At 47.7% G+C, this 230,686-nt stretch carries 215 protein-coding genes (2 of these 215 only partly in view); 91 read left to right on the top strand and 124 right to left on the bottom strand.

Translation table 11 applies throughout. The features are described 5' to 3' along the window. From MHM94_RS01295 to MHM94_RS01255, 9 genes are all read right to left on the bottom strand, one after another. Nucleotides 1-579 carry the 5' portion of a hypothetical protein gene (locus MHM94_RS01295; RefSeq protein ID WP_235418413.1) on the bottom strand. The gene continues 291 nt to the left of window position 1, outside the view, so 579 of the gene's 870 nt are visible here — the first part of the coding sequence; the start codon lies at nt 577-579; its stop codon lies off the left edge, out of view. Nucleotides 580-835: 256 nt separating this feature from the next. Then, nucleotides 836-3,790 carry a TonB-dependent receptor gene (locus MHM94_RS01290; RefSeq protein ID WP_022945230.1) on the bottom strand — a complete coding sequence of 985 codons (2,955 nt, stop codon included), beginning with the start codon at nt 3,788-3,790 and terminating at the stop codon, nt 836-838. Between the two features lie 64 nt (nt 3,791-3,854). Beyond that, nucleotides 3,855-6,479: a glycoside hydrolase family 16 protein gene (locus MHM94_RS01285; protein ID WP_235418411.1), complete on the bottom strand. Its 2,625-nt coding sequence runs from the start codon at nt 6,477-6,479 to the stop codon at nt 3,855-3,857. Between the two features lie 266 nt (nt 6,480-6,745). Beyond that, the gene (locus tag MHM94_RS01280; RefSeq protein WP_235418410.1) at nt 6,746-7,129 is read right to left on the bottom strand and encodes a VOC family protein; all 384 of its coding nucleotides are present in this window, start codon (nt 7,127-7,129) and stop codon (nt 6,746-6,748) included. Nucleotides 7,130-7,205: 76 nt separating this feature from the next. Next, a complete protein-coding gene (locus MHM94_RS01275; protein ID WP_235418408.1) occupies nt 7,206-8,189 on the bottom strand; it encodes an LLM class flavin-dependent oxidoreductase in 984 nt (327 codons plus the stop codon). A gap of 217 nt (nt 8,190-8,406) precedes the next feature. Beyond that, nucleotides 8,407-9,348 carry an alcohol dehydrogenase catalytic domain-containing protein gene (locus MHM94_RS01270; protein ID WP_235418406.1) on the bottom strand — a complete coding sequence of 314 codons (942 nt, stop codon included), beginning with the start codon at nt 9,346-9,348 and terminating at the stop codon, nt 8,407-8,409. Nucleotides 9,349-9,350: 2 nt separating this feature from the next. Next, nucleotides 9,351-10,163, bottom strand: coding sequence for a 2,5-didehydrogluconate reductase DkgB (dkgB, locus tag MHM94_RS01265; RefSeq protein WP_151173808.1), 813 nt, complete (start codon nt 10,161-10,163; stop codon nt 9,351-9,353). Nucleotides 10,164-10,172: 9 nt separating this feature from the next. Continuing rightward, on the bottom strand, nt 10,173-11,075 hold the full coding sequence (locus tag MHM94_RS01260) for a TIGR03571 family LLM class oxidoreductase (protein WP_152441783.1): 903 nt from the start codon (nt 11,073-11,075) through the stop codon (nt 10,173-10,175). Further along, on the bottom strand, nt 11,072-12,256 hold the full coding sequence (locus tag MHM94_RS01255) for an MFS transporter (RefSeq protein ID WP_151173806.1): 1,185 nt from the start codon (nt 12,254-12,256) through the stop codon (nt 11,072-11,074). Before MHM94_RS01255 ends, MHM94_RS01260 begins: the two co-directional genes overlap by 4 nt. Nucleotides 12,257-12,372: 116 nt before the next feature. Here MHM94_RS01255 and MHM94_RS01250 point away from each other — a divergent pair, with 116 nt between their 5' ends. Together MHM94_RS01250 and MHM94_RS01245 are read left to right on the top strand one after the other, a co-directional pair. Beyond that, entirely contained in the window at nt 12,373-13,260 is an 888-nt protein-coding gene (locus tag MHM94_RS01250; RefSeq protein WP_138508161.1) for a LysR family transcriptional regulator, read from the top strand. Nucleotides 13,261-13,353: 93 nt separating this feature from the next. Beyond that, nucleotides 13,354-14,445: an alkene reductase gene (locus MHM94_RS01245; RefSeq protein WP_235418405.1), complete on the top strand. Its 1,092-nt coding sequence runs from the start codon at nt 13,354-13,356 to the stop codon at nt 14,443-14,445. Here MHM94_RS01245 and MHM94_RS01240 read toward each other — a convergent pair. Further along, entirely contained in the window at nt 14,442-15,335 is an 894-nt protein-coding gene (locus tag MHM94_RS01240; RefSeq protein WP_235418404.1) for an MBL fold metallo-hydrolase, read from the bottom strand. The two genes, MHM94_RS01245 and MHM94_RS01240, sit on opposite strands and share 4 nt — an antisense overlap. A gap of 128 nt (nt 15,336-15,463) precedes the next feature. Between MHM94_RS01240 and MHM94_RS01235 the strand changes: the two genes are divergently transcribed. Both MHM94_RS01235 and MHM94_RS01230 read left to right on the top strand, forming a co-directional pair. Then, nucleotides 15,464-16,732: a glycerophosphodiester phosphodiesterase family protein gene (locus tag MHM94_RS01235; protein WP_235418402.1), complete on the top strand. Its 1,269-nt coding sequence runs from the start codon at nt 15,464-15,466 to the stop codon at nt 16,730-16,732. Between the two features lie 205 nt (nt 16,733-16,937). Further along, on the top strand, nt 16,938-18,995 hold the full coding sequence (locus MHM94_RS01230; RefSeq protein ID WP_235418400.1) for a TonB-dependent receptor: 2,058 nt from the start codon (nt 16,938-16,940) through the stop codon (nt 18,993-18,995). A 4-nt stretch (nt 18,996-18,999) separates the two neighbouring features. Here MHM94_RS01230 and MHM94_RS01225 read toward each other — a convergent pair whose 3' ends face one another. Next, the gene (locus MHM94_RS01225) at nt 19,000-19,395 is read right to left on the bottom strand and encodes a hypothetical protein (protein WP_138548182.1); all 396 of its coding nucleotides are present in this window, start codon (nt 19,393-19,395) and stop codon (nt 19,000-19,002) included. 201 nt (nt 19,396-19,596) lie between these two features. On the opposite strand from MHM94_RS01225, the gene MHM94_RS01220 reads away from it, so the two are divergent. The 3 genes from MHM94_RS01220 (at nt 19,597) to MHM94_RS01210 (ending at nt 22,415) form a co-directional block, all read left to right on the top strand. Continuing rightward, nucleotides 19,597-19,857, top strand: coding sequence for a DUF1294 domain-containing protein (locus MHM94_RS01220; RefSeq protein ID WP_170268983.1), 261 nt, complete (start codon nt 19,597-19,599; stop codon nt 19,855-19,857). A gap of 99 nt (nt 19,858-19,956) precedes the next feature. Continuing rightward, nucleotides 19,957-20,271 (top strand): hypothetical protein, encoded by a 315-nt coding sequence (locus MHM94_RS01215; protein ID WP_022945241.1) that lies wholly within the window; start codon nt 19,957-19,959, stop codon nt 20,269-20,271. A gap of 89 nt (nt 20,272-20,360) precedes the next feature. Continuing rightward, nucleotides 20,361-22,415 (top strand): S9 family peptidase, encoded by a 2,055-nt coding sequence (locus tag MHM94_RS01210; protein ID WP_235418398.1) that lies wholly within the window; start codon nt 20,361-20,363, stop codon nt 22,413-22,415. A 55-nt stretch (nt 22,416-22,470) separates the two neighbouring features. Here the strand turns inward: MHM94_RS01210 and MHM94_RS01205 are convergent, their stop codons facing one another. Next, nucleotides 22,471-22,899, bottom strand: a complete 429-nt coding sequence (locus MHM94_RS01205; protein ID WP_130146258.1) for an organic hydroperoxide resistance protein — start codon at nt 22,897-22,899, stop codon at nt 22,471-22,473. Between the two features lie 158 nt (nt 22,900-23,057). On the opposite strand from MHM94_RS01205, the gene MHM94_RS01200 reads away from it, so the two are divergent. The 4 genes from MHM94_RS01200 (at nt 23,058) to MHM94_RS01185 (ending at nt 25,315) form a co-directional block, all read left to right on the top strand. Continuing rightward, nucleotides 23,058-23,516, top strand: a complete 459-nt coding sequence (locus tag MHM94_RS01200) for a MarR family transcriptional regulator (RefSeq protein ID WP_235418396.1) — start codon at nt 23,058-23,060, stop codon at nt 23,514-23,516. Between the two features lie 423 nt (nt 23,517-23,939). Continuing rightward, nucleotides 23,940-24,455: a hypothetical protein gene (locus MHM94_RS01195; RefSeq protein WP_235418394.1), complete on the top strand. Its 516-nt coding sequence runs from the start codon at nt 23,940-23,942 to the stop codon at nt 24,453-24,455. A gap of 105 nt (nt 24,456-24,560) precedes the next feature. Next, nucleotides 24,561-24,854 carry a cbb3-type cytochrome c oxidase subunit I gene (locus MHM94_RS01190; RefSeq protein ID WP_235418393.1) on the top strand — a complete coding sequence of 98 codons (294 nt, stop codon included), beginning with the start codon at nt 24,561-24,563 and terminating at the stop codon, nt 24,852-24,854. Nucleotides 24,855-24,967: 113 nt separating this feature from the next. Continuing rightward, the gene (locus tag MHM94_RS01185; protein WP_235418392.1) at nt 24,968-25,315 is read left to right on the top strand and encodes a hypothetical protein; all 348 of its coding nucleotides are present in this window, start codon (nt 24,968-24,970) and stop codon (nt 25,313-25,315) included. A gap of 637 nt (nt 25,316-25,952) precedes the next feature. On the opposite strand, the gene MHM94_RS01180 is transcribed toward MHM94_RS01185, so the two are convergent. Next, nucleotides 25,953-26,879 carry a LysR family transcriptional regulator gene (locus tag MHM94_RS01180; RefSeq protein ID WP_022945249.1) on the bottom strand — a complete coding sequence of 309 codons (927 nt, stop codon included), beginning with the start codon at nt 26,877-26,879 and terminating at the stop codon, nt 25,953-25,955. 120 nt (nt 26,880-26,999) lie between these two features. On the opposite strand from MHM94_RS01180, the gene MHM94_RS01175 reads away from it, so the two are divergent. From MHM94_RS01175 to MHM94_RS01165, 3 genes are read left to right on the top strand one after another with little or no spacing between them, the layout of a single operon-like run. After that, on the top strand, nt 27,000-28,991 hold the full coding sequence (locus tag MHM94_RS01175) for a ligand-gated channel protein (RefSeq protein WP_045980049.1): 1,992 nt from the start codon (nt 27,000-27,002) through the stop codon (nt 28,989-28,991). Then, a complete protein-coding gene (locus MHM94_RS01170; protein ID WP_235418391.1) occupies nt 28,992-30,059 on the top strand; it encodes a PepSY-associated TM helix domain-containing protein in 1,068 nt (355 codons plus the stop codon). Beyond that, on the top strand, nt 30,056-30,895 hold the full coding sequence (locus MHM94_RS01165) for a DUF4198 domain-containing protein (RefSeq protein WP_235418390.1): 840 nt from the start codon (nt 30,056-30,058) through the stop codon (nt 30,893-30,895). Before MHM94_RS01170 ends, MHM94_RS01165 begins: the two co-directional genes overlap by 4 nt. A gap of 97 nt (nt 30,896-30,992) precedes the next feature. On the opposite strand, the gene MHM94_RS01160 is transcribed toward MHM94_RS01165, so the two are convergent. Together MHM94_RS01160 and MHM94_RS18485 are read right to left on the bottom strand one after the other, a co-directional pair. After that, a complete protein-coding gene (locus tag MHM94_RS01160; protein WP_130146279.1) occupies nt 30,993-31,676 on the bottom strand; it encodes a LytTR family DNA-binding domain-containing protein in 684 nt (227 codons plus the stop codon). Continuing rightward, complete coding sequence (locus MHM94_RS18485) at nt 31,670-33,172, bottom strand: sensor histidine kinase (protein WP_235418388.1); 1,503 nt, start codon at nt 33,170-33,172, stop codon at nt 31,670-31,672. Before MHM94_RS18485 ends, MHM94_RS01160 begins: the two co-directional genes overlap by 7 nt. A gap of 204 nt (nt 33,173-33,376) precedes the next feature. Between MHM94_RS18485 and MHM94_RS01150 the strand changes: the two genes are divergently transcribed. From MHM94_RS01150 to MHM94_RS01125, 6 genes are all read left to right on the top strand, one after another. Beyond that, nucleotides 33,377-34,246 (top strand): ABC transporter ATP-binding protein, encoded by an 870-nt coding sequence (locus tag MHM94_RS01150; RefSeq protein WP_130146283.1) that lies wholly within the window; start codon nt 33,377-33,379, stop codon nt 34,244-34,246. Next, complete coding sequence (locus MHM94_RS01145) at nt 34,233-37,412, top strand: M1 family aminopeptidase (protein WP_235418386.1); 3,180 nt, start codon at nt 34,233-34,235, stop codon at nt 37,410-37,412. The genes MHM94_RS01150 and MHM94_RS01145 overlap by 14 nt, the downstream gene beginning before the upstream one ends. Before the next feature lie 519 nt (nt 37,413-37,931). Beyond that, nucleotides 37,932-38,396 carry a MarR family transcriptional regulator gene (locus MHM94_RS01140; RefSeq protein WP_138508176.1) on the top strand — a complete coding sequence of 155 codons (465 nt, stop codon included), beginning with the start codon at nt 37,932-37,934 and terminating at the stop codon, nt 38,394-38,396. 53 nt (nt 38,397-38,449) lie between these two features. Then, nucleotides 38,450-39,466: an HlyD family secretion protein gene (locus MHM94_RS01135; RefSeq protein ID WP_235418792.1), complete on the top strand. Its 1,017-nt coding sequence runs from the start codon at nt 38,450-38,452 to the stop codon at nt 39,464-39,466. 15 nt (nt 39,467-39,481) lie between these two features. Next, a complete protein-coding gene (locus tag MHM94_RS01130; protein WP_235418385.1) occupies nt 39,482-40,507 on the top strand; it encodes a DUF2955 domain-containing protein in 1,026 nt (341 codons plus the stop codon). Between the two features lie 286 nt (nt 40,508-40,793). Next, nucleotides 40,794-41,210, top strand: coding sequence for a hypothetical protein (locus tag MHM94_RS01125; protein ID WP_138508177.1), 417 nt, complete (start codon nt 40,794-40,796; stop codon nt 41,208-41,210). A 26-nt stretch (nt 41,211-41,236) separates the two neighbouring features. Here the strand turns inward: MHM94_RS01125 and MHM94_RS01120 are convergent, their stop codons facing one another. Both MHM94_RS01120 and arfB read right to left on the bottom strand, forming a co-directional pair. Beyond that, on the bottom strand, nt 41,237-42,277 hold the full coding sequence (locus MHM94_RS01120) for a nitronate monooxygenase (protein ID WP_235418383.1): 1,041 nt from the start codon (nt 42,275-42,277) through the stop codon (nt 41,237-41,239). A 99-nt stretch (nt 42,278-42,376) separates the two neighbouring features. Next, nucleotides 42,377-42,790, bottom strand: a complete 414-nt coding sequence (gene arfB / locus MHM94_RS01115) for an alternative ribosome rescue aminoacyl-tRNA hydrolase ArfB (protein ID WP_022943501.1) — start codon at nt 42,788-42,790, stop codon at nt 42,377-42,379. A gap of 132 nt (nt 42,791-42,922) precedes the next feature. On the opposite strand from arfB, the gene MHM94_RS01110 reads away from it, so the two are divergent. Continuing rightward, complete coding sequence (locus MHM94_RS01110) at nt 42,923-43,483, top strand: short-chain dehydrogenase (protein WP_235418381.1); 561 nt, start codon at nt 42,923-42,925, stop codon at nt 43,481-43,483. A 48-nt stretch (nt 43,484-43,531) separates the two neighbouring features. On the opposite strand, the gene MHM94_RS01105 is transcribed toward MHM94_RS01110, so the two are convergent. Together MHM94_RS01105 and MHM94_RS01100 are read right to left on the bottom strand one after the other, a co-directional pair. Beyond that, entirely contained in the window at nt 43,532-46,636 is a 3,105-nt protein-coding gene (locus tag MHM94_RS01105; RefSeq protein WP_045980040.1) for an efflux RND transporter permease subunit, read from the bottom strand. After that, on the bottom strand, nt 46,636-47,688 hold the full coding sequence (locus tag MHM94_RS01100) for an efflux RND transporter periplasmic adaptor subunit (RefSeq protein ID WP_235418379.1): 1,053 nt from the start codon (nt 47,686-47,688) through the stop codon (nt 46,636-46,638). The genes MHM94_RS01105 and MHM94_RS01100 overlap by 1 nt, the downstream gene beginning before the upstream one ends. A gap of 252 nt (nt 47,689-47,940) precedes the next feature. Here MHM94_RS01100 and MHM94_RS01095 point away from each other — a divergent pair, with 252 nt between their 5' ends. The 3 genes from MHM94_RS01095 (at nt 47,941) to MHM94_RS01085 (ending at nt 49,869) form a co-directional block, all read left to right on the top strand. Then, the gene (locus tag MHM94_RS01095; protein WP_053909469.1) at nt 47,941-48,795 is read left to right on the top strand and encodes a carboxylate/amino acid/amine transporter; all 855 of its coding nucleotides are present in this window, start codon (nt 47,941-47,943) and stop codon (nt 48,793-48,795) included. A gap of 163 nt (nt 48,796-48,958) precedes the next feature. After that, complete coding sequence (locus MHM94_RS01090) at nt 48,959-49,402, top strand: antitoxin Xre/MbcA/ParS toxin-binding domain-containing protein (protein WP_022943508.1); 444 nt, start codon at nt 48,959-48,961, stop codon at nt 49,400-49,402. Beyond that, a complete protein-coding gene (locus tag MHM94_RS01085) occupies nt 49,399-49,869 on the top strand; it encodes an RES family NAD+ phosphorylase (RefSeq protein ID WP_235418377.1) in 471 nt (156 codons plus the stop codon). The genes MHM94_RS01090 and MHM94_RS01085 overlap by 4 nt, the downstream gene beginning before the upstream one ends. A gap of 6 nt (nt 49,870-49,875) precedes the next feature. Here MHM94_RS01085 and MHM94_RS01080 read toward each other — a convergent pair whose 3' ends face one another. Next, nucleotides 49,876-50,403: a cytochrome b gene (locus MHM94_RS01080; RefSeq protein WP_235418376.1), complete on the bottom strand. Its 528-nt coding sequence runs from the start codon at nt 50,401-50,403 to the stop codon at nt 49,876-49,878. Next, the gene (locus MHM94_RS01075) at nt 50,396-51,370 is read right to left on the bottom strand and encodes a catalase family peroxidase (protein WP_235418375.1); all 975 of its coding nucleotides are present in this window, start codon (nt 51,368-51,370) and stop codon (nt 50,396-50,398) included. Before MHM94_RS01075 ends, MHM94_RS01080 begins: the two co-directional genes overlap by 8 nt. 77 nt (nt 51,371-51,447) lie before the next feature. Here MHM94_RS01075 and MHM94_RS01070 point away from each other — a divergent pair, with 77 nt between their 5' ends. Continuing rightward, nucleotides 51,448-51,936, top strand: a complete 489-nt coding sequence (locus tag MHM94_RS01070) for a MarR family transcriptional regulator (protein WP_235418373.1) — start codon at nt 51,448-51,450, stop codon at nt 51,934-51,936. On the opposite strand, the gene MHM94_RS01065 is transcribed toward MHM94_RS01070, so the two are convergent. From MHM94_RS01065 to MHM94_RS01050, 4 genes are all read right to left on the bottom strand, one after another. Then, nucleotides 51,928-52,491, bottom strand: a complete 564-nt coding sequence (locus MHM94_RS01065; protein WP_235418372.1) for a uracil-DNA glycosylase family protein — start codon at nt 52,489-52,491, stop codon at nt 51,928-51,930. The genes MHM94_RS01070 and MHM94_RS01065 overlap by 9 nt on opposite strands. Before the next feature lie 78 nt (nt 52,492-52,569). After that, the gene (locus MHM94_RS01060; RefSeq protein WP_235418370.1) at nt 52,570-53,406 is read right to left on the bottom strand and encodes a DUF4434 domain-containing protein; all 837 of its coding nucleotides are present in this window, start codon (nt 53,404-53,406) and stop codon (nt 52,570-52,572) included. Continuing rightward, entirely contained in the window at nt 53,400-56,378 is a 2,979-nt protein-coding gene (locus MHM94_RS01055; RefSeq protein ID WP_235418367.1) for a hypothetical protein, read from the bottom strand. The genes MHM94_RS01060 and MHM94_RS01055 overlap by 7 nt, the downstream gene beginning before the upstream one ends. After that, nucleotides 56,375-58,534, bottom strand: a complete 2,160-nt coding sequence (locus tag MHM94_RS01050) for a glycosyl transferase family protein (protein WP_235418365.1) — start codon at nt 58,532-58,534, stop codon at nt 56,375-56,377. The genes MHM94_RS01055 and MHM94_RS01050 overlap by 4 nt, the downstream gene beginning before the upstream one ends. A gap of 276 nt (nt 58,535-58,810) precedes the next feature. Here MHM94_RS01050 and MHM94_RS01045 point away from each other — a divergent pair, with 276 nt between their 5' ends. The 3 genes from MHM94_RS01045 to MHM94_RS01035 are packed head-to-tail and all read left to right on the top strand — an operon-like array spanning nt 58,811 to nt 61,031. Next, the gene (locus MHM94_RS01045; protein WP_022943517.1) at nt 58,811-59,131 is read left to right on the top strand and encodes a hypothetical protein; all 321 of its coding nucleotides are present in this window, start codon (nt 58,811-58,813) and stop codon (nt 59,129-59,131) included. Further along, on the top strand, nt 59,128-60,693 hold the full coding sequence (locus MHM94_RS01040) for a PepSY-associated TM helix domain-containing protein (RefSeq protein ID WP_235418364.1): 1,566 nt from the start codon (nt 59,128-59,130) through the stop codon (nt 60,691-60,693). The genes MHM94_RS01045 and MHM94_RS01040 overlap by 4 nt, the downstream gene beginning before the upstream one ends. Continuing rightward, nucleotides 60,690-61,031 carry a DUF3325 family protein gene (locus MHM94_RS01035; protein ID WP_235418363.1) on the top strand — a complete coding sequence of 114 codons (342 nt, stop codon included), beginning with the start codon at nt 60,690-60,692 and terminating at the stop codon, nt 61,029-61,031. Before MHM94_RS01040 ends, MHM94_RS01035 begins: the two co-directional genes overlap by 4 nt. 124 nt (nt 61,032-61,155) lie before the next feature. Here MHM94_RS01035 and MHM94_RS01030 read toward each other — a convergent pair whose 3' ends face one another. Further along, the gene (locus tag MHM94_RS01030; RefSeq protein ID WP_235418362.1) at nt 61,156-61,668 is read right to left on the bottom strand and encodes a lipocalin family protein; all 513 of its coding nucleotides are present in this window, start codon (nt 61,666-61,668) and stop codon (nt 61,156-61,158) included. Between the two features lie 168 nt (nt 61,669-61,836). Here MHM94_RS01030 and MHM94_RS01025 point away from each other — a divergent pair, with 168 nt between their 5' ends. Continuing rightward, complete coding sequence (locus tag MHM94_RS01025; RefSeq protein WP_138508193.1) at nt 61,837-62,370, top strand: hypothetical protein; 534 nt, start codon at nt 61,837-61,839, stop codon at nt 62,368-62,370. 77 nt (nt 62,371-62,447) lie between these two features. Beyond that, complete coding sequence (locus MHM94_RS01020; RefSeq protein WP_138548215.1) at nt 62,448-62,849, top strand: response regulator; 402 nt, start codon at nt 62,448-62,450, stop codon at nt 62,847-62,849. Here the strand turns inward: MHM94_RS01020 and MHM94_RS01015 are convergent. The 4 genes from MHM94_RS01015 to MHM94_RS01000 all read right to left on the bottom strand — a co-directional run bounded on the left by MHM94_RS01015 (nt 62,818) and on the right by MHM94_RS01000 (nt 68,743). Further along, nucleotides 62,818-63,486, bottom strand: a complete 669-nt coding sequence (locus tag MHM94_RS01015; RefSeq protein WP_235418361.1) for a class I SAM-dependent methyltransferase — start codon at nt 63,484-63,486, stop codon at nt 62,818-62,820. The genes MHM94_RS01020 and MHM94_RS01015 overlap by 32 nt on opposite strands. Nucleotides 63,487-63,564: 78 nt before the next feature. Then, nucleotides 63,565-67,227 carry an AAA family ATPase gene (locus tag MHM94_RS01010; protein ID WP_235418359.1) on the bottom strand — a complete coding sequence of 1,221 codons (3,663 nt, stop codon included), beginning with the start codon at nt 67,225-67,227 and terminating at the stop codon, nt 63,565-63,567. After that, the gene (locus MHM94_RS01005) at nt 67,217-68,434 is read right to left on the bottom strand and encodes an exonuclease SbcCD subunit D C-terminal domain-containing protein (protein ID WP_235418357.1); all 1,218 of its coding nucleotides are present in this window, start codon (nt 68,432-68,434) and stop codon (nt 67,217-67,219) included. Before MHM94_RS01005 ends, MHM94_RS01010 begins: the two co-directional genes overlap by 11 nt. 69 nt (nt 68,435-68,503) lie before the next feature. Continuing rightward, on the bottom strand, nt 68,504-68,743 hold the full coding sequence (locus MHM94_RS01000; RefSeq protein ID WP_022943526.1) for a hypothetical protein: 240 nt from the start codon (nt 68,741-68,743) through the stop codon (nt 68,504-68,506). 356 nt (nt 68,744-69,099) lie between these two features. On the opposite strand from MHM94_RS01000, the gene MHM94_RS00995 reads away from it, so the two are divergent. From MHM94_RS00995 to MHM94_RS00980, 4 genes are all read left to right on the top strand, one after another. After that, entirely contained in the window at nt 69,100-71,526 is a 2,427-nt protein-coding gene (locus MHM94_RS00995; protein ID WP_235418791.1) for a M1 family metallopeptidase, read from the top strand. Continuing rightward, nucleotides 71,526-72,014, top strand: coding sequence for a DUF6702 family protein (locus MHM94_RS00990; RefSeq protein WP_022943528.1), 489 nt, complete (start codon nt 71,526-71,528; stop codon nt 72,012-72,014). Before MHM94_RS00995 ends, MHM94_RS00990 begins: the two co-directional genes overlap by 1 nt. A 124-nt stretch (nt 72,015-72,138) precedes the next feature. Next, nucleotides 72,139-72,741, top strand: coding sequence for an HAD-IA family hydrolase (locus tag MHM94_RS00985; protein ID WP_235418355.1), 603 nt, complete (start codon nt 72,139-72,141; stop codon nt 72,739-72,741). A gap of 119 nt (nt 72,742-72,860) precedes the next feature. Next, nucleotides 72,861-73,586: a YebC/PmpR family DNA-binding transcriptional regulator gene (locus MHM94_RS00980; RefSeq protein WP_235418353.1), complete on the top strand. Its 726-nt coding sequence runs from the start codon at nt 72,861-72,863 to the stop codon at nt 73,584-73,586. 57 nt (nt 73,587-73,643) lie between these two features. Here the strand turns inward: MHM94_RS00980 and MHM94_RS00975 are convergent, their stop codons facing one another. After that, complete coding sequence (locus tag MHM94_RS00975) at nt 73,644-75,827, bottom strand: malate synthase G (RefSeq protein ID WP_235418351.1); 2,184 nt, start codon at nt 75,825-75,827, stop codon at nt 73,644-73,646. A gap of 216 nt (nt 75,828-76,043) precedes the next feature. Here MHM94_RS00975 and MHM94_RS00970 point away from each other — a divergent pair, with 216 nt between their 5' ends. Then, nucleotides 76,044-77,648 (top strand): isocitrate lyase, encoded by a 1,605-nt coding sequence (locus tag MHM94_RS00970; protein ID WP_053909453.1) that lies wholly within the window; start codon nt 76,044-76,046, stop codon nt 77,646-77,648. A 292-nt stretch (nt 77,649-77,940) separates the two neighbouring features. Here the strand turns inward: MHM94_RS00970 and MHM94_RS00965 are convergent, their stop codons facing one another. Continuing rightward, nucleotides 77,941-78,537 carry a hypothetical protein gene (locus MHM94_RS00965; RefSeq protein WP_235418350.1) on the bottom strand — a complete coding sequence of 199 codons (597 nt, stop codon included), beginning with the start codon at nt 78,535-78,537 and terminating at the stop codon, nt 77,941-77,943. A gap of 50 nt (nt 78,538-78,587) precedes the next feature. Beyond that, on the bottom strand, nt 78,588-80,285 hold the full coding sequence (locus MHM94_RS00960) for a phosphate ABC transporter substrate-binding/OmpA family protein (protein WP_138548224.1): 1,698 nt from the start codon (nt 80,283-80,285) through the stop codon (nt 78,588-78,590). Nucleotides 80,286-80,415: 130 nt separating this feature from the next. On the opposite strand from MHM94_RS00960, the gene MHM94_RS00955 reads away from it, so the two are divergent. Then, complete coding sequence (locus MHM94_RS00955; protein ID WP_022943535.1) at nt 80,416-80,562, top strand: hypothetical protein; 147 nt, start codon at nt 80,416-80,418, stop codon at nt 80,560-80,562. A gap of 9 nt (nt 80,563-80,571) precedes the next feature. Here the strand turns inward: MHM94_RS00955 and rmuC are convergent, their stop codons facing one another. From rmuC to MHM94_RS00935, 4 genes are all read right to left on the bottom strand, one after another. Then, nucleotides 80,572-81,924, bottom strand: a complete 1,353-nt coding sequence (rmuC, locus tag MHM94_RS00950) for a DNA recombination protein RmuC (RefSeq protein ID WP_026110913.1) — start codon at nt 81,922-81,924, stop codon at nt 80,572-80,574. Between the two features lie 170 nt (nt 81,925-82,094). Next, nucleotides 82,095-85,139: a DEAD/DEAH box helicase gene (locus MHM94_RS00945; protein ID WP_235418348.1), complete on the bottom strand. Its 3,045-nt coding sequence runs from the start codon at nt 85,137-85,139 to the stop codon at nt 82,095-82,097. 142 nt (nt 85,140-85,281) lie between these two features. Next, entirely contained in the window at nt 85,282-86,247 is a 966-nt protein-coding gene (locus tag MHM94_RS00940) for a transcriptional regulator (RefSeq protein ID WP_235418347.1), read from the bottom strand. Between the two features lie 9 nt (nt 86,248-86,256). Beyond that, nucleotides 86,257-87,495, bottom strand: coding sequence for an AAA family ATPase (locus MHM94_RS00935; RefSeq protein ID WP_022946896.1), 1,239 nt, complete (start codon nt 87,493-87,495; stop codon nt 86,257-86,259). Nucleotides 87,496-88,278: 783 nt separating this feature from the next. Here MHM94_RS00935 and MHM94_RS00930 point away from each other — a divergent pair. After that, nucleotides 88,279-89,496: a replication protein A gene (locus tag MHM94_RS00930; protein ID WP_022946895.1), complete on the top strand. Its 1,218-nt coding sequence runs from the start codon at nt 88,279-88,281 to the stop codon at nt 89,494-89,496. A 49-nt stretch (nt 89,497-89,545) separates the two neighbouring features. Here MHM94_RS00930 and MHM94_RS00925 read toward each other — a convergent pair whose 3' ends face one another. Then, entirely contained in the window at nt 89,546-90,418 is an 873-nt protein-coding gene (locus MHM94_RS00925; protein WP_045980015.1) for a DNA replication terminus site-binding protein, read from the bottom strand. A gap of 208 nt (nt 90,419-90,626) precedes the next feature. Between MHM94_RS00925 and MHM94_RS00920 the strand changes: the two genes are divergently transcribed. Both MHM94_RS00920 and MHM94_RS00915 read left to right on the top strand, forming a co-directional pair. Beyond that, nucleotides 90,627-91,091 carry a low molecular weight protein-tyrosine-phosphatase gene (locus tag MHM94_RS00920; protein ID WP_235418345.1) on the top strand — a complete coding sequence of 155 codons (465 nt, stop codon included), beginning with the start codon at nt 90,627-90,629 and terminating at the stop codon, nt 91,089-91,091. 163 nt (nt 91,092-91,254) lie between these two features. Next, entirely contained in the window at nt 91,255-92,604 is a 1,350-nt protein-coding gene (locus MHM94_RS00915) for a 3-deoxy-7-phosphoheptulonate synthase class II (protein ID WP_053909445.1), read from the top strand. Nucleotides 92,605-92,631: 27 nt separating this feature from the next. Here MHM94_RS00915 and MHM94_RS00910 read toward each other — a convergent pair whose 3' ends face one another. Then, the gene (locus tag MHM94_RS00910) at nt 92,632-93,441 is read right to left on the bottom strand and encodes a pyruvate, water dikinase regulatory protein (RefSeq protein ID WP_022946891.1); all 810 of its coding nucleotides are present in this window, start codon (nt 93,439-93,441) and stop codon (nt 92,632-92,634) included. Nucleotides 93,442-93,585: 144 nt separating this feature from the next. On the opposite strand from MHM94_RS00910, the gene ppsA reads away from it, so the two are divergent. Beyond that, nucleotides 93,586-95,961, top strand: coding sequence for a phosphoenolpyruvate synthase (gene ppsA, locus MHM94_RS00905; RefSeq protein ID WP_235418344.1), 2,376 nt, complete (start codon nt 93,586-93,588; stop codon nt 95,959-95,961). Between the two features lie 38 nt (nt 95,962-95,999). Here the strand turns inward: ppsA and MHM94_RS00900 are convergent, their stop codons facing one another. Continuing rightward, nucleotides 96,000-96,212, bottom strand: coding sequence for a PGPGW domain-containing protein (locus MHM94_RS00900; RefSeq protein WP_022946889.1), 213 nt, complete (start codon nt 96,210-96,212; stop codon nt 96,000-96,002). Between the two features lie 151 nt (nt 96,213-96,363). Between MHM94_RS00900 and MHM94_RS00895 the strand changes: the two genes are divergently transcribed. Beyond that, nucleotides 96,364-99,405, top strand: a complete 3,042-nt coding sequence (locus MHM94_RS00895) for an FAD-binding and (Fe-S)-binding domain-containing protein (RefSeq protein ID WP_235418343.1) — start codon at nt 96,364-96,366, stop codon at nt 99,403-99,405. Here MHM94_RS00895 and MHM94_RS00890 read toward each other — a convergent pair. Both MHM94_RS00890 and MHM94_RS00885 read right to left on the bottom strand, forming a co-directional pair. Then, nucleotides 99,402-100,589, bottom strand: a complete 1,188-nt coding sequence (locus MHM94_RS00890) for a cation:proton antiporter (protein ID WP_235418342.1) — start codon at nt 100,587-100,589, stop codon at nt 99,402-99,404. The genes MHM94_RS00895 and MHM94_RS00890 overlap by 4 nt on opposite strands. Before the next feature lie 11 nt (nt 100,590-100,600). Next, entirely contained in the window at nt 100,601-101,812 is a 1,212-nt protein-coding gene (locus MHM94_RS00885) for a tyrosine-type recombinase/integrase (protein WP_235418341.1), read from the bottom strand. An 87-nt stretch (nt 101,813-101,899) separates the two neighbouring features. Between MHM94_RS00885 and MHM94_RS00880 the strand changes: the two genes are divergently transcribed. After that, on the top strand, nt 101,900-102,469 hold the full coding sequence (locus MHM94_RS00880; RefSeq protein WP_022946885.1) for a YSC84-related protein: 570 nt from the start codon (nt 101,900-101,902) through the stop codon (nt 102,467-102,469). Nucleotides 102,470-102,802: 333 nt separating this feature from the next. On the opposite strand, the gene MHM94_RS00875 is transcribed toward MHM94_RS00880, so the two are convergent. From MHM94_RS00875 to asd, 4 genes are all read right to left on the bottom strand, one after another. Continuing rightward, nucleotides 102,803-105,958 carry an HD domain-containing phosphohydrolase gene (locus MHM94_RS00875; RefSeq protein WP_235418339.1) on the bottom strand — a complete coding sequence of 1,052 codons (3,156 nt, stop codon included), beginning with the start codon at nt 105,956-105,958 and terminating at the stop codon, nt 102,803-102,805. Nucleotides 105,959-106,029: 71 nt separating this feature from the next. Further along, complete coding sequence (locus MHM94_RS00870) at nt 106,030-106,233, bottom strand: hypothetical protein (protein ID WP_045979997.1); 204 nt, start codon at nt 106,231-106,233, stop codon at nt 106,030-106,032. Nucleotides 106,234-106,414: 181 nt separating this feature from the next. Beyond that, nucleotides 106,415-107,173, bottom strand: a complete 759-nt coding sequence (locus MHM94_RS00865; RefSeq protein ID WP_235418337.1) for a transporter substrate-binding domain-containing protein — start codon at nt 107,171-107,173, stop codon at nt 106,415-106,417. A 104-nt stretch (nt 107,174-107,277) separates the two neighbouring features. Continuing rightward, nucleotides 107,278-108,393, bottom strand: coding sequence for an aspartate-semialdehyde dehydrogenase (gene asd, locus MHM94_RS00860; RefSeq protein WP_022946864.1), 1,116 nt, complete (start codon nt 108,391-108,393; stop codon nt 107,278-107,280). Nucleotides 108,394-108,655: 262 nt separating this feature from the next. Here asd and MHM94_RS00855 point away from each other — a divergent pair, with 262 nt between their 5' ends. Further along, a complete protein-coding gene (locus MHM94_RS00855) occupies nt 108,656-109,075 on the top strand; it encodes a hypothetical protein (protein ID WP_235418335.1) in 420 nt (139 codons plus the stop codon). Between the two features lie 54 nt (nt 109,076-109,129). Here MHM94_RS00855 and MHM94_RS00850 read toward each other — a convergent pair whose 3' ends face one another. The 12 genes from MHM94_RS00850 to MHM94_RS00795 all read right to left on the bottom strand — a co-directional run bounded on the left by MHM94_RS00850 (nt 109,130) and on the right by MHM94_RS00795 (nt 122,730). Beyond that, nucleotides 109,130-111,829, bottom strand: coding sequence for a TonB-dependent receptor (locus tag MHM94_RS00850; RefSeq protein ID WP_151174207.1), 2,700 nt, complete (start codon nt 111,827-111,829; stop codon nt 109,130-109,132). 95 nt (nt 111,830-111,924) lie between these two features. Beyond that, the gene (locus MHM94_RS00845; RefSeq protein WP_053909429.1) at nt 111,925-113,529 is read right to left on the bottom strand and encodes a hypothetical protein; all 1,605 of its coding nucleotides are present in this window, start codon (nt 113,527-113,529) and stop codon (nt 111,925-111,927) included. A gap of 253 nt (nt 113,530-113,782) precedes the next feature. Next, nucleotides 113,783-115,087 (bottom strand): tetratricopeptide repeat protein, encoded by a 1,305-nt coding sequence (locus MHM94_RS00840; RefSeq protein WP_235418333.1) that lies wholly within the window; start codon nt 115,085-115,087, stop codon nt 113,783-113,785. A gap of 46 nt (nt 115,088-115,133) precedes the next feature. Then, nucleotides 115,134-115,739, bottom strand: coding sequence for an energy transducer TonB (locus MHM94_RS00835; RefSeq protein WP_022946859.1), 606 nt, complete (start codon nt 115,737-115,739; stop codon nt 115,134-115,136). A 12-nt stretch (nt 115,740-115,751) separates the two neighbouring features. Beyond that, nucleotides 115,752-116,162, bottom strand: coding sequence for a biopolymer transporter ExbD (locus MHM94_RS00830; protein WP_022946858.1), 411 nt, complete (start codon nt 116,160-116,162; stop codon nt 115,752-115,754). A gap of 42 nt (nt 116,163-116,204) precedes the next feature. After that, complete coding sequence (locus MHM94_RS00825) at nt 116,205-116,732, bottom strand: MotA/TolQ/ExbB proton channel family protein (RefSeq protein WP_022946857.1); 528 nt, start codon at nt 116,730-116,732, stop codon at nt 116,205-116,207. A gap of 3 nt (nt 116,733-116,735) precedes the next feature. Then, nucleotides 116,736-118,103, bottom strand: a complete 1,368-nt coding sequence (locus MHM94_RS00820; RefSeq protein WP_235418332.1) for a MotA/TolQ/ExbB proton channel family protein — start codon at nt 118,101-118,103, stop codon at nt 116,736-116,738. Between the two features lie 12 nt (nt 118,104-118,115). Beyond that, nucleotides 118,116-118,871, bottom strand: coding sequence for a DUF3450 domain-containing protein (locus tag MHM94_RS00815; protein ID WP_235418330.1), 756 nt, complete (start codon nt 118,869-118,871; stop codon nt 118,116-118,118). A gap of 383 nt (nt 118,872-119,254) precedes the next feature. Continuing rightward, a complete protein-coding gene (locus MHM94_RS00810; RefSeq protein ID WP_235418328.1) occupies nt 119,255-120,526 on the bottom strand; it encodes a sugar MFS transporter in 1,272 nt (423 codons plus the stop codon). A gap of 273 nt (nt 120,527-120,799) precedes the next feature. Next, nucleotides 120,800-121,303: a YcgN family cysteine cluster protein gene (locus MHM94_RS00805; protein ID WP_022946853.1), complete on the bottom strand. Its 504-nt coding sequence runs from the start codon at nt 121,301-121,303 to the stop codon at nt 120,800-120,802. 64 nt (nt 121,304-121,367) lie between these two features. After that, nucleotides 121,368-122,357 carry a lytic murein transglycosylase gene (locus MHM94_RS00800; protein ID WP_235418790.1) on the bottom strand — a complete coding sequence of 330 codons (990 nt, stop codon included), beginning with the start codon at nt 122,355-122,357 and terminating at the stop codon, nt 121,368-121,370. Between the two features lie 91 nt (nt 122,358-122,448). Beyond that, a complete protein-coding gene (locus MHM94_RS00795; RefSeq protein WP_022946851.1) occupies nt 122,449-122,730 on the bottom strand; it encodes a YcgL domain-containing protein in 282 nt (93 codons plus the stop codon). Between the two features lie 179 nt (nt 122,731-122,909). Between MHM94_RS00795 and minC the strand changes: the two genes are divergently transcribed. The 3 genes from minC to minE are packed head-to-tail and all read left to right on the top strand — an operon-like array spanning nt 122,910 to nt 124,688. Then, the gene (minC, locus tag MHM94_RS00790; protein ID WP_235418326.1) at nt 122,910-123,611 is read left to right on the top strand and encodes a septum site-determining protein MinC; all 702 of its coding nucleotides are present in this window, start codon (nt 122,910-122,912) and stop codon (nt 123,609-123,611) included. 5 nt (nt 123,612-123,616) lie between these two features. After that, on the top strand, nt 123,617-124,426 hold the full coding sequence (minD, locus tag MHM94_RS00785; RefSeq protein WP_022946849.1) for a septum site-determining protein MinD: 810 nt from the start codon (nt 123,617-123,619) through the stop codon (nt 124,424-124,426). Nucleotide 124,427: 1 nt separating this feature from the next. Next, entirely contained in the window at nt 124,428-124,688 is a 261-nt protein-coding gene (gene minE / locus MHM94_RS00780; protein ID WP_022946848.1) for a cell division topological specificity factor MinE, read from the top strand. A gap of 33 nt (nt 124,689-124,721) precedes the next feature. Here minE and MHM94_RS00775 read toward each other — a convergent pair whose 3' ends face one another. From MHM94_RS00775 to MHM94_RS00760, 4 genes are all read right to left on the bottom strand, one after another. Beyond that, nucleotides 124,722-125,042 (bottom strand): hypothetical protein, encoded by a 321-nt coding sequence (locus tag MHM94_RS00775; RefSeq protein ID WP_235418324.1) that lies wholly within the window; start codon nt 125,040-125,042, stop codon nt 124,722-124,724. 17 nt (nt 125,043-125,059) lie between these two features. Further along, complete coding sequence (gene rnd, locus MHM94_RS00770) at nt 125,060-126,202, bottom strand: ribonuclease D (RefSeq protein ID WP_235418322.1); 1,143 nt, start codon at nt 126,200-126,202, stop codon at nt 125,060-125,062. 50 nt (nt 126,203-126,252) lie between these two features. After that, complete coding sequence (gene fadD / locus MHM94_RS00765; protein ID WP_022946845.1) at nt 126,253-127,911, bottom strand: long-chain-fatty-acid--CoA ligase FadD; 1,659 nt, start codon at nt 127,909-127,911, stop codon at nt 126,253-126,255. A gap of 248 nt (nt 127,912-128,159) precedes the next feature. Further along, nucleotides 128,160-129,023 (bottom strand): alpha/beta hydrolase, encoded by an 864-nt coding sequence (locus MHM94_RS00760; protein ID WP_235418320.1) that lies wholly within the window; start codon nt 129,021-129,023, stop codon nt 128,160-128,162. Between the two features lie 81 nt (nt 129,024-129,104). Here MHM94_RS00760 and MHM94_RS00755 point away from each other — a divergent pair, with 81 nt between their 5' ends. Further along, nucleotides 129,105-130,397 carry an alkaline phosphatase gene (locus tag MHM94_RS00755; RefSeq protein WP_235418318.1) on the top strand — a complete coding sequence of 431 codons (1,293 nt, stop codon included), beginning with the start codon at nt 129,105-129,107 and terminating at the stop codon, nt 130,395-130,397. A gap of 129 nt (nt 130,398-130,526) precedes the next feature. On the opposite strand, the gene MHM94_RS00750 is transcribed toward MHM94_RS00755, so the two are convergent. From MHM94_RS00750 to MHM94_RS00735, 4 genes are all read right to left on the bottom strand, one after another. After that, on the bottom strand, nt 130,527-132,545 hold the full coding sequence (locus MHM94_RS00750; protein ID WP_235418317.1) for an EAL domain-containing protein: 2,019 nt from the start codon (nt 132,543-132,545) through the stop codon (nt 130,527-130,529). 90 nt (nt 132,546-132,635) lie between these two features. Continuing rightward, nucleotides 132,636-132,932, bottom strand: a complete 297-nt coding sequence (locus MHM94_RS00745) for a hypothetical protein (RefSeq protein ID WP_151174199.1) — start codon at nt 132,930-132,932, stop codon at nt 132,636-132,638. A 65-nt stretch (nt 132,933-132,997) separates the two neighbouring features. Then, entirely contained in the window at nt 132,998-133,684 is a 687-nt protein-coding gene (gene tsaB, locus MHM94_RS00740) for a tRNA (adenosine(37)-N6)-threonylcarbamoyltransferase complex dimerization subunit type 1 TsaB (RefSeq protein WP_151174198.1), read from the bottom strand. 2 nt (nt 133,685-133,686) lie between these two features. Next, nucleotides 133,687-135,603 carry an ATP-dependent DNA helicase gene (locus tag MHM94_RS00735; RefSeq protein WP_100229312.1) on the bottom strand — a complete coding sequence of 639 codons (1,917 nt, stop codon included), beginning with the start codon at nt 135,601-135,603 and terminating at the stop codon, nt 133,687-133,689. A gap of 131 nt (nt 135,604-135,734) precedes the next feature. On the opposite strand from MHM94_RS00735, the gene MHM94_RS00730 reads away from it, so the two are divergent. Then, the gene (locus MHM94_RS00730; protein WP_022946838.1) at nt 135,735-136,136 is read left to right on the top strand and encodes a hypothetical protein; all 402 of its coding nucleotides are present in this window, start codon (nt 135,735-135,737) and stop codon (nt 136,134-136,136) included. A 3-nt stretch (nt 136,137-136,139) separates the two neighbouring features. Here MHM94_RS00730 and MHM94_RS00725 read toward each other — a convergent pair whose 3' ends face one another. Further along, complete coding sequence (locus MHM94_RS00725; protein ID WP_053909412.1) at nt 136,140-136,355, bottom strand: hypothetical protein; 216 nt, start codon at nt 136,353-136,355, stop codon at nt 136,140-136,142. Between the two features lie 348 nt (nt 136,356-136,703). Here MHM94_RS00725 and hisG point away from each other — a divergent pair, with 348 nt between their 5' ends. The 10 genes from hisG (at nt 136,704) to MHM94_RS00675 (ending at nt 145,231) form a co-directional block, all read left to right on the top strand. Continuing rightward, on the top strand, nt 136,704-137,603 hold the full coding sequence (hisG, locus tag MHM94_RS00720) for an ATP phosphoribosyltransferase (protein ID WP_045979979.1): 900 nt from the start codon (nt 136,704-136,706) through the stop codon (nt 137,601-137,603). Between the two features lie 5 nt (nt 137,604-137,608). Then, nucleotides 137,609-138,904 carry a histidinol dehydrogenase gene (hisD, locus tag MHM94_RS00715; protein WP_235418316.1) on the top strand — a complete coding sequence of 432 codons (1,296 nt, stop codon included), beginning with the start codon at nt 137,609-137,611 and terminating at the stop codon, nt 138,902-138,904. Then, on the top strand, nt 138,901-139,980 hold the full coding sequence (gene hisC / locus MHM94_RS00710) for a histidinol-phosphate transaminase (protein ID WP_235418315.1): 1,080 nt from the start codon (nt 138,901-138,903) through the stop codon (nt 139,978-139,980). The genes hisD and hisC overlap by 4 nt, the downstream gene beginning before the upstream one ends. Then, nucleotides 139,977-141,038: a bifunctional histidinol-phosphatase/imidazoleglycerol-phosphate dehydratase HisB gene (hisB, locus tag MHM94_RS00705; RefSeq protein WP_235418313.1), complete on the top strand. Its 1,062-nt coding sequence runs from the start codon at nt 139,977-139,979 to the stop codon at nt 141,036-141,038. Before hisC ends, hisB begins: the two co-directional genes overlap by 4 nt. Beyond that, on the top strand, nt 141,035-141,625 hold the full coding sequence (hisH, locus tag MHM94_RS00700; protein ID WP_138548250.1) for an imidazole glycerol phosphate synthase subunit HisH: 591 nt from the start codon (nt 141,035-141,037) through the stop codon (nt 141,623-141,625). Before hisB ends, hisH begins: the two co-directional genes overlap by 4 nt. Before the next feature lie 9 nt (nt 141,626-141,634). After that, the gene (locus MHM94_RS00695; protein ID WP_022946831.1) at nt 141,635-142,369 is read left to right on the top strand and encodes a 1-(5-phosphoribosyl)-5-[(5-phosphoribosylamino)methylideneamino] imidazole-4-carboxamide isomerase; all 735 of its coding nucleotides are present in this window, start codon (nt 141,635-141,637) and stop codon (nt 142,367-142,369) included. Then, nucleotides 142,351-143,130, top strand: a complete 780-nt coding sequence (gene hisF, locus MHM94_RS00690) for an imidazole glycerol phosphate synthase subunit HisF (RefSeq protein WP_045979973.1) — start codon at nt 142,351-142,353, stop codon at nt 143,128-143,130. The genes MHM94_RS00695 and hisF overlap by 19 nt, the downstream gene beginning before the upstream one ends. Then, on the top strand, nt 143,121-143,729 hold the full coding sequence (gene hisIE / locus MHM94_RS00685; RefSeq protein ID WP_022946829.1) for a bifunctional phosphoribosyl-AMP cyclohydrolase/phosphoribosyl-ATP diphosphatase HisIE: 609 nt from the start codon (nt 143,121-143,123) through the stop codon (nt 143,727-143,729). The genes hisF and hisIE overlap by 10 nt, the downstream gene beginning before the upstream one ends. Nucleotides 143,730-143,812: 83 nt before the next feature. Further along, nucleotides 143,813-144,319, top strand: coding sequence for a hypothetical protein (locus tag MHM94_RS00680; RefSeq protein WP_022946828.1), 507 nt, complete (start codon nt 143,813-143,815; stop codon nt 144,317-144,319). Between the two features lie 135 nt (nt 144,320-144,454). Beyond that, nucleotides 144,455-145,231: a glycosyltransferase family 25 protein gene (locus MHM94_RS00675; RefSeq protein WP_235418312.1), complete on the top strand. Its 777-nt coding sequence runs from the start codon at nt 144,455-144,457 to the stop codon at nt 145,229-145,231. Between the two features lie 42 nt (nt 145,232-145,273). Here the strand turns inward: MHM94_RS00675 and MHM94_RS00670 are convergent, their stop codons facing one another. Further along, complete coding sequence (locus tag MHM94_RS00670) at nt 145,274-147,043, bottom strand: PDZ domain-containing protein (protein ID WP_235418310.1); 1,770 nt, start codon at nt 147,041-147,043, stop codon at nt 145,274-145,276. A gap of 174 nt (nt 147,044-147,217) precedes the next feature. Here MHM94_RS00670 and MHM94_RS18480 point away from each other — a divergent pair, with 174 nt between their 5' ends. From MHM94_RS18480 to ilvN, 8 genes are all read left to right on the top strand, one after another. Beyond that, nucleotides 147,218-148,759, top strand: a complete 1,542-nt coding sequence (locus tag MHM94_RS18480; protein ID WP_235418309.1) for a GGDEF domain-containing protein — start codon at nt 147,218-147,220, stop codon at nt 148,757-148,759. A 117-nt stretch (nt 148,760-148,876) separates the two neighbouring features. Beyond that, on the top strand, nt 148,877-150,220 hold the full coding sequence (ppnN, locus tag MHM94_RS00660) for a nucleotide 5'-monophosphate nucleosidase PpnN (protein WP_235418308.1): 1,344 nt from the start codon (nt 148,877-148,879) through the stop codon (nt 150,218-150,220). Next, nucleotides 150,217-151,053, top strand: coding sequence for a flap endonuclease Xni (xni, locus tag MHM94_RS00655; protein ID WP_235418307.1), 837 nt, complete (start codon nt 150,217-150,219; stop codon nt 151,051-151,053). The genes ppnN and xni overlap by 4 nt, the downstream gene beginning before the upstream one ends. 25 nt (nt 151,054-151,078) lie before the next feature. Beyond that, nucleotides 151,079-151,471, top strand: coding sequence for a DUF3192 domain-containing protein (locus tag MHM94_RS00650; RefSeq protein WP_235418306.1), 393 nt, complete (start codon nt 151,079-151,081; stop codon nt 151,469-151,471). Continuing rightward, on the top strand, nt 151,446-153,140 hold the full coding sequence (locus tag MHM94_RS00645; protein ID WP_235418304.1) for a hypothetical protein: 1,695 nt from the start codon (nt 151,446-151,448) through the stop codon (nt 153,138-153,140). The genes MHM94_RS00650 and MHM94_RS00645 overlap by 26 nt, the downstream gene beginning before the upstream one ends. A 200-nt stretch (nt 153,141-153,340) precedes the next feature. After that, nucleotides 153,341-154,348 carry an isocitrate dehydrogenase gene (locus tag MHM94_RS00640; protein ID WP_022946820.1) on the top strand — a complete coding sequence of 336 codons (1,008 nt, stop codon included), beginning with the start codon at nt 153,341-153,343 and terminating at the stop codon, nt 154,346-154,348. A 369-nt stretch (nt 154,349-154,717) separates the two neighbouring features. After that, a complete protein-coding gene (locus MHM94_RS00635) occupies nt 154,718-156,442 on the top strand; it encodes an acetolactate synthase 3 large subunit (RefSeq protein ID WP_235418302.1) in 1,725 nt (574 codons plus the stop codon). After that, the gene (gene ilvN, locus MHM94_RS00630) at nt 156,442-156,939 is read left to right on the top strand and encodes an acetolactate synthase small subunit (RefSeq protein WP_022946818.1); all 498 of its coding nucleotides are present in this window, start codon (nt 156,442-156,444) and stop codon (nt 156,937-156,939) included. The genes MHM94_RS00635 and ilvN overlap by 1 nt, the downstream gene beginning before the upstream one ends. Before the next feature lie 101 nt (nt 156,940-157,040). On the opposite strand, the gene MHM94_RS00625 is transcribed toward ilvN, so the two are convergent. From MHM94_RS00625 to MHM94_RS00555, 15 genes are all read right to left on the bottom strand, one after another. Continuing rightward, the gene (locus MHM94_RS00625) at nt 157,041-157,316 is read right to left on the bottom strand and encodes an HU family DNA-binding protein (RefSeq protein WP_022946817.1); all 276 of its coding nucleotides are present in this window, start codon (nt 157,314-157,316) and stop codon (nt 157,041-157,043) included. A gap of 129 nt (nt 157,317-157,445) precedes the next feature. Then, nucleotides 157,446-157,973: a DUF3833 domain-containing protein gene (locus MHM94_RS00620; protein WP_045979968.1), complete on the bottom strand. Its 528-nt coding sequence runs from the start codon at nt 157,971-157,973 to the stop codon at nt 157,446-157,448. Continuing rightward, nucleotides 157,970-158,470 carry a chalcone isomerase family protein gene (locus MHM94_RS00615; RefSeq protein WP_235418300.1) on the bottom strand — a complete coding sequence of 167 codons (501 nt, stop codon included), beginning with the start codon at nt 158,468-158,470 and terminating at the stop codon, nt 157,970-157,972. The genes MHM94_RS00620 and MHM94_RS00615 overlap by 4 nt, the downstream gene beginning before the upstream one ends. Before the next feature lie 19 nt (nt 158,471-158,489). Then, the gene (locus tag MHM94_RS00610; protein WP_235418297.1) at nt 158,490-158,987 is read right to left on the bottom strand and encodes a DUF2878 domain-containing protein; all 498 of its coding nucleotides are present in this window, start codon (nt 158,985-158,987) and stop codon (nt 158,490-158,492) included. Beyond that, entirely contained in the window at nt 158,968-160,230 is a 1,263-nt protein-coding gene (locus MHM94_RS00605) for a cyclopropane-fatty-acyl-phospholipid synthase family protein (protein WP_235418295.1), read from the bottom strand. Before MHM94_RS00605 ends, MHM94_RS00610 begins: the two co-directional genes overlap by 20 nt. Continuing rightward, nucleotides 160,223-160,942, bottom strand: a complete 720-nt coding sequence (locus MHM94_RS00600; RefSeq protein WP_235418789.1) for a DUF1365 domain-containing protein — start codon at nt 160,940-160,942, stop codon at nt 160,223-160,225. Before MHM94_RS00600 ends, MHM94_RS00605 begins: the two co-directional genes overlap by 8 nt. A 40-nt stretch (nt 160,943-160,982) precedes the next feature. Next, nucleotides 160,983-162,239 (bottom strand): FAD-dependent oxidoreductase, encoded by a 1,257-nt coding sequence (locus tag MHM94_RS00595; RefSeq protein WP_235418294.1) that lies wholly within the window; start codon nt 162,237-162,239, stop codon nt 160,983-160,985. Further along, nucleotides 162,236-162,952 carry an SDR family NAD(P)-dependent oxidoreductase gene (locus tag MHM94_RS00590; protein ID WP_053909394.1) on the bottom strand — a complete coding sequence of 239 codons (717 nt, stop codon included), beginning with the start codon at nt 162,950-162,952 and terminating at the stop codon, nt 162,236-162,238. Before MHM94_RS00590 ends, MHM94_RS00595 begins: the two co-directional genes overlap by 4 nt. Nucleotides 162,953-162,955: 3 nt before the next feature. After that, on the bottom strand, nt 162,956-163,381 hold the full coding sequence (locus MHM94_RS00585) for a nuclear transport factor 2 family protein (RefSeq protein ID WP_138508255.1): 426 nt from the start codon (nt 163,379-163,381) through the stop codon (nt 162,956-162,958). After that, nucleotides 163,374-164,759, bottom strand: coding sequence for a deoxyribodipyrimidine photo-lyase (gene phrB / locus MHM94_RS00580; RefSeq protein ID WP_151174185.1), 1,386 nt, complete (start codon nt 164,757-164,759; stop codon nt 163,374-163,376). Before phrB ends, MHM94_RS00585 begins: the two co-directional genes overlap by 8 nt. Further along, a complete protein-coding gene (locus tag MHM94_RS00575) occupies nt 164,760-165,710 on the bottom strand; it encodes a DUF523 and DUF1722 domain-containing protein (protein WP_045979960.1) in 951 nt (316 codons plus the stop codon). It lies immediately after the preceding gene. Next, on the bottom strand, nt 165,710-166,381 hold the full coding sequence (locus tag MHM94_RS00570) for a ChrR family anti-sigma-E factor (protein ID WP_022946806.1): 672 nt from the start codon (nt 166,379-166,381) through the stop codon (nt 165,710-165,712). Before MHM94_RS00570 ends, MHM94_RS00575 begins: the two co-directional genes overlap by 1 nt. Beyond that, nucleotides 166,374-166,937: a sigma-70 family RNA polymerase sigma factor gene (locus tag MHM94_RS00565; protein ID WP_045980206.1), complete on the bottom strand. Its 564-nt coding sequence runs from the start codon at nt 166,935-166,937 to the stop codon at nt 166,374-166,376. The genes MHM94_RS00570 and MHM94_RS00565 overlap by 8 nt, the downstream gene beginning before the upstream one ends. Nucleotides 166,938-167,087: 150 nt before the next feature. Beyond that, complete coding sequence (locus MHM94_RS00560) at nt 167,088-167,651, bottom strand: LON peptidase substrate-binding domain-containing protein (protein ID WP_235418293.1); 564 nt, start codon at nt 167,649-167,651, stop codon at nt 167,088-167,090. 190 nt (nt 167,652-167,841) lie between these two features. Further along, nucleotides 167,842-168,093: a hypothetical protein gene (locus MHM94_RS00555; protein WP_022946802.1), complete on the bottom strand. Its 252-nt coding sequence runs from the start codon at nt 168,091-168,093 to the stop codon at nt 167,842-167,844. A 297-nt stretch (nt 168,094-168,390) separates the two neighbouring features. On the opposite strand from MHM94_RS00555, the gene MHM94_RS00550 reads away from it, so the two are divergent. After that, a complete protein-coding gene (locus tag MHM94_RS00550) occupies nt 168,391-169,017 on the top strand; it encodes a hemolysin III family protein (protein WP_026111382.1) in 627 nt (208 codons plus the stop codon). Nucleotides 169,018-169,040: 23 nt separating this feature from the next. Here the strand turns inward: MHM94_RS00550 and MHM94_RS00545 are convergent, their stop codons facing one another. Together MHM94_RS00545 and MHM94_RS00540 are read right to left on the bottom strand one after the other, a co-directional pair. Continuing rightward, nucleotides 169,041-169,343: an MGMT family protein gene (locus MHM94_RS00545; RefSeq protein WP_053909389.1), complete on the bottom strand. Its 303-nt coding sequence runs from the start codon at nt 169,341-169,343 to the stop codon at nt 169,041-169,043. Next, nucleotides 169,336-170,220: a LysR family transcriptional regulator gene (locus MHM94_RS00540; protein WP_235418291.1), complete on the bottom strand. Its 885-nt coding sequence runs from the start codon at nt 170,218-170,220 to the stop codon at nt 169,336-169,338. Before MHM94_RS00540 ends, MHM94_RS00545 begins: the two co-directional genes overlap by 8 nt. Before the next feature lie 124 nt (nt 170,221-170,344). Here MHM94_RS00540 and MHM94_RS00535 point away from each other — a divergent pair, with 124 nt between their 5' ends. Both MHM94_RS00535 and MHM94_RS00530 read left to right on the top strand, forming a co-directional pair. Further along, nucleotides 170,345-171,424 carry an efflux RND transporter periplasmic adaptor subunit gene (locus tag MHM94_RS00535; protein WP_235418289.1) on the top strand — a complete coding sequence of 360 codons (1,080 nt, stop codon included), beginning with the start codon at nt 170,345-170,347 and terminating at the stop codon, nt 171,422-171,424. Next, a complete protein-coding gene (locus MHM94_RS00530) occupies nt 171,425-174,496 on the top strand; it encodes an efflux RND transporter permease subunit (RefSeq protein ID WP_235418286.1) in 3,072 nt (1,023 codons plus the stop codon). A gap of 44 nt (nt 174,497-174,540) precedes the next feature. On the opposite strand, the gene MHM94_RS00525 is transcribed toward MHM94_RS00530, so the two are convergent. The 4 genes from MHM94_RS00525 to MHM94_RS18475 all read right to left on the bottom strand — a co-directional run bounded on the left by MHM94_RS00525 (nt 174,541) and on the right by MHM94_RS18475 (nt 178,360). Continuing rightward, nucleotides 174,541-175,128 carry a GDSL-type esterase/lipase family protein gene (locus MHM94_RS00525; protein WP_053909386.1) on the bottom strand — a complete coding sequence of 196 codons (588 nt, stop codon included), beginning with the start codon at nt 175,126-175,128 and terminating at the stop codon, nt 174,541-174,543. Then, a complete protein-coding gene (gene rluF / locus MHM94_RS00520; protein ID WP_235418285.1) occupies nt 175,125-176,009 on the bottom strand; it encodes a 23S rRNA pseudouridine(2604) synthase RluF in 885 nt (294 codons plus the stop codon). The genes MHM94_RS00525 and rluF overlap by 4 nt, the downstream gene beginning before the upstream one ends. Nucleotides 176,010-176,072: 63 nt before the next feature. After that, entirely contained in the window at nt 176,073-177,152 is a 1,080-nt protein-coding gene (locus tag MHM94_RS00515; protein WP_235418284.1) for an ABC transporter substrate-binding protein, read from the bottom strand. A 44-nt stretch (nt 177,153-177,196) separates the two neighbouring features. Next, nucleotides 177,197-178,360, bottom strand: a complete 1,164-nt coding sequence (locus tag MHM94_RS18475; RefSeq protein WP_235418283.1) for a DUF418 domain-containing protein — start codon at nt 178,358-178,360, stop codon at nt 177,197-177,199. Between the two features lie 146 nt (nt 178,361-178,506). On the opposite strand from MHM94_RS18475, the gene MHM94_RS00505 reads away from it, so the two are divergent. After that, nucleotides 178,507-178,989: a pilus assembly protein PilD gene (locus MHM94_RS00505; protein WP_328282654.1), complete on the top strand. Its 483-nt coding sequence runs from the start codon at nt 178,507-178,509 to the stop codon at nt 178,987-178,989. 16 nt (nt 178,990-179,005) lie between these two features. Here MHM94_RS00505 and MHM94_RS00500 read toward each other — a convergent pair whose 3' ends face one another. Beyond that, nucleotides 179,006-180,217 carry an HDOD domain-containing protein gene (locus MHM94_RS00500; RefSeq protein ID WP_022946791.1) on the bottom strand — a complete coding sequence of 404 codons (1,212 nt, stop codon included), beginning with the start codon at nt 180,215-180,217 and terminating at the stop codon, nt 179,006-179,008. Between the two features lie 359 nt (nt 180,218-180,576). On the opposite strand from MHM94_RS00500, the gene MHM94_RS00495 reads away from it, so the two are divergent. The 3 genes from MHM94_RS00495 to MHM94_RS00485 all read left to right on the top strand — a co-directional run bounded on the left by MHM94_RS00495 (nt 180,577) and on the right by MHM94_RS00485 (nt 184,717). Further along, nucleotides 180,577-182,739, top strand: a complete 2,163-nt coding sequence (locus tag MHM94_RS00495; protein ID WP_235418282.1) for a M3 family metallopeptidase — start codon at nt 180,577-180,579, stop codon at nt 182,737-182,739. Nucleotides 182,740-182,872: 133 nt separating this feature from the next. Next, nucleotides 182,873-183,793, top strand: coding sequence for a hypothetical protein (locus MHM94_RS00490; protein WP_130146468.1), 921 nt, complete (start codon nt 182,873-182,875; stop codon nt 183,791-183,793). 54 nt (nt 183,794-183,847) lie between these two features. Then, entirely contained in the window at nt 183,848-184,717 is an 870-nt protein-coding gene (locus MHM94_RS00485; protein ID WP_045979947.1) for a mechanosensitive ion channel domain-containing protein, read from the top strand. A gap of 28 nt (nt 184,718-184,745) precedes the next feature. Here MHM94_RS00485 and MHM94_RS00480 read toward each other — a convergent pair whose 3' ends face one another. The 3 genes from MHM94_RS00480 to MHM94_RS00470 all read right to left on the bottom strand — a co-directional run bounded on the left by MHM94_RS00480 (nt 184,746) and on the right by MHM94_RS00470 (nt 188,239). Continuing rightward, complete coding sequence (locus tag MHM94_RS00480) at nt 184,746-185,306, bottom strand: hypothetical protein (protein WP_130146470.1); 561 nt, start codon at nt 185,304-185,306, stop codon at nt 184,746-184,748. A gap of 11 nt (nt 185,307-185,317) precedes the next feature. Next, a complete protein-coding gene (locus tag MHM94_RS00475) occupies nt 185,318-187,633 on the bottom strand; it encodes a S8 family serine peptidase (RefSeq protein WP_235418281.1) in 2,316 nt (771 codons plus the stop codon). A gap of 177 nt (nt 187,634-187,810) precedes the next feature. After that, on the bottom strand, nt 187,811-188,239 hold the full coding sequence (locus MHM94_RS00470) for an Lrp/AsnC family transcriptional regulator (protein WP_235418280.1): 429 nt from the start codon (nt 188,237-188,239) through the stop codon (nt 187,811-187,813). A 162-nt stretch (nt 188,240-188,401) separates the two neighbouring features. Here MHM94_RS00470 and MHM94_RS00465 point away from each other — a divergent pair, with 162 nt between their 5' ends. From MHM94_RS00465 to MHM94_RS00450, 4 genes are read left to right on the top strand one after another with little or no spacing between them, the layout of a single operon-like run. Further along, nucleotides 188,402-189,607, top strand: a complete 1,206-nt coding sequence (locus MHM94_RS00465; protein ID WP_045979944.1) for an aspartate aminotransferase family protein — start codon at nt 188,402-188,404, stop codon at nt 189,605-189,607. A gap of 25 nt (nt 189,608-189,632) precedes the next feature. Next, entirely contained in the window at nt 189,633-190,667 is a 1,035-nt protein-coding gene (gene astA / locus MHM94_RS00460) for an arginine N-succinyltransferase (RefSeq protein ID WP_045979943.1), read from the top strand. 3 nt (nt 190,668-190,670) lie between these two features. After that, nucleotides 190,671-192,137 (top strand): succinylglutamate-semialdehyde dehydrogenase, encoded by a 1,467-nt coding sequence (gene astD, locus MHM94_RS00455; protein WP_235418279.1) that lies wholly within the window; start codon nt 190,671-190,673, stop codon nt 192,135-192,137. 35 nt (nt 192,138-192,172) lie between these two features. Then, nucleotides 192,173-192,976, top strand: a complete 804-nt coding sequence (locus tag MHM94_RS00450; protein ID WP_022945492.1) for a DUF1338 domain-containing protein — start codon at nt 192,173-192,175, stop codon at nt 192,974-192,976. A gap of 3 nt (nt 192,977-192,979) precedes the next feature. On the opposite strand, the gene MHM94_RS00445 is transcribed toward MHM94_RS00450, so the two are convergent. Next, entirely contained in the window at nt 192,980-193,231 is a 252-nt protein-coding gene (locus tag MHM94_RS00445) for a TIGR03643 family protein (protein WP_235418278.1), read from the bottom strand. A gap of 102 nt (nt 193,232-193,333) precedes the next feature. Between MHM94_RS00445 and MHM94_RS00440 the strand changes: the two genes are divergently transcribed. Both MHM94_RS00440 and MHM94_RS00435 read left to right on the top strand, forming a co-directional pair. Continuing rightward, nucleotides 193,334-193,474 (top strand): DUF2256 domain-containing protein, encoded by a 141-nt coding sequence (locus MHM94_RS00440; protein ID WP_081604432.1) that lies wholly within the window; start codon nt 193,334-193,336, stop codon nt 193,472-193,474. An 81-nt stretch (nt 193,475-193,555) separates the two neighbouring features. After that, the gene (locus MHM94_RS00435) at nt 193,556-194,452 is read left to right on the top strand and encodes a DUF4231 domain-containing protein (protein WP_235418277.1); all 897 of its coding nucleotides are present in this window, start codon (nt 193,556-193,558) and stop codon (nt 194,450-194,452) included. A gap of 2 nt (nt 194,453-194,454) precedes the next feature. Here MHM94_RS00435 and MHM94_RS00430 read toward each other — a convergent pair whose 3' ends face one another. After that, entirely contained in the window at nt 194,455-195,279 is an 825-nt protein-coding gene (locus tag MHM94_RS00430) for a redoxin domain-containing protein (RefSeq protein ID WP_235418276.1), read from the bottom strand. Between the two features lie 56 nt (nt 195,280-195,335). On the opposite strand from MHM94_RS00430, the gene MHM94_RS00425 reads away from it, so the two are divergent. Beyond that, a complete protein-coding gene (locus tag MHM94_RS00425; RefSeq protein ID WP_235418275.1) occupies nt 195,336-196,154 on the top strand; it encodes a helix-turn-helix domain-containing protein in 819 nt (272 codons plus the stop codon). Here the strand turns inward: MHM94_RS00425 and MHM94_RS00420 are convergent. Further along, nucleotides 196,138-197,118 carry an MBL fold metallo-hydrolase gene (locus MHM94_RS00420; RefSeq protein ID WP_235418274.1) on the bottom strand — a complete coding sequence of 327 codons (981 nt, stop codon included), beginning with the start codon at nt 197,116-197,118 and terminating at the stop codon, nt 196,138-196,140. The two genes, MHM94_RS00425 and MHM94_RS00420, sit on opposite strands and share 17 nt — an antisense overlap. Before the next feature lie 92 nt (nt 197,119-197,210). On the opposite strand from MHM94_RS00420, the gene MHM94_RS00415 reads away from it, so the two are divergent. The 7 genes from MHM94_RS00415 (at nt 197,211) to MHM94_RS00385 (ending at nt 204,748) form a co-directional block, all read left to right on the top strand. After that, nucleotides 197,211-197,468, top strand: a complete 258-nt coding sequence (locus MHM94_RS00415; RefSeq protein WP_022943876.1) for a DUF3081 domain-containing protein — start codon at nt 197,211-197,213, stop codon at nt 197,466-197,468. A gap of 49 nt (nt 197,469-197,517) precedes the next feature. After that, nucleotides 197,518-197,823, top strand: a complete 306-nt coding sequence (locus tag MHM94_RS00410) for a hypothetical protein (RefSeq protein ID WP_235418273.1) — start codon at nt 197,518-197,520, stop codon at nt 197,821-197,823. Further along, complete coding sequence (locus tag MHM94_RS00405; protein WP_235418272.1) at nt 197,816-199,285, top strand: FAD-binding domain-containing protein; 1,470 nt, start codon at nt 197,816-197,818, stop codon at nt 199,283-199,285. Before MHM94_RS00410 ends, MHM94_RS00405 begins: the two co-directional genes overlap by 8 nt. A gap of 200 nt (nt 199,286-199,485) precedes the next feature. Then, on the top strand, nt 199,486-201,075 hold the full coding sequence (locus MHM94_RS00400; RefSeq protein ID WP_026110962.1) for an AbgT family transporter: 1,590 nt from the start codon (nt 199,486-199,488) through the stop codon (nt 201,073-201,075). A gap of 530 nt (nt 201,076-201,605) precedes the next feature. Then, nucleotides 201,606-202,289 (top strand): DUF2971 domain-containing protein, encoded by a 684-nt coding sequence (locus MHM94_RS00395; RefSeq protein WP_235418271.1) that lies wholly within the window; start codon nt 201,606-201,608, stop codon nt 202,287-202,289. 146 nt (nt 202,290-202,435) lie between these two features. Then, entirely contained in the window at nt 202,436-202,756 is a 321-nt protein-coding gene (locus MHM94_RS00390) for a DUF4160 domain-containing protein (RefSeq protein ID WP_045979932.1), read from the top strand. A 633-nt stretch (nt 202,757-203,389) separates the two neighbouring features. Beyond that, entirely contained in the window at nt 203,390-204,748 is a 1,359-nt protein-coding gene (locus tag MHM94_RS00385) for a DUF2254 domain-containing protein (protein WP_235418270.1), read from the top strand. Here MHM94_RS00385 and MHM94_RS00380 read toward each other — a convergent pair. From MHM94_RS00380 to dapA, 23 genes are all read right to left on the bottom strand, one after another. Continuing rightward, entirely contained in the window at nt 204,745-206,970 is a 2,226-nt protein-coding gene (locus MHM94_RS00380) for a DUF5916 domain-containing protein (RefSeq protein WP_235418269.1), read from the bottom strand. The genes MHM94_RS00385 and MHM94_RS00380 overlap by 4 nt on opposite strands. Before the next feature lie 139 nt (nt 206,971-207,109). Next, nucleotides 207,110-207,538 carry an excinuclease ABC subunit A gene (locus MHM94_RS00375; RefSeq protein ID WP_022943864.1) on the bottom strand — a complete coding sequence of 143 codons (429 nt, stop codon included), beginning with the start codon at nt 207,536-207,538 and terminating at the stop codon, nt 207,110-207,112. Nucleotides 207,539-207,541: 3 nt separating this feature from the next. After that, nucleotides 207,542-208,351 carry a MipA/OmpV family protein gene (locus MHM94_RS00370; protein ID WP_235418268.1) on the bottom strand — a complete coding sequence of 270 codons (810 nt, stop codon included), beginning with the start codon at nt 208,349-208,351 and terminating at the stop codon, nt 207,542-207,544. Continuing rightward, on the bottom strand, nt 208,348-209,568 hold the full coding sequence (locus MHM94_RS00365; RefSeq protein ID WP_235418267.1) for a beta-ketoacyl-ACP synthase: 1,221 nt from the start codon (nt 209,566-209,568) through the stop codon (nt 208,348-208,350). The genes MHM94_RS00370 and MHM94_RS00365 overlap by 4 nt, the downstream gene beginning before the upstream one ends. Continuing rightward, nucleotides 209,568-210,293 carry a 3-ketoacyl-ACP reductase FabG2 gene (locus tag MHM94_RS00360; protein WP_022943861.1) on the bottom strand — a complete coding sequence of 242 codons (726 nt, stop codon included), beginning with the start codon at nt 210,291-210,293 and terminating at the stop codon, nt 209,568-209,570. The genes MHM94_RS00365 and MHM94_RS00360 overlap by 1 nt, the downstream gene beginning before the upstream one ends. Then, on the bottom strand, nt 210,290-210,751 hold the full coding sequence (locus MHM94_RS00355; protein ID WP_235418266.1) for a hotdog family protein: 462 nt from the start codon (nt 210,749-210,751) through the stop codon (nt 210,290-210,292). Before MHM94_RS00355 ends, MHM94_RS00360 begins: the two co-directional genes overlap by 4 nt. Beyond that, entirely contained in the window at nt 210,748-211,923 is a 1,176-nt protein-coding gene (locus MHM94_RS00350; RefSeq protein ID WP_235418265.1) for a beta-ketoacyl-ACP synthase, read from the bottom strand. The genes MHM94_RS00355 and MHM94_RS00350 overlap by 4 nt, the downstream gene beginning before the upstream one ends. Beyond that, nucleotides 211,920-212,477 carry a DUF3261 domain-containing protein gene (locus MHM94_RS00345; protein WP_235418264.1) on the bottom strand — a complete coding sequence of 186 codons (558 nt, stop codon included), beginning with the start codon at nt 212,475-212,477 and terminating at the stop codon, nt 211,920-211,922. The genes MHM94_RS00350 and MHM94_RS00345 overlap by 4 nt, the downstream gene beginning before the upstream one ends. After that, on the bottom strand, nt 212,477-213,727 hold the full coding sequence (locus MHM94_RS00340) for an NAD(P)/FAD-dependent oxidoreductase (protein ID WP_235418263.1): 1,251 nt from the start codon (nt 213,725-213,727) through the stop codon (nt 212,477-212,479). Before MHM94_RS00340 ends, MHM94_RS00345 begins: the two co-directional genes overlap by 1 nt. Continuing rightward, the gene (locus MHM94_RS00335) at nt 213,711-215,957 is read right to left on the bottom strand and encodes a hypothetical protein (RefSeq protein WP_235418262.1); all 2,247 of its coding nucleotides are present in this window, start codon (nt 215,955-215,957) and stop codon (nt 213,711-213,713) included. The genes MHM94_RS00340 and MHM94_RS00335 overlap by 17 nt, the downstream gene beginning before the upstream one ends. Beyond that, nucleotides 215,954-216,478 (bottom strand): hypothetical protein, encoded by a 525-nt coding sequence (locus MHM94_RS00330; protein ID WP_235418261.1) that lies wholly within the window; start codon nt 216,476-216,478, stop codon nt 215,954-215,956. The genes MHM94_RS00335 and MHM94_RS00330 overlap by 4 nt, the downstream gene beginning before the upstream one ends. After that, nucleotides 216,475-216,903: a thioesterase family protein gene (locus MHM94_RS00325; protein WP_053909352.1), complete on the bottom strand. Its 429-nt coding sequence runs from the start codon at nt 216,901-216,903 to the stop codon at nt 216,475-216,477. Before MHM94_RS00325 ends, MHM94_RS00330 begins: the two co-directional genes overlap by 4 nt. Beyond that, nucleotides 216,896-218,440 carry an aromatic amino acid ammonia-lyase gene (locus tag MHM94_RS00320; protein ID WP_235418260.1) on the bottom strand — a complete coding sequence of 515 codons (1,545 nt, stop codon included), beginning with the start codon at nt 218,438-218,440 and terminating at the stop codon, nt 216,896-216,898. Before MHM94_RS00320 ends, MHM94_RS00325 begins: the two co-directional genes overlap by 8 nt. 3 nt (nt 218,441-218,443) lie before the next feature. Continuing rightward, the gene (locus MHM94_RS00315; RefSeq protein WP_235418259.1) at nt 218,444-219,391 is read right to left on the bottom strand and encodes an acyltransferase; all 948 of its coding nucleotides are present in this window, start codon (nt 219,389-219,391) and stop codon (nt 218,444-218,446) included. Beyond that, complete coding sequence (locus MHM94_RS00310; RefSeq protein ID WP_235418258.1) at nt 219,388-220,128, bottom strand: glycosyltransferase family 2 protein; 741 nt, start codon at nt 220,126-220,128, stop codon at nt 219,388-219,390. Before MHM94_RS00310 ends, MHM94_RS00315 begins: the two co-directional genes overlap by 4 nt. After that, nucleotides 220,125-220,484 carry a thioester dehydrase gene (locus tag MHM94_RS00305; RefSeq protein ID WP_045979919.1) on the bottom strand — a complete coding sequence of 120 codons (360 nt, stop codon included), beginning with the start codon at nt 220,482-220,484 and terminating at the stop codon, nt 220,125-220,127. Before MHM94_RS00305 ends, MHM94_RS00310 begins: the two co-directional genes overlap by 4 nt. Then, nucleotides 220,477-221,856: an AMP-binding protein gene (locus tag MHM94_RS00300; RefSeq protein WP_235418257.1), complete on the bottom strand. Its 1,380-nt coding sequence runs from the start codon at nt 221,854-221,856 to the stop codon at nt 220,477-220,479. The genes MHM94_RS00305 and MHM94_RS00300 overlap by 8 nt, the downstream gene beginning before the upstream one ends. Continuing rightward, nucleotides 221,840-222,409 (bottom strand): hypothetical protein, encoded by a 570-nt coding sequence (locus tag MHM94_RS00295; protein ID WP_152441665.1) that lies wholly within the window; start codon nt 222,407-222,409, stop codon nt 221,840-221,842. The genes MHM94_RS00300 and MHM94_RS00295 overlap by 17 nt, the downstream gene beginning before the upstream one ends. 8 nt (nt 222,410-222,417) lie before the next feature. Next, a complete protein-coding gene (locus MHM94_RS00290; RefSeq protein WP_022945170.1) occupies nt 222,418-222,663 on the bottom strand; it encodes an acyl carrier protein in 246 nt (81 codons plus the stop codon). Between the two features lie 13 nt (nt 222,664-222,676). Then, entirely contained in the window at nt 222,677-222,940 is a 264-nt protein-coding gene (locus tag MHM94_RS00285) for a phosphopantetheine-binding protein (RefSeq protein WP_045979917.1), read from the bottom strand. After that, nucleotides 222,937-223,707 carry a lysophospholipid acyltransferase family protein gene (locus MHM94_RS00280; protein ID WP_235418256.1) on the bottom strand — a complete coding sequence of 257 codons (771 nt, stop codon included), beginning with the start codon at nt 223,705-223,707 and terminating at the stop codon, nt 222,937-222,939. Before MHM94_RS00280 ends, MHM94_RS00285 begins: the two co-directional genes overlap by 4 nt. Beyond that, nucleotides 223,697-224,398 carry a beta-ketoacyl synthase chain length factor gene (locus MHM94_RS00275; RefSeq protein ID WP_235418255.1) on the bottom strand — a complete coding sequence of 234 codons (702 nt, stop codon included), beginning with the start codon at nt 224,396-224,398 and terminating at the stop codon, nt 223,697-223,699. The genes MHM94_RS00280 and MHM94_RS00275 overlap by 11 nt, the downstream gene beginning before the upstream one ends. A gap of 190 nt (nt 224,399-224,588) precedes the next feature. Continuing rightward, nucleotides 224,589-225,506, bottom strand: a complete 918-nt coding sequence (gene dapA / locus MHM94_RS00270) for a 4-hydroxy-tetrahydrodipicolinate synthase (protein ID WP_152441663.1) — start codon at nt 225,504-225,506, stop codon at nt 224,589-224,591. Nucleotides 225,507-225,676: 170 nt separating this feature from the next. Here dapA and MHM94_RS00265 point away from each other — a divergent pair, with 170 nt between their 5' ends. The 4 genes from MHM94_RS00265 (at nt 225,677) to MHM94_RS00250 (ending at nt 228,182) form a co-directional block, all read left to right on the top strand. Beyond that, entirely contained in the window at nt 225,677-226,330 is a 654-nt protein-coding gene (locus tag MHM94_RS00265) for a DUF6058 family natural product biosynthesis protein (protein ID WP_235418254.1), read from the top strand. Nucleotides 226,331-226,594: 264 nt separating this feature from the next. Then, nucleotides 226,595-226,849 (top strand): type B 50S ribosomal protein L31, encoded by a 255-nt coding sequence (locus MHM94_RS00260; protein WP_022945176.1) that lies wholly within the window; start codon nt 226,595-226,597, stop codon nt 226,847-226,849. Next, complete coding sequence (gene ykgO, locus MHM94_RS00255; RefSeq protein WP_235418253.1) at nt 226,846-226,989, top strand: type B 50S ribosomal protein L36; 144 nt, start codon at nt 226,846-226,848, stop codon at nt 226,987-226,989. Before MHM94_RS00260 ends, ykgO begins: the two co-directional genes overlap by 4 nt. 110 nt (nt 226,990-227,099) lie before the next feature. Then, nucleotides 227,100-228,182, top strand: coding sequence for a substrate-binding domain-containing protein (locus MHM94_RS00250; RefSeq protein ID WP_235418252.1), 1,083 nt, complete (start codon nt 227,100-227,102; stop codon nt 228,180-228,182). A gap of 16 nt (nt 228,183-228,198) precedes the next feature. On the opposite strand, the gene MHM94_RS00245 is transcribed toward MHM94_RS00250, so the two are convergent. The 5 genes from MHM94_RS00245 to MHM94_RS00225 all read right to left on the bottom strand — a co-directional run. Further along, a complete protein-coding gene (locus MHM94_RS00245) occupies nt 228,199-228,600 on the bottom strand; it encodes a cytochrome b562 (RefSeq protein WP_235418251.1) in 402 nt (133 codons plus the stop codon). A gap of 64 nt (nt 228,601-228,664) precedes the next feature. Continuing rightward, entirely contained in the window at nt 228,665-229,315 is a 651-nt protein-coding gene (locus tag MHM94_RS00240) for a flavin reductase (protein WP_045979912.1), read from the bottom strand. Nucleotides 229,316-229,332: 17 nt separating this feature from the next. Continuing rightward, nucleotides 229,333-230,043 (bottom strand): SDR family NAD(P)-dependent oxidoreductase, encoded by a 711-nt coding sequence (locus tag MHM94_RS00235; protein ID WP_235418250.1) that lies wholly within the window; start codon nt 230,041-230,043, stop codon nt 229,333-229,335. Beyond that, the gene (locus tag MHM94_RS00230; protein WP_045979910.1) at nt 230,022-230,411 is read right to left on the bottom strand and encodes a DUF393 domain-containing protein; all 390 of its coding nucleotides are present in this window, start codon (nt 230,409-230,411) and stop codon (nt 230,022-230,024) included. Before MHM94_RS00230 ends, MHM94_RS00235 begins: the two co-directional genes overlap by 22 nt. Nucleotides 230,412-230,510: 99 nt before the next feature. Next, nucleotides 230,511-230,686, bottom strand: the 3' end of a protein-coding gene (locus MHM94_RS00225) for an acyl-CoA dehydrogenase (RefSeq protein ID WP_235418249.1). The gene runs 2,086 nt beyond the window's last position; only the last 176 of its 2,262 coding nucleotides appear in the window; its start codon lies beyond the right edge, outside the window; it ends in the stop codon at nt 230,511-230,513.

Below are 230,686 nucleotides of genomic sequence, written 5' to 3'. Positions count from 1 at the left end.
GTGTAGTTTGGTTGCTGATTTATAAATGGAAGCGGGGTAATCTTTACCAAAGGGCATTTTCTTTAAACGTGAGAACTCTTCTTCTATTTGCGCGGCAGTAGCCGGTTGCCCGGTGGCATTGACAATAAAAGGTAATTTTTTGGCTTCATCTACGTTACTCAGTAGGTGGCCCACACCAACGGTCGCAAAGCCTTTGGTATCCAAATACATGTGCTCTACGCGGCCCTCATAGCGCTCAATATTACGATAAAGCGACACTTTCAAGGCTCCAGAAATCGGTGTCTGCGCACTGGCGCTCGCTTGAGAGAGCTTTTCATTTACTTTGCGATGGGTGCGCCCATTTACATCCACTTTGCCGTCGGGACGAACCATACCCACCACTTTTTGTTGAAATAGCTTTATCGCGGCAACGGTTTTTGACTGTTCAGGACGGCTTCCTAAACGACCATCAACGACTAACCGCTGAGTGGGCGCAATGAGTCTCAGTAGAGCGTTTAATGCTTGTTGTACCGCTTTAATGTCATTGGGATTATTGACACCGTTGATGCCGACAGATTGGGAAATACGCATGGTTGTCATGAGTTCATCCTTGTTAAAAGTATTCCTAAGGCACCTATACGACCATGAAATTAGGCGCTAATTGGGGCAATATTAAACAAAACAGTTAAAAATAGCCAGTTGTCCGTTTAGGTACTTGACGCGCAGCGACATCAAAGCCCCCTTCTACTCACTGACATAAGCTCAAGTGGTTACTGTATATAAATAAAAAAAGCCGCTCGGTGAGCGGCTAGGTTGGTTCTAGGGATAAACCCTGTCGTGAAGCTAAAATTAATGGCTAAAAGCTATAGCGCGCACCCAAGGTGTAGCGCGGCCCATATTGACGTGCAAATAAGAACTGCTCTTCATATCGACCGTAACCACGTTCAGTTTCATTATTAAGGTTTACACCTTCGGCAAACACGGTAATGTGCTCGTCAATGTCATAATTAACACTGATATCCCATTGCCCATAGGTGTCGCTATACTGCGGTGGCGCATCTGAGGAGCCCTGGTCTTGGCCCACACCAATCAGATACGAATCACGCCACGCATAAGTGACCTTCACCGATAAGCCATCTTTTTCATAGAAGGCCTGGAAGTTTGCAGAGTCGCTCAAGCCAGTAAGTGGAGCTTGTTGCACCAAGCTTTCACTATCAAACTCGACATCGCCGTCAACAAAAGTCGCGTTTACACCAACACCAAAGCCCGATTCCCCGAACAGGTGCTGCAGCGCCACTTCAAATCCGTCTACCGCTTTGCTGTCGGTATTCTGCGGCTGGCTGATGTTCCAAACAATAAGCGGATCATCACTGCTTGGCTCAATTTTACCTTCGCCATTACCATAGCCTAACGCCAGCATTTCATTATAGATTGCATCGCTGGTCGCCTGCTCGCCACGCCCTTCAATTGCAGCCACCGCCTCACGGTAACGAGGACCATCAAGAATATCGTGCAAACCGTCTATGGTGGTTTCAGTGATGGTTGTTTGGATAAAGTTATCCACGTCTTTTTTGAAGTAACCCAGCGACGCGTAGCTGCCTTCGCTGTAGTAATACTCTAGAGACAAGTCCAAGTTAGTGGACTCAAATGGCAATAGATTGGGGTTACCTTGGGCACCAGTTCGCGAGCCTGGCTTAGGGCTGCCCGTTAAACTACGGCCACCGGCCAAATTACCCAAAGGTGCACGTGACATGGTTTTACCCCATGATACCCGCGCTACCAAATCGTCGGTCAAATCCACTTTAGCATCAATCATTGGCAGTAGGATGTCGTAGTCACCCTCTTGAGTCAGGAAGTTATTCGTGCCACCTTCGGCGTATTGCATAATCCACTCTGACGCACTTTCCCAATTCACTTGTTGCTCGACACGCTGGCGTACAATGCTAGTTACATCGGTTTGCTCATAACGTAAACCGGCATTCACTTGCACGTAGTAATTGGCGACATCGAATTCCCACTGCGTCTGCAAGTAGAGGCTTTGCGTTTGCTCTTCAACGGTATTCTGACTATCAATACCATCAAAGAAAGGATCGATAGAGTATACATTGTCACCTACTACATCTTCAGTAAGGTAAGCCAGCTGGCGAGCAATGGCCTCATCAAAGTCGTAGGTGTAGTAATAACCCGGTTGTAAGTCACTGCCACCTCCAGCAAATTGATCAAGGAGATCGCCGGTTTCATGGTAGGTGAACATATTATCAGGGAAAATCTCGGGGAACGCCGGATTGAAACCAGGGCCGCCGCGCAGACCGCTCCACGCCGTGAAACCCGTCATGGTTTGCTCAGTGTGCGAGCCACCGAATTGCACCCGGATCAGTGGGATATCAAAGCTGTCGTTGTACCATTCGCTATGCAATTGCGCCTGTTTGATATCCGATTCACCCGGTGAGTAGATGAACTGACTAAAGTTAGAATCAATTTCACTCGGGGCTAAAGTAGTGGTGCCATTTTTCCAGTTTACCAAGGCATGAGGAATGTCCCCTTCACGGTAATCATAAATTTTATTAATAAGCTGATCGGAGCCCAAGATCACTTGCCCGGCGCTACCTAACCCGTCATCGGCACCATTGTCAGTTTCGTTATTAGAATCATGATAATCAACAGCAACCTGCCATTGATCGTTGATTTGCCAATCGACGTTAAGGCCCACAGAACGTGCGGTTACTTCGGTGGTTGAACGGTTGGCGGTAAACGACGCATCATTACCACTAATGTCAGCGAAGAGTGCGGTGCCATTTTCATCAAGCTCGTAGCCGTTAATATTGCCACCAAACTCGTTCCAAATTCCCCAACCAATGCTGTTAGAGCCAGTAATAGCCCGGCTCGCCGTATAATCCAGCGTCACCACAATATCATCGATAGGCGCGTACTGAAGCGTTACCTGCCCGTTGGTGCGCTCGCGCTCTAAGTCTTCAATACTGTAGTTCATATCTTTAGGAAAGAAATGATTACCCACCCGGTTGCCATCAGCGTCTAAAGGACGGGGATCAATCACACTGCCGTCATCAAGCGACGGTAAATCTACGTTAGCTTGCCAACCTTGAATGTTTGCTTGTTGTTTTTGAAAGTCACGTTCCTGATGCGAGAAGGTAAAGCCAACACCGAACATATCATCATCAAAGGTGTTGCTGTACACCGCAGAAAACTCTGGAGTGACGTCATCCCCTTGTTCATTAGAGGTATCGTGAATAGCCTTGCCGGTTACGGTAAAGTGCTGCCCAGGGCGTTGGAAGGGTCGCGAAGTAACAATGTTAACCGTCGCGCCTAAACCACCGCTGGGGACATCTGCACGCGCGGTTTTAAAAACTTCTAAGGTGTTCACACCCTCTGAGGCGATGTTTTCTAGGTTGTACGAACGCGTGTAACCTGTTCCTGGCATTTGTCGGCCATTAAGGGTGATAAGGTTAAACTCAGGGCCAAAACCACGTACGGTAATTTGGCTACCCTCGCCGTTAGCCCGACTTACTGACACCCCGGTTATGCGCTGCAATGACTCAGCCAAGTTAGTATCTGGGAACTTACCCATTTCCTCTGCAGAGATTGCATCGACAACGCCCGAAGATTGGCGTTTAAGATCCATGGAACGAATCAAACTGCCTCGGATCCCTTTAACTTGAATAACTTCTATTTTCTTTTCTGCATTGTCTTGTTCTGTCTGTGCCCAAGTTGGCATGGCCACACCAAGGCCTGCGGCAAGGCTCAGCGACACTGAGACAGCTAGCGATGATTTCTTAAATGTTGTAGGTTTCATGATTGCCTGCTTATACAAATTGTTGCCATAGGTTGCGGGCAGCGTACTACCCGCACTCAGTGTGTTAAGGATTCGCTATGACCGCGTTATCGATGCGATACACAGCACCTTCACCCATGCCCCAAGAAGGGAATACCATCACCACATTGATAGCACTGACATCCAAGCCAGCATTGAGTAGCTGTTGTAATGTGAAGGTGTAGGTTTGCCATTCACCCACTACAGGCTCTGCCCCTTCCTGACTGGCGCTGAGCGGCAGTTCCACTGCGGTTGCAGCACCCAATGACTCAATCTTGAATAACCATTGAGCGTCCGGGTTACCCGGATTGCTGGTAATCTTCATTTCAAACTGCACCACACCCTCGCTGAGTAAACCGGAGGCATCAAATGACACGTTTTCATCTGCTAGGAAACCCATCACGGTTGGCGTCGCCCCGATTGTAAACTCAGCAACTGCGCCATGAGCTTGGTCGTCAGTCACTACAGCTGGCTCAGAGCCACCACAGCAATCCCAAATACTCCACTGCTCAGCAGCCGCGTCTTTGAATAAGGTTAACCCATCATTCTCAGGGTAATAAATTTTGGCGTTATCAATGCGGTATACCGCACCTTCACCGCTGCCCCATGCAGGGAAAACCATTACTACATCAATGGCGCTTAAATCTAACCCAGCGCTCGCTAGGTCAGTCAACGGGAAGGTATAAGTTTGCCATTCACCCGCTTGTGGGGCGTGACCTTCAGCGCTTGTTGTTAAATCAACTTCAGCGGCCGTCGCTCCGCCGCTTGACTCCAACTTGAGCAACCAAGGCGCATCTGGCGTATTCGGCATTGATGTTACCTTCATATCAAACTGCATCACGCCACCTTCAACGATAGCCGTGGCATCAAAGGGGTTATCACTGCCGCCTGCATCGCTGCGCGTATTAAAGCCCATAACGGTAGGTGTAGCACCAATTGCAAATTCAGCAACCAAGCCATGGGCTTCATCATCCATGACTTCGATAGGTGTGCTGCCACCGCAGCAATCCCACATCGGCCAATCAACATTTTGACCATCAGTGAAAAGGTCTAACTGCGGGTACTCGGCGTTTATCTCAACGTTATCGACTTGATAAACGGCGCCCTCTCCAGTGCCCCAAGCAGGGAAGATCATCACCACATCAATTGCTGACACATCAAGGCCAGCATCAGCTAACGCTTGGATTGGAAATGTATACGTTTGCCATTGGCCTACGACAGGAGCTTCACCTTCGGCGCTGGCGCTAAGGTTGAGCTCAACGGCGGAGCCAGCATCAAAGCTTTCAATTTTGAACATCCAAGTGGCATCTGGATTCGCCGGAGCTGAAGTGACACGCATATCGAAACGCACAAAGCCGTTATCAAGCATCCCGGAGGCATCATAAGGCGACGCCTCGCCCTCGGGATCAGTGATAAACTCGCTACGGCTGGTAAAACCATTTACCGTGGGTGCACTGCCGACCACGAACTCCACCACATTGCCTTTGCCTTCTACAGGCACTAAGCTCGGCGTTGAACCGCCACAGCAGTCCCAAGCAGGCCAGTTAGGGTTAAATTGGTCAGCAAAAATAGTCAGTGGATTGATGCCTGTTGATGGCGGTGTAGGCACAGGCGCCTTACCTTCAACTAATGCATCTGCAGGGTCATCATAACCAGGGCGAATTGTTTCGCAGCCTTTGCCTGTATCAGGGTTCGATGCACACTCATAAACGCGCACATAATCAATTTCAAACTTTTGTCCCTCGGCAAAAGCGCTGGCATCAATACCCGTTTGATTGACGTTTTCCGGCCAATCACCGCCAACAGCAAGGTTGAGGATCATATAAAAATCTTGATCATACGGAGCATTATCCCAATGCGTGACTAGCTCACCACTGCCCTGCTCAAAATACTCAGCAAACCACCCACGATGCTTTAAGCCCACAGCTTCATTTTTGCTGTTATAAAGCACCTCAGAACGGCGTTGAGTAGCGTAAAGGTAGTCGTCCACATACCAGCGAATTTCGCCTTCTTGCCATTCGATGGCATAAGTATGGAAGTCATCTGCGGGGTTCTCATCTTGAGGGAACTCATATGCTTTGCCACTGGAAGCATTGTCTGGCCAATCGCGTCCATAGTGCAAAGTACCATGAATATTAGACTCCACCCCCTCATCGGTGGGCACTTTCAGGTTAACAGCTTCGAGGACGTCGATTTCTCCCGACTTAGGCCACGAACCATACACTTCATCGGTGGGCATCATCCAAAACGCCGGCCAACTGCCTTGTCCTGAGGGCAACTTGGCACGAACTTCAAAGCGCCCGTAGGTAAAATCAGCCTTGTATCGGGTGTTTAATCGTGCCGACGTGTAAGGCTTCTCAGCCCCTTCTGATGCTGGTAGAGCAACAATATTGAGCACGCCATCTTCGATGTATGCGTTATCGCTGCTATCGGTATAGCATTGCTTTTCATTGTTGCCGCCACCGGCGCAATTGATTTCATAGTTCCACTTTGAGGTGTCGATGCTTTCACCACTGAAATCATCTTCCCAAACCATGACCCAGTTGGAGGCAGGTGCACTTACCTCTGTGGTGGTGACATCAGTCTCAGTGGCGGAGCCGCCACACCCAGTCAGTACAGCTAATGAGAGCGCTGCCAAAGCCCGAGTCGTGTGTGTTGCTGCTTTGTTCATTTTGTTGAACCCCAACATTAATTGGTTATTAGTATCTAACTGATTTAATTGTGTTTTTATTATCAACCAGTATTTTGTAAGCGCTTTCAAAAGTACTCAAATAAAAAGCGCAAATTATGTAAGCGCTTTCATAACATATGACATGGTCGTTAAAACGTCAATAAAATGCAGTTATTTTTTAACACAGGGTTAACTATATGGGGACAAATACACGCAACAAAGCGCCCTCCTGGGCGCTTATAGTAAGATTCACATTTCCTTATCTATTAAGCAGGGCTTGGCATATAAAATACATTCAACTTATTGCCATCTAGGTCTCGAAAGTAGCCAGCATAAAAGCCAGGGATATCACCACGCTCACCGGGCTCCCCTTCTTCTTTAGCACCAAGAGCAACCGCCTTTTGGTAAACCTTATCAACCAAATCTGGGGAACTGGCCTGTAATGCCACCATAGTTCCATTACCGGCGCTTGCGGGGCTCTCATCATAGGGCTTCACTATCGCTAATCCTGCGCCCACAGGGCCAGTCGACCAAGCGATTAAGCGCTCATTCTCCATAAACCGTGCGGCACCGAGTTGGCCCAATAAAACATCATAAAAAGCCGCAGCCTTTTGCAAATCATTTGTACCTAAAGTGACATAGCCAATCATGTTGTGTTCCTTTTTTTGTGATGCAAGATGCTCATCAAGCATATACGGCGATAAACCAAGCGCCAACCCATATCTATCACCCGTGCATTATCAGCTCATAAGAGTTCAAACGCGCTTGTTGATCATAAATAATATTGTGTAGCATGATTTCGTCGGCCCCCGTACGCGCCTGTAACCCACGCAGCCCGGCCTGGACTTTCTCTTTATTACCGATGATTGACTCGCGCAACATCCGAGTCACTTGTTGACGTTCAAGGTCGGCCCAGATCGCATCCATATTGTCGGTGGGAGGAGGGATCAGCCCCTCTTGCCCCCTGATCATACTGACAAACTTTTGCTGCCCTGTGGTTGCGAGAAACTCGGCTTGCTCGTTAGTAGCAGCGGCAATTGCATTCACCGCTACCATCACATAGGGAGCACTCAGTTGAGCGCTGGGCTGAAACTGTTCACGATACAATTCTATCGCGCGCATCATAAAGTCAGGGGCAAAGTGCGCAGCGAACGCAAAGGGTAAGCCTTTTTGTGCCGCGAGCAAAGCACTGTAAGTGCTTGAACCAAGTAGCCACAACGGCACGTGAGAACCGACTCCAGGGTAAGCTCGCACGCGTTGGCCAGGTTGTTCCTCACCAAGAAAATACTGCAGCTCTTCGAGTTGTGGCAACAAATCTTCCGCAGCCTTTGCATCACGTCGCAACGCACGTGTTGTAACGCCATCGCTCCCCGGCGCGCGGCCAATGCCTAAGTCGACGCGCTCAGGAAACAGCGCTGCCAAGGTGCCGTATTGTTCGGCGACAATCATCGGCGCGTGATTGGGCAGCATCACGCCCCCAGAGCCAATACGTATACGCTGAGTATGAGCGCCGATGTACGCCAGTACGGTGGACGTGGCGGCGCTGGCTATGTCGGGCATATTATGATGCTCCGCCATCCAAAAACGATGGTAACCTAAACGTTCCACATGTTGAGCAAGCTCCTTAGCGCGGGCAAACGCTTCATTGGCATTGCTGCCTTGCACCACGGGCGCGAGATCAAGCACACTGAGCTTAGCAATAGCGGTCATTATTACCTCTTCATTTAGCACGTTCTACATTATGTTGATAGGGCCACCTTAACAACATCTCTACCGATACAGCAGCCACAATATGGCATTATCATGATGCTATTTCGGCATCAATATCGTGAGGTAACCGTGCCTGTAACCCAATTAAAACCGTGTAAAAGCTACTAACCTGGGCCTTATGCGTTAGTTTTATTCCGCCATTCAAGGCCCAGAGTAACTATTGATTGAGCACAACTGCTTTTTGTTTTTCCTCCTTAGAGAAAATCAAAGCATCATTTAATGCATCAAAAGCGAATTCACTTGGTTGCTCTACCTGTAAGTGACCAGCCACCACGTCTTCTAGTAGACGTTCACCGTCCCTTACAAGGCGCTGCCACTGAGCGCTATCCCCATAGTCATGCAGTGCCCCTAAGGCAATTTCATGGTATGAAATAGTACGCGTAAATGGCGCATCCACGGGGTTATCAATGCGTCCTAAAATACTGATAACATGGCCATTGGCCTGCAGCAGTGGCACAAGCTCCCTTGCCGTATCCGGGCCATTAGCATCAAACAATGCAAAGTAACCGCCCGCGCTGGGCGCTTGACGAAAAACTGCATCTATACTCAGTTTATCCGCTTGCTCTTGGGTTAAACTTTGCGATAAGACATGCACTTTAAAACCACTGTGACTCAGCATTTGGGCCAACAACTTGTTCACTGCCCCCATACCCGTTATCAGTACCTTAGCACCTTTAACTGCGGGGATTTTGCTAAACGCTTGCCACGCAGTCAGCATCGGACATGGTAAAGCGGCAGCCACCGAAGGACTCAAGCTTTGTGGTATGCGCATCACCCGGTTCGCAAATAAAACGGTGTGTTCAGCAAAACTACCATCAAGGCTTAAACTGTGATGATAAGCCACCATTTGACCGACTAATTGAGCGTCAACTCCCGCACCTACGGCCAGCACTTCGCCGGCACCATCAACGCCCGGAGTGTGACCCTTGGGCCAAGAAATAGGATCGGCATCAATAAATTTCCAATCCACAGGATTGATGCCGATGGCAAGGTTGCGCACCAGAATCTGTCCAGCCTCCAATAGAGGTAAGGCTTTGTAGTCTAATTGCAGGGCATTACCTGCCCCATTAAACTGCCATGCATGGGTCCGCTCTACCATATTTAAATATCCCACTTGGGTGAAAAATCAGGGTCGGCTTGACGGTCGTTACAATCAAGGGCATCTATTCTGGCGATGTCTTCAGCGCTTAAAGTCAGTTCCAGCGCCTTAAGATTTGTGGCTAAATTGGCTCGTTTGGTCGATGATGGAATTGTCACCAAACCATGTGCTAACTCCCAAGCCACAACCACTTCGGCGGCGCTGACGTTATGTTGTTTAGCAATAGCTAAAATAGTCTCGTCTTTCAGCACTTTACCCACAGCAAAAGGCATGTAGCCGGTCACTGTGATTCCTTGTTGCACACAAAATTCACGCACTTTTTCATTAGTCAAATAAGGATGAACTTCAATTTGGTTATTGGTCAACGAGCCCTCTGGTAAGATTTTTAGCGCTTGTTGAAGTTGGGCAATAGTGAAGTTAGATACACCTATGTATTTAGTCAAACCCAGCTCTTTGGCACGATGTAATTCACCAAGGTATTCATCCATTGGTTCACCGCCCTCAGGGCTTGGCCAGTGAATTAACAGTAGGTCCACGCTATCAAGCTGCAACTTTCGTAAACTTTCTTTCACGCTGTCAATAAAGCCTTCTTTATTGAGCTTATCGTTCCACACTTTAGTTGTTACAAAGAGCTCTTCACGGGCAATATCGCTATCTCTAATAGCACGACCTACAGCTTCTTCGTTGCCGTAGATTTGCGCAGTATCGATATGCCGATAGCCCTCTTCAAGAGCCATCATTACACTCTGATAAGCGACTTCGTCCTCTAGTCGAAACGTGCCAACGCCTAGTTTAGGTAAAATTGATTGATTCATATAGTCTCCTTAAAAATGAAAATGCGGTAATACCTGTTTACCGATGTACTCGAGTGCCCATTCAACGGGCAAGGTATTTCGCCTAAAATGCAAACCAATATGGTTTACACCTACTTGTTGCATTGCCTTTAGTTCAGTGATGAGTCCATTTACGCCAGTTTCAATCCCGAATCGGTGACGTGTTATTGGCGCATCAGGCTCATCCAGCAAATTTAAATGAATAAAGCTCACGTAAGGCTTTTCGCCAGCAACATTACGCCACTGTGCTACTCGCTTTTTATGATCTTCAGGAGTACCGGGGTATGCCAACCAGCCATCCATATTTTGTCCCACCCACATTGGTGACTGCTGGGCGAGACCCGCGACATATAAGGGCGTGTTAGTCAACTCCGGCAGAACCTTTTGCCCTGCTTGTAAGGGCCGCTTGGGCTCACCTTTGAGCACCGCCACAGCTTCTTGAAAGCGGGCTCCCCGTGAGGGAAAGTCAATATTAAATAAAGGGTATTCACTAGGGCGATCACCACTGGCAAGCCCTAAGATCAACCGCCCTTTACTGAGGCTTTGTATCGTGGCGGCGGCTTTTTTTACTAGCCAAGGCTGGCGAAGAGGCAACACCACCGCAGCTGTGCCAAGCATTATGCGTTCAGTTTTAGCCGCCAGATAACCTAGATAACTAAAAGTTTCAAATACTTGAGCAGCATCACCAAAATTAGGGTCATAAATAGGCACGTCACGAACCCAAGCGGCGAAGAAGCCCATTTTGTCGGCTAACTGAATACGCGCTTCATGATGACGCATATCTGGAATGCCAAAAGGTCCTGAGGTATTGGTTTCAAAACGAGCCCAGTCATTATCCAGCGGCAACTCCACCCCGATAGAAAAGGGTTTTTGTGCTAGTTTATCCAGGCTCATACCAGATCCTGAGCACGCGTTTCGTCGCGCTTATCAAGATGACCACTCCAACGCGTTGCCACCAAAGCCGCTACGGAAATCATAGCCCCTATCCAAGCAGTGTCTTGCAGGCTCATACCGTCGACAATCGCACCGCCCAATACAGAGCCTACCGCAATCCCGATATTAAACGCCGCAATGTTTAGGCCTGATGCTACATCTACGGCGTTAGGGGTGTATTTTTCTGCAAGTTTTACTACGTACACTTGCAACCCAGGAACGTTGCCAAAAGCAAAAGCCCCCCATATCAGCACGGTGATCACCGCTCCCACTTTTGATCCCATAGTGAATGTGAATACCAATAAAACTAGAGATAAAGCCGCAAAAATCAGCGTAAGGGCGTTAATCGGACCTTTTTTGTCGGCTAGCTTGCCGCCATAAATATTGCCCACGGCCACAGATACACCATAAACCAGCATGATCAAACCAATGGCTGACGGAGCAAAGCCGGCTTCTTGCTGTAAAATAGGCGCCAGATAAGTAAATGCAGTGAATGTGCCGCCATAGCCCAAAATAGTCATGACATACACCAATACTAATCGCGGTTGAACAAGCACTTGCAACTGCTCCTTGATGCGCGCCGGGCGACCTTGTTTTAAATTCCCCGGGACCAGCACAGCACTGCCAATGAGAGCGATTAGCCCTAAGGCAGAAACCACTAAAAAGGTTGCTCGCCAACCGAAGTTTTGACCAATCCAAGTACCCAGCGGCACGCCTGTGACTAGGGCTACTGTCAAACCGGTGAACATGACTGCGATGGCACTAGCTTCTTTTTCTTTACTCACAAGGCCTGTGGCAATGGTTGAACCAATGGAGAAAAACACGCCATGGGCCAACCCAGTCAGGATGCGCGCCGCAATTAAGCTTTCGTAGCTCGGCGCTTGCCAAGCCAAAATATTTCCTCCAACGAACAACGCCATGAGGCTAAGAAGCACGCTTTTACGCTTCCACCGTCCGGTGAGCGCGGTCAGCACTGGTGCGCCAACAGCCACGCCAATGGCATAAAGGCTAACCAATAACCCAGCACTTGGCAGGGTCACATTTAAATCTTGTGCAATAGTCGGCACTAATCCTACTATTACAAATTCGGTAGTACCTATAGCAAAGGCACTCAAAGTTAAAGCGAGCAATGCAATGGGCATTTATTTTCCTCTTCACTGCGAGTTTAAAAACAATGCCGTCATTGTGGGAGTAAATTTATTTGCAAAAAATAGCAGCAGTGACAAAATACTTTTGTGATAAATGAAAAGGTAAGCCGATGCCCGTCAATGCTAAAACTGAAGACTTAGAAGCCTTTGTGACCGTAGTTGATACTGGAGGCTTTTCTGCTGCGGCACAATTACTCGACCAACAAGTTGCCAAAGTGTCCCGAGCGGTAACCCGCCTGGAGCGTACTTTAAATGCCACCCTACTAAATAGAACCACACGGCGAGTAGAGCTCACAGAAGAAGGAGAGTTGTTTTTGAGCCACGCTCGCGATGGCTTGAATATGCTGGCAAAAGGCGAAGAAGCACTGCGTTTGCTGGGCCGCTCTCCTTCAGGAAAATTACGCGTTGATGCCGCCAGCCCATTTGTTTTTCATCAATTGACCCCTTTGATCAACGATTTTTGCAAAACCTACCCAGATATTACTCTAGAGCTAACCAGCCACGACAGTATTATTGATTTGCTTGAGCATAAAGCCGATATAGCCATACGTATTGGTGACCTTAGTGACTCAAATTTACATGCTCGACGACTAGGTAAAAGCCGCCTACACATAGTGGCAAGTCCTGAGTATTTAGCTCATCATTCCCTTTCAGAGAATATTCAAACTCTGCATGAGCAGCGTTTAATCGGTTTTAGCGATGCCCCACACCTTAACACTTGGCCACTCAAAAGCCCGCAACAATTGCGCTTTGCTATCAGTGCTTCCAGCGGCGAGACTGTGCGTCAGCTATGTATAGCGGGTCAAGGACTCGCATTGTTGTCGCATTTTATGGTTAAAGACGACTTAGCCGCCGGGCGCTTAGTGAGCGTACTCAACAACCATATTTTAAGTCCTAATCGACGAGAATCTGTACAAGCTGTTTACTACCGCAACAGTGCAGTGTCTTCACGAATATCTGCCTTTTTAGATTTCATTGAATCAAGGTTATGCCTGTAGTTACATATTTCACAAAAGTGTTTTTCATTTATTGCGGTTAATGATGACAATCATCTGCGATACGCTGTGCTCAGCACAACTTTAGGAGGTCTTATGAATTCACTTTTTCGCCCCATTACCTTAGCCGGTAAAACATTAAAAAACCGCATTGTTATGCCACCGATGACACGTTCGCGTTCAACCCAACCGGGTGACATCGCTAATGACTTAATGGCGACCTACTACGCGCAGCGTGCCAGTGCCGGACTGATTATCAGTGAAGGGACGCAAATCAGCGAACTAGGTAAAGGCTATGCCTGGACCCCGGGGATCTACACCCCAGAGCAGGTTGCCGGTTGGCGCAAGGTCACCGACGCCGTCCACCAAGCCGGCGGCGTGATGTTTGCCCAGCTGTGGCATGTCGGCCGCGTATCCCATGAAAGTAATACTGGCGGCAAGCAGCCCATCTCATCGTCTGCTATTCAAGCCAAGGGGGTGAAGGTGTTTATCGATGACAATAACAGCCCAGGTTTTGTCGAGGCGCAAATGCCGCGCGCTATGAGCGTTGCAGAAATCCACGAGGTCATCGCGCAGTATCGCCACAGCGCCCAATGCGCCAAAGAAGCAGGCTTTGACGGCATTGAGCTGCATGCTGCCAACGGGTATCTAATCAACCAGTTTTTAGACTCACAAGCCAATAACCGCAGCGATGAGTATGGTGGTAGCCTTGATAATCGCCTGCGCTTTTTGCGTGAAGTCGTCAGCGCGGTCAGTGAGGTGTTTGGTGCAAACGCCGTAGGGGTCAGATTAGCACCGTTAACAACCTTAAATGGCGCGGTAGATGACAACCCTCAAAGCACGTATGTGGCTGCAGTGCAGGCTCTTAATGAGCTTAACGTTGGCTATGTCCATATTGCGGAGGCCGACTGGGACGATGCGCCTTTAATGAGCGCACAGTTTAAGCACGCTATCCGTGATGCCTTTGATGGGCTCACTATTTACGCGGGCAAATACACCAAGGCGCGCGCCGAACAAGCACTAGAGGATGGCTGGGCCGATATGATTGGCTTTGGTCGCCCCTTTGTTGCCAACCCGGATTTACCGCAGCGCCTCAAAGCAGGTTTGCCTTTAGCAGAGCATGATCCGCAAACATTATTTGGCGGTGGCCCAGAGGGTTATACTGATTACCCTAATGCGACCACTTAATGTTCGTTCTCTTTAACGCTCACATCGGGGCGAAAATTAAAGTAAGACTCTTCTATCAGCGTGCGGTACACACCGGCAATATTTTGCGCTCGCCACTGCTGGTACATGGGCAGGTGGCTGAATTCAGGAAAATGTAGCTGTTGCTGCATTTGCGTCAAAGTATGGCCCGCCAACAGCGCGTCACGCACGCTATTATAAAGGGTCTTCAGGTAGGCAAGGTAGCGACGCACGTCGTCCTTGTCACCCATTTGTGCATGCCCCCCTACCAAAATATCAAAGTCGTGGCTTGCGAGTAATTGCTCTGTAGAGCTGATCATGCCGTGGATATCATAACCTTGCAGATCTTTATAAGGCATGCGACCTAACACCACCCAATCGACCACAAATATAACGTTTGCAGGCATGAAATGCATACTCACGTTGCCGCGCCCATTATTGGGGCCGAAATAACTAAGCTGTACAGAGCTTTGTCCAAGCTCAGCGGTGAAAGAATCAGTGAAGGTAACGTCAGCAAAGCGCACGGGAGCTTTAGTCCAGCGCATGTCCTCATCTGCATAACGATGAGCAACAACGGTAGTCTGTTCATCGACCAGAAATTCGCCACCGAGCGTGTGGTCAATATGGTTGTGACTGTAGGCCATGAACTTAATCGCAACACCAAAACGAGAGTGAATCGCCTTTTTCAGCCATTTCGCCGCATCAGCATTAATAGGATCGGTGACAAATGCCCCCTTATCAGTGATCATAAAGACGCTGTGGTAGTGGCCTGCACTAAACCGATACACATTGTCTTTAACTTGCTCAATCACATAAGACTGAGCGCTGCTAGCAAAACTCACCACCCATAACAAACACATCAATACCTTATACATAAAACTCTTATTGTTCATTCACATTGCTGATAGTTTAGTCTACTGTGCAATTAGCTGTAGCGATCAAGTGGTGCTTGTGTCGCTGTAATAAAAATAAAACATCGCGTCCTTATGATGGTTAAAAACCTAAAAAAGGAACTAACTCTATGCGCTTTTCTCTCATTAGTTGCTCGTTGGCGGCGCTTTTATTAAGCGGATGTAACAGCAGCTCAGATTCTGATCCTGTGGTGGTTGAACAGCCACAAACAGCCTCTCCAGCCTCAGTGCAACTGGGCCCTCGCCCATTTGCGCTGGTTGATGCTATGGCTGCGGGGCCACTTAAAGAAGCATTGCAAGCATGTGCCGACGACAATTTCGTGGCCAGCGACTTTTCCATTGGCCACCGTGGCGCACCCATGCAATTTCCTGAGCACACCCGTGAAAGTTACATTGCGGCAGCACGCATGGGTGCAGGGATCTTAGAATGTGATGTCACCTTTACCGCCGACAATGAGCTGGTCTGTCGCCATTCGCAGTGTGATCTGCATACCACCACCAATATTCTAGAAACCGAACTTGCTAGCAAATGCTCAGAGCCTTTCACTCCCGCCGCAGACGGCGTACCCGCAAGCGCCCAGTGTTGCACCAGCGATATCACCTTAGCCGAGTTTAAAACGCTCAAGGGAAAAATGGATGGCGCGAACCCAGCAGCAACCACTGTCAGTGAATATATGCAAGGCACTGCACCGTGGCGAACCGACTTATATGCCGCTCGCGGTACCTTGATGACCCATCAAGAAAGCATTGAATTGTTTAAATCACTGGGCGTAAAAATGACCCCAGAGTTAAAATCACCTAGCGTCAGTATGCCCTTTAATGGCATGTCGCAAACCGATTACGCATCAAAAATGCTGAACGAGTATGACCTTGCGGGGGTTGCTGCCGACCAGGTGTGGCCGCAATCATTTAACCGCGATGATGTGTTGCATTGGGTTAACACTCATCCAGAATTTGCCGCACAGGCCGTTTACCTTGACGGTCGCGACGCCGATCCGGGCTTTGATCCCAGTAATGCGCAAACCTGGTCACCCAGCATGGCTGAGCTGGTCAATCAGGGCATCGAAGTTGTTGCACCACCGATTTGGATGTTACTTGACTTAGATAACAATAATCAGATTGTTCCCTCGGCGTATGCCAAAGCAGCCAACGAGGCAGGATTGAAAATTATTGCTTGGTCATTAGAGCGCTCAGGGCCGCTTGAGGGCGGTGGCGGTTGGTACTACCAATCAATCACCGATGCCGTTGATTCAGATGGTGTGATGATGCAAGTGCTGGATGTATTAGCGCAAGATGTTGGCGTCATTGGTGTATTCAGTGACTGGCCTGCGACCACCACCTATTATGCTAATTGTAAGTTAGCCAATAACGACGCTTAGCAGCGCTTATATCACCGCAGCGAGGCACCTAGTCTCGCTGCTGTGCTTTCAACACCCCACTTCAGTCGCCCCCAACAGCATGACTAATTCCCTGGTATTTCGACACCACTGTGCACCACAGTGATCAGCCAATACCGTCTGAGAGTATAATTTTGCACTGCGCGCTACAAATCCGTACCATCAACAAAAAATGCACAGAAAACGTATGCTTAGACCAACATTCTTATCTCTACTCGCGTTTACACAAGTGGCACTCGCTCAAAATGACTTAGCCGAGATTGAACGCATCACGACCACTGCCTCGCGATTGGCGATAACAGATGAGGCAATGGCATTGAATATTGCCACCATCAATGCTGAACAACTGGCTATCCTTGGCAGCACACACATTGAAAAAGCCATGAAACAAATCGCCGGAGCCAATTTACAACACGGTAACGGCCAAGAATATTTACCATCATTGCGCTCTCCGGTATTTACCGGCGGGGGCGCATGTGCCGAAGTGTTGGCGCTAGAAGATTGTATTGCCCTGCGTGCAGCCGGTTTCTGTAACGTTAATGAGCTGTTTGAAGCGCACAGTGAAATGGCTGAGCGTATTGAAGTGCTTAAAGGGCCAGGCTCTGCGCTGTACGGTTCAAATGCTGTGCACGGGGTAATTAATGTGATTACCCCCGATACGACTTATGGGGGCGGCTTCGCTGGCCTCGATGTGGGCTCGTATGGCTATAAACGCGCAAAACTGCGCGCCGGTAAAGATTTAGGCGAGCAAGGTTTTGGCATTAATAGCAGTGTTACCCGTGATAGCGGCTACCGCGATGATGAGAGTGTCGAACAAGAGAAAATCAACCTGCGCTATCGCTATAGCGGCGATACCTTGAGGGTGCAAACCGGGCTCACCTACACCCATCTAGACCAACAAACAGCAGGCTATATTGAGGGTTTTGAAGCCTATAAAAATGAGCAAGTGGCACAGCAAAACCCCAACCCAGAAGCCTTTCGCAAAAATCGCGCGACGCGGCTATGGTCGCAATTTACTTGGCAAGCAAACGGGCAATCCACTTGGATGATCACCCCTTATGTGCGTGACCAACAAATGACCTTTTTAAAGCATTTTTTACCGGGTAAACCGCTGGAGGAAAATAGCCAGCAAGGGGTTGGCGTACAAACGCTTTGGCAAACCCAACTCAATAATTCTTGGCAACTAAACCTAGGCATAGATGGTGAGTACACCCAAGGCGACGTGCTGCAATATCAACACCAGCCAACCACCGGCTCAGCCTTTTTACAGGCCACCGTACCACAAGGAAAGCATTACGATTACAGCGTTGATGCAACATGGTATGCCCCTTTTGCACAGCTCTCTTATCGTCATTCGGCCTGGTTAGTGACTTTAGGAGCACGTTACGAGCACATCGACTACAACTACAGCAATCATATGCTCGCTGGGCGTACCCGTGACGATGGCAGCGAATGTGGCTTTGGCGGTTGTCGTTATTCACGCCCCGCGAGCGGCGACAACAGCTTTGCCGATCTCTCCCCGAAGCTATCGCTGAGCTATCAGCTGAGCCCTGAACTTATTGCTTACACTAATCTCGCCAAAGGCTACCGCGCGCCGCAAACCTCAGAGTTATATCAACTCCAGCGTCAGCAGCAAGTGGCCGATTTAAAAAGCGAAACCATCAATAGCGTGGAGCTGGGTGTAAAGGGGGCTTACAATTCAGTGCGCTTCAACCTAGCTGGCTACGTGATGCACAAAGATAACTTTATTTTCCGCGATAGTGACTTCTTTAACGTCAGTGACGGTGAAAGTAAACACCGAGGTATTGAGTTAGAACTACGCTATCAGGCTAGCAGCCGGGTAATGCTGCAACTTGCACTGAGTCGGGCGCTGCACACCTATGAGCACCAGCAAGTCATCGCTGACACTCAGCTCAAGGGGAACATTATGGACACCGCGCCCAAATGGGTAGCAAATACTCAACTGCATTGGCAAATCAGTGACGATGTCGATGTTGCCCTGGAGTGGCATCACGTCAGTGATTATTACACCGACCCACAAAATTTGCACCGCTACAGTGGCCATGATCTCATTAATGTACGCGGTGCATGGCAAGTGAATAAGGACTGGCGAGTGATCGCCCGGGTGGAGAATGTTGCTGATACAGCCTATGCTGAACGTGCCGATTTCACGACTTTCAGCGGCGATCGTTACTTTCCCGGGCGCCCGCGCAGCGTGCTATTTAGTATCGAAAGGCAGTGGTAACTTATTAGCTTAGTGCGCTTAAGAGTATACCGGGGTCGGAGATCCCGGCCTCTTTGAGTGCTTCAGTGACCGCTTGGGTCATTTGCATAAGCTGTACTTCCATATTGGCAACAAGATTGCGCTGTGATTCGAGCATAGTTTTGTGCGCTTCCTCATCATTGGGGTCTTGCTCGTTTTGCAGAGTTCTCAACCTTTCACGTGCTTGATCTATTTGCTCTTTTACGCGCTCGATTTGTTCTAGCATTTTTTGAATATGCGCGGGCAGTTGCTCGCGCAAGCTCTGCTTAATGTCGGCCTCAGCCTGAGCTTTGGCTTGATTATGCTGGGGTTGCAGGCGTAAAGTGCCCTCAGATTGAGGCGTTGTCGGTATAGATTGTGAGTAGGAAGAATCAATGCGCATTGCGCGTCCTTGGCATCATGGCTCGCTTTTAAATACTATCGGCACCGATTAGGTACACTTGAGCCAAATTTTATCGGACAACACATAATGAAGTTTATATTGCAGCTTTGCAAAGGTGTTTGCAGCTTACTCTTTGTCTGCGCTGTCGCACTGCTCTGTTGGCAAGTGCAAACTCTTTGGCCCAGCGTCTTCTATCTATGCATGAGCACAATAACCTTTGTGTGGTTTTGGCATGATAAACGCGCGGCGCAGCGCCAACGCCCACGTACACCCGAGCGTGACTTATTAATATGGTCGCTATTCGGCGGCTGGCTAGGAGCCCTTGCGGCGCAAACTTGGTTGCGTCATAAATCGCAAAAGCGCGCCTTTATCATAAAGCTATGGGTGACTATTTTGGTCCATTGCTGGATGTTTATTATTGTTGCAGTACAACTGATTTTGAGTAGCGATGGTTTATGGTAGTCATACTTTTGGCTAAGTATAAAAGTGCTGACTTTTTATACATTTTTGCTAAACTTGGGAACAAATAAAACGTCACGCTCGTTAAATGGATTTACAGCAATGAACTTAATTATTTTCTTACTCCTTTTTGGCGCCTACCTATGGGTGCGTTTTACCCTTCGTAAACAGCTACGTAGCTATGTTGAGCAGTACTATCCCGACTTGCGCGCAGTACTCAACCATAACCCGCTAAAACTCAGCAAAGCCAAAGCACTGGAAACCAACTTAGATGCCTGGCTCAACAACGAAAGTGGATACAGCCTGAGTGACGATTACATCAGCCGCAAGCGCAAGCAAATCTCATTGACCAACCAATGTGGCATGATCATCGCGCTAATCGCTATGCTGCTGCCGCTATTTTTTGCAACTCCATGACCAAGCTGTCATTTTTTATCGAATAAAGTTGCACCTGCAGAGTATGGGTCTTATAACAGGGAGACTGACATAGCTGCCAAGGACAGATTATGAAATTCACTCCCCTCTCTTGGGCCATGGGTTTAGCTATCGCAACCAGCGGTATCGCCAATGCAGCCCAAAGCACTCGCCATGATGTACTCGCGCTTGAAGACGTTTTCAATCTTGAATATGCCAACCAAATCGATATCAGTGATGATGGCGATACCGTGTATTTCGTGCGCAATCGCATGGACATTAAGTCAGACCGCAAATTTAGTAATATTTGGCAGGTCAGCACCGACAATAAACAGCTGCAACCGGTAACCAGTGGCGTACATCAAGATTTTGCCCCCGTGTTATCCCCCGATGGCAGTCGCTTAGCGTTTATTTCTACACGAGATGGCAGCGCACAGCTGTATGTTAAGTGGTTAAACACAGGTGCGGTGAGTAAAATCAGCAACCTTACACAGAGCCCCTCCAAGCCCACCTGGACACCGGACGGCAAAAGCTTAGTATTCAGTATGTTTGTACCTGCTAAGCCCAATAGCCCGGTGAGCTTACCCGGTAAGCCCGAAGGCGCAAAATGGGCGGACCCAGCGCTGTTTATCGATGAGGTTTACTACCGCGCTGATGGCGCCGGCTATACCAAAGCAGGCCATAATCACCTGTTTCGTATTGCTGCCAATGGCGGCAACGCGGTGCAGCTCACATCCGGTGACTTTGACCATGGCGGCAGTATCAGCTTTAGTGACGATGGCAGTACCTTATACTTTTCAGCAAACCGTCACAGTGACCATGAGTTAAAGCCGATAAACTCAGAAATTTACGCGCTGGAGCTTGATACTCTCAGCATTCGCGCCATCACTGACCGCGATGGCCCAGACAGCCAGCCGCAGGTGTCTCCCAATGGTCGTTACTTAGCCTACACCGGCTATGACGATAAGCGCACTAACTATGAAAACACTCAGCTCTACATCCGTGATTTAGAATCTGGCGAGACGCGCAGCTTAACGCCGGACTTTGACCGCGCAGTGGCGCAAATACACTGGGCGGATGATAGTCGCGGCCTGTACTTTAGCTACGATAGCGAAGGCAAAACCACCATTGGCTACCAACCTTTGCGCGGTGAAGCCAAGGTGATCACCGACAAAGTGGGGAGCGTGTCTTTTGGTCGCCCCTACTCAGGCGGTGATTTTGACGTTAGCACCGAGGGTGATATTGCATTCACGCTCGCCGACACTCAGCGCCCTGCTGATGTGGCCTTGACTAAGCGCGGCGAAGCGCTGCGGTTAACGCATTTAAATGAAGATGCCTTGGCCAACAAAACGCTTGGCAAAGTGGAAGAATTGTGGGTTAAGTCCAGCCACGATGAGCTCGACATTCAAGGTTGGATTGTCTACCCACCGCACTTTGATGCAACTAAAAAGTACCCTTTGATTCTCGAGATCCACGGTGGACCGGTGGCCAACTACGGGCCTCACTTCAGCGCTGAAGCACAATTATTTGCCGCTCAAGGCAACGTGGTGCTGTACATGAACCCACGCGGCAGTGACTCTTACGGCAAAGACTTTGCACAAACGATTCATCATAACTACCCAAGCAACGACTACCATGATTTGATGACGGGTGTGGATGCCTTAGTTGCCAAAGGCTTTATTGATGACACTAAACTCTATGTAACCGGCGGCTCTGGCGGCGGTGTACTTACCTCGTGGATAGTCGGCCATACCGATCGCTTTGCTGCGGCGGTGGTTGCTAAGCCTGTTATTAATTGGTTTAGCTTTGTACTAACGGCGGATTTTTACCCCTTCTTTGCGGATTACTGGTTCCCAGGTAAGCCATGGGAGCATATGCAGCATTATATGGAGCGCTCACCTATTAGCTATGTGGGCAATGTAACCACCCCCACCATGTTACTGACCGGTGAGGCCGATTATCGTACGCCTATTTCCGAAACGGAGCAGTTCTACCAAGCATTGCAATTGCAGGGGGTAGACACCGCCATGGTGCGTATTCCTGATGCCTCGCATGGCATCACCAAGCGGCCCTCGAACCTGATGGCAAAAGTCGCCTACATTCTGTGGTGGTTTGAAAAGCACGGCGAAAAGCAGGCCGATAAATAACCATATAAACGCGGCGACACGCTGTCGCCGCCCTTGTCGCGACTAGGCTGTGCCTTTAGGCCAGCACCAACTCCACATCAATGTTGCCACGTGTGGCATTGGAATAAGGGCAAACCTGATGCGCGGTATCCACTAATTGACGCGCCTGCGCTTTGTCCATATCCCCCAAATCCACGGTGAGCTTAGCGTCGATAGAAAAGCCCTGCCCTTTTGGACCAATTGCAACCTCACCCGTTACGGCAATATCCTGAGGTAACTTAATTTTTTGATCGCCAGCCACTTTTTTCAACGCGCCAATAAAACACGCTGAATAACCGGCGGCAAAAAGCTGCTCAGGGTTGGTGCCCTGACCATCATCGCCCCCCAGCCCCTTTGGAACGGATAGGTCAACATCTAAACGGCCGTCATCCGACTTGGCAGAGCCGTCTCGTCCACCAGTTGCCGTGGCTTTTGCACTATAAAGAATCTGTTCTAACGCCATTATTGGGCTCCTTCTAGTTAACTATTTAGCAATTTACTTTGCATGCAAAATAAATAATAGCGATGACCAACTTGAAGATCAAGTTATTTGCATGCAAAATAAATAATAGCGATGACCAACTTGAAGATCAAGTTATTTGCATGCAAAATAAAGGAGAGATCATGACCGACAACGCTTTAAAACTTGACTACCAGCTGTGTCACCGCTTTTACACCGTGGCTAACGCCTTCACCCGGGCGTATCGCCCGTTATTGCGTGAGCTCGATATTACTTACCCACAGTACGTGGTGTTAATGGCATTATGGGAAAAAGACCAAATCACCATTCATCAGTTACTTGAGAAAACCCATATTGATGGTGGTGCCATGAGTTTAATTTTAAAAAAGCTCACGCAGAAATCTTTTGTGCAGGTGATCCATGATCAGCATGACAAGCGGGTAAAACGGGTGGTACTCAGCGACTATGGAAAAACAGCCAAACACACCGCGCAAAAAATTCCCCAGCAAATGCGCTGTAACCTCAAAAATATCAGTGATGAAGAAGGGGTGGAGTTGATACGACTAATAGACAAGGTGAGTGATGACTTACATACCACACTTTGTCAGGCCGATACCCAGTAAACACTGATCAGATAACCTCGTTATCGCCCAGTGAAGCTGGGTGACGCTTACCATGAAAATGAGTATAGAAAGAAATCTACTTACAACGGCTGTGAGCGAATATTGCTGCGTCAGCATAAACTCACCGATGTGGTTTAAAAATGGTGGACGAGTTCTCACTGAGCCAGCCTCAACAAATAATTGTCTTTATATACATCATTGTTGTATTTCTCCTATAGTCAGGAAAACGACCCAATCGCTCGTTTTTGTCTTATCCACGTTTAGAGCAATGTAATGTAACTTCAATGCTGGTAAGTACTTCCTCAATTTGCTATCAATGGTCTAAGGAGAAAAAACGAGACAGATTGAGGGAGAAAAGCGACCCTATCGCTCGATATTAAATTGTTATGTTTCGTTTGTAGGCTCAGCTAATAAGGATTATATATGAATCAAGATAACAAGGTCGGTCGTACTGTATACGATCTAATAATTGAAGTATTAAATAGCTCTAAGTTCTGGGTTTTATTATTTGTTTGCGTTTGCTTTTTGATTTTTTTATATATTCAGACACCTCCAGGAAAAGCAGTAAAATTATTTGGGTTTGAGTTGTATCATAAGTATTCGATTAGTACGCCAAACGCAACTCATACTAAAACAGAAGAAAGTATTACAAAACCAATTCCTTGGAATAAAAACGATTTTAATTATAAAGTTGCTTTACATAAGGTACTTTTGGAAAAGGAACACCTAACAATATATTTTGAAAAAAACTTTACCACTACCCTTCACCTTAAAACTAGAGATCGGAAGTCTATTACAAATCACGGCATTCATAAAAATGGCCAACAGATAAAGCTGGGGGATCTTACTAGGCATATATTCATAGGAATGGAGTTGAGGGCATGTCATGGTAACAACGGTAATATATGCAGTGATTTTGTTCGTATTGAAGGGGGATAGTAAAACATAACAAGCCAATTCAGCAGGACAAAAAATGGTTGGTTTTGCTCCTACGTCGCCAATTTTATTGCCTCTGATTGGGGCGTTATATTTCTATAGGTTCCTATGAACATTAAAAATTCAAGTACATTTTTCGTAGGTTTTGTTGTTGGTGCTGGACTAGGATTCTTAGGTTATTTTTTACAGTTGGAACCTGGCTCGAAACCAATTGTTGACGCCTTTCTAAATGCGTTAGTTTTTGCGCTTGTGTTAGGAGTTTTTATTGGGATTGGTTTTTTAGGTAAGGCAGGGAAGACCGGCGCTGATTCTGTGCCATTTTCAGATGAAACAGACTATGGCAGGTTCACAAAGAAGCACCCTCCCACTAAAAAGGTGTTGAATGATGATAACGAAACATAACAAACGTCTAAACTCCGGCAGTATTAAGAGTTTTCATGGTTTTGGCAAACAACGTAAAAAGCCATGCCAACACATTGCGTGTTAGGCGGGCGCTCTATACCTCAGGAAACATCATGAGTTATTTTAAAGGAATATTTTGGTTCTATTGCGGGTTGTTTGTGTGGGGAGTTATCTCTGCTTTTTACTATCGTCTTCCTGTACCTCTTGTCGGCTATATTGGCCCGTTTGGTGAGTACCCATCATCTCTTACAAGCAGTATCGAATCTGCAGCAATGGTACTTGCTTTCTATTCAATTATGGGTGGTTTTATACCTTGTGTTGGTTTGTCGGCTCTTTGTGTTTACTGGCTTAAAAAGTTAAATTGGCTCACTAATGCACGGCTATTTTTTGTAAGTTTTACGACAAGCATTTTGCCTGTTTTGTTACTTGCTAATTTAGATCGTTTTATTGGGCCATGGTAAAAAGATATAACAATGCGCTATTGTCGCTCCCTTAAGTCGCTGGGACTCATACACCGGGCCGCTTAGCGTTAACAGCGTCTTCTTCTGGCACAAAGCACGCATTCGTCCTCACTCATTTTTATCCAACAACGCGCTAAAATGCCGTCTCCTTCTCGCTAGCAACTGCTTGTATGATGACGGTCTAAGCCTATTCGTTTCTGCTGTAAGATAAGTTTTGACCCAGCACGCAACTAAACTGTGAACATCACTACATAGCCACACAATTGCCAGCGTGTTGTTATTGCTCAAGATTCTTACCCGGTTAAAAAAGCATACAATAAAAATCACAATGCCATGATTTGCTCTCAACCTGTTACTGGCACTGCCTTTTGCCTATGGGCTTATCAAGCTGGCCGGTAACAACATTATCAAACCCGTGCTCTTCGCGGCTATCGTTGTGGCATGTTTGATTCATCGCAGCGACATGAGCGCGCTCGCTACACTTGATGCGCCCAACCAGTTGCATATGATTTTGGGGATGATTGGCTCGTTATTCATATTGCCACTTGCCTTCGTGCTTATGCGCCGCGTTCGCAGCTCAACAGCGTAAAGCGAGCAGCCCTAATAGGTGCGGTTATTTAGCGCAGCAAGCTCGCGACTAAGGCTCTCCTACAAACAACTCAGGGTTTGTGGAAACCTGCTCAAACCAAGCACGCAGACTATCAATCGCGGCGCGCGTTTTAGCCGCAACAGTGTCGCGATGCGGGGTCACCGCATAGACACTGTAATGAGGCAGCTGCCATTGCGGGCATATGCGCTGTAATCGACCACAAGCGAGCAGGTGTCGCACCTCTGGCTCGGGTAATAAACCGTAACCAATGCCATCTAAAGTGAGCTGAATGGCGGCCTGCATATTGTTCACTAATAACCGAGGTTGACCGAGTGTAAAGGTGTCACCACTGTGCTGATGGGTCAGCTTTTGACCTATGCGCTGTGCCCCGGTGTGGCCAATAAAGGTTTGCGCCGCGAGCGCATCCGGGTCTTGAGGGTTAAGTTCAGCCAATGGGTGAGTACGGCTAACGCAAGGGATCAACTGCCAATCGGCCAAGTGCCTGGCTATTAACCCCGAGTCCGTTAAAGGGCCAATACAAATGGCTAAATCAACCCCGCCAGCAATAATATCAAAGGGCTCATCGGTCAAGGTAAGCTGAATTTCAATTTTCGGAAACTGCTCGGTCAACTGCTTTATAGGCTGACTTAACAAGCCACCACCAAAGCCAATTGGGGCAACAATTTTCAACTGCCCAGAAGGTGTATGCTGAAGCTGTTCGAGTTGTCGCTGAGCCTGCTCTGCCGTGGCGAGTAGCTTTACCGACGAGGCGTAGTAAATCTCACCGGCTTCAGTGAGAGTGAGCTTGCGCGTATTACGGTTAAATAAACTCAGGCCAATGTCTTGCTCAAGTTTAGTGATTTGTTGACTGACCGCTGAAGCGGTCATATGTAATTGCTGAGCCGCCTGACTCATACTGCCGGTTTCCACTGTTTTCGCAAACACCTTGAGGGCGCGCGTTAGCTTGGTGTTCATACTTTTAAGAATTCCTTAAACAACCTTTAAGAAAAAGCGCGTTGCTCGCAGAGGTGCAACAGCATACCATCAAATAAGAATTAATATCATTTACCTTAATTATACCACGGAGGTTCCCCAATGTTCACGGTGCAACGTCGTATCGCCCCGTTATCCCTCGCTATCACCGCTGCGCTCGCTACTTTAAGCACCAGTATTCATGCAAACCAAGCACCTGATAACGACATGGAAAAAATCGTGGTAACCGCCTCGGGTTACGAGCAGCTTATTAAAAATGCCCCCGCCTCTATTAGCGTAATCGATCGCGAGGAGCTCTCGCAACGCTTTTACCGCGACTTAACCGATGCGATGACCGACGTCCCTGGGGTGGTTGTTACCGGTGGCGGCGACCGTGAAGACATCAGCCTGCGAGGTATGGGCAGCCAATACACCCTTATTCTTGTTGATGGCAAACGCCAAAGTTCACGGGAAACTCGCCCGAATAGCGATGGCCCGGGGGTTGAGGGCGCTTGGACACCGCCACTGGCCGCCATAGAGCGTATCGAAGTGGTGCGCGGGCCCATGTCATCTCTGTATGGCTCCGATGCCATCGGTGGGGTGATCAACATTATTACTCGCAAAACGCCCAAGCAGTGGTACGGTGAACTGCGCTTGGATACCACCATGCAAGAAAGCAGTGAATCGGGTGATATTCACCAAGCCAACTTCTTTGCCGCCGGCGCACTGATCCCTGAAAAGCTCGGGCTGCAAGTGTATGGCCAATTCAGCAACCGCGATGAAGACGATATTTACAGCGGCTTTCGCGGTAAAGAAGCGGAGAATTATCAAGCTAAGTTATCGTTCACACCCAGTGATGCCCACAGTTTTTTACTCGACATTGCCAGTGCATCGCAAACTCTGGATGCCACCTTGGGAAAAACCGTAGAGCCACTGGCTCCAGGGGAAAGTTGCGGCCGTCGTGGCTGCCCAGAGTCCACCGTAACCGAGTACGATAATCAAACCATTTCACTCTCACACACCGGTTATTGGGATTTTGGCCAGTCATTCAGCTATGCGCAATACGATAAGTACGACAACAAGTCACGGGATATGATTGTTGAAAACATTGATGTGCAAAGTTTGTGGACCTTGCCTATTAATGAGCGCAACAAAATGAGTGCCGGCGTGGCCTACCAACGTGAAGATTTAGAAGATAACACCAGCAACCGTATTAGTGAGCTCACGCAAATTGATAACGATATGTACTCGGTATTTGCAGAAGATGAGTTCCAAGCCACCGAGAAGCTGGCCTTGACTGCGGGGCTGCGCTACGACAAAGACCAACAATTCGGCGGCCATACCAGCCCAAGGTTGTATGCGGTGTACAACGCCAATGACACCCTGACCGTTAAAGGCGGTATTTCCAGTGGTTTCAGAGCACCGAACCTACGACAAACAACCGCTGCTTGGGGCCAAGTTAGCCGGGGCGGCAACATCTATGGTAACCCTGATTTAAGCCCTGAAACCTCGCTCAACTATGAAATGGGGATCTACCTCGATACCGAGCAAGGCTTAAGCGCATCGACCACGGTTTTTTATAACGAGTTTGACGATAAAATCTCTCGCGTAGCTTGCCCATTAACAAAGTGCACCGACGGGCCCAATGAGTTTGGCTCACTGCCAACAACCTATACCAATGTTGATGAGGCGACCACTCAAGGGGTAGAAGTCTCACTAGACTACCAGCTCGCCAGCACGGTCAAGATGGCGCTTAACTACACCTACACCGACTCGGAACAAAAAACCGGTGAATACGCCGGCAGTCCGTTGAACCAATTACCGGAGCACCTGGCACAAGCGTCACTCAACTGGCAAGCCAGTGATGCCTTAGGCACTTGGTTGCGCGTGCATTATCGCGGTGAGGAAAGCCAACCGACAACCGGCCCTTCACAGTCGAGCCTCATTGCGCCGTCTTACACCACCGCTGATTTAGGCGCCAACTACCAAGTCATGGATTCTGTACGCTTAGGTTTTGGGGTGTACAACCTCTTTGATAAGGAAATTCGTGAAGATGAATATGGCTACATCGAAGACGGACGTCGCTACTGGGCGTCGCTAGCCTGGAGTTTCTAAATGGCCAAACGTAGTAAGCTTTGGGATCTTAAAGCTTGGCATTGGATCAGTTCAGCAGTGTGCCTTATTGGCATGCTGCTTTTTGCTGTTACAGGGATCACCCTAAACCATGCCGCGAGCATTGAGTCCCGCGCACAAGTGCAGCAAATTGAAGCGCAAGTGCCCGATGCCATCCTTAATCAATTGAAAGCCGCCGCCAACAACGAGCAGCTACCAAAGAGTTTTCAGCGTTGGTATCAAGGTCAAACCGAACAGTCTATTGCCAGTTATAAACAGCTTGAGTGGAGTGACTTTGAGCTTTATGTGGCCATGCCCAAAGCCGGGGGTGACCGTTGGTTTACCGTGACCTTAGATACCGGCGAATTTTATCAAGAAGCTACCGACCGTGGTTGGATAGCCTATCTAAATGACTTACATAAGGGCCGGAATACCGGTATGTGGTGGAGTATGTTTATTGATCTTTTCTCTGTGGCCTGCATCGTTTTTTCGATCACTGGGCTGTTATTACTAAAACGTTATGCCAAAGGCCGTAAATCAACGTGGCCACTGGTACTGGCCGGGTTAGGTATACCCGCTTTGGTATTGGTGCTACCTGCCCACGCGGCGTCAGCTAACCAGTTGCAAGTCGAAATTCCCCGCTTAAGCGTGGCCGAATATCACCCCCCTTATGTGGCCGTGTGGTTAGCCAATAGCAAGCGCAAAGCGGTGCTTGATTTAGCCATCTGGTATGACACCAAGCTCGCTGACCGTGAGGGTGAGAAGTGGTTAAAAGATTTGCGTTTATGGTGGCGTCGCAGTGGTCGCAGCTTGCAGCTCCCTGTCGATGGTGTCACCGGCGCGACGCGCCGCCCTGGCGTGGCCACCCTTGATTTAAGCCCTTTCGCCGCGCAATTGGCCGCTCTCCCTGATGGTGAGTACACCCTCAATGTGGAAGCTGCGAGGGAATTAGGCGGGCGCGAGCTGATCCGCATTCCCCTGACATTACCGATAACCCAATCACAACACCATACCGAGCAAGGCCAGCATGAGCTCGGCACAATTACACTAACTATGGAGCCTAACACGTGAAGCTAGCAACAATTATCAGCGCGGCGCTATGCACCGCCCTTGCAACCACAGCCGTTATTAGCCAATCAGCACACGCCCACCGAGTGTGGCTTAAACCAAGTACCACAGTGGTTTCAGGTGATGATGAATGGATCACCTTTGACGCCGCAATCGCCAACGGCATTTTTAATCCCGACCACTATGCCTATCCGCTTGAGCGACTGACTGCAATTGGCCCCGATGGCCAAGCTGTGGCGTTAGAAAATAGCGCCAAGCTTCGCTATCGCAGTGTGTTTGATCTGCACCTACAGCAGCAAGGAACCTACCGCGTATTTAACGCCAGCCGCTCTATTGTCGCCCGCTGGATGGATGCAGAGGGCGAGCGCCATTATTGGCCTGGCCGTGGTAAAACCGGCACCTTAGCGCAGTTCAAACAGCAAGTACCCAGCGATGCCAAAGAGTTGCAAGTGAGCGATGTTGCTCGTCGCATGGAGACCTTCGTCACCCTTGGGGCTCCTAATGACACGGCAATTACCCCTAGCGGCCAAGGGCTCGAGCTTAATGCCCTAACCCACCCGAACGATTTATACGTTGATGAAAGTGCGCCTATGCAGCTACTGATCGACGGTCAGCCTGCAGTTGGCGCAAAGGTAACCTTAGTGCGCCAAGGCGAGCGGTATCGTGATAGCAACATCGCCACACAGTTAACCGCCGATGAGAATGGTCAAATTGAGCTGCAATTTACGCAGCCAGGAATGTACTGGTTTGAAGCCGAGTATGAAGACCAGCAAGCCAAAGCTCCGGCGCAAACTCGCCGTGGCAGTTATGTGGCCGTGTTCGAGGTATTGCCGCTGTAACTGGCACATCGAGACAGTGTCAAAGGGGTTTACAGTGAAGCTGTGGCCCCTTTTTTATGGCAAGGGAGTATCATTCTCAGCTCTTCCTAGGCCCTGCTTATGCCAGGATCTTGGTGATGGTTCCCCTAAAGGTTTTACCAATACGTAACTGCTGCTCAGATTCCATGGTCACTGAATCGGTGGCTACTTTTTTTACCTGATGATTGTTAACTACATAAGATTTGTGGATCTGCGTAAAGTGCGCATCCGATAACTGCTCGGCAATGTGCTTTAGGGTGCAACTTGCCAAAGTATACTCTTGCCCCTGCCATACTTTTACATAGTTTCCGTAGCCTTCGAAGTAGCTTATCTTTGCCAGCTTAAACTTTTGTAACTCGCGGTCAACTTTCAATACAATGCACTGATCCTCATTAGTACCGTAGGTTACTTGTTTGGCTCGACGCAACTTATTCAAGGCTCTATCGAACCTTTGCTTAGCAACCGGTTTGAGTAGGTAATCGCACACCTCCAATTCAAAGCCCGCCAAAGCATAATCCTGGTGGGCGCTAACAATTACAACCTGTGGCCGATTCGCGAGCACTTTGAGCATGTCTATGCCACTCAAATGTGGCATATTGATATCTAAAAACACCACATCCACACTATTGTTAGCAAGCCACTGTAAGGCTTGCACGGCGCTGTAGCACTGCCCTAATAATTGGCAGTCTGGATGATCTTCTAGATGATGGATTAAAACCTGATGAGCCAAAGGCTCGTCGTCAACAATCAGTACACTCAGCATGGCGTTAACTCCAACTGCAATGACGCTGTCCAAGTTCTTTCGCGTCGTGTACATATGAGTTCAAAATGAGTTGCGAATAACAACGTCAGCCGCCGACGTAAATTCTCTAACCCCATACCACCGGCTTTATGAGCTGCCGACTCAATCGCCAAGGAGTTCTCACACAGCATGTGCAATTGGTTGCCTTGAACCTTGATAGACAATTTCAAATATGCCTCGCTGTGTGATGGCTCTATGCCATGTTTGAATGCATTTTCGACTAATACTATTAGCAATAAAGGCGGTATCAGCCATGGTTGTTGACCTCTAGGAAGCTCAATATCAAACTGACAACGCTCGCCCAGGCGAATGCGTTGCAGGGCCAAATAGTTTTCCAGGTAGTCAACTTCCTCGCTCAGCTTCACGCGCGGCTGCTGCCCTTTGTAAACGGTATAGCGTAATAAATTTGCCAGTTGCATCAGTAATTCTGGTGCTTGTTCGGATTTACTGAGCGTTAGAGCGTATACGTTGTTTAAGGTATTGAATAAAAAATGAGGGTTGATTTGCTGCTGTAACAATTTCAACTCGGTAAGCGTTTGTTGTCGCGCTACGGCCTCAATTTGGGCGTTTTGCTGCTGTCGTTCAAACGCCAATATCACTGGGGTAGTTATGGCCAAAATAGCGAAAAAACCTTGAAAATTAATGACATCAAACGGATTGTTATTCTCTGATGGGATCAGTGTTAGATTGTCTTCATTTAGCGGCAATAATAACCCAAGTGACGCTAAAATAGGGGTGAACACCACAATACTCATAATGCCGGCCAGAATAAAAAAGAACACCCCGTGATTACTCAAGATATTGCGAATGAGCACATAACGGTTAAAGCAATAAATAATGGCTATTAAGGACGCCAAAAAGAGAAACTGCAGCCAATACCAGATAAATAACCCGAAATTATCCATGACCCGCGCGCTATCAATAATAGGCGCGATTGGCTGATTGTGCATAGGATCGACGGTAGAAACAAACATTCCTGCCGCAATGCTTGCCCAGGAAACTAATAGCACAGCCACCACACTGTTGAGCGATAACAGCCGCGATACCCATTGCGAGGCCGCCGTGGAATTTCGCTCACGTCGCAGCACACTGATTCGATGACCAAGACTCGCAGCAATAGCAAACCCGACACCTTGCGTCATCATCTCCTTTTCTATCCCCAGTGACAACGTCAGCTCAAAGCCCATCAGTATGGTGGGGTACACGAGAAAACCACCCGACCAAAGCATTGCGGCGCGTAGGCCGTGATAATGCCAGCTCAGATAATGACTGACAAAGAACGGAATAAAGACAATGCAGGTCGTAAGCAACAGCGTTAAAGCGGGTAGCATCGAAGCCACATTTTTAACGAAAATGAGTGTCAGGGTTTGCAACAATGCCGCAGAAATAAGGGGCAACATTAACAATAACATTTGCCTGCGCTGGCTTGGCTCTAGCGTGGTCGATAAGGGCTGCACAGATTGTCTCTTTTAGTCAACACAGTCTAATCCTGTCATAAATCGCGCACTGGCGTCTGCTCTTTGATGACGAAAGTGCTGTTTTCACTGATTAAATGACTCAATAGCCTTTTGTCACCGACTTGTCGACCTTGGTCATTGATACATTGAGCAACGCTGCTGCTTTTTCTAAGTTGGCAAGAAAACCAGTCACAGGACGAGCTTATGCTTGTAATAAAATCACTAAATAAAACCTACGCCGATGGCACCACTGCCTTGTTTGATGTGAATCTAACCCTACCATGCGGCATGGTCGGACTGTTAGGTCCAAATGGCGCCGGTAAGTCGACACTTATGCGCACCTTAGCATGTTTACAGTCTGCCGACAGCGGCACAGTCACATTGGCAGGGGTTGATATCACCAAGGAGCCGATGTTCATGCGCAAACAGCTCGGCTACTTGCCACAAGACTTCGGCACTTATGCCAATATGAGTTGTCGTGCTTTATTGCAACACATGGCAATATTAAAAGGTGTTACCAACAAACGCGAGCAAGATAGACAAATTGAGCAATTGTTAGCACTAACTAACTTAAGCACAGTAGCACATAAAAAGGTAACCGCGTTCTCTGGCGGCATGCGACAACGTTTCGGCATAGCCCAAGCACTATTAGGCTCTCCTAAGGTCTTAATCATGGATGAGCCTACCGCCGGTCTCGACCCTGTCGAACGTCAGCGTCTACATAATGTGTTGGTGACAATTAGTAAAAGCAAATTGGTGTTGCTCTCTACCCACATCGTTGAAGATATCGAAAACCTTTGTACTTATGCCGCCATGATGATGAACGGGCGGATCGTCGAAAGTGGTCGAGTCGATGCCTTACTGTCACTACTTGACGGAAAAGTGTGGCTTACTAGCAAAAAACCAAGTAATGAGCAATCAATCTTATCCATGACCCACCATATGGGCAAGCCGCGATACCGACTCTGGTGTCAAACACAACCAGATGGCGCTGCCCAGCAAGTGCACAGTAGCTTGCAAGACCGTTACTTTCTCGAACTAAAGAAGCAGGGGCTTGATAATGCTGTGGCTTAATGAGTTTCGCTTTTTGGTGCGCCAGCCGCTCGTTTGGCTCAGCGGTGTCGTGCTTGTGCTATTTTCACTGTTACTTGCCCATGGCACGGGGGGAGAACATACCGACCCAGAGAAGCAATTAGTTTACATACACTGCGCATTTATCATGCTGGCATTGCCTATTTTAATGGCTGCGCTATCACCGCTACTACTCATGCGAGATAGCCGCTATGGCATGACTGAACTGGTTGGTGTCACGGCACTATCCACGACTCGACGCTTGCTGCTGAGATATGGAGCCTTATTAGCATTGTGCACCGCCTTTATGGTTATTGCGATGTCGCTTATGACCCTCAGCCTATGGCACAAGAGCGACGTTTTATTGCTGGGTGCGACGGGGCTGCATGTGCTGGTATTGATGCTGCCGGCGGCGTTATTATTAAGCGCAATTTCCCTATGGCTGGCAGCGAAGAACTATAGCGCCTACACCCTATACGCCGCATTTGGCATGCTATGGATAGGCTATGCCACCTTAGCCAGTATGTCCGGCTCACCCATTCTAGCCGGAAGTACTGTTGTCAGTGATACTTTGGTAGAAGTGATGTGCTGGGTTGACCCGTTCGGCTTTACCGCCTATACACAAGCAATCTTATCGGGGCAAGCAGCAACATTAGACCCTTCGACCACTGTTAACCGCCTGATTATTGTCGTATTCGCCGCAGCAATTGTGTACTTTTCAGTTCGCCGCCAAGGCCATAGGCAACCTCGGCGCCAAAGGAGGCAGCCGGGTGATAGCAATAAGGCCGCGCTCCCAGCACAACCTAGTTACTATCAACTCGCAACCACACAATTAAACGCGTCAAAGACACTGCTGACATTAACCAAAACGGCTACGCAAAGCTTACTAACTAACAAGCTTAACCTATTACTGTTGTTAGCTTGGGCGGTGCTGATCTTCAGCGAGGTGAGCGCCAATGCTGACTATGCTGAGCCGTTTTCTATTGTCGCCCCCACTAGTCTTGATGCACTAAATAGGGTTATGTGGGAGCTGGTCGCCAAGCTAGGGGCTGTTTTTGTGTTGTTTTGGGCATGGCAACTTGCGTGGATGAACAAGCGCGCGCATATCCATGAATTGATAGCCGCAAGTCCGGTATCGACTACGCTCATGATCACCAGCCAATTACTGACTTTGTCCGTTATGCTGATTGCCCTTATGCTCACCACTGCTCTGGGCTCGAGCATCGCAGAGTGGGTAATAGGAAGTCAATGGTACCCGCTTACTTATATCCAGCACCTGAGTTTAGCCTTTGCGTCGCTATGGTTATTATCAGCTGTGTTTGTGGCCATTAATCACTGGTGTAACTACCCATTGATGGCAGTTATGATCAATACCTTAGTGTTAGTATTGAAATTCACCTCACTGACCGCAATATTGGGCTTGGCTCATCCGTTATGGAATATCGCTGCAACACCATTGAGCAAGGGTGACAGCTTTTGGGGGTTTGCAGCTACCATAGAAGCCTATCTGCCTTTTATGGGCCTATGGCTTATTGTTATTAGCTGCTTGATATTATTGGCCATCAAGCAGTCTCATCGCGGCACTGGAAGTAGGTTTAAATCACCTGGGGTTAGCCCCTACCCCGCACTTTCGCTGTTTGCGATTGCAGCTTTTACAGTTGTGGCTGCGCACTTTGTTTTGCAAGCGCAAAACCCATTCATAGGCCTAGATACCAGTGCACAATGGCGAGCTGAATATGAAAAGCGATATAAGCATTGGCAAGAAGTGGCGCAACCCATGGTGACGCATATAGATGCCAGCGTTGATTTTTATCCTCAGGCATCAAAGGCCGAAATTCAGCTAGATATGCAGTTAGTTAACACAACGGATATAGATATCAAGCGTGTTCTTGTCGGCGGTTTCGCCACCCAAGAGTACCAGCAGATGCAACTGGAGGACGCGGTACTAGTGGATTTTGATAGTAGCTTGAATCAATACCAGTTCGTATTCTCTCAGCCAATGCGCAAAGGTGAAAACAAGCGCCTTAAGGTCAAGTTGTCCTACACTGAACCGAGCCTGTTCGCGGCCTCACTGCACCAAGTGATAAAACCCGAATTTGGCTACCTTCGCAGTGTACCAATACTTCCTGTTATTGGCTTTAACCCGCACTACCGAATACGAAACAATGACAAGCGCCAAGCACATGGTGTTGAGCCTATCCCCTTGCAAGCGCCCTCTCAAGCGTATGCGCAACCAGACTCCAACCTTGATACTTATGATTGGGTATCACTGCATTCGGTGGTATCAACCACGGAGGCTCACTTTGCCATAGCCCAAGGCAAGTTGCAGAAGAGCTGGCGAGCAGCTGGACGGGCGTATTTTGTCTACGAGAGCTCAAAGATTAGGAATATTCAGGGGTGGTTGTCGACCCCGATGAAGCCTACTTCAGCGACGTTTAGCAATAGAGAGTACCGTGTTTTTAGCGCTGCGCCGCCACCTGTGAATCAGTTACACTTAGAAGCGATGCATACCACGGCCAGCTGGTTTGCCGATAACGGCATGACACATGAATTTGGTGATCTCAACTTGATAAGCATCCCCAATATAGGACCCACTGGCTATGCTCTACCCGGAATCATATTGATCAATAACAAAGTTGGTTTTCGCGCTTTGCCAAGTGACGATGCCGGTTTTGACCAAAGATTCAGGCGCACTGTGCATGAAACGACGCATCAATGGCTGGGCCATGGTATTGGCAATGGCGCTCAATATGATAGGGCCTTTTTGGTTGAATCCATGGCGAAGTATGTGGAGCTGGTGCTGTTACAGCAAGAGTATGGCGAACAGGCGGTAAGCGCTTTGGTTGACTACGAACGACAACGCTTTCGTTTGCAACGAGCCAGTAATCAGCTGGAACCTTTGTCGTTAGTAGATGCGCGGGCCAGCTTTGAAATGTATTCAGCGGCTTCAGTTGTGTTTCAAACATTACGTAAGGAAGTAGGCGATCAGCCCATCATTGCAGCGTTAAAAACCGTTTGGCGGCAGCATCACTATCCACAAAGGCCAGCAACATCCATGGACTTTATTCGCGCCTTGAAATCGCAGCTGGGGGAACGGTGGCATAACAGAATTGAGCAGCTGTTTCTCTCACCGTTAACAATGCAAAGCGACTTTATGCATAGCGACTAAAAAGCTGAGCCCAAGCTTGTGCATGATATGGACTAAAATAGCCCATATCACCACACCTGAATCTCAGTTCTATTAGGCCCAGTTAAGCTGGGAAACCACCATCAACAGTACTATGCAAAGCAACCATCCAATTAAGTAGCAACGGGCGTGCTTGTAGCCGTGTGGATTGGTACTCGCTCTTAATGTATTGGCTAAGGCCAACGTTAATAACTTAACGCTCAATGCGGGCACCTTCCTCTCTAAAATAAGCATGCCTAAGTGCACACCACAGATCATCGCCAGTATGAGCAAAAAAACCATTGATATAATAATGGTTGTACTTTCAACCACATCCCTTCCAATGCGCGCTGCTTAACAGTCAACAAATTGCCTTTTTATTGCTAACTACATCACCCTTCTAAGGGCTCACACCCAAGTTGAGTCCGCCGACATAGCCTTGGCGAATAACCACGAACATTTACTTAGCGTGCTAACTATTGTAATATACTTAGCCTGCTAACTAAATGAGAGCGCTGCACCATGGCTGATATTCCTTTTCATGAAACCCTCGATTTAAGCTTATGTGGCAAGCTTGGCCGCGTTCACCGTATCTGCCGTCAAGCGGTGTCAGTCGCCGTTGAGCCACTAGGGTTCACACAACCGGGTTGGACAGCAATGATGCATATGTACCATCTTGGCGAAGGCTGTACACAGCACCAACTGGCCACAAGCTTAGATATAGAAATGCCAAGTCTCACCCGCACCCTGAAACAGCTGGAGCACGCACAGGTGATTGAGCGCCGTGTCGATGAGCACGATAAGCGCTGTCGGCGCCTATATTTCACAGCCCAAGGTGAACAGCAATTATCGGCGCTCAAAGCGCGGATCAGCGAGGTCAAAACTCACTTATACCGAGGGTTGAGCGATGAGCAGCTTAATATGATGGCGCTTGGCCTAGTGGCCTTAGAAGACAATGCCAATCAATTTATGGAGGACCAAGAGTGAGCCAGCAACCGACTCCCGATCAGCAGTTCGCACGCTACGTTAAAATCGCCATCATGTTGTTTATCCTATGCTTTGGCTATTTTATTGTTGCTGATTTATACATGCCAATGACACCACAGGCGCGCGTTTACCACCCAGTGACGCAAATCACCCCGCAGGTTAATGGCAAAATTGTTACTGTGGCGGTTCGCAATAATCAACATGTGCGCCAAGGCGAGGTACTCATGCGTATCGACCCTCGCCCATACCAACTTGCCGTAAAACGAGCTGAACTGGCCTTGGCACAAGTGCAACAGCAAAACCAACAACTCGATGCTGATATTAAGGCTTTGCGCGCCGACTTATCGGCGGCTAAAGCCAAGTTACATGAGCAGCAAAGTTTGCATCAGCGCAGCCGTGCCCTGCTTGGTAAACAGGCTATTTCGCAGCAGCGCAGTGATGAGATCAGTGCTGCTCTGGCCAGTGCCCAGGCACAGGTCAGTGCCGTAAAAGCCAAGCTGCAAGCACTGATAATAAAGCGCGGCGCGCACGGTGAGGACAATATCGCTTGGCAACAGGCCCGTAATCAGCTGCAGCAGGCACAGCTGAATCTCAGTTATACCGAAGTGGTGGCGCCTCATGATGGCATTATTAGCAATCTACAAGTGACCACAGGTACCTATGCCAAAGCAGGAATGGCGATGACGGGGCTGGTGACTGAGCAACTAGACTTGGCCGCTGATTTTCGTGAAAAATCGCTGTATCACGTGCGTGTCGGCAACCGCGCCTTAGTCAGCTTCGATGCTCTACCCGGGCAAGTGTTTGCAGCCCATGTCAGCGAGCTTGCCGCAGGCTCAAGCGCCGGGCAGCTCAGCGCCAATGGGATACTGGCTGAGGTCGAAACCTCTAACCGCTGGGTCCGTGATGCCCAACGTCAACGCGTGCATTTGCAACTCGATGATGAGTTTACCTCATCGCATCTTGCCAGTGGCGCGAGAGCCACAGTGCAAATCGTGCCCGATGACCCAGTGGAGCAACTGCTAGCCAACGCACAAATTCAGGCCGTGAGCCTAATGCACTATATCTATTAACCAAGGAGCTGCGCCATGAGCCTAACCGCCAACGACATTCGCCAAATGCTCCGCATCGCCACCGGCGCAACGCTCGGGTTTAGCTTGAGTAAGCTGTTTAATTGGCCCAATGGTATTTTCTTTACGGTCTACCCTATGCTGTTGCTGGGTTTAGTACCAATCATAAATGCGCATATTGTCCGCCAGTTTATCGCCAGTGCATTATTTTGTGGCTTTGCGGTAATGGTGCTGCAAGGTTTATTTGGTTTTCATCCGATCTTGATGTCGATACTGGCTTTTGCCATGTTTGCATTGTTATTTTATCAAATGAGTCGCGGTGCCCACTTCCTATTCGGCGCCATGAGTGTGGTTGGGCTATCCATTCAACTACATTTCGCCAGTTACAGCGCCACCGGCTTGGGCTTATACCCATTGATCTTTAGTAACTTTTTGGCAGTAACTGTGAGCCTAGTCAGCGCCTATATTATGCATTGGCTATTTCCTGATGTGAGCACGCGTACGCCCATCTCGCGCGCCGCTAAAGATGCAGCCAGTGTCCGCCATGAGGTGCTGTTATGTGCCACCGTCGCCACCCTCTCTTTTATGGTCTTTCAGATACTGGATTTACAAGATTCGGTATCGGCCCAAGCCGCCTCTATTTTGATTCTCTTTCCACTGTGTTGGAAAGCGGCATCAATGGCGGGTTGGCAACGCGCTATCGGCACGTTAATCGGTTGCAACTTGGCGTTGGCAGCGCAATTACTCTTGTTTACCTATAGCCAGATTCTGGTGTTTCTAATATTGGTGTTGTGGATCCTCACCTTTGTCTTTAGTCGCTACCATGTATTAGGAGGCGGTATGCCGGGGGTTGGATTTGGCGTTATCACCACCTTTGGCATTTTATTCGGACAATCACTCGCGCCAAACCAAGACTTAGTATATAGCGCATTGTACCGCTTCAGCTCTGTGTGTGTGGCGATCACCGCCAGTTTATGTCTAGTGTATGTTATCCACCATATTTTGAATCGCTTTGCGGCCACGCGCCATCATACCTTTACCTAAAAATCCTGAGGCTTTACCCGAATTGGGGTTGAAAACCAAATTGTTATAACATAACATCAATGTTGTTCCCTTGAACAGTGAACTTCCCCCTGTGCTGCACAAACAGGCGAAGCTGACCCGGGCCATGTATCTTTCTGGGATATCTATCAGTGGGTCTTGGTTTGTGGTTGCTGCCGCTCCCGCAAATTAAGTGATACATCGGCTTATTCTTCGTAGCAGCACAGGGCTTTTCCTTAATCGCCAATCCCGTTACCATGAATATCTCCAGTAAGCAGAAGGATGGGCCATGCATAGCGCATTTAGCAAATTAGGAAAAACAGGATGGTGGATGTGGGTGCTCGCCTTGTTAGCCATTACCCTATTGGTCGCTGGCTTTGTTCGCGATGATTACCGCCTATGGGGAGCTGCGGGTTTAATTAATGTTCCCCTGCTGTGGCATCGCTATCGTTATGGTATGGGCGAACAGCTCGTTAATCCTTTCGAGCACATCAAGGTCGAAGAAGAGCTACTCAGTGTTGGCGAAGCCTTGTTTCCGGTGCATGAGATCCGTAAAGTCGTTATCGACACGTGTGATGACAAAGGCCTATTCCAATTGCCTTACAACGGCGGGGGCCAAGTCAGCCTTGTATTTGATAGCCACTACGTGGACGACTTAAAAACCTACATCAAGCGCACCATCCCTGATGCGCAGATTATTACCTAATGATAATTAGCCGCTCATTGACGCGGCTATTTGAGTTGTGCGGCTAAATCCCGAGTCAGTTCGGTTGCGCTTATGGCGTGGCAGCCACTGCGATCGGTGCCGCTCCATAGCGGCGTAAAATCATCTTTACCCAAGGTTTGCGCCTTAGCACGTAACGGTGCTAGCTTGGCACTGGCGTAGGGGAAAGCAGGGACTTGGTCGCTTATAAAGCCTTGCTCTTGCATAAAAGAGGTGGTGATCCCCCGCGCTGGGCGGCCAGAGTATAAATTGGTTATTGCCGTTTGCCGGTGCTCTGCGCGCAGCGCTTGACGATGCACAGCACTGGTAGTGGCCTCATCACACAACAGGTAACTGGTGCCTACCTGTACAGCAATGACTCCCATGCTCAAATAATGTGCCACGTGCTCAGCCTGAGTAATGCCGCCCGCAGCTATCACTGGCACGTTAATGTCTTTGGCAGCCAGGATTTGCTGACACAATTGCGCCGTTGTCCCCTGCTCAGCAAGCGTTGATGAGAACATCGCACGATGGCCTCCCGCTTCAATACCTTGAGCAATAATCACATCACACCCATGCTGGGCGAGCCAGCGCGCCTCGGCTAACGTGTTCGCTGAGGATAACACCACAGCACCGGTTGCTTTTACACGTTGTAGTTGTTTTTCTTCAGGCAAGCCAAAATGAAAGCTTACGACTTCCGGGCGAAGCTGCTCCAGCACAGTAACATGCTGCGCAGAAAACGGTTGCCTGAGCACCCCTAGGTCATCGTTTGGGTGACATTCAAGTGCCTGATAATAAGGTGCTAACAATTGCTGCCAGCGGCTTTGCTCAGCCTGATTTAAACTCGGCATAGAATGGCAGAAAAAGTTAAGATTAATTGGGGCACGCTGGGTGTGTTGGCGAAATTCACTGACTTGCGCCATGATTTGCTCTTCACTGAGCATGGCACAAGGAAGGGAGCCTAAACCACCGCCATGAGCAACGGCTATGGCGAGCTTTTCGTCTTGTACTCCCGCCATAGGCGCCTGAATAATTGGGTATGCTATGTTAAGTGTGCTGAGCAAATCCATTGTGCCTCCGTGGCTCATTGTAAGGTGGCTGCAATTACTTTCACCACATTACTTGGTGCGATGCCAATTAGCCACCCTAATGAAGGGATTTTCTCGCCTTTAAAGTTTGGGTATTTTGCGCAATTGCTTAGTACGCCCACGCTGCACTTTTTTGTCCACACGTTTACGCTGAGCGCTGCGTGTAGGTTTGGTGGGGCGGCGCTTTTTCTCAACCTTAGTGGCGGCCAAAATAAGCTCTTTTAAACGTTTCAGTGCTTCTTCCCGATTGAGCTCTTGAGTGCGATGACTTTGTGCCTTGATCACCACTACCCCGTCTTTGGTGATACGGCTATCGCGATAGGCCAGTAGCCGCTGTTTATAAAAGTCGGGTAATTTCGAGCGGTTAATATCAAAGCGCAAATGGATCGCCGTTGCCACCTTGTTGACGTTCTGACCACCGGCCCCTTGCGAGCGGATGGCAGACAGCTCCACTTCCCATTCGTCTATGGTCACCGTATTAGATATCTGCAACATCTATTCATCTTGCCTTAACGACTTTGAACTATCATTGATGACATTGAGTTTATCACTGAGCGCGCCAAGGCCCAACTCAGTGAATTTAGACAATAACGACACCACCTACACAATACCTGCATGGAGAGAACAATGAAGAATTTATTGATGGCGCTTACACTGGTCGCTACCACGGCCTTTACCAGCGCTCAGGCTCTGGCGCTAGAGCTAACGGAAAAAGACGTCGAAAACTTTATTAAGGCAGCACCCGCTGTGACCAATTGGGCAGATAAGCAAGGGCAGCAGTTTGATGGTGCCGCCCTACTCGGCGCCCAAGGTAGCGAGCAAAACAACACGTCAATGAGTGATAGCGCCATTGCGATGTTGAAAAATACCGACAGCTACCAACAGTTTGCCGATGTGATCAGCCGCTACGGCTTTACCCCTGAACAACTGATCAGTGTCGGCAGTGAAGTGACTGCCGCGTATTTAGCCAATGTTAAAGGCGATTTATCTGCCGAAGATAAGGCCCGTGTTGATGAGGTTATGGGCGGCCTACAAAGCCTCTCTGGTAGTAGCAACAAGACCAACTCTTTGCTCGGTGCCATGGGCAGTGCAAACCAAGCGAGTGAGGGTGTCAGCGACACTAATATTGCTTTGGTAGAAGAATACATGCCGCAGCTGAAAAAACTATTTTCGGTCCTAGGGCAATAATAGGCCACTATTAAGGCATAAAAAGCCCACTCTACGGTGGGCTTTGCTTTAGCGTTGCTTATGTCTTAGCAGACTTACCAACAGCGCTGGCAACACGGTTAAGCTGACCAATGTTGATACCGCAATCCCGCACAGCACGATCATCCCCACACCACGATACAACTCCGACCCCTCGCCGGGAATAAACACCAGCGGAGCTAAGCCACACAAAGTCGTCATGGTCGACATAACAATAGGTTTTAAGCGCGTTTGCAGCGCGTTAGTAACCGCTTCAAGCACGGACTGGGCGCCAGACTCTATGTTGCGTCGGCTTTGGTCAACAATAAGAATAGGGTTATTCACCACCGTGCCAAGGAGAATTAAAAAGCCCAGCATAGTGATCATATCGAAAGGCTGATGAAAGCCCGCCAATAGCCCTCCGAGACCGTTGATCATCACCAAGCCCAACAGCCCACCGGCCATACCTAGAGGGACGGTGGCCATAATAAACAGTGGATAACCCCAGTGTTTGAAAATAGCGACCAACAACAAGTAACACAGCGCCAGCGCGACGATAAAGTTACTGCTTAGTGCAGCTCGGGTCTTGTCGAGCTGATCGGCTGCGCCACCGATACTCACATTCACTCCCGGTAATAAGTCGCCTTGCTGCTTTAACTGCACCAACAGTTGTTCACGCACCCGTTGCTGTGCTGTTTCCAAAGCCACATCGCGAGGCGGTATAATATACACGGTGACCGTGCGCCGCCCATCAACACGGCGTAAACTGTCACTGTCCGCTTTTTCCTCTAAATCCGCCAAGGCATTCAATGGCAGTATCCCTTGTGGTGTCACTACCGGTGATTGGGCTAATTGTGCCAAACTTTGGCGATTACCAGCCTCGGAGAAAAGAAACACATCGACCTTATCATCATCAAGGATCAACTCATCAACATAGGCACCGTCACTCAGTGCGGCCACGGTATAACCGAGTTCCTCAGCGCTTACACCCACCTCAGCCAGGCGCTGCCAGCGTGGTTTGATTTCAATAAGCGGTTGGTCCAGGGTCAGCGATGACGGTTCGGAGTCAACTTGGGGGTTGTCAAACACCTCACTCGCAAGGCGATACACGGCATCGGCAGCGCGATACAACGCCGTTTGCTCGGGGCCGCTAATATCAATGGCCACAGCGCGGGTGCCACCATCATTGCTGGATATGATTGAGCCCCGGGAGGAAAAAGCGCGCATTCCTGGGTAGCTTTTGAATTTATCGGTGATGGCCGCCATCATGGCCTCAATATGTTGCGGGTCCTTGGGTTCACTTAAAAACCAAATACTGCCTACCCCCACCGACATGGAGTAATACTTTAGCGGCGGCATAGCCGTTTCCCCGGCGTTGTAAGCAGTACCATCGTCATTAAGATGGCGGTTAAAGTAAGGCAGCAGCTCATCGCTAATTTTCTGCATATGACTGAGGTTGTAACCCGGCGGTGCAATCATCATGGAAAAAGCCTTGGGCTCTTCCCCTTCGGGTAAATACTCCGCTTTGGGCATTAGCAGCCAAGCTCCGCCAAGCAGCGCGAATACGCCTATGACGATACACAGTCGGCGCTGAGTAGGATGCGCGAGCATAGTCACTATGGCCCGTGGCAGTGCCATGGGTTTGGCAAGATTCTCACCGCGTTGCGCACTGTGCTGCGTAAACCTTGCACATGCAGCGGGAACAACCATCAGCGCCACAAGCATTGACGCTATAATCGCTGCAGAAATTGCGATGGCCACGTCAGAATACAACTGCCCAGCTTCTTGGCGAATAAATAAAATCGGCGCAAACACTAACACCGTAGTCAAGGTTGAAGCCACCACCGCCGGCCACACCTCTTGCACTCCGGCTATTGCCGCGTTGATCTTATCGAGGCCACGCCGACGAGCTTGTTCAATATTCTCCAGCACAACAATGGTATTATCCACGGTCATACCTATGGCAAATGCCACCCCGGCAAGAGAAATAACGTTGATGGTGCGCTCAAACAGCAGCAACCCTAAGAATGCGGCGATGGTACATATCGGGATGCCTAGCACACCAATTAAGGTCGAGCGTGGGCTTTTCAAGAACCAAAACATCACCAGTGTTGCTAGCAGTGCTCCGAGGGCCAAGTTCGTCCATACATTCTCTACTGAGCCTTTAACATAGCGCACATCGTCACTGAGCAAGGTTAATTGCAAACCATTGTTGGCCAACATATCTTGGTTAATGCGCTCAACGACCTGCATCATTTGCTCTTTAATCGCCATGACATTGGAGCCACTTTCACGACGTACCGAAAGCATCAGGGCTCGCTCGCCATCGTTATAATCAATATCACGTAGCTCATAATGATCGAGCTTAATAGTGGCCACATCTTTAAGACGAATCGTAGTGTTATCACGCTGAGCTATCACCAGCTCCGCTAACGCCTGGGCCGATTCAAAGCGCCCAACCATGCGTAGCAAATAACGTCGCTTACCACCGTCAATATCGCCCGCCGAGGCGTCGCGATTGCGGCTGCGAATAGCATCACGCACCGCCACCAGGCTGATGTTACGACTCGCAAGCTGCTGTTGGTCGATGAGTATTTGTACTTGATACAAGGCCCCACCACGCACATTTACCTGGGAAACACCACTGACTCGCTCCATTTCTGGGCGCACAAAGTCTTCGGCATAATCACGCAACATATCAACATCTATATTGAGCGGGTTGCCAGGCTGTGGTTTGAGGGTAAAAAACATAAACGCATTAGCTGAAAACGAACTACTGTACAATACCGGTTGGTCGACGTTTTCTGGATAATTAGGCACCTGAGATAGCGCGTTACTGACGTTGATCAGCGCCTCGTTGACGTCCACACCAAAGGGGAATTCCAGTTCAATTTCTGCCTCACCGGTATTGGCATAACTGGACATTCTTTTTAAGTTTGCCAACGATCGTAAATAGCGTTCTTGCTCAATAAGAATTTCTTTTTCTACATCTTGTGGCGTTGCTCCAGGCCAGTTGGTAACCACAGTAATGGTGCGCACTTCAAGATCAGGGATCATCTGCACGGGTATTTTAAAAGCCGCGACCACGCCCAAAATCACGCAGATGAGAACGGCAACGGCGACCAAAGTCGCATGCTTTACTGACGCCGCTAACATTATTGCTCCCTCGCTTGAACAACAGTGACCGCTTGCCCTTGGCGTAATAATTCATTGCCTTGGGTAACTACTTTCATGCCTGGTTCAAGGCCACTAAGCACTTCAATATGGCCGTTAATCCGCTCGCCAATGCGCACAAAACGCCGCTGTGCTTTATCGGCGCTGATAACAAACACACTGTAGCCGCCATCTGGATGGCGCAGTAAGGCATCAGTAGGCACCACAACACTTTGCTCATCGGTTTTGTTTAGCACAATCTCTGCGCTTGCCGATAACCCCACTTGCAGCCCTGCTTGGGGTGGTACGGCTAAACGCAATAAAAAGCTGCGACTGGCGCTGTCTATCACTGGTACTTTGGCAATAACCTTAGCTGTAAACCCCCTTGACGCTTTCCCTGGCACTTCAAAACGAACTTGCTTAGCAAGATCGATAGCGCCAAAATGCTCCTGAGGCATATGCAAATCCAGCCATAGTTGTTCGCTACTAACGAGCTCAAACACCGCTTGACCACGGGTCACCCACTCCCCAACATCAACAAAACGCTCAGCCACCACACCGGCAAAAGGGGCGTGCAGTTGCTGACGGGCCAGCAATTCTTTGTGGTAGCGTTCGTTGGCCTGTGCTTCTGTCAACGAAGCCTTGGCGCTTTGCAATGCGGCTTGCCTATCGGCCAGCTCCGTAGCTGCCATCAAAGCTTGTTGCGATAACGATTGGGCCTCGTTAAAGCGGCGCTGGGCGTCATCAACAGCAATACGAGCGCGTTGCTTGGCGCCAGTCAATGCCTGTAACTGCGCCTGCACCAATGCCGCATCCAAAGATAGCAGGCGTGCGCCTTTTGCAACCTCATCACCAGCCTGGGCATGGATTTGCGTAACCACCCCGTCACTTAGGCTCGACAGTTGCGCATGACGCGCCGCACGCAAGGTCCCTGTCAACGCCAGGGTACGCTCGATAGATTGCGTATTGACCTCTTTAACAACCACGTTCACTGCCATTTGCGCAGATAGGCAGCCGCTTATTAGTAGCAAACAGATGCACCATGCTCTGATCATCTTCATTCCTTTTACTCACACTTTTACTGGCTTTACGTAACGCTCAGCTAAAAGCTTTGCTAATAATGACGAAAAGGCAAATATAGCGACCTTTTCTTGAGCGCTAGAGGTTATCACAAATAAAAATCATTTCTATTTATTGCGGTAGGCGCTTACACGAACAACTCAATAGCGGCGAAGGTATTGATAGTTGGCTCATACCTGTGCAGGCGTCATAATGGGGGAATTCGTTTCTAAGTTGTATTGATGTGTATGAGTTATTTGCTCGCAACCACCCTGCTTTGGGCATTTTCATTTAGCCTCATTGGCGTCTATTTAGCCGGGCAAGTAGACCCCTGGTTCTCGGTGTTAACCCGTATCGCGCTAGCGACCCTGGTGCTGCTACCGTTTTTGAAGATTAGCCAGTTGAGCCTGTCGTTAACGTGGCGGCTGATGGCCATTGGTGGCGTTCAACTGGGGCTGATGTATGGCTTTTACTATCACTCTTTTTTATACCTCAGCGTCCCCGAGGTGCTGCTATTTACGGTGATGACTCCCCTGTATGTTACCCTGCTCAATGACGCACTAAATCGCCACTTTAATCTTGGCTTTTTCTGCGCTGCGTTATTGGCCATTATTGGCGCGGTAGCCATTCGTTACGACGGTATCAACCAAGGCTTTATGATTGGCTTTGCTATCGTCCAAGCTGCAAACCTGTGCTTTGCCAGCGGCCAAGTGTTATATAAACGACTGATGCTCAAGCATCAGCACCTTTCTCAACATCATGTATTCGCTTGCTTTTTTATGGGTGCATTGGTGGTCGCGTTAAGCTGTTTCGCTCTTTTTGCCAATACCGCTAATCTCCCAAGTACACCCACACAATGGGGCGTATTGATTTATTTAGGGCTTATTGCTTCCGGGCTGGGCTATTTCGCGTGGAATAAAGGCGCAACCCAGGTCAATGTCGGCACCTTGGCGGTGATGAATAACCTCCTTATTCCTGCGGGGATCCTCGTTAACGTGCTCATTTGGAACCGCGATGCCGATGTGCTGCGTTTAAGTATTGGCGGCGCTATCATCATGGCCGCACTGGTGGTTAACGAGAAGTACCTGAGCCGAGGTAAATAACAATAAAAGCAAGAGGGGTTACGCCCTCTTCATCGCCCGGCGATAACTGTACATTTTGACCGCTCGCCCTGATCCTGCTCGATAGAGGCCAATAGCATAATTAACACTATCACTTTTACTATCAAGTGATATACTTTGTAGTAATCATTTGGTGGAGAAAATCATGAATGCAATTGCATCCTTTAAGCCACAAAAGCACCCGGATGGATTTTGGCAGCAGCTTGGCATGCCAGCACGTGGCGAGCGTTTATATCAAGCGTTAGAACAAGGATTGTCATTTGATATCTATGACCGCTTAGCCAAACTATCAGGGGTGGATAAAAGCACCATTGCCCAATCAGCCGTTATTGCCCCCGCAACCCTAAGGCGCAGAGCAAAATCGGGGCTTTTTAATAAGCAAGAAAGTGACCGCTTGTATCGCTTTGCCGAAGTGTATAAGGCGGCGCTCGACCTGTTCGAAGGCGATGGTGATGCCACTCGCACATGGTTAACCACAGCGAATCGCGGCCTAGGGCAAAAACGGCCGTTGGATATGCTGGCAACCATGGCCGAGTCAGAAGCGGTGATTAACCTTATCGGGCGCATGGAACACGGTGTATTTGCGTGATCAGTGGCTACCGTATTGTTAAGAAAAAGTGGGCGGACAAGGCCTTTGATGGCGAAGGGGCGCGGTTATTTGGCGGGCGCTGGAATAGCCCCGGACAACGCTGCGTCTACCTCGCCGCCAGCGAGTCACTGGCGATTCTAGAGATTCTGGTACACCTTAATCACAGTGCCATTCTCAGCGATTACAGGCTATTTAGAATTAGCTTTGCACGCCGTGATGTACTCACCCTTGACGAGCAAGATTGGCCTGAAAACTGGCAAGAGAGTCCGGCCCCGGAAGAAACGGCTTTGATTGGCGATCAGTGGTTGCAAACGCAAGCCAGCTTGGCATTGAGCGTGCCCTCGACCATAGTCCCTCGAGAGTATAATTATTTACTTAACCCAAGCCACCCTGCTTTTGTTAAAGCAGAGCCCAATATTGAAGCCCTGCCCTTTCGCTTTGACCCGAGACTGCTCGCTCGGGGCTAGTAATACTCACTTCCACATACTACGCAGCACGTCATCTCGGCGGTAGTAATGGTGGTATAGCGTTGCTCCGATATGCATTATCACCAGTCCTATAAACACCCCTGCGGCCCAGCCATGCAACTCTCGAAACAAGGAAAACAGTTCAATATCCACCGTTAACGCCGCCGGTAAGCGCACTACATCGAATACACTCACAGGACGCGCTGCAAAATACTGCATCAATAGCCCTGATAGCGGCATTAATACCATTAGCGTATACAACAGCCAATGAGACGCCTTAGCCGCGCGGCGTTGCCAATAAGGTAAATCACTGGGTAAAGCCGGTACTATGCTGCGCCAGCGAATTAACAAGCGCACCAACACCAGTAGCGCAGCCGCTATGCCAAAACTTTTATGCAGCCACAGCAGCTCATACTGCCATGGTTCAAGCGAGCGCACCATGACTAAACCCGCTGCTAACATGGCAATGATTAATAACGCCATCGCCCAATGCAATAAACGCATAGAAAGAGTAAATCGTGCCCGGTTAGTCATTGCTTAGCTCCTTTGCTTGACCACGCAATTGCTCCACAGCCCGGCGGCGGTACGACTCCGCATAAGCGGCCGAGCGCGCCCGAAGAATGGCATCTGCGGTGGGCGAGATACCCGATGGCAACACCAAAGGGTCAAAGTTGATGCTGTGACACGCCCCGTCCTGCTGCGCTTGCCACTGAGTGATCACTATTTTCCCAGCGTTAATACGCGGACGCTCTGCTGGCCACTGAATTGCCGGATTACGCTCGTCGTCTTGGGCGCTTGCCAAGGTAAATAACCAGTCAAATACCACCGGTTGTTTTGCTAACCGCGCCTTAAGCTCTTGATGTAATGCGTTAGGCCCACTCAGCCCATCATCGGTGACTGACACCGTCGGCTGCATATGCCAACGCACAGGCTGGCGCTGCTCGTTGTCATCGACTAAATAAAACGCATTGATGCTGTGATAGGTCTCGGCTGCGAAGCTACCACTGGGTTGGTAGCTATCTTTCCACGCCAAGAAATCAGCACTTTCAGGGTGCTCGGCGAAAAAGGCTTGAATAGCCTTGGGGCCCGATTTAATAGCCACAAGCTGCTGATAAAAATCCTGGGGATTGCTCACCGCCATCACCGGCGGAGTATTCATGGCAATGCGCCACTGCTCGCTAGCGCTGGTCGCGAAGCTCAGTGCCAAACTGCGCACTGGCGCCTTTAAATCCGGTGCGGTCGGGTTATTGCCGGCAAGCGAAAAGCGACCCACAAATGGTGTCACCGAAGTGGCAAATATCTGGGCCGAAGAATATTGCGCAAGCGCGCCATTATTACGGAATTCACCTTGCACACAGATCCCTTTAGCATGGGCTCGGCGAAAGCCCGGATGAACTGAATCCCCTTGTTGCAAATCCACAAACTGCTGTGCCGATACTTTATCACCGGCATGCAGCAATGGCGCGAACAGCAACGCCGCCCATAAATAACCTGACCTCATAATTTGCTTTCCCCTTGTTACAGATATATCTTGAATTAAAGATAATATGTATGAAATGCCGTTTTGGTTCACTAAAGATGCAAAATTTAGATAATATACAAGCGCTGTGGGCTCGGGAGATGCCACAATTAGATACTTCTACCATGGCATTAATTGGTCGTTTGCAAATCGCCCACAAGCATATGACCTTAGCAATGAGCAAAACATTTCGCCGCTACGGGCTTTCCGAAGCAGGCTTTGATGTGCTTGCGACGTTAAGGCGCTCGGGCCCGCCTTATCGGCTCACGCCCAATCAACTGTTAGCGCAAATGCTGGTGACCTCAGGCAGTATGACCAGCCGCCTAAACCAGCTGCAAAAACAGCAGCTGATCACTAGATCGCAAGATCAACAGGATAAGCGGATATGTTGGGTTCAGCTTACAGAGCAAGGTTTATCACTTAGTAAAGAAGTGATCCAGGCTCATGTAGAAACCCAGCAAACACTGTTAGCTGGGCTCAGCCGTGAGCAGCATCAGCAGCTGCTATCGGGTTTACAAGCCTATTTACAGCAAGCGGGCTTAGAGTAAATCGGCCACTCGCTGTTGCAGATACGGCAGTATTTCTTGTTCGAACCACGGGTTACGCTTGAACCAGCGGTTATTACGAGGGCTTGGGTGAGGCAATACTAAGGTGTGTGGCCAGTAACTGTGCCAGTCTTGCACCGCAGCGGTGAGCGTTTTATAACGTTTGGGTAGATGATAAGCCATTGCATACTGACCAAGGACAAGAGTCAACTGCCGCTTAGGTAAGGCAGCTAACACCTGCTCTCGCCATGTTACAGCGCACTCCTCTCGCGGGGCTAAATCTCCGTGCTGAGCGGTGCCAGGATAGCAAAACCCCATCGGCGCGATAGCGAATAAGCGCGGGTTATAAAATTGCTGCTCATTGACTCCTAACCATTGCCTGAGGCGATCGCCACTGGCGTCGGCAAACGGTTTGCCAGCCTGGTGAGCTCGCACTCCGGGGGCTTGACCAGCAATTAGAATAGGTGCCTCACTATCAAGTTGAATAATAGGCTTAGGCGCCAAAGGCAAATGCTCGGCACATAAAGTGCAAGCACGAATCTTATCTGCTAGTTGCATCTTCACTTAGGTATATTGTTTTTGCTTAGCCTAAGGGCTAGCCACATATTGTGGCAACCCCCTTTACACTTTACCGAGTCATTCACTAGCAAAGTAGTTAGGTAGCATGTAGCGCAGTGAAAAAAACCAGCTTGGTCGGCACTCATCGCTTAGCCTGTGCTCCACAGACTCATTGAATATTTCTGCAATAACGTGAATATGACTCCCCTTTTGGCAAACATATTTTTGCACTGCCTGACGCTGATCGCTTGATAAAACTTGAGTACCCACTCCATCTTGCCACAGTAATTCCAGGTCGGTGTGCTGCGCTAACCGCTCAAGTAAATAAGCGTATTGTCGCGGTGAACTATGCCCCGCATAGAAGCTTGAGATATACACTGGCTTAGCAGGAGCAAGAGTAGCTAATTGATCATTCAAGGCGCTGAGGTAATCGATTAACAATTGCTGTTTTGCATGGCTTTGCCAGTTAAGGTCATCGATTTCATCACTGATATACCAACCAGCAAATGCTGGCAGTTTAGTAAATGCTTGCCAGCGTCGGGCAACGTCGAGATGACGGTTATACAAGCCGCGCAGATAAAAGTGTAGTGCTCGAGGTTGCTGTTGAATGCGTTGGTAGTAACTATTTTCATGATACAACCCAACGACTATTTTTAATCCTTGAGCATTGGCTTGATGAAAAAGTTGCTGTAGTCGAGAGCGGCCTTCTGCATCAATGAACTGGCTATGCTCATGCTGGCTCCATTGCAGGGCAATGGTATCAATTTGACGCTCTCGTAACTGCAGCATCATTTCTTGCCATTGGCCCTTTGTTAGCTCGCTGTCGCTATTTAATGGCTGATAAATAACCACATTCGCTTGCACAGCTATACTGCATAGCAGCAACGCTATCATTGCTATATATCGCCCTACCATGACCACTCCAGATTCAAACTTGCCACATTGTCGCCCTCTCGTTCACCGTTGAGAACATGCTGTACTAATAGTTTTAGCGAGGCCTGGCGGCGATATGCGGTTATATCATCACCTCCTGACCACCAATGCACCCCAACACCTGCACCTACGCGGGTATCTTGACGCTCACTCGAGCGCGTCCATTGACCGCTCACATAAGGTTGCCAAGTCAGCGCTTGCTGATTTTGAGTATGCAATTTAAAGTGATAACCACCTTGGTATTGTGCGAACTGCGCATCACGTCCAGACTTAAGCCAATGTGCGGCTTCCAAATACAAACTTTGTTGCAGCCACCCTTGTACATCAGTTTGCCAATCCCGCGTATTGCCACCTAGACTGAATAAGTCCGTAGCGGCCTTAAGCAAGATATCGACATCGTTGTTGCGCAGCTGCCACTGCGGTTCGATAGCAAACTGGAGGTCGAGCGAAGCCAATGGCTGCCAGCTGTATCCTAAAGCGAGTGTGCTGTCATGTTGTTGGCTATCTTTTTGTACAAAAGCCCGTGCGTACCACTGATGAGTATCCTGCGCACGCCAGTGGTGCTGTAAATATTTGCTGTAACGCAGCTCTATAAACCCACCGTATCTCAAGCTTTGTGAGGTAGCGCCTATATCGATGGGCCTCAACTGCTCACCAAATTGTGCTTGCAGCAACCAACGTGATTGCGCCAATAAATCTCGCCGTAAGCGCTTGAGTTGTTGTTTAGGTTCCTGTGCAAGCTCCATGGTGTCCATGTTAGTCGCCGCGATAGTGGCATGATGCAGGGCATTATCTAACTCATTAGTCACAACATAACTATAAGCAAGCTGCTGGTGCATAGGATAAAGGTCGGGTTGGTTGGCCAGGTAATGCTGCATTAGCGGAGCCGCTTTTGCAGCGCGACCTACGTCAATATACAAGTACGCAAGCTCTGCTTGGGTGTGTAGCGCCAACGCCTCAGTAGGTTGGCGTTCGATATCGCTGAGCAGTGTGAACGTTTGCTGCGTTTTACCTTGGCGCCAGTATAGGCGAGCCAGAGCTATTTGCTCAGAAACATCGGAGTGGTTTTCAAGCAGCCACACTAAGCTCTTCTCTTGCGTATGTAGATCGTTAACATACTGGGCAAGCTGCAGTTGTAATTGATAAAAGCTGATTGTTTTAGGCTCATGCAAATGCACTAAGCGATGCAACCATGTCATCGCTTGCGTGTATTCGTTGACTTTCAACGCACTAGCAATAGCATTAAAAAAGTGCGGCTGCTCTGTCAGCTGCGAGTCAAGCTCTAGCCAGTACTCATAGGCCCGCACATGCAAGCCAAGCACTTCACTCAAGTGAGCAAGTTGAACCCGGCTTTCAGTGCTGCTTGGGTTTGTTGCTAAGGCCGCTTGGAACAACGCATACGCTCGCTCTTTATCGCGCTCAATAAAGCAATATCCTAATTGCTGTAAGGCTTGCTCTTTCGCAGGCTCAACCAACCATTGTGCAGCTAACTGACACTCACCAATAGCTGAGGCGAAGCTCATTAACGTCTGTCGCTGAGCTGGTGATGCTTGTCTTGATTGCACTAAAGCAAGCGCATCACTGAGCGTATCCGGCTGAGTTTTCTTGAGGCTTTGTAAGTAACGATAGATCAGCTCAGCATCTTGATCTTGTTGTTGTGAAAAAGGCCAAAAGGGCGCCAATATATGTGTAACTAGCTCATACTGCTGACGCTGTATCGCCATATGCGATGCCTGCTTAGCATAGCTCAAGCGCTGAGGATAAAGGCGCGCTAATAACAGCCACTGCTGATAGGCTTTATCTTCATTACCGACCTTTTCATAACCTATGGCAAGTTGCCGCTGCTGCGCCTCACTCAGACTCTGCTGCGCCTCAAATATTGCCAGCCACTGACTGTGGTCTTCCATTGCTTGCGCCACTTGTACCGCTCTTGAGCGCCAAAACTCATCATTTTCGGCGTGTTGCAATGAGTAATCATACAGGCGTTGACGCCATTGCTGAGAGTAATTCGAGGCATAAGCCATAAGCACAAGTAACTGCTGCTCTTGTTCTATATTTAACTCGGCTTCACTTAACGCCGCCATGGTTCGCGATAAAACCTCAGGTTGCTGAGCTTGCATGGCAATATCAGCTCTTTGCAATAGGCGCGAAATGGCCCTTGGTAGCGCGGCATTAAGCGTCAAAGCAAGTGACCAATCTTTGTTGTATATCGCCGCTTGCAACCATTGGCGACGCTCCTGCTCACTCAAAACAGCGTGTTGCTGATAGAGGCTAAACTGCTCACTAGCCACCTTGAAATGTTGCGCTCCTAAAAGCGCTTGTATCAAGTGTTTACGCACACTGGCTTGCTGCTCTGGATAAGTTATATCATTAATACAACTGGCAACTGCGTCATACTTTTTTTCGTTTAGCAGCGCGAAACAATAGGCTGGGCGAACTTCTTCGAGCCCGTAACGAGTGATCACTCGATGGATGAACTGCGCGCGAGCTCGTTCGCTTATCATTTGTGCACTTAACGCAGCTAGTCCGGTGCGCTGGGTGATACTAAAGCGCTCATCTGCCAAAAGCTTGTCAGTGTACACAATAAACAACTCAGCCTGATGCTTAAGCCCAAGTTGTTGAAAGTGTAACAATACTTCGCGCCATTTCTGCTGCCGCATAAGCACTTGTTGGTACTGGTCTATAAGCTTCGATAACTGTGGCCAATGTTGCTGCTGGGCCGCAACAAATAACAATCGCTCCACTACATAGGGGTTATTCGGCGTTACAGCTAATGCCTTATTCAACTCTTCATTAGCGAGCTCATAACGACCCTCATCAATATAGCGGTACGCCATATCGACATAAGGATAAAGTAAGAACTGAGTATGCTCAGGGTATCCTTTACCAGCCTCAAAACTAGGTGCTGATAACGCTGTCATTGAGGTCAATAGAAAAAGCCACAGAAGTTTCATAACGACACCTCTGATGAACTCGCTGGCTTATCACTTACCAAAGGTCTGCGCATAATGCGCTGCGCAAGTTCAAGGGTTTGCTCATCAATGACACCTTTGGCAATAAGATAATCACCTACCCCTGAGTCGCTATTCTCTTGGCCGATCATCACTTGGTTAGCAACGGAAGGGCTGAGCATAGCCACTTCGCTAATTGCTTCAAACTCACTGTAATGGGCATTTACAAAATGCGGCCAATCCACACGACGAGCACGACGCTGAAGATTCGCATAGCTGTAGGCCGAGTCATCACTAAAATGCATTTTGAGCGCCACAGTGACCTGTCCCGGCTGGGCAATATAATACCTAACTTTATAACCAACTTTCCGGCTTATAGCCCCTAAGGCCACCGGCGACAAGTGCTGTTCACTCGCAATATGTAGTACACCTTTGTCCAAGAACAATCCAATAATGGCGTAGCGCACAGCGACCGCTTTATGAATACCGAGCTCACTTTGCTCTGGCGTAGACAGGGGCGGGCAAGAGCGATATTCAACGCCCGCCTGCTCGGCTATCGCTTGCGCTAATTGCTCACCGCTGAGCACGCCTTGCTGCATTAAAAAACGCCCAAGTTTTACTCTGCCCTGCCCTTGCGTGAGCGCATTGTGCAGTTGCTCTTTGTTAATAGCCCCTGCTGAGAGCAGTATTTCACCCAGAGGTCGATAGCTTGCCCGTGCTTCCCCTAATGAGGGAAAGTCATGGCTGGTTTTGTCCCAAGCTACGCGTTTAACATCACCCATTTCGAGAATTTGTCTGACAGCACGAATATTGGCAAAGAAGTTAATAATATTGCCCCACACCATACGTGGGATCGAAAGGACCCCTTGAATACACCCGTAATAGCGCGTAACAAATACAAAGCGTTGCAGCATGCGATTAGCTAGCAGCACGGCGTTGGCCCACAACACCGCACTTAGCCAGGGCTCATCACCATAAATTGAGAGAAAGTTATAAGCACTGCCGGAGAGTTGTTGGTAACCCCAAATACAGGTGAGCTGAAATAACACCAGTAGCGCGACAAAGCCAATGAAGTTAGTGAGACCGCCGCGACGGTCCCGCCAAAGAAAGTAATTTAATTTCCAATCTCGCGTCCATGCATGGGATTTCATACCCTGAAATACGATACCAATGATCCATCGCGACTTTTGCCGCACTGCTGTGGTGAACGTATTCGGGAAGTACTCCCGTACACAGACTACGCTGCTATAACTTGCAGATTTCAGGCTCCCCTTATTGATCTGCTGCTTGTGCGTGTCGGTCAGCACAGGAAAATGAATGAAGACTTCTGACATACCGTGTTGCTTGAGGCGAAAGCCAATGTCGTAATCTTCAGTTAAACTTTGTACATCGAAGGCGATACCATCGCCTTGCTCGATAAGCAATTGAATTGCCCGGCGACTAAAACAAGTGCCAACGCCGGCACTTGGGACTTGCCCAACCAAGGCTTCTCGCACGGGCACGTCTTTGCCATGAATTTCTGCAAATTCATCTAGGTAGCTGCCACTGGTAAACTCATACCACTGTCGCTCGAATGGAAATACTGGCAGTTGAATGAGATCTTTACGCTCAACGAGGTAGTTGAATAAACGCATTTCCATGGCACTAAGTACATCTTCTGCGTCATGAAGAATAAACCCTTGGAAGGCAAATTTTGCTTGCGATTCGAAGGTAAATATAGAGGCGATGATATTATTGAGGCAATCCGCCTTACTCGTTGGCCCAGGGCGCGCGCACACCACTTTGTGGACATTGGGAAATCGCGCGCATACGGCGTCAACATCAGCTTGAGTCTTGTCGTCGTTAGGGTAAGTACCAACAAATATATGATAGTTCTCGTAATCTAATGTCGATGCCGCCAGTTCCGCCATCGGTCCTACAACTCCGTGTTCTTGCCATGCAGGTACCATAATTGCGAGCGGTTGCTCAGCTTTCTCTTTCAACTTTGAATAGTGTAGCTTGGGGTGTTTGCGATAGATGACCAATCGCCGGTAGCATTTCCGCCCCCAATACACGAGATCAATAAACAGATCGTCTAAACCAAAAATAAGCAGTAAAACGCTTAACGCATATACCACATATTTAAGTACAAAGAGGTAACTCGCGAACCAATACAACACATCCACAACAACAGCACTTCCTAGAACAACACAAAACTAGTAAAAAAGAGTGAGCGATCTTATAGCAAAAAAGCATAAATAGGAACGCAAAAAAGGCCATTGAAATGACGTGTAATATTATGAATTATAAGGGTTTTAATAAAAAACATCGTGTTAACCGTGAGCCAACAATTAACTAACGGTTCATTTTCAATTCATTTAAGCAAATACGAATCACTATCTTTTAGTTTTATAATCTATATAATGGCTCGTTTTTGGTACAACAGCCTGCAGACTATGGATTTTCAGTTATCACCCTGGCTCATCAAGTTACGTATCGCCAGCTCTCATTATCGCGCCCTTGTGGTTTATCGCTTTATTGCCGCCATTGTTGGAGGCTACTTATTAACTGCCTTGAGTACCGCTGTTTTAGGGGTCGCCCTGCCATTACAACCTAGTGATGCGGTATTACTGGCTGTAAGCTTATCGATATTGATATATGCCTGTATCTTCATCTATGCCTTTAGTGTGCGCTCTGTCGCTAAGGTATGGATCACTATTTTACTAACTAGTGCAGCGCTCACCGCTCTGCTGGCATTCATGGAGGAATGGCTATGAAGGACACCTTCTTTCGTTCAATGACATGGCTACACACCTGGGTAGGTTTATTGGTCTGTTGGTTACTCTTTCTCATATTTATTGCTGGCACGCTTGCGTTTTTCCGTTGGGAACTCAACTTTTGGGCTAAACCTGAGATACATCATTTTGAACAGCCCCAGCAGCGTGTTGCCGCGCAGCAAGCTCAGATAACCCAAGGGCTTGCATACTTACAGCAACAGGCACCTAAGTCCGAACGCTGGAATATTTCCTTGGCTGATGAGCGTAAAGACTGGCTTACCTACTCTTACCAAGAACCACGAGAACCCGGTAAACGTGCGCCTTGGCAAGACTACTATGTCAATCCTAAAACGCTAGAGGGGGTCGATACAGTCAGAGAATCCAAAGGTGGGCATTTCTTTTATCGCCTGCACTTTGATTTGCATTACCTCGACGTCAGAACAGCACGTTGGCTGGTCTGTTTTGCCAGCTTGTTTATGCTTATTGCGCTAATAACTGGGGTGGTCATTCATAAACGGATCTTTAAGGATTTATTTAGCTTGCGCACCAATAAAGGCGTACGCAGCTGGCTTGATAGCCATAACTTATCGTCTGTGCTAGCGCTGCCTTTTCATATCATGATCACCTATACAGGGCTTATTACCCTTATTTTTATGCTCTTCCCCTACCCGGCGATGACCGCCTACGACGATGGTTTACGCAGCTTCTATGCCGATGTCTTTAACTTTCAACGCACCGAGCCTGCCAACGAGCCCACAGCCATGGTGGGTGTTAATACACTGCTGGATCAACTTTATACTAAGTGGCCGGATGCAGATATAAGGCAAGTACGTATTGACCACCCTAACGATCGCAGTGCATCGGTACGCTTTATTATTGATAGCGGCAAGGCCATTGTCGACAGGCCGCCAAGCATCACGTTTAACGCCACGACGGGCGAGGTGATAGACATTAATGAAGTAGATAGAAGCGTCAGTGAAGCCATCTACGATGGCATGATAGCCTTGCATGCGGCGCGCATGGCACAGCCCGTGTTGCGCTGGCTTTACGTATTATGCGGTTTAGCAGGTTGTATCATGATAGCGAGCGGCGCAATCATGTGGGCAAAACGCTTACACCAACGCAATAAAAAGCAGCGCCCCGCGATAGGTCTTCGCACGGTAGATAGCCTTAACCTGGGTACGTTTATGGGCTTGCCTTTAGCAACCTTGGCATTTTTTTATGCCAATCGGTTATTGCCAATGAATGTGAGTGAGCGCGCCGACAAAGAAATACTCGCTTTCTTTCTAACCTGGGCAGCGGTGCAAGCATGGGCGGTATTCAAGCCTTATAGTTGGCGATTATTAAATGCCATCATTGCTGGCGCCTGTATTGGCCTTGTTGCCATTAACAGCATGACCACGCAGGGCAGTTTGCTGCACTTTATTGATAGCAAGCAATGGACTTTGTTGGGCTTCGATTTAGTTTGTTTATTTGCAGCAACCTGCTTCGCCTACGCGGCCTATCGTGGTAACCGCAAGCAGCGCACTTGGTTGGGTTCGTTAGAGGAGTTAAGTGTATGATAGAACTGCTTTGCTTTATACTGTGTATCATCGCTTTTAGTTGCTTTGCGCATGCCAAAGCGACCCATTACCGAGATATATATGGTGTGCGTCCCAATGTTCGGTTAGTTAGTAAAATTTTGATCTGTGCTTGGATCAGTATTTTACTAAGCATGACCATAGCGATTGCCGCGCTGGGTAGTTATGGGGTACTACTGTTCTGCGGGTTTATGGCGGTCAGTGTATTGGCCATCACACTGTGTCTTAGCTTCAGCCCGAAATGGCTCAAAGCACTGACCTTTTGCTGCACGGCTTCACTACTAGCAGTGATTACAACTATTCTGATTGCCAGTCAATAAACCGAATTTTTACTAAGTTTCTAGATCAGTATTTTACTAATAAGTAGGTAAAATACTGATCTGTAAACCCCCTTTACATTTTATACCTGAATTATCAGTTAGCAGCGAACTTATCGCAGGTATATTACTGCTGCACCTCAATCAACTTTTCTACCGCAAACCCCGCTGATCTAAGTTGCTCTTTAAAGTCTTCTAAACGCTGCTCATCAACTTCTTTTTCACGCGCGAGTAACCATGCATAGTCGGTGTTATAACCACTCACATAAGCATATTGATAGTTTTCTTGGTCTAATCCAAACACAACATATGAGGAATAAAAGGGGCCGAAGAAAGAGACTTTAAGATGGCCAGTATTCGGATCGCCAACAAACTTGGCTTTACCTTCAGCTTGGGACCATTGTTGCTCTTCTGCGTTAAAGCCGCGATTAATGACCTTGACGCTGCCATCATCATTCTGGCTGTACGTCGCAGTGACGCGACTTAAGCCTTCTTCAAAAGGGTGGGGCATACGGGCTATTTCATACCATGTGCCCATGTAACGCTCTAAATTAAAAGGGCTAACTGGGGACACTTTGTCAGGTACAGAAGTACAAGCAGATAATACAACCGTTAGTAAAATTATGATCTGTGCGCGCATAGCATGAGCTCCAAGTAAATATAGTCTTTAATCGGGTATAACCGAACAATACAGTAATGACCTCTGTACGAGATAAAGCTTATAACCGCTTAAAAATCATAGCAATAATTTACTATCTTGCTTAAGATCAGTTTTTTACTAAGTGCTTCAAGCGATAGGTAGTATTAGGTGACAATAAAAGCGATAGGCCTAGGGCAAAGCGATGCGGCAATCAGAGTGTATGTAAAAAACCGCCCAAACCTGATTCAGTTTCAAACTTTAAGCGATACCTTGCCATTGCAAGCAGGGCAGATAGCACAAATAAACGCAGAGGCAGGGAACGGTTGGCGAAAAGTATTTAATGTCTATGCAAAGTGGCTATATCAACTGGCTCCCAGTTGTTTGGCCTTAAAAAGTGTAGACACATGGCAACAATTTAGAGATCAAACACTACTGCAAAACCACTCACAAACGGCGTTGCTCTTTAGCGAGCCTGACGTAACCGACCCTGACGCAGCGCTACATATTATTGCCGGAAAAACTCATGCTAAAGAGCTCGCAGCAAATGAACAACTTGGTATAAATCTGATCTGGCTTAACGATGAGTTCGCTATATCGCCCACACAACGTATTATCGTGTGCCCCTATTTTGATTACCGACAACTCAATAACGCCAAAATCGATATTCTTTGTGAGCTCATCCACACCCATATCAAGTTATAGGATGGTCCTTAGGCGACACCACGAAAGTATAAAAATTGACTACACTGTAAGAAGTTACCATGTAGGCGAGATACCAAGTGAAGATATTAGTCGTTGATGATATGCCGTTAATGCGCCATGTACTTATTAATATGCTGCGTAAACTGGACTACGACGATATCGTAGAGGCCACCGATGGTGAGCAGGCACTGTCGCTATTGGAAAAAACCCGGTTTGACTTAGTACTGACCGACCTCAACATGCCAAAGGTCAATGGCAAAGACTTATTTCTTACTATTCGCAAACACGATGACTGGGGTTATATTCCAGTCATCGTAGTGACCTGCGAAGATAAGAAAGAGGTAGTGACTGATATGATTAGCGCTAAGGTTGATGGTTTCATCATTAAGCCGTTTTGTTTAAACACGCTGAAAAAACAGCTTGAGCGCCTTAAAAAGTTGCATCACACTACGACTGACAACGTATTGCATAACCAGTAAAGCCTAGCGCTTTGAAGTAGCAGCGGGCGATACCATAACCACACTGTTCAAGTAGTTCAGCCAAACGCATACGATCCAGTGGGTAGAACTCATGCTCTAGATTGTGGCGCATACGTTCGACACCCGCATCACTTAACCCTAATTGCTGGCAAGCAATAAACTGCGCATCACGTTCAAACTGAGTTTCAGGCTTCATTAAATCAGCGAGCCACAACCATGCTTGGGGGGCTAATTGCTGGCGTATCGACTTTAATAACGCTGCTTTATCACCATTGTCTGCCAAGAAATGTAAAACCAATAGGCATAATGCACCGTCAAATTGTTGCTGTAATTGGCCAACATCACCACAATGGCATGTTACCCGCGCGCTTATTCCCGCTTCATCAAAGCGCTGCTCGGCTATTGCCAGCATATCAGCGGAAATATCCTGAGCCACAAAGTGCATATTGGGGTTTGCTTTGGCAAGCGCCACCACTTCTTTGCCTGTGCCCGCACCCACGACTAAAATGGACGCCGACGAGCTTAACTGAGCTTGGCATTGTGCTTGTGTGAGCTGATGCAACAACTCATAACCGGGCACTAGACGGCTTATACGCTCGTCGTAATTAGTCGCTTCTTCACCTTGAAAACTAGGCATAATACCTCCTTGATTTAATATCGACTACAGCGATGACTGTGTTCATTAGCATAGCGCAAGCACATGAACTAAGAATGATTATTCACACTCCACCACAGAGTAACCACCGGGGCGTTTGCGTACCTTCACCTGCGTTGCGACACGTTCAGTAAGTTGCGGTATGTGCGATATCACCCCGACTTTGCGGCCCTGCGCTTGCAGGTTATCAAGTGCATCCATAGCAATGCTCAATGTTTCACTGTCCAATGTGCCAAACCCCTCATCAATAAACAAGGACTCAATTTTGACCTTATTGGACGATAGCGACGCCAACCCTAGGGCGAGAGCTAATGACACTAAAAAAGATTCACCACCGGAGAGGGTATTCACGCTGCGTTGCTCATCAGCCATATCGTGATCAATGATAGCTATATCGAGCGTGCCCGTAATACGAGTAAGACGGTAGCGCTTCGACAAGGCGTGTAAATGTTGGTTAGCGTAGCCAAGCAATATAGCCAAAGTTTGGCTTTGCACTAAGTTTCGCAATCGCTTCCCTTGGGCATCACCTAGTGCGCTGTTTAAGGTAGTCCAAGTAGCAAGTTGCTGTTGTAGCTCTTTCAACTGCTCTCCTTGCTCGGCTAAGCGTTCGACGTTTTGCCGATGATTTTCTAGTCGTGCACCGAGTAAGGTTAAGGCTTGCTGACTGTCATCGAACTGCTCATCCAATTGCCGCTTTTGCGCTTCAAGCTCTGTTAAATTTTTGTCCGGACGGCTTTTTACTAACTGTTGTAAGCGACTCTCACTGTGTTCTAGCTGAGCCTGAAAACGCACTTTCGTTTGCTCTAATGTTGCATGCTCAGTGAGTACTGCTTGTACTTGTTGCTTGTCTTGAGTTAGTAAATTTTTGATCTGCTCAATTGTTAAGGCCTCATCAAAGGCTCTGTAGTCCTGGTACCAGACATCAAAGGCTTTTTTTAACTCTTCAATGTCTTGTTGTAACTGGGAACAATTTTTTACTAAGTGCTGGTATTCACTTTGCTCTTGCTCATACCGGCGCTGCTGCTGCTGACACGCTGCTTGTTGCGTGTCTAGTGTCTGCTGAGCCTTTTCGATGGACTCTTCCAGCTCCTCTAGTTGCGCTTTGGGATCTTGCCCATGAGCTATAAGAGTACTGCGCTCGGTTAGTAAATGAGTGATCTCTTGTTCTTGCATTTGCAGTTGCTCGCCCAGCTTTTGCTGCTGAGATTGCAGTGACTCTAGCTTAGTAAAAATCTGATCTCGCTGCTGATTAAGCTGCGTAGTCTGTTGTTGGGCCCGGGCGTACTCATTTTGCAGCTGCTCAAATTGCTGTTTTTGCTCAACCAATTGCTGCCAAAGTCGCGCTAACTGATGCAGACTATCTTGCCACCAAGGCGCTTCACTGAAGTGCTCTCGCAGCTCTGCGATGCTCTGTTGGCATTGCTGCTGCTCAGTTTCAAGTTCGTAAGCAAGACGCTGCGTTTGTAGCTGCAGTTGCTGACGTCGCTGTTCACAGCTTTGTAATTGCCCCTGCAATTCGCCGCTGTTTTGTTGCTGAACCTTTAACTCAGATCGTAATTTTACTAACTGTTGCTCTAACTGTTCCAACTGCTGATATTGCTGTTGGATATCCGCAATGGGCTTAGTAAAATCCTGATCGCTAAGCTCATCAAGGGGTTTACCTTGAATAAAGGGCTCTAGCTGCTGCGCGAATTGTTGTAGCTGCGACTTCAGCTGTTGCTCAGTAGCGCTGACATTATCAATTTGTTGCTGTGCTAACTGGATCTCGGTTTGCAAAGCATGCCGCTTAGTATAATGCTGATCCAGATTCTTTTGAGCCGTTGCGTAAGCCTGTTCAAAGTCCGCTAATAACGCAGCAAAAGCATGATTATTGTCATCATTTTCTGCAAAAGGATGATGTTCAGAACCACACACCATACAAGGCTCACCACTTTTAAGCTGAGTACGTAAATGCGTGATCTGCTCGCTTGCACGCAGTTTAACCTGCTCATAAGCCTGGCGTGCATGCGACAATTGCTGCTCTAAAACTGAGTGATGTTGCGAAGCCTCATGCAGCTGTTGTTGCTTTTGTTCAAGCTCTGCATGAAGAGATTGCTGTTGATGACGCACAGTTACAAGCTGACGGTTACTACTATGCCATTGTTGAAAACGCTCCAAGGCCTGTTGCCATGTGCCTAACTGACGCTGAAGCTCAGTTGCAGAAAAGGCTTCAGGCTGCGGCTGTAAACTTACTATTTGCTGCTCAAGTGCTTGTATCGACTGCTGGAATGTGATGTTTTCTTCATTGAGTGTGGCAAGGCTTTGATCAAGCTTCGAAAGCTCGTTATTAGATGCCTGTAACTGCTCGTTTTTTTCTTTATATGTAGCATCATAACTATTAATACGCTGCCAAAGATGATGGTAATGAGACCAATTTTTTACTAACTCAGCGAGCCAAGGTTGTGATTCTAATTGCGTCGTGTATTCATCAAGGCGTCTATTACTTTCATCCACTTGTGCAGCGAGGTTTTGGCTTTGCTGCGTCAATTGCAGCTGCTGTGCGCTCGTCTGTTCGAACTCAGAGCGTTTTGCCGCGAGCACCTCCTTCTTTTGTGCAATTTTTACATCCAGTGCCACGGCGGCATTGAGTTTCTCTTTGCGCTGCGCATATTGCTGTTGCGCATGGCGCAGCTGTTGTTGTGCTAATTGCTGCTGCTGTTCGCCGTGTTGCCATACACTTTTAGCATCACTGCGTATTAGCTCTTCTTGGCGTGTTTGCTGTTGCGCCAAACGCTGTTGCAATCGTGCTGTGGAAGTAAGGTTATCTTCAATTTGCCAACATTGCTTAACTCGCTGAGCCTCTCTCACCCTGGGTTCTAATCGCTCTAGGCTGTTACTCGTAGTTTGTATACGCTGTTGAAGGTCTGCGATTTCATGTTGTAACTGTTGCTCGGCTGTGAACCATTGGAGGTGTTTGGCAACCTGTTCTCGTCGTTTTTGGCATTGTTGCTGCTGCTCGATATACTGATGTTGCTGCTCGTTAAGCTCCTGTAATTGTTGCTCATCGAGAATATCAACCGCATCCATAGAAGCCTTAAATGCCTCGACGTCATTAAGCTTGGCTTTGTAACCAGAATACACGCGCTGACCTACAACGGAGTACTTTTGTGTACCACTTAAACGCTCAAGCAATACTGCTCGCTCATCGCCTTGCGCACGTAAAAAAGCAGAAAACTCGTTTTGCGCTAGCATCACCGCACGCGTGAACTGCTCGAAATTAAGCCCAACTAACCGCTCAATGGTTTTTTTTGTCTCAAGTTTACCATCACTGACCAGCTGCTCTTGCGGCATAAGGTACAGTGCATGAGTGGGTGCTTGTAATTTACCGTTTGGTTTTTTACGTGCTCGGGTCACTTGCCATAGGGCGCGATAATGAGCGCCATCGATAGCCACAAAATCAACTTTGACCCATCCTATACCGGTACCACGACGCAATAGGTGGCGCGGATCATTGAGGCGCACATTGTCGCCATTAAAGTCTACTTTTTGTGTGCTTTCATTGCTCAACCGGGCGGTTTTATCATATAAGCCTAAACACAGCGCATCCAATATAGTGCTTTTTCCAGCCCCTGTGTCACCAGTTATGGCAAACAAACCAGCGTCACGCAGGGGAGGGCGGCTGAAATCGATGTCTGCATCTAATAATGATGCTAAATTATGAATTTGCAGGCGATTAATCTTCATTATTCCCCTCCTGCTCAACATCCTCAACTAACTGCGCAAACAAATCTTTAACCTCGTTGGTAATATCGTGATCTTCAAGCTCATCATGCTCGTTGACGGCTTCACTCAATAAGTGCGCAGCGTCTAGGCGCTCTACTTGCGATAAGTCTTGTAGTTCAAGTTCATCGTTTTTACTCTCCCGTTGCGAGCGCACCCGTTCCACGCCACAAAAAAGTAAATCTTTGCCTTGAAGTGCATGCTCGATTTGCTCGCGAAAGTCGGTGGCAAGCTCTTTACTCGAGAGGCGAACGCGAATGTACCCTTGCTCATCATCAGGGCCGGGTAACTGCCGAACCTGCTCACATACTTGAGCTAGCGGCAGTAGGGTAGCCTCGGGAACAAGGTGTAATTGCCGATGCCGAGGAATGTAAAGGGGGTTGACACTTTGCAAGGCATTATCTTGTACCTCTAACAGCAAAACTTGGTGATGATATTGACGTTCCGAAAACGACATCGCGAAGGGCGTGCCACTGTAACGAATGTATTCTTTAGCGTTAACACTTTGCGCTTTATGCAAGTGGCCGAGGGCAACATAACAGGCTTGGGGCGGAAAAACATCAGCGCCGATGGCATCTTCACCGCCAATGACTAAAGCGCGCTCTGAGTCTTCGCTGACAGTGGCACCCCGAGCATGTAGATGGCCCATGGCGATAACATTGGAGTCGTCCTCAAGCTGACATTGCTCAAGCATAAGTTGGTAGGCCTCTTTGACCGCCTGAGCATAACTCATTTGTGCATCAGGGATATCACTGGCACGCAGATAGGGAAGGGCAAGAATCGCACAGTGCTGATCACCACGAGTAATGTTAATGACACTCAACTCGGGGCGCTGAAAATCAAAGCGACCGACTACATGAGTGTCAAACTGTGCCAGTAATGGCTGTGCTGTGGTAATGCGTTTCGCACTATCATGATTACCGGCAATAATCACTATATGTAGGGTAGGGCAGGCCGCCTTAGCCGCTTTAACAAATTCATAAAGCTGATTCTCCGCTTGTGTTGGCGGAGTAGCGGTGTGATAGATATCGCCGCTAACCAACAATACGTCAACAGCTTGGCGATTTAATTCACCAATAAGCCAGGTTAGAAAGGCGTGATGTTCTTGCACTCGAGTATGCTCATAAAAAAGCTGACCCAAGTGCCAATCAGAGGTGTGGAGTAAGCGCATCAGTACATTAAGTTATTTGCTATTGCGCCCACTATAGCATGGAACAGCACGCGTTTAAGCGTGCTGGTGTCAGTGTGTTACTTGCCACCAAGTAACTATAATAACCGGTATTACTATCGCTAATGCGGTTAAAGGCAAACGCATATTTCGCTGGTATTTCGCTTTTAAACGACGAATTGCGGTGTTTTCATCACATGCTGCCACTTTATCAATGTAAAAATACCCATTATCTAAGTATTGTTTACAATGCTGCTCATTTGCAGGAATGGCTATTAACTCGTCTTTCTTTTTGAGGACATAAAAATCCATAGCACCACCAATTTTATACCTTGCTATGTGAGCGAATTGAGTGAACTTCCTATCGCTTACTTTATGTTTCAGCCCAGTCAAAGCACGACTTGTTAGGCTGATAATCCTTGTTTTTATTGTTCACGAATTAAAAAAGTGGGGGATTCTAAAATTAATTAAAATGCAATTGCAACCTTTAATGGGAAAATCCCACGAAAAAAACTGGAAACCCCCTTTACAGATAATAACTACAGCATTTTTTATACCACTTTTAGCATTAGATTGGTCGCGCTTGTATGCACTTCATCGCGTCTCAGTTGCAGCATTTGGCTACTTTTGCAACAGTGTCACAAATAGCAAAAAACACTGTGTTTATGATGAATAAAAATAATAAAACCTTAGTTCTGCTTGGGGCGCTCACTTTGATTAGCCAAGGGGTGATGGCCAATGTAATGCAAACCAAGGGGAATTTCGAAGATAAGTTTCGCCAACTAGACGAGTCCCTGCCTACTGCAAATAGCTACCGAAGTGCCGCTGGCGCCCCGGGGGAAAATTATTGGCAGCAGCAAGTGGATTACGATATAGACGTCACCCTAGATGAAAAAGCACGACGTTTGAGTGCCAGTCAGCGTATCGAGTACACCAATAACTCTCCGCACACCCTGCGTTACTTGTGGCTCCAGCTAGATCAAAATATATATAAGGCAGACTCAATTGCAGAGCGCAGTAAAACCTTCAAGTCTGGGCTTGAGGCTCAGCCTGTAGGTAAACCCAGTAAGCTGAGCTTGTCGGCCCTGCGACGCATGCAATTTCTCGCCGACAATGAGCCGGGGTTCGTGCTCAGCAATATCAAAGATGAGGACGGGGATGATCTCAAAGCCACTGTTGTCGACACCCTTATGCGCGTCGATTTAAACCAGCCTCTGAGACCTGGACAAAGTACCGAATTGAGCATGGACTTTGCGTTTAATATTGTTGAAGAAGACGCCGTGGGCGCTCGCAATGGCTATGAACACTTTGAAAAAGACGGCAATGACATCTTTTTGTTAGCGCAGTGGTTTCCGCGTTTAGCGGCTTACACCGATTATGAAGCATGGACCAATAAAGCATTTTTAGGGCGTGGCGAATTCACCCTAGAGTTCGGTGATTATGATGTTGAAATTACCGTGCCGGCAGATCATATCGTCTCCGCGACTGGTACCCTGGATAACCCAGGCTCGGTCCTTAACCGCACCCAGCGCCAACGCTTAGAACAAGCAAAAAATGCTGAGCGTCCGGTCTTTATCGTGACCGAAGAAGAGGCGTTAGAGAACGAAAAAACAGCCACACAAGAGACCAAGACTTGGCGTTTTAAGGCCGATAATGTACGCGACTTTGCGTGGGCATCATCACGAAAATTTATGTGGGATGCGAAAGGCTATCATCAAGGAGGCGACGAACAACCGCTGGTGATGGCGATGTCGTTTTATCCAAAAGAGGGCGGCGACCTGTGGAAAAAATACTCCACCGAAGCGGTGATCCATACCATGGAGGTTTACTCTCGCTATTCATTTGATTATCCATATCCGGTCGCCCAGTCAGTAAATGGTCCTGTAGGCGGCATGGAGTACCCGATGATCACCTTCAACGGGCCACGCACGGAGTTGCGCGATGACGGCTCTCGCACATACTCCCAAGCAGAGAAACGTTTTCTCATTGGTGTTGTTATACACGAAATTGGGCACATCTATTTCCCCATGATCGTTAATTCAGATGAGCGTCAATGGACTTGGATGGATGAGGGATTAAACAGTTTCCTTGACGGGGTTGCTGGACGCGAGTGGGATCCAGATATTCCTTGGGGAGTAGAGCCTCGCGATATTGTCGAGTACATGAAATCTGAACATCAAGTGCCGATTATGACACAATCAGACAGTGTGCTGCGCCTTGGGCCCAATGCCTACACTAAGCCAGCAGCGGCCCTTAATATTCTCCGCGAGGTAATTTTAGGGCGCGAGTTATTTGACTTTGCCTTTAAAGAATATGCCAACCGCTGGAAATACAAACGACCCACTCCCGCTGACTTTTTCCGCACCATGGAAGAAGCCTCAGGTGTCGACCTAGACTGGTTTTGGCGAGGCTGGTTCTATAGCACCGATCACGTCGATATCGCTTTAGATAAGGTATACAAGCTGCGTTTGGATACCATGAACCCAGATGTCGACTTTAACCGCCTGCGTGAGATTGAGAAAAATAAGCCGACATCATTGTTTGTTGAGCGCAACAAGCGTGAGGGCCGTGACTTGTGGATAGATAAGAACCCGGATGTACGCGACTTTTACGACAGCAACGATCGCTTCACCGTGACCAACAAAGAGCGTAATGCCTACCAAAAGATGCTCAGCAAGCTAGATCCCTGGGAGCGTCGCACCCTAGACAGAGCAGTAGCCGAGGACAACAACTATTACGTGATGCAATTTAGCAACGTGGGCGGCCTGGTTATGCCCATTTTACTCGAGCTTAGCTACACCGATGGCACCACAGAGCAACGTTACATTCCAGCCGAAATCTGGCGCCGGAATGCCAAACAGGTGGAAAAGCTGATAGTGACCGATAAGGGTAAAGAAATTGCCAGTATAGCCGTCGACCCGGGCTGGGAAACCGCAGATGTAGATGTGTCTAATAACTATTACCCACGACGTATCATGGAATCGCGTATCGAGACCTACAAGCGTAAGAAGAGCAAGGCTAAGGTCAGTCGCGACATCATGCACGATATTAAAACCGAGCTCAAAGAGGCTAACGAAGAGGAACAACAGCCATAATGCGTATTATCGTGCTTTTATCGGTGCTGCTATTTAGCAGCGCCAGCTTGGCTCACCAATTAAAAAACTCGGTGACCACCGTGCTGTTCAATCAACGCACTGAACATATTGAGCTGATGCATCGATTTTATCTTCATGACACAGAGCATGCCGTCGAAGACCTATTTGGCAATCAAGCTGATATGTTAAAGCATGCAGATGACCAACAAAAATTTGCCGACTATGTAGCCGAACAAGTGGCGATAACCGACCCCAACGATCAGCCTTTGCAGTTGAGCAATGTTGGCTTTGAAGTGGATGGTAAGTTTTTTTGGGTGTACCAAGAGGCAGCGATGCCAAAGCAGCCGCTAAAGGGCCTGAAAATGACACACGGGGCACTACATGAACTGTGGCCTGCGCAAATTAATATGGTCAATATAGAGGGCAAAGGCAAAGTGCGAACTTTGTACTTTGAACGCCAGAACCAGTGGCATAGCGTTACCTTCTAAGCGCTTCCCCCAACCAGCGTGCACATCAGGGAAGATGTCGATGTGCGCGTTTTTTCCTGCTATGGTTGCGCTTATAGCGGTGCAAGGTCGTATCATTGCAACCATATAGTTTACAGGAAATACAATGCCAAGCAGCAAGCCTCATTCTCTTAATGGCGTCATTTTTGACATGGATGGCACACTATTCAGCTCTATACTGAATTTTGCTCGCATCCGTGAACAACTCAACTGCCACGCTGATATCGATATTTTAGACTTTGTTAGTACCTTGGATAGCGAAGGGCGGCAACGAGCAGAGCAAGTGATACTCGACCACGAACTTGCCGATGCACAGCAATCTCAATTATTACCAGAGGTTAAGGCAGCAGTGCAAAGGCTACACCAAGCCAACATTCCGATGGCCATCGTCACCCGTAACTGTCAGCAAGCAACGGCGATCAAAGTAAAACGTAACCCTTTGCCAATTGAGCTAATTTTGACCCGTGATGATGCTCCCGCAAAACCGGACCCCAGTGCACTGCTTCACATTGCCGAACGATGGCAGATAGCGCCAACCGAGCTAGTGTACGTAGGTGATTATAAATACGATATTGAAGCGGCGCGCAACGCCAATATGCGCGCTTGCTTATACGCGCCCCAAGCGCTTCCTGATTATGCACATCAGGCTGATCATATCATTCGCTGTTTCAGTGAGTTGCCTTCACTCTTCCCAAATTATGTTAAATAGCCTCATTTAAAAAGTTTGACCAACAAAGCAGCACTTTTATGTAAACATGGCACTAGCCCAATGTGCTGCGAGTTGTTAAAATCCAGTGAGGAAATAAATTCAAACTTGAGAGATTGAAAATGGGCAGAGCGTTTGAAGTTCGTAAAAACGCCATGGCGAAAACAGCCGCGGCAAAAACAAAAGTAAACTCAAAATACGGTAAAGAGATATACGTCGTTGCAAAAAATGGCGGTGCTGACCCAGATGCAAACCTTTCTCTACGCCGTTTGATTGATAAAGCTAAAAAAGATCAAGTACCCGCTCACGTAATTGATAAGGCGATAGAAAAAGCAGCCGGTGGTGCGGGTGAAGATTACTCTGCGGCACGTTATGAAGGGTACGGTCCAGGTAACTGCATGGTTATTGTAGACTGCCTTACTGATAACCCTAATAGAACCATTAAAGACGTACGCTTACCGTTTACCAAAACCGACTCCAAGATCGGCAACCCAGGTTGCGTTGCGCACATGTTTGATCACCTCGCCATTTTGGGTTTCGAAGGTGATGATGACGAAGAAGTGTTAGAAGCGCTAATGATGGCTGATGTTGACGTCATAGATGTCGAAGTAGAAGACGGCAAAGTATCTGTATTTGCCCCGCATACCGAATACTTCAAAGCGAAAACAGCACTTACAGAAGCATTTGCAGGCATTAACTTTGATGTTGACGAAATTACCTTTGTGCCACAAACACACATTGAAATCACCGACGAAGATGATATCGCCAACTTTGAGAAGTTTATGAACATGTTGGAAGATTGTGATGACGTACAAAATGTCTATCACAACGCCATTGTTAATAACTAATAGCGTTAATAAAAAAGCCGGCTAATATGCCGGCTTTTTTATTGCTGTAAAGGCCCTTTACATCGACGCTTGGCGTTCTTTGAACAGTCGGCGGTAATGATGCAAAAGCGGCTCGGTATAGCCATTGGGCTGTGATCTGCCTTTGAAAACCAAATCTGTCGCAGCTTGAAACGCTAAGCTATCAAGCAAACTTTGTTCACTATCAGCCATATTTTTATACTGGCTATCGCCTGCGTTTTGCTCATCAACCACCTTAGCCATACGCTTCATGGTTTTCAGGACTTGCTCTTCGGTGCAAATACCATGGTGCAGCCAATTAGCAATATGTTGACTAGAAATCCGTAATGTCGCGCGATCTTCCATTAAGCCGACATTATTGATATCGGGCACTTTTGAACAACCAACGCCTTGCTCTACCCAACGCACAACATACCCCAAAATACCTTGAACATTATTATCGAGTTCGAGCTGAATATCTTCGCTGCTGAGTTGTTGCTGATTATCAATCGGCGGTGTGAGTAAGTCTCTAAAGGACTGCTGGCTTTGTGCTGATAATGTTTTTTGCTGCGCGAATACATCAACATCATGATAATGAAGGGCATGTAAGGTTGCGGCAGTCGGGGAGGGCACCCAGGCGGTGTTGGCACCCGATTTCACATGGCCGATTTTCTGCTCCATCATTAACGCCAGTTTATCTGGCATTGGCCACATGCCTTTACCTATTTGTGCTTTACCACTTAAGCCACATTCTAGGCCAATACTAACATTGCGTTTCTCGTAGGCATCTATCCAAGGCTGAGCTTTAATTGCCGATTTTGGCAATGCCGCACCGGCCTCCATAGCGGTATGAATCTCATCGCCGGTTCTGTCCAAAAAGCCGGTATTAATAAAGACCACTCGCTGTTTCGCTTGCGCAATACAGGCTTTCAAATTCACCGAAGTACGCCGCTCTTCATCCATAATCCCCATTTTCAAGGTATTGCTAGGAAGGGCTAATAAAGCCTCCACTTCACTAAATAGCTGCGCGGTGAAGGCCACTTCCTCGGGGCCGTGCATTTTAGGCTTAACGATATAAATACTCTGAGTGCGCGAGTTAGCTAACTCGGAGCGGCTGTGATATTCGGGAAGCGCGCACAAACTAGTAAAGACCGCATCCAATATGCCTTCAAATACCTCGTTACCATCGCTGTCTAGTATGGCGGGTGTTGTCATCAGGTGACCGACATTGCGAACAAACATTAAGCTTCGGCCATGAAGGGTCAGCGACGAGCCATCTAACTTAGTAAAATGTTGATCCTTATTAAGGCGCCGTGTCTGAGTTTGCCCATCTTTGGAAAATTCGCAGCTCAAGTTTCCCATCATCAGCCCAAACCAGTTACGATAAACTTGTGTTTTATCCTCGCCATCAACGGCAGCGACAGAGTCTTCACAGTCCATGATGGTGGTTAGAGCAGACTCGAGTACGATGTCTTTAATGCCAGCTTTGTCGTCGCGGCCGATGCGGTTGTGTGGGTCGATAGCGATAATAAAGTGCAGGCCATGATGACAAAATAGCAACGCAGTCGGGCGCTCAGGTTGCCCCTGATAGCCAATCAACTGCGAGGGCTCAGCGAGGGTTACTTGCTGAGAGTCACCCAAGATAACCACAAGCTCGCCATTGTTTATCGCATATTCGGTACTTTCAATGTGTGAGCCGCTTTTGAGCGGTAACGCTTTATCTAGGAACTGTCGCGCATAGGCCATGACCTTAAAGCCGCGCACAGGGTTGTATTGGCTCCCTTGCTCTGCGCCTTCTTCCTCACTGATCACATCGCTGCCATACAGTGCATCATACAAGGAGCCCCAACGGGCGTTGGCGGCGTTTAGGGCAAAGCGTGCATTACTCACTGGCACCACAAGCTGCGGTCCAGTCATGCGCGCGATTTCATCGTCTACACCCTCGGTTTCTACGCTAACCTGCTGTGGTTGCTCTAGCAAATAACCGATGTCTTTTAGAAACTGGGTATATTCATCATGGTTATCTTTAGTATTTTTCTGATAATAACCGTCAATGTGCTTCTGCAAACTATCCCGCTTCGCCAGTAATGCCTTATTGATGGGAGTAAGGCGCTGAATGATATCGGCCAAACCCGCGAACAGGCGTTCAGTATCGAGTTCCGTGTGCGGCAGGACTTGCTCAGTTATGAATTGATAAAGCTGAGCATCAATAGCCAAACCGCTGTGAGAGATGCGCTGGGTCATGTGCGTTTCCTTTAAACGAAGAAGTTAGTCATTTCACTGTAACTGAAAAAGCGCTGATGTGAACCCAAATCTCATTCACTAAAAATATAGCCACAATAATAACTATAAATTTAATAAATCAACCCAATTCGTCCTAGGGTAAAAATACAACGCACCGAGCACTCTCACATTGGCTTTGGGGCAATTAAACAGTTACCCGTTCAAAGGATACCTATAATGACAAACTACAACGCACACATCGACACGTTAAGCAGCCTTCGTCAGAGCAACCTACCGCAGTGGCAAGGGATTAATTCGGAATATGCAGCGCGTATGCAGCTTCAAAACCGTTTCAAAACCGGTCTCGATATTGCCAAATACACCGCTAAGGTGATGCGCGAGGACATGGCCGCTTACGACGGTGATTCAAGCCAGTACACGCAATCCTTAGGTTGTTGGCATGGGTTTACCGCGCAACAGATGATGATGGCCATTAAACGTCATCAAAAAACCACTAAGCGCAGCTATGTCTATCTTAGTGGCTGGATGGTGGCAGCATTGCGCTCTGAGTTTGGTCCATTACCGGATCAAAGTATGCACGAAAAAACGGCGGTGCCTATGCTTATTGAAGAGATCTATACCTTCTTAAAACAGGCCGACGCCCGTGAACTTGATCATCTATACAAGGCATTGGACGAGGCCAAGGCCCAAGGTGGCGATGTTGCAGCTATCACCGCACAAATCGACAACTTTGAGACCCATGTGGTGCCCATTATTGCCGATATTGATGCCGGCTTTGGTAACGAGGAAGCCACCTACCTATTAGCGAAGAAAATGATAGAGGCCGGTGCCTGTGCAATTCAAATTGAAAATCAGGTATCCGATGCTAAACAGTGCGGTCACCAGGCCGGTAAGGTAACGGTGCCCCACGAGGACTTCTTGGCCAAAATCAATGCGGTTCGATATGCCTTTTTAGAGCTGGGTGTTGATGATGGCATCATCGTTGCGCGCACCGACTCATTAGGTGCGAGCTTGACCCAGAAAATTCCAGTAAGCAAGGAAGCCGGAGATCTTGCTAGCCAATACTTGAGCTTCTTAGATACCCAACCTATTTCTGGGGGGGATGATCTGCTAGAAGGTGAAACAGCCATTAAGCTCAACGGTCAGCTATGTAAACCGGTGCGCTTAGACAACGGCTTATATCAGTTCCGCGCCGGTACGGAAAAAGACCGCGTAGTACTAGACTGTGTCACAAGCTTACAACATGGTGCCGATTTGCTATGGATTGAAACCGAGAAGCCGAATGTAGAGCAAATTGCGGAGCTGGTAAACCGCGTTCGCGAGCAAGTTCCTAACGCTAAATTGGTGTATAACAATTCGCCTTCATTTAACTGGACGTTGAAGTTCCGTGAGCAGGTGTATAGCCAATGGCAACAAGATGGCCGCGATCTAAGTGCTTATCCAGACCCAAGCCAAGATCCTAAAGTGCTTATGGATGCGAGCCTCGATGGCTCAGAACTAGCCAAAGAAGCGGATCATTATGTGCAAAACTTCCAGCGTGACGGAGCACGAGAGGCGGGTATTTTCCATCATTTGATCACTTTACCCACCTACCACACAGCGGCGCTCAGCACCGATATTCTTGCTGAAGGGTATTTTGGTGACTTAGGTATGCTTGCCTACGTGCGCGATGTGCAACGCCAGGAGATTCGTCGAGAGCAAGCCTCAGTGAAGCACCAAGACCTAGCGGGTTCAAATATTGGTGATACCCACAAGGAATACTTCTGCGGCGAAAACGCACTCAAAGCAGGCGGCGAAGCCAATACCATGAACCAGTTCTAAACCAAAAGGTGTGTTGCCAGTGAAAGGGCCGTTATCGGCCCTTTTTTTGGATCAGCATTTTACTTAGTGCAAGCAAGGCGATGTTCATCTCCCCAAGGGGAGCTTTATTAAAGAGGTTACTGGGCCTTTACAGCGGTATAAACCACTTTTTTACCAACTGTATTGAGCTTTATTTCTATCACAAACCACATTTTTACTAACTAAACGACAGGGACAAATCACTTTTTTACTAACTCGAGGTATAAAAAAACCGCCTAAAAGGCGGTGCAAAACTGAGTTAACTTGCCTGTTCTTATGCTTGTTGGCGACGCAGTGGAACGACTTGAGCCCCTTCATCTACGACTTCATCCTTTGGGTCTTGTTGCTCCTCAACTAATGAGTTCAAACGATCACGCACGCGCTGAGCATCACTCTGTTGCTGTGACGCAGCTTGATTTAATCGCTCACGGACAGCGTTAATACGCTCTTGTTGAGGGTCTTTAGGCACCATAGCTTCTACCGACACACCTTCTTGCGCCATCATCGCAGCTAAATCTGCAGAGGGCAGATTTAAAGCTTTAGCAGCAATCGTAAATGTCTCTTTGCAAGCAACCTGCTCAGCCAAGCTCAGCTTGGCTAAGGTGGCTTTGAGTTTGTGATAATCTAAAAAGAGTTGTCCGAGGTGACTCTGAATCACGGATTCACTCGCATCGGTATGCGGTTTTTTAACACCCGCTATCGCGTCTTTGAGTAACCCTTCTTCGCGCATACGGTTAAGAAGCGTATCGGAAGGTAGCTTTAAGTCGGTAAAAACCTGATCTAAATTGCGTTGTACACGCATGGCTTCAACCATACTTAAGCGGGCAAAGGCGCCGGTAAGATTATAGTGATCCGTTAATATGGCAAACATATCCCCTCCTAAATCAGCAACTAAAGTAGCAGCTATCGATGACAGAATAATTACAACACCCACACCTCAACGCGACGATTACGTTCTCGACCTTCTTTGCTTTGGTTGTTGGCAACAGGCAAAACCTCACCAAACCCTTGGGTGTCAAAGACCGCCACACCGCGAGCGGTGAGCTCCTGCTCTACAGAACGAGCACGCTGCAAAGATAATGTTTTATTGCGCCCTGCATCCCCGGAGTTATCAGAGAACCCCATTAGTATTACGCGCTTTTGGGCATGACTTTCAAGGTAATCGAGCAAACGTTGGAGGTCGCGCTTACCTTTGTTATCCAACTGACCGCTTCCATGCTCAAAACGAAACGTCAGTGATAATCGCTGACCTTGTTTAGCATACTGCTTATATACCGTGGGCGCTTCAGTCATTGGCTGCACTTGCTCAACATGAATATTCTGCGAAATAAGACCCGTATCGGAGACTATCTCTTGCCCGGCATAAGAAATGGCATACTGAGCAAAGTTCTTGATAAACATCGATGCCGTGGTCGGTGTATACACGTAAAGTCGACGTGCTAGCGCGTAATCTTCAGTACCGATAGTAAAGCGAGTAGGGTAGATGGGCGCTGTTTGAGCTCCCTCAGAGACCGCAATTGCCTTATTGTGAAGAATGTAGTTCAGCCCTATAAAACCGATGCCGTACTCATCTTGTGAAACCTTTTGAGATAACACTGAGCTTGACTCAAAGCGCTGGGCAAGCGGACTTAACTGCGCCTGATGCTTTTTAAGCACTAAGTTTTTAAAGGTGTCCCAGGTGCCAGACTTGGCGTCTCGAGCATATAGATTAATGGCCTCAGAAGGGCCTCCAAGCTCACGCCAATTGCTTATTTTACCGGAGAAAACCGCAGCTAATTGCTGCGTTGATAGGTGGCTGACTGGGTTATTTTGATTAACGATAACGGCTAAGCCATCAAGGCCAATAATGTGCTCATTGCCTATTTGGCTGAAATCACCAAAACGCGCTTTAAGCTTATCGACTTCTTTGCTTTTAACTTTGCGTGAAGCCATTGCTAAATCTGCTTTGCCGGCTTCAATGTCTGCGAAACCAGTGCTTGAGCCATGCGCATGCAACTCGATGTAATATGGCTTGCTATCGAGCTGATAGTGCAGTTCTCTTTCGACGCTGACTTCGCCTTGACGCCAATTAAACTGCTTTGCCCCGAGCTCCTTTAGGTAGCCCTCGAGTAAGGCTGGAGCAAGCTTTTCACCAATGGTGTTGGAACCGTGAATACGAAATGCTAGTTGCGCTGGCTGTTGCTCTTTCTCTTGAACCCTGCCATTGTTGGTAGGCTGTTGAGCTGTGTTGACTTGTGTTGGTGCCGCTGGCTTCGAGGCCATGGCGATGTCAGGCTCTTGGTTGACGTAAAAGGTATACCCTGTGGCGACGAGCGCAAGAACGACAGCTACCCCAGCAAAAATAAGTGACAGCGGCGTGGTGGTTTTATCTTTGCTGACTTGTTCGCTTGCGCCAGTGCTGGGTGATGCCCCTTGCTGCTGTTGCATATCTTGCATAGCGGCTATGACGGCACTTAACTCACTATCTCCCAATAGGCTTAATTCATTGAGTACCAGCTTCCGATAACTCTCATCAGCGATAAATTTTTCCGAAGCTATTTCGATCCCATACTTATTTTGCGCTAAGCTTTGTAATTGCTGCAGGCGTTCGATAAAGCCCTGAGAATGATGCGATGTCATAAAAAACCTAAGTCATTATTTTTTGCGCATAGCTTAGGGTTCTAAGATGACAGTTTCATGAATTGTAAAGGGGGTTTACGAACGCTGTGTATCACCGTTATCACTTACTTCAGTCATATAGGGACGTGTTATGATGAAGATATCTGGATACTTATTTATCGCCAGCGCAATCGCTTTTGCTGGCGCCGCATTCATTGGCAATATTCTCTCTTTGTTTGCAGTATCTGCAGCCTTTATCGCTTTAGGAATTACACAAATCAGAAAAGCGCCACATTGACTCCTGTCTTTATTGAGCTTGTTGTAGCTCAAGCTCAGCCTTTTCACGTAGCTCAGCAGGTAGCTCTTTTTGAACAGCAACGCCTAACTCTTTGAATTCATTGGCTTGTTTTATAAGATTCCCCTTGCCGCTATAAAGTTGAGAAAAGGCTTTATCGTAAGTTTCTTTGGCTTTGTCGAGCTGTTTACCTACACCGTCCATTGATACCAAAAAGCTGTTGAGTTTCGCGTAAAACCGCTCTGCACGTTTGGCCAGTTCTTGCGTATGCTTCGATTGATCTTCAAAACGCCAAAGCTGTTTAACAATATTCAAGCTGGTAAGTAAGGTTGTCGGTGTCGCAACCAAGATGTTGCGTTCAATGGCGCGTTGATACAAATCAGGCTGATACTTCAGAGCTTCAACATAGGCACTTTCGATGGGCACAAACATAATCACCACTTCCGGGGAGTTCAGTTGCTCCAAACGATGATAATCTTTACTTGCAAGCTCGTTGATACGCTCGTTCATCGCTTGCACATGCTCAGCCAAGGCTTGGTGAGCTTCAATATCGCTATGAGCGTTAACGTATCGGGTATACGCATTTAGAGACGTTTTGGCATCGACGATAATATGGCGTTGTTGTGGCAAATAGACCACCACGTCGGGACGGAAGCGACCTTCTGGAGTATCAAAGCTCGCTTCGCGCCGATAATCCTCATTGAGGCGCAGTCCAGCGCTGTCTAAAACGTTTTCTAACATTAACTCACCCCAGTTACCCTGGGTTTTCTTTTGCCCTTGTAAGGCCGTAGAGAGACGCTCAGCTTGTTCGGTAATAGATTGATTGAGTTTTTGTAGATGTACTAACTCGGCTTTAAGTGCTGCTCGTTGTTGCAGCTCTTGCGAGTGGATATGCTCCATTTTATCTCTGAAACCTTTTAACTCGCCTTGTACTGGTTTTAATATCTGCTCCATACTCTGCTGATTAAGGCTTTTAAACTGCTGTGATTTATCCTCAAAGACTTGTTGCGCGAGCGCGCTAAATTCTTGCTTTAGTTGGTCTTTAGAATCCTTGACTAACTGCAGTTGCTGCTCAAAGTGCGCTTCTTTTTGCTCTAGCGTCGCCTTCAATGACTCATAACGGCCATGAACAAGGGTTAACTTTTGCTGCAGTTGCTGCGCCTCCTGACGCTCTCGTTCTAAACGATTATCTCGTTCGCCAAGCTGCTGCTGATGATATTGCTGTTGCGCTAAAAGCTGTTGCTGTGTGTGCTCATTGCGCTTTTTATAGTGTGATACCCTGACCCCCAAGAACAAGCAAAGAGGAATAACAAAGGCGAGGGAACCTAGGCTCAGTAATGCTGTAGTGGAAAGTGACGCGAACATACCTTTCTCGCAAAAATAATGCTGTTGGCTTGATAATAGCAAATCCCAGACAAAAAAAAGCCAGCTAAATCAAAGCTGGCCAATTCATAATAATCAGGGAAATCAACATAGGGTGCTTGTCTAACAAGCATAATAATAGAGTCTGGCGACAGCCAAAAGTTCAAAAGAAATTATGCTTTTTCTTCATTTTGTAGATTAAGCATTTCAAGCAGTTGATTATCATCAATTTTTTTATCTACCAACAAACTCGTATTTAAGAACTCATCAACCAAGTGACGCTTTTTATCTGCCAAAGACATCACTTGCTGTTCCACGGAATCGGCAATAATTAACTTATACACAAAGACGGATCGATCTTGACCCATGCGATGAGCGCGGTCCGTTGCTTGATGCTCTACAGCGGGGTTCCACCAAGGGTCGAAATGGATCACTGTATCGGCGCGGGTTAAATTTAAGCCACTGCCGCCTGCTTTAAGGCTGACTAAAAACACGCGTTTATGTCCTTGTTGAAACTCGTCCACCTGGTGCTGGCGGTCACGAGTTTGACCGGTGAGCATCGCGTAATCAACCTCTAAGTCGGTCAACTGCTTGGCAATTAAACGCAGCATTGAGGTAAATTGACTAAAGATAATGACATGATGATCCTGAGCGAGCATATGTGGTAAATGCGTGGCTAACCACTGTAGCTTCGCACTGCTGGCTTCGTGCGCGTCATCAACTAGCTGCGGATGGCAACAAATTTGACGAAGTTTCAAAAGTGCATCAAGGAACTGTAACTTACTTTTCCCCACCCCCTGGTGCGCCACTAAATGGGCGAGTTTATCGTGTAAAGAGCGGTGATAATTGTGATAAACCTGGGCTTGTGCGGGTAACATATCGAGCTGTTTTACCAGCTCAGTTTTGCTAGGTAGTTCGCAGAGCACATCTGCTTTCGCTCGGCGCAGCAAATAAGGTCTTATAGCCTCTTGCAGCGCTACTAGCCCATCAGTGGCTTCGAGAAAGTTACTTTTGAACTGAGCGTCGCTGCCTAACAGTCCGGGCAAAGCGAAATCAAATACCGATTTGAGCTCTTGCAAATTGTTTTCAAAGGGTGTGCCGCTGAGTGCGATTCGTGTTTGGGCCTGTAACTGCTTGGCCTTGATGCTTAACTGTGACTGCGCGTTTTTTATCGCCTGCGCTTCGTCTAACACCACAGTGTTAAATTGCACACCGTGATAAAACGCAAAGTCACGTTTAAATAGCGTATAGGTTGTGACAATAACATTCTTACAATTTAGCTGCTGTAATTGTGCGGTACGGTTGTGTCCGATAACCACATCGACATCCATATGCGGACAGAAGCGTTGAATTTCGTTGTACCAATTCGCGACTAAGCTCGTTGGGCACAAGACTAAGTGGGGCTTTTGGGTATTTTCTAAGGTGCTCAGGAAGGCGATAACCTGCAATGTTTTACCTAGCCCCATATCATCCGCTAATACCCCACCTAAACCTTGTGCAGCGAGCAATTGTAGCCAATTAACGCCTGAGTGTTGGTACTCTCGCAAAGTAACACTGTGATGTAACTGCGGCTTTTTCAGCGACTTCAAGGTGGCCGGAGCGAGCAACTTTTGCAACTGAGTATCCACTTGCAACTCAAATGATTGTTCTTGTTGTAGTTGCTGATAAAGACTGCGAGGAAGCGTACAGTGCGGCTGATGTTTGCCACGAGCAAAGCGGGCAAGATACTGCCTTATACATTCAGCAGTGGCAGCAGTAATAGTAAAGTAACGTTCCTCTACTGCAATAAAATAATGCTGTGTGGTATAGGCTGGCACCGACTGCATTTGCGCTAAGGTCAATGGATAGTCCTTAGCGCGATGTTTAATAACAAACTGCACTTCTAAGCGATGGCCGTGCAACGCATTTACCTGGGCGATAATGCGCGCTGAGGTGGTGTTCTTCACATCAGCTTTGGGGAGGCCTGTCACTGTACCGCCCAGCGCCTGCACTTGGCTATTCAATTCAAACAGCCACTGCTGTTGATGTAAGCGCGAACGCGGAATGAATATATACTCGTCTTGTAAAGGGGCTTTACATGGTTGCAATCCTAAATTTTGCAGTGCGGTTATCGCTGGCGTTCTCTCCTTTGCCACTAGGCGGACTTTATAGGGCACCTGGGCAGTTAAAAATTGCAGATTAAAGTAAGGTGTTAACTTTTTTTTTTGATTCACCAAAGTTCTCAGGTGAAGCGTTTTCATTAGTCGTTTAGCCAGCTCGTCGACTTCACTGGCTTCGGCCTGAGGAAAGCGTGCTAACGCCTGTATTTGCTCTGCACTAAGGTGAGTTTGCAAAGCATGAACCTGGTGTTCCGCAGTATTAACGTAATAAGGTGGGGAGGTCGGTAATACCCGCTCGGCGTTGAAATTAGGATAATTTGCGCGCAGCTGAGCAATATCATTCTTAACCTGCCATTGATAACTAAGCGCTATAGGCTTACCCAGTTGTAACGGCTGACGCTCCTTTTCAAAAAACAGCTGAGCGTTACTCAGTAGCTGCAAAAGTGCTCTTTCACCCCACTGGGAGTGAAGGGTTAACTTGCCAGGCTGGTTTTGTGAGCGGATCCAAGAAAACAGCCGAAAGTCTTGCTCACATACCCCTTTAGGCGTCACTTGGGCGTGGCTTTGTTGTTCGGTTAACGCTCGCCCTTGGGTGTATTCATTATCTTCATTTAGTGCCGCGATTTTAGCCGTCAAAGTTAATTGCTGATGATGAGGATGTAGTTCAAAGGCAATTCCGTGATTTTGCACATCAGACGCAGAGCCATCACTTTTTATCTCATTAAACCAGTCTTCGATACGGTATTGATGAGCATAATCACCTTGGCTTTGTAACTTCAACTGCAGTAACGCCGAGGCCACGTGCTTACAACGGACTTTAGCATCACAACTGCAGTGCGCTTCAACATCAGCGACTTGGGCTGTGACATTGAGACGAATCTGCTGATCGTAGGTGGTTCCATCGTCGTCCATCACTTGGGCATCGATTTGCGTGTAGTCATCGTTTGCCTTTACCCACAATACTTGCTCATCTCGCAACATTTGCTGAGCACGACTGTACACACCTTTGGTGAATAATCGTTTTAATGCCAATTCGGAAAGTGGAAATGTAAACTGCTGTTGCTCATTCACTTCAGCAAAAACAGCCAATAAATCCTCTTTGGTTAACGACGACGCCATGGACCTACTCTGGAACTCAAATATGCCAGTATATCGCCTTTAAAGGGAAGGAAAAAGTATGAACTAGTGAGGAACCTACAAAATAGGTACAAAGGTTTAAAAAAGTAAGCCCCGATTGGAGCTTACTTATACAGAATGATGGCTAATTAAAGCTCTCTAGCATTTTCGCCAACTGTGCAAAGCGTTTATCTGTTAGCACTTTATTATCGATTTTTATGGTTACATCACCACTTTTAGTATGCTTTTGTACACGCACAAAATCATTACCTAAATCAATATCTTGCGTACGTTTTCCAGCCTGCTCAACATCGCACAAATACTTAGTAACGGCTAATGCCGCCTTATCGTCACTGTCAAAATGCTGGTCGCTAAAATGGCCACTGCATTGTTTAACACGCTCGTTAAAGCTTTCTGCGTCTTTATCTTTGGCTTGAATCAGTTTCTTAGCGACTTCGCGACCGACGTAGTTGGCAGTAGGGTAGAGCGCCAAAACATCGTGAGGAAGACACTCATACGCTTTTATGGCATCAGCAATAGCGGTGTGTGACACTCCCTCGAGGGCCGCTATTTCGCGATAAGAACCTTTTTTACCTTGCTGCTGTAACTCATCACGGGTGTATACATATGCTTGCCCCAACTCCCACAAACTTGGCGCAATATACTGATCTGAAGAAACCGCGAGTATTTTGGCGTCCTCATCGTTGAAATCTGCAGAGCTTAATACCAAATAGTCAGCTTTTGCGAGAATGCAGGCTTTACGGCGGCGAGAACCCGCCAGCACAAATAAACCGTCATCATGCTCCCAAGCCAAAGCCGGATGCTGGTTGCGTCCATCTTCTGCGATTGCGGGCAAAATGTCAGCCACAGACTTCTCGGTCAGCAGGGCCTGAACTCGGCGGTTTTTACCATAAACTTTGGTACGCTGCTCTATTTCAGCGTGGGGGATCACCTCACACGTTAAGCGAATTGTACGCTGCGGATCGCTCGGTGCTGGCATGCTAATAACATCGCCGGCTTGTGCTTGTTCTAAAAGTTGATCAAGGCTGCTATTTTCTACCGCTGTTGCGAACGGATCTATTCGAGTATCATTTTTACGTTTTTTTGCCATGACAGTGCCTTACTTAGTCGCCTCTAACTGAGACTGAGTGGACGGCCAATTAGAGCGTATTAACATCTCTAATTCATCGACCACATCTTTAATGTTTTCCTGCGCTTTTACTAGCGATTCTCTACTTGCCAAGCTATCTGATGTTTTCTGATCAAATATGGTATTGAACGATGATGAACTAGCAGTAATGGCGCTGCTGTGGTTAATGGGGTAGCTCATCACCTGACGACCAAAGGCCGAGCGGACATCCTTAACAATATCTCGCTGCGAATGGTTCCCCTTGACGTAATTGGTCACCAAAAACTGCATGAAGTCCCAGCCATCGTGACCGAGCGCCGCGACAGTGTGATAAATCTCACCTAAGCGCTTGAGATACTTATTATTTGCGTCAAAGTCTACAGCCTCAGGATGGACCGGGATAAGCATGGAGGTTGAGGCCATTAACGCGTTGTAAAACATAAAGTTAAGTGATGGAGCGGTATCAATTAGGATGATATCAAACTGATCTTTTACCGGCTCAATAACCTTTTCAAGCAATTTATGGTAATGCCGCGTTTGGTCGTAGTTGGCACTTTCGCGCAAAATAGTGGCTATTTCATGCTCAAAATAGAAGTCGTCCATACCTGATGGCAGGACACGAATATTAGGGATGTGTGTTGGTAGAAACGCATCGCTGACGATTTGCTCCCAGGTTTCATTTTCTTCTAAATCGATACAATCACGCATAAGATCGCCAACGGTAATGGGATCTGGCTCACTAGGGGGAAAGAAGCTAGAAGAGGAGCCCTGAGGGTCAAGATCGATGATACCTATTCGATATCGTTTAATGTTGGTGGTGGCCAATGCAGCAGCTATATTCACCATGCTTGTGGTTTTGCCACACCCTCCTTTTAAGGAGTTGATAACAATGACTTGCAGTTTATCGTCTTTATCACGGTGGTCGGCATCAATGCCCATGACTTCGGCCATGGCGTAGATGTTTGACAACGTATAAGCATAGTGACCATTTGCACCTCGACGTATTTCAATATGATCAAAATCGCCCTGATCATGACGTCGCTTTAAGGTTCGGTTATTACAGCCTAACAAATCGGCGGCCGCTTTTTGGGTGTATGTCCGCAGCTCTTTTTCTTCTGACTTAAGGTGAGCGCGATAATGTTGTATTCGCCCTTCTAATGACTTTTCAGCTACATCGGCGGTGGCTTTCAATAACTGATATGTTTTTAGCGCACTTTGTTTGATTGTCATACTAGCTTCCCTAAATTTGAGGCTTTAGTATAATGTCCACTACTTTACCTGTAAACATATATTTTAGACGACATTCTATTTTTTGATTGAAATTAAATCAAAGAAATTTTTTAAGAATAAATCCCTTAAGGTAATAAGTAGGGTAAATAGGTTTAAATATATAGGTAGTAATAGGTTAAGGGTGCAAAATAGATAGGTAACTTACTGTTATCTAATAATAAATTTAAAATTGTTAGATCGTAATTTTACCTGGTAAAGATCTGATTCTTACTAGCTGCGAGATCATGTTTTTACTGACTTAAATTTAACCTACCTAGTTATGCACATAATATTAAGTAGGTTATCCACAAAAAGCGCCCGTGAGATCATTATTTTACTATCTCTAATACGGAGCTTATGCACAATGAACAGTGGTTCTAAGCCTTGTCAGTCCTAAAAGATCGGATCTTTACTTGCTACAGATCAGATCCATACTAAGCGAAAACTTAGTTATACACAGTGCGTTGATGAAGAAGCGATTTTTGCTGTTTTTTTGTACCATAAACGGCGGTCCAAGAGCGAAAACCTAAATTTAGTTAGTAAAAATTCGATCTAACAGCGCTGAGCTAGTAAAATTGTGATCTGAAACAGAGAAAGTATGCCTACAGAAAGAGGCTGTTAGTAAAAAACTGATCTCAGGTAACTAACTTCAAGTTGGATCAGTTTTTTACTAACATAGACGATTAACTTTTGCAGCATTATGTGTTGATATTGCTGATAGCACCGAATAAACGGAAAATAACAATGAGCCGGAAGGTCAATATCTCGGTTGAAAACTTGCCTGATTCATTAAGAGGCCAAATTAATGGCGTCGAGAGCGCAACCGATAATGAAAATTTAGCCCTTTTTACGGACAACAAAGATGTTCGCATTTCTATTGAAAGTTCTGCGGCTCACGGATTAAGAGCATATTCTAATACATTTAACCATTACGACTTGTGGGGACGCTTTGTTCGTTCAGGCCATAAGAAGCTTCCTTTAGAAGAAGCTCCCAAGAAAACCATTATTACTCGGAGAATATCTGAAAAACTAGACGGTATCCTTTATGAAGGGGAAATAAAAATTACCCCTGCTGTTGTTAGTACCCGACAAGATGGTGAAGAAGTAGAATGTTTAGTATGGCCTTCTGACAGAGAAGAAAAAGTTGAACGCGCATTAATAAGATTGGCGTCGAAAGGTAAAATAGTAAAGATTAACTTCAAGTCTGGCATTCAATATGCGGTGATCTTTTCCATGAATGAATTGGCTCAAGAGTTAAAAGCTGTTGGTCAGTCAATGCCATATCCACAAATCAAAGAATCACTTGAAGCGTTACAAGGCTCGAAGTTATCTTTTAAATATTCGGCAACCGATACACGCAACTCTCATATTGATGATTCATTTTACGAGTCCAATATGAATTTTCTTTCTTCGCTGCATTTCAGCGGTAAGAAAGGGCAGGGCGGTAATGTTAAGTGCGTGGCATGTTTGAATGCATTCGTGCATAACATGATTGATAACTTGGAGTATAAGGGTTACTACTTTAACCGAGCTCAAGAATTAAAGCGCGGTCTGTCTCGATGGATGATGTTGCGTTTGTATCATTTGTGGCGTTACGCTGCGCCAGGAAAAACTTATCACTTTCGCTTAATTTCAATCATGGAGAAGTACGGCTCGATTTATGCCGACGATGAAATTACCGACAATAAACTCAAAGCCCTGCGCAGAGATATGACGACAACTATGAAAGATCTCATCGATAAGGGGGCAATATCAGATTACAGCATTTCCAATGTTAAAGATGACAACACCGGCAAGATAATTGACTACGTGTATGAAATGCATCCTTCAGATGAGTTCTGTGAAGAAATACTGACCCTGAATAAACAACATAAGCGCATTGAAATCCAAGGTGGAAAACGAATTGTTGAAAATGCCGAAGTTATTGACGAAGAACGCTTAGAGGAAATCGTCGAAAAGTAAATTCAGGCGCCAACCACCATCCCCCTCAAAAATAAGGGTGAGTGAGTGTTTACTCACCCTTTGCCAAGTAAAGACGCTCAACTAGGTACTCATACTCTCTTTTTCTAGGATCCTCTTTTAGTGTGTATGAAGTTAATTCGCCTAGTTTCAAATCCGGGTTGTCATCAAAGACAATAAACGGTAGTGCACCGCTGACATGATATCGACGTGCGTCACTGAATCTTACATTTACCTCAGGTGTCACTCGAATAGGCCGACGAATACGTAACTTTTCGTTATGACTGAGGCTGGCCACTTTTGCTTTCTCCTGTTCCACCAAACGTTGCCACTGAGTTTGGTCTATCATCCTCGGGTTTGAGTAAGCACTGCTACGCTCTAACATAGTAAGTGCTAACTTACGTGATAGAGACTTGGTGGAATGCTTTTTCATCCAAGTAAAACGCACGGAAGAAGGGGAATTGCCTTCGTAATGTATACGTCGATAAAACGACAACGTTTGTAGCCCTGGCACTGCGCTATGAACTGCATCAAAGCGGGCGTCATTGTTATCGTAAGTAAGCACTAACTTTTTAAATTCCATTTTTAGCTCATTTATCTTGTCTATATATGGAATCAGCTCAGACTCACTCTGTTTAGCTAAAACAATTAACCCTGGATGGCGGCGCGCCATTTTGCTACTTAAACCTTGTTGTTTATAAAAGTCAGTGTAGGAATTGCAGATGCGTAACAATGCTTGTTGGCCATCATGAGCGGTTACTGGAATAGAGCTCAACGCTTGACGTTCGTCATCCGTAGTCGGTGCGGGTAATTCAAAATATCGACTATGGTGTATGGGCTGCTTTTTAACCGTTTCGGTAAGCGCTTGTAAATAATCACCTGTTAAATCGAATATTGCTCTAAGCTGTGTTTTTACTGAACTCATAAGTCAAAACTATAACGAACACATCATACTATGAAGGATACCTGATAGATCACTTAAAGCAAATGCCCTTTGATAAACTTATTATTACAGTAGACACCGATGCAAAGATATATATCTTAGTATAAAATGTATGATGTGTTCACAAATTGAATTACATTAACCACTGTGGCTAAATAAAATGAATGAATCACATCCAAAGGAGTAACTAATGAAAATCATGTTTGTATGCTTAGGGAATATATGTCGCTCGCCAACCGCCCACGGTATTGCTATTAAATTAATTCGAGATTCACAGCTAAATCAGATAACCGTAACCAGCTCGGGGACCGCAAGCTACCATGTGGGTTCACCCCCTGATAAAAGGGCAACTGAATATGCTTTATCCAAGGGCGTAGACCTAAGCGTTCTTAGGGCACAACAGCTGCAAAAGGCAGACTTTTATGAGCAAGACCTAATACTGGTGATGGACCAAAGTAATTATGAAAACGCGCTTGCTCTAAGACCAGCTGATGCTACAGCTAAGGTTGAAAAGTTGCTGTGGTACTACCCGAACTGTCCTTTTGAGGATGTTCTAGATCCATATTATGGTGAAGATGAGGGATTTGCTCAGGTTTTCCATCTATGTGAAGTCGCAATTACCCATTTGTTAGAAGATATTTCAAAAACCCATTGATGATGAGGTAAACAAATAAGCACATTATGTATGATGTGTTCATTATGCCATTTTTCTAATTCTTGTAATTTATTTAACGAACAGCGCCTTTACCCCTTGCGTCAGCGCCCGCCATTCGGTACTTTCGAGGGGAGGTAACAATAGGAATGAGGAAAGATAAAAAGTGAAACCTTGGAGTCCCAATAGTTGGAGAGATTTACCAATCGTCCAACAACCCACTTACCCAGATGAAGCCCAACTGGGAAAAGTTGAGAGCGAATTAAATAATGCTCCGCCATTAGTGTTTGCTGAAGAAACGAGAAGTTTGTTCAAGCAGCTAGAAGATGTATGCGAAGGCCGAGCGTTTTTGTTACAAGGCGGAGACTGCGCCGAATCATTTAACGATTTTAACGCAGCCAATATACGCGATACATTTAAAACCTTGCTGCAAATGGCAGTGGTGCTAACCTATGGTGGCAAGTGTCCGGTCGTCAAAATTGCTCGTATGGCGGGGCAGTTCGCTAAACCGCGCTCAGCAGACATCGAAACTAAAGACGGTACATCGCTGCCTTCGTACCGTGGCGACATTATTAATAGCTACGAGTTCACCGAGCAAGCTCGAGTACCAGATCCACAGCGGTTAATGAAGGCATACCACCACAGCGCCGCGACCTTGAACTTATTACGTGCTTTCGCTCAAGGTGGTCTAGCTGATTTACACCAGGTAAACCGCTGGAACATGAGCTTTGTCGCTGCTAACCCGTTGAAGGATAAATACCAACAGCTGGCTGACAGAATCCAGGATGCGTTAGAGTTTATGGAAGTCTGTGGTATCAACTCCACCAATGCTCCATCACTCACAGAAACAGCTTTGTACACGTCTCATGAAGCGCTGCTATTAGGCTATGAGCAAGCGCTGACCCGCCGTGACCACCTCAGTGGTGACTGGTATGATTGCTCGGCGCATTTCGTATGGATTGGCGAGCGCACACGCCAGTTAGATCATGCCCACATTGAATTTTTCCGTGGCATTAAAAACCCGATTGGCGTGAAGGTCGGCCCAGGCATGGACCCAGACGAGCTCATTCGCTTGATTGACGCCGTAAACCCGGAAAATATTCCTGGTAGGTTAACGCTTATCACACGCATGGGCGCTGACGTGCTTCCAGAAAAATTGCCCGCTTTGGTGCGTAAAGTTCAGCAAGAAGGGCGCAAGGTTATCTGGAGTTCAGACCCGATGCATGGCAACACGGAAAAGGCCAGCTCCGGTTATAAAACTCGAAGCTTTGACAATATTCTGCGCGAGATCAGTCAGTTTTTTGCTGTTCACAAAGCAGAAGGGTCTTATGCCGGCGGTGTTCATTTAGAAATGACCGGCCAGCACGTGACCGAGTGCACAGGTGGTGCATATGGGTTGTCTGATGCAGATCTAGCGCAGCGTTATCGCACCCAATGCGACCCTCGCCTTAATGCCGACCAGGTCCTCGAGCTTGGCTTCTTAGTGGCAGACTTATTAAAGGATGCCCGTAAGTAAAATGAAAAGCGTCAACGTGGCGCTTTTTTAATATTTACGACGTTGTAGGCCAGATTCTGCCATTATCTTTGCAGAGATTTCCTCCACTGAATGATGAGTAGAATTGAAGTGAGGAATTTTAAAACGCTTATAGAGCATTTCTACTTCGCGGATTTCAATCCGACATTGTCGCAATGATGCGTAACGAGAGTTCGCCATACGCTCATTACGTATAGCCGCTAGGCGTTGCGGCTCAATGGTTAATCCAAACAGCTTATCCTTATACGGCTGCAAACATCGCGGCAGCTCCCCAGATTCTAAGTCATCTGGAGTGAAAGGGTAATTCGCTGCCTTAATGCCGTACTGCAACGCTAAATAGAGGCTTGTTGGTGTCTTACCACTGCGGCTTACGCCCACAAGCACCACATCAGCCTGGTCATAATCTTTTATGTTCGCACCGTCATCATTTGCCAATGCATAATTAACTGCGGCAATACGATAGTCATAAGATTGCTCGTGAATACTGTGCGTGCGATGCACTTTGGGCACGGGCTCAACATTGAGCTCCCTCTGAATTTGCGCACTGAACGTGGAAATAAAGTCATAGCAAATGGCATTACTCGATTGAATAATTTCACTGAGTTCTGGGTTAACAAACGTCAAAAACACTATAGGTTTTTCATGGCTGAAACTGGCCGCTTGTTCGAGCTGAGATTTTACTTCCCGCGCTTTTTCGACGGTTTCAACAAACGGAATGGTGATGTGTTTAAATTCTACAGGAAATAGCGATAACGTGGCATGGCCGAACGTTTCAGCGGTTATAGCGGTGCCATCGGATATATAAAACGCGCTACGCATGAGAGTCCTTTTTTATTAGTATCTTGGTATAAACCGCCGGTACACGGTTTACGCATCAGTGGTTGCCAGTGTAGAATGTTAGCGCCTCATTTAAAAGGTCGCGTTTGCGGCCAAACTTACAATTTGTTTTTTGGAGAAAGTTCCGTGCAAGAATACGTTCTCTGGTATCAAGAGCTTGGTATGCAAGATGTGCCAAGGGTTGGAGGCAAAAACGCCTCACTTGGTGAGATGATTTCCAACCTGGCGAACGCGGGCGTGCAAGTGCCTGGCGGTTTCGCAACAACCGCATCAGCATTTAACGAGTTTCTTGAGCAATCTGGATTGAATGCTCGCATCCACGACGCACTAGACAAACTAGACGTTGAAGATGTAAATGAATTAGCCAAAGTTGGCGCCGAAATCCGTCAGTGGATTATCGACACCCCTTTCCAAGCCTCCTTGGACCAAGCTATCCGTGACGCTTACGGGCAATTACACGGTGACCCAGCTCAAGACGTATCATTCGCAGTTCGCTCATCAGCCACTGCAGAAGACATGCCCGACGCCTCCTTCGCGGGCCAGCAAGAAACTTTCCTTAACGTGCGCGGCATCGATTCAGTAATGACCGCTATCAAACACGTATTCGCTTCTTTATTTAACGACCGTGCTATTTCATACCGCGTGCACCAGGGCTACGACCACAAAGGCGTGGCATTATCGGCCGGTATTCAACGTATGGTGCGCTCAGATAAAGCAGCGTCCGGCGTTATGTTCAGCATTGATACCGAATCAGGCTTTGAAGATGTGGTGTTCGTGACTTCAAGTTATGGCTTGGGCGAAATGGTCGTACAAGGCGCGGTAAATCCAGATGAGTTTTATGTTCATAAGCCAACCTTAGCCAATGGTAAGCCTGCGGTCGTGCGCCGTAATATCGGCTCAAAAGCTATCCAGATGGTGTACTCAAGCGATGAAAGCCATGGCAAGCAAGTAGAAATCGTTGATATCGACCCGGCATTATCGAACACCTTCTCAATCACTGATGATGAAGTGATGGAACTTGCCAAGCAGGCTGTCATCATCGAGAAGCATTACGGTCGTCCTATGGATATTGAATGGGCGAAAGACGGCAACGACGGGAAGCTATACATTGTTCAAGCTCGTCCAGAAACCGTGCGCTCAAATGAAGATGCAAATGTCATGGAGCGCTTCCAATTAAAAGGCCAAGCGCCGGTGATCGCTGAAGGACGTGCAATTGGCCATAAAATTGGCGCCGGGGTAGTACGTGTTCTCAATTCAATTGATGAAATGGACAAAGTGCAGCAAGGCGATATTCTTGTCACCGATATGACAGACCCTGATTGGGAACCTATCATGAAGCGGGCTGCGGCTATCGTTACCAACCGAGGTGGGCGTACTTGTCACGCAGCCATCATAGCGCGTGAACTTGGTATCCCGGCAGTAGTAGGCTGTGGTAACGCCACAGATCTTATTACGGCAAACCAAGAAGTAACGGTATCATGTGCTGAAGGCGATACAGGTTATATCTATCAAGGTCAACTTGAGTATGATGTACTCACATCTCGGGTAGACGAGATGCCTGAATTGCCAATGAAGATAATGATGAACGTGGGTAATCCAGACCGTGCGTTTGATTTTGCCCGTTTACCTCACGCTGGCGTCGGTCTCGCACGCTTAGAGTTTATTATTAATCGCATGATCGGTGTTCACCCTAAAGCGCTGTTGAATTTTGATGCTCAATCTAGCGAATTGCAGGCTGAAATTAACGATATCATTGCTGGTTATGAATCTCCTCGCGAGTTTTACATCGCTAAACTAGTAGAGGGTATCGCTACCTTGGGTTGTGCTTTTGCACCACAACGCGTCATCGTTCGTATGTCTGACTTTAAGTCTAACGAATATGCAAACCTAGTTGGCGGTCAGCAATACGAGCCAGACGAAGAAAACCCAATGATTGGTTTCCGTGGTGCTTCACGTTACGTGAGTGAAGATTTCCGCGACTGCTTCGCTCTTGAGTGTGAAGCAATCAAGCGTGTTCGTAACGACATGGGGTTAACCAATGTTGAGATCATGATTCCTTTTGTTCGCACGGTGGACGAGGGCAAACGCGTTATCGAATTACTGGAGGAGCACGGCTTAAAACGCGGTGATAACGGCCTCAAAGTAATTATGATGTGTGAATTACCTTCAAATGCTCTGCTAGCTGAAGAATTCTTAGAGCACTTTGATGGTTTTTCAATTGGTTCTAATGACCTAACCCAACTCAGCCTCGGCCTTGATAGAGATTCAGGTTTAATCGCGCACTTGTTCGATGAACGTGACCCAGCTGTTAAAAAGCTACTTTCTATGGCGATAAAAACAGCCAAAGCAAAAGGCAAATATGTGGGTATTTGTGGTCAAGGCCCTTCAGATCATGAAGACTTTGCCGCATGGCTAGTGCAAGAGGGTATCGACTCTGTATCGTTAAACCCGGATACGGTGCTAGAAACCTGGCTATACCTAGCAGAGAAGCTTAAAGGCTAATCTGACAAGATAAAGGGCGAGTTTCTCGCCCTTTATTGTTATCGCTTCGCTAGTTTTCTATCTAATAGCTGACACCCTTTGCTCAGGGTACTTTGGCAATAACGTAAATATTTTCGAGCCCCTGGGTAATGTACTGCAAGTAGCGTTAAGCCTATTAAGAAGAAAATGACTGACGGCCCTGGTACCACAGCAAACACTATCCCCAGTACAAAACAGAGCGCGGCAGCTAAGTTCATTATCACCTTTTTCATCTGTTTTTCCTAAATATAAAGTATTGATCTTACCTTAGCAGGAAAGCGTATGAACAGGCATTCCAATTTGTAACAATCTGTACATTCTTCAATTTAGAACTGGTCGCATCATGGTATAATGTGCGCGTCCGTCACCAAGAACAATTCCAGCATGATAGCAAAGTTAACTGTAGAGCAAGTCAGTTCCGAGCTGGTACTGCATTATCTAAAAACTATAAAAAAAGAAGGCTTCAGTGGTGAAGTCGATGCCACTTATGGCACGCGATTGCTTGCTGCAACCGACAACAGCGTGTATCAGCAAATACCGCAAGGCGTGATCTTTCCCAAAACAAACAAAGACATTCAACTAGCCCTCGATATTGCCTCGCATGATCCGTTTCTTGAACTTACTTTTGGCCCGCGCGGCGGTGGCACTGGCACGAATGGTCAGTCGTTAACACCAGGCATCGTTATCGATTTATCTCGTCATATGCAGCAGATAATCGAAATCAATGAACAAGAAGGGTGGGTACGGGTGCAAGCCGGCGTCATTAAAGACCAACTTAATGACTTTTTGCGTCCTTATGGATACTTTTTTGCGCCAGATTTATCGACCAGTAATCGCGCCACTATAGGTGGAATGATCAATACTGATGCGTCAGGGCAGGGCAGCTTAGTCTACGGTAAAACCTCTGACCATACTTTAGCAATAAAGGCTTTTTTGGCCGATGGCAGCGAGCTGGAAACACAGCGTATTAGTCGCGAAAAGGCCGAGTTGATTGCCGAGCAAGACACCTCTGTTGGCAAGCTATATAAAACGGCCCTTGATGTGAGCGTTAGCAAGCGCGAGCAAATCCTTAAAAAATTCCCACGACTCAACCGCTTTTTAACCGGATACGATCTTGAACATGTGCTCAGCGATGACATGTCTGAGTTTGACCTCGGTCGGTTGATCACCGGCTCAGAAGGTTCATTGGCAATTGTCAGTGAAGCAAAACTCACTATTACTCCCATCGCTAAGTTCAAAACGCTGATTAATATTAAATACGATAGTTTTGACTCAGCACTGCGCAACTCCCCATTTTTGGTAGATGCCGAAGCGACGTCCGTAGAGACGGTCGACAGCAAAGTGCTTAACTTAGCGCGTGAAGACATTATTTGGCATTCAGTATCGGACTTAATTACAGATGTACCCGGCCAAGACATGCAAGGGCTGAACATGGTCGAGTTTAATGCCGAACGCAAAGAAGATATGCGCGATAAAATAGACGCCTTATGCGCTAAGCTCGATAAATTAATTGCCAACAAAGACGCTGGCGTTATCGGCTATCAGCTCACAGATGATGTCTCGGAGATTCAGAAAATTTACGCGATGCGTAAAAAATCGGTCGGCTTGTTAGGCAACACCAAAGGCAAGCAAAAGCCATTAGCCTTTGCTGAAGATACCGCCGTACCGCCAGAAAACTTAGCTGATTTTATCGCTGAATTTAGAGCATTACTTGATAGCCACAATTTACACTACGGCATGTTTGGTCATGTCGATGCCGGTGTTTTACATGTTCGACCCGCGTTAGATATGTGTGACCCTGAACAAGAAAAAACATTGCGCACGATTTCAGACCAAGTCGTTGCATTAACCGCTAAGTATGGTGGATTGATGTGGGGAGAACACGGTAAAGGCTATCGCAGTGAATATGGCCCCGAATTTTTTGGTGAACAGCTATTTAATGAGTTACGACGTATCAAAGCCGCATTCGACCCTCACAATAAAATGAACCCAGGGAAAATTTGTACGCCCCTTGAGTCAAATGATCAATTAGTGAGTGTGGATGACAAAAAGCGCGGTTGGTTTGATAGACAAATTGATGTCGCGGTGCGTGATAGTTTTGATACCAGCATGAACTGTAACGGTAACGGTTTATGCTTTAATTATGATGCAACCTCACCGATGTGCCCATCTTATAAGGCTACAGGTGATCGACGCTTTTCGCCAAAAGGTCGCGCAGGATTAATGCGTGAGTGGTTAAGGTTACAAAGCGAGCAGGGCGTTGACTTATTGCAAGAAGAAAAAGCCATATCTAAAAAAGAAGGGCCCACATGGTGGGAACGCTTTTTAAATTCTAAAGCAAAGCGCAGTGGCGAATATGACTTTTCCCATGAAGTGAAGCAGTCAATGGATGAGTGTTTAGCATGTAAAGCGTGTACAACTGCCTGCCCGATCAAAGTCGATGTGCCTACATTCCGCGCGCGCTTTTTAAATTATTACTACAGCCTGTATAACCGGCCAGCAAAAGATTATTTAGTAGCAAGTATTGAGCAAACTGCGCCACTATTGGCTAAATTCTCGAGCGTAACAGCCCCTGTTATGCAATCGAACCTTGTTCAAAAAGCGATTAAAGCGACTTTAGGTTATGTAAATACGCCTACACCAAGTCACCCAAATTTAGCTAAACGTACGCAACAGTTGCGCAAGTTTGATTTACAATACCTTAATTCCTTAGATGCGCAGCAAAAACGCGACTATGTGTTGATAGTGCAAGACCCATTCACAAGCTTTTATGAAGCAGAACTTGTTGAAAGTTTTGTTAAAGTGGCACAAGCTTTAGGCAAACAGCCGATTTTGTTGCCGTTCAAGCCTAATGGTAAACCGCAACACGTAAAAGGTTTTTTAGCCAAATTCGCGAAAACCGCTAAAACCTCAGCCGACTTTTTAAATCAGGTCAGTGAACTCGGTATCCCAATGGTCGGGCTCGATGCCTCCCTTGTGTTATGTTACCGCGATGAATATGCCACTATCTTGGGTGACAACCGAGGTGATTTTGAAGTCCTCGTAGCCCATGAATGGCTGGAAGATCAACCGTTTAAACAGGCAGTATTCGAACCAACACCTGCTTATACTTTGCTCAGTCATTGCAGTGAAACAACTTCTCTTCCACACAGCGCCAATGTTTGGCAGGGGATATTTTCTCGTGTTGGCTTACTACTTAAACCTCAGGCAACAGGGTGTTGTGGCATGGCAGGGACCTACGGCCATGAAGTACAAAACCAAGAGAACAGCCGTACTTTATATGAATTGAGTTGGCAACAACCCGTTCAGCACACTGATCCTTCGCGGTTATTAGCAACGGGATTCTCATGCCGTAGCCAAGTAAAACGGTACGCGCAATTTAAGCCCAAGCACCCAATAGAGGTGCTAGCGAATGTGCTTAGTTAATTTCTATTTTTATAGGAATTAGCAATCGGGCGAGTGGTGATCCCATGAATGAAGACACTCATCAAAATGGTGAGTGTCGCTAACTCGGCTAAGCCATTTTCAGTAGACTCTAACACCATTAGCGTAAATACAATGGATGCCAACCCCCTTGGACCAAACCAAGCAAGCGTAAATTTTTCTTTTAATGACAGTTTGTTAAAAGGAATTAAGCTCAACATCACCGGGGCCACACGTACTAAGGTTGCAGCTAAGAATGCAAATAATACTTTATAAATATTTAGATCTATTGTTTGAAGTTGTATGAACGCATATGCACCGAATAAACACCAGATAAGATAGGCAAAGAAGTCTGCGATATGCTCACTGTCTTCTATTAGTTTTTCATCATCGTCGGCACGATAAAATTTATCAAAAACCAAACCACCTACAAATGCCGCAACAAAGCCACTGCCGCCAAGGAGTTGGGCGAGGGTGAACACACTAACAGCGACCGACAAAACTAAAAATGGACTCGATGATTTCTCAAAGTAATGGCGAGTAGCGCTTAGCTGAGTAAGCTTTAATGCCCCATAGGTAACACTGACACCAACAATGAGTGCGATACCTATTTCTTCAATGAGAAATGTAAGCATCGTCGCCGCACCTTGAAACTCACCATGCTGCCAAGAAAGAAACAAGAATAAAAATATAGGAACGCACATCCCATCGTTAAGACCGCTTTCCACATTGATCGATTCACGTATTTTTTCTGGAACACTTTGCGATTCGAGCAAGCCTTTACTAAGCGCAGCGTCTGTAGGTGTTAAGATGATGGCCAATAGTGCTAAGGCAATAATGTGCATGTGCGGAAAAAGTAAATACCCCAAAGCAAACGTAGCAAAAAACGTTATCGGTAAAGCGACGAACAAAAGCACTAAAGGATACTTGAATTGCGACTTTAGTACATTAATACGCGTCTTGGCTGCATCAGTAAACAGAAATACCGCAAGTGTCAATTCAACTAGTGGTAACAGCGCGCTCAATGGCTGATCCACTTTCATTGCATCGCTAAATGCCCAGGCAAGCGCGGCACCGACAATAACAAAATACATCGGGCCAGTTAATTCAGCCCGAGCCAATCTACGAAAGGAAACTGAGTAAATAAAAAATGCTAAGCCCAGGGCAGCTGCCAATTGATATTCCATAAATGCAGTTCCTAAAGTTTACGTTTAACACCCGATTTAGCGCGCTCTTTTATATTCGTTTGAATATAAATTTGATCCGTGGTCGCAATTTTTGCATGACCTAAATCTTCGGACAGGTGCTTGAGCGGCCTTGAAGCAGCATCGTGAGTTGCCCCCGTATGACGCAGCCAATGAGCAGTTGCTGCTTGTAGCTTTTCCGCTTCTTCAGTGAAGCCATCGGCTACCAGCGCTGAGCTGGCCAATTCAAAACTTTGCGCAACAAGGCGGCGAATTTGTCTAACCGTCATTCCGCCTTTCCCCCGTATTTTGTGAATAAGTGGGTAGGGCTCATCAACACGGGGCAGGGCACTTAACCCCCTATACAAACGGTAGCGTTTTAAATACGCAATAAAATCTTGGCTTAACGTAACATCACGGAGTTTGTTACCTTTGCCCATAACACGCAAAAACCAAAAGCCATCAGCGTCTTGCCAAAAATGCGACATGACAGGAGACCAATTAGTACGCTCAGACAACTCAGATATCCTTAAATACAGGCCTTTCAAACAGGCTAAAGTAAAAAGGTTACGTTCTAGATCAGGGTCTTCCTGACATTGCTCTTCGGTTACACGCAGTACATATTCCCACTGCAAATCACTGAGAGTATCCGGTTGATTGATTTGCGACTGAACAACTAAATAGGGGCAGTTCTTTTTAACTACCGGGACAAAGTTCGCGAATGCTTGCTCTTCTAAAATAGCGAACTTATAAAATACATTAAGTGCTGTAAAAGTCGCATTTAAACTTTGTTGCGATGGCTTTGTCTCGCGTGCTATAAACGGTCGCCATTTTTCGTTGGCTTTACGTAAACCTTGATGCTGTTTAAAGCGCCATTGCACCGAGTCGGAACACCAGGCTTTATCTGGTTCAACAACAAAATCAATGTAGTGCTCAATATCTTCTCGTTTCAAAGAAAACAAAGAACATGTTTTATTAAACCAAGTCCACAAAGCAAAACGTTCTATCTCATTACGAAACCGTGTAAAAGTGGCATCTGACTTTCGACCGTATACGTATAAAAATCGGTAGATAAATAGCAAGTCTTGTTTAACTTCAGCGACGTTTAAGCTTTGTTGAGCTATAAATGCAGCAAGTTCAGGGTATTCGCTGTGCAACGTATCATCTTCAAGATGCGCTATTTGATAGCGAAGTTGTTTAAAGGTATCGACTAGTGGCGTAGGCATACTGACAACTGGACTACAATAATATAAGGCATAGCTTACCATAAAGTCCGATACTGTCTAGTATTGGACATAAAGAAGGGGTTCTAAATGAAACTATCGAAATCGGTGCTAACGTATTCTTTTATTTTCACTTTGTTCGCGGTGCTGACTGGATGTGCAAGCACTGGCACGCCAGCGCAGAAACGACAAGTAGTTCAAGATATGCGCAGTGATACTCTTAATCGCCTTTATGACCAGAAGCCGGATGTTCGTAATCAACTAACCTCTGCAGCAGGTTACGCCGTATTTGATAATGCCAATGTGAACGTAATCTTTGCAAGTTTTGGCGGTGGCTATGGTGTTGCAAAAAATAATCGCACCGGCGAATGGACCTATATGAAAATGGGTGAAGCTGGGCTAGGGTTAGGCTTAGGAGTTAAAGATTTTAATGTGGTGATGGTGTTTCATACCGAAGATGCACTCAATTATTTCATTAAGAATGGTTGGGCATTTGGTGGTAACGCCGATGCTGCTGCAAAGCATAAAACTGAAGGTGGAGCCGTTGCCGCTGAAGCCCAAGTTGGCGATGTGACTATTTATTCCATGACTGAAACAGGGTTAGCTCTGCAAGCAGTTCTAAAAGGAACCAAGTTTTGGAAAGATGACGAGTTAAATTAAAATCAAGTCCTTTCGGCTCACGGAACAGTGAGCCATTCGCCTTCGAATTATGAAAACGCCCCTCAAATAACAGCTCTTCCTCTTTAAATAAACAGGGTCTATCTTAAGGAACTTCACTAAAACAGGGTATTTAACATAACATAAATTATAGGATGTGATTTCTCTATAAACCTATTAACACGAATATAAGAAGCTCACTACCTCGCGCAAAGTTTGATCGCAAGTCTGTCAACGGCTTTCGTGTTGCGCTAGCGGAATCTTTACCATACAGTGTGTACTTCTGTAAATGTTTTGGTTCTTGCTATCTTCAGACAACAAATTGCAAAATGACGACTACCCGATTATGTAATCTTTGATATCAACGTCATCAATCTGCGAATCGTTAAGATGTTGCCTTGCGTAATCCATGTAAGTGCCGCTCGTTAAGAATAAAGCAAATAGATCTTTATCTATATGCCTATCTTGCGCCATAAATTTCATAATTTTCAGTGACTGGGATAACGTTTTTGCTTCCTTATATGGTCGGTCATTTGCAGTCAGCGCTTCGAAAATATCTGCAATGGCCATAATCCGCGCAGGCACTGACATTTGCTCAGCAATCAACCCTCGTGGATATCCTCCGCCATCCAACTTTTCATGATGCCCACCAGCGTATTCGGGTACACGCTGTAAATCCTCTGGTAACGGCAGAGTTTCTAACATGCGAATGGTCGTAATAATATGCTCATTAATAATATACCTATCTTCATTCGTTAAAGTACCCCGACCTATTTTCAAGTTATATAACTCGCCAAGGTTTTGTTTATTTTCAGTTGGTTCCATATTAAAACCAAAACCTGAATTGCGGCTAAATTCCCTTTCATTACGTGCAAATATATGGCGATTTTTATCCGCAAGTAAATACTCTTCACCTTCAGTGGTATGCTCAAAATCTTTCATCCGACGCTGTTCGGCCGGGGATAACCCAAGGCAATCATCGAAATTTCGGTACCATGTTTGCTCAGCTATCGACTCCAATCTACTGCGGTCTTGTTCAGACATCATTTCCCCACCGACATTGCATTTGGCAACAAAAGCAAAATCTTCCTTTAGTTCCTTTTGCCGCTGTTGAAGCGTTGCATAAAACCTTAATTGCTCTTCAGGCTCTCTATTTACGGCTTCAAGATAATCGATACGAGCATCTCGGTATAATACTTCAAAGCGCATACGTATTTCGTGAATCCGATTATATATACACTCTAACTTAGAGCCTTTATCAACAATATGCTCCGGCGTCGTAATTTTTCCGCAATCGTGTAACCACGCAGCGACTTCAAATTCACGCCATTGCTCTTTGGAATTAAAACCAAAGTGCGCAAATGGCCCCTTTTGTTGATTGTTCGCTTCTTGCGCCAACATCATCGCCAGTTCTGGTACGCGAGCACAATGCCCCCCAGTGTATGGCGATTTTTCATCGATTGCTTGAGCAATAAGCTGAATAAATGCATCGAGCAATTCCTTTTGTCCGGCCTCAAAGTCACATATTGATTCAGACATATTAACCATGGCCGATGAAAGTTGGTGAATTTCCTCTATGTGAGAGTCGACATAATGAACATGGTCATAGTCTCGTTGGCCAATCTTCTGATTTTCTTCAATTAAGCGTTGAATGGGGTTGGCTAGATTACGCGCCATTTGGGAGATAATGATCAGTACTATAAATAACACAAATAAGGTTACTAACATGGCCTTTTTTACTTGCCATTGCAGTTGCGACAAGGCCTCATCCTCGCTGACTATGAGCGCGATGTATTCCTGATTCCCAGAACCAATGAGCCCCTCAACACGCGATATATAGGCATAATGTGTTTTGTTACCAATTTCTATTTCGTGCATGCGATCGCGAAGAGGTGCTTGTTGGGCAATATCCAGTAACTGCTTAGAGGGCAACTGTGAAAGCTCTGCACGCCGTCTGGAGCTGTCAAAGTCTAACCACTTTTGTTTTAGATCTACTTTCAAACTTGGTTTTAGTTCATTAATAGCCCGATTTATAAACGTCATCAGCGGCGCTAAATCCTTTCTTACCGTGTGATGAAAGTTGAAGTCACTTTGTGATTTTAGTTCACTAATTTGGGTTACTTTTTCAAGCCCTTCAATATAGAAGTAAGCTTGAATATAGTTAATAACCACCTCATCATCGAACACAACATCAACTTCCCCTCTGTTTAGACCCTTCAGCGCATCGAGGGTATCGTTGTATTCAATAAAGTGGGCGTTGCCCATACGCGCTTTTAAAAACTTTGTCACTGCGTAGCCTTTTTGCGCGGCAATACGTAACTCTTTAAAGTCACTTAAACGTTGTTGCCCTTGTGCCTCCCCCTCGCGCATGGTGGCAATTATCCTTGTTTCATAGTGGCCATTTGCAAATACACAAAATTGCTCACGCTCTTCGTTTTTCATAAGTCCAAGTAACATATCTATTTTGCCGGACTTTAACTGCTCCACTAGTTCCGGAAACCGATAGCCATTGATAAATTGCAGCTCGACCCCCAGTTTCCTCGCCAATAAACGAATATGCTCAACACTGTAACCCCGAGGTTGCCCCGACACTGAGTACTCAAATGGAGGGTAATCATCCATAACCCCTACTCGCAAAGTACCGACTTTATCTAAATAAGCACGCTGACGATCGTCTAAGGTGATAGGTGTCACGTTGAGTTCTGATGGCGCATCAACACGTTGCTCTATACTGACTTCCCCATTGTCATCAAATAAATAGCCATTGCCGGTTAGGGTATAATCAGGTATGTCCATGTATCGAGACAAAGAAGATAGCAGCACGGTGGTCCCCGCTACCACGTTATTTTTGCCGGTAATCGCGTAACTCGTGCCAGGGCGACCTATAAAGCTAAACATATAGGGGGGCATTTTATTTACACTTTGATGTGATGCGTTCTTAAACCACGGCCTTTGCCGAGCATCGTAGTCTGTTGGCTCCTCAGTTTGTATTCGAACGTTAAGCTTGGAGTCGAGAAATTGGGTATACCTTTTCCTATCGCCGCCCTGACCATATATTTGTACAACAACCCAGCGGTCGTTAGGTGCTGCACCCCACACGCGCCTAATCCCGGGAGTGGACTCTAAATTAGATATTTCAAAGTAATCGCCGTTACTAAAGCCGTAAAATAATGAAAACACCTCTTCTTGAGCACTTAATAAAGCACTAAAGCGAGCTAGTTGCTCGCCGCTAATGGATCTCGCACCGCGAATATTTTGCAGCTTAATTACATTGGCGAGGCTTACCGCAGCCTGCTCTTGACGTCGCGCTTGGCTGGCAACCTGAGTGGCGATTAATTCAAACTGCGTTGCCGCTGCGTTTTTTGCAAGACTACTACTAAAGTAATAGTGTAGTGATATAGCCGCAATAGCCGTGAAGGCACAAGCAAATATGAAGGTTGTTATTAGTGTAACGCGTATTGTAAAACGCTTTTTCTTGTTGTTAACTTCCATGCCAGCATAAATATTTTTAAAGCGGAAGTTAAAAGTATAGGTAGGTATTTCAACACTATGAAATATTTAGCTTAATTATTTTCTTGTTGACGCTGTTGTTGAAACCGCTGATAGTTCTGTTTTTGTTGCTCTAAGCACGCAAAATAGTCATCATCATTTTTATATGCACACTCGTCTAAGCGTTGAGATTGGGTTTCATGATAACGCTGGGTGCCCTTACAAGCACTCAGGGAGAGCATACACACCACGGGTAAAATATAGCTGAATTTAGTCATTAGGCAGTAGTTAGAAAACAATGAATGATAAATCAAAACAAGGTCCCTTCGCACGCTTACATCAAAAAAAGCAGTCAAAATTGGACCAGAGCAAGCGCCAAAAAAAAGTTATCTCTTGCTATGCGCAGGACCATCATAAGGCAATTGCTGAACTTATTAAACAGTGGCTTAAATAAACCTATTACTGGGTATAGTTATTAACTATTTTTTCCAACTCGCCATTACGCCTTAACTTATCTAATAAGCGGTTAGTATAAAGCATATTGATACGCCCGTTATCAGTTTTTGGAAACTGAAACTGGTAAAGAGCTGTGTCTATGGGGCGGTTACTTTTAACTAATTCACCCACCAGCTCAGGTCTTGACCTCAACAGATAATCATAAACATGCTCTGCAATTACAACAGCACTGAGTTGCCCATGCTCTTTGTCTGCCAGGGCTTTTAGCATATTTATTTCAGAGTAAAAGTTATCACGGACCATGTTGCCGTTATTAAGCAGCGGCATTAAAGTTGGATAGTGGTAGTCGAAGCGGGTTCCAATTCGCAACGGCTTTTGGCGGTCGTTTGCTAACCTTTGCAGTTGTTTTATATCATTGATTGCTGGGCCGCTTGCCGGATAAACAAACACATCATTCACTTCAACTATCGCGTCACTCCAATAATAGTGACTGGCGTTTGCAACCCAGCGCTCGGAATCAAAGCGGTAATGAATTTGCCCTTCGTGTAACAACTTTAATGAGCGCCGTGAGGTATTTGGCTGCGCTTTATAGGCATGATCACTAAACGAGTTCAGCGCCACTAATAGGTCAGGAATAATGCCTTTGGTGGTATCACCTACGATACTATAAGGAGGGTAATGATCTGGTAAGCTGCCCTTCAACTCGTGAGCAGACACACTGAGCGCACTAACAAGGACAAATAAGCCAACAATAAAACGCACAGGCAAGACTCCTACCAACACATTGCAGGTATACTAGGAAATGCGCTGGTAAAAGTCTAGCTAGGAATAATAAAAAGGCACAAAAGTGCCCTATTTACAGCAGCTTAGTACCCGTTACAGATAATTTTTAGCATTCTTCTAAGCGGTTCTGCCGCTCCCCATAGTAGCTGATCGCCCACCGTAAATGCACTGATGTAACGAGGCCCCATACTGAGCTTACGAATACGGCCAACAGGGATACGCAAAGTACCGGTGACATTGACAGGGCTCAACTCTTCGCTCGAGGCACCACGCTCGTTGGCAATGACATCCACCCATTCGTTGTGACTCGCAAGAATTTGCTCTATTTTGCTAACGCTAACATCCTCACGCAATTTGATGGTCAGTGCCTGAGCGTGGCAGCGCATCATACCTACACGCACGCATAAGCCATCAACCGGGATCGGTTGTTTCGAGGAACCCAAAATTTTATTGGCTTCTACTTCAGCCTTCCACTCTTCTTTGCTTTGCCCCGACGGCATTGGCACATCAATCCAGGGGATCAAGCTACCTGCTAGTGGCACACCGAACTGATCATAATCCAGTGAACCATCTTTCATCTTATTCGCAACTAGCTTGTCTATTTCTAAAATAGCGCTCGCAGGGTCGGCAAGTTGCGAGGCAACGACACCATGAATATCACCCATTTGCTTAAGTAATTCTTTCATATTGCGCGCACCGGCGCCGGAGGCCGCTTGATAGGTCATAGGGCTGACCCACTCAACTAAATCTTGTTCAAACAAGCCCCCCAATGCCAACAGCATCAACGATACCGTGCAATTACCACCGACGAAGGTTTTTACACCTTGTTCGAGACCTTGCTCGATAACATCATGATTCACCGGGTCGAGCACAATAATGCTCTCGTCGCTCATACGCAGCGCCGAGGCGGCATCAATCCAATACCCGCGCCAACCACTGTCGCGCAATTTACCATAGACTTCATTGGTGTAATCGCCACCTTGACAGGTCACAACAACATCCATGCCCTTGAGCGCGTCAACATCGTAGGCGCTCAACAAAGGTTTAGCATCGCCGCCAATTGCCGGGCCCAACTGTCCTGTCTGTGAAGTGGTAAAAAAGGTCACATCAATATGAGTAAAATCATTTTCTTGTTGCATCCGCTCTAGCAGTACGGAGCCAACCATCCCCCGCCAGCCTACTAAGCCTACTTTTTTCATTACAGATTCCTCTTACTTACAAGTTTATTCATATTGCGTGAGACCCAGCGAGCACTGAGAATCTCTGACAATAGCACTGCAACGCCCCAGGCACTAGTGGGTTAGATACAACTTAAAATTATTTCATATAGCTAATATCACCCTATTAGCTAGTCACAATTTATTAACCATTCTGTCGCCATTTTGAAAACACTTGATGGTGTAGTAAGTAGGTACACAGGCAGTCGGAGGTGTGCATTAACAATTAAACAAGGAACTAGTCATGAATTTATTCGTAACCTCTATCGCGGCACTGACTGTCGCAGCACTATCATCAACAGCCTCAGCTCAAAACTCAGCGGTCAATTTGGCAGCACCAGACCAAGAGCAAGTAAGCTTTACGCGCGCTGAAGTGAATATGCTCAACAAACAAGGTTCATTAGCCGCTTCAACAGTGACCTATTATGGCCCGAAAGTGTGGGTTAATGGGCGTTTAGAGTCCTTCTTTGTGGGCTCAACCAATGGCAACACCTTTTGTGAAGCACGCGGTCACAATCAGGAAGTTTCTGGAAGTACCGTTACCTGTGGCGAAGATGAATCGTCTTATGCTGATTATGACTGGTATGGCAGTGCGTGGATTAAAAAAAGTACGGGCAGCAAAAACCAGTGTTATCCTCTTTATGCGACTATTAAATGCCGTTAATACCATATAAAAAAGCCCAGCACTGGCTGGGCTTTTCTTTGTTGTTACCTGAAACTAGAACTCATATGCATAACTTACGCTGAATTCTACGCCTTCTTCACGTGAACGCACTACGATGTCTGACTGCGTCACTTCTTTTTGCTCGTCTAACAGGTTTTGGACTTTGAATTTCACTTTAGAGTTGAAATCTGGGTACCACGTGTACACTAAGTCTAACGAGTGAAATGGTTGCTCATAGGCATCATCACGCCCCGCTACGCCAGCGGCGAGGATACGCTCACCAAACACGTTATAGACCAATGACGCACTATGAACGCCATCAGCAGAGTCGTAATTTAGCTGCATATTGACGACGTATTCAGAGTGACCCGTCATACGCTTAGTTGGGTTAGTTAGGTTTCCGGCTAAAGCAGGATCTATCTTCGCTTCGGAATCACTTAAAGTAATATTACCGCTGGTAAATAGTCCATCGCTCAAGAACGTCAGATCTTGAAGCCATTCTGCTTCTATACCATACACCTCAGCAGTTTCACCATTGACGAAGGTCGCGGAGTAGTCTTCATCACCAATACGCAAAACGGTCTCAATGGGTGCTTCTATATCCTTATAAAAGGCAGCGACACTGTAGGAGTTCCCTGCTTCACCGTAGAATTCGTAGCGAAGGTCGTAATTCTTAATCGGACTGCTCTTAAGACCGACGCGACCGAAAGTACGAATATCGGTTAGCGGATCAAAATAGGTGACAGGGACCACTTCACGAAAGTCAGGGCGCACTACGGTTTCACCGTAACCGGCTCGAACTTGATATTGCTCTGCGCCAATATAAGTTAATGACAATGCGGGGAACCAATCATCTTCTAAGATAGTGCCATCTTCAATGTTCTCGGCAGACCAAATCGTTTGCAAATCTTCGCCATCAAAAATAAGGCTAGACGTACCAACTGAGGTTTGTTTGAACTCCTCATATCGTATACCGCCGCTAATGCGCAACCATTGGTCATACATTACATCGAATGAGCCATAGCCAGCATCAATCTTTTGACCAGCAATATAGTCATCAGCATCTGGTGGCGTTGGTTCGTTAAAATCGACCAAAATGGCGTTGCCATCGATAAATTGATCGCTTAAATAGCCGCTGTTAGTCAGCGGATCGCGACTGCCATCGTTGACATTGATCGCAGCACCAGCACTGTTGTTCACTGTGAAGCTAGAAGTGTTGTAGATTCTTGCTCGATCCGAAAAGTCATAACCTACCTTAAACTCGACATCGACACCATCAAACATCAAAGGCAAGTTAAAGTTACCACCATAGGAAGTTACACGTTCTTCCATATCGGTGTATGACATGATTACGCGGTTGTCGTCCCCGGTGATCTCAGACCCCGCGTAACGACCGTTTTCGCCGTATTGATCGCGAAACTCAAAATCAACGTTGGTGGGAATATCTGTGGTTGCTTTCGAACGCGTATACTGCCAATCAAAGCCGACTCCCCATAAATCCAAGAAAGTATGCTGTCCAAGGAACTGGGATACATTGAGCTTCCGCTCTTCAAGATTGAATTCGTGATTGCGATTAGCTAACCCGTCACCGGCAATGGTAAACGTTGAACTGCCCGCCGGGCTTTGTGAAATCGCTACTTCCGTTTCGTCTTCATTATCGACAATATAGAGTTGTTGAGCAGAAATACTATGTGTATCGAAGGTGTAACCAAGGCTTGCCGTGGCGTTATAACGCTCGTTCTCGGTCGTTACTGTCGAATTTTTCACGGTGTTATAGCACGAGTTTGCAACCTGCTCGGCAGAATCTAGGCTAGTCGCACAACTGCTATCGACATCTTGTGCAATCACAGATGAAAAGCGAGTTTGTGCATCCCATTCGTTAACATACGCACCTGATAGTAAAAAGCCAATACGACCGCCGAAGTAATCCTCTTCAAAGCTATTGCCAATGTGCGCTTTGACGCCCATTTCAGGGTCAAGTGACTCTTCTTTCAGGCCATAGTTTCGTGGCAATGACTTTAACAATTGGTTATTGATAGCGGTCGCTTGCTGAGCACGCGTTCCTTGCTCATTGTCCTGCAAATAGTCTCTGTTAACTATATTGTTGATGCTAAAGTTTCCTTGATAGCGAACAATCGCATCTTTCATTGCTTGAGGAACGCCGGCATCATTACCATCATAGGTATAGCCTTCATCCGCTGTTGTGTTATAGCCAACGCCCAACTCCACTCCGGCAACAAAATCGTTGGGGATGGATTTGGTTCTGATGTCTATGTTACCGCCACCGAACGCCGCAGGCATATCGGGAGAGTAGGCTTTTTGCACCGCCATACTTTCTATGATGCTTGCTGGGAAGATATCCAGCGGCACGACGTTGCGAGTGAGGTCGGGGCTAGGGATATAGGCACCATTCAATCTAGCACTGGAATAACGCTCGCCCAGACCACGAACATAAATAAACTTACCATCAACTAATGTCAGGCCTGTCACACGACGAAGCGCTGAGGCAGCGTCACTGTCGCCAGTACGTGATAGTTGCTCGGCTCCGAGAATATCAGCAACGAATGCCTGATTTTTTCGTTCTTCAACCACAGCTGCAGCGCTTCCTTGAAGCCGAGTTCCTACAGCCACAACCTCTTCTATTTCATCGTTCGCTGCGAGCTCTGCTTCAGCTGCGATTAGGCCATTAGTGTGGACAAACAATCCCAGGCCAACCGCGAGGGTGAGTTTGCTCAGCCTATGTTGTTTAAACATGATATACATCCTAATCAGTTTGACAAAAAATAGGCGCCTACTGCTTTGCTCAAGCACCAAGGCGCCTCAATTTAACACTCTAAATAACTAGGCTTTTAGTCTTGAGCCGCTGCATTAACAGCAGTCTCAACCCACTTATACCAGCTAGAGCTTGTGTCCTGATCAGATACCGCGCCGATGTAATCTACGCTCTCAAAGAAGCTTGAGTCTAGGCCACTTAAATCGTTGGCATTAATTGAAACATCTGCTGAGGCAGTGTTTGTTGCAAAGCCATTTTCAGCCAATACCGATACATCATCAGTCAAAATTTCGCTACTGCCGCTATTTTCGAACCAAGACGCCTTGGTTTGCCCTGCTAATGGGCCCGCTGCGAATGTATCTGTATCGGTGAAGTTTGAAGAGCACGCCATCACTGAGTTATTAAACATGATGTTATCGGCTTGCTTTTCGCCATCAGAAGTCACTTGAATACAGCTGCTGTTTACCGCATTTTTCTTAACCAATAAGGCGTTGTAAATGCTGGCATTGAACTCATCGTCGAACTTGTAAGCTTGCGAAGGGTCATCATCTCGCACAGAATTGCCATCTGTGGTCACGATGGTGATGTTAGCAAGGGTCGGGTTAGTTGGGCCCACTTGCGGTGAAGACTCGCCCTTAACACCATCAGATTCGAAACCGTTGTTGCCCATGTTCACCACAGTGCCGTCGTTCAAGGTCACAGTACCATGTTGTACATATAAGAATTGACCTGCACCCTGCCAACCCGCATCAAAGTCGAATGAATCATCCTGCGTATCGGTAACAACAATGTGCTTAATCGTCGCTGCACCGCCAAAGAATTCAATACCATCATCGAAACCTTGGTGAATATGCAGGTATTCAAACTCTGAACCTGAACCCACTGCATTTAATGTAAGTGAATTAAGGTCATCGCCTTCACCCCCTACTTTAGGACCTGAACCTGCATACCAAATTTTGGCCCACTTGATACTACCGCTAGAATCAGTATTGTCGTCACCACCGAAGTAGCTAGTGATCCCCTCAGAGGCAACGTTACAAGTGCTTGCATCACGCTCTGCATCAGTACATTGGTCAGTGATGCCATTACCGTTAATGATGATACCGCCCCAATCTGCATAGCGAGCACCTTCACCTGCGCTATCAAAGCGGTCGAAGGCATTAGCTGAAGTGAACGTAATAGGTTTCTCTTCGGTGCCATTAGCTTGGATTTTTGCGCCACGAGCGATACGAATAATGGCTTCGCCAGATTGGAAGGCCAAGGTAGCACCAGGCTCAACTGTTAGCGTTGGGCCATTTGCTGGAATTTCAAAACCTTCTGTGGTGTTGCCATCTTCACCGATTAACAGTGCTTGCTCAAATAAGTGCACACCATTATCTGGGATTTCAGAGAACGTAATGTTACTGGTGATTTCAATAGTTTTACTGGCAAAGGAGTCATTGTAAATACAGTCACGACCATCAAATACACCTTGGACCGTACCAGAGTCAGACTCGTAGCTGGCACATTCAAAATCATCGGAGTTGTCACCACCAGATGTATTGTTTGAATTATTAACACTGTTATCTGTATTTGTGCTGTTGTCATTTACAGTTGGGGTGATTTCGATGTCGCCGCCACATGCTGCCAGTGTGACTGCTGAAGCCACTAGGCTGACCTTGAATAAGTCAGATAGTTTCATTGTTATACTCCGTTGAATGTCAATTATTGTTAACGCATTTAAAAGTTACGACATACAATACGGTGGCTTTATGACAATGAAGTGACACTTATTTAAACATATGATGACATGATTAAGTTATTAATATTGTTACTTAAAAAGATAAAAGCCACCCGAGGGCGGCTTTGGTGTTGCGATTATGGTTGTTAAAGACCAGGCACAGTTATTTAATATTTATATTAACTAACTCTATTATACCTAATCATAAAACACTTTATAAAAGCGCCTGCTTTAATGTCTCAGCATGCAGCTTTTCATTTTTTACGTATTTTATCCATTGTTGCGCCAAGCGCTCAGAGCGCTTGTGTTTCTCCGCCTGTTCGAAGGCCAAAATAGAGGCGTCAAAGTTCTGTAAGTTAAACTGCGCCATCCCTAACGCCACATACGCATTAGACTCATGCTGTAGACCCCCTTTCTCCAGAGCTGCCCTGGCCGCATCCGCCGCCTCTGCATATTGCTCGAGATTCAAGTGCACCTCAGCAAGGCGTTGGTCATAAATACCTTCTTGGCTTTGCTTAGCCGCTTTTTCAAAGTAAGCAAGGGACTTGCGCTCTTCTTTGGCTTGTACAAAAGCTTCTGCTATGAAGGCATTGTTTTTAACATTATCTGCGACGACACCTTTGGCTTGCGCGGTTTTCATAACTTTTGCAGCCTTATAAGGTAAGCCGTTGAACATATAAACCTGGGCTAAGTTTCGTAAATCCGATTTGCTGGTTACAAAGCCTTGCTGATAAGCAGCCTCAATAGTAGCCAGTTGCTCTTTCTCTCGTCCAACCTCGCCATACATACCGCTTAATTGCAGCCAGTATTCGGGCTTGTTGTAAAGCGCAATCATTTTCTCAATCACCGCCACAACCTGCTCTGGTTGTTGTAATGAGTAATACAAAGCACGTTGCAATACCAGCCAGTTTTCCTTCGGTGTTTTCCCGTCTTTTTCCGCAAGTGCAATAGCTGTGTTTATCGCTGCCAACGCATCCTGATATTGGCTCATTTGGTAATAGGCTTGAGATTTCAGCACGTAATAACTGTCAGGCTGCGCTTTGGTATTGACCTTATCCCAACGGGTCAGGTAATCAATCACCCCTTGATAATCATCGTTGGCCATCGACAGCTGCGCCAATGAAAACAGCGTGCTGAGCGTTAAACTTTCAGGAATATCCGTCTGAGCAACAACATTTTCAAAAGCATCAATGGCTTCACCCAAGCGGTTTTCATTGTAGTAAATGAAGCCATAAAAATTGTACATCATGGCCTTTTCGTAGCTATTCATGCTTGAAGCACGCTCTTTAACAGAGTCAAGTGCCGCTAGCCCGCCTTTTACATCCCCGTCATCAGCGAGCTTTTGTGCCCGCGCTAATTGGCTATAAACCTTATCGCGCAGTGCCGGCACGCGTTTGGTTTTTTGCTCTGCATGGGCGCTGGCGAGCGCCATCCCGGGGATCATACTGGCCATGCTCGGCAACACTAACGTCGCCGATGTTAACCCTGCAAATAGCAGCAATGAGTTCAGTTTTGTCATGGTAAACCTCTTAATCGCAACAGGTGCCCACTAAAGGGCACACTCATTAACCGTTGATTTGGAAGGTGATGCGGTTTTGCACCCCTGCCACTTCTACCGCCTCGCCATTAACGATACGCGGCTTGTATTTGAATTTTTTAGCCGCATCCATTGCAGCTCTATCGAAAATACTCTCAGGCTCGGCTTTAAGTACCTTCGGGTCGCGTACGGTGCCTTGTTTAGTCACTGTAAATTCGACAATGACATAACCTTCAATACCGCGTGATAAAGCTCGGCGTGGATACACAGGCGAGACTTTAACAATGGGCAAATACTCACCGTCGCTGCTTTCTAGCGCCAAGCCTTTACCAATGTCGACATCAGCACTGACATCGGCAGCAAAGTCAAAATTACCGCTGCTGGCGTTAGGATCGCTGCTTTGTGTTTGCGGCGAGTCCATCGGTGGCGGCGGCTCTTTTGGCTTCGGTGGTTTCTGCGGTTTACGCTCTTTTTTCTCGACGGTTTCTTCTTGCTTAAGGCGCACAAAATCAAGTACGTTGCCTTTAGCTGGCTCAGTCATGGCTCCCTCGCCACCGGAGATTAATGCCTGCATGCCTAAAAACAGCATAAAGGTCACCACCGCAGCGACTATCAGGGCGATAAAATAACGCATGATGGCTGCTCCTTAGGCCTCTTGAGCCGCAATCGACACGTCAAATACGCCCGCAGCTCTGGCGGCATCCATCACCTTGATCAGGGTATCAGTAGTGGCTTTCTTATCCGCTTGAATCACCACACTGCCTTGTGGGTTTTCGGCTTTTAAACGTTCGATATTCGCTTGCACCGCGCGCACGTCTACTTCCCGTTTATTGATCCACACCTCGCCCTTATCAGAGATAGCGACAAGAATATTGGCGCGCTCCTTTTTCACCGCCGTTGCCGCTTCTGGGCGGTTTACATCAATACCCGACTCTTTGACAAAAGACGCGGTAACGATAAAGAAAATAAGCATGATGAAGACCACATCCAGCATCGGCGTCATGTTAATTTCTTCTGCTTCTTCTTCTTGAAATATTTTACCTAAAGGGGCTCTCATTTTTTTCTCCTTGCCTGTGCCCAAGCACAGGCATCATCGCAACTAGTGGTCCAAGACCATTTTATCTTCTAACAATTCGACTTCTCGTTTGGCGCGGCGCTGTAAAAAGGTTGAGGCAAACACCCCAGACAACGCGCCGACCATCCCGGCCATGGTAGGGATAGTCGCTTTCGACACCCCAGAGGCCATGGAACGGGCACTGCCGGTGCCAGTAATAGCCATAACGTCAAATACCTCAATCATGCCGGTTACCGTACCTAGCAGACCGAGCAGCGGACACAGTGCAACCATGACATTGATCAGAGCAAGATTAGCGTTAAGCTTCATTCCCGCCCGTGAGATCATCGCTTGGCGAATTTGCTCGGCATTCCAGCTGTTACGCTCACTGCGGTTTTGCCACTGGGTGCGCACCGATTTTTTGTACTTGCCATAGCCATGGAAGAAGTACATAAAGCGCTCCAAAATCAGCAACCACATGGCAAAGATGAGGATGCCGATGACCAGGAGCACCTGGCCACCCGTATCGAGAAAATCACGAATTGCATTGATCCAATCAATCAATAGCACCATGATTTACGCTCCCTTTTCGCTGCGCTCAGCAATAAGACCGGCACTTTGCTCTTGCAAAATGAGCAACAAGTTCTTTGAGCGTGTATTAAGCAGGGTATAAAGGAATACCGTCGGTATAGCGACGACCAAACCTAGTACCGTTGTCACTAAGGCCTGAGATATGCCCCCAGCCATTAATTTAGGGTCGCCGGTGCCAAATAAGGTAATCGCTTGGAAGGTATTAATCATACCAGTGACCGTACCGAGTAAGCCCAGCAGCGGCGCCACCACAGAGATGATTTTAATAAGCGTGAGGTTACGCGTTATTTTTGGCATCTCGCGTAAAATTGCTTCGGACAGTTTCAGCTCAAGGGTATCGTGCGCCACGTGAGGGTATTGGTCTTTCACCTTCATCACACGTCCAAGCGGGTTATCGTCGCGGGCAACATCGTCTTTAAGCTGGCGACGAATTTTGCTGCCAATAATAAGCAAAGAAATGAATCGCTCAATGGCGATTAATAGCGCCAATGCGCCAACCGCGAGAATCACATAACCCACAGTGCCGCCTTGGTGCACCCGCTCTTCAGTACCTGGAGCCTGTACTAGTAGGCCCAAAATAGAGCCACCCGTTGGGTCCAACGCGAACTGTACAAAGCCGTCAGTGGCTTGTTGTAAGTCTTGTGCACTGGCGGTGTAACGGTCTACGGGCTGGCGAGTCAATTCAGATAAGGTATCGGTGACATTGTTGTACTCAAGGTACTTGCCATCGGCAATAAGGTTAAATGCGCCGACACGCAGCACTTCTTTGTTTTCTTTAGCGCCGCCGGCAACGATCACTTCGGTATTAAAGCGTTTGACTTTGCCCTGCTCGGTCATCTCTCGCTGCAGCTCAAACCACACCTTCTCGATGTCTTCGATAGAAGCAAGTTTGGAACTTGAACCCATTTTTTGGGCCATTTCTTCCATGAACTCATCACGCCCTGGAAGCTGTGCTGAGATAACAGAAGTAGCAAACTTATTGGCACTCTCGCCTGCTTCTTGCTGCAGCACACCAAACAATTCTTTGAGTGTGCCCATGCGGTTTTGCAAGGTATCGGATAGCTGCGCAAGTTTCACTTCGTTTTCTTCAAAACGCGTTTCTAGTTGTTCAGACTCTTGAAGCTTGGCGTTGCGAGTTTGCTCGGCCTGACGCAGCATCTGTAATTGTTCGTTTTCGCGGGACATAAATGCCTGCTCACGCTCTTTATTTTCCGCAGACTGGGCAACTTTACCCTGCTCGAGTGTTTTTAATAGCGCATCTAAATCCATAGCGTCTGCGGCTAAAGCAGAGTGCGATAACGCCAAAGTGGCAACCAAGGCTGCGCTTCGGGTAAACTGTTTCATTAATTTCATTGTCGGTACCTCTTATTCCGCAGCTTGGATAGGCAGGGTTAACATGTCTGGGGCTAGCTGTTTACGGGCAATACGCAGACCTTTGTTAATTTGGCTAATAGCCGAATCATCCAGTTTTACAAACGCTTTTTGTTCTTTATCCCAGGCGCCGGCTTGCTGGCCATCACGGGTCAAATAAATAAGCTCTAAGCGACCAATGCGCAGGAAATCAACCTCGCGTTCTTTGCCATCTACATCCTGTAAAGCGGTATAGGCCTCGATGGTGCGACCATAGTCGACCTCAACCTGATAGGCTTCGAGCACACGGCGGAACTTTTCACTTGATGCCACGTCAGCGCGGTCCATCAACGCATGCAACTTAGCAATGCGCTCGCTGCGCTCTTGCTGTAAAAAAGGCACATCTAGGGCAACAAACTGTTCAAGGCCATTGATCATTCGCAACATCAGTGGCGTGATTTGTCGCTCGATCACCGATACTTGGTCCATCGACGCGTTAAGGTTGTCCATTTCTTCAACTTGATTGGCAATTTGCTTTTGCAACTGTGCGTTGTAGACGCTGAGGCCGTCTATTTCTTTGTTGAGTGCCTTAAACTTTTGCAAGCGGTTTTGCATTGAATCAACGATGTTATCGATTTTATTTTGAGATTTTTTCGCCAACTCATTAATTTCACTGCTTTTGTTTTTAACAGTATCCAGTTCATTAGCCATCAGCACGGGGCTGATGGCCGCCACAACTGTGGCTAATATCAGGGGTTTAACGCCTTTCATCGCATACACCTTATGTTTAGCTCGAATGCTTAGCCGGAAATCCGACACGAATGTAAGATGTGCGAGAGTGTAGAGAAGGAAAGTGACAGTGGTGTTGCGCTATTAATACAGTTTAATTACAGCTGTAACAATTGTGCCATATAGGTGACGCTAACTGCCCGCACAGGCGCTCGTGCGCGAACTCATCTGTGTATACCCCTTATTACAAAGGAGAACGTTTGGTAGCAAGCTTGTTGGGAGCCAAAAAATAGGTGAAAGACAAAATGGAACGTTCCAGCTCGTACTAGTAAATAGGGGTAATGAATACGTATTCACCGACCTTAAAACAAAACCGCCCTGACAAGCATCAGGGCGGTGTTTCAAAGCTTAAATATATCGTACTGCTATTTTTCGATTTTCTCTTGCCACTTCCCTTGTAACTTGGGTGTACTCATCGCATACCAAGCGATATATACGTAACACACAAGCGGCACGTAGAAGCTTAACTGCAAACTCACAGTGTCGGCTACATAACCTTGGACGAGAGGAATTAACGCACCACCAACAATGGCCAAGCATAACCACCCCGAGCCGCGACTGGTGAGTGAGCTAAGAGCCGCAATAGCAAGTGTGAAAATGGTGGGGAACATAATTGAATTAAACAAGCCGATAGCCAGTACAGACCACATGGCCACCATCCCTTGGCTATTAATAGTGACAAGCAGCAATACAATGGTGGCCACAGCATTAAAGAGTAGTGCTTTGTGCGGCGCAATTTTTTGTAATGCTGCCGAGCCAATAAAGCGCCCGACCATGGCACCGCCCCAGTAATAAGAAATGAGGTGGGCCGCCTCGTGCTCAGCTAGACCAGCAATGTGCGCTTCGCCAAAGTAATTAACTAGAAAACTACCAATGGCTACTTCGCCGCCAACATAACAAAAGATAGCGCCAACACCGAAAACCAAGTGAGGGGCTTCGAATAAAGAGTGGTTTTTGGCTTTGCAGTCGAATTCCTCAGTGTGCTCTTTGATCACAGGCAGCTTCAACACCGCAAAGACAACGGCAATCGTTAATAGCGCGGCGGCGAGCATTAAATAAGGAATTTTTACCGTGTCCGCCGTTGCAGCCTCGGTAACCAGCGCAGCACTGCCGCCAAACAATAAAATTTTGCCGATAATAGGCCCCACAGTGGTGCCTAACGAATTAAGAGCCTGCGCCAAATTTAATCGACTGGAGGCGGTTTGCGCCGGGCCTAATGCGGCCACATAGGGGTTAGCAGACACTTGTAGAATGGTCACCCCAGAAGCTAACACAAATAGTGCGCCTAAAAACAACCAATACTCGTGTACGGCGACGGCTGGGTAAAACAGTAAGCAGCCGATAGAGGCAACGATTAAGCCACTGACAACACCGTTCTTATAGCCAAATCGCTTAACTAAGTAACCCGCTGGCAACGACATAATGAAATATGCGCCAAAGAAGCAGAACTGGATCAGCATAGCTTCGGTATAGGTTAAGTCAAAAACTGCTTTCAATCTGGGGATCAGTAAATCGTTTAAAACGGTGATAAAACCCCACAGAAAAAACAAGGTGGTCATCGCTACAAGCGGCAAAGTATAGTTGCTTTGTTTATCTGCCGATGCAACGTAAGCCTGATTATTATTCATCTCACTCACGTGTTGTTCTCCTTCTACTTGTTGTCTCGGATTCTACACATCCACATAACAAGATCACAGTATATTTACTGGAACGTTCCAAGTTACATACAACTAACATTCGGCTTTTGTATTGCTACGAATGAATCTGCGACAGGAAAGTAACGGCTAAGCGAACATATCGGCCAATGAAATTAGCAATTCGACATTGAGTAGACTAAGCCCGAACAGGCGTCGACACCACGAGGGTGAGCGCTTGCGCTCAGCTTTCATCACCGCTTTGAGTCTAAAGCGTTAATCGCAGTCGTTTTGTGGCCATTGAGCGATATGGTCCTCGAAGTACTCGAGATCAACATCACAGTCTTTTACTGTTTTGTTACGTACGCTGATCCCGGCGCTGTGCATCTTCGACTTTTTGCCCTTATTAAGTAGCGGGTGCCAACTGGCCAAGCCACGACCCTCTTGCAGTCGTCGATAACTGCAACTGTTAGGCATAAAGAAGATATCGTCGATGTTGTCTTTGGTGAGCTTCACACATGAGGGAACTAAGCGCTGGCGGTTTGCATACTCGGTGCAGTTGCAGGTTTTGTTATCCAAATACTGACACACAATGTTGGTATAGATAAGCTGCTCGCCAGGGCGCAGCTCGGTAGTGGCAGCGAAGTCTTCTTGTTGTTCTTCGTCGCTGTCAATAAAGGTATTTAAACAGCATTTACCACAGCCATCACAAATCGCTTCCCACTCTTGGTCACTCATCTGTGCCAACGACTTGGTCTGCCAAAACTTATCTTCTAACATAAAAACGCCCCTTTGAACCGGGGCGTAGTGTAGCAAATTAGCGTGTTGCCACGCCAGTGTGAAGTTACTCCACCGGTGGGTAACCGATGCGGTCAGATAAATAGCCGACACTGGTGGCGAAATAATATGAACGGTTCCAGTTCATTAGTGCTTTATAATTATCGTAGGCTAAATACATACGCCCATCGACATTATCTGGCATCACCATCGCCGCTGTGATATCACGCTGCGGTAAGTCGCTGCCATCCATGCGCCGCACACCGAGTGCTTGCCACTGCGCTAAACTGCGCTCGGACTCGCGCCAGTACTGCAACCATTGCTTATGGCTGCGGGTACCGCGCTGCAATATAGCGTTGCTGTCAAAATCCTCGGGTAATTTTACCTGTCGTCCCCAGGTCAGCGAGTCATTCCAACCCACGCTTTTTAAGTAATTGGCGATGGAGGCAAACGCATCTTCCTCGGTGGTCCAGATATCCTTGCGGCCATCGCCGTTGTAGTCTACGGCATAGGCATTAAAGGAGCTTGGCATAAACTGTGTTTGCCCCATAGCCCCGGCCCAAGAACCCTTGAAATGTTCAAGATCGATATGGCCGTCTTTAAGAATATCTAACGCCGCCCAAAGTTGGCGTTTATATAGCGCCTCGCGGCGGCCATCATAAGCCAGTGTCACTAAACTTGAGATCACTGGGTGGCCACCTTGAATACGACCAAAGTTACTTTCTAACCCCCACAACGCAACGATGAAGCGGGCTTGCACGCCAAATTTATCAGCCACTTCTTCCAGTGTATGTTTATGCTCTTTATAGAGTTTACGGGCGCGGTCTATTTTCCACTGAGGCACCCGTTTTGGTAGATAAGTCTCTAAGGTTTCTTTGACCTCAGGCTGGTTTTTATCGGCGCTGATCACCTTAGGCTTAAACTCTATAGTGGCGAACGCCGAATCAATTAAGGCTGCGTCATAGCCTTTTTCCAGCGCTTCGGAGCGCAGTTTTTTAACATAGGCGTCAAACTGCACCTGTTGTTGTTCAACACTTGCTACCTGCGAGTTTGCCAGAGACGGAAAAGTAATTGTTGCTGCGCCAGCCACACATAAGGTGGATAAGGCAACAGGCTTGAAGGCGCTGGCGATGTACTTGCTGATGGTGTTAATCACGCTCTACTCCATTTTGCTGTCTTAATTCGTCCAACATATTCTCAGTTGGCGGTGGTAGTTGCAAATAGAACCCGTTGTCGCTTAATTCAGCCTTAACCTTGTCAATATCAGCAAGCGCCAAGCGCTCTTTTGTTGCTAAATTAATCAACATCACAAATTCTGGCGACCCAAAACTGTCCATCAGCGGCTCAGGAACATCGTCAAAATGATCACGTTTGGGTACATATAAATAGGTATCTGCTTTTTTCTTGCTCTTGTATATGGCACACAGCATCTTAAGGCCTTTAAATTGTTGCGAAACACACCTTGACACTATACCATGAGAGCTAATCTATGTGGTAAGTTTAGTGGCCAAAGCTCAACGCTCATCACTGTTTGCGACTGCCAAGTTAAAAATGGCAGCGCCACAGATAAGCGATAACAAATAATTCGGCCACACGAATACGAGCGCTTATGTCGGAACAATTATTCGAATTAAAAGGGAATCTCTTCACGTTATCCGTGTTGCGGTTATTAACACCGGATCTTGCAGCCTTATCTGAACAGCTTGATGCTAAAATAGCGCAAGCTCCGAAGTTTTTCGCAGGCGCGCCCATCGTTATCAATCTTGAAGCAATCCAAGATGCAACGCTTGATTTCACCCAGCTAAGAGACACATTAAAACGCCTTGCTTTTAACCCAGTTGGGGTATGCAGTGGCAGTGACAGTCAACATAGCAGTGCGAAAGAAGCCGGCTTGTCGGTGCTTAACTACGCCAAAGACGCACAACAAAGCCAGCAAAAAGCCCCTTCTCCACAAGCTACAGCCAAAGTAGAAAATGAACCAACCTTGGTTGTAGAAGGCACCGTGCGTTCAGGTCAGCAGGTGTATGCTAAAGGACGTGATTTGATTGTCTTGGGCTCTGTCAGCCATGGCGCCGAGGTCATTGCTGACGGACATATTCATATTTATGGCACTTTGCGAGGCCGAGCTATTGCCGGTGCGCAAGGTGACGCAAACGCCACAATCTTCTGCCAAAAACTTGAAGCCGAACTTGTTTCAGTCAATGGCAGCTATTGGATCAGTGATTCGTTACAAGGGGACTTATGGGGCCAGCCAGCCCAAGTTCGCCAACGCGATGACTCACTTCATTTATCAGCTTTGGTTAAAGGATAAAACACATGGCAAAAATTATTGTCGTTACTTCAGGTAAAGGTGGCGTTGGTAAAACAACTTCAAGCGCCGCAATCGGCACAGGCCTTGCCCTTAAAGGCTTTAAAACGGCGATCATTGACTTTGACATTGGCCTGCGCAACCTTGATTTAATCATGGGCTGTGAGCGCCGCGTGGTCTATGATTTTGTTAATGTGATCAATGGTGAAGCAAACCTCAACCAAGCGCTTATTAAAGACAAGCGTGTTGATAAGCTGTTTTTGCTCCCCGCTTCGCAAACTCGCGACAAAGACGCGTTAACCAAAGAAGGTGTCGAAAAAGTCCTCAATGAAATGAAAGAGAGCTTTGACTATATTGTGTGTGATTCGCCAGCGGGTATTGAAGCCGGTGCGATGATGGCCCTATATTTTGCAGATGAAGCCATTGTGACCACCAACCCTGAGGTATCATCAGTACGCGATTCGGACCGTATCCTAGGTATTTTACAAAGCAAATCACGTCGTGCAGAGGAAGGTTTAGAGCCGGTAAAAGAGCATTTGCTGCTTACCCGTTATAACCCTGAGCGCGTACAAAAAGGTGAAATGCTTTCAGTTGAAGACGTTAACGAAATTTTGGCTATTGATTTGTTGGGTGTTATCCCAGAGTCACAAGCGGTGCTTAATGCCTCAAACCAAGGTCAGCCTGTGGTACTAGACGCTGAGTCGGATGCCGGTCAAGCCTATTTAGATGCCATCAACCGTCTACTCGGTGAGCAAATTGAATTCCGCTTCTTGGACGTTGAGAAGCGTGGTCTATTCAAACGGATTTTTGGAGGATAAGGTGTCATTACTAGATTATTTTCGTTCGCAGAAAAAATCCAGCGCATCGCTGGCTAAAGAGCGGCTGCAAATTATCGTCGCTCATGAGCGCTCACAGCGCGGCACGCCTGATTACTTGCCGCAGCTAAAACAAGACATCCTTGAAGTGATCCGTAAATACGTGGCCATTGATGCCGAAGCAGTGCAAGTGCAGCTAGAGCAAAATGAAGACGACTTAGCGGTATTAGAGCTCAATGTCACGCTACCTGATGACGAAAAATAACGTATCAGCGCAAATCACAAGAAAGAGGCTAAGTTAGCCTCTTTTTTTATCCTTGTCTCTTTTTGCACGCAGACTGACCCAGCTCCAGATAATCACTATCAGCAACAACAAAGGCCAAGGGATGAGTAACGCATGGCTGTATTGCGCGGCATTGATAAGCCCGACAATGATGATGCCCACACTCACTGCCAAGGCGATTATAAACGTAACCCATAAGCTGACTAAAAGGCGGTCCAACCGCTTAGAAAGGGTCGGTGCATTCTCGGCGCAGGCCATGAACATCATCGCCAACGCAGCAAAGAACCCAATAAATATTTGCCCAATAAGCAATACCACTAGCAACCACGTAGGCATAACGAACTCAGTTATCGTCATTGGTTGGAAGTGAGCACCCAATCAGCAAGTGCTTCGCGCACATAATCAAAACGCCAAGGCTGCAATAAATCAGGCGCTAATAACTGCTCGCGTTCATGCTCGTCGTACTTCCAATGCCAGCTGATAAGTTGATTAATTTGTTTTTTACTGGCAAATACGTCGGCAGGTATACCGGTTTGCTTGGCAACGGTGGCTATCTTTTGCTTAATATCTTTAGCCGTTTGTTTGTAGCCACGATAGTCCATTAACCGCGTTACGCGACTAGGAAGGCTCTGCTCAGGCACCGCTTTGCCCCGCTCGATGCAAGCGAGGATTTCTTTACCTGAACGATTCACTTCCATCGGCTCAACGCCAGGGATATTACGCATACTATTGAGTGAGCCAGGCCGACGCTTGGCGATCTCCACCATATTGGCTTCTTTCAACACGAAATTAAGCGCTAAATTCTTTTTTTGTGCCTTGTGTCGGCGCCACATGGCCAGCTCTTTTAGTATCGCGAGATCCCGTGGCGCTAACTGCCAAGCCCCTTTCACCTCGCGGTATAACTGCTCATCAGGTATTTGGTGGGCACGCTTTTTCGACAACAACTGCGACTCTGCAATCACTAAATCAAACCACCCCTGAGCCCTTATCTGTGTCACTAATTCGTTATAGCAAGGCAATAGATGCGCAACATCAGCGGCGGCGTAGGCTAATTGGCTTTCTCTTAACGGCCGCTGTAGCCAATTGGTTCGCGACTCGCTTTTATCAATCTCTATATTGAGACGTGAATTCACCATCGCCGCAAACCCTACGCAGTTCCCCTGCCCTAACAATTGCAATGCAAACTGGGTATCGAAAAGCGGCGCTGGCACAAAGCCGGCAAAGTTTTGGAAAACTTCGATGTCCTCAGAGGGGGAATGCAGCACTTTTAACACTTGTTCGCATTTAAGTAACTGCCAAAGTTGGGTGAAATCAAGAGGCTGTAACGGGTCAATAAGACCAAGATGTTGACCATCAAAAATTTGCAGGAGTGCGATTTCGGGATAAAGCGTGCGCCGACGCATAAATTCAGTGTCTATTGCCAAGGTCTCAGCCTGACTAATAGCATTGACAAAGCTATCTAGTTCAGCCTGTTCAGTGATTAACTGGTAATCCACTTGTACTCCTTAAAAAACAAACCGGCGATTGCCGGTTTGTTTACTTATTCTTATTCGTCTTTAAGTGCGCGTCTGAGTATTTTACCGACGTTGGTTTTCGGTAATTCCTCTCTAAACTCAACTAATTTAGGCACTTTGTAATTGGTCAGGTTTTCGCGGCAATGCTTAATGATGTCTTGCTCACTAATGGCTGCATCCTTTTTCACCACGAACAATTTAACTTGCTCACCACTGACATCATGAGGGACGCCTACAGCGGCGACTTCAAGCACGCCATCCATTGATGCGACCACTTCTTCTATTTCGTTCGGGAACACGTTAAAACCGGACACCAGAATCATATCCTTTTTCCGATCAACAATATAGAAAAAACCTTGGTCATCGTATGTAGCAATATCGCCGGTGGCAAACCAGCCGTCACGCAGGCACTCTGCGGTAGCATCAGGGCGGTTGTAGTAACCTTTCATTACCTGAGGGCCTTTAACCCAGAGTTCACCGGGCTCGCCAGCGGGTGCTTCTTGGCCATCTTCAAGCATCAATTTGATGTCTGTGCTCGGTGCCGGCAAACCGATAGAGCCGTTGTAACCTTCCAAGTCATATGGGCAAACTGTGACCAACGGCGCACACTCGGTAAGACCGTAGCCTTCCACCAAACGCGTACCGGTTACTTTCTGCCAGCGTTCAGCAACCGGACGCTGGACCGCCATACCACCACCGAGCGACATTTTTAAGTTGGAAAAGTCTACGTCGGCGAAACCATCGGTATTAAGAAGACCATTAAATAAGGTGTTTACCCCGGTCATAACGGTGAATTTATTGTCGTTCAACTCTTTTACAAAGCCTTTCATGTCGCGTGGGTTGGTAATGAGTAGATTCAACCCACCATACTTCATAAAGGTTAAGCAGTTCGCCGTCAGTGCAAAGATGTGATACAGCGGCAGCGCCGTAACCACGATTTCTTTGCCTTTATCTAAAATATTATCGAGACAACCGGATACCTGTTCTAAGTTGCCCACCATGTTACCGTGGGTAAGCATGGCGCCTTTAGACACCCCAGTTGTACCACCCGTGTATTGTAAAAACGCGAGGTCGTCTAAGGTAATCTCTGGGCGAGTATAACGGCTGGCGTCACCGTTTTTTAACACATCCGTGAAAGCAATGGGGTTTGGCAGCTCAAAGCTCGGTACCATCTTTTTGATATGCTTAACAACGAAGTTGACCAGATGCTTTTTAAGGCCGCCCACCATGTCACCCACTTGGGTTACCACTATGTGTTTAACATTGGTTTTACCCAGTGCTTTTTCCAAGGTGTGAGCAAAGTTGGCAAGAATAAAAATGGCATCCGCTTCGGAGTCATTTAGCTGATGCTCTAGTTCACGCGCAGTATAAAGAGGGTTAACGTTAACAACCACGCACCCTGCCCGTAAAATACCGAGTATGGATACCGGTGTTTGCAATAAGTTGGGCATCATTACTGCCACTTTTGCACCTGGCTTTAAGCCCAGATCATTATTTATGTAGGACGCAACTTTCTTAGTTGCTTGGTCTAGCTCAGCATAGCTTAGCGTAACCCCCATATTTTTGAATGCAGGTAGTTGGGCGTAATCCGCAAAACTTTTCTCGAATAATGACAGTAAAGAGTCGTAATGAGCGGGATCGATGGTCTCTGGGCAACCTTTTGGATATCGCTTTAGCCAGATTTTTTCCACACTAAGCTCCTATTAATTTGTTCTTATAATGATTTGTCTTAGCAGTCATAAGTTTGGCAAATAGTAAGCACGACACTTAACCAATGCCCATATAGTTCGCTGTAGAGTGATAAACATTGCCACGCTTTTAGCAGGCTTGAGAGTTCATCGCCACAACAGTACTAACCTTAATCTAAGTTGCTATCTTTCACAATTGAGCAATTGCTCTAAATTGCTTTGATATTCCCACATTTATCGCAAAGTTACAATTATTCTGCGCTATTTTGATGCAAGTGCGCACCAATAAGGCGCGCGCATTGTTTCGGGCTTTGCATATGGCAATGATGGCCACCATCGACTGTATGTGTAACTAAGTCGTTGTAGCACTTACTAAATTCCTGCTCATTTTGGTGCACCATGGAATAACCTTGCGCCCCCTTTATCAATAAGGTGGGTACTTTTATAGGTGTTAACAAAGCATGCGCTTGCGCTTTAGTGTAGCGAAAAGCGGAATAATGCTTTAATCGCGGATCTGTTGTTAACATCACACCTCGCTCTTTTTTAACAAAATTACGCGCCATTAGTTGCCGCGCGATATCAATATTGAAATCACTGACGGCCTCGCGGCGCTCACAGAGCTGTTCAGCACTTTCATAAATAGCCCCTTTCTTTGCGCGGGCTCGATGTTTAAGCGCCTGAATCAATAAATTTTTAGTGTCAGGCTCCTCTGCGGTGACCAGGCCCACCCCTTCAATGAGCGAAAGTGAGGTAATACGCTCTGGAAAACACGCACAGTACAATGAAGCCACCATAGCGCCAAGGGAGTGTCCGATGATGTGCACATATTTCGCCTTGCAACGCGTCACAAGTTGATGAAGGTCATCAACATAATCAATAAAATAATAATGTGCGTCTTGGCCTCGCCACTGCGATAAACCGTGTCCGGGCCAATCAATTGCATAAACCGGTAAATCCTTACCTAAGGCAGACATTAAAGGCAAAAAACTGTTGCTGTTGTCCTGCCATCCATGCACGGCGATCACCACGGTGTCAGTGTTATTTGCGATTGCCAACTCTGTGTTGCTTTGTCCTTGCAGCCGAAGATGGCGCAGTTTGACCGAAAAACTAGGCACTTGAACTCCTTTTTGCCGCATTGCGGTTTATTTATTGATTTGTGGGTTTAAAATGTTGCCAAGCCACAACAGGACTAAATTATGAAACGCACTCTAACATTCGCTTCGATGATCTGCGCAAGTTTTTTTGCCAACGCAGAGCAAACAGCACCTAAGAACATTATTTATATGATTGGCGATGGTATGGGCCCTGCCTACACCAGCGCTTATCGCTACTACGTTGATGATAAAAGCACTAAGGTGGTAGAGCCCACCGTATTCGATTCTATCCTCGTGGGCATGGCACACACCTATCCTGACGACGATACCATCGTCACTGACAGCGCGGCTGGCGCAACGGCTCTGTCCACTGCAACGAAGAGCTACAATGGCGCCATCGCTGTGGATACTCAAAAACATGATCTTAAAACGATGCTTGAGATAGCCAAAGAACGCAAAATGACGACCGCACTTGTCGCCACATCGCAAATCAACCATGCGACCCCCGCAAGCTTTGCTGCACATAACGAGTCTCGCCGTAACTACGATGACATAGCCAATGATTTCTTCGATAATAAAATCAATGGCGCTCTGCCAGTGGATTTAATGCTTGGTGGGGGTACACAGTACTTTATTCGCGAAGATAGAAACTTAGTGAATGAGTTTATCGCTCAAGGCTATCAATACAGCGATAACCTCAGTCAATTAGAGCAATTACAGCAAATTCCAGCCCTGGGTCTGTATGCCGCTAAAGGTTTGCCATTTGCCCTCGATGGAGAGAGTAAACGATTAACGAAAATGACCGATAAAGCACTGTCGCTACTCGCAGCCAATGAGAATCCGTTCTTTGTAATGATCGAAGGCAGTCAAATAGACTGGTGCGGCCATGCCAATGATATTGCTTGTGCGATGGCAGAAATGGACGATTTCGCCCATGCCATTGATAAAGCCAAAGCCTATGTTGATGCCCACCCAGACACACTGTTGGTGATCACAGCCGATCACTCCACCGGTGGCTTGACCATAGGTGCCAATGGCCAATACTTGTGGCATGCCGATGTGGTTAAAGGCGTTACGGCCACAGCGGGTGTCATTGCTGAGCGATTGCTGGCGAGCGACGATATGGCCACCGTATGGCAACAAACCACGGCATTGGAATTTACCGAAGCACGTAAGGTTTTACTTACCCAAGCGAAGAATGTGGGTGAAGATGCGCTGGTCATGACTGTTAAAAAGTTAATCAATGAAGCAAGTTTTACCGGATGGACCACCTCTGGTCATACTGCTATTGATGTTCCTGTGTTTGCCTATGGCAACGGCGCAGAACAATTTATAGGGTCGCAAAACAACACTGACATCGCACAAAAGCTAATTAACTTTATTAACAATAAATAACATTGTTGATCTTATTGTAATCATGCGTTAATGTTTTATTGCTTGTTAACATAGTTTAACAACCCTACTGAAAACTGAAGACTCAAAAGCCGCTCTTGGAGCGGCTTTTTTATTGCTTTAAATCACAGCTTAAGAGCTACTGTATCTGCGCATCGCCTGTTCAAGCGTGAGTGGCATGTCAAAATAATAGCCTTGCATCAGATTCACAGGGAGCGTTGCTATGTAGTCAACGTGAAATGGCGACTCCACCCCCTCAGCGACAACACTAAATCCTAACTTGTTACAAAGCTGTGACATATTTTCATATAAATAGGTGGCCTTGTCTTCGGCGTTAACCGGAAGCAAGCTGCGGTCAAACTTAATGGTATCGACATTAAGCTTACTTAAAATATTTAAACATGAGTAGCCGGTACCAAAATCATCTACCGCACATAAAATCTGAGCGGCGCGCAATTTATCGACAATTTCTTTGGTGCGTTCAAAATTGTTATTGTAGGACGACTCAAGAATCTCAACCTCAACTTGCCCAGGAAACTTAGAGAATGCCTTGAGCACGCGGCGGTAACGACGGTTAATCAAATTATCGGGAGAAATATTAAAGCTAATTTTAGGGTTCATCTGATGGCGCTGAAACTGCAATAAATCAAGCTCTAACTGGTCAATCACAAAGCTGTCCACCACATCCATCATCTCAAAGCGCTCGAGCACGTCAATAAACCACGGTGCTTTGATTTGACCGTCCGCTTGCTTTAAGCGTAGTAGCGCTTCGAAGCCAATGATTTTATGCGTGGTGTTATCGACTTTGGGCTGGTAGTACAAACACAGAGTGCCTTCTTTGAGGGCACTGATCACCTTATGTAGCTGGCGCTGGTCTGCAAACTGCGCGGTGTTGCGCTTTGCGAATTGCGCTTCGACGTGGCGCTCAAGTTGCCGTCCTGCGCTGACTCGTTTCACTAAAATATCGAGCTCACGCCCACTAATATTATGGGCACTATTAGCGCGTACAAAGGGTAAATAAACAAGTGTATTGATAGCCACCAATCCCGCTTGCAGTGCCACACCAATAAAGCCACCAGTTAATAAGTAGCCGCTCAATAGCACCGGAGTGAACCAGGGTATCGAATCAATATTGCTTAGGGGTAAAGCGCCGCTTTGTAGCAGCGCATAGGCAATAGCTGCATTTACCAATGGACAAAGTAAAAAAGGAATAATGAAAAATGGATTAAACACCACAGGCACTGCATACATCATTATTTCACTGATATTGAAAAATGAAAATGGCGCGCTTAGTTTAGCAATTTGGCTCTCATGGCTTTGTTTTCCTTGTAATAAACAAGCGATTAGCAGACCCCAAATGCCACCACTGCCACCTAAAGCTACAAAGGTCGATAAGAAGCTGTAGTTATCTAGGTCAGGCACCACTTCGTAACCTGTGAGTTCTGCTGAGGCAAGTATGTGATAAGTGTTATCGCCATGAATACCAAAGAGCCAAAACACGTGGCTAAATATAATTTGCGACATTAACTGCTGCCATTGGCTCCAATCGCTGTGACTTGCGCTTAACCACGACAAGCAAGCGGCCAATCCAGAGTCAAAATAAGGAAATAAAACAAAGGTTACAAAAACGGTCAGCACGTATGGCAGCATTAAATTGAGATGCTTGACCAAAAACAAGCTGACATTGCCCACGGACATAATTCTAAGCCAACGTAAGCTCAATGCAGAGCGCAACAGGTAGCAACAAAATATCGGCATAAGAATGGTGTACAGCACACCGGCGCGATTATTTATACCCACCCCACCGCTATCGAGCGCGTAGATATAGCCTGTAGCAACACAAAAACAAGTAAGCACTAAAATCGGTGCGGCGAAGGTATTTAACTTGAGGTTCTTCGCTAAATAGTAACTAAATGACAGCAATGTCGTTATCGGAAATAACGTCCATATTAGGTTATTAAAAGAATACAAATAGGCATAAGGGCCCTGTAAATGCTCGTAGCCAAGCCAGTGAGTCACCAAAGAAACTAGCGCCGCCATAATAAAGAATGGGATGAGGGCTATGTACCCTTCTCGCAGCGAGAGAATAACGGTGTTGGCCGCTAACTTGGCAGCGCCGCGAGCAAGTACATCAAATACGCGGTGAAGCACGAGTTAATCAACTTTTATTATTATTTTCTAAGAGCAGTTAAGTTAACGTTAATGAGAGGTAATGTCCATAATTTAAAAACGTCGCTCAGGTTATGCGTAGACACTCACGCTAAGCATGGACTGCACTTCTTGGCGACGCTCTAAAAACGCGTATTCTTTATACGTGGCAATCGCATTACTGGTGCGGGTATTGGCAGGTTGGTCGTAAATGGTCTGACGATATAAGGCATCCGCTAAGCGACGACCTTGGCTGGAGTCTTTAACAGACGACGCAGGCTGCTCTAGAGCCGGTTTTTCTTGAGCGCGCCCATCTCCGACAGGCTGTTGATTTCTTTTCAGTTCCAGCGCTGGGTTAGTCGTGAGTGAATTGACCGTACGTATCGTCATACCATTAATATATAAAAATCTAGCGACTTATTGAGTGTGATATAAACAGCGAGTTTGCGCAATGTTTATTCGCGTCCGGGTAATTTCTTCCACGTAACCGTGTCACGAACATACACCGGCTGCGCTTCACTGGCACTGTGCTGTTGGCCTTGTGCGAATTGCTCTGCCACCAGCGCCAGCATAAACTGACTATTCGGTAAGGTAATATGCTCATCAACGCTAATGCCGGCTACTGAGTGAGCTAAATCAGGGTAACTTTGCCACCCGGTGCCAACGGCAAGGGCCGCATCAAAAGGGACTGCGAGTGCTTCTGGCTTCACCACCTGCTGCGTGCCTACCAGCGTGGCAAGGCCATTGATATTCTCAAAAGCACCCACATAAAGCTCGCCCATACGCGCATCAATGGCCGACACTACTTGGTTTACACCACGTTGCTCTATGGCTTGCTGCGCCATCATGGCCAGCGAAGAGATACCGACAACGGGCTTTTGCGCTGAAAATGCGAGCCCTTGAGCCACCGAGACGCTGATGCGCACGCCGGTGAAGCTACCTGGCCCTTCGCAATAGCCGATAACGTCCACCTCTTTTAGCGCGCAATTGGCCTTGGCAAGTAGCGTGTCTATTTCAGTTAAAATACGTTGGCTGTGCTGCTGTGGACAGACATCAAAGAAACAATATTGCTGTCCTTGGTGGGTTAAGGCGATAGAAAGCGCTTCTGTGGAAGCATCGATGGCTAAAATGGTGTTGGTCATGGTTAATCTATTGCTGCTAAAAAGGCGTTTACTTCATTCATATCACGGCTACGACGCATATTCGGCAAGCTTTTTAGAAAGACTTGGCCGTAGTCGCGGGTGATCACTCTGTTATCACATAATACTAAAACACCGCGATCTTGGCTATCACGGATCAGCCGGCCAACCCCCTGCTTGAGCGCTATAACCGCTCTTGGCAGTTGAATCTGCGCAAACGGTTCGCCGCCACTTTGCTCACAGTCCTGCATTCTTGCTTGTAATAATGGGTCGTCGGGGGCCACAAAAGGCAGTTTATCTATCACCACGCAGCTCAGCGCGCTGCCACGCACATCTACCCCTTCCCAAAATGACGCGGTGCCCATTAATACCGCATTGCCATGACGAGTAAAGCGCTCAAGCAACAAGCGCTTGGACATTTGCCCTTGCACAAACACTGGATAGTCCATCTGTTGGCATAATACCTCAGCGACCATGTGCATGACACGATAGGAAGTAAAGAGCAAAAAACAGCGCCCTTTTGCGGCGCGGATAACTTGCTGACAAATGCCCACCAGCGCCCTTGGCATGGCATCGGAATTAGCCTCAGGTAGATAACGAGGTAAACAAAGCAGTGCCTGATGTTGATAGTCAAAAGGACTGGCCAGCATCAATGTACGCGAAGGAGATAAACCTAGCGCATCACTAAAGTGTTGTAAGCTGTCATTGACCGATAATGTCGCAGAAGTAAAGACGAAACCCGCCTCTCGCTCGCTGAGCATCTCTTTGAATTTGGCCGCTATGTTCAACGGGGTAATGTGAATGGTTAAATGGTAGCGAGTGGCTTCATACCAGTAACTATAGCCACGCACTGACACATCAAAAGCGCGATCGAGTTGGCCTTTCAATGTCATCAAGCGCTCTAACATCGGCTCCACCAATTCACTGCGCTCTAAGCATAACTTAAGCACTTGGTTTAAAAATGCTAAGTCTTTATTAACACGGTGAATCGCGTCACACAGGGCTTTATCAGTCAGCGCTTTTCGCCAGTCTCCGCGCCCGCCGTCACTGCCAAAGGCCAAACGCATGTCCTTGGTTGCCGATTCTAATTTGTCCAGCGTCTTTCCCAGTTGCAACATATCACGTAATTCACTGCGATAAAGCATTCGCGCGTCGGTGATAAAAGCGAGAATCTTCTTCGTCGATATTGTTTCGCCAAAGTAGTCACTGGCAATATCGGCCAATTGATGGGCCTCGTCAAAAATATAGCCATCGGCCCCAGGTAACAACTCGGCAAAACCACTGTCTTTCACCGCCATATCAGCAAAGAATAAGTGATGGTTAATGACGACGATATCGGCATCTGCGGCGCGTTGACGGGCTTTACGAATAAAACAACTGTCGAAATCAGGGCACTCGCGCCCAAGGCAGTTATCAGCAGTGGAAGTGACGTATGGCAGAACCTTGGCATCATCTTCGATGCCGACGCAATCGGCAATATCGCCACTGCGTGTTTGTGCTGCAAACTTTGCCACCATGGCTAACTGATGCATGATATCGGCGTCGTCACTTGGAACATGAGCAACATGTTGATTAAGGCGATAATGGCACACATAATTAGCGCGCCCTTTTAATAGAGCTTTCTTTTTAGCACTGCCCAACGCTTTGTAGACAGTAGGTAAATCGCGGTGATAGAGCTGTTCTTGTAACGCCTTTGAGCCCGTGGAGATAATATATTTGCCTTTGTTCACCAACGCAGGAAGCAAGTAAGCAAAGGTTTTACCGGTGCCGGTTTCTGCTTCAACAATCGCTTGTTGAGAATGCTTTAATGCCGAGTCACACACCTGCGCCATGTCTATTTGCGCTTGGCGAGGTTGGTAGCCTTTCAGTGCGAGAGCCAAAGGCCCGGTTTGCGAGAATAACTGCTCGATGGTCATGGATATTGCGCTCGGTGGACAGGCGCACATGATAACGAAAAAATCAGTTGCTACCAACAGGCCAATATTATGTTGTCATTTTGGCAACGCTCGGTTAATATTCTGGCGCTAAAACAACCCTCTAAAAGGACTTAACAATGAAACAATTAGTCGTTGTCTCTGCCGTTGTCGCCGCTGCACTTCTCAGTGGCTGTAAATCGACCCCACCGCGTGTTGCCCAAGATAAAACGGTTTCAGTAAACGGCACCGATTATGTATTCGGTGGCGTATACAATGTCGATAAAAATAAATTAGAGCTTAGTATTAATGGCGACCCAGCGATGAAGGGCAGTTTCCCTCCATATACGCCTACGTTGAATATGAGTACCAAGTACAAAGGCGAGGAGTTTTCCAGCTACTGCTACTTCGGTTCGGTACTTCAGGAGCAAGGCGGTGCTTTTGGCGCTATTGCCGGGGTGATCCAAGGCTCCAATAATAAATCGGGTGACAAGTGTGAGATTAAAGTAGCTGGTGAAATCAAAGAGCACCTTTACTTCTAAGCACTAGGCCCAGGTATCGAGGTGAGGCGATGAGTCCTTGCCTTTTTTCTTTTGCGTGTCTTCAACAAATGTTTCCTGCCCACGCGCTTCCTTGTCTTGTTTGCGCTCGTTGCGCACCTTCGCAACTTTGTTATCTTTAACACCGGCAACGTGAAAAGCGCCATTGTGGTGCACTTCTAGGCGCGTTATCCGCCCTAAAAAAGGGATCATAACATCCATACCGCTTTCCTTTTATCAACACTAACAAAGTAGTTGTACCTGTAGACTATTATCGGCCGTTATACCTTATACTTTAATTTTTGTAAAAAAGTAGTTGCACTGCTTATAAAAACTATGATTATCTATATGCGTAGTCAACAAACAACGCAAACACATTAAAGAGCATACGACCATGACAACGATTCTGACAACTATTCATCATCATCACCACAGCACCGAATAGCCTGTCAGGTCTTTCGCTGGGGGGTTATTCCTAAAAGGAACCTCTGGCGACGATATAGCAAGATTCATTTTCGCCCCGAGGTTTCCCCTCGGGGTTTTTAGTTTTATCTATTAAGGAAATGAATTATGAGCAACAACAAACGTTTACGTATCGCAATCCAAAAGTCAGGGCGTCTTTCCAAAGATTGCCAAAACCTGCTGAAGCAACTTGGCGTTAAACTTAATCTGCGTGAGCAGCGCTTAATTGCCCACGCCACCAACATGCCTATCGACGTGCTGCGGGTACGTGATGACGATATCCCTGGTTTAGTTATGGATGGCGTATGCGATTTGGGGATCGTAGGCGAGAACGTGCTCGAAGAGGTGCAAGCCGAACGCCGCAACAGCAGCGCCAGCTTTGCCGTTAAGAAACTAGCAAAATTAGACTTCGGTTACTGTCGTCTTGCGTTAGCCTGGCCCCAGGAGCTCGGCGCACAAGACAAGCAGTGGTTCAACGGCAAACGTATCGCCACCACCTACCCTGAAATTCTAAGCCAATATCTAGAGCGTGAGAACATTGATGCCAGTGTAGTTATGCTCACCGGCTCGGTCGAGGTTGCGCCGCGTGCTGGGCTGGCTGATGCCATCTGTGATTTGGTATCGACCGGTGCCACCCTAGAGGCCAACGGCCTGATGCAAGGGGACACTATTTTAGAGTCCAATGCCTGCCTAATCCAAAATCAAGAGCTCGCTGATGACGATAAGCTGGCGCTAATCGACAAGCTGATGCCGCGCCTACGCGGTGTCAAACAAGCGAAGGAAAGCAAATACATCATGATGCACGCGCCAAAGGCCAAACTTGATGATATCTGCGCTTTACTTCCGGGGACCGGACAACCCACCTTGCTTGCACTCGCTGGCAGCGATGATTACGTGGCCCTGCACATGGTTAGCAGCGAGACACTATTTTGGGAAACCATGGAGTCGCTCAAGGCGCTCGGCGCTAACTCTATCTTAGTCATGCCCATTGAAAAGATGATGGAGTAATTAGCATGATTGTGTGGAACTCTTTGAGCGGCGAACAACAGCAGGCGCTATTACAGCGCCCAGGGGTTGCTGCTGCCGATAATGTGCGCCCCATCTGTGAAGACATTATGGCCAAGGTGCAACAACAAGGTGATAGCGCACTCAAAGCCATTGCCGCAAAGCTTGATAAGCGCTCGACTAAGGCGGAAATTTTATGTCCACAACAGGATATCATCGATGCCCAGCAACAGTTGAGCGAAGAACTAAAAGCGGCTATTGATCAAGCGTACACCAACATCAAACGCTTTCACCAAGCGCAACAACCGAAGTCAATCAGCCTGAGTACGCAACCGGGTGTTTCTTGTGAGCTGCGCTATGAGGCCATTGACGCGGTGGGCATTTATGTACCCGGCGGCAGTGCGCCGCTGCCCTCTTCGGTGCTAATGCAAGGGGTGTTGGCACAGCTCAGTGGTGCCAGCACCGTGGTATTGGCCACCCCGGTCAAAGGCGATGAGCAAGTACACCCGGCTATTCGCTATGCTGCCAAGCTATGCGGCATCACGCAAATCATGCAAATTGGCGGAGCGGCAGCGATAGCGGCAATGGCCTTTGGCAGTGAATCTATCCCGCAAGTGAATAAAATTTTTGGCCCGGGCAATGCGTATGTCACCATGGCCAAACAGCTCGCTGCACAACAAGTGCCTGGTCTTGCCATCGACATGCCTGCCGGCCCCTCTGAAGTGCTGATTATTGCCGATAGCCGCGCCAATGGTGAATACGTTGCCGCCGATTTGCTGTCGCAGGCCGAGCATGGTCCGGACTCGCAAGTCATTTTGCTCAGTGACAGCGATGAGGTCATTGTCGCCACTGAGCGTGCCTTAGAGCGACAGCTGGCCACCCTTAGTCGCGCCGATATTGCCCGTCAGGCGCTTGCACACTCGGCGCTAATTAAAGTGAGAGATATTGACCAAGCGGTGCGCATCTCGAATCTTTACGGCCCCGAGCACTTAATTTTGCAACTTGGCGACAGCACCCCGTACCTAAACAACATAAAGAATGTTGGCTCCATCTTTGTCGGCGATTATACCCCTGAATCTGCCGGTGACTATGCCTCGGGCACCAACCATGTGTTACCGACCTATGGTTATTCAAAAGTATATTCGAGCCTTAGCTTGCTCGATTTTTACCGCACCTACACGGTGCAAACAGTGACTAAAAATGGTCTCGCTGATTTGGCCAACGCCATTATTCCAATCGCCGAAGCAGAAGGCTTGGATGCACATGCCAATGCAGTTCGCGTACGTTTAGGAGCGTCCTCATGACTACAGAGTTATTACCGGATAATATCGCCGCATTAAAAGCGTACAGCTCGGCAAAAAGTGAAAAGCTCAGCGGCACTACGTGGCTCAACGCCAACGAAAGCCCGTATAGCAAAAGCTACAACGTCAGCGCAAGCAATTTGAATCGTTACCCTGACCCACAGCCGCCAGCGGTGATTGAGGCCTATGCCCGCTACAGCGAGCTGCAACCAGAGCAAGTGTTAATGACCCGAGGGGCTGACGAGGGCATTGAACTCCTGATGCGCACTTACTGCCAAAGCGGAGTTGACAGTATTGCGCTGTTTACGCCCACCTATGGCATGTATAAGGTCAGCGCCGACACCCATAACATCGGCATTAATGAGCTTAGCCAAGCACAACTACAACAAGCCAGTGCCAGCGAGCTCAGCGAGTTAGTCGGTGAGGCTAAGCTGGTGTTTATTTGCAACCCCAATAACCCCACCGGCGCTCTTATCAGCGTTGACAAAATCGCCGAATTGGCTCAGCGTTTAGCCAAGCGCGCCATTATTGTGGTCGATGAAGCCTACATTGAGTTTTGTTATCAGCACAGTGCCGCGCAGCTCATTAAAACGAACGCCAATATCGTGGTGCTGCGCACGCTGTCCAAGGCCTTTGCTTTAGCGGGGCTGCGTACCGGCTTTACCTTGGCGCAGCAAGATACCTTAGCACCGCTGCGCAAAGTGATTGCTCCCTACCCCGTCGCCACAGTTATCGCTGACATTGCTAAACAAGCCGTAAGTAGTGCCAACATCATTTCCATGCGCCGACAAGTGAGTATTCTCAATACCTTGAAGGCCCAGCTAGTCGATTGGCTGCAAAGCAGCGCGGCGATTAGCCAAGTACTCACTGGCGAGGGAAATTTTGTCACCCTCCAGCTCAGGGATAAAGCCGCGATAGGCCTGGCCTATGAGCGCGGCTTGGTAATGCGCCCTTTTACCTTATTTAGTGAGGATAATTGGCTACGTATTTCCATTGGCAATGAACAAGAGTTAAATGAAGTAAAAGCCTGGCTGGACAGCTTAACCAGCCCAGCGCCAACAACCAAGGAACCACAATGAGCAACCCGTATTTATTCATTGACCGTGATGGCACTCTGATTGAGGAGCCAAGCAGCGATAAACAAGTCGACTCACTGGAAAAGCTTAAGCTGCTGCCGGATGTTATTGTAGCGTTATTAGCGCTGCAAAATGCCGGCTATCGGTTAGTCATGGTATCGAACCAAGATGGCCTAGGAACTGAGAGCTTCCCACAAGCAGACTTCAGTCTGCCCCATAACGCTATGATGGAGATTTTTAGCTCGCAAGGTATCCACTTTGACGAGGTATTAATTTGTCCTCACTTCGATAGCGATAATTGCAACTGTCGTAAACCGAAAACCGGTTTACTGACGCAGCTGATGCGCTCAGGTAAAGTGGATCTGAATCGCTCTTATGTGATTGGCGACCGCCAGACCGATCTCGGGTTGGCAGAAAACCTGTGTATACGCGGTATTCTTTATAACGATAATTGGCCGCAAATTGTCACCGAGTTGACCACCGCTAATCGCAGCGGTGCGGTATCGCGCGATACCAAAGAAACGCAAATCTCCGTGGCCATCAATCTAGATAGCAACGCCCAGGGCGCTATCAGCACCGGGCTTGGTTTCTTCGACCATATGTTGGAGCAAATTCGTACCCACGCCAATATCGCTTTGGATATTAATGCCAGTGGCGACTTACACATTGATGAGCATCACCTAGTGGAAGATGTTGGCATTGCCCTTGGTCAAGCGCTGCGCCAAGCCCTCGGAACGAAAGCACAAATTGCTCGCTACGGCTTTGCTCTGCCGATGGATGAGTGCAAAGCCGAGGCGCAAATTGACCTTTCTGGTCGTGCATCGTTCGTGCTGAATGCCGACTTTAGCCGCGATAAAGCCGGTGATTTGGATGTGCAAATGGTCGAGCACTTCTTCAAAAGTCTCAGTGACAATGCCGCGATTTCGCTGATTTTGTCGGTTTCATCGGGCAATTGCCACCACCAGGTTGAGGGGCTGTTCAAGGCCTTCTCTCGGGCATTGCGCATGGCCATCGCCCTTGATAGCTCTCAGCAAATGGCAAGCTCAAAGGGGGTGTTATGATTGCCATCATTAATACCGGCTGCGCCAACATTAATTCGGTGCGCTTCGCCTTTGAGCGCTTAGGGCAAGATATCGAAGTGATCACCTCCCCGGAGCAGTTGGCCACTTTTGAGCGCGCGGTGTTACCGGGCGTCGGCCATGCTAAGGTAGCAATGCAGCGCCTAAAGCAAGGCGGCTGGCAGCAAGCGATCAGCGAGTTTCAGCGGCCACTGCTTGGCATTTGTTTAGGCATGCAAATGCAGTGTGACTATACCGATGAGGGAGATACGCCGTGTTTAGGGGTTATTCCTGGGCACGTTAGTGAGCTGCAGGTGGGTACGCTCAGTGCACCGCATATGGGCTGGAATCGCCTACACATCGAGCGTGAACACCCGTTAACTAAAGGGGTAAGCAGCGACGACCAAGTGTATTTTGTACATAGCTTTGCCCATGCCTGTAACCAAGCGACCTTGGCCTCAAGTGAATACGGACAACCGTTTTCCGCGATTGTCGCCGACAATAACTTTGCCGGCATGCAGTTTCACCCTGAGCGCAGCGCAAAAGTCGGCGCCCGGTTATTGCAGAACTTCATAGATTGGCAAGTCTAAGGATTGAGTATGATTATTCCAGCATTAGATATATTACAACAACAAATCGTGCGCTTATTTCAAGGCAAGTACGATACAGCCCAGTTCTACCCCTTTGATTTGCAAGCGCGATTAAGCGAATATCAGGCCCAAGGGGCACAAAAGTTACACTTAGTCGATTTAGAAGGCGCGCGCGACCCAAGCAAAAAGCAATGGCAGCAAATCCAAGCAGCGACCGCACAGCTAAAGGTTCCCTATCAAATCGGCGGCGGTGTGCGTAGCAGCGCCGATGTCGAGCAGTGGCTAGAAGCCGGTGCAGCGCAAGTGGTTATCGGCTCCAAGGCGGTGAACGAGCAACAGCAAGTTGCCCAGTGGATCCGTGAATATGGCGCGCAGCACTTTGTTATCGCCTTAGATGTGAATAAAACGGACACTGGCTGGGCCCCTGCAACACACGGTTGGCTGCAAAGTGCAGATGTCTCGTTGTTTAGCTTAGTTGACTACTACAGTGACCTCGGGGTGCAGGATTTCTTATGCACCGATATCTCCAAAGATGGCACCATGAGCGGGCCTTCATTTGCGCTTTATCAGCAACTGCAAGAGCATAACAGCCGTTTACGCATCCAAGCCTCCGGGGGCGTAAGCTCCTTAGAAGACATTGCCAAACTCAAGGCCATAGGTACGCAAGGCGTTATTCTCGGTAAATCCTTGCTTGATGGCGCATTCAACGTTGAGGAGGCGCTGGCATGCTATCAAAACGCATAATCCCCTGTTTAGACGTCAAAGACGGCCAAGTAGTTAAGGGCGTGCAGTTCAAAGGCCATGAGGTAGTCGGTGATATACTCGCTTTGGCAGAGGCTTATAGTGCAGCAGGCGCCGATGAACTGGTGTTTTATGAGATCAGTGCCAGTGTCGAAAAACGCCTGCTAGATGTGAACTGGGTAGAGAGCATCGCCCGGCACATCGATATCCCCTTTTGTGTTGCCGGCGGTATAAAATCAGTGGCTGATGCGGCCCGCGTCTTGGAGCGTGGCGCCGATAAAATTAGCATCAATAGCCCGGCCATCGCACGTCCCGAGCTTATTCGCGAATTACATGATGAATTCGGCAAACAATGTGTAGTGGTGGGCATCGACAGTTTTTACGATAAGGACAGCGATCAATACTTGGTGTATCAATTAACCGGCGACCCCAATGCTTCGTCGCGTACCCGCTACAACACCTTGGAATGGGTCGAGCGCGTACAGCAGCTCGGAGCCGGAGAAATCGTACTAAACTGTATGAATCAGGACGGTGTGCGCAACGGCTATGATATTGCCCAGCTAAGCAAGGTGCGCCAACGTTGCGATGTGCCGTTGATTGCCTCAGGAGGCGCAGGGACCATCAGCGACTTTAGCGATGTCTTTAACCAAGCCAATGTTGACGGCGCTTTGGCGGCCAGCGTGTTTCACAAAAACCTTATTAATATTGGCGATTTAAAACGTCACCTCGCCGATAACAACATAGCGACTCGATTATGCGATTAGATATTAGCAATGTAAACGAAGTAAATTTTGCCAAAGCGCCGTTAATTCCTGCGCTGATTCAAGATGTTGATACCGGACAAATTCTCATGCAAGGGTTTATGGATCAAGCGGCGTTAACGCACACCTTAGAAAGTAAAAAGGTCACCTTCTATTCACGCTCGAAACAGCGCCTGTGGACCAAAGGAGAAAGTTCTGGGCATTATCTCCACGTTGAGCGCGTGTACACTGATTGCGACCAAGACTCCATTTTAGTCTTTGCTCGCCCAGATGGGCCCACTTGTCATTTGGGCACGCAAAGTTGTTTTGGCGATGCAAAACCCAACTTAGGGTTTTTAGCCGAGCTGGAGCAAATTATCGTTGCCCGTAAGGACAGCGACCCGCAAAGCAGTTACACCGCCTCGTTATTTGCCAAAGAGCTCAGCCGTAGCTGTCAAAAAGTGGGCGAAGAAGGCGTCGAAGTGGCCCTGGCTGCCATGAAAAATGATAACCAGGAACTGACCAACGAAGCCGCTGACTTGCTTTATCACCTAATCGTGCTGTTGCAACGACAAGGCTTGTCGTTGTCTGAGGTGGTCAGTTGTTTACAATCACGCCACTAAGACCTATTAATTAACAGTAAATATTGCCAGCATGGCCTTTGGTTGGGTATCCTGTGGATACCCCAATTAAGGAACTCATTGGCATGAAGGCAATTTATCCTACCTTAGCGGCGCTGGTTGTTATTAGTGGTTGCACCAGCCCGCAACAAAAAGAGAATCAAGCATATGTCGACCAACTCAGTCCCTGCGACAAAATAGAAGCGCTTGTTGGTGCATATGATAACCAATTTGAGGGGTTGAAGCTTGGACGCATTCAATCAAAGTACATGGATAGCTGGCAATCACGCTATAACTTAATTGGTGAAAGCTGCCAAATAAGCGCCCTTAATGATAAAACCATGAACTATCATTGCCAAGAAAGTTATAAGGATAAAACCCAAGCCCTTAGCATTCATAACAAGGCGGTGGAGTTCACTCGTCAGTGCTTGGGCGAAAATTGGTTTGAAAAGCAAAAAGAGTCTGCCAACTCACTACGCACGACCTTTGTGCTTGATGAGTCTGCCCCCGTTGTTTCTATACATACTGGTAAATCTTTATCAAAACGAACCCCATGGATGACCTCTTATGAGGTAGGAACTAGCGTTAAATAAGGCATAAACACCACTGCTACAGCGGCCCTTTAAAAAGGACAGCGGCCGCTGATGTCATCTGGTTGTCATTTTTTCTACATCTTAGTGCCTTAAATATTCGCCACACTGGCCCCATACCCATCACAGGAGAGGATGATGGTTCCTATCTATGTCATTAACTTGGCTGGCAGCCAAGAACGCCTGGCTCGCGCCGAGCAACAGCTTCACGCCCAACAACTTGACTTTGAACGCATAGAGGCGGTTAACGGCAAAACCTTAACTGCAGAGCAAGTGTCCGCTGTTTACAGCGAGGCGGCTAATCGCCGTCATTTTTATCGCCCTCTTAGTGCCGGTGAAATTGGTTGTTATTTAAGCCATCGCCGCTGTTGGCAAACCTTGATACAAAGCGGTGCTGAGTATGCGGTAATTTTAGAGGACGACTTTACCTTGTGTGGTGATTTAGCCGACAGTATTTCGGCAATCATAAACACCAACATGGCTATCGATATCGTTAAGTTATGCAGTTATCAAGGCCGGGAGCGTCCAGTGAAGTACAGCACCCAAATCAGTGATGAACAGCACTTAGTGGTGCATGATAAGCCCATGAGTGGCTGCTGTGCTTATGTCATTAGCCGCCAAGGTGCGAAACAGCTATTAGCTCATAGTACCAAGATCAGCCGCCCGGTAGATACCGATATTCAATATTGCTGGGAAACCGGTGTTGACGTTGTCAGTATTAAGCCTTATCCCGTCGCTCAAGATAACTTTTTTGACAGCGATATCGCCGCAAAAGGACGAAATAAACCCAAGCCCTACCCACTGCAAAAACAGTGGCTGGCGCTGACCACCTTGCCAGCACAAATCATGGCGAGAAAAAACTTGATTAAAAATCTCAAGAGCCATGCTCAGCACTTAGACTCTCGCTCTCATTAATAAGAGTGGCGTGCAGGTAAAGCGCACGCCACATTTATGCGACTAGACTAAATCAACTCCCATCCAGGCTTTGAAAAGCGCTTGTTGCGCCACTGTCGGGTTATCGACGGCCTTGATTGTCGCTGCCTCATCGTATTCGCCACCGAGTGTTAGCGTGGTGGTTCTTAGGTTATCTCTGCGAAAATACGTGATCTCAACTTGCTCACCCACCGCGAATTGCTCAACCAAGGTAGCTAAATCGCTGCTGACTCGCTTGCCGTTGATAGCCACGATGCTGTCCCCTGCTGTGAGGTTCGCTTGCCAAGCAGCGCCGTCTCTGCGCACATGGGTTAACTCAATCAAGCCATTGTCAAGCTTACCTTGCACATCTAGCGATGGGCTTTGTTTGGCATCTTCTGAGTAGGTACGCTGCAGCCCCACCGTCGCCAATAAAGAATCGAAATCGACCTGCAGTGGACTATCAACATGGTTTTGCCACCACTGCGTGTAATCTTGGCCGCTGATATCGTTGAGAATGGCCAACACATCCGCCTCGTTAAACCCTTCAGGCAGACGATGGCGCTTGTACAGTTCACGATGTACATCACGGTAACTTACCGCGCCATCAGAGTCGCTTAGCAGCTTTAAATCTAATACCATGGAGATCAGCGAGCCTTCAGAGTAGATATTGGTACTAAAGTTACGACCATGATCGCCGCCAGCATTAATCCATTTATCAAAACTGGTATGTGCTGCACTTTGCACCTCGCGTCCTGGTGTCTTCAAGTGGCGGTCTATGCGCTTACCCAAATCTTTAAAAAACTCTTCTTTGCTCATTAAATCACTGCGCAGCAGAAGGTGATCCTCAAGATAGCTGGTCGACCCTTCAGCAAGCCACAATAAACGCGAGTAATTAGGCGCTAGGTAATCATAAGGCACTAACCCTTCAGGGCGATAAGCTTTAACGTTCCAGGTGTGAATAAATTCATGGGCTGCGGTGGCAATAAAGCCCAAATAGTCTTCACGCTTGGCGAACTTGTCGCGATGACGTTGAATGATGGTGGAGTTTAAGTGTTCAGTCGCACCGCGAGCGCCGGACGTTGCATGCACCATAAACACATAACGCTGGTACGGGTAATCATGCCAAATAACATCACCGGTCTTTACCAAGGTGGTTAAATCAGTGACCATTTTCTCGGCGTCATAGTTACCTTGGCCCCAAATCACGAGCTCATAATCGCGCCCGTCAACGGTAAATTCATAATGGCTGTTAATACCGCTCTCTATGGGGGAGTCCACCAATACATCGTAATTATTGGCGATAAAGTGATGGTCATTGTCGCCATTATCCATTCCCGATACGGAGCGCCATTGCTTAGGAACATCAAGCTGCACAGAAACAGGCTCGTTGCGGGTTGCTTCACTAAACATAAAAAAGCCAGAGGCATCAATAAAAGCGTGACTGTCGTCAATGTGGCGCGAACGCAGGCCTAGTTGATTGGCATACACTTGGTAATTCAAGGTCACCGCTGTGGGTTTATCCAAAAAAATGCGCCACGTGCTTTTATCTACTTTTTGCCATTTCAGCGTATCACCTTCACTGTCTAGGGCCTCGAAATAACGCACACCATTGGCGAGATTTAATATGTCGTAGCGCCCCGTGCGCCATGCTGGTAGCTTGGCATCGATATAGCTTTGTCCGATTTTATCAAATTGGACCTGTACATCACCCAAATGATGTGTACCGTCATCGATAGTTAATGTGTATTGCGTATCTGCAAGCGCGCAGTGGCTAAGGGCAACCATAGCGGCCCCCAGTAAAGCTTTTTTCACGTTCAAACCTAAAGAGAAATGATACTATGGCCGCCACCCTACCAAGTCGGGCGCACAAACAACAAGCATTTGCGCCCAATTACTGATTCACAACAAAAAATCGGTGAGTAGTTCAGAAAAGCGAAGAAAATTGTTGTACACTAAAATCTATAGTAAGACAGAAGGAAAACGGGTGTGTCTGAGCAGCTCGACGCCTTAAGAAAAAAGCTTAATTCCGCCGTCTCCCAACGGCAAACAATCGAGAACACCCGCCAAGAGCAAGTTCGTACCCTCGCGCAATTTATTGCCAAGTTATCCTTGGTGTGTAAAGGCATGGATATCGAGCTAGATAACCGTCTTGCCGCATTTAGAAAGTTGTTACACAAAGGCGCCAACTATCAAGACCTGCTCCCTGTGATTGACGAGCTCACTGACTTACTGTCTCGCCATGAAGCCAATCTGGAAGCGCGTTTTCGTGCCTTGCATCAGGGTGTGCAGGCGGCAGGCGTTAATTTGCAAAAGCGTAAAGGTATTCCCGCCGAGCTAAGACGCACCCTGCGCCATCTACTTAATACTGAGCTGGTCGACGCACAAACCGCTGTCGACTTTTTGCCGATACTAGAGCGATTAGTCACCATATACGACCAAGTGATGGCCAGTCGTAGTCAGCAAGGGGATGATGACACAAGCGATAATACTCAACTACAGCCCTTAATTGATGAGCTTAACGCGCTGAGCAGTGAGATCTCCTTAGAAGGGGAATTGGCTGAGCATCTACGGCAATTAAAATCACAAATTAATGCTGCCAATACAATCGATAACTTACTCAATGCCAGCGTTGAAATTATGCGCGTCATCGTCTTGAGCCTGAGTAAAGAGCGCCAGTCTGCTCAGCACTTTCTTGCCGCGTTAAATCACAACCTGTCGGAATTGCAGCAAGCCATCGCTAAAACCAGCGACCGCTCCAAGCAATTAGATAGCAAAATCAGTGCTGTATATCGCCAAATTGATGAAAACATCAATCACTTGAGTGAGCAAACCGCGCAAGCGACCGATATTCAAACGCTCAAAGAAACTGTTGAATCTAAGCTCTCTGCCCTGACCGAGCAATTACTGAGTAAAGAGAAATTAGAGGCGCAGCAACGGGACACCCTAAGCCAAGCGTTGCACAGTATGCAATCTCAAGTCGAGGCGTTGGAGCAGCAAGTTGCACAATATGAAACCAAGCTTGAGCGTCAACGTCTGGTGTCACTGCAAGACGGGCTGACTAAATTGCCAAATCGTATTGCCTTTGATGAGCGCATGGATCTTGAGCTGAAACACTTTAAACGCCATCAGACCCCCTTGTGCTTGGTGGTCATTGATGTCGACCACTTCAAGTCCATTAATGATAGTTATGGCCACAGTGCCGGTGATAAAACCCTGCAGGTTTTGGCCACGGCGATGAAAAAATCGATTCGCAGTACCGACTTTATAGCTCGCTTTGGCGGTGAAGAGTTCGTAATGCTGATGCCAAACGTATCCATCGATAACGTTGTTCGTCCGCTAGAGAAGCTGCGCCACACTATTCGTAGTATTCCTTTTAAGTTCAAAAATGAGCAGGTGCAAATCACGGTGTCTATTGGGGTCACCCAAATTAACGCCGACGACACTGCACTCAGTGCTTTCGACCGCGCTGATAAAGCGCTTTATGAGGCCAAGAATGCAGGGAGAGACCGGTTAATTTTGTCCAGTTAACCTCCAAGGCATTGCGTTATTGCTGTGACTGTGTCAAAAACAACTCAAGCTGACCATCTATTTTTAAGTGCTAGTCATTTTTAGCACTCGCCACATGCATTAAATTAAGGAGCAGCAATGCAAGTACAGCTTAATCCTACTGGCGTATTAAACCTTCTTTCACAATTAGAAGTAGATTTGCTTGCGCAATCGACCACTGACCGTTATCGGCTCTTTCGCAATTGTGCGCTCGCGGTCCTCAACGTGGGCAGTCATACCGATTCCAGCGCCGAGATTTACGATCGCTTTCAAGACTTCGACATTCGTTTAGTCGCCCGCGAGCGAGGAATCAAAATAGAGCTGACTAACCCCCCTGAAACCGCTTTTGTCGATGGCGATATCATTCGTGGTATCCATGAACATATTTTTTCAGTCATTCGCGATATCTTATTCATTTGTCAAAAACACCAAGCGATGGTAGAACCCGATCCAAAAGCGATAACCCACATGGTCTTCGACATGCTTCGCAATGCCGATGCCATGCCAGTGAACACCGATCCGAACATGATAGTGTGTTGGGGTGGCCATTCTATTAATGAAGTCGAGTATAAATACACCAAAGAAGTGGGCTATCAACTCGGTCTGCGTGGCCTGAATATTTGTACAGGATGTGGCCCAGGTGCCATGAAAGGGCCAATGAAAGGCGCAACGATAGGCCATGCCAAGCAACGCGTTGACAACCCGCGTTACCTCGGCCTCACCGAACCCAGTATTATCGCTGCAGAGCCACCCAACCCAATTGTTAACGAGCTGGTCATTCTACCGGACATTGAAAAACGCCTGGAAGCCTTCGTTCGCGTTGCCCATGGCATTATTATTTTCCCAGGTGGCGCAGGCACTGCAGAAGAGCTGTTATATTTACTTGGCATCTTGTTGCACCCTGAGAATCAGAAGCAACAGCTGCCGGTGATACTTACCGGGCCTGCACAAAGTAAGGACTATTTCGATGAAATAGTCAGCTTTGTACGCGACACCTTAGGCGAGCAAGCTCTGGACAAGTTTGAGGTGATCATTGACGACCCAGCATTAGTCGCCAGTAAATTAAAAGCGCAAATGCAAGATGTGCGCGACTATCGTCGCCAACAGGGTGATGCCTACTACTTCAATTGGACGCTGCGTATTGAGCCTGAATTCCAGGCACCGTTTGCCCCAACCCATGAGAATATGGCGTCTTTGAACTTGCATTTAGAGCAGCCGAAGCAACAACTTGCCGCCAACTTACGCCGTGCTTTCTCGGGGATTGTTGCTGGCAATGTTAAAGATGAAGGGATCCGCGCTATCAAACAGCATGGTGTGTTTGAGCTATCTGGCGATCCTGAGTTAATGCGTAAGATGGATACCTTGTTAAGTGCCTTTGTGGCCCAAGGGCGCATGAAGTTGCCAGGCAGCACCTACATCCCTTGTTATACCATTAAGACATGATGCACTTTCTACTTATTGATGCGCTGAACTTGATTCGGCGCATTTATGCGGTGTGCGAGTCTCAACATGGTAGTGATAGCGATGCTGCCATTGAAGCAGCGCTGCAGCGAACCAGTAACGCCATTAATAAGCTAATGCACCAATATCAGCCCCATTATGCGGTTGCGGCCTTCGATGGACAAAGCAGCTGGCGTCATGCTTACTACCCTGATTACAAGATATCGCGCAAACCGATGCCGCAGCGCCTAAAATCCAATTTAGGCCGTTTTGCACACGCATTTCACGCCGCCCAAATAAGCTCCTTGAGTGTAGATAATGAAGAAGCGGACGACGTATTAGCGACCCTGGCCAGTAAAGCGCCGCAGACCATGCAATGTATTATTGTGTCCACGGACAAAGGCTACTTACCACTGTTAAGTGAGCAAATCAAAGTATATGACTACTTTGGCAAATCTTTTCGCGATGCTCAGCAGGTACAAGACAAATACGGCGTTAGCGTGGCGCAACTGACTCAGTATTTCGCCTTGGTGGGCGACAAAACCAATGATATCCCAGGTGTAAATGGCATAGGTATAAAATCAGCAAAGGCATTACTCACTCAGTACGACAGCGTTCAGCACGCCCTAGCGCAAGCACCTGAAAATAAAATTCAGCGACAATTAACCAATAATTTGCCACAGTACGTGCGCGCTTTACATTTGGTATCGCTGCGCTGCGATATTGACCTTGGCGTAAGTCTGAAGCAGTTTCGGGTTCACAACGGGGCGCAGCAAATTGTTCTTCCACCGCACTCGACTTCGCAAAGCAGCGCCAAGCCCGGTATACTGAGTTAAATTGGCTGGTGGACGCAGTATCACAATGTTAAAAAAAGTATTACGTTATGTGGTGTTAGGTATTGGTGTGTATGCACTGATAGCGACGCTCGTGATGACCTTTTACAAGGATGACCCTGGCTCCATGGTATGGCAGGACAGAGAAGCCTATAACAAACGGTTTATCGCAAGCCTCGACTCTGCCGATTCAATGCCCATAGAAGAGGTCCTTGATACCCTGGGTACACCGGATCTAACTTTTGTAAAACGCCGAGGCAATGATATTTACCAAATAGTCTTTTATCGCACTCAGCACAAAAAGGCCGATGGCATCACCACCAAAGATGAATGCACCGGGCTGCTGTTTAAAAATAAAAAGCTTTTAGTATGGGGGCAGCAAGCCGAGCTTGCCTATGACAAAGTCGACTTACAATCCTAAATACGTCGAGCAGTTCGACCGCGTTATTGACTACATAGTACGCTTTGACAAAGCCGCACTGTCGCGCTCGCAGTGGTCTAGCTTATACCCTGCCCTGCTCGGTCTCAGTGAGCGCTTAAGTGTGTTAGCCCATAAGCAAAACGGTTTGTTTCAATGGCTGCTATCGACCCATATACAAAACCTTGCTTATGCACAGAGCCTGCGTCTAAAACGCGTCGCCATCGTGGCCGGATTGTGCCGCGCTCATAATTACCACCGCAGTGATACGCAAGTAATGATGATGGCGGCGCTCAGCGCTGACATATCAGTACTATCACTGCTCAATAAGCGCCATAATGGCGAGGCTCTAAACAGTGCAGAGCGCCAACGGTTTAGCCAAAGCGCATTACTGAGCCTGAAGATGCTGTCGCTCAGCGGCGAAGAGCAACCTGCGCTAACGCAGATCATCGCCAAGCTAAAACGCTATCGCCGCGAAATTATCAGTCATCAACGCGCGCCTCTATATGATGGTTATACGCGCATTGTGGCCTGCGCCAGCATTTTAGCAGAGCAAATGACAGCAACACGGCCGTTGCACCTCTTTAATGCCTGCGCGCAGTTGTATAAAGCCACTCATAATGTTGCCATCCAGCAAGACTGCGATACGTTGGTCGATTTCTATTCACCACAACTTCTTGGTTCGCGACAGCGCTTTGAAGAGAATGACTATTTATACATGGGCTGCCACCCTGATGGTCAGTATATTTTCACCGATGCCCAGGCCACTAAGTCTCGTTTTCGACTGCTCGCCAACCCTCACTGGCAATACCGCCAACCGGTGCGTTATCGCAGTTGGTCGTCAGTGAGTGCCCGCGCCAGTATCCCTGTACAACGCGCCAGCTCTGCGCCTCAGGCGCAGCGCGATCATGATGCCATTGTCGCACAAATTCGTGGTGCCCATGGTTATAGCGATATTGAGAAAGTCATCGCACAAGACGACACGCTCGTTGCGCAAATCATGATGCAAGCGAGCCAATATAATCGCGGTGCACAACAGGCCAGCTCTTTGCGTCACGCGCTTTCCATGGTTGGGCTTTACAGCGTCGGGGATTTTATTGCCCGAGTGATGTTGGAAGAAAAGATGCTGCAACTGTGTCACCCAATGGCGCAGTTTCTCCAAGCTCGAGTGCACAGTGCCATTCGCATCGTTGAAGATATCGCAAGGCAAACAAAAGACCTTCAGCATGAGCGACTATCAGCCTTATTACTATGTTATTTCAATTTCTTTATTTTTGAGTGCCCACAGCGGTTGTCTCGTACCATTGCGTTAAACCCGTTGAAAACACCCATGCAACAAGATATAGCGCGCCCACTGGCGACGCTCCTTGGGGTGCAACAATATGATAATGAAGCGTTGCGCCATTATTTGACCCGTCATATTGGCAACAATGAGTGGGTCAATGCGTTATTAAACAGCGAACAACAACCATTCGACCAGTTAAACAGCAATGCGCGGCTATGCTGTACGTTAAAAATCATCTTGTTCTACACCTTCTCTGGGCCGGCGACGGCAAGTGCTTGGCAACAGCAGTTGGTTAAGCAAACCATGGTCGATTGGCAAGGACCCAGTACCAAAATCGAGCGGCTGGTCGATCGCGCCTTATCTTGCGCACCACACAATGGCATTTAACTTAGCTTAATTCACCATATTTATAGTCGGTATAAGGTATATTTAAAAGCCATATACTGGAAAAATAGCGCCTTTGCTGCTATAAAACGCCCCTGAATTCTCACGTAAATTAATCCACCCTAAACGTTCATTTTACTGTTCTTGGTAGCAGCGTTGGCGTCGTTGGTGGACACATCTATCAGTTTTAAGGAATAGGTTACATGGCTAAGCAAACCATTAGCGTCATCAAAGGCGATGGCATCGGTCCAAGCATTATCGACGCGGCAATTGAAATTCTTGATGCCGTCGGTTGTGAGTTTGATTACGAATACATTGATGCTGGTCTAGCCGCGCTTGAAAAAACTGGTGAACTTTTACCACCAGAAACGCTCGAAGCCATTTCCCGTAATAAAATCACGCTAAAGGGTCCATTAACTACACCAGTAGGCGAAGGTTTTACTTCAATCAATGTCACACTTCGTAAACAGTTTGGCCTATACGCTAATGTTCGCCCAGTAAAATCTTTCGCTGGCACCAAGGCGCGCTATGACGACATCGATATTATCACCATTCGTGAAAATACCCAGGGTATGTACTCTGGTCTAGGCCAGGTGGTTTCAGAGGACGGTAACGAAGCCGAAGCGATGTCTAAAATCACGCGCGATGGCGCTGAGAAAATCGTAACCTTTGCTTACGAGTTAGCACGTCGTGAAGGCCGTAAAAAAGTCACTGCAGTACACAAAGCAAACATCTTGAAATCAACCTCAGGGCTGTTCTTAAAAGTGGCTCGTGAAGTGGGTGAGCGTTACCCTGATATTGAATCAGCGGAAATGATCGTTGATGCAACTTGTATGAAACTAGTCATGAATCCTGAGGAATTTGACGTTATCGTAACCACTAACCTGTTCGGTGACATCCTTTCGGACTTATGTGCTGGTTTAGTAGGTGGTCTAGGTATGGCCCCAGGCGCTAACATTGGCGAAGACGCGGCTATTTTTGAAGCTGTTCACGGCAGTGCCCCTGATATTGCAGGCAAAAACCTGGCAAACCCAACATCCGTTATTCTCGCAGCCATTCAAATGCTTGAATACTTAGACATGGGTGACAAAGCAGAGCGAATTCGCGCAGCAGTTGCTGATGTCATTAAAAGCGGCGACCGTACCACTCGCGACTTGGGTGGCGAGCACGGCACCACAGACTTTACCGCTGCCGTTATTGAGCGTCTGTAAGCAGGAAAAAAACTCTGCATACAGGTGGTCATGATGATTGAATAACCTGACTAAGACCGGTTCGATACCGGTCTTTTTTTTGCTAAAAACTTTACCATTAGGACAACTTTATTCTAAGCAGGTTAATTTAAACTCTCATTACGTATTTTTTATTCAAAATTCATCTTGCTCGGGGTTGACAGTGTGCTTTCAAAAGCTTAACAATAGAAGCCATTGTTGAGTATAAAAGTGTTTACCCATGTTTAATGTCGTCGTTCTCGTTGTGATTCTCGTGGTGGTCTTAACCAAGACTACGGGGCCTACGTGAGCGAACATATAACGCTAACAAACCCCCGCCCTTAAGCGGGGGTTTTTTTTTAAGGAATGAGGATGAATGAGCAACAGTTTAACGGTGGAGAGTTAGTCGTCGCCGCGCTAAAAGAACTAGGCGTTCAGTATATATTTGGTTATCCAGGGGGGTCGGTATTAGATTTATACGATGCGCTATTTGAACAGCAGGACCTTGAGCATATTTTGGTGCGTCACGAGCAGGCAGCTACGCATATGGCCGACGGGTATGCCCGTGCGACTGGGAAAGTGGGTGTGGTCTTGGCCACTTCCGGTCCCGGAGCGACTAATTGCGTAACCGGTATTGCCACTGCCTACATGGACTCTATCCCCATGGTGGTGATCTCTGGGCAAGTACCCAGCAACCTTATCGGTGACGATGCCTTTCAAGAAACGGATATTGTCGGTTGCTCACGGCCTATCGTTAAACACAGTTTCAACTGCCGCAGCGCAAAAGATATTCCCACTATGCTTGCCAAAGCATTTTATATTGCCAGTAGCGGTCGCCCGGGTCCGGTTGTTGTTGAACTCCCTAAGGACGTACTTAACCCAACCCAGAAATTCCCTTTTGAATTTCCAGGTGACATCCAGATCCGAACCTATAACCCCAACAAGAAAGGCCACCCAAAACAAATTAAAAAAGCGGTCAATGCGGTTCTTAACGCTAAAAAATTGGTCATTTATTCAGGAGGCGGTATCGTTCTCTCCGACACCAGCGATAAGCTCACCGAACTGGTAGAGACGCTTAACGCCCCTTGTACTAATACGTTAATGGGACTCGGTGGGTTGAGCGGTGAGCATCCAAACTTTATCGGTATGTTAGGCATGCATGGCACTTTAGAAGCAAACAAAGCGATGGCCAATGCGGATGTTATTTTAGCTCTAGGTGCTCGATTTGATGATCGGGTTACCAATAACGTGAATAAGTTCTGCCCAGACGCAACCATAGTCCATGTTGATGTTGACCCAACTTCAATTTCTAAAACTATCAGCGCGCATATTCCGGTGGTTGGTTGCTTAGACACTGTACTGACACAATTATTAACCGCTATCAACACATCGAATATTGCCATTGATAGAAGCGCCCAAGAAGATTGGTGGCAGCAAATCAATCGTTGGCGTGAACAAAAATGCCTTAGCTTCAGTGCAGGCAGTGAAAAAATCAAGCCACAAACGGTTATTCAAAAGCTTTACCAAGCCACTAACGGCGATGCCTACATCAGTTCCGATGTGGGTCAGCACCAAATGTTTGCTGCCCAGTACTACCCCTTTAAAAATCCTCGCCAATGGATCAATTCCGGAGGCCTTGGAACCATGGGATTTGGTCTTCCTGCAGCGATGGGCGTTAAGCTTGCTTATCGTGATAGCGAGTCAATATGTATCACTGGAGACGGCTCCATTCAGATGAACATACAGGAGCTATCAACTTGTTTGCAGTATAACTTGGCGGTCAAAGTTGTATCACTGAACAATCGTTCCTTAGGCATGGTGCGTCAATGGCAAGATATGATGTACAGCGGTCGTCACTCGTCGTCTTACATGGAGTCCCTACCTGATTTTGTCAAACTGGCGCAAAGCTATGGCCATGTTGGTATACGCGTTGATCATCCCGATGAGCTTGATGGCGCCATTGATGAGATGCTTAGTATCAGCGATAGTTTGGTCTTTTTAGATGTGCGTGTTGATGAGCTAGAGCATGTTTACCCGATGCAAATCAAACTAGGCGCAATTGATGATATGTGGCTGAAAAAAGGAGTGAAAGCATAATGCGTAGAATATTATCAATCTTATTAGAAAATGAACCTGGCTCACTTTCGCGCATCGTCGGCTTATTTTCCCAGCGAGCTTATAACATCGATAGTCTCGCGGTGGGCACCACCGATGATGCATCGTTATCGCGCATTACTATTACCACGCAGGGCGGCGATCGTATTCTTGAGCAAATCCTCAAACAAGTTAATAAATTAGTGGATGTGCTCAAGGTCATTGATTTAACCGAACAAAGTCACATTGAACGTGAATTGCTATTAGTTAAGGTTGTAGCCCAAGATGAAAGCACACGCGCAGCAGTAACCCGAGTTGTTGATGTATTTGGCGGCGCCATTTTGGATATGGGGCGGATCAGCTATTCATTACAACTCGCCGCAAGCACTGAGAAGCTAGAATCATTTTTGGATACCTTGCGCCATGAAACAGAGGTCATAGAAATGGTGCGTTCTGGGGCTATCGGTTTAGGACGTGGCGATAAAGCCTTGAAAGGGTAGCAACAAGACGGCCGGCACCTCATTGACTAATTATGAATTGCAGAGCTTTAAACGTAAAAAAGGGCGAAACCGCCCTTTTTTCACAATTGTTAGTAAACTGATTAAGAGTTTACTGAGTCTTTCAGACCTTTACCCGCTTTGAAGCTTGGGATATTCGCAGCAGCGATTTGGATTTCTGCGCCTGTTTGAGGGTTGCGGCCGGTACGAGCTGCACGCTCTTTAACTGAGAAAGTACCGAAGCCTACTAGCGCGACAGAGTTACCATCTTTCAAAGAGTTAGTCACCGCACCTGTGAACGCGTCCAGTGCACGGCTCGCCGCTGCTTTTGAAATTTCTGCATCATTGGCGATCTTTTCGACTAATTGAGCTTTGTTCATTGTTTGATTCCTATTCGTTATTTTTTTGCCTTAGCAAATCTATCATTATGCATTTTTACTGACTTGGCAACCGCAAATCACACATTTTCTGAAAAAGTTCTCCTCTGGAGAGCCCTTAGGCACAGAGTTTTAGCGTTTTTCTATCACCAGCGTGATTTCGCCAACCTCCAATCCCAACTTATCAATTGCGGTGCGGTTGATCAACCTAGATTCTGTGACAAGGTACATCCAATCGTCGAGGTCTACCGTCATGGTATCGCCGTCATAAGGAATTTCGAGGGTGTACTTCCAGTTGAAGGCACTGCCTCTGGTCACCCCTTGCGCGGTGCCAACCACATCATTGGCGGTCCCGGTAAGGGTGCCATTTTCACCCAGCTCTATGCGCCATACACGGGTGTCCTGCTCGCCGTCTTGATAATAGAACTGCTCGTCAATAACGCCTTTGTTTCCCTGCCATGAGGCCTGCATATCAACGCGAAAACGCCGTGTGACCTCGCCTGAGTAATCTTGCACTATGCCATAGGCAACTAACTCACCGGAAAAAAACTGTTTAAAATCAAATTTTGGTTCAGTTCCTTCATAATCCTCGATGGAGGCCGAACAGGCAGTCAATATCGCCAATACAAACACACCTAAATAAACGCGTAATGACTTCATTCACTTGCTCCTATTAACTTCTGACGTAGTTTTGGCTCGCTGGTGTTCGGCGACAACCATATTGCCAAAAACGCTTCGCTAAAAGCCTGTTGCTCGATGGTTTGTAACTTTTCACCGTTATAATAAAAAGTACCCACGCCCTGCTCATTGGTCTCAAAAGCCAATGAATCCCCTTCTGTGATATCCGGCCATAAGCCTTGTAATGTATCGCCATATTCACTGACGTACTGCGCCTTATCAAGGTGTCGCCACTGATCAAATGTAGCTTTAACAATGTCGCTAGCTTCTATATCTCTGAGATAGGTGAGGGTCAAGCGCACTGGATGCTCTCCGGCTTGGTAGTCGCCATCGGTCGTTGCTAACTTCGCGCGGTATAGGTCCCAGAACATATAGCTCATAACCCCTTCACCAACCGCCTTGAGGGAGACCTGTGACCACGCCGGTGATGGCGCCATACCACCCAGGGTCAATGCCATAATGATAGGAAGGTATTTCATGAAAAATCATCCGTAATAACTAGGTATTATCTTCTACGCGCCCTGCAAGGCGATTGATCACAATAATCACGGTAAAAGCACTGGCCCAGAGCAGCCCATATACAAGGTAGAATTGCCACCAAGGCAAGGGCGTTGACAGCACGTCAAAGCGAGCAGCACCTAGGTAGCTAAATGGTGCACACACCCAGCATAAGACAAAGCATTGCCACAACGGCAATCGCGTAATGAACCGCAATGAATGATTGATAGTTAGCAGAAGGGAAACCCATAATAAGACGAGCCACCAGGGTATCCAAGCACCTTCGAATTGCAGTAGTGCAAATTGCGCAGCACTCGTTTCGAGTAATAAAGCAATGGGGAGACTGGCAAGTAACAGTATGTCTTGCTTGCGCTTATCAGAGAGCGCAAGCATCATCACAATCAGCGCCGCCATCATTGGCAACGCATCGTTTTGCCAAACAAAAGCTGCCCACCAGCAGCTTTGAAACAAAATAAAATTAGTAGCTAAGCGCCACATGATCATCACCACCGTTGAAGCCTTGCTTACGCGCACTTAAATGCACAGTGCTAATTGCCCGCTGGCGAAATGCCCCTTCGCAATAAGCCAGATAATACAACCAAAGGCGATAGAAGGCGCTGTTGAATTTAGCTCCTTGCAATTGCGGCCACGCCTTTTCAAAGCGAGCGCGCCAATCAGCTAACGTCCGAGCATAATGAAGGCCAATATCATGTAATTCATGCATGACCAGGTCTGTGTTTTTACGCAAATGCTTACTCATTTCATCAACACACACCAAACACCCGCCAGGGAAGATGTACTGTTGAATAAAGTCAGTTTCTTTTACGTATTTACTGTAGCGCTGGTCATTAATGGTGATAGCCTGAATAAGCATGGCACCACTGGGCTTTAGAAGGCTGTTGCATTTGCTGAAGAACTCACCGAGGTACTCATGACCTACCGCCTCAATCATTTCTATAGAGACAAGCTTGTCGTAGTGTCCTTCAAGCAGTCGATAGTCTTTCTTTAAGAGGGTAATTTTATCTTCTAAGCCGTGCTGCGCGATTTTTTGCTGCACATAGGCATGTTGTTGATCTGAGATGGTTGTAGTCGTTACATGGACATCATAGTGGGTAGCGGCATAGATAGCAAAGGCGCCCCACCCTGTGCCAATCTCGACAACCTGGTCGCCATCGGCCAACTGCACACGTTCGCATATCAGTTTTAATTTATGTGCTTGCGCTTGCTCAAGGGTTGCATCTGCTTGAGGATAAACGGCGCAGGAATAAAGCATTTCATCGCTTAAAAACGACTCGTATAATTCATTGCCCAAGTCATAATGAGCAACAATGTTTCTTTTGGAGCCTTGCGTGCTGTTACGATTACGCAAGTGCTTGAGTCGGTACGCGATTGCGCTGAAAAAGGCGAAGCGACCTTCAAATTCATCGAGCTGGTCTTGATTGAGAACAAAAATCTCCACCAAGGCCGTCAAGTTATCGCATTGCCAATGGCCATCGATAAAGGACTCCGCCGCACCAATACTGCCGCCAAAGGCAAACGCATCGAACATACGTGCATCGCTTATATCCACACGAGCTCTAAGCGAAGAGGTGTTATTGCCAAACTGATAGCTCTGACCACGAAAATGCATTTCTACATAGCCGTGTTTTAAGGTTCTCATTGCTGCCAAGACAAAGCGTTTAGCGATCTGAGACTTCCAACTGATTGATTTTTTTGCTTCTACTTGGGTAACTCTATCCATCTTTCTTTCCTGGGTGAGCGTAAAACGGCACACGCTTTAACAATAACCTTAATGCTTGCCAGTATATCCCGCGCATGACACTCAGTGTCATTATAGGAAAACGCCGCAACACCTTAGTGAACGCACGACGCTCTAACCCTTGATGTTGCAATCGCATGGTGGCATCAAATAATTTCTGCCGCTGGCGTTTGTTCTCAATATGGATAAGCATCGCCCGGTTTTTGGCTTTCACTCGCCAATGGTAATGCATATCCAAATTCATAAAAGGCGATACGTGAAACTGCTTTTTAAAGTTCACTTTAGTTTGTAAATCAACTAAATAATAGTGGCGCTCATTCCAAGGAGTATTACTCACTTCGGCAACCATGACACTGAAATCGCTGTCATCGCGATAACGATAAAAGTAAAAATTGGCCGGAGAAAAGTAAATACCGCAACAGCGCAGCTGCACCAACATGTAAACTTGGGCTATCTCTTGCTCTACGCCCAGTTGCTGTGCTTTAAGCACAGCGCGTTCAAACAGCGAGCCGTGCTCATCACGCAAGTAATCGCCTTGGTTAAACCGCAGCACCTTCCAGCCCTGAGTCCCAACCAAAGGGTGTATGCCATCAAGCTGCTCTGGGTGCTGAGTATCTACCCACATCATGTACAGTGGGTAATTAAAACCATGAAAAACGGGCTCAAAACGCCGATGACGCACATCGCCAAGCATGATCGCGCACCCTTGGGTCAGTAGCGGTTCCTGCACGGTTTCAGTGCTCAAAGTCGACCCCTAGCGCTTTGGCTACATCTACAGCACTGCGCACGCCATCTTCGTGAAAACCGTTGTACCAGTATGCGCCGCAATAGTAAGTGGCTGCGAGATTAACCTCATCTCGGCGTTGTTGCGCGGCGATACTGTCGCTGTTGAATACAGGGTGATGATAAGTGAAACGGCGCAGCACCTTACTATCATCAATAGCGTCATCACAATTGAGAGTCACACACAACGGTGGGTTGCTGTGCAAACCTTGGAGGATATTCATTTGATAAGTGACAACTGCGGCTTGCTCGGTGTTGTTATCAAGGCGATAATTCCAGCTGGCCCACGCTGCACGACGTTCAGGTAACAAGCTAGTATCAGTATGTAGAACAACAGAGTTGGCAGTATAAGGCATCGCGCCCAGCACTTGCTGCTCGCTTTCGGTGGCATCGCCTAACAACGCAAGGGCCTGATCGGAGTGGCACGCAAACACCACCGCGTCATAATGGTAAATCTCACCGCCTTGCATATGAATCGTCACGCCATCTGGGTGCCTAAACACCTTTTCTATATTCGCATTTAGGTAGATATTATCTTTAAAGGGTTTCGTTAGCGGACCGATGTATTCACGAGAACCGCCTGGGATCACATACCACTGCGGACGATTGGTAATATCTAACAGGCCATGGTTGTAAAAGAAGCGGATGAAGAACTCGATGCCAAAGTCTTGCATCTTTTTGATCGACGTTGACCAAATCGCCGCCCCCATAGGCAAAATATAATGATTGCGGAAGAAATCGTTAAACCCATGCCTATCAAGGAAGCGACCTAAGGTGTCGCCTTGCTTATATTCGCCGCTGTGATAAAGGTCCTTACACAACCGGTTGAAACGGACTATTTGCCACAACAAATGCCAAAACTTCGGTCGCAATAGATTGCGACGCTGGGCAAACAAAGTGGTCAATGTATGGCCATTGTATTCAAAGCCTGTGTCCACGTTGTGCACGCTAAAGCTCATTTGTGTAGGCTTGCGACCTATGCCAATTTCAGCGAGCAACTTTTCAAAACGCGGGTAGGTGCGATCATTAAAAACAATAAAACCAGTATCGACACTGTGTTGCTGTCCGCCGACCTCAACATCCACTGTGGCGGTGTGGCCACCGATGTAATCGTTCTTTTCGAAAACATCAACATGATACTTTTTACTCAACAAATAGGCACTACTGAGGCCCGCGATACCACTACCTATTACTGCGATTTTCTTCACCGCACCATTCCTTTTGCAATTTTGCGCCACAGCGGCCAAGGCAGCACGCGCAGCAGTTTTAAAATAAATGTGAATCTTTTCGGAAAATGAATCTCTTTGCGCCGTTTTTGCAGCCCCTTATACATGTATTCAGCGGCTTGCTCTGCACTGACGGCCATGGGCATAGGGAAGTCATTGTTATCGGTCAATGGCGTTTTCACAAAACCAGGGTGGATAACGCTCACGTCAATGTCTTTGAGATCCACAGCCAAGGATTTTGCCAAATAAGTCGCGCCTGATTTCGATGCGCCATATGCCTCGCTCCGCGTCAGTGGTAAATATGTGACACTGGAGGAGACAATGGCGAGGTGGGCACCGGATTTAAGTTTCGGCAACAGCGCCTCAAGACAATAACCAAGGCTCAGAAGGTTGATGGTAATAACGCGCTCAAATAGTGCGCTGTCAAAATGACGCGCATCATCAACGTATTCGCAGTTACCGGCGTTGAGCACCACCAAGTCAAGCTCGTCTATGTCGGTGGTGGCTGATTTAATAGCCTCTAATTCGGTGACATCAAACGATAATCCCTTAATACGCCCTTGGCCTTGACTGTCTTCTAACTCTTTAAGCTTTTGTTCGTCTCGCCCACACGCTATAACATCGTGTTGCTGCGCATAGCGCTTAGCCAGAGCTTCACCGATACCCGATGTTGCCCCTGTAATTAATACTTTCATAGCCTAACTCCCTGCTTTGTTGTCAACGAGCTTGATTACTTTGCCAAGCAAAGGAATATGTCGGTATAACATAGCCCCTACATCAAAGTAATCGCGATGGTGGATGACTTTGCCTTGATCAAATTGCAAAAAGCTGTGCCCTGCAACCGCGACCTCTTTGCCACCATTTAACTTGGGGTGTGAAAAGCGCATGGTCCAATACAAAAATGCATGATTATCAAAAGCAAATTGTTGGCTAATATCAAATGTGCAGTGATTAACATTGGCATACAAGTTGGCGAAATATCGCCTTAGTTGCTGCAACCCTTTAACTTCATGAAGGGGGTCTTGGAAATGAATGGCTTCGCCATAAACTTCATGCAGCAAGTCTAGGTTATGCTTATCCAAACGCTGATAAACTGACACAAATTGCTCAAGCGCGTTATTCATCGTCCACCTTAAATCGTGCTAAGGCACGTTCGCGTGCCGCTTTATGATCAACTATCGCTGGCCAATACCTGTTGCTTTGAGTTGCTGCTAGATATTGGTGCGGAAAGTGGATCTGCTTAGCAGGCACTTTTTCTAACTCTGGTAGGTACTTACGGATGAATTCGCCATCTGGATCAAAACGTTCACTTTGCGTTATCGGGTTAAAAATACGAAAGTAAGGCTGCGCGTCACAGCCAGTGCTTGCCGCCCATTGCCATCCGCCATTGTTTGATGCCAAGTCACCATCGATCAGGTGACGCATAAAAAACTGCTCACCAGCGCGCCAATCGATAAGTAAATGCTTGGTCAGAAAGCTTGCCACCACCATACGTAGACGATTGTGCATCCACCCTGTTTGCACTAATTGTCGCATTGCTGCATCCACCAGAGGGTAACCCGTTCTTCCTTCACACCAAGCGTTAAAATCTTTATCGCTTTCACGCCATTTCACGGCGTCGTACTTGGCGTTAAAGTTAGCGTGTTTGCATAAACGCGGATAAGCAACAATAAGATGGCGATAAAATTCTCGCCAAATCAGTTCGTTGACCCAACTAAAGAGGTTACTTTTTGCGCTTTGCAAAATATCAGGGTGGCGCTGCTGTACGTTAACGAGCAGTTGTTTAACGCTGATTATTCCGAGTGCCAAGTATGGGCTCAACCCGGAGGTGCCTTTAATCGCTGGAAAGTCTCGCTGCTGTTCATAAGTGGTGAGCTTATCGTCAATAAAGCGCTCAACAATCGCGCTAAGTGAATCATCATCAACCGGCCATTTTTGCGATTCACCGTCACTTTGCAAACAACGAGGCGTCTGCCACTTTATCGCGTTATGTAACGACGGCCATGACGGCAATGAAAAGTGGCTTTGCTCATACTGCTTTAGCCATTGACGCTTAAATGGGGTAAACACGCGAAACATGTCACCGCTTTTTGTACACACCGAGCCTGGCGGGGCAATTACATCGCCATCAAACCAATGAAACTCAAGAGCTAATTGCGCACATTGGCTGTCACGCTGGCGTTCATTCACTTCATATTCGCGGTTGGCATAAACATGCTTGACGCTCAAGCTGTTACATAACCCTTGTAACGATGCGGGTATGTCACTAAATTCATCAACATCCAATACGTGCAAGCGAATACCGTGCTCACTCAGGCGCTGACCCAAATAATCGACACGTCGCAGCATGAGATCCCGTTGAATGGGCGCCATGTCGTGCCGTTGCCACTGTTTCTCGCAGACAAAGAAAACGGCGTCTTTTGCGCCGTTGTTTAATGCTTCAATTAAAGCTTCGTTTGCATAAAGGCGCAAGTCGCGCCGAAACCAGAACAATGAACTCATTTAAATACCATACCTCAGCTTTAAATCGTTTGGGTGGGGATTAAAGTAAACTTGTTGCGCTAAATAAGGATTTGGATGCACCGTAAGGTGGTGACGCAATAATGTTAGCGGCACATATAAAGGCACAAGCCCCTGGCGGTAGTCTTCGATTGCCGCACGTAATTCTTGCTTTTCCTCTTTACCGAGGTGCTGTTTGAAATACCCCTGCAAGTGCATCAAGGTATTAGTATGTGCTTTGCGCGACGCAGGCTTTTTCAACGCATTCATTAAGCCAAGGATATACTCATCGGCAATAGCTTCGATGTCATCCCCTTCGATACTGCCGAGCAACCGGCCTAAATCACGGTAGGCTTGATAGTTGTGACTCATCAATAGGTATTTATGCAAAGAGTGAAAAGTAGTCAGCCGATGAGCGCTTAATCCTGACTCACGCAGCTTGCGCCAGCTATGATAAACATAAACCCGCATAACAAAGTTTTCGCGCAGGTGCATGTCATTGAGTCGGCCATTTTCCTCACAAGGGAGTAGCGGATTAGCCTTCATTATTTCGGCGCTGAAAAAGCCTACACCCTCTGATGTATTGCCCGTTCCAGCTTCATTAAAGACTTTGACTCGTTCCATGCCACAGCTAGGGCTTTTAGCACAGAATATAAACCCATCTAGATGTTGGCCTTGATTCTGTGCCACCTGCTGCCCGTAGTTTTTAAGGTCGTTGCCAACCTCGCCACTGCCATCAGGGCGACACACGGTTATCACGTCGTCTTTACGCACTTGGCGAATGGTCGGCCTAGGAATGGGTAAGCCAATTGCCACTTCTGGACAAAAGGGCACATACTGCACGTGCTTTGCCAGCTCATCCATGCAAAAGTTAGAGCGCTTGTGCCCAGAGTCAAAGCGAACTTTTTCGCCAGTAAGACACGCGCTAATACCTATTTTCAACGATTTATCCATTAATATATAAGCTCGCCAATGGGGTTCAGCAATTTGCTTAAGCCTTTATTGAAGTGTAGTGCACTATTGACTACTGCCAAGCACAAACACCCCTGTTCGGTGTAAGGAGTATGGTCGTGCTTATGATCTAGCCATATAAAATCGCCCGGTTGATACTCTCCTTCTTCGTCGGTAAAGGTGCCATCAAGCAATAGCGTCAACTCAAAACCTGTGTGCGTATGCTCGGGAATGGTTCCCCCTGGAGCGATGTACAATAAGCTGGTGCGAATACTGCCCTCATCAAGCTCCAGGCGCGAACGCGCGAGCTTGCCGGCCTGAACAAACCTCGACATGCCCACATGGCTCAATGCACGTGGTAACGTGATGTTTCTATCACCAACGGATATTTGCTTTGCACTTTGAATGGCAAAATCATCGACGTCTGTATCTGCAGTAATATCACTGAGCATGGCGCTCATCTGCGCGTCAAGCAGCTCTTGTGACCCAGTGAGCTCCTCACCGGCGTCATCTGTAAACGTTTGTTCACCAATGCGCTGCTCTAATGCTGCGACGGTGTCGCAACAGTCATCGCAAAGCTCAAGGTGAGCTGAAATTGCCACGCTCAGCGAAGCTGGCAATGCGCCAAGCACATGTTGTTCTAACAACTGTGTGTTCGGGTGAAATTTAATCATGCTCTGCTCCCAGATGATTTCTTAGCTTTGAGAGCGCCAATCTTAACCGCGACTTCACGGTTCCAACTGGTACGCCTAACTGCTTCGCAAGTTGCTCTTGCGACATTTCTTGAAAATACACTCCCTTAACCACCTCCTGCTGGGCGATGGGAAGCTTGTCTATATGCTGCTGCAAGAGTTGGCTCTGTAAATGATCGCCAAACACTTCTTGCTCTTCTTCATGATGCTGCACCAACGGCCAGATATCTTCGCTTAAGGTATCTTCTTTATTGCTGCGCATTTTGCGCAGCGCATCGAAAGATGCATTACGCATTACGGTATAAACCCAAGTCGTCGCTGCACCTTTACTCGGATGGTAAAGGTGAGCTTTACGCCAAACTGACGTCATGGTGTCTTGCACCAGCTCCATCGCCGACGCTTCATTGTTGTATTGCTTAATGCCAAAGCGTTTTATCTTTGGTGCGAAATAAGAAAACAGCGTTGCGAATGCGCTTCTGTCCCGATGCTCTGCGACGCGCACTAACGCATCTGACAAATGCTCAGTTTCACTGCCCATGTTTCTTCCTTTGCTTTGATTGCCACCGCTTGGTGCAATACTTTGCTGCGGAGACTTGTTACACGGCTTGTCTAACACGCTTTGCAATCCCATTGGCTGCCTCAATAATGCTTTTATTTGTGAGATTTACGCAAGGAGTGGCGCGATAGATCATCGCTCGTTGAAATTAATTACAGTATGGAGGAAGTCGAGCAGTTGTTCAAAGCTGTGATCACGGATTATTAACTTTTTTTGATTATAATCAACAGGTAATATCTCTAACCAGCGATAGGCAACCCACTTGGCATCGTCGTAGTTAGGGCAATCATATAGGCATTTGAGCTCTGGATTATTGTCTAACACCCATTTTAACGCCTGCGCCAAATCGGTAAGTTCAACCTCAGGCACCGTCGCAGTCTCTATTTCAGTGGGGTGGGTACAATAGCGTAAGCCGTTATCGAGGTAGGTTATGTTATCTATGCGCATCAGGCTTTCACCTTGCACAGTGATCAACAACTGGCCTGTCGGGTCTTGGTCAAAATCGATAATTTTAACTAGGCAACCAAATTCGCTTGTCTGGTCGTCATTTTCCTTGGCTAATGGGGTGATAACAAAGCCGCGTTGTTCGCGCAGACACTCTTTTACCATGTGAATGTATCGCTGCTCGAAAATTTTGAGCTTGGTCACGCCCTGCGGCAACAACACCAGCGGCAGAGGGAACACGGCATACTTCATAATAATCCTAGGACGGTGGGTAGTGCGTATACTACGTCATGTCTGTTAATGCCGATCAGATAGCCAGTGAAATAGTTAGGGTGAGGACAACTACTCTCCCCACCAACCGAAATTACGGCAGACACTAATGCCTAGGTAGGTACCAAACAAACTTGCTACGGGTAGCAGCATAAGCCCCAGTAAGGCAAAATTAAGCGTCATCACCCTGCTCCTTCGCATTCGTTTTATCAGACGCTTTATCTGATGCCTGGCGCTGCTCGGAAAATAACGTCTGAGTTGCATCACGTAGTGCCTGTTTCTGTGACTGGATGAGCGATGAATACGCTTCGTTTGCAGCAGAGCGAACAGCCTGTTCAATTTCTTGAGTGAGAGAGTTCGCATTTGCCATTGAACTTACAAATAAAGCGGAAGTCAGAATTGTTGCCTTGGTTAACGTTTTCATGATGATGTTCCTGTTGTTAAGGTATTGTTTAATTAGTCGCATCATCTATTACAAAGGTTGTGCCAAAACCAATAAATTTTTTAACCCCATGTAATAACTGGATTTTTATCTTCAAACAGGCGAAGTACTAAATTAGCTGTATAAAGTAAAAACTATTTTTTAGCTTTTTTCACACTGCAATTAGCGATTTAAACCAACCGAGTTTTGTTCCGAATTAACACTTTTATTTGGGTGTACATGTGTACGCTGAACAGTTATAGTTGGTTCGTCGAAGCAAGTAATAATGAGTTAAAACAGATGCAAGTGAGTGGTTATTCCCCGTTTGAAGAAAAGTTAAACTGGTTAAGCCATGGTCTTGGTGCCTTACTCGCTATTGTGGCCTTGGTTGCTATGGTGCTCGTCAGCGAATCCATAACCGCTGTGGTGGCGACCAGCGTATACGGTGCCAGCCTCATTTTAATGTTCGTCAGTTCAACTCTTTACCACGCCAGTGTAAGTGACAAGGCCAAACGCGTCCTGAAAAAGCTTGATCACAGTGCCATCTACCTATTAATTGCCGGTACGTACACGCCCTTTTTATTACTTGCGCTAGGCGGATACTGGGCTTGGATAGGCATGTTTGCTATTTGGGGGTTGGCTTTATTTGGCGTGATATTCAAATTAACCGCAAAAATCCCGCGACCGAGAATTTCTTTGGCCACCTACTTAGTGATGGGGTGGATAGCACTTGCGTTTATCTATCCACTTTATCTTGCACTGCCCGGTGGCGCGATGTGGTTGTTGGTATTGGGTGGGGTATTATTCAGTGTGGGTACCTTATTTTACAGCGCCAAACATCGCCATCTCAGCCATGCCATCTGGCATCTATTCGTGCTGGTTGCCTGTACCTGCCACTTTTTGGCCATTTACCTATACATTATTTAGTTGCCAATAACACACACTCGCTGTTAGATATGCCAAGCGAAACGGCGCATATTGACCTTCCCGTCGATTACAAGCACGCCTTCGCCAAGCAGTGCTTGTTGTTGTCGTGTGAACCCATCACTGCCTTGCGCAAACGATATTTTGCCTTGGCTGTTTACCACCCGATGCCAAGGCAAGCGAGAGTCAGAGGGTAAGTTTTTCAGGGTATGGCCCACATAGCGGGCATAGCCAGGTAAGCCAGCTCGTTTGGCCACTTCACCATAACTGCATACCTTACCCTTAGGAATGGCAGCGACCACTTGATAAATCATCGCGGCTTTATCCATGGGCTATATCCTGCAACTTTGTCCACACATGTCGAGCTACCGGACCGTGATGACGGGAATGTCGGCGAAACGCACGAATCTGCGCACGAAACGCGTGCTCCCTATCGCTCAGATGAATCACTTGCAGTTGCCCGGTCGCTATTTCTTGTTGACACAAATCGAGACACATTAAGGCCCAGCCCGCCCCTGCAAGCAACATGGAGCGCAGCGCGAATATATCATCGAGTTTCATCATCGCCGCTTGATTTAAAAACGGCATCCGCCCACTTTCAAAGTGCAGATCACTTTCAAACATCGCCACACAGGGGTAACTTTGGAGCTCTCGGTAACTTATCTGAGTTTGTTGAATAAGCTCCGGTGAAGCCACAACACCCACTTCAATGTCTCCGAGCGGCAAACTTTCTAAGTCGCCGGTGGCGTGAAAAATATCAAACCAGGGGCCAATCCCTAAATCACTTTTACCACTATTAACTTGCTCTAGCGCGGTGAATCGCCGACCACTGTCAATCTCAAACTCGGTGTGAGCAAAGGCATGATAGCAATCGCGCAGCAAAATACTGAGCTCTTCGCCAACACAAACTTGCTCGTAGCTGATGCGAAACTTTGGCTCATTACCGTTGGCGAGCTCGCTGGAGAACTCACTCAATTCGTCCATATCGCGCAGCACATATTGAGCACGCCGACAAAACGCCTGGCCTTGTTCAGTGAGTGAAAACCGATAACCTTCACGATTGACCACAGCAAAACCGACGCTCTGCTCTATTTTCTTAACCATCATCGTCAGCGCCGGCTGGGTTTTATGTAAACGCTTCGCCGCCTCACTGAGCGAGCGACACTGAGATAACACATCAAGTACTTTTAGCCATTCCAGCTTCATAACATTACCTTATGAAGTTATAAGTAATTTATAATTTTTATTTTAGTCTACGGCAAAGTAAGCTAACGCACCAGCGTGCTCTTATACTGGCATACATACACACTATTCACAGGGAGTCTCATTCATGTCTCGCAGTCTATTCGTATTAGTCTTGCTCGCGATGATTTCACTAACGGGGTGCTCACAAGAGCAACCCAAAACCGATAAAAAGCCGCCCATCAGGCCGGTTAAACTCTTTACCGTGGGTCACGCTGATGAAAAGGTTATGCGTAGCTTTCCTGCTGAAGTAGTCGCCCACCAAGGCTCCTACTTAGCCTTTCGTGTCAATGGAGAACTTATAGAGTTTCCCGTGTTAGCGGGTCAGGAAGTGGAAAAAGGCGAGTTACTCGCTAAGCTCGACCCTGAAGATTTCCAGCTACAGTATGAAGAGCGCAAGGCCCGTTACGACCTGGCTCAGTCGCAGCTAAAGCGCGTAAAAACACTGTATGAGCGCAACATTGCCAGCCAAGCAGAACTCGATGAAGCAGTCGCCAACGCCCGAGTTGCCGAATCGGCATTCAATATTGCTAAAACTAACTTAGACAACTCAGAGTTAAGGGCGCCCTTCGCCGGTACCGTTGCCAAAGTATTCGTTAAGAATTTTGAAAACATTCAGGCAAAGCAAAATATTTTGCGCTTAGAAACCCGAGATTTAATGGACGTGGTTATCCAAGTACCCGAGAAGTTGGTGGCCCGCGTCAACAAGGATACCTTGTATCAACCCACGGTGATCTTTGACGGCTACCCAGATAAAGCCTATACGCTCACCATCAAAGAGTATGACACCCAAGCCGACCCTGCTACGCTGACCTACAAGGTGGTATTTTCATTACCCGTGCCCGAAGATTTCAACTTGTTAGCGGGGATGAGCGGCCATGTGTATATTGATATCAGTAAAATCACCGGAAATGCCGAGTCATGGCATAAAATTCCGGCGGAAGCGGTCTTTTCTGACTCGCAGCAAGGCCTCACGAATAACAGCTATGTATGGATTTATAAGGATAACGCCGTGCATAAACGCCAGGTCGAGGTGGGGCAAATGCACCGAGACGGACTAGAGATACGCTCTGGCCTAAATAGCGGCGAGCAAGTGGTGGCCGCAGGCGTACACTATCTCAAAGAAGGGATGCAGGTGCGCCCGTGGCAAAAAGAGCGAGGCCTATAAATGAATCTTGCTGCATTTGCCATTGAACGCAAAGTTATTAGTTGGATGTTTGCGCTGTTCCTGCTCATTGGGGGAACGGTCTCTTACTTTTCTCTCGGACAGTTAGAAGACCCAGAGTTTACTCTGAAAAAAGCTATGGTGATTACCCTCTACCCTGGGGCCTCACCGCAGCAGGTCGAAGAAGAAGTAACATACCCAATCGAAAATGCGATTCAAGAATTGCCCTACGTCGACTATGTCACCTCCATTTCCTCTAACGGCAAAAGCCAGATTACGGTGGAGATGAAAAGCACCTATCGCAAAGAGGACCTAAGGCAAATTTGGGATGAACTGCGCCGCAAAATTAATGATGTTTCGGCGTCTATGCCGCCAGGGGTGTACCCCAGTCAAGTCATTGATGACTTTGGCGATGTGTATGGTGTTACCCTTGCAGTGACCGGTGATGGCTACTCCTATGATGAGCTTAAAGACTATGTTGATTTTCTCAAGCGTGAGCTGGTGCTGGTCGATGGCGTTGGCAAAGTCACTGTAGCCGGCGAGCAGCAAAGCCAAGTGATTGTCGAGGTGTCGACCCATAAGCTCGCGCAACTGGGACTCAGTCCTGAGCGCATATTTTCCTTGTTGCAAGCGCAAAACACCGTTTCTAATGCCGGTCGCGTCATGGTCGATGGCGAGTCTATTCGCCTGCATCCTACTGGCGAGTTTGACAATGTTGTTGAACTTGAACATGTGCTTATTTCTAAGCCCGGTGCCAGCGAGCTCATCTACCTCGGCGATGTCGCCAAGGTTTATCGCGAGTATGCTGAAGTACCCTCGCATATGGTGCGCTACAACCAACAACAGGCATTATTAATAGGTCTTTCTTTTGCCAGCAACGTCAATGTCGTAGACGTTGGTCAACGTATCGATGCCCATTTAGCGGAACTGGAGTATCAGCGCCCCCATGGCATGGAAGTCGCCGCCATTTACAACCAACCCCAAGAAGTCGACAAGTCGGTGTCCAGTTTTATTATCAGCCTGGTCGAAGCGGTGGCCATTGTTATCGTGGTGTTGCTGCTGTTTATGGGGGTCAAAAGCGGTATTTTAATTGGTGGTATTTTGCTGCTCACCGTGCTCGGCACCTTTATCTTTATGGTGCTCTTTGATATCAACCTACAACGCGTCTCCCTTGGGGCGTTGATCATCGCACTAGGGATGTTGGTGGATAATGCCATTGTGATCACCGAAGGCATTCTTATTAATATGAAGCGTGGGCAAAGCAAACTAAAGGCAGCAGTCAATATCGTTAACCAAACCAAATGGCCCTTACTTGGGGCTACGGTTATTGCCATTACCGCCTTTGCCCCCATTGGCCTGAGCTCGGATGCCAGTGGTGAATTTGCCGGCAGCTTATTTTGGGTGTTAATGATCTCGCTATTACTGAGCTGGATCACCGCCATCACCCTTACGCCGTTTTTTGCTGATGTGATGTTCCGTACTCCAAAAAGCAAAAACCAAGCCCAAGCAGGCGATGAAGATCCCTACCAAGGGTTTTTATTTAGTGGCTATAAGTTTATCTTGCGCCATGCCATGCATTACGGCAAAACCACTATCGTATTAATGCTGATCCTTTTAGTCGGCGCGGTGGTGGGCTTTAAATCGGTCAAACAGTCGTTCTTCCCCGCCTCTAACACGCCCATGTTTTACATAGATTATTGGCATTACCAGGGCGCTGATATTCGCACCACCAGCAAAGGTATCGCCGAACTCGAGCAGTTTTTACTCGAGCAGGAGTTGGTTGAGGAGGTCACCGCCACCATAGGTCAAGGGGCACCGCGCTTTATGCTCACTTATGCGCCAGAAAAACAATACCCTGCTTATGGTCAGCTGATTGTTCGGGTGAAGGACCGAGAAGCTGTATTGGCCATGATAGCTAAAGTGCGTGACTACGAGCGCAATCATATTGTTGATGCCAAGCTAAAGCTCAAACGCATGGAAATCGGGCCATCGACCGATGCCAAAATCGAAGCACGCTTTTCTGGCCCCGACCCTGTGGTGCTAAGACAGCTGGCTGAGCAAGCGAAGCAAATTCTCGCCAGTGACGCCGGAGCCTTTCACATTCGCGATGATTGGCGCCACCGCACAAAGCTCATCCGCCCACAGCTCAATGAGCAAAAAGCCCGCCGTTTGGGAATAAGTAAAACGGATTTAGACGAGTTACTGCTCACCAGTGTGTCGGGTAAGAAAGTGGGACTCTATCGCGACGGCACCCAGTTGTTGCCAATCATTGCCCGCTCTCCAGAAGACGAGCGTTTAAACGTTGAATCACTGCGCGACTTGCAAATCTACAGTCCAGTATTAGGCGTGTTTGTGCCAGTGACGCAAGTGGTGGATGACTTCACCGTACGCTGGGAAGACCCCCTCATCATGCGTCGCGACCGCAAGCGCACCATTACCGTGATGGCGGATCATGATTTACTTGGCGATGAAACCCCTGCGAAGTTGTTCGCCCGTGTACGTGGCGATATCGAAGCCATCCCCCTCCCCCGAGGCTATGAACTGCAATGGGGTGGCGAGTATGAGTCTGCCAACAAAGCACGCTCAGCCATTTTTGGCTCGCTACCACTGGGTTATCTAGCGATGTTCGCGGTCACCGTGTTGCTGTTTAACTCAGTGCGTAAACCGCTGGTGATCTGGGCCACGGTGCCTTTGGCCATCGTCGGTGTCAGCGCTGGCTTGCTGGCCATGGGCGCATCCTTTGGCTTTATGTCGCTGTTGGGGCTATTGAGCCTCTCAGGCATGTTAATTAAAAACGGTATCGTGCTGTTGGATCAAATCAATATCGAGTTAGCTGCAGGTAAAGACCCTTATGAGGCGGTGTTTGACTCTGGCGTTTCCAGGGTTAGGCCGGTTTCCATGGCGGCCATCACCACTATTTTAGGGATGATCCCGCTGCTATTCGATGTGTTCTTTAAGTCCATGGCGGTGACCATTATGTTTGGTCTCGGCTTTGCCACCATACTCACGCTGGTTGTGGTCCCGGTGCTTTATTGTAAGTTCTTTGCCATACACAGCCACCGTCGCAACGGATGAGATCAGCAGTCATTAAAAAGCCAGCTTAAGCTGGCTTTTTTTCGTTAGCGTTCAACCTCTATCACATCGGCTATGGCTAACGCTAGGCGTCGATAGCCTTGGTCATTAAGATGAATAGCGTCAGATTTAAAACGGTTATCGCCTAGTAATTCAGACAGTATATCTGCCACCAGCACCACCTGATACTGCTCGCTTAATTGTTGATATAGCGGCGCGTCAGACAAAAACAAAGACTTGGTCGGCACCGCCACAAGGATCACTGCAATCCCTTTACTTTGCGCATGCGTTATCATCGCGCCTAGGTTCGCTTTTGTTTGCCCGCTATCTTGGTTACGCAAAAAATCGTTTCCGCCTTCAAGTAACACCACCGCCTGAACCTGGTGCGTGTCGAGTGCACGTTTAAAGCGCTCAAGGCCCTGCGCTGTTTGCTCGCCAGAGACACCACTGGCTATCACTTCCAGCCCCGTTAGCTGAGCGAGTTGCTGGGGATAGGTGCTGTTCTTTGCACCCACTGACACGGTTAAACTATCACCGAACGCTAAAATAGAATCGCCAGCATGCAAGGTCACTTTGTCTGATTGCGAGCAACCGGTTATAAAAACAAGCAGCACAAGGCCAATAAAGCGCATCATTTTTTTAGCCTCAATGTTCCTTTCACCCGCTTGTTTGCCTTACTTTTTGGCTTGTGAACAGGCGCTGTGCGAGCTCGAGGTACGGCTTTGCGCTTTGGTGGTGCAGTCTTCGGTGTATTGGAATGTTGCTCAGAGGGCACACTGTGCTCAGTTTTAGAATGCTCTTCGGTTTTACCAGAGTCCGCTATTAGATCATTAATAGTGGCCATTTCTGCATCACTTAAATGGCGCCATTGGCCACTTTTTAGCCCGGCTAATGTCACATTCATGATGCGCGTGCGCTTGAGCGTAACTACTTCATAGCCAAGATACTCGCACATGCGACGAATTTGCCTATTCAGGCCTTGAGTCAGTATGATGCGAAAGCTATCCGGCCCGGTTTGCTCAACCTTACACTTCTTGGTAACAGTGCCAAGAATGGGAATACCCGCGCTCATACGCTCAACAAAGCGCCGATTTAAGGGCTTATCAACCCGCACTTCGTACTCTTTCTCGTGGTTATTCCCTGAGCGCAATATTTTGTTGACGATATCGCCCTCGTTGGTGAGGAAGATAAGCCCTTCTGAGGGCCTATCTAAACGGCCAATAGGGAAAATACGCTCGGGATAATTAATCGCTCGCACAATATTACTTTTTATTTTCTTTTCAGTGGTGCAAGTAATACCCGTTGGCTTGTTGTAGGCGATATAGACACGTTTAGGCTTAGTTTTAAGCGCTTTACCATCAATGTGAATGGTGTCGGCATCGGTCACTTTATCGCCCATTTGTGGCGCATGACCATTTACGCTGACTCGCCCCGCACTGATCAGCGCATCCGCCTCACGGCGCGAGCAAAATCCGGTTTCACTTATGTATTTATTAAGGCGCGTAGGTTGACTCATAGTTCTACTTGTTGCTTCTTTTTCACCTGCGCATTGTAAAGCAGTTACCAACAAAAATCAGAATTAAAAGTGTTGATTGAGGATACTTTGCACATCGAAGGGGTACTCATCAAGTGTGCTGTTATGGGTTCTTGTGTAGCTTTTAAAATCAATTTGCTGCCAATTATTGGGGTCCACCAAAGGGAGGATACGCTTGACGTTTCCCTGATGCGCGATTGCCAATTTAAAGCGCACTTCTTGAGTGCTGCTTTTTGACACTGAAAAGCGGTGATCATAGGCCTTGACCAAAGCCCAAGCCCCCATCAAAAAGTGTCCACCCACCGACGCCGTCTGCCTACCATCGGCTATAGCGCTCAAGGAGTCGGCCAGCCAATCAAAACCGCCGATAAACATATCTTTATTGACCACTTTGCCATGTTGCTGGGCTTGTTGTACAGCCGCCAGCGCCATGGCGTCCGAGGCGCACCAGATGATACTTAACTCAGGATAGCGCCGTAATAGTTTGGCTGTTTGTTGACGGGCAACTTCTTGCTGCCAACGACCATGCACGACTTGCACTAGTTGTCCTTGGTGGTCTGCTAAAAAGTCGCGCAATCCATTCACACGCAGGTTTGTTTCTCCTCCGTAGTGCCCCCCTATCGCCGCCACCAGCGGTGACTCTATGCCTTGCTCAACGGCTTTGTTGTGCAAAAAAGAAGCGAGTTGCTGCCCAGCGTGTTGGTTGTCATGGGACAGCTCCGCCAACCAATAATGGAAGCGCTCACCTGGCTTTTGCACAAGCTCCCGCTCTTGTTGGGACAGTGTCTCTTCCAACGTGACAAAATAAACCTCGCGCTGCTCCAGTAACTGCATAGACTGACCACTGCCGCCGGGGTAATTGATAAGCACCGCATAATCCGGCGCAGGATGAGTGGCTAAATACCGGGCGATGGCTCGATGCTGAAACTCTCGATGACCGTCGCCATAAACAATGTCTAAATTGATGTCTAAGTCCCCGGCAGCTTGCACCGCAAAAGTCTCTACTTTATGCCAAAAAGGGTCGCCCGCTGTAGATGGGTTAACAAACAGCACCCGCATTGCGCCATGTGCGCTAAAGCAAGATGACACATAAAGGATGGCAAATAAGATAACATGGTTTTTCACAGGGACTCCTTGGCTAGCGCTTAGTATAGTTTATGTTGATGGTATTAGCGCCATCGCTCTACCGCTTTGCGCCAAGCCCATTCTACGGGGCCTTGAGTAAAGATGCGCAGATACGCGTTCGCACCGAGCAATTGCACAATGATAATGGCAAAGGCCAATAGCGCGTAATGCGCTAGCGCAAAGTTTTGTGCGATATACAATCCAAAGTAATGGGTAATGACCAGCATCAATGCGCTTTGTGCCAGATAACAACTGAGCGATAAGCGCCCAACATTTGCAAGCAGCCTAATCCCTACACCCATACGTAGGCGTCTACGACTGAGCCAATGCAAGGCAATCAACGCCGTGATTGTGCCACTAATGGAGTTCGCAATAAGGCTTAGCGTCGCCGTAAAGCTATTACCATAGCTAAGATGAATGCCGCTGAGCAGTAAGCAGAGCAACAATCCAGCTCCTACTGACAGCTTCACTTGATGTGACCAAGGCGATGATAAAAAACCACTGCGCCATGTCGCTGCAATCAACATCATCGCCCCTAACTCCAGCCACAACACAGAAAACAGGGATACCAAGGTCATCAGCAGCATATTGATAGCGTTGCTTGAGCGCGTAGTTAAAAAGTGAAAGTTGTCTTGATTGAGATACCCTTGGTATTGCTCGTCGTCATAGGTGAGTGCAGGTTCAATGTATAACCCACTTAAGGTCAATAGCACTGCACTTCCAACAACAATAAACAGTATGCCTTGACGCAGCTGCTGTTTCGCGGGTGAATCTAACATCGTCACTAACAACAGCCCGGCAAGGGCATACCCGAGTAAGATATCCCCCGCCCACAATAGCATCCCATGCACCAGACCAATGACCGCTAAGCAATAGAGTCTGACGCGCAAATAGTGCATAGGCTCGTCGCGCGAGTCCGTGGCACGGCGCTGCCACTGGACAATTAACCCCACCACAAAGAGCGCCACAAACAGTCCCCGAAAGCGCCCATCAAGTAGTAGAACCTGTATGCCATAGAGCAGCGAGTCGACTAAATGGGTACCGGGCGGTGCGATGTAACCATAATCGAAATAAATGAAAAAAGGGGCATTCAAGAACAACAAACCAAGGATGGCTAGCCCACGCAACGCATCAATTTCAGTGCGGCGCGCATCGGTGATTAATTGCCGATAATACCCTTGTTCGGCGAACAAACTGGCCTTAGACACTCCCCCTCCACGATACAAATAGCGCTGACATTGTCGATAAAAAACATTACCATAGCACGGTTGTATTTATACGCGGTATCAGTTTCATGCATTCCTTCATCTGTTGTTCCCCCTCTAATAAGCACCGCTTGCAAAAGGGTTTTACCTTGATTGAACTCATCATCGTGATAGTTATTCTGGCGGTGTTGAGTATCACCGTGTTACCGCGATTTTTAAATTTACAAAATGATGCGCGCATAGCCGTACTAACCAATGCGCAAACCAGTATCGAACAGGCGAATACACTGATGCAGATGAAGGCGCAGATGCCTAGTTACCGAGCCACTGCGGTGACCGGGCGCAATGACTTGATTGATGTTGACTTAAACCGAGACGGTGTCATTGACCTCAGCGACGACAGCCCAGATGTGAGGTTGAAATGGTTTTTCTTAGATAACACCGATGTCGTCAAGCGGGTGGAATTTAGCGAAGCCTTGGTATTTGAAGAACAAGGCATCGATTTTACCTATATTGGCTATGACTTTGATGACGACGGCGCGGTGCAAGATGACCAGTGCTATGTGCTTTACACACAAGCGCAATCTGCCGACCAGCCACCTACTTATGCACGCCAAACAACCGGGTGCTAAGCGCTATCGACGCGCTTTACAAATCATCGAACATTTGCGACCAGGTAATGGCCGATTGGTGTAAATTGGGCAACCCTTCATCACTGATGTTAAGCGGTACACAGGCTCTTTGCATCGCCCACCAACTGCCAGACTCGTACGCTTTTACCAGCTCGAGCAGATAAAACAAGGTGTTGTTTTCCCCATTTAGCGCATTGGCAATATCATCGGGGAAAGGCAATTGCTCTACAATGCTTTGCATGGGTCTATCGAGCATGGCATCAATGAGTGAAAAGAGCCCTACAAGGAACGCGCTGCTACTGAGATGAGGGAAATAACGCTTTGCTAATAGCTCACAGAAGCGGGCGCGAATTGACGACATCTTGGTCAGCTCAAGCGGTTTTTCGTGGGCGATATGGGCGGTCACTATCAGTGACACAAAACGCCGCACCCGCAGCTCGCCAAGATACACCAAAGCTTGCTTAATGGAGTCCATACGCTCTTTAAGCGGAAACAGCCCAGAATTGATAAAGCGCAATAATTTGTAGGCTAAGGCGGTGTCTTGAGAAAACACCTCGCTGAGTTTATTGAGATTAATATTGGGCTTGAGGGTCATGCTGTAAATCATCATGATCAATGCCGAACGAGCAACACAATCGCGCTGTTTAACCATTTGCGGGCGAGCAAAATAATAGCCCTGAAAAAAATCAAAACCGCGTGCTTTGGCTTGCTCGTATTGCTCTTGCGTTTCTACTTTTTCCGCTAGGTACTTTATATTTGGATACTTTTTTAACACTGCAAGGGTTTGGTCTATTTCCTCAAAGCTGCTGTGCATAAGGTCAAACTTAATAAGCCGCACTAGCTTTAGAAACTTTTCCCATTGTGGGTGGTATTGAAAATCATCGAGCGCCAAACGAAAGCCACGGTGAAACAACTCTCGACACAACTGATAGTGCTCTTCACTGGGCTCAACAGTCTCGAGTATCTCAATCACCACTTTATCGGTAGGAAGAAACTCCCCTAAACGGGCATGTAGCGATTGCTCACCAAAATTGATCAGTGCTTTTCGCCCACCGGTGAGAAATGATAAACCTTGATTGAGTTGATTGTCATAGATCAGTTTGGCTGTCGCGGTTTTATCCTCGACATTCGGGAAGCGGTTGTCTTCACCATCGCGAAACAACAACTCATAAGCAACCACCTTCTGTTGCTTGTTAAATACTGCTTGGCGCGCTACAAAAACGTCCAACCCTGCTCTCCTCGGCTACCAAATTCGCACTCAATCTTCACTACGACGCAAGTATACCCACCGCAAAAAACTTCACAATCGAACAAAAGCATAGGGTTGGAGAAGAATTTAACGCTTTACCTGGGTGTTAAGCATGGCTGAAGATGAAAAAAACACCAACAAATCGACGAAAAAGCGCAGAATTAAGGCCAAGTTACTTGTTGTCAGCACACTTTGCCAGTAATGTTACAGCCTATCAAAATGAAAGAGCCCCACCCTTCTTTTCATGATTACACAGTGCAAGTCACTGCATTCTCCCGGGGACGTGGCTTGCTCATGCGATAACTGACAACAATAACTTCCTGATAATGGAGTAAGCAATGCGTTTATCTATGATTGCCGCAGCGATTGCTGCGACTACCCTAGTTACAGGCTGTAGCGAGCAACCTGCTAACAACGAACAAAACCAAGCTCAAACCGAACAAGTAGCCAAGACCACCACTGACGCTGTACAAGAAAATCTCTTTTTAAGCCCTAGCCCATTGCAATATATGGCGCCCGAATTTGATAAGATTGATACCAGTTTATATGAGCCGGCATTTGATGCGGGGATTGAAGAGCAACGTGTTGAGATTGAAGCTATCGCTAACAATTCTGAAGCACCTACTTTTGAAAACACCTTGGTTGCAATGGAACAATCCGGCGCCATTTTGGACCGTGTACGCGCCGCTTTCAACAATCTCTCTGGTCTTATCTCAAATGATGAATATCAGCGTATCGATGCCAAAATGGCGCCGGTATTGGCCGAGCACCGTGACAATATTTATCTAAACAAGGCCCTTTTTGACCGTGTTGCTGCTGTTTATGGCAACAAAGACACGTTGAATAAAGAAGACCAACGCCTGGTTGAATATTACTATAAGCGCCTTGTGCGTGCGGGTGCGAAGCTCGACGAAAGCCAAAAGCAACGTATGCGCGAGATTAACTCTGAGCTTTCTAAACTCAGCACTGAGTTTTCGCAAAATATCTTAAAGTCATTCAAACAAGACACCATCTTAGTCACAGACAAAGCGCAATTAGCGGGTTTAGCTGAAGATGAAATTGCCAGCTTAAAGGCAGCCGCGGAAAAAGCAGGCAAAGACGGCTACATGATCACCTTGGTCAACACCACCCGTCAGCCCATTCTTTCAAGCCTCGAAAATCGTGAGCTACGTGAAAAAGTGTGGCGCACGTCATCACAGCGCGCGCAACAAACCAATGGCCCAATCGCTATTAAAGAAGCGCAGCTGCGAGCAGAAAAAGCCGCTTTGCTTGGTTTTGAATCATGGGCACATTACCAGCTAGACGATCGCATGGCGAAAACGCCGGATGCAGTTTTTACTATGCTTGATGATCTTGCGCCGAAAGCGGTCGCTAAAGCTAAATCTGAAGCTGAACTCATTCAAGCAGCAATCAAAAAAGACGGTAAAGACTTTGAGCTTAAGCCTTGGGATTGGGCTTATTACGGAGCGAAGGTGCGCGCCGAGCTATATGACATTGATGCAAGCTTAGTAAAGCCTTATTTCGAAATGAATACCGTTATTAACGACGGCCTGTTCTTCGCCATGAACAAGCTTTATGGCATCACCATGAAAGAGCGCAATGACTTGCCAACCTACCACGAAGACGTGTTTGTGTGGGAAGTGTTCAATGAAGATGGCAGCTCAATTGGCCTATTCTACCTTGACCCTTATGCTCGCGAAGGTAAGCGTGGCGGCGCGTGGATGAGTGCCTATGTATCGCAAAACCACCTTAAAGGAACCAAGCCTGTTATTTATAACGCGCAGAACATTCCCAAGCCAGCTGAAGGTCAGCCAACACTGATGACCTTCTCTGAAGTAACAACTATGTTCCACGAGTTTGGTCATGCCATTCACGGTTTGTTCTCCGATGTAAAATACCCATCGCTTGCCGGTACGGCCACTGCCCGTGACTTCGTTGAATTCCCGTCTCAGGCTAACGAGGACTGGAACATTGAGCCGAGCGTACTCGCTAACTATGCTAAGCACTACAAAACTGGCGAGCCTATCCCTCAAGAGCTGCTAGATAAGTTATTGAAGTCGCATACCTTTAACCAAGGTTTTGATACCACTGAATACCTAGCCGCAGCGTTGCTGGATATGGAATGGCATTCTATTGCACCGGGTACCAAGGTTGAAGACTTTGCCCAGTTTGAGCAAAACGCGCTTGAGAAACACGGCATTGATTACTACCCAGTGCCGCCGCGTTATAAAACCTGCTACTTTAGCCACATCTTTGCTGGCGGTTACAGCGCGGGCTACTACGCCTACCTTTGGACAGAAGTGTTTGCAGCGGACTCGTTCGCACATATGCAAAGCGAAGGTGGCTTGACTCGTGAAAACGGTGATCACTATCGCAAAGAAGTACTCTCGCGTGGTAACAGCCGTGATTTAATGCAAAGCTACATTGAATTCCGTGGTCAAAAGCCAACCACCGATGCATTACTTAAACGCCGTGGTCTCGTGGAAGACAGCAAAGAGTAAATAAACGCTTTATAAGCGCATCATAACGCGGCCCTAGTGCCGCGTTTTTTATTGAAAAAATTCATACTCAGGTACAGGCATCCCTACTGTGGCCCTGCTATAATGCCCAGCGTTTTTCCACACCATCCAGATTATGATAAAAAAAACGCTTATTACCCTTATTTCCCTCAGTGCAATCGTCCTTGGCGGCGGCGCTGTCTGGTTGAGTTATCAGTTATATCAGAACAAGTTTGTCACTCTAGATCCACAACTTAAAGAGGTGTCGGGAATTGAGTTTGATAAACGTGGCCGCTTGTGGGCCATTAACGACAGTGGCGATGGCCCATTTCTCTATCAGGTCGATGACAAAGGCAAAGTGCAACGGCGCGTGCAAGTGGTCAATGCCAAGAACATTGATTGGGAAGATATGACCCAAAACGAATTTGGTCATTTCTTTTTAGGCGACTTTGGTAACAACGATAATCTGCGCCGCTGGCTGACAATTTATAAAATAGAAAACCCCATTGATATTAAATCTGATGAAACCAACGCAGAGATCATTAAATTCACCTACAAAGAATTGTGGGAGCAGCCGCTTACGCCTGAACGTAAGAACTTTGATTTAGAAGCCTTTGTTGAGTATCGACACCAACTGTACTTATTTACCAAAAATAGAACTCAACCATTTGATGGTAAAACGAACTTGTACCGTATTGGCAATCACGCGGGTAATTATGAAGCGCAATTTATCGCCTCGTTTCAAACCTGTACCACCGCCGAAAAGTTATGTTGGGTGACATCCGCAGCCATGAGCCCAGATAGGAAAAAGCTGGTATTGCTAGACTCCACCCATTTATGGCTGTTCGAGAACTGGCAAGGCGATAATTTTTTCTCCGGTACCATAGATAAGATCAATCTCGGTTTGGTAACACAAAAAGAAGCCGTCACGTTTTACGACAATGACACCCTGGTTATCACCGATGAGGAATTTAATGGGATTGGCCGCAATGTCTATGTTATAAAATTAACACAACAACAAAGAGAGCGTGTCAGCGATGGCTCCAAAGCCTTGTAGTATAGCGCCTCACTGACCACCTATTTAAGGAGTAATAGGGTGCTAGATAGTCCTATGCTAAAACAAATTACTGAATCCTTGGATACCGTTATATTCAGCTACGGTGGCTCCGCGTTTACCCTAGCGACCTTGATTCAGATCCCACTTATCATCGCCGGCGTGTGGCTCGTTGTGCGCTATATCGGTCGGCTTATCCATCGCCGTATTATACAAAAGCGAATGGGGCCAGATGCGGCGCTTTTATTCAAACGTATCTATTTGGTGCTGTGCATCATTATTATCATCTTTACCACCCTTGAGGTGCTTAATATTCCGCTCACCGCATTCGCATTTGTCTCAGGGGCCGTGGCGATTGGCGTTGGTTTTGGCGCACAGAATATTATAAACAACTTTATCAGTGGTTGGATCCTCATCGGTGAGCGCCCCATCCGTATCGGCGACTTTTTAGAGGTCGGTGATGCCAAGGGCGTTGTGGAAACCATTAACACCCGCTCGACCCGCATTCGCCGTAACGATGGCGTACACCTACTGGTTCCCAACAGCCAGCTGCTAGAGAATACGGTAACCAATTGGACACTGATCGATACCATGGCGCGCACCTATGTTCGAGTTGGCGTGGCCTATGGCAGTGATGTGAATTTAGTGGCTCAGCTTATCACCGAAGTGCTAGAAGAGGTGCCCACCGTACTCAATAACCCACCCCATAGCGTTATCTTTGAAGATTTTGGCGACAGTGCGCTTATCTTCGATGCAGTCTTTTGGGTTAATGCGGAGGCCGAGTCCAACGTACGGAAAATAAAAAGCGATATCCGTTTTGGAATTTGCGCAAAGTTTGCCGAACATGATGTGGTTATCTCATTCCCACAACGAGACGTGCATATTGATGGTGAGTTGCATATTCGCCAACAAAAAAGCCCCAACTAGTGGGGCTTTTTACTTCGCTTAAATGTGCTTAGAAAGCATCAACGACCTTGTGTAACACTTCTACTTTGCTGGCTTTAACCAAATCAGAGGCTTGTAGCTGGTCATTAAGTTGCTGCAATTCTGTGGCCGTCGCTGGCTTAACCAAAACGGTGCCATTAGCAAACTGTTGAACCATTTGTAAGTCGAAGGTGTTAAGCACTGCGTCAATATCGCCCGCAGGGATGAGCACTAAGTTGCCGCTTACTGTAGCAAATTCACCACGCAGGGAGTGACGCATTACATCGCCTTGCCACAGCCCCTCACGGTCACTGGCTACAGCCCCATCATTGGCTTGCACATAGGCATTCGTGCCCTGCACGCTCACAGTTTTAGCCGGATCGGCTAAGTAAGCAGGTACGATACGGACATTGTCCACCTTTTCATACAGACCTACGCTGGCTTTTCGCTCTAACTTAGCGGCACTAATCGCAGGCACATCTTGAGTGCTTAGCTTATTATCTTGGTCCATAGTCGATTTTAGCGTTGTAGCATGAACTGGCGCCATAATCGCAGCGCTTAGCGCTATTGCAAGAGTTGTTAACTTATTCATTATTATGCTCCTTATTGACGACCAGTTACACGTAAACCCCATCCCTCGAGGACAGATTCTGCCTCGTTCGGGAAGACCACGCTGGTTTGACCGTTCATACTAAACGCAACTTGATTAGGCTGCGCCGTATCAACGACTTTCACAGTCCAGGTTCCTTTCGCACTCTCGCCATAGAAAGCGTTTGAGCGGAAATGCACCGTTGGCAAGTGAACATAACCTTGAGCAAAGTTGAAGTTGGCATCCAATGCTGGGTAAAGCTGCGCATGATGAGACGCAAGAACCACACTCTTAGTGCCACTTGGCGAAGTCACTTCGATAGCCAAGTCTGAACCCGCAGAGCTTTGAATCAGGCCCGGAATTTCTGGGTGACGGTAATCGGAGCGCATTTCTTCGTTAGCCACTGTGAAGCTAAACTGCATTGCTTCGATAGTATAGTCATCCGCCACTTCGATGCTGTGCGTTGCACCAGCCGCGTTATTATCTGGAACCACTAGGGCTAATGATGCATCATCATTTTGAACACCCGCTGAAAGCCAGTCTGATTGCAGACGCTCGCCTAAATCAACATCATAGTTCAGCGCCATTTTAACCGCTTCACCCGCATTCACACGGCCAAAGCCATAGAAGTTATTGAAGTGGTAACCTGCGGCGTTTTCTACCCAACCTTGGTGAGCGACAAACTCGCCGTTAGCCGTATTGAGCGTAACAGCGGCGTTATCAGCGTCAGTCATGCTCGCCGTTGTCGCCAAAATATGTTGAATGTCGCGAGCGCTTAAATCTGGGTTAGCTTCCATCAGTAGCGCAACCACACCCGCCGTGTTTGGCGCCGCAGATGAGGTACCGCTCATGGAGTTACTGTAGTGACAGCTTGGGTTCATCGGGTGGCCCGGGAAGTCAAAGTTCTTATATCCTTCTAGGAACGACAGTGGCACACCCCATGCTCTCTCTAGGGCATCCATCATCGGCAGTCCCGACGCACCTTGCAAGCAAGTCATTTCGTCCGTAGTGACCATTGCTGGCTCCCAGCTGCCGTCTTCACCGGCAGGGGCCGCAATAAACATAGCACTACCGGCAATAGAATAGCTTGAACGTTCGCCATTGGCTTTCAGTGCCGCCACAGAAACACTGTGTAAGCTACGGTTAGCCTGCGAAACGTTGAGATCAATACAGCTTAGGCCGATGTCATTAACACCTGAAGAACTACAGTAATTGCCGTTGTGGCGGCCTTCTTCGAAGTCGTTACCCGCTGCGTTAATGCTTAAAGCACCTTTGCCATCGCGCAACACATCGCTGGCGTAGGCCATGTTTGCCTCTTCGAACGGGTCCTCTGGTAAGAACGCCGGTGGGTTATAGCCATAGCTACGGTTAAACACTACCTGCTCATGGTTTTGGATACCACTGGCAGGTAAGCCACTGATCAAGGCGCCCATGTGCGCGGCATTTTGGTTGGGAATATCCAGGTAGTTCATGGAGATAATTCCTGCATCAGGGGCCACACCACGACCACCCACACCATTGTGTGCTTTAGCCGCAATGAGACCCGCCACCGCAGTACCATGACGCGATGTTTTATCGCCGGTGATGGTCGGGTTAGTTGGATCGAGGGCGTCATCACGCAGGTTTAAAGAGCGGTGAGCAAGCACGTTATCAGCCAAATCTTCATGGCCAATTTCCACGCCTTGGTCGACCACGACGGCAATACTGCCTTTACCCGTGATCCCCAGTTTATACGCTTCCAATACATTCATGTCCGCACCGGCAGCGCGGCTAGAAACAAACGAATCCTCGAGTTGGGCGAAGTACGCTTCTTGGTCTTGCTCGGCGATGCCATTAAGCACAGCAAGCTGTTCTTTGAAGATATCACTTTGAGCAAAAGCGCGCTGCTCATTGTTGTGTAAGTGCCACTGCTGCGCTGCTAATGGGTCGCCAGTAACATCGCTGATAGTGATGCTGCCAGTCGACGTTTTACCATTGGCGGATACATCGTAATTGATAACAGCAGGCTGTCCTGATAAAGAGGTGTAGATAAACTCTTTGTCTTCGCCAAGTGCTAAAGTGCCGTGTGAGAACGTATAGATACCGTCTTCGGCCGCAACCACCTGGTCTTCGTCATAGAATGTCAGCGTGATAGCATCGCCATCTTGATCGTGAGCAATTAAGGTGCCGGTCACCGGCTGCCATTGTTTCACTCCCTCAAGACTGACTTCCCCAGCTTTCGGTGCAGTATCAACTACAGGTTGATCGTCGCTGTCGCTGCCACCACAACCACTTAATGCGATAAGCATTGCGCTGGTCAAGGCGCTTAATTTTATTTTATTGTTGTTCATTGACCTTCCTTCATTGTGAATGAAGGAACCGAATTTACGCAAATAGGCACATACACTCAATAGAGTATTTACATCTCTTTACAACTAAAGCATGAATTTGTCATATTTTAGTGTAAGAGTTCAAAAAGCCAGCACTTTAAGGTTATTTATTGAACCTCAAGGCAACATTTTCCTACATTAGCGCTTGAATTTTGTTTCTAAAATGACTGATGAATTGGTGCGCTCTACGCCATCCAGGTTGCCAATATCATCAAGCAGGTGACTAAGCTTTTCGAGATTTTGCGCTTGCACTACCGCGATCAGGTCAAACTCGCCACTGATGGCATATAAGTCGGTAATCGCATCTATGTGCTTGAGCTCAATGTTGGTTTTCGTGGTGAGCTTTTGTTTCACCTTAATCGACACATGCGCCGACACCATAGATGATAAATAGGCGTCGCCATACTCCACACTGTAGCCTTTAATAACGCCACTTTCTTCAAGTTTTTGCATCCGGCTTTGCACCGTCGAACGAGATAAATCCAGTGCTCTGGCCAAGTCAGAAATACTGGCGCGAGCATTGGTGCGCAGCAAGGACAACAACTTTTCATCTTGTGGGTTAATCATTTTGCATGCCTTTTTCGTTATTTTGATGGCTATTATAATCAATTTTAACAATATGGCACTGCAAATTGAACTTGATTAACGGCACCATAGGGGCAAGTTTTAATGAATCTAAGCTTGGTGCAACTATGACGAGACCAAGCTCAGTAAAAATAAAGGTGTGTCATGCAAGTAAATCGTGAACTATTTAATGAAGTAATGGTGCCAAACTACAACCCGTCAGCGGTTATTCCGGTAAAAGGGGAAGGCTCTCGCGTTTGGGACCAACAAGGTAATGAATTTATCGATTTCGCCGGCGGCATCGCGGTAAACTGCCTAGGTCATTGTCATCCGGCACTGGTCACTGCATTGAAAGAACAAGGCAGTAAAATCTGGCACCTTGCCAACGTTATGACCAATGAACCGGCTCTGCGCTTAGCGAAAAAACTCACCGACGCAACCTTTGCCGATCAAGTGTATTTTGCCAACTCCGGCGCTGAAGCCAATGAGGCGGCGTTAAAACTGGCTCGTCGTTGGGCGTTGGATAATTTCGGCGAAAAGAAAGCAAAAATCATCGCGTTTAACAAAGGTTTCCATGGCCGTACCTTCTTCACCGTTACCGTGGGTGGCCAAGCCGCTTACTCTGATGGCTTTGGGCCAAAACCGGGTGAGGTAGTTCACTGCGATTATAACGACCTCGAGACTTTTAAATCGTTGATTGACGACGACACGTGTGCGGTGATGATGGAGCCATTGCAAGGTGAAGGTGGGATCATTGCCCCTGATATGGACTTTGTTAAAGGCGTGCGTGAACTGTGCGATAAGCATAATGCGTTACTTATTTTTGATGAAGTTCAAACCGGTGTTGGTCGCACTGGCGAGCTATACGCCTACCAAGGCCTAGGCGTAACACCAGACATCCTTAGCTCAGCGAAAGCACTGGGCGGCGGCTTCCCTATTGGTGCCATGCTTACCACTAAAGAGATTGCCAAACACTTAAAACCGGGCACGCATGGTTCAACCTATGGCGGTAACCCACTGGCCTGTGCGGTCGCTGAAGCAGCATTTGACACGGTAAACACACAGCAAGTGCTAGAAGGGGTGAAAGTTCGTGAACAGCTATTCCGTGACGGTCTCAATGCTATCAATGAAAAGTACAACGTGTTCAGTGAAGTACGTGGTAAAGGCTTGTTATTAGGCGCGGTACTTAACGCCGACTACCAAGGCCGCGCCCGTGATTTCCTTAATGCGAGCGTTGAAAACGGCCTAATGAGCTTAGTCGCAGGCGCCGATGTAGTTCGCTTTACGCCATCGTTGGTGATCCCTGAAGCGGATATCAAAGAAGGGCTAGCGCGCTTCGAAAAAGCCGTTGCTTCGCTGGTTAACGCCTAGTAACCACACGGCTAAGAGCCTACTTATGTTAGTACTTAGACCTATTCGCGGCGATGACTTCGCCGCGCTAAAACAAATCGCCATCGAATCGGGCCATGGTTTTACCTCGCTGCCCGTCGATGACGAGTTGTTACAAGCAAAAATCGAGCGCTCAGAGCGCAGCGTTGACAAGCATGTCAATGGCCCCGGCGATGAGGGCTACTTGTTCGTACTGCAAGACACCGAAAGCGGCGATATTGTCGGCACCACCGGCATTGAGGCGGCAGTCGGTATGAGCGTGCCGCTGTATCATTATCGGCGCTCCACGTCGGTGCATCACAGTCCAAGCTTAGATGTTTACAACCGCGTAGATACTCTGTCGATGTGTAACGATTACACCGGCTGTTCGGAGATCTGCACCTTATTCTTACGTGAGCCGTATCGGCGAGGACTCACTGGTCGCTTCTTATCGCGCATCCGGTTTTTGTTTATGGCCGAACACAGCGACCGTTTTAGCGACACCATCATCGCAGAAATGCGTGGAGTCAGCGACGAGCACGGCCATTCACCTTTTTGGCAATGGTTGCAACAACACTTTTTTAGCATCGAGTTCCCCCAGGCCGACCACTTGGTGGGCTTAGGTGACAAGACCTTTATTAGTGAGTTGATGCCGAAGTACCCCATTTACGTCAACCTTCTCAGTGAAGCGGCCCAAGCGGTCATTGGCCAGGTCCATGACAACACCAAGCCGGCGTTACGACTGCTGCAACGCGAGGGTTTTGAGCACCGTGGCTATGTTGATCTCTTCGACGCCGGGCCAACGGTGGAAGCCAAGCTAGGCAATATCAGCACCGTTCGCCAATCAAAAGTATGCCCTATTCTCATTAAAGAGCAGCTTGAACCGCAGGCTACCACCTGGGCGCTATGTAACGATAAGGTCGCCGATTTTCGCGCTATCTTTAGTGATGCCGTTGAATATTGCGACATCAAGCACCAACTTTATATCAGTGCCGAGGCTGCTGACACTTTAGGCGTCAGCCAAGGTGATTCAGTGCGCTTTTTCGCACTCTCTAGTCGTTAAGGAATGGCTATGAATGTTCAATTTATAAATAACCAATGGCTGGCCGGTGAAGGCCCGCGTTTTGAATCGATCAACCCCGCTACAGACAGCGTTGTTTGGCAAGGCCAAGGCGCCAGCCCAGAGCAGGTCGATGCCGCGATTGCCAGCGCCCGTGCTGCACAATTTGCTTGGTCGCAGAGTGCACTTGATGAGCGTATTGCCGTACTCGAGCGCTTTGTCGAGCAGTTAAAGGCCAATGCCGAAGAGCTCGCCACCACCATCGCCGAAGAAACGGGCAAACCCATTTGGGAAACGCGCACCGAAGTCGGCGCCATGACCGGCAAAGTGGCTATCTCGATTCGCGCTTACAAGGAGCGCACCGGCACGGTAGAAAACCCGATGCCTGGAGCCAAAGCCTTTATTCGTCACAAGCCCCATGGCGTGGTGGCGGTCTTTGGTCCTTATAACTTCCCAGGCCATTTACCCAACGGTCATATTGTACCTGCCTTGTTGGCTGGCAATACCGTGGTATTTAAACCATCAGAGTTAACGCCTAAGGTGGCCGAGCACACTCTCAAACTTTGGCAGCAAGCCGGTTTGCCAGCTGGGGTTATCAACCTAGTACAAGGTGAGATTGAAACCGGTAAGGCTCTGGCCTCACATCAAGACATTGATGGCTTATTCTTTACCGGCAGCTCACAGACTGGGCACTTATTGCACCAACAATTCGGTGGTCATCCGGGCAAAATCTTGGCGCTGGAAATGGGTGGCAATAACCCATTGATTGTCAAAGGTGTCAGCGACATCGACGCCACGGTCCATGACATCGTGCAATCAGCCTTTATTACCTCAGGCCAACGTTGCACTTGCGCTCGCCGCCTATTTATAGAGCAAGGTGAACAGGGTGATGCCATTATCAAGCGTTTACTTGAAGTAACCAGCAACATTAAAATTGCCGACAGCTTCGCCGAAGAGCAGCCATTTATGGGCGCGATGATCAGCAAAAAAGCGGCAGCGGGCATGCGTGCAGCGTACGAGCAACTGCTTGCACAAGGCGCTACTTCCCTACTGGAAATGCAACACCTTGATACAAACACCGGTTTTGTTAGCCCCGGCATTGTTGATGTCACTAACATCGATTTAGCCGATGAAGAGCACTTTGGGCCGCTGTTAAAAGTGTACCGCTACAGTGATTTCGACAGCGCCATCAATGAAGCAAACAATACCTCATATGGTCTATCAGCCGGTCTTTTAGGCGACAGCCAAGCTGATTACGACTACTTTTTAGGACGCATTCGCGCTGGTATCGTTAACTGGAATCGCCCCATCACCGGTGCCTCAAGTGCCGCACCTTTTGGTGGTATTGGCGCCAGTGGTAACCACCGAGCCAGTGCCTATTATGCCGCCGATTACTGTGCCTACCCGGTAGCGTCGGTGGAAGCACCCACGTCTACCTTGCCGGAAAAACTTGCGCCGGGCTTAATACTCTAAAAGAATCAAACGCATCTATGTGTTAAGGAATTATTATGCATAACAATGTAAACACACTATTTGAACACTTGTGGGACAACTACCTTGAAGTGACTCCATCAGCCGTTAAAGTACACGAGCTACTAGGCTCGACTCAACGCGATGACGTTATTAACGACCATATTGCGCTGCGCACCTTTAACTTGCCTAAGGTTGGCTTAGAAAAGCTCGCTGCGCACTTTAAAGCCGTGGGTTACAAAGAGTGTGGCGAGTATCACTTCGAAGCCAAAAAACTCTACGCCAAGCATTTTGAGCACGAAGACCCGACTCAACCTAAAGTGTTTATCTCTGAACTGCTTGTTGAACAGTTCTCAGATGAGCTACAAAAAACCGTTCATGAGATGGTCGATAGCATTGATGAAGACGCCGTCACTGCAGACAACTTCTTATACTCTGGCACCCATTGGGATGTCAGCTATGAGACCTATCAAAAGCTATTGGCAGAAAGTGAATACGCTGCCTGGATGTCGGCTTGGGGTTATCGCGCCAACCACTTTACCGTGAGCATTAACCACTTGGCGCAATTTGATACCATTGAGCAGGTGAACCAAAAGCTTAAGGATGCTGGTTTTAAACTGAATACCTCAGGCGGTGAGATCAAAGGCTCTCCAGAGGTGCTACTAGAGCAGTCATCAACGCTAGCTGACGATGCCAAGGTGGCTTTTTCAGACGGTGAAAAAGCGGTGCCAAGTTGCTTTTATGAGTTTGCTCTGCGCTACTTGAAGCCTGATGGCGAAATCTACACCGGCTTCGTCGCCGCTTCTGCGGATAAGATCTTCGAAAGCACCAACGCCCGTTAAGGGTTAACGGTGCTTGTACTGAGTCTTGCAGTATCCGCGTTCAATACGCGGATCACGCAAGGCTTGGTGTTTACTTTTGCGACCACTAACCCGCGCTCGCCAAAGACGAAAACTCCCCGCCTTTAGTTCACGACGCATCAGTTTTATCACCGCTTGCTCATTGAGACCGTAGAGACGTTCAATGGCCTCAAACGGGGTTCTATCTTCCCACGCCATTTCAATAATACGCGAATGATCGCCAGCACCGCTGCTCATCGTATCTCCTACTCATTGATTACTAATCACCACGCCTATTAGCCATAACGGCAACAAGGCTTATGGTGCAGTTAAACCTTGGCAAAGGCTGGAACGATCACTGTGGCGCACAAAAAAGTTAATCTTCCTTATAAGTATTGCCCGGTGTGTGGCTTGCGCTTTACGTGGCGTAAAAAATGGCGCAACAACTGGCCTTCTGTACGCTATTGTTCGAAGCGCTGCGCAGCTAAAGGCGTAGGCTAAGCACTTTATTATCAAGGTGTTTTCTAGCATACTTGGCGCATATATGCCGCTATTGGATTTTACACTAAGGAAGGGTTGCGCATGGGTGCAAAGCAAGATGTTACTGCCGAGCTACTACCGGATTGGGACCACTATATTGCTAGCGAGCCCAGTCGGGCCCTAGCGGATATTTATCAGCGCGCAGGCGCTCGCAGCCAAGACATTCGCAACTGGTATTGGCGTAGTATTCAATCCAAACGCCGCGCCTCATTAACGGTGCGCATTTTGACTTTCTCTTTGGTTATTCTTGGGGCTTTACTGCCTATTTTTGCCGGTCTATTTGAGCATTATCAACAGCGTCTATACCTAACCCAAGCAGGTGTCGGTGCGCTTGCTCTGGCGGGACTGTTACAAGCGGCAGATCGTATTTTTGGTTGGTCCAGCGGTTGGATCCGCTATATTTCCACGGTGACAGAAATGGAAAGCCTCAGCCGACGCTTTGAGGCCGACTGGTCACAGTATATTTTACACCGCCACCAGCCATTGCAACAGGACGATGTCCGCGCCCTGTTTGATTTGTCGCGCCACTACTTAGCGCGCACCGCGCAATTACAAAAAAGCGAAACTCGGCAATGGGTGTCAGAGTTTGCCACCGGCAATGAATTGCTCGGCGAGCTTATTCAACAATACCAAGCACCGTCGCAGCCAAGCGAATCAATATCTGCGCCGTCAACCACGCAACCGGGTGCCCAACTTGGGGCGGTGAATGTTAAGGTGGAATTTAGCCACAGTCCCTACTGCTACGCCATTGCCATCGACGATGCCACCCCGATACGTTGTTGTGCCCAAACATGGACGCAGCGCCATCTCGCACTGGGCGCACACATCATCAAAATCTATGACGAGCAAGGTAACGAAGTGCTGGCGCAACAAACTTTTTATGTGAGCGCGGCACAGATTGCCGAGCTCACTATTGCCTTGCCGGTACGCTCAACATAGCCTTATTGGGCTGCGTGGGTATTGCTGTGTAGCAAGTGTGGCAACGCTTTGACCTGATAGGCTTTAAAAAGTTGGCCGCCGTTATCTATGATAATATCAATGCTGGGGTGAAACTGCTGTGAAAACACCTGCACATCTGCCGGCGTGGTCCACAAGTTTGACACTACCACCACCACTTTTTTGCCTTGCTCGGCGAGCTTATTCACTCGCTCACGACTCGCTTGACACTGGCGCGCCGTATCCGCCTTGCGCTCTTGCCAGTAACTCTCGCACCATGTGGCGCTAAATAGCACTGCATCTGCCAAAGGGAGCTTTGTTGGTGATGGGTTATTTTCTCGAAGCATCTTGGTTGGCAGTGGCTCAGCGTTGGCTAATGCCGTAAGTGCCTGGGCCAACTGTTCATCGCTTTGATGGCTGCGATAGACTAATTGCCCTTGGCGATTAAACAGCAAATGCAAGGGCGTCCCCTGCAAACCGACCTGGGTTGCTAATTGCTTATGCTCATCCTGAGCAATCGTCATACCCAGTTGAAAACGCTCAACCACCTTGTTAATGGCCTGCGCATCATCGTTCAGGTCGATGTTAACGGCAACGAAGGCTAATTTATCGCCAAAATCTTGATAATGCTGCTGCAATTTTGGCATCTGTTGCATGCACGGGCTGCACCAGCTTGCCCACATTTTTACATACAGAGGCTTCGCGCCCTGCAACTGCGCGAGTGGCACTGAGGTACCGCCTTGCAGCTCTTTTAGCTGAATGTTGTGCAATGGCGTGGCGTGGATGAACCAAGAAACGAATGTAAAGATCAAAAGTATGAAGTATTTCATTGTTGCTACCTAGTTATTGCGATGGCCCTAAATTAGCAATATGCTGGTGGCAAAGCTTGAACAAAACCGACAATGTCATGACCTCGCCCACACGCATATTGAGCAGCCAGTATTATCGTCCTTTAAGCGACTTTGCCCTGCATATAAAGGCCCTGTCTGTAGGTGGTGTGGCCCAGGTATGGCAGGCGCGAACCGGCGCTGAACAGCCCTACTCGCAGCAATTGTTACACGCTGATGCGCGCATGGGCTTGCTCGCAGTTACGCAGGGTCAGGCTTATTTAGGCGAGCAGTTATTAACGCCGGGGCTGTACATCACCGGTTGTCAGCAGCATAGCAAGGTGTTGAGCTGTGCAGCGGGCACTCATTTGCTCGGAGCCCGTTTTCATTTGGCGGCACAGGGCAGTTTCATCAGACAACCCGCCGCAGAGATGGTGAATCAATGTATTCGCACTGATGATATCGACACCGCCCCGCAACTGCACCGCGCCGCGCGATTCAGTGAAGCGCAACCATTTTTTGATCTCATTAAAACCCTGAGCAGCCATTTACCCCGCCAGCAACAAGTGCTCAGTGGCGCCGCGATTGAGGTGTGCACCAACTCCGCCGATTTAGCCGAGCAACTGGGTAAAACCCCGCGCACTATCGAGCGCTACTGCAAACACCACATTGGCATTTCCCTGCGCAGCATTCATAAACTGCAACGAGTGGCCCGCGCCCGCGAGCGCATTAAACATCAGCGCCAAACGTCTTTAACCGAGTTGAGTTATGCTCTAAATTTCGCCGATCAGGCTCACTTTAGCCGTCAGTTTAAACAAGTGGTTGGGCTCAGCCCGCGTGATTATCAACAACTCAAATGGGCTAATCGTTCGGCCTAAAGGGCTGAGCAAACCGCGCGTGTATCAGCGCACTGTGGCCCTGCTTGTCGAGGCCAACACATAAACCATCTTCCGCCAAATACAGTGCTCCGCTATACCTGTCTGTGGCAATGTCAGCGATGTGCGCCATCACAGCATCTCCCCCGTACCGGGCACTGAAATGGGTGAGTATCAGGCTCGGCACCTGGCGCTGTTGGGCATAATCACAAATGCGCTCAACGTCGCTATGGCCAGTGTGAAACCCAACCTTGTGCAAATCTTTGGCGGTGAAAGTCGCCTCATGAACCAATAACTGAACCCCTTCGATAAGCGGGTCTAAGCATTGCGGCTTTTCATTATCGCCACACACCATGACGCTACGCGCTGGCCACGACGGGTAGGTATATTGGGTGGCCGTTAAGGTGCGGCCCTCAAAGGTTACGTTTTCACCACGTTGCAGTTGGTTATAATGGCGGCCTGAGTCGATATGGTGGCGCTTAAGCTGTGCAATATCCAGCTTTAATGGGATGGCATACTCGTCAAAGCGATACGCCTTGCTGGGCACCCGGTGTTGTAGCGCGCAGCTGCGCACTGAGGCCCAAGAGCCGGAGTACTCATCAAGCGCATCATAATCATAGAGCTGCAAGGAAAAGTTCAATTGCCAATCACTGAGCTTAAGAGTGGCACTGACAAAATCCAGCACCTGCTGTGGGGCGATGATGGTAAGCGGCGCTTGGCGGCCACTGAGCCCGGCCGAGGCAAGTAGCCCCGGCAAGCCATAGCAATGGTCGCCGTGTTTATGGGTAATAAAAATTGCTTCAAGGTGATAAAGACTGAGCGTGGTTTTTAATATTTGATGCTGCGTTGCTTCACCACAATCGACCAAATACCAAGGCTTTTTATCCTCTCGAAACACCGCGTAGCCTGAGACATTGCGCGTTGATGTCGGTGTGCCCGAACTACTACCGAGAACCTGGACCTGCATTGTGGCCTCCTTAAACAAATGAAGGTGTTGGTTGATTTTACGCACCTTACCCCCAAAATATAAGTAACGACAGCAACATTGTGAGAACCTCGATGAAAAACGAAATAGACAGTAAGACCCTGCTGCGGGTCTATGAACATATTCAAAAGCATGGTGAGCAAACCGACGAGGGCAAGTTCTATGAGGGGCTCACGGCATTTTCTGATGTTGATGGCTATACCGTCTATCTACAAGGAAGTGGTGTGCTAATGCGCTTTGGTTTTCACAACACATATCACCTCGATTACCAAAGTGATAAGAACAAAGAGGATTTCATCAAAAAAATTGAGGCGATAGCTAAACAAGCTTGATCGCTGCGTCACTGTGCCTGCGTATATCCTTTCATAGCAGTTTAAGGAGATGAATGTGCGCAGGCCTCGAGGTCCAAGAAAGACCCCCAAGACATTACAACACCACAGTGAGCAAGTAGTTGCCGCACTAAAAGCGGACCCGAGTAAGCTCGAACTGATCAAAAATAACTTGGAATATTACCGCCAGCAGCGTCATCTTAAGCGCGGCTTTTTACTAGCCATCGAGCGTTTTGATTGGGTTTTTAGCGCGCACAGCGATGTCGATGAAATCTGCGACGCACTGCTGCGCGACGATTATATTGGCAAACGCTTACGCCGTTATCCCCTGCTCTACAAAGGGGTATTGGATGATTAGCTTGGTGTGGTTAAAGCGCGATTTGCGCATTAATGACCATGCCCCTATTCATTTTGCCGCGCAAAGCATGCGCCCGGTGCTGTGTCTGTACGTTATTGAGCCCGAATATTGGTGCCTTGATGACACCAGCGAGCGCCAGTTTCGTTTTATTGCTCAAGCATTGCACTCCCTGGCAACTCAACTTGAGCGTATCGGCGGTCGGTTATTAGTGCGGCGCGGAGAGGTGTGCGACATTTTAGCGCGCATCCATCAACATGCGCCTATCCATACCCTGTATAGCCACCAGGAAACCGGCAACTCGTGGACGTATAGCCGAGATAATCAGGTGTTTTCATGGTGTCGCGAGCGCAGCATTGCCATTGCCACCTATCGCCAACAGGCGGTATTTCGTGGCGCGATAGAACGCGATCATTGGCAAACAAAGGCGCAGCACTGGCTCAAGCAACCACAATTAGAAAGCCCCACACACTTAACGAGTTTGCTTGGCCATCATGACGGTTTAGCATTACTTGATCACTATCCGGGCAACGATAACCTTATTGCCAGCGGTGCCCAGCATGGCGCCCACGCCTGTGCCTTGGCCACCCAGCAAAGCTTTTTAGCAACGCGCATGCACTACTATCGCGGCGGTATTTCTTCTGTCCTCAGTGCCCCCACCCGGTGCTCTCGTTTAAGCCCTTACCTCGCCTATGGCGTGATCAGCCTACGCGAAAGTATCCAGAGCCTGGGGGCTATCAAAGGCGCCGCAGGCCATAAACGGGCAGTATTGGCCCGTATGCATTGGCACAGTCATTTTGTGCAAAAGCTGGAGTCAGAGCCGAGCTATTGTGAACACGCAGTGCACCGCGACCTTATTCATTTACGCGCCGAGCAGTTTGACGAGCAGCAGTTTTTAGCCTGGTGCCAAGGGCAAACGGGTGTGCCTTTTATCGACGCCTGTATGCGTTTTTTGCATCACTATGGTTGGATTAACTTTCGTATGCGCGCCATGCTTATTGCCTATGCCAGTTACCAACTCTGGTTAGATTGGCTCCAACCAGCGGCGTTTTTGGCAGCGCAGTTTGTTGACTACGAACCTGGTATTCATTATCCCCAAGTGCAAATGCAATCGGGCTGCACCGGTATCAATCCGTGGCGAATGTATAACCCGGTGACACAAGGACAAAAATACGACCCACACGGTCATTTTATTCGTCGCTGGCTGCCCGAGCTGAACAAGGTGCCTAGCGCCTATGTGCACACCCCGTGGTTATACAATGGCCTCAGTCATGACACCTACCCGCGTCCGAGTGTGCTACCGGACATTGCCCTGCGACAAGCCAAAGCGCGCATTTCCGATTACTACCAGCGCCATGTCAATAGCCGCGAGACAGCGCGCGTGGGCCACCAACATGGCTCCCGTAAACGCCAGCCAAAGGCAACAAGTAAAACAAAATCAAGCAAACAGCTGGGGCTATTTTGATCTCTTAGCACTGTTGGTGCGTAACAATTATTGCTTTTCCCTAAAGCATTATGCCCCTGAGCGGGCAAGCAGAGGTGCCCACCTCTGCTTTTTTTTGGCTATCCATCGCGCGCTGCTCGGCTTTGACCGATAAACGATGACCGCCGCGCGCAATAATGGTATCTTTTGCGCCATTTGTGACTCCAAGGACAATAACAGGTATGAGTAAAGCAGTCTCATCTGACATGCCAGAACAACAAAAGGGGTGGTTTAATCGCTTTCTAGCAACGGTCGAGTTTCTCGGCAACCTGCTGCCTCACCCTATCACTCTATTCGCACTTTTTTGTGTCGCCATTGTGGTTATCAGCGGCATAGCCGACTGGGCCGGCCTAAGCGCCATAGACCCACGCCCTGAGGGCGCTAAAGGACGCGATCCAGATGGTGTTATCGAAGTCGTGAGCCTATTTAGTGCCGAAGGCTTGCGCCGCATTTTTGAAGGGTTAGTGACTAACTTTACCGGGTTTGCGCCGCTAGGCACAGTATTAGTGGCCTTACTAGGGGTGAGCGTTGCTGAGCATTCTGGACTACTGTCAGCAGCCATGCGTGGCATGGTCATGGGCGCCTCTAAACGGTTAGTGACGTTTATGGTGGTGTTTGCTGCGATATTGTCAAATACCGCATCTGAGCTCGGTTATGTGGTACTTATTCCGCTGGCAGCAATGATTTTCCACAGCCTTGGACGCCATCCTTTAGCCGGTTTAGCGGCAGCGTTTGCTGGGGTTTCCGGTGGCTACAGCGCCAACCTTTTATTGGGCACCATTGACCCATTGTTAGCAGGGATCACCACCCCAGCGGCACAAATGATTGACCCTGACTACCAAGTGGGCGCTGAGGCCAACTATTACTTTATGTTTGTATCGGTGTTCATGATTGCCATTTTGGGCACTTGGGTCACGGAAAAAATTGTCGAGCCACGCTTGGGTAAGTATGACCCCAGTGAAGCCAGCATTGATTTGGGCGAAAATAAAATCGACCACCTGAGCAAAAAAGAAAAAACAGGCCTCAAATGGGCAGGTCTTTCGTTTGTACTTATTGGTGTAATTTTAGCGTTCACCATTATCCCCGATGACGGTATCTTGCGTCATCAAGAGACCGGCGAAGTAAAAGGTTCACCGTTCTTAGAGGGCATTGTGGTGATCATTTTTATCACCTTTGCTATTCCTGGGTTTGTTTACGGCCGAGTGGTCGGCTCAATGAAAAATGACCGCGATATTATTGATGCCATGAGCAAAAGTATGGGCTCGATGGGCATGTATATCGTTCTGGTGTTTTTCGCTGCGCAGTTTGTCGCCTTCTTCAAATGGACCAACCTCGGGACTATCTTAGCGGTGAATGGCGCTGCCTTGTTGCAAGCGCTTAATCTAACCGGGCCAGAGGTGTTTGTGTTCTTTATTCTTATGTGTGCCATGGTGAACTTGAGTCTCGGTTCATCATCAGCGCAATGGGCAGTAACCGCGCCTATCTTCGTTCCTATGCTGATGCTTATTGGTTATGCCCCGGAAACAATCCAAGCCGCTTACCGTATTGGCGACTCGGTGACTAACCTTATCACCCCGATGATGAGTTACTTCGGTCTCATACTTGCGGTTGCCACCAAGTATAAAAAGAATATGGGGATTGGCACCTTAGTCGCGACCATGCTGCCTTACAGTATGTTGTTCTTTATTGGCTGGGTATGTTTGTTCTACTTATGGGTGTTTGTGCTTGGTATGCCAGTAGGCCCAGGCTCGCCCACCTACTATCAACCTTAAATAAGAAAAGCCGGCCTTCATGCCGGCTTTTTTGTATTTGCCCACATAAATTCAAGGCACATTACCTTTGGCGTACGCAGCTGAGGATGTTGAACAACGTTGCATACAAAAATCTCGTATGAGGTCACGTTATGATTCGAAGTGAATAGCACAGTTAGAGGAAAGTCAGAAACAAAATAACGCGAGCATTTTACTGAGCAAAAATCGCTCTCATTTTTATATATCAAAGTTGGAAATAAATACTCTGTTAAGATATCCAACATCAGATTACTTCAATCGCATAAGTGCTAACCTCCACCTCTCCATTCCTTTGAAAATATACAAAACTGTATATTAAAACAGTTGTAGCGCAGTCGCTCACATAGTCAAGAAAACGAGCAATAGCTATTTTTAATAATACTGGCAATGAGTTAACTAGTCTGTTAAAAATATATCATTCAGAAAAGTGAACTGTAGCGTAGTAGAAAAACGCGCAATTCGCTCGCTATAAACATGTTATACCCAGTTGAACGAAAAGAGGGAGCCTCCGTTTGCTCTACAAGTACCTCCCACCTGAAAGAGCTGATGTGCTCCAGGCTATGAGAATTCGGTTTACTTCAGTGGTTTCACTGAATGACCCTTTCGAGTGCCTGCTCAAAGTTGGTGAGAATGACTATCAGCTATCCCCAAAGGATGCAGTAAACAGCGTAAACTTTGTCTCCTTGTCGAGAAATCACAAAAACCTTTTGATGTGGGCTCACTATGCTGATTGCCACAAAGGATTTGTAGTCGCCTTTCATCGGAACCACAGTTTCTTTCGGAACTCCAATTCGGTTCGTTACAGAAGACTCCGCTCGGATCTCAACGGTGCCTCGCCCAACAGCCTCACTCTAGAAAATGTTACGAAATCCATAACACTCGAAAAGGCGGTGGACTGGGCATACGAGGAGGAAGAAAGGCTGTTTCTTGAAGATGTCCCAGAAGACTTAGTGTCTGTGGGCATAGACCACTGGCAACAGCCCATCCTTCTCAACTCACTACCTAAAGATAGCTTAGCCGCAGTCTATCTCGGCCTCAGGGCGAGTGATGAATTGATTGATCGCATCAAGCGGGCATTATCCGAAAACGGAATCAGAATTCCGGTTTATCGCGCGAAAACAAACCTTGGAGAATTCTCGTTAACATTCGATGAAGTAAAAGAGTTTGCTGACCAAACTCCTGAGGAAAGCCGATGACAAAAAGGCACCTCCTGTTGAGCAAAAATGAATGGTATAACCAGGCAATGCACCGGATGCCAAACCCTTCGCTTCGCTGCGGTTTTGCCACCGTTGATGGCGAGCGTTACTAAACTTAATTTGGCAACGGAGATAAGGAGATATTTATGCCAAAAATCTACGAGTACCTTGGATTGATATTGTTTTTCTATAGCAATGAGCACGAACCCATTCATATCCATGCAAAGTATCAAGGCAAAGAATCAAAAGCCGAGATTCATATGCTCAGCGGTCGAATACAAAAGATCGTCATCAAAGATAAAGGGACTGGCCTAGACTCGAAAAAGCGCAAGGAATTCGAAGAGTTTGTAAATGCCTATGCTGAGGATATTGTGAACAAATGGGTAGATTACTTCGTGAAGAAAAAGCATATCAGCCCGCAGATTATTAACCAAAAGGTGAAAAATGTCCGAATTATCAGTGGTTGATACAAGACACCTTACTGGCCATATCCTGGAAATAACATTCAACGATGGCCATAGGTCTGTAGTCGATTTTGCTCCTTTCATTTTTAGTGTCGGGCATCCCGACTATGAACCGTACAAGAACGTCGATAAATTTCTTACTTTCGAAATTGAGGACGGCAATCTCAACTGGGACGACTATACGATGATCTTCCCTGTTGAAGACCTGTATTCAAATCGAATTGTTAGGGGTCGTTAAGGCGTTTTATAACAAGGTGTTATAGCAATTTAGTCGTTACGCTCCTTTGGGGCTGCCGCACACGGCGCGGTAACCCCTAGATACAGCGTTACCGAATAATAACCTAACTTGTTTCTGTCCAAAAACGAGTTTAGCTGACCGTCAGCTCTCTTATGAACTAACTCACTTAGATGCAAAAATCAGCGGCGTAATGCAGCTGTTTTTTTATTGCTCTAATGAAATATGGACATGACTATTAGTTGGTTAGGCATCACATGCCTAAATGGCTACTTTCTACCTTTGTTTAGACGTTTCCAACTTTATTAAGCATCCACAGCAGCGAAAGCAAAGACAATCTAGGCTCAAATGGTGCACTGTGCTAGGGTTAGTTTTTAATATTCGCCATGGAGGCTTGTTCAGTGCGTACACCTCGCAAACTTGCTGCCCACTATCGGGCCATCGTTAGCAGCATTGGCTTCTACCCTGCTATTATCATCACCTTGCTGTTGTGTCTGGCGATGCTTTTGGCGAGCATCGAATATCATGAGCTGGTGATGGCCTTAAAATCGCAGTGGCCGATGTTGTTTGTTGCTGATTTAGACACCGCTAAAACGGTGCTTAACATTCTCGCCGGTGGTCTCATCTCGTTGACGGTGTTTAGTTTTTCTATGGTGATGGTGGTACTTAATAACGCCTCATCCACCCTCTCGCCTCGGGTATTACCCGGACTCATTACCATGAAGTCGCACCAGTATGTGCTGGGGGTGTACTTAGGCAGTATTGTCTTTACTTTGGTCACCTTGATGAATATCCACGCCGAAAATGGCGATACCCAGCCGCCATCCCTGGGCACCTTTATAGCCTTGATGCTCGGGCTGTACGCCTTAGCGCTATTTGTATTTTTCATTCATTCCATTTCCCGCTCCATACAAGTAGACAATGTGCTTAACACACTGTTTTCGCAAACTCAGCAACAACTGCAAGCTATCGCTCAAGCACAACAGCCCGACATCGCGAAAAGACGCCCTGACTATACCCAGTGGTATCATATAAAAAGCCCTCAAGCTGGCTACTTTAAAGGTGTACATACACAACAATTAAGTAAAATCTTGGCACAACATGACCTTGAACTGGTGGTTGAGATTGAGCCTGGCTTTTTTTGTGTCGAAGGCTTTCCCTACTTAGCGGTGAATAAAGATATCAGCGATGACAGTGAACTTTGTGAGCAAATTTGTAAGTGCAGTGTTTTTTATATTGAAGAGTATATTGGCGACCATTACAGTTACGGCATTCGCCAAATTGCTGAAATCGCCATTAAAGCGTTAAGCCCAGGGATAAACGACCCCGGCACCGCTGTTAAAGCGGTAGACATGTTGAGTATTTTAATTATCACTCGCCTGCGCATTGCCGATCACAATTACACCTTGGCGCACAGCGAGGAAGAAGCGGCCCCTAGATTGTGGTTCTATGAGCCCAGTATCGCTACTTTGTTAGAAGGTAACTTTGACCCGATTCGCCACTACGGGCGCGAAGACACCACCATTTTGGTGAACCTTCTTGAGGCACTAAAGAACATTCTGTTTGTGTGCGATGGTAATAAGGCTTACGTCGATGCTTTGTATCGCTATGTGCAAGCCACCGTATTCGATGCTGAGCACAACATCACTAACCCCTATGAACGAAAGCGTATTGATGAGATGCTTGAACGTGTCAATGAAGTCGCGAAGCGGCGCGGTGATGATGTCCATTTAGCATTATCACCGCAACAACAAAGCTAAAGCTGCCAAGCGTAGCTGATTTTAGTAAAAAATGTACGCTCAGTGCGTTGCAGCTCATCCAGTGAGTCATCTTGATAACCGCTGTCGGAATAGCCGAGATAGAATACCGACTGCGGATTCATTTTGTAGGAATACACCACCTGCGAGCCAAAATCGCGATTGCGCTTATGCACTTGCGAGTAAAGGTAGGCTTGCTGGTTGCGGTCTATATCTTCAAACTGCCAGATGACCTTAAGCATGCTGCGAATATTGAATTTATAGTAAAGTCGCAAGTCCCACTGCTGGGCACGATAAACGGATTGCTCATCAACATCGAGCTCACTGTAATTGTAATTCACTTTGAGCTGCAAATGTTGGTTCACATCCCAGCTCAGGGAGTTTTCAATATCGGCTCCCTCACCAAGGCGAGCATTGCTGTAGTCGATACGTGAACCGTAATCGGCATAAAGCACATAGGTTAAATCTTGATGCGGGCGAATAGAGAACTGCACATAGCCATTATTTTGGATAAAGTATTCGCCGTAATAAAGCTCTTCGCTATGCCACATACCAAGCTCGTAAGTAGAGACCAAGGGGCCTTCAGCATATAGATAGCCTTCAAATTCTTGCTCAAGTAAATCGCCATCTAAATCAAAGCTTTTATCCCACTCTAAATCATATTGCCACTTAGTGATGCGGGCGCCATCGTCACCGTACCAGGTTTGCCCGCCACCGAGCACGTACTCGCGAAAATCAGCTTTAGGCTGATAGCCCATATCGGCGCGATAGTCTTCATCAATCTGTTGATACTCGCCACGCAAGTTGTAATCACGCTTCGTGCGCTCAAGCGCCAAACTAATTGCCTTGCCGGACTGGTTAGCGGCAACGTCCCAATTTTCGACAAACAGCGCGCTATTATCGGTGTCAGCATAAGACAGTCCGTAGTTAAAGGAGTCGCTGGCATTAAGGGCATAGGTGCCATCGAGGGCTGCGACGGTATTATGATAATCTCCCCCTTGGCGCTGCGTAAGCGTCACCCCTACGCCACTGCGCTGTCCCCAGTCATAACGGTAACGTGCCACCGCATTGGTGACATCATCTTGCAGTTGCGCCAGTGATGAGCCTTGATTACCCGGCAATAAAACAGAGGGGTTGGCATCATCGGCGACTAACGTGGCATAGGTATGCGCGCCCTGCTTGCCGGTGACTTTCACACCATAATCCGGCTCGGCGATGGTGCGGCTGTAAAATAACTCTTGCTGGTTGGTGCGAAAATACGAGGAACCATCCAAGAAAAACGGTCTTTTTTCGGCGTAATACAACGAAAAGTTGGTGTTTACATCGAGCTGCACAGCGTCAGCTTCGACCTGCGAAAAGTCTGGGTTAACCGTGGCATTAAGCAAGGTTTCATCATTGATACGCCAACGTAAATCGGCGCCCACTTCAACATCAACATCGCCACTTAGCCAATCACCGGGAACCTGCTCTTTACTGTCGTGGCGGCTAGCACTGATATGCGGCGTAAACAACACATCACGATGCTCAGTGCGATTGGCAAGCCCGGTGAGTTTATCAAACTGGCAAAAACTGCATTTTATATCAAGATCAAAGCCGACATTAGACAAGCGATAGAACACGTCCCGTGGGTAATTACGTGCAATGGAAATGCCCCACGTGATAGGTTCATTTGTTTTTGGCAGGTTTAATACCGTCAGGGGTATTTTCATTTCGACCACATACCCATCGCTATGAATTTGCGCGGCGCTGTACCAAATGGCATCCCAACTGGGGTCTTCAACCCAGGTATCAAAGTCGGTTGCGAGAATATCGCCTTGAGCACCATAGGCATTAACGAAAAACTCAAAGGCATTGCGCTCATCATTCAGGCTATCGATGATGATACCGACGTTGTCGTCCTGCCATAACTCATCTCGGTCTCGCAAGGCTCCGCGAATGGCCTCTGGGTTAGGGTCCTTGGCATCGATGCCTAAATATAGGAATTGACCATCATCGAATAAGTAGGCGGTTGTATTGACTGGAGAGGCAGCGCGTTCAAGGGGCTCATTCTGAGTGTTAACAGCGATTTGCGTGGCATTTTCCCACACATGCTCGTCAAGATTACCATCGAGTTTTACTTGCTCTTGCAGGTGTGCCAGTGCAAATTGTTTTGCTGGAGGGTATGCAACAACCGTTGCGCTGAAAAGGCTGCAACACGCAGCCAATAATAACACGAAGCGCGCCATAAACGTCCTTATTGGTACTACACCACTGTCTGCGTGGTAATTTTACTTTATGTTAACAAACAAAAAACAAATTACCACCCCTGTGCGGTGAACTTTGTACCTTTTTTCATTTATAGCGCGTGGGCTGTCGTGTACGGTTTTATAGCTTAACTAACGTGCCCTTAAGAGCCACACCGGCCATTAAAAAGCCAGCCCCACACTCAAATTGTTCACTGCTTTTAAATTCACGTTTTTTATAGTATGACTCAATGCCCACGACGGCATTCATGCCTTCGCGCTGAGCGCGCTCTTGCAGTGCTTTAAGCGCACTGAGCATCACCCACTCACACGCTTCTTTGTCTGATTTATTAAAGGCATTGGTTTTCTTATTGGTCATCACCTCACCGAAGGTCTCTTTCGCCGCGCTGTGTGGTTGATCGGCAAAGTAAAGGGGCACATCCAATAGCGCATCCTTGGCTTTCGTGGTCGCTAACAAGTCGGCAATAGAGTACTTGCCGATATCATCTCGAGCCGCCACACTGTGCGATGTTGCGGCCACAAGCGCTGCCATTAATAAATATTTTTTCATTTGTTATCCTCTGTTGTTATAGAACTTCCATGCCAACCCAAAGCCAAAGGCAACACTGTGGTTGCGCTCCACCAGTGGGCTATCACGCCACTTTGCATCCTTGATGCGATAATACTTTACAAACCCGCCAAACCACCAGCGCCTTGAGTCATAACTTAGCCCCATAGACACTTCTTCACCGCCATATCCGTTACCACTGGTGTATTCGCTGCGCAGTGAATTAGCGGCCGCCGCTGGCACTGCATAAAAGTAGTCGGCGTATTGTGAACTGGCATAATTAATTGCCAAACGGCTGGTTAACGTGATGCTTTGCGCTCCTTGTTGCCACAATCGCTGCCGCCACTGGGCATAAGGTCCCGCCTTAAAGCCAATATCATCAATACGGGTGAAATCCGTTGCCAGTGCCTTACGGGTAAACACGCCAAGCTTAAAATAACTAGGTTGGTTATAGTGGCCGACAACATAATAATCCAATGCAGGGCCCAACTCGAACACCCAGTCCAAATCGTCCATGCCATCGCGCGCTTTACTCTCACCGCTGTCTACTGCAATTCCAGCGGTGGCAGAGATGTCCAAATGCCAGTTATTATGCTGCCATAAGTAACCGGTGGCGCTGCGCCTATCAAGGTTTAAGCGTTCAGAGCGATAGCGCACATAAGGCACTGGCAACGTGTAGCTTTTTGACTCACGGGCACCGATATAAAGCGGAATATTAGCATGAAATACCCCCGCTCCAAGCTCAAGCTCTGCACTGAAACTCGAAGCGCTGTACAGCGCTAAAACAAACGCAAAGCAACGCGTTATCACGCTCATGGCATGCGCTTAAAAATCAGGGATGTGTTAATGCCACCAAACGCAAAGTTATTACTCATGACATAGTCACACTGTAATTTGGTTGGCTGGCGCAGATAATCCAGCTGTGCACACTGTGGGTCAACACTCTCAAGGTTAACGGTAGGCGCAAACCACCCCTCACGCATCATTTCGATACTGGCCCACGCCTCGATGGCACCACACGCGCCTAACGTGTGACCTAGGTAGCTTTTGAGCGAGCTAATGGGTTTACGGCCAAGGGCATTAAAGGTGGCATGAGATTCGGCAATGTCACCGCGATCGGTGGATGTGCCGTGAGCGTTAACATAGCCTATTTGTTCGCCATTAAGCTGGGCATCATCAAGGGCCATAGTGATCGCCATTTGCATGGTATCGCTGGTCGGCTGGGTCACATGCTCACCATCGGAATTACAACCAAAACCGACGATTTCCGCATAAATAGTCGCACCCCGTGCTTTGGCGTGCTCGTACTCTTCTAAAATCAGTGTTCCCGCACCCTCACCTATCACTAGCCCATCGCGGTCTTTATCAAACGGCCGAGGCGTATGCTTAGGTGCGTCATTACGACAACTGGTGGCGTATAAGGTATCGAATACGGCGGCCTCGGTCACACAGAGCTCTTCGGCGCCACCGGCAACCATGGCTTTTTGTCGACCGAACTTAATGGCCTCATAGGCATAGCCAATGCCCTGTGAGCCCGAGGTACAGGCGGAGCTGGTGGTGATCACCCGGCCTTTGATACCAAAAAACACGCCAATATTAACCGGCGCAGTATGGGCCATCATCTGAATATAGCTGGTTGCCGTCACCCCACTCATCTGCCCCGATTTCATCATATCAGCGAAGGCAATAAGCGGCGGCGTTGAGCCGGTTGACGAACCATAGGCAATGCCGGTATCGCCATTGGTAAGTGCCGGGTGCTCAAGCAAGCCTGATTGCGCCAATGCCCGCTCGGTGGCCACCGTGGCCATCAATGCGACGCGGCCCATAGAGCGCACCATCTTACGTTTATAGTGGCTAGGGCGCTGAAAGTGCGTCACCGGCGCCGCTAATTTGGTATTCAAATCAGCTACATCTTGCCATTGCTCCATCACTTTAACGGCGTTGTCGCCCTTCTCTAGCGCACTGCGCAGGCTCGGCCAGTCATCCCCTAGTGCCGTAATACAAGACATCCCTGTAACCACAACCCGTTTCATTACACTAACCCACCATTGACTGAAATAACTTGGCGGGTAATGTACGCCGCCGGATCAGAGGCTAAAAATGACACCGTTGCCGCGACCTCTTCAACATTGCCCATACGCCGCATCGGCACATGTTTTAATAGCTCCTTGGTATCGAGCTGCTCGGTCATTTCCGTGGCAATCAACCCGGGAGCGACACAGTTGACGGTGATTTTACGTTTTGCCAATTCCAGCGCTAATGCTTTTGTAGCACCGATGATCCCTGCTTTGGCGGCGCTGTAATTCACTTGGCCACGATTGCCAGCGATGCCCGATACCGAAGCCAACGTAATAATACGCCCACCCTGACGGGCACTGACCATTGGCATAACCGCCGGGCGGACAACATTATAAAAACCATCTAAGCCAGTGCTAATAACCGTGTCCCATTCGTCGTCGGTCATCGCCGGAAAGGCGGTGTCACGCGTGACTCCGGCATTACACACCACACCATAATAAGCACCATGTTCGGCAATATCTTGCTCTATGCTTTGGCGTGCTGAGTCTCTATCAGTGACATCAAAGCACAGGACTCGTGCACTGCGGCCCATAGCTTGGATTTGCTCACTGACTTTTTGAGCTTGCTCACGCTGGGTGCGACAATGCAAGATAATGTCAAACCCTTGCTCGGCAAGGGCCAGCGCGATGGCCTTGCCTATACCTCGGCTTGAACCGGTGACTAAAATCGCTCTACTCATTGGTTTTCCTTAATAAACTTCATCGGGTCGGCAGGCTGAAATACATTAATTTTGGCTTCGAGATAACGCTCGTTATCGCATTCAATGGTGCAATCGAAAACACTGAGCCCGGACTCGTCCTGCACCACTTGCGTGACATAAATATCCAGTGTGCAGCCAAGCTTAAAGACCGGCTTTAAACAGCGGATTTTTCGACTGCCTAATAAGAAGCCAATTTTAACACCACGCTGGTGCTGACAATCGTGAGCACCGGCATAGGCGGCGATACTCTGCGCCATATATTCGCTGCCGATATAACTTTGCACCCCATTGATATCACGCTGGTAAAAAGCACTGTCTGGGGTAATGGTCACTTGGCAATGGGCGCTGTCACTATCAAACGAAATCAGCTCATCAATCAACACCATGGGAGGGCGATGCGCCAGCAATTCGCTTATAGGTCGATGGTTGTTGGTCACGCTATTTCTCCAATAATGATACTGGCGTTATTGCCACCAAAAGCAAAAGAGTTACTCATACATGTTTTCGGCCGTTCCCGAGTGGGTTGTTGTACAAGATTAATCGTCGCCAAGGAGGCATCAAGGGCGTAGCCGCTATGATATGGCAGCGTTAGGGTCTTCCCTAAACGTTGCTGTTCTATCAGCAGCCAACATAATCCAGCCTCTATTGCGCCGGCGGCACCCAAGGTATGGCCGGTAAGATGCTTCGAGGAACTTACCAGCGTTTGCGCGCCGATGACATCGGCAATGGCCCGTGCTTCCATGGCATCATTTTTTACCGTTGCAGTACCGTGGGCGTTGATGTAATCAATATCTGTGGCTGTCAAAGCCGCCTCGGCCAGCGCCTGGTGCATTGCCGCTATGGCACCTTGACCTTGCGGCTCGGGTGCAGACATATGGTACGCATCGGAGCTACTGCCACAGCCTAATAACGCACAGCGCGCTGAGCCAAAATCCGCTGAACGAGTCATAACGAATAAACCCACACCTTCGCCAATATTAATGCCATCACGCTGCTGAGCAAAAGGCTGGCAAATCCCGGCGCTGGTCGATGCCAGTGCTTTAAAGCCATTGACGGTCAATTGACACAAGCTGTCAGCTCCGCCACAGATGACCGCATCAGCCAGCCCTGCTTGTAACATTGCTTTGGCGCTGCTCAGTGCTTTACTGCTAGAGCTACAGGCGGTGGAAATACTGTAGCATGGCCCCTGTAAGGCAAGCTTATCGCGAATATACTGCGCAGGGGCATCCAATGATTGCTGGTGGTAGTGATAGTGATCCGGCCAGCTACCATGGCGGGCTTGCTGTGCTCGAGCACGCTCACCATCATAAATATCAGCGGTGCTGGTGCCGATGATTACGGCAATACGATGCGCTGCTACGCGGCTGCGCAGCTTATCTAAGGTATTAGTTAATTGCGCCAAAGCAAGGTCTATCATGGCGTTATTGCGCCCGGTGCTATCAAGGGGCAAATTGGCGACCTGACCTAAGTAGGGGGTCATGCCCTCATTATCTAGCCCAGCGACTTGAGCCAAACCACTGCGCTGTTCGCCGCTCAGGGCATCGAGATGGGCACTGGTATCCGCTCCTAATGCGCTGACAAGCGCGAGGTCGTTTAACCAGGCGTTCATAACCCCACCTCGGTAAATATAATTTGGTATTGGTGCATATAATTAGTTAACGTTGTTGTGACGCCTTGGTACTCTATGCGCAGTAATAGCGTGTGAGCACGTTTAATTTCCCTCACTCGGGTCGCGCCGCGCTGGAATTCCTGTATTTGCGCCCCTTTTAACTGCGCCTTGAGTTGCTGCATGGGCCAATGCACCAATTGTACATCGGCCAAAATGTACTCCGGATCAATCGGCAGCGTGGCTAACTGAGTGCTTACGCTGATTTTCTCATCATCACTAAAGGCCATGGACAACAGCGGGATACCTGCCCCCGAGGTCAACACCAAGCGCAGCTCACCGCTTTGATTAACGGCCAGTTGGCTCAGTAGTGTAGCACTGCGCTCAGCCCGAGAAAAAGTCAGCTTTTTTTGCCACTGTTGCTGATGTAATGACGGCGGTGCAACACCCATATCGAAGCTCACCCCAGCGGCTAAGTCAACGCTTTTGACGTTGCGCTCTGGCACCGCAGTACAGGCCGATAACACGGTGACAATAATTATCCATACAGCCCGCATTATTGAGTTTCCATGTTACAAAGAGTCGCAAGCACATCAAGACGGCGCTCACTTTGTGCCACATAGGGATTAGTTTCATCCCAGGCATAGCCTGCCAAAATGGCGCTGATCATGCGCCGCACATCACTGCGCTGCTGTGGATAAAAAATAACATCCTGAAAACGGCCATCGTACCAAGCGAGGACAAAGGTTTTAAAGCACTCTACCCCTTGTTTAAGTGGTTGGGCAAAGTTTTTGTCAAAATCCACTTTTTCGCCACGCAAAAAGCCATCGACAACCGGCGCTGCCAATGACGCCGATTTCAACGCAATCGTCACCCCAGATGAAAACACCGGATCAAGAAACTCCCCAGCATTCCCCAATAACGCATAGCGCTTGCCATACAAGCGACTGACATCCGCAGAATAGCCGCCTAAGCGCTGGGTATCAGTGATTGCCTGCGCCGAGTCAAGCAACGCTGCTAGATTTGGCTCCTGGCCTACCAGGCGCCATAAGTTTTGTTGTTCACTGAGGGCCTCGTCAAAGTACTCGGGCTCACCCACCACTCCTAAGCTGGCGCTACCATCGGCAAAAGGGATAAGCCAATACCAGATGTCGCGATGCTGCGGGTGCACGGAAATTAAAATTTTGTTTCTATCAAAATTTGCGGCGCTGATATGGTCGTTGATATGACAGAAATAGGCCGTTCTTGTGGGCAAACTAGAGCGGCGCTCTAGATCAAGTAAGCGCGGCAACACCCGGCCAAAACCACTGGCGTCGAGCACAAATCGTGCTTGCAGCCGATAGCTTTGCTGTTCGCTGGCCACGGACAGTTCGATATGCTCATCATGTTCTTGCAGCGCTTCAACTCGATGGCCGTAGCGAATCTCCACCCCCTGGGCCTGGGCGGTATCGGCGAGCAACTTGTCAAACGCTGCACGTTTGACTTGATAAGTAGTGCCACGCCCTGCAGAGAACTTGTCGGTAAAGTCGATAGCGGTATCCGTTCCTTGATAATGAAACGCGGCGCCATTTTTAAACTGAAAACCCAGCTCTTCGGCATGCTTGTCCACGACCTCGTCCATGCCGGCTTCGCTAAGGTAGGCCATGCATTGCGGCAGTAGGCTCTCGCCAATGGAAAAGCGCGGAAAATGCTGACCTTCAAGCACCACCACGTGCCAACCACGCTGGCGCAATAAGGCACTGACTAACGCCCCAGAGGGACCAGCACCGATGACCACAACGTCCGTCTGTTCAGTCTGATTTATCATTTTTATTCTCAATACTTAGTGGCGCTACCCAGTAAACAACAATAAGCCCGATCAGCACGGCAGCACCAAATTGGCTGATAGCGGGGGTATTCGAAAACACTAACATCGCGAATACCGCCAAGGACGACAACGCTGACAGGCTAATGGCAACAAAGGTGGTCGGCTGACGCCCTGATTGCTGATAAAAAATAAAATAATCAACAGCTAACGCTAACACTAGGATAAGCCCCAAGGTATGAAATACCGACAGGGGCATAACGACCGCAATAAGGGTTACCACCAGCAACGCGCTTAGCGCCAACCAAGCAACCATGGCAGCCCCTCTGCGCAGGCCAAAAAACGCTATAAATACAATGGCTATGGCCAGGACTGCGAGCGCTAAAGCCCAATGAATACTGTGATGAAAGTGCGCTAACATGGCGCTCAGCTGGCCGGGCACATCCACCAACTGCATATCTTCAAACTCTGCCAGATAACCGCTCAGCGAGGCATGTTCAAGCGCGCTGACGGTGCTCAATGAATAAAAATATGGGCCTTGTTTGATAGGCGCAAGAAATACATCGGCCAGTGGCCCTTGAGCAAACTGCTCATAGCTCAACAGGGTATTTGCATCCGCTGGCAGCGCGGCGCCGCGTAATTGCGCCAAAAAGCTAAACCGTCCCTGCTGCTGCGCCTGGCGATAAAGAGTTAAAGCCTGTTGTTGGCTTTGCTGGCTAGGCAGGGCCACGCTGAGACCCTGAAATCGCCCTTGATGCAGTTGCACAAAACTGCGCACGCGCTCTTCGTTTATTAATAACTGCTCGATGCTTTCGCCTCGCACTAGCACCTGAAACGTTGGCCCATCACCATTTAAGTACAAGTGATGGCGCTTTTGCGCTTGCATAAGCTGCGCTGAGCTTGCATTAAAGCTGGCGATAGAATCGTTGACTTGTGGCCATTGCACACTCAGCAACAGGCCACTCACGCCCGCAAGAGTCAAAGCGATGGCACCTTTGCGCCGGCGCAGTCGAGCAAACAAGGTTAATGCGCAATCAGCAGTACTCAGTGCCAAGGGGCGTAATTGCGTAGGTCGCTGGGCGCGGATCACCACAAAGCGCACGAAAAACCAAGCGCCGCACAATCCAGCAACAATAAAAATAGCGACATCTTGCAATAAGCTCATCGGCGCGGTGAAAAAGCAGGCGTAGCCGAGTGCTGTCGAGCCAAGAGCCAGCAATAACCCGCGTTTCAGTGCTACGCTGTAGCTATTGCTTTTTTTGGCTCTGTCGCTCAGCGCATGCAACGCGTAATCGATGGCGACACCAATTAACGTCGTGGCGAACACTAAACTCAACACATGCAGTTGTTGGCGCAGCAATAAAAGCGCTAGCGCGCCTGCGAGCACTGCACTGCTTACGGTTAATAAACTCACCCACAGTGGCCAAACGCCGCGTATGGCGAGCAATACAAAAACAGTGAGTAACACCAGGCTCGCCAAGCCAAAGCGATTCATCTCCCATTGCGCTTGCTCCGCGTTTTCACTGTTATGAAATAGCACTCCAGAGTATTCAATCTCGGTTTCTGGGTGGGCTTGGCGAAGCGCACGAACCGCGTTTACAAGCTCCGCTGCCAGGGCATTGTTTTGCCATATTGTTGCTGTCGTCGTCACCTCACTGACCAGCAGCCAAACGGGAGGCTTACCTCCTTGGCGCCATTGTAACTTACCATCGACGAGCCCTAATTGCTGACCTGTTGCAAAGGTGTCTAAAAAGCTAAAGGTTGCTAAGGATGGGTCATCACTGATACTGCTTGATAACCAAGGTGAGGCGGTCTGTGATAATTGCCGCTGAGCATAGTGACTAAAGGCCGTGGGTGAGCGCAGCGCTTGTTGATAGCCCTCGCTCATGAGCGCGCCACGATAAGGCTGGTAGAACTCGGTGATACGCTTAAGTGTCGGTTGTACTTTAACCTTAAGCGACGGGTGTTGTTGCAGTTGCTGCGCCAGCTCATGGTAAGCATTGACCGCCGTTTTGCCACTGAAGGAAAACACCAACTGGTTTTGCGCCGTACTTGATAGCTGCTGTTGCGCGCTATAAAACTGCGCATCGACGGCTTGAGTGGGCTGGCGCTCCAATAAGGCCATCATATCAGCACTGATACGCACTTCTTTCAGTGTCCACACCGCTACTGTGCAAAGCAGCAGGAAGGTGGGCCACAGTACGATGCCTACAGACCTTGCCCAGCTGCTCACTGCGTCGCTCCATTAGGGGTAAGGATGATTTCAGTGCGAGTGCCTTTTCGCTCATACAAGCCAATAAAACGCACCTGCTGTTGGCTGTCTTGGCAGCTGACAAGGTGCGTGAACAAGCTTTTTAACTCTTGGCTTTGCGCCAACAGTTTAAGGCACGACCAAGGCTTGGCGGCAATCCGCTCGGGCCGGGTCGCAGGTTCGCTAATAAAAAACTGCGCCAGTTGCTGCGGGTCCTGCTGTAATAGTGCCTGTAATAAGGAGCTATAAGCACCACTTTGCGCCTGTTTAACAAACTGATCCTCACCTTGGCGCTCGAACACGCCCTCACTATCAATACGCAGTACATTTTCTATCGGCGTTTGGGTGTGCCACCAAAGTTGCTGCGCCGTGAGGCGATAACTGCCGGTGCTGACAAAGGCGTTATCAAAGCCAGCGAAGTGCTTATGTTGCTCAAACTGCCCTTGCTGCGCCGCAGCCATAAAAGAGCACAGCATCATCAACCCCGATAGCCACTTAGTCACGATAGCACCTGCGCTAGCTTGTCACCGATAATGCGTGGCGACACAAATTGCATTTCTTGGGTGGCTCTATCGACCGCCACTTGCACGGTATAGGCCTTCGTGAGGCGCTTATTCGAGGCACTGTCGAAGATCACATAGTCAATTTTTAGCCGCGTTTCATATTCTTTTAGGTAAGCCTCTACGCGAATGCGCTGCGTAAAAGAGGCCGAGCCTACGTACTTGATACGCATATCGACAATAGGCCAATCATAACCAGAATCGCGCATTTGCAAATAGTCGTAATCGAACTTGCGCAACAACTCACAACGCGCAACCTCAAGGTAGCGGGCATAATTGCCATGCCAAACAATTTGCATTGGGTCACAGTCGTGAAATGGGATCTCAATATCAACGGCTGCGCTCAATAGCGTATTTTTATTATTCATAAAGGGTCCAACGCTGGTTTTGAATGTACTCGACGGTTTGCCGCAGGGTGCTCTCTAGTGGTCTGTCTTCTTCGAGATTAGCAAAATAACCACTGATGTCTTGATACATGCTAACAATGTCAGCGCTGAGCGCGCTTTGTTGCAACTCGCCGCGCTGAATACGTAGTCGCAGACCTTGCACTGCTGCCAACAGCGTGCATGCTAATACTTGCTCGGTCAACTCCAACACCCGCAGACAATCTCTAGCGGCGATGGTGCCCATACTCACCTTATCCTGATTGTGACATTCGGTGGAGCGGGAAAAAACACTCGCCGGCATGGTTAACTTTAACGCCTCGGCGGTAAACGCTGATGCGCCGATCTGCACCGCTTTAAAGCCATGGTTAATATAGCGGCGCTGCTGTTGGGCATCACTCAGGTTACTGGGCAAGCCGTTGTTATAACGGGTGTCCACCAAGGACGCTATTTGCCGGTCGGCAAGATCGGCTAAATTAGCCACCGCATTTTTCATGCTGTCCATGGCCATGGCGATATGGCCGCCATAGAAATGCCCTCCGTGCAACACATGCTCCCCTTCACCATCGATAATGGGGTTATCGTTCGCGGAGTTCAGCTCATTTTCAATAAACTGCCGGAACCACGGCAAACTATCGGCCAACACGCCAATAATATGTGGCGCGCAGCGAATAGAGTATCTATCTTGCAAGCGGTCGGCATTGCGGGGGTGGCTATAGTGGTTAAGATCGTCTCGGATCCACTTTGCCACTTGCTGTTGGCCGCTGTGCGGTTTCACCGAGAATAGAATCTCATCAAAGTGATGGCTATTGCCTTTGAGAGCGATAGAGCTCAGGGCGGTGATACGAGTGGCTAACTTGACGGCATAACTGGCACGCTCAAAGGCAAGACAGGCTACTGCGGTCATCACCGCTGTGCCATTCATCATCGCTAGGCCTTCTTTAGGACGTAGCGTAATCGCCGTTAAGCCGCTTTGTGCAAATGCTTCTTGGGCGCTCATTACTTGCTCGTTAAAGCGTACCTCACGCTCGCCGACTAAAGCACCGGCCACGTAAGACAAAGGCGTTAAATCGCCACTGGCCCCCACCGACCCCTCTTGCGGGATAAGCGGTAAAATGTCGTGGTTAATCATATCACGCAGTAAGTGCAACAGCTCCCAGCTAACACCTGAGTAGCCTTGCGTCAGTGATGCTAAACGGGTCGCAAGAATCGCCCGTGTTTGCGCAGCATTGAAGTGTGCGCCTAAGCCGCAGCCATGAAAGCGGGTTAAATGCAGCGGCAGCTCTTTCACCAAATCAAGAGGAATATCTACGGTCACCGAATCGCCATAACCGGTGGTCACCCCGTAAATCACCCCTTCTTTTTCCAGGAGTTGATCTAAAAACGCAACCCCTGCATCAATCTTGCGCTGCAGATGCGCTGAGGTGCTGATCTCTGCATTCACTGAAGCATGGGCAAAGGCGACAATATCTTCAATGCGAAGCGGCTTTTCGCCGAAATGAATCGTTTGACGGCTAGACACGAATTAGCTCTCCTTGTGGCGCGCGCTGTGCTCATCACGCTGCCAAAAATCAAAAAAATTAAACCATTGGTAAGGGTACTGCTGCACAACAGTCTCTAGCTCCTGCACGTAATCTTGGATTATTTTCTCCAGCGCTTGCTGCCTGCTCTTGCGTGGTAACGACAAGCCGTCACTGTATTTGTTAAAGTGCACATCAAAGCCGCGTCCGTTGCGCATGCAAAATAGCCAATAAATGGGGCACTCCAGTAGCGCAGCTAAAATAAAAGGCCCTTGCGCGAACGGCGCGGGGAGGCCTAAAAAAGGACAATATTGCACGCGCCCGATTGCCGTGGTGCTGGTTCTATCACCGACGATAACCACAAACTCCCCCTGCTCAACCTTGGTTTTCAGTAAAATTGCCAAGTCCGGGCCGAGTTCACTTACCTGGATAAGGTTAACTGAGACATTAGGGTTAATGCGTTGCAAGGTGCGGTTAAACTCCACCGCATGATGGGTAAACACCAACACATTGATTACGCAGTGGCTGTGGCGCATACCTAACGCCCGGCACACCTCCATATTTCCCAAGTGGGAGCCGATAAAAATAGCCCCTTGCTTATGCGCCACTAAATCATCAAACAAATGCTGATTACGGTAATTGATTTGCGCTGGGCTAATGCGACCTAACCAAGCGTCTATTTTATCAAAGGCGCTATCGGCAAAGGTACAAAAATGTTTCAGCCCGGTGCTAAAACGCCACGGTGGCTGAGTGCTGTTGTACCTATGTAAATTCTGCCAGTACTGCTTTGAGGCTGCGCGCGCCTTGCCTCCGGTGAGGTAAAAGTAAAACACCACAGGAAAAAGAAACACCCACAGCACCATGCGACCAAAGAGCTTATAGACCGCCAATAAAAACTGCATGCCCCAGTAACTGCCGCGTTCCTGCATTTTCGACCAATGTGTTTGGCTCATGAGTCTACCCTGGGCTTGCGCAGCAATAACTTAGGTAACCGAGGCAGCATGGCGAAAAATAATCGCGTATGCAGCCAGCTAATTTTGAGATTATCGTGCAGCGGCTGAAAGTGTGATACGCCCTGCTCTGGATAGATCACCTGGGTATCGATAAACAGCGAAGGAACACCTCGCCAATACAGACGCACCATGACCTCAATATCAAAATCCATACGCGTCCCCAAGGCACGGCTATCAAACAAGGCGATACACGGGGCCAGTGGATAAACACGAAAGCCACACATGGAGTCTTTAATCGACAGGCTCAGGGTTTCTACCCACACCCAAAAGTGGGTGATATAGCGGCTTAAATAGCGATGCTTGGGCACCGACTCATCATACACCGGACGACCGCTGATAAGGCAATGGGGGTGAGCCTTGGCTTTAGCGATAAGCTTTTGCATATCGGCCAAACAATGTTGACCATCGGCGTCTACTTGCAAGGCATGAGTGTACCCTTGAGCATAGGCCCAGCGCAGTCCGGTTTGCACCGCCGCGCCTTTGCCACCATTAACCTGGTGCCTAAGTAAATGTAAACAATCAAAACGCTCGCTTAACTGCTGCAAATAATGCTGTGCTGAAGCTGCACTGCCATCATCCACCATCACAATATCTAGGCCCATAGGCTCAAGTTCAGCAATGACATCAGCAATCACCTGCGTATGGTTATAGTTGGGGATCACAATGCACAGTTTCATGCGTCACTCGCAAACACAATACGACCGCTGGCATGCTGGCCTTTGTGCGAATAATACCGAAAAGTGAACTTATGCTCGCTTTTTTTCTCAAGCGCTAGGGTCACTTCCAGCCCTGGGGTCATGACCACCTGAAACTTGAGGACTTCGACATTTTCAACCGCATTATGGTAGCCAAAATATTTGCGTCCATAGTGGATGGCCCAATCCAGTTGCACCACCCCGGCCAAAATCGGCGCATCGGGAAAGTGGCCCTTAAAGTAATCAAGCTGGGGCGCAAGCGATAAGGTTAGCAATACCTCATCCGCTTGCTCATCAACGCCAACAATATCGGGGTGAGTGACTTTAAAATCAGTCAAAATACGACTCCAGTTCACTGGGCACTAATTTGCCTTGTGAGTTGTAGGGTAAGCTTTGAAGATAGCGCCATTTACGCGGCAAACAGACCGCTTCGAATTCTAGACCAAGGTGCACTTTTAGGGTTTGGCTAATATGTTTACGCGGACATTGTTCGAACTGTTCTAGGCCCTCGCGAGTGAGCACCACAAGCGCGCCGAGGCGACCCGTACTTAACTGCATAATGGCCGCATGGTTGACCCAGGGGTGAGCTATTAGCCGGGCCTCCATACCCACTAGGTTCACCCGCTTTTCCGCCACTTTAACAGTGCGGTCGGCGCGCCCTAAAAGCATAAACTCGCCGTTGCTTAACAGCTGAACTTTGTCATCTAAGCGCATTGGCTCGTCTAATAATGGCGATTTTAGTGTTAGTTGTCCGTTGTGACGCACCAAGGTAACACCTGGGAACGGCTGCCAAGGGACAGCGCCGCTGGTGCTGACTTGGCGATAAGCAATGCCACCGGTTTCTGTGCTGCCATACACTTGGATAATGGCGCGCTCGAACTGCTGATACAATTGTGTTGCATCGCTGTCCTCTAGCGGTCCACCGGAAGAAAATAGCAGTGCGAGATTGCTGCGCTTGCCACCGAGGACATTATCTTGCACTAACCGCGAATACTGCGCCGGGGAGGCAATCAGCACCCAATTGTTAGGCGCTTGGGAATCAATATACTGCGCTAGGTGCTCAGGATAGTGGAACATTGGTCCGTGCCAGCAATGGCCGAAACGGGCAGGCCATAATACTTTAAAAAGTAAACCGTAAATATGCTGATGGGACACCATAGCCACAAACCGTGGTGAGTCAGTAGCAAGGCGAGCCATAAAGGTTTGCTCGAGTGTGTTGAGCTCGCGATTTATCGCTGTCCAAGTTTTGTATATGGCTTTCGCGGGGCCACTGCTTCCTGAGGTAAAGAAGATCAACCGACCGCTTATTTTATCATTCGGCCAATAGATATTGTCATTGCGCTGTTCGGCCAATGATGAGCTGGACGTATCGTCGAGCGCCTCATCAATATAGCTAAACCCGCCTTCAGAGGCTGCACTGTGTTCGCCGCAAAAAAATGCGCTTAACTGACGCATTTTCGCCAGGGTCTGCGGTTGCGCATTAGGCGGTAAGATAATGTCTATGGGGTTTTGTGCTAACGCCATGAGGCGGATAAAGAATTCAACGCTGTCGCTGTGATACAGCACCACCGCTGTGCTCATATCCAGCTTTTTATAATGTGCGCTAAACGCATTGATACGCTTAATCAGTGTATCAGCAGTGATGAAGGCGTTCTCGTCACTGGCACAATTTGGCGCCAATAGGTCGATTAATTTATTTAAGCTGTCCATTGCTCTTTAACCACATTCTATAAGCAAACTCACCGCCACCCAAAATGCCCATCGCTATATAGGCGACTAAGCCATTGTACACAGTCCAAAGCACCATATCTTCTAGTAGCACGGTGTAGGCAGCAAGAGCCGCATTGAGCACAAAGAAAACGGACCATATTTGCGTCACTCGATAGGTGTAACGCACGCCTTGGTCGCTTAATTGTGGCTCGCGCAGTCTTGCAAAGCGCTCTATCATGCTGGGTTTATGCACCAGTGTATAAGCGAACGCTGCCGCCATAACAAGATTAACAATCACCGGATACCATTGCAGTCGCTGAGGCTGTGCGCTGACTAAGGCACTGGCCACTAAAATAACGCCTGCCACGGAAGTGGGTAATAGCCAGCCACCCAGCACTTGAATACGCAAGCTCAAAGCGGCACGAATAATAAGCAAAGCCAATAACAGCCACATGATTTGTTGACTATATCCTTGGGATAAACCGAGATACACCAATACAGGGTAAGCCAGCAAACAAATAGACAGCAGCGTGTTAATAATTGCTTTGAGCATGAGGTGCCTTAAGCGACTAGTTTATGTACTTCGTCAACCACATCCGATACCGTGCGTACCTGCTTAAAGGCTTCAGGTTCGATCTTTTTACCGGTGATTTCACGCAGCTTCACGACTAAGTCGACGGCATCAATGCTATCGAGATCGAGATCTTCATACAAGCTAGCTTGCATGGAGATATCATCGGCTTCAATTTCAAAGTCGTTTTCTAAAATGCCACGTAATACGTCGTAAATTTCAGCAGCGGTTTTCATGTCTTCTTCACTCTTAGGCGTTGTTGCGGGATTGTTCGATAAACTCGGCGAGCGCATTAATTGAGGCAAAATGCGCTTTGGTTTGCTCTGAATTGGCATCAATTTTCACATTAAACTCTTTTTTAATCGCCAAGCCGAGTTCTAAAGCATCGATGCTATCTAGACCAAGGCCGTCAACAAACAAAGGTTCGCTGTCATCAATGTCATCAACGCTGACATCTTCCAGGTCTAAACTGTTTATAATTAGTTGTTTTAGTTGTAATTTTAACTCATTCATAATTTTTCTACTTGGTTATGAAAATAGGTTTGCAAATACCGAGTCAGCGCGCGCGATTGCACACTTACCGGTTGTTCATCTTGCAGCCATGGCTGCGGCTGCTCTTGGGCAACTTGCAGATGCATGTGCGCTTTCACGGGCGCCACTCGATACCAAGGCACCCCTTTAGTTAAAGTGCTCGGCTGCATTGTAATTAACACCGCCCTTATGGGACATTGTGCTCGTAAAGCAATATTTGCCGCTCCACGCTTAAAACTGTTCAGTCTGCCACCGTGAGAGCGCGTACCTTCCGGAAATATAATGAGGTTATTACCTTGTGCTAAAGAACGCTCACAGTCTTCGAGCAGACCTTGTGGGTCGGCATTACTTATATAGCCAGTGCTTTTTATCACGCCACGCATAAACGGGTTTTTAAATAAGTGGGCTTTAACGACACAATCAGCATTGGGAATGGCAGATATCAGCACCACTACGTCAATGAGGCTGGGGTGATTAGCCAACACCAACTCCCCTTTTAGCGTTTTCAGCACCTGTTTGTCATACACGTGAAAACCAATAACGCCCAAGGTATCCATCAATGCCACGAAGAAGCGAAAGCTATAATGCACCACTTTTCGAGCCCGAGCTTGACGCACATGTGGGTCTTGATAACACACACGCTGCAACGGGAAGACCAATACACTGAGCACGACACCGCCAAGACCAAAGACACTGAAACAAAAACCAGTGCATAGCACACGCCAACAATAGTTCAATTTACCGAGCATAATGCCAACGCCACTTTCCTATATCTATCGACTGATTGTGGATTGCGGCGTGCGCAAACCGTAACGCCGATAAAGACGGTTCTGGTTGAGCATCAAGCAACTCTTGAAGGTCATAGCCATGCCCATTGATATTTTTTTTCAGTACTAAGGCAACACAATGATCCACCTGTTCTTCGTCAGCGTATTGCGCGTATATGTCAGGGAGTGCCCTATCCACATGAAGAAGTAAAACACGCTCAGTATCACCACTGTGTAACTGCAAGTAAGCTTCGATGAGCGCACTTGAGAAAGTGCTCCGACCACCTGCAATCGCACTTACTGCAGCGGTATTGTTTGTTAGTATTGATAACAAACCGGAAACTGCATTATGTACGGAAAGACCAAATTGAGTTGGCGATAATGGCTGCTGCTCAACTAATTGCTCGAGTAAGTCAGACGTTTTGTGTAAATCGCCGTGACGCGAGGAGAACACAACAGGCATTGCGTGTGCATCTGTATTTACCATGTTGGCACAGCTAAGCGCCATTTTCGCAAATAAGCTCAGACGCCGGCGCTGCATCGGCTTCACCCAGCTGACATCAATGTCGCTGTTAATTGTTGCCAAAGAAGCAATAACGTCTGTCATTGCTGGGTCTTTGACCTGCGCCGTCGGCGGCACATACATCGCTAACTTTTCAACAGCACACTTCATCGCTAAAGTCCGTTTTCCACAAGGGCGCAAATAGTACTGGATTGTTATTTAAATAGCAAAAAATGTAGCACTAATTAACTGCAGGTTAAGGGAGTGGAGTGTCCAAGCAGTGCCCCAGCTATTGCAGGTTATCGACAAAGAAGTGAATGGCGAGTGCGCAACGCGCACTCTAGCTTTTAGCTTGGTTGCTTTAGATATAGACGACGGCTTGTTTATCTATCATTTCCGGCTGCGCATCGCCAACTAGCTCACCGCGTTGCAATTGCGCCATGAGCGCCTTACCTTGGGCTTGCTGCTGCTCGCTCAGTGGCACATATGGAAGTCTAAACACCGGTTTAACCGCTGCGGTCATGGCCAACGCGGTATTGATGGCAACCGGATTGGGTTCACAAAACAGCCACTGCATGAGCGGTTTAAGCTCCTCATTGCGCTGCGGTTGTGGTGTGCGCATCAAATCACAAAATAACTCAGGTATCAGGTTGGTTGTTACTGAAATCACACCGTGAGCGTCAAACTCATGGATTGCATCGTGCGCTTCGTCGTCGTTGCCTGACCAGCAAGCAATACCCTGGCGCTCGTAGGCGGCAATACGTTCATTGCCACCGCACTCCTTGACGCCGACAAAGTTTTTATGCTCTGCAAGCGGAGTCATAATATCAGGAGTCAAATCCTGACCCGTACGCCCAGGGACGTTGTAAATAAAGGCAGGGCCAATATCAAGAAGGCGGTTAAAGTGCTCCTTCAACCCCGCCTCAGAGGTACGCCCATAATAAGGATTAATCTGCAACGATGCATGCATCCCTGTTGCGAACCCATAGGTGGTTGCTTTAATCGCTTCGCGGGTGTTGTTACTGCCAGTATTTCCGACTATCAATAACTTATCAGCAAACTGCGAAACACTGTGGGCAATAAGCATCAAGTGCTCTTCCCAATTCATCAGTTGACCTTCACCCGTCGTACCGCCGACCACAATACCATCAACGCCAGCGGCGATTTGTCTTTCAACTAGTTTATCAAAGGTGGATAAGCATACCTCACCCGTTTGTGTATAAGGCGTCTTTATCGCCGTGATCACACGAGCTTGGCGTATTTTTTCCATTGAGCGCATAGAAATAATCTCATTTATTCTTTTATAGCAACATTTAATCATATCCATCGCCGCAATGGCAGATGTCTATGACTGATAGACGTGTTTATGCTAACAAATTATACGCCTTGCATCTGAATTGCATTTGAACCACAATAACTGTACATATATACAGTTAACTAGTTTTACCAATGCATCTACTCGACTACCTTGAACAGTTCTACTATCGCGAAGAGTCTTTGTGTCAGCTGCTCGGTATCGAGCAAGAACAATTACAACACTGGCAACACTTACGCATATTTCCTCAGGCCAGCTATAGCCTTGAGAACAGTATTCAGTGCCACTCTTACCAAGGGATCTTTCCCTGCCAAGTATTTTGGCAGTATTATCCCGTAGCCATGCAAGATTGGGGCAGACAGCTGCAAAAGTCCAATATTGAAAGTGCTAGCACGGCATTTATTCTGTTTGCTCAACGTGCGCAGGGGGCGTTACAAAACTTGCAACAAGACGGCGTATTCATTGATGAGAGTTATACCGAAGACTTTGACGAGCGCCTCACACACCTTTGGCAGCAATTTCTCACTGGTCAATTCGGCACACAAACTCGCAATGGGCAAATAGAAGAAATCATGCAAATGGATGCATTGCGTTATAGCATTGATACGATTACTGAGGGACTCACTGCTCAGGCTCTAGACAAAACCCAACGTCAACAGTTACACCCTGTTATGAAGCAGTTTTCCAAAGTGTTGATTCAGCCGCCAAGTCATGAATATGACCAGTCTTTGCGTGCTCGCTATCTGGATAAATTGACCATGAAGTACGATTTATCAGTAAAAATGTAGAGTGGCTGTGCTACATCACGTGCTTACAAGTATTAGCATCAGGTCAGTACGCCTTTATATAACTTGGCGCGCTCAGCCCTGTTTATTTGCTAATGAGGGTGCAACATAACGCACCCGCCTCTACTAAAACAGCTCTTCAATGCTAAACATCACTGTGCATGGCTTCTGGCCTGCGCGTTGTAATAAACACGTCAAACAAATGAGAATTAGTTGCAACAACCTTAATCAAGTGATATGTTATCACATAATTAAGGAGGTATTGCTATGAAACCTAATATTCACCCTCGCTACCAAAAAGTGGCCTTTCATGATACATCAGCTGATCAATACTTTGTGATTGGTTCAACCATTCACACTGACAGAACCGTAACCCTTGATGGCGTTTCCTACCCTTACGTCGCTATTGATATCTCTAGTGCGTCTCACCCCTTCTACACCGGCAAACAAAAAGCCGTAGGTAAAGATGGTCGTATTGCCCAGTTTAACCGTCGTTTTAAAGGCTTAGGAGCAAGAAAATGAAAGTATTGAGCTCGTTAAAAAGCGCCAAGAGTCGCCCCGGTGCGCAAGTGGTAAAACGTCGCGGTCGCGTATTCGTTATTTGCAAATCCAACCCTCGCTTTAAAGCAGTGCAAGGAAAAGGCGGCAAGAAGCGCAAATAATGTAAAAGTGGTGCGTAAATAGCCAATTGACTGTTTACGTACCAGTCTAAACTTTACTGTTTGTGGCCCTATGCATACACTTAAATCTCTTCCGCTATTGCATGGTCACAATGAAGTATCTTCTGTTTACACTGCTCTGTTATATCGCCCTCGCCTTTATCAGCCCCCAAGTCGAGGCGCAAACTGCATCACCAGCGCTAAAAGTCTACTTTGTGAATCCCGGTCATCAATTTAATAATGCCACGGGTTTGTTTTGGCGTGATGTGAGCTCTGCCATGAACAGCGTCGCAGAAGATTTAAATATCGAATTGACGGTGAGTTACGCCAACCGAAACCACATCTTAATGAAGTCGCAGCTACGCCAAGCAATGAGCAGTGATGCCGACTACCTTGTTGTGGTTGACGAAAAGAAGGCGGTAACACAGTGGCTCAATGGCTCTCCCGAAATCACCAAGCCTATTTTGTTTATATTTAACGCCCCAGATGACGAGGTATTAGAAACTAAACCACAATGGTTCATTGGTTACCTTGCCCCCAATAACTTCGACGCAGGCTATCAGTTGGCAAATGCTTTATACCACATTGCGAAGTCGCGCTTTGCTCATGGCACAACCCTCAACTTATTAGCTCTGCATGGAGATTACAGCACTGACTCGGCAATCAGCCGCAAGCATGGCTTAGAACTTTTCTTACGCCAGCACCACGATATTAAGTTAGTACACAGCGATGTCGCTAATTGGTCTCAAGAGGAAGGGTTTCGAAAAAGTATCCGAGCCTTAGCCCGGTTCAAAGAAATTAATATGGTGTGGGCGGCCAATGACCCCATCGCCAACGGTGTTGTCCGTGCTGCCCGTAATGCTCGGGGAGAGACGCAGCCTGTTATCGGCGGTATCAATTGGGACAAGGTCCCAAGCAATGTCAGTGCAGATGTATCTGTCGGCGGGCATGTACTGCTCGGAGCCGCTGCGCTTATTGCTCTTTACGACGCCCATATACTTGAGCGGCCCTTCGACTCTGATGCCAATTACCCAATATTCGCCGCCAATGATCCGCAATTTACGCCCCTTATTAATGCGTTGCACAATAAGGGACTAGGGGATATCGACTTTACTCGGTTTAGCAAAACTGCAGCGCAACCGTTAGATTTCACTTTATCCAACCTCGCGCAATGCTTAGCATCGCGCTGCCCTTAAAAACGAGTATTAATCGTTAGCCGAACAATAGCTCCCAGAAGCCTGGCGGTTCATGCAGCTCATGATACTTTTTACGCAGCGTATCGATGTCTTTAAGAGTTTCACGGGCAGCCTCAAGTTGCCCTTGAGCAAGTTGTTGCTCAGCCGAGGCTATACGCTCAAGCACCTTATCCAACCCCTGTTGAGATTGCTCTACTGCTTTTGAGAAGCGTGCTCGTTTGGCCTCTTGTACAAGCTCTTTCAGGTCCTTCAGAGCATTACTCATGATTGTCGGTTGCTGCGCCTTCATTGCTTGTTTGTAGCTATGGCCCATGTTTTTCATCACCGCTTCAAGGTCGATCTGCTGAGATTGAGCCTGGGACAAACATGGCAAAGTAAATAAAATAAGGGCGCCGAAGCGCTTTAGTAATGGCAACATAGTTACATCTCTTGTCTTTTGAGTCGCTATTGTACCGATGCATCGACAGGACACAAGCGCCCTGTCAATCCCCTTTACACTTCGCCTCAAGCACTGTCGGTTCACTGTCTGGCTGGGCGTAATGTAAGCGCCCCAGAGCGTGACCCACATGATAGCCATCTAATCCCGCCACCGCGACCGTTTGCAAGCTGTTGAGGTCGATATGGCCATCTTCAAACAAGGCCGGCTGCTTAAGTACCACCTGTTCGATTTCACCGATCAACATGATGGTACCGTTGTACTCTATTGGCTGCTCGCTTAGCAGCTTAACGCTATAACAAAGCTGACTCTCGGCCACACTGGGCGCGGGGCAATCACCAATAAATTCGGCAGTGAGGCCTGTGGCTGAGAACTCACTCTCACCTGCCGGGTACTTGGCCGATGTTTGATGCGCCTGTTGCCAAAAGGACTGGTGAACTTGGTTCAAGGTATACCAACCGGTTTCCCGAATATTGGCCAGAGTGTGGCGCTCGACCACATCCGGGCGCATGATCATCCCCACCAGCGGGGGCTGCGCTCCTAGGTGTACCACTGAGCTGACAATGGCAAGATTATACCGCCCTTGATGATCTGCAGTGCCCACTAAATTGGCACTTTTATAACCAGACAAAGAGTTAATAAAATGAGCGCGATACCGCGATGGCATCTGCTCAATATCGTGTTTACTAAAATGCATAAAAACGCTCTTTATAATTAAAATTGAATAGCAGATTTGTCCCAATCAAAGTAGCCACACTCAGGTAAGTCCTGCGTTTCCAAAGTGAGCTCACGCAGCCGCTGAGCCACAAAAGTAGGCGTAAACAGTTTGTGCTCGGGAACATTTTTTTGAAAAGGTTTAGACAGTGGTGTATCCGTGGTGCCAGGATGAAACAGCACGAACTTTGCTTGTTTGTGGGTGCGGCGCACCTCCACAGAAGCGGTCTTCACTAACATATTCAGCGCCGCCTTGGAGGCTCGATAACTGTACCACCCTCCCAATCGGTTATCGCTAATGCTGCCAACTCGGGCGCTAAAAATGGTTACCACAGACGGTTCATTACGAGGGACTAATACCGGTGTATGCTTAAGCCACAACATGGGAACAAGGGTGTTGGCTCTTATCACCTCACTGAATTGCTGTTCATTAAAGGCAGATAGGGATTTTTCTGGAGCCACGCCTTGGCCATGCAAAACGCCATTACAGATGTAGATATAGTCAAATCGCTGCCCGTTGAGCTCCTTCACCCATTCATTAATAGCCTCATCATCATAATCAACGAGGTAATGCGGGCTGCGCTCAAGTTGACTACGCGAAACCGATGTAACCTCCACCTGTTGCTGTTCAAGCTCCTCAATAAGGGCTTTCGCAATTGCGCTGGAAGCGCCGATGATCAACGCCTGTTTCATGACTTGGGATTGCGACATTGGTTATTCGCACACTGACTAGGCATTAATAGCCGAGAAACAGGGAGGCGATAACGAGCGAAGAGTCGGTAAGCGATATCCGCAAACCATTTAATGACCGGCCAGCGTAAAACAGCCAGCCATCGCATCTTGCCGACTTGTCGCCACACTCGCACTGTGGCATCTAAACCGAGGTACAATTGCCCCTGCTCGTCCACAGCATGCAAAATACGATTAGCGGCGCTGAATTGCACCTGCGGATAAGCGGCCATGGTTTGACTATCGTGAATATCAACGAGTTGAACTTCATCTCGCAGATCCGCTTTTTTTAATTTTCTCATTTCCGCCACACACAGCGGACATTGCGCATCATAGAATAAGGTGATCATACTTACCTCCGCAATCAAATACGCACCATAGATGGGAGAAGATCAAAAAAGCCCTTGGCCGGAGCTCAAGGGCTTGTGTGATGCGTTGGCATCTATCAGTTAACTAGCATTACGCAACGTCGTGGTTTCGCCATCGGCGCGCTCACCATTAGGGGTTAATAAGTTCATATCGTAATCAAACTCATCAACACGAATAGCCAGCTCACGCTTATTGTTATAGTCAATCAGTGACGCGTACTGCTGCGCGTCAATAACACTTGCCGCTAACGCATTGT

It is taken from the genome of Pseudoalteromonas sp. CNAT2-18.1 (genome assembly GCF_022347865.1).
Taxonomy (GTDB): Bacteria; Pseudomonadota; Gammaproteobacteria; order Enterobacterales; family Alteromonadaceae; genus Pseudoalteromonas; species Pseudoalteromonas ruthenica.
This window is presented reverse-complemented; position numbering and strand designations above follow the sequence as displayed.

Bases quoted from the DNA above. Each gene is read 5' to 3' on its own strand.
- MHM94_RS01290 (WP_022945230.1), bottom strand. From the start codon at position 3,790: ATGAAACCTACAACATTTAAGAAATCATCGCTAGCTGTCTCAGTGTCG.
- MHM94_RS01285 (WP_235418411.1), bottom strand. From the start codon at position 6,479: ATGAACAAAGCAGCAACACACACGACTCGGGCTTTGGCAGCGCTCTCA.
- MHM94_RS01280 (WP_235418410.1), bottom strand. From the start codon at position 7,129: ATGATTGGCTATGTCACTTTAGGTACAAATGATTTGCAAAAGGCTGCG.
- MHM94_RS01275 (WP_235418408.1), bottom strand. From the start codon at position 8,189: ATGACCGCTATTGCTAAGCTCAGTGTGCTTGATCTCGCGCCCGTGGTG.
- MHM94_RS01270 (WP_235418406.1), bottom strand. From the start codon at position 9,348: ATGGTAGAGCGGACCCATGCATGGCAGTTTAATGGGGCAGGTAATGCC.
- dkgB (WP_151173808.1), bottom strand. From the start codon at position 10,163: ATGAATCAATCAATTTTACCTAAACTAGGCGTTGGCACGTTTCGACTA.
- MHM94_RS01260 (WP_152441783.1), bottom strand. From the start codon at position 11,075: ATGAGCCTGGATAAACTAGCACAAAAACCCTTTTCTATCGGGGTGGAG.
- MHM94_RS01255 (WP_151173806.1), bottom strand. From the start codon at position 12,256: ATGCCCATTGCATTGCTCGCTTTAACTTTGAGTGCCTTTGCTATAGGT.
- MHM94_RS01250 (WP_138508161.1), top strand. From the start codon at position 12,373: ATGCCCGTCAATGCTAAAACTGAAGACTTAGAAGCCTTTGTGACCGTA.
- MHM94_RS01245 (WP_235418405.1), top strand. From the start codon at position 13,354: ATGAATTCACTTTTTCGCCCCATTACCTTAGCCGGTAAAACATTAAAA.
- MHM94_RS01240 (WP_235418404.1), bottom strand. From the start codon at position 15,335: ATGAACAATAAGAGTTTTATGTATAAGGTATTGATGTGTTTGTTATGG.
- MHM94_RS01235 (WP_235418402.1), top strand. From the start codon at position 15,464: ATGCGCTTTTCTCTCATTAGTTGCTCGTTGGCGGCGCTTTTATTAAGC.
- MHM94_RS01230 (WP_235418400.1), top strand. From the start codon at position 16,938: ATGCTTAGACCAACATTCTTATCTCTACTCGCGTTTACACAAGTGGCA.
- MHM94_RS01225 (WP_138548182.1), bottom strand. From the start codon at position 19,395: ATGCGCATTGATTCTTCCTACTCACAATCTATACCGACAACGCCTCAA.
- MHM94_RS01220 (WP_170268983.1), top strand. From the start codon at position 19,597: ATGAGCACAATAACCTTTGTGTGGTTTTGGCATGATAAACGCGCGGCG.
- MHM94_RS01215 (WP_022945241.1), top strand. From the start codon at position 19,957: ATGAACTTAATTATTTTCTTACTCCTTTTTGGCGCCTACCTATGGGTG.
- MHM94_RS01210 (WP_235418398.1), top strand. From the start codon at position 20,361: ATGAAATTCACTCCCCTCTCTTGGGCCATGGGTTTAGCTATCGCAACC.
- MHM94_RS01200 (WP_235418396.1), top strand. From the start codon at position 23,058: ATGACCGACAACGCTTTAAAACTTGACTACCAGCTGTGTCACCGCTTT.
- MHM94_RS01195 (WP_235418394.1), top strand. From the start codon at position 23,940: ATGAATCAAGATAACAAGGTCGGTCGTACTGTATACGATCTAATAATT.
- MHM94_RS01190 (WP_235418393.1), top strand. From the start codon at position 24,561: ATGAACATTAAAAATTCAAGTACATTTTTCGTAGGTTTTGTTGTTGGT.
- MHM94_RS01185 (WP_235418392.1), top strand. From the start codon at position 24,968: ATGAGTTATTTTAAAGGAATATTTTGGTTCTATTGCGGGTTGTTTGTG.
- MHM94_RS01180 (WP_022945249.1), bottom strand. From the start codon at position 26,879: ATGAACACCAAGCTAACGCGCGCCCTCAAGGTGTTTGCGAAAACAGTG.
- MHM94_RS01175 (WP_045980049.1), top strand. From the start codon at position 27,000: ATGTTCACGGTGCAACGTCGTATCGCCCCGTTATCCCTCGCTATCACC.
- MHM94_RS01170 (WP_235418391.1), top strand. From the start codon at position 28,992: ATGGCCAAACGTAGTAAGCTTTGGGATCTTAAAGCTTGGCATTGGATC.
- MHM94_RS01160 (WP_130146279.1), bottom strand. From the start codon at position 31,676: ATGCTGAGTGTACTGATTGTTGACGACGAGCCTTTGGCTCATCAGGTT.
- MHM94_RS01150 (WP_130146283.1), top strand. From the start codon at position 33,377: ATGCTTGTAATAAAATCACTAAATAAAACCTACGCCGATGGCACCACT.
- MHM94_RS01145 (WP_235418386.1), top strand. From the start codon at position 34,233: ATGCTGTGGCTTAATGAGTTTCGCTTTTTGGTGCGCCAGCCGCTCGTT.
- MHM94_RS01140 (WP_138508176.1), top strand. From the start codon at position 37,932: ATGGCTGATATTCCTTTTCATGAAACCCTCGATTTAAGCTTATGTGGC.
- MHM94_RS01135 (WP_235418792.1), top strand. From the start codon at position 38,450: ATGTTGTTTATCCTATGCTTTGGCTATTTTATTGTTGCTGATTTATAC.
- MHM94_RS01130 (WP_235418385.1), top strand. From the start codon at position 39,482: ATGAGCCTAACCGCCAACGACATTCGCCAAATGCTCCGCATCGCCACC.
- MHM94_RS01125 (WP_138508177.1), top strand. From the start codon at position 40,794: ATGCATAGCGCATTTAGCAAATTAGGAAAAACAGGATGGTGGATGTGG.
- MHM94_RS01120 (WP_235418383.1), bottom strand. From the start codon at position 42,277: ATGGATTTGCTCAGCACACTTAACATAGCATACCCAATTATTCAGGCG.
- arfB (WP_022943501.1), bottom strand. From the start codon at position 42,790: ATGTTGCAGATATCTAATACGGTGACCATAGACGAATGGGAAGTGGAG.
- MHM94_RS01110 (WP_235418381.1), top strand. From the start codon at position 42,923: ATGAAGAATTTATTGATGGCGCTTACACTGGTCGCTACCACGGCCTTT.
- MHM94_RS01105 (WP_045980040.1), bottom strand. From the start codon at position 46,636: ATGTTAGCGGCGTCAGTAAAGCATGCGACTTTGGTCGCCGTTGCCGTT.
- MHM94_RS01100 (WP_235418379.1), bottom strand. From the start codon at position 47,688: ATGATCAGAGCATGGTGCATCTGTTTGCTACTAATAAGCGGCTGCCTA.
- MHM94_RS01095 (WP_053909469.1), top strand. From the start codon at position 47,941: ATGAGTTATTTGCTCGCAACCACCCTGCTTTGGGCATTTTCATTTAGC.
- MHM94_RS01090 (WP_022943508.1), top strand. From the start codon at position 48,959: ATGAATGCAATTGCATCCTTTAAGCCACAAAAGCACCCGGATGGATTT.
- MHM94_RS01080 (WP_235418376.1), bottom strand. From the start codon at position 50,403: ATGACTAACCGGGCACGATTTACTCTTTCTATGCGTTTATTGCATTGG.
- MHM94_RS01075 (WP_235418375.1), bottom strand. From the start codon at position 51,370: ATGAGGTCAGGTTATTTATGGGCGGCGTTGCTGTTCGCGCCATTGCTG.
- MHM94_RS01070 (WP_235418373.1), top strand. From the start codon at position 51,448: ATGCAAAATTTAGATAATATACAAGCGCTGTGGGCTCGGGAGATGCCA.
- MHM94_RS01065 (WP_235418372.1), bottom strand. From the start codon at position 52,491: ATGCAACTAGCAGATAAGATTCGTGCTTGCACTTTATGTGCCGAGCAT.
- MHM94_RS01060 (WP_235418370.1), bottom strand. From the start codon at position 53,406: ATGGTAGGGCGATATATAGCAATGATAGCGTTGCTGCTATGCAGTATA.
- MHM94_RS01055 (WP_235418367.1), bottom strand. From the start codon at position 56,378: ATGAAACTTCTGTGGCTTTTTCTATTGACCTCAATGACAGCGTTATCA.
- MHM94_RS01045 (WP_022943517.1), top strand. From the start codon at position 58,811: ATGGATTTTCAGTTATCACCCTGGCTCATCAAGTTACGTATCGCCAGC.
- MHM94_RS01040 (WP_235418364.1), top strand. From the start codon at position 59,128: ATGAAGGACACCTTCTTTCGTTCAATGACATGGCTACACACCTGGGTA.
- MHM94_RS01035 (WP_235418363.1), top strand. From the start codon at position 60,690: ATGATAGAACTGCTTTGCTTTATACTGTGTATCATCGCTTTTAGTTGC.
- MHM94_RS01030 (WP_235418362.1), bottom strand. From the start codon at position 61,668: ATGCGCGCACAGATCATAATTTTACTAACGGTTGTATTATCTGCTTGT.
- MHM94_RS01015 (WP_235418361.1), bottom strand. From the start codon at position 63,486: ATGCCTAGTTTTCAAGGTGAAGAAGCGACTAATTACGACGAGCGTATA.
- MHM94_RS01010 (WP_235418359.1), bottom strand. From the start codon at position 67,227: ATGAAGATTAATCGCCTGCAAATTCATAATTTAGCATCATTATTAGAT.
- MHM94_RS01005 (WP_235418357.1), bottom strand. From the start codon at position 68,434: ATGCGCTTACTCCACACCTCTGATTGGCACTTGGGTCAGCTTTTTTAT.
- MHM94_RS01000 (WP_022943526.1), bottom strand. From the start codon at position 68,743: ATGGATTTTTATGTCCTCAAAAAGAAAGACGAGTTAATAGCCATTCCT.
- MHM94_RS00995 (WP_235418791.1), top strand. From the start codon at position 69,100: ATGAATAAAAATAATAAAACCTTAGTTCTGCTTGGGGCGCTCACTTTG.
- MHM94_RS00990 (WP_022943528.1), top strand. From the start codon at position 71,526: ATGCGTATTATCGTGCTTTTATCGGTGCTGCTATTTAGCAGCGCCAGC.
- MHM94_RS00985 (WP_235418355.1), top strand. From the start codon at position 72,139: ATGCCAAGCAGCAAGCCTCATTCTCTTAATGGCGTCATTTTTGACATG.
- MHM94_RS00980 (WP_235418353.1), top strand. From the start codon at position 72,861: ATGGGCAGAGCGTTTGAAGTTCGTAAAAACGCCATGGCGAAAACAGCC.
- MHM94_RS00975 (WP_235418351.1), bottom strand. From the start codon at position 75,827: ATGACCCAGCGCATCTCTCACAGCGGTTTGGCTATTGATGCTCAGCTT.
- MHM94_RS00970 (WP_053909453.1), top strand. From the start codon at position 76,044: ATGACAAACTACAACGCACACATCGACACGTTAAGCAGCCTTCGTCAG.
- MHM94_RS00965 (WP_235418350.1), bottom strand. From the start codon at position 78,537: ATGTTTGCCATATTAACGGATCACTATAATCTTACCGGCGCCTTTGCC.
- MHM94_RS00960 (WP_138548224.1), bottom strand. From the start codon at position 80,285: ATGACATCGCATCATTCTCAGGGCTTTATCGAACGCCTGCAGCAATTA.
- MHM94_RS00955 (WP_022943535.1), top strand. From the start codon at position 80,416: ATGATGAAGATATCTGGATACTTATTTATCGCCAGCGCAATCGCTTTT.
- rmuC (WP_026110913.1), bottom strand. From the start codon at position 81,924: ATGTTCGCGTCACTTTCCACTACAGCATTACTGAGCCTAGGTTCCCTC.
- MHM94_RS00945 (WP_235418348.1), bottom strand. From the start codon at position 85,139: ATGGCGTCGTCGTTAACCAAAGAGGATTTATTGGCTGTTTTTGCTGAA.
- MHM94_RS00940 (WP_235418347.1), bottom strand. From the start codon at position 86,247: ATGGCAAAAAAACGTAAAAATGATACTCGAATAGATCCGTTCGCAACA.
- MHM94_RS00935 (WP_022946896.1), bottom strand. From the start codon at position 87,495: ATGACAATCAAACAAAGTGCGCTAAAAACATATCAGTTATTGAAAGCC.
- MHM94_RS00930 (WP_022946895.1), top strand. From the start codon at position 88,279: ATGAGCCGGAAGGTCAATATCTCGGTTGAAAACTTGCCTGATTCATTA.
- MHM94_RS00925 (WP_045980015.1), bottom strand. From the start codon at position 90,418: ATGAGTTCAGTAAAAACACAGCTTAGAGCAATATTCGATTTAACAGGT.
- MHM94_RS00920 (WP_235418345.1), top strand. From the start codon at position 90,627: ATGAAAATCATGTTTGTATGCTTAGGGAATATATGTCGCTCGCCAACC.
- MHM94_RS00910 (WP_022946891.1), bottom strand. From the start codon at position 93,441: ATGCGTAGCGCGTTTTATATATCCGATGGCACCGCTATAACCGCTGAA.
- MHM94_RS00900 (WP_022946889.1), bottom strand. From the start codon at position 96,212: ATGAAAAAGGTGATAATGAACTTAGCTGCCGCGCTCTGTTTTGTACTG.
- MHM94_RS00895 (WP_235418343.1), top strand. From the start codon at position 96,364: ATGATAGCAAAGTTAACTGTAGAGCAAGTCAGTTCCGAGCTGGTACTG.
- MHM94_RS00890 (WP_235418342.1), bottom strand. From the start codon at position 100,589: ATGGAATATCAATTGGCAGCTGCCCTGGGCTTAGCATTTTTTATTTAC.
- MHM94_RS00885 (WP_235418341.1), bottom strand. From the start codon at position 101,812: ATGCCTACGCCACTAGTCGATACCTTTAAACAACTTCGCTATCAAATA.
- MHM94_RS00880 (WP_022946885.1), top strand. From the start codon at position 101,900: ATGAAACTATCGAAATCGGTGCTAACGTATTCTTTTATTTTCACTTTG.
- MHM94_RS00875 (WP_235418339.1), bottom strand. From the start codon at position 105,958: ATGGAAGTTAACAACAAGAAAAAGCGTTTTACAATACGCGTTACACTA.
- MHM94_RS00870 (WP_045979997.1), bottom strand. From the start codon at position 106,233: ATGACTAAATTCAGCTATATTTTACCCGTGGTGTGTATGCTCTCCCTG.
- asd (WP_022946864.1), bottom strand. From the start codon at position 108,393: ATGAAAAAAGTAGGCTTAGTAGGCTGGCGGGGGATGGTTGGCTCCGTA.
- MHM94_RS00855 (WP_235418335.1), top strand. From the start codon at position 108,656: ATGAATTTATTCGTAACCTCTATCGCGGCACTGACTGTCGCAGCACTA.
- MHM94_RS00850 (WP_151174207.1), bottom strand. From the start codon at position 111,829: ATGTTTAAACAACATAGGCTGAGCAAACTCACCCTCGCGGTTGGCCTG.
- MHM94_RS00845 (WP_053909429.1), bottom strand. From the start codon at position 113,529: ATGAAACTATCTGACTTATTCAAGGTCAGCCTAGTGGCTTCAGCAGTC.
- MHM94_RS00840 (WP_235418333.1), bottom strand. From the start codon at position 115,087: ATGACAAAACTGAACTCATTGCTGCTATTTGCAGGGTTAACATCGGCG.
- MHM94_RS00835 (WP_022946859.1), bottom strand. From the start codon at position 115,739: ATGCGTTATTTTATCGCCCTGATAGTCGCTGCGGTGGTGACCTTTATG.
- MHM94_RS00830 (WP_022946858.1), bottom strand. From the start codon at position 116,162: ATGAGAGCCCCTTTAGGTAAAATATTTCAAGAAGAAGAAGCAGAAGAA.
- MHM94_RS00825 (WP_022946857.1), bottom strand. From the start codon at position 116,732: ATGGTGCTATTGATTGATTGGATCAATGCAATTCGTGATTTTCTCGAT.
- MHM94_RS00820 (WP_235418332.1), bottom strand. From the start codon at position 118,103: ATGAAATTAATGAAACAGTTTACCCGAAGCGCAGCCTTGGTTGCCACT.
- MHM94_RS00815 (WP_235418330.1), bottom strand. From the start codon at position 118,871: ATGAAAGGCGTTAAACCCCTGATATTAGCCACAGTTGTGGCGGCCATC.
- MHM94_RS00805 (WP_022946853.1), bottom strand. From the start codon at position 121,303: ATGTTAGAAGATAAGTTTTGGCAGACCAAGTCGTTGGCACAGATGAGT.
- MHM94_RS00795 (WP_022946851.1), bottom strand. From the start codon at position 122,730: ATGCTGTGTGCCATATACAAGAGCAAGAAAAAAGCAGATACCTATTTA.
- minC (WP_235418326.1), top strand. From the start codon at position 122,910: ATGTCGGAACAATTATTCGAATTAAAAGGGAATCTCTTCACGTTATCC.
- minD (WP_022946849.1), top strand. From the start codon at position 123,617: ATGGCAAAAATTATTGTCGTTACTTCAGGTAAAGGTGGCGTTGGTAAA.
- MHM94_RS00775 (WP_235418324.1), bottom strand. From the start codon at position 125,042: ATGCCTACGTGGTTGCTAGTGGTATTGCTTATTGGGCAAATATTTATT.
- MHM94_RS00755 (WP_235418318.1), top strand. From the start codon at position 129,105: ATGAAACGCACTCTAACATTCGCTTCGATGATCTGCGCAAGTTTTTTT.
- MHM94_RS00745 (WP_151174199.1), bottom strand. From the start codon at position 132,932: ATGACGATACGTACGGTCAATTCACTCACGACTAACCCAGCGCTGGAA.
- tsaB (WP_151174198.1), bottom strand. From the start codon at position 133,684: ATGACCAACACCATTTTAGCCATCGATGCTTCCACAGAAGCGCTTTCT.
- MHM94_RS00730 (WP_022946838.1), top strand. From the start codon at position 135,735: ATGAAACAATTAGTCGTTGTCTCTGCCGTTGTCGCCGCTGCACTTCTC.
- MHM94_RS00725 (WP_053909412.1), bottom strand. From the start codon at position 136,355: ATGGATGTTATGATCCCTTTTTTAGGGCGGATAACGCGCCTAGAAGTG.
- hisG (WP_045979979.1), top strand. From the start codon at position 136,704: ATGAGCAACAACAAACGTTTACGTATCGCAATCCAAAAGTCAGGGCGT.
- hisD (WP_235418316.1), top strand. From the start codon at position 137,609: ATGATTGTGTGGAACTCTTTGAGCGGCGAACAACAGCAGGCGCTATTA.
- hisC (WP_235418315.1), top strand. From the start codon at position 138,901: ATGACTACAGAGTTATTACCGGATAATATCGCCGCATTAAAAGCGTAC.
- hisB (WP_235418313.1), top strand. From the start codon at position 139,977: ATGAGCAACCCGTATTTATTCATTGACCGTGATGGCACTCTGATTGAG.
- hisH (WP_138548250.1), top strand. From the start codon at position 141,035: ATGATTGCCATCATTAATACCGGCTGCGCCAACATTAATTCGGTGCGC.
- MHM94_RS00695 (WP_022946831.1), top strand. From the start codon at position 141,635: ATGATTATTCCAGCATTAGATATATTACAACAACAAATCGTGCGCTTA.
- hisF (WP_045979973.1), top strand. From the start codon at position 142,351: ATGCTATCAAAACGCATAATCCCCTGTTTAGACGTCAAAGACGGCCAA.
- hisIE (WP_022946829.1), top strand. From the start codon at position 143,121: ATGCGATTAGATATTAGCAATGTAAACGAAGTAAATTTTGCCAAAGCG.
- MHM94_RS00680 (WP_022946828.1), top strand. From the start codon at position 143,813: ATGAAGGCAATTTATCCTACCTTAGCGGCGCTGGTTGTTATTAGTGGT.
- MHM94_RS00675 (WP_235418312.1), top strand. From the start codon at position 144,455: ATGGTTCCTATCTATGTCATTAACTTGGCTGGCAGCCAAGAACGCCTG.
- ppnN (WP_235418308.1), top strand. From the start codon at position 148,877: ATGCAAGTACAGCTTAATCCTACTGGCGTATTAAACCTTCTTTCACAA.
- xni (WP_235418307.1), top strand. From the start codon at position 150,217: ATGATGCACTTTCTACTTATTGATGCGCTGAACTTGATTCGGCGCATT.
- MHM94_RS00650 (WP_235418306.1), top strand. From the start codon at position 151,079: ATGTTAAAAAAAGTATTACGTTATGTGGTGTTAGGTATTGGTGTGTAT.
- MHM94_RS00645 (WP_235418304.1), top strand. From the start codon at position 151,446: ATGACAAAGTCGACTTACAATCCTAAATACGTCGAGCAGTTCGACCGC.
- MHM94_RS00640 (WP_022946820.1), top strand. From the start codon at position 153,341: ATGGCTAAGCAAACCATTAGCGTCATCAAAGGCGATGGCATCGGTCCA.
- MHM94_RS00635 (WP_235418302.1), top strand. From the start codon at position 154,718: ATGAATGAGCAACAGTTTAACGGTGGAGAGTTAGTCGTCGCCGCGCTA.
- ilvN (WP_022946818.1), top strand. From the start codon at position 156,442: ATGCGTAGAATATTATCAATCTTATTAGAAAATGAACCTGGCTCACTT.
- MHM94_RS00625 (WP_022946817.1), bottom strand. From the start codon at position 157,316: ATGAACAAAGCTCAATTAGTCGAAAAGATCGCCAATGATGCAGAAATT.
- MHM94_RS00620 (WP_045979968.1), bottom strand. From the start codon at position 157,973: ATGAAGTCATTACGCGTTTATTTAGGTGTGTTTGTATTGGCGATATTG.
- MHM94_RS00615 (WP_235418300.1), bottom strand. From the start codon at position 158,470: ATGAAATACCTTCCTATCATTATGGCATTGACCCTGGGTGGTATGGCG.
- MHM94_RS00610 (WP_235418297.1), bottom strand. From the start codon at position 158,987: ATGTGGCGCTTAGCTACTAATTTTATTTTGTTTCAAAGCTGCTGGTGG.
- MHM94_RS00605 (WP_235418295.1), bottom strand. From the start codon at position 160,230: ATGGATAGAGTTACCCAAGTAGAAGCAAAAAAATCAATCAGTTGGAAG.
- MHM94_RS00600 (WP_235418789.1), bottom strand. From the start codon at position 160,942: ATGCTTGGCGATGTGCGTCATCGGCGTTTTGAGCCCGTTTTTCATGGT.
- MHM94_RS00590 (WP_053909394.1), bottom strand. From the start codon at position 162,952: ATGAAAGTATTAATTACAGGGGCAACATCGGGTATCGGTGAAGCTCTG.
- MHM94_RS00585 (WP_138508255.1), bottom strand. From the start codon at position 163,381: ATGAATAACGCGCTTGAGCAATTTGTGTCAGTTTATCAGCGTTTGGAT.
- phrB (WP_151174185.1), bottom strand. From the start codon at position 164,759: ATGAGTTCATTGTTCTGGTTTCGGCGCGACTTGCGCCTTTATGCAAAC.
- MHM94_RS00575 (WP_045979960.1), bottom strand. From the start codon at position 165,710: ATGGATAAATCGTTGAAAATAGGTATTAGCGCGTGTCTTACTGGCGAA.
- MHM94_RS00570 (WP_022946806.1), bottom strand. From the start codon at position 166,381: ATGATTAAATTTCACCCGAACACACAGTTGTTAGAACAACATGTGCTT.
- MHM94_RS00565 (WP_045980206.1), bottom strand. From the start codon at position 166,937: ATGGGCAGTGAAACTGAGCATTTGTCAGATGCGTTAGTGCGCGTCGCA.
- MHM94_RS00560 (WP_235418293.1), bottom strand. From the start codon at position 167,651: ATGAAGTATGCCGTGTTCCCTCTGCCGCTGGTGTTGTTGCCGCAGGGC.
- MHM94_RS00555 (WP_022946802.1), bottom strand. From the start codon at position 168,093: ATGAAAACGTTAACCAAGGCAACAATTCTGACTTCCGCTTTATTTGTA.
- MHM94_RS00550 (WP_026111382.1), top strand. From the start codon at position 168,391: ATGCAAGTGAGTGGTTATTCCCCGTTTGAAGAAAAGTTAAACTGGTTA.
- MHM94_RS00545 (WP_053909389.1), bottom strand. From the start codon at position 169,343: ATGGATAAAGCCGCGATGATTTATCAAGTGGTCGCTGCCATTCCTAAG.
- MHM94_RS00540 (WP_235418291.1), bottom strand. From the start codon at position 170,220: ATGAAGCTGGAATGGCTAAAAGTACTTGATGTGTTATCTCAGTGTCGC.
- MHM94_RS00535 (WP_235418289.1), top strand. From the start codon at position 170,345: ATGTCTCGCAGTCTATTCGTATTAGTCTTGCTCGCGATGATTTCACTA.
- MHM94_RS00530 (WP_235418286.1), top strand. From the start codon at position 171,425: ATGAATCTTGCTGCATTTGCCATTGAACGCAAAGTTATTAGTTGGATG.
- MHM94_RS00525 (WP_053909386.1), bottom strand. From the start codon at position 175,128: ATGATGCGCTTTATTGGCCTTGTGCTGCTTGTTTTTATAACCGGTTGC.
- rluF (WP_235418285.1), bottom strand. From the start codon at position 176,009: ATGAGTCAACCTACGCGCCTTAATAAATACATAAGTGAAACCGGATTT.
- MHM94_RS00495 (WP_235418282.1), top strand. From the start codon at position 180,577: ATGCGTTTATCTATGATTGCCGCAGCGATTGCTGCGACTACCCTAGTT.
- MHM94_RS00490 (WP_130146468.1), top strand. From the start codon at position 182,873: ATGATAAAAAAAACGCTTATTACCCTTATTTCCCTCAGTGCAATCGTC.
- MHM94_RS00485 (WP_045979947.1), top strand. From the start codon at position 183,848: ATGCTAAAACAAATTACTGAATCCTTGGATACCGTTATATTCAGCTAC.
- MHM94_RS00480 (WP_130146470.1), bottom strand. From the start codon at position 185,306: ATGAATAAGTTAACAACTCTTGCAATAGCGCTAAGCGCTGCGATTATG.
- MHM94_RS00475 (WP_235418281.1), bottom strand. From the start codon at position 187,633: ATGAACAACAATAAAATAAAATTAAGCGCCTTGACCAGCGCAATGCTT.
- MHM94_RS00470 (WP_235418280.1), bottom strand. From the start codon at position 188,239: ATGATTAACCCACAAGATGAAAAGTTGTTGTCCTTGCTGCGCACCAAT.
- MHM94_RS00465 (WP_045979944.1), top strand. From the start codon at position 188,402: ATGCAAGTAAATCGTGAACTATTTAATGAAGTAATGGTGCCAAACTAC.
- astA (WP_045979943.1), top strand. From the start codon at position 189,633: ATGTTAGTACTTAGACCTATTCGCGGCGATGACTTCGCCGCGCTAAAA.
- astD (WP_235418279.1), top strand. From the start codon at position 190,671: ATGGCTATGAATGTTCAATTTATAAATAACCAATGGCTGGCCGGTGAA.
- MHM94_RS00450 (WP_022945492.1), top strand. From the start codon at position 192,173: ATGCATAACAATGTAAACACACTATTTGAACACTTGTGGGACAACTAC.
- MHM94_RS00445 (WP_235418278.1), bottom strand. From the start codon at position 193,231: ATGAGCAGCGGTGCTGGCGATCATTCGCGTATTATTGAAATGGCGTGG.
- MHM94_RS00435 (WP_235418277.1), top strand. From the start codon at position 193,556: ATGGGTGCAAAGCAAGATGTTACTGCCGAGCTACTACCGGATTGGGAC.
- MHM94_RS00430 (WP_235418276.1), bottom strand. From the start codon at position 195,279: ATGAAATACTTCATACTTTTGATCTTTACATTCGTTTCTTGGTTCATC.
- MHM94_RS00420 (WP_235418274.1), bottom strand. From the start codon at position 197,118: ATGCAGGTCCAGGTTCTCGGTAGTAGTTCGGGCACACCGACATCAACG.
- MHM94_RS00415 (WP_022943876.1), top strand. From the start codon at position 197,211: ATGAAAAACGAAATAGACAGTAAGACCCTGCTGCGGGTCTATGAACAT.
- MHM94_RS00410 (WP_235418273.1), top strand. From the start codon at position 197,518: ATGAATGTGCGCAGGCCTCGAGGTCCAAGAAAGACCCCCAAGACATTA.
- MHM94_RS00405 (WP_235418272.1), top strand. From the start codon at position 197,816: ATGATTAGCTTGGTGTGGTTAAAGCGCGATTTGCGCATTAATGACCAT.
- MHM94_RS00400 (WP_026110962.1), top strand. From the start codon at position 199,486: ATGAGTAAAGCAGTCTCATCTGACATGCCAGAACAACAAAAGGGGTGG.
- MHM94_RS00390 (WP_045979932.1), top strand. From the start codon at position 202,436: ATGCCAAAAATCTACGAGTACCTTGGATTGATATTGTTTTTCTATAGC.
- MHM94_RS00380 (WP_235418269.1), bottom strand. From the start codon at position 206,970: ATGGCGCGCTTCGTGTTATTATTGGCTGCGTGTTGCAGCCTTTTCAGC.
- MHM94_RS00375 (WP_022943864.1), bottom strand. From the start codon at position 207,538: ATGAAAAAATATTTATTAATGGCAGCGCTTGTGGCCGCAACATCGCAC.
- MHM94_RS00370 (WP_235418268.1), bottom strand. From the start codon at position 208,351: ATGAGCGTGATAACGCGTTGCTTTGCGTTTGTTTTAGCGCTGTACAGC.
- MHM94_RS00365 (WP_235418267.1), bottom strand. From the start codon at position 209,568: ATGAAACGGGTTGTGGTTACAGGGATGTCTTGTATTACGGCACTAGGG.
- MHM94_RS00360 (WP_022943861.1), bottom strand. From the start codon at position 210,293: ATGAGTAGAGCGATTTTAGTCACCGGTTCAAGCCGAGGTATAGGCAAG.
- MHM94_RS00350 (WP_235418265.1), bottom strand. From the start codon at position 211,923: ATGAACGCCTGGTTAAACGACCTCGCGCTTGTCAGCGCATTAGGAGCG.
- MHM94_RS00345 (WP_235418264.1), bottom strand. From the start codon at position 212,477: ATGCGGGCTGTATGGATAATTATTGTCACCGTGTTATCGGCCTGTACT.
- MHM94_RS00340 (WP_235418263.1), bottom strand. From the start codon at position 213,727: ATGATAAATCAGACTGAACAGACGGACGTTGTGGTCATCGGTGCTGGT.
- MHM94_RS00325 (WP_053909352.1), bottom strand. From the start codon at position 216,903: ATGAATAATAAAAATACGCTATTGAGCGCAGCCGTTGATATTGAGATC.
- MHM94_RS00315 (WP_235418259.1), bottom strand. From the start codon at position 219,391: ATGAGCCAAACACATTGGTCGAAAATGCAGGAACGCGGCAGTTACTGG.
- MHM94_RS00310 (WP_235418258.1), bottom strand. From the start codon at position 220,128: ATGAAACTGTGCATTGTGATCCCCAACTATAACCATACGCAGGTGATT.
- MHM94_RS00300 (WP_235418257.1), bottom strand. From the start codon at position 221,856: ATGGACAGCTTAAATAAATTAATCGACCTATTGGCGCCAAATTGTGCC.
- MHM94_RS00295 (WP_152441665.1), bottom strand. From the start codon at position 222,409: ATGCTCAAAGCAATTATTAACACGCTGCTGTCTATTTGTTTGCTGGCT.
- MHM94_RS00290 (WP_022945170.1), bottom strand. From the start codon at position 222,663: ATGAAAACCGCTGCTGAAATTTACGACGTATTACGTGGCATTTTAGAA.
- MHM94_RS00285 (WP_045979917.1), bottom strand. From the start codon at position 222,940: ATGAATGAGTTAAAATTACAACTAAAACAACTAATTATAAACAGTTTA.
- MHM94_RS00280 (WP_235418256.1), bottom strand. From the start codon at position 223,707: ATGCTCGGTAAATTGAACTATTGTTGGCGTGTGCTATGCACTGGTTTT.
- MHM94_RS00275 (WP_235418255.1), bottom strand. From the start codon at position 224,398: ATGAAGTGTGCTGTTGAAAAGTTAGCGATGTATGTGCCGCCGACGGCG.
- dapA (WP_152441663.1), bottom strand. From the start codon at position 225,506: ATGCGCTCAATGGAAAAAATACGCCAAGCTCGTGTGATCACGGCGATA.
- MHM94_RS00265 (WP_235418254.1), top strand. From the start codon at position 225,677: ATGCATCTACTCGACTACCTTGAACAGTTCTACTATCGCGAAGAGTCT.
- MHM94_RS00260 (WP_022945176.1), top strand. From the start codon at position 226,595: ATGAAACCTAATATTCACCCTCGCTACCAAAAAGTGGCCTTTCATGAT.
- ykgO (WP_235418253.1), top strand. From the start codon at position 226,846: ATGAAAGTATTGAGCTCGTTAAAAAGCGCCAAGAGTCGCCCCGGTGCG.
- MHM94_RS00250 (WP_235418252.1), top strand. From the start codon at position 227,100: ATGAAGTATCTTCTGTTTACACTGCTCTGTTATATCGCCCTCGCCTTT.
- MHM94_RS00245 (WP_235418251.1), bottom strand. From the start codon at position 228,600: ATGTTGCCATTACTAAAGCGCTTCGGCGCCCTTATTTTATTTACTTTG.
- MHM94_RS00240 (WP_045979912.1), bottom strand. From the start codon at position 229,315: ATGCATTTTAGTAAACACGATATTGAGCAGATGCCATCGCGGTATCGC.
- MHM94_RS00235 (WP_235418250.1), bottom strand. From the start codon at position 230,043: ATGTCGCAATCCCAAGTCATGAAACAGGCGTTGATCATCGGCGCTTCC.
- MHM94_RS00230 (WP_045979910.1), bottom strand. From the start codon at position 230,411: ATGATCACCTTATTCTATGATGCGCAATGTCCGCTGTGTGTGGCGGAA.